Here is a 230,107-nt window from a genome sequence, read left to right on the forward strand (position 1 = left end):
TGCTGGATGGCTTGGCGCTGTTCGGGCTATCTTTCCGCAAGATAAAAGCAAGCCTGCACCATAGGCCGCCAAGGCCGTTACAGATGTTGCACAGCACCGGCAGCACACTTGCCGCCAGTTTTGTGAATTGCGTGAACCCATTCGCGCCTTAATGACCGCTCGGGAGCAAAAATGACAATCGGAGTGGACGATGACGAAAGCGCCTTTTCCCGGCTTGAAGACGGCAAGGGGCTTGAGGAATCGTGGCTGCGTATCTGCGCCCGCCTGAAGGGCGAAGTTGGCGAAGTTGAATACCGCACCTGGCTGACCAAAATTGCGCTGGGCCCGATTGATGGCGATGAAATCACCCTGCTTTTGCCCACGCGCTTTTTGCGCGATTGGGTGAGAAGCCAGTATGGTGACCGCCTGAGTGAACTGTGGAACCAAGAAATCCCCAGCATCCGCCGGGTAGAGCTACAGGTTGCCCGCGCCGGTGATCCTGCGCCCATACCTTTGGAAAATGTGCCCAGCACCGCCGCCGCAACACCCGCACAGGAAGAGGCAACCCCAGCAGCACGTACCGCGCCAGAAGTGCGGAGTGATTTGGTTACCGCGCTGGATAGCCGCTTTACGTTTGATACGTTCGTGGTGGGCAAGCCGAACGAATTTGCTTATGCCTGCGCCCGCCGCGTTGCAGAAAAACCCTCCAGCGTTGGGTTTAACCCACTGTTTCTTTATGGCGGCGTTGGGCTTGGTAAAACACACCTGATGCACGCCATCGGGGCCGAACTGATCCAGAGCGGCAATGTGTCTGTGGCCTACATGTCTGCCGAAAAGTTCATGTATCGGTTTATTGCGGCCATCCGTTCTCAGTCCACCATCGAGTTCAAGGAACAACTGCGTTCCGTCGATGTGCTGATGATTGACGATTTGCAGTTCCTGATCGGCAAGGACAACACGCAGGAAGAATTCTTCCATACCTTTAATGCGCTGGTTGATGCTGGACGGCAGATTGTGGTTTCGGCTGATAAATCTCCATCCGATCTCTCAGGGCTGGAAGATCGGCTGCGCACGCGCTTGGGCTGCGGCATGGTGGCAGATATTCACGCCACCACGTTTGAACTGCGTATTTCCATTCTGGAATCAAAAGCAGCGGCTTCTGGCGTTGTGGTGCCCGGTAAGGTTCTGGAGTTTCTGGCACACAAAATCACGTCCAACGTGCGTGAACTGGAAGGCGCGCTCAACCGCCTGATCGCGCATGCCAACCTGTTTGGTCGGCCGGTTACGCTGGAAGCTACGCAGGAAGTGCTGCACGATATCCTCAAGGCGCACGACCGCCGTGTGACGATTGAGGAAATCCAGAAAAAAGTAGCAGAACACTGGAATATCCGCCTCACAGACATGTCATCTGCCCGTAGGGCGCGCAATGTTGCGCGGCCCCGGCAGGTTGCCATGTATCTGGCCAAGCAGCTTACAAGCCGCTCTTTGCCAGAAATTGGGCGCAAGTTCGGTAATCGTGACCACACAACCGTTATGCATGCGGTAAATCGCGTTACGGAACTTATGGGGCTGGATGCAGCTTTTGCAGAAGATGTGGAACTCCTGCGGCGGATGCTGGAAAGCTGAAAACGTAGAGATTCCAAAGGGATTGACTGATAATGCCCACCTGTTACTTTTCGGGGTGGAAAAAGCGGATGCCTCTTGCAAAACAGAGGCCCTGTCTTGCAGGAAAGAGGGTTAGATGAAGTTTTCGGCGGAACGCGCAACACTGCTTAAGGCATTGGCCCATATCCAGAGTGTTGCGGAAAAGCGTAACACCATACCCATTCTAGCCAATGTTCTTATTCAGGCAGCTAACGGACAGCTCAGCCTGAAAGCCACGGATATGGAAATTGAAGTGGTTGAGGAAGTTCCCGCCAAGATCACGCGGGAAGGGGCTACAACTGCACCAGCCGCCGTTCTGTACGAAATTGTGCGCAAGCTACCCGATGGCGTGGATGTAGAGCTGGATCAGGCCGATAGCGAAGGCCCGCTTCTGCTGCGTGCTGGCCGCTATGCTACCCGCCTGAACGTGCTGAGCGTGGATGATTTTCCATCCATGGGCGCAGGGGATTTCCCGCATCGGTTCAAACTGCCTGCAACCACACTACATTCGCTGATAGACCGCACACGTTTTGCCATTTCCACCGAAGAAACCCGCTATTACCTTAACGGTATCTTCCTGCATGGCACAGAAGTGGAAGGCGAAGCCAAGTTGCGCGCCGTGGCAACTGACGGACACCGTCTGGCCCGCGTAGAAGCTGATTTGCCTGCGGGTGCCGCCGGGATGCCGGGCGTTATTGTTCCGCGCAAAACAGTGGCCGAAGTGCGCAAGCTGATTGATGAAGCACCGGAAGAAGTGGAAATCGCGCTTTCTGAAACGCGCATCCAGTTTACGGCAGGGCCTGTTACTCTCACATCCAAGCTGATTGACGGCACGTTCCCTGAATATGAACGTGTTATTCCGCGCAACAACACACGCATTTTGCGGGTTGGCAAAAAAGACTTTGCCGATGCCGTGGCCCGTGTTGCCGCCATTAGCCAGGAACGCTCTCGCCCGGTCAAGCTAACACTCGAACCCGGCCTGCTCACTCTGTCTGCCAGCAGTGCAGAGCAGGGGGTAGCCAAGGAAGAACTAGATGACAACCGCATTTCCTACGATGCAGAAGGGTTGGAAATCGGCTTTCAGGCACGCTATCTGAACGACATTACAGATCAGGTGGAAAAAGAGGTGGAATTTGCGTTTGCAGATAGCGCATCCCCCACCATTGTGCGTGATGTAGATAGCCCATCCGCACTGTATGTTCTCATGCCGATGCGCGTGTGATCCGTTTTTTCGCTTTAACACTTACGGCCTGCCTGCACTGCCAAAATGCAGGCAGGCCAACAGAAGCAGCGTGGCATGCCCCGGCTTCTTAAACTTACGCTTTCCAATTTTCGCAATTACGAACGGCTTGTATGGTCTCCCGATGCAAGCCTGTTAGTGCTGACAGGCGAAAACGGCAGCGGCAAAACCAATTTGCTGGAAGCAGTTTCTCTTCTCTCTCCCGGCAGAGGACTGCGGGCGGCACCCCTTACACAATTCGGCCGCATGGGTGCAACCAACTGGGGTGTTTCTGCGCGCATTGAAACCGAAGATGAGTTTCTTCAACTCGGCACCGGCACACAGGGCGGGCAGGAGAGGCCCCGCCGCGTTTTTTTATTAAACGGCCGGCAGATCCGGGGGCAGGAGGCGTGGGAAGATACGCTTGCCACTGTGTGGATTACCCCGCAGATGGACCGGTTGTTTAGCGAGGGCGCATCCGGCAGGCGGCGCTTTCTGGACCGTCTGGTTATGGCAGTTACGCCGCACCATGCGCGGGAACTGGCTGCGTATGATCGCGCCATGACACAACGTAACCGGCTGCTGCAAACACGCTTTTCCGAACACTCATGGCTCTCTGGGTTGGAGGCCTCCATGGCGCGGCATGCTGTGGCTGTGGCTGCGGCTCGGCAGGAAACCGTGCGCCAGATCTGCCATTACGCCCAAAATGGTCTGGGTGCTTTCCCCGCTGCTATTGCGACATTGGAATGCGCTGTAGCTCAAAAACTGGAAACATCTCCGGCACTGGCTGTAGAGGACTGGCTACGAGAAAAACTCGCCGACTTGCGCGAAGATGATGCCACGCGTGGCCGTGCCACGTTTGGCACGCATCGCAGTGATTTTCTGTTAGAAGATCTCACATCCAGACAACCGGCCGCACTGGCGAGCACTGGCCAGCAAAAATCCTTGCTTATTGGCGTTGTGCTGGCACATGCCCGGCTTGTCACAGACTATCGGGGGCAACCACCTATTTTGCTGCTGGATGAACCTTTGGTGCATCTGGATGCCGCGCGCCGGGCCTCATTACTGGAAATTGTGCAGGATTTTCGGACAACCGTGCTGCTCACCGGCACAGATCAGGCGCCTTTTGCCCCCCTTAAGCAGACTGCCCAGTTTGAAACCCTGAAAAACGGAGCTTTTTTGCCTTCAAGCCCATAAAACATGCTGCTCAATCTGGCCCCAGAGGTTTGATCAGGGTATAAGAATAAAAGGTTTTTTGTTCTTTCCTGTACGGAGCGTACCGTTCTTATGACCGACCTCTCTCAGCCCACGCCATCTGCCGTTTCCGAAGAGTATGATGCCGCGTCGATCTCTGTGCTGAAGGGGCTGGATGCTGTCCGTAAACGGCCCGGCATGTATATTGGTGATACGGATGATGGTTCCGGCCTGCACCACATGGCGTTTGAAATTATTGATAACGCAGTGGATGAGGCTCAGGCTGGTTTTGCATCTCGCTGCGTCGTCACTTTCAACGCAGATGGCAGCGTTAGCGTGCGTGATAACGGGCGCGGCATTCCCACAGATATGCATGCTGAAGAAGGCATCAGCGCTGCGGAAGTGGTGCTGACGCGCCTGCATGCTGGCGGCAAGTTTAACCAGAACTCCTACAAGGTTTCTGGTGGTCTGCACGGTGTGGGCGCCGCTGTGGTGAATGCGCTGTCCGAATGGATGGAAGTGCGTATCTGGCGTAACGGGCAGGAACATTTCATTCGCTTCCAGCACGGTGAGCGTGATGCCCCGCTGGAAGTAGTTGGTCCTTCTTCCGAACCCTCTGGCACGGAAGTTACCTTCAAACCCAGCAGTGAAACATTCCCCAAAACGGATTTTGATTTCACCATTCTGGAACGCCGTCTGCGTGAACTGGCCTTCCTGAACTCCGGGTTGGAAATTGTGCTGCGTGATGCACGCGTTACCCCCGTGCGGGAAGAAAAATTCTTTTACGAAGGCGGGCTGGAAGCTTTTGTAAACTGGCTGGATCGGTCTCGTACTTCGCTGTTTGCACCGCCCATTACTGGCAGTCTGGAAAACCCGGATAACGGCATTAAGGTAGAGTTTGCACTGACATGGAACGATAGCTTCCATGAAACCATGCTGTGCTTTACCAACAACATTCCGCAGCGCGATGGTGGGGCCCATCTGGCAGGTTTCCGTCAGGCGCTTACGCGCGTTGTTGGCAAATATGCCGAAAGCATTGCCAAAAAAGATGCGCACTCCCTGCAAGGGGAAGATATGCGTGAAGGGCTGACGGCTGTTCTATCCGTTAAGGTGCCGGACCCCAAGTTCTCATCCCAGACCAAGGATAAGCTGGTTTCTTCCGAAGTGCAGCCGGTTGTGCATGCAGCGGCGGCAGACATTATCAGCCATTGGTTTGAAACCCACCCCAAAGAAGCAAAAATTGTTATCTCCAAGGTGTTGGATGCCGCTTCTGCACGTGAAGCAGCGCGCAAGGCACGTGAGCTGACACGCCGCAAGGGTGTGCTGGACGTTTCATCACTCCCCGGTAAGCTGGCAGATTGTCAGGCGCGTGACCCCGCCAAAGCTGAACTGTTTATTGTGGAGGGTGATTCCGCAGGTGGCACCGCCAAACAGGGGCGTGATAGACGCTTTCAGGCTATTCTGCCGCTGAAAGGTAAGATCCTGAACGTGGAACGCGCCCGGTTTGACCGTATGCTGGGTTCTGCCGAAATTGGCACGCTTATTACCGCACTGGGCACAGGCATTGGCCGTGGTGAACCAGAACAGGGTGGCTTCTCTATTGAGAAACTCCGCTACCACCGTATTGTCATCATGACTGACGCTGACGTGGACGGCTCTCATATCCGTACACTGCTGCTGACCTTCTTCTTCCGCCAGATGCCGGAACTGATTGAGCGCGGTTACCTCTATATTGCCCAGCCACCGCTTTACCGTGCCAAACGCGGGAATGAAGAAACCTATCTGAAAGATGATGCAGCACTTGAGCAATATCTGCTCAACAAGGCCCTGAACAATGCCAGCTTTGTTTATACAGATAAACGCGTAGTAAGTGGTGAAGAACTGGCTGCTGATCTTCCATTCATCCGGCAGGCAGCGCAGGCTATTAACCGCCTTTCCAACCGCATCCCATCCTGGATTATCGAACAGGTAGCCTTGGCTGGCGCGCTGACAACGGATGTGGAGCAGCTTCAGCAACGGATGCCAGCACTGCAGCAGCGCCTTGATGCGGCATCTGCTGAAAATGAAAAAAGCTGGAAAGCCGTTGCAAGTGCAGACGGTGTGGAACTGGCCCGCAATGTGCGTGGCGTAGGGGAAGTGTACCGCATTGACCCAACCATGCTGGCCAGTAATGATGCCCGCTGGCTAACCATGCAAGCAAACCGCCTGCAAAAAGACTTTGCAGAAGGCGTAGCATTGAAAAACGATACCACCGAGCACCAGCTTAGCGGCCCGGCTGATCTTTACGCCCGACTGCTGGCACAGGGCCGCCGTGGGCTGACCATCAACCGCTTTAAAGGTCTGGGCGAAATGAATGATGCCCAGCTTTGGGAAACCACGCTGGACCCGGCTATGCGCACACTGTTGCAGGTACGCGTAGGCGATGTGGAAGAAGCGGGCGATGTTTTCACCACCCTGATGGGCGATATTGTTGAACCACGTCGTGACTTCATTGTCGGCAACGCACTTAAGGTTGCCAATCTGGACGTCTAATACCTGCATAAATAAGGGAGAGAATTTATCTCTCCCTTGCAAACGCTACAAAAAAAGCCGCTGCCTGATTATTCAGGTTGCGGCTTTTTGCTGGAAAGCAAGCTGGCTGCTTACCCCTTAATGAGAGCGTCAATCTGTTTAAACTGCTCCAGCAAAGCGGGCAGGCTTTTAATTGGCAGCATGTTAGGTCCATCGCTCGGGGCTTGGTCCGGGTTCTCATGCGTTTCAATAAACAGAGACGCCACACCAATTGCCAAAGCAGCACGAGAGAGCACAGGGGCAAACTCACGCTGGCCACCAGATGCGCCGCCCAAGCCACCGGGCTGCTGCACAGAATGCGTGGCATCAAACACAACAGGGTAACCGGTCTGGGCCATAATGGGCAGGCCGCGCATATCGTTTACCAGCGTATTATAGCCAAAGCTGGTGCCGCGCTCGCACAGCATGATGCGATTATTGCCGGTAGAGGCAATTTTGGCCGCTACGTGCTTCATGTCCCACGGGGCAAGAAACTGGCCTTTTTTCACATTCACCGCAGCGCCTGTTTTCCCGGCGGCTAGCAGCAAATCCGTCTGTCGGCACAAAAAAGCGGGAATTTGCAGCACATCTACAGCTTCAGCCACAGGCGCACACTGTTCTGGCGCGTGCACGTCTGTCAGTACCGGAATATCCAGCGTGTTGCGCACATTTGCCAGAATATCCAGCCCTTCTGCCATGCCAATGCCGCGTGCGCTGGAAATGCTGGTGCGGTTGGCTTTGTCGAACGAGCTTTTGTAAATCAGCCCGATACCAGCCTTCTGGCAGATTTCCTTCAACGCTGTGGCTGTTTCCATGGCATGGGCCGCAGATTCAATCTGGCACGGCCCAGCGATCAGCACAAATGGCTGATCGTTACCGATGTACAAAGACCCAAGCTGGAAATCTGAACCCAATGCCTGCGTCATGCTTTTTTAGCCTTTTCCAGCGCAGCGCCCACAAAACCGGCAAACAGCGGATGCGGTGCAAACGGACGAGACTTCAGTTCCGGGTGATACTGCACAGCAATGAACCACGGATGATCTGGATATTCCACCACTTCTGGCAAGATGCCATCTGGTGAAAGACCAGAGAACTTCATCCCGGCTTTTTCAAGCTGATCCTTGTAATGGATATTCACTTCATACCGATGACGATGCCGCTCGCGAATGGAAGTTGCATTATACACTTCTGCCGCGCGGGAGCCTTCAATCAGCTTGGCAGGGTAGGCGCCAAGACGCATGGTGCCGCCTAGTTCTCCGCCTTCGCTCCGGCGCAGGCGTTCGTTGCCACGCGCCCATTCGGTCATCAGGCCTACCAGAGGCTCTTCCGTATAGCCAAATTCGGTGGAAGACGCATTGGGCAGGTCTGCCAGATTACGGGCACATTCAATAACCGCCATCTGCATGCCAAAGCATATTCCAAGGAACGGAATACCTTTTTCACGCGCAAAGCGAATGGCCTCAATCTTGCCCTGAGACCCACGCTCACCAAACCCGCCGGGCACCAGAATGGCATCTACATCGCCCAGTTTGGCTTCCAGTGATGCAGGGTCTTTTTCAAAAACCTCGGCATCCACCCAGTCCAGAACAACCTTGGTGCGGTGGGCAATGCCACCATGCAGCAAGGCTTCGTTCAGGGATTTGTAGCTATCCAGCAGGGCTGTGTATTTGCCAACCACAGCAATACGCACCTCGTTATCCGGGTGGCGGATGGCATCTACAATTTTTTCCCACCCTGTCAGATCAGGTTCTTCTGCATGCGGCAGACCGAAGTAACGCAGCACTTCGGTATCCATACCTTCTGCATGGTAGGAGAGGGGGCAGGAGTAAATGGTGTCCACATCCCGTGCGGCAATAACGGCTTCTGGCCGCACGTTACAGAAATTGGCAATCTTGCGCCGCTCTGTTGGCGGAATGGGGCGGTCACACCGGCACAGCAGAATCTGCGGCTGGATACCCACATTCTGCAATTCCTTAACGGAATGCTGGGTTGGCTTGGTTTTTAGTTCACCCGCAGAAGGGATCCATGGCAGCAGCGTAAGGTGCACAACCATGGTCTGATCCGGGCCCAGGTCATTGCGCAACTGACGGATGGCTTCCAGAAACGGTAGGCTTTCAATATCGCCAACTGTGCCGCCAATTTCCACCAACACGAAATCCAGATCATCCGTATTGGCAACCACAATATCTTTAATGGCATCCGTAATATGCGGGATAACCTGCACGGTTGCGCCCAAATAATCACCACGCCGTTCACGCGCGATAACATCTGAATAAATCTTGCCTGTTGTGGTATTGTCTTCCTTGGAAGCATTCACCCCTGTGAAGCGTTCATAATGGCCAAGATCAAGGTCTGTCTCGGCGCCATCCTCGGTCACAAACACTTCCCCATGCTGGTAGGGGCTCATGGTGCCGGGATCAACGTTCAGGTAGGGATCAAGCTTGCGTAGGCGCACTTTGTAGCCACGCGTCTGCAACAGGGCAGCAAGGGCAGCAGATGCAATGCCTTTGCCAAGAGAGGATACCACACCACCGGTGATAAAAACAAAGCGGGTCATGAGCAGACTTCCTACACGGACAAGGCCGGGCGGGTAAAGATGGACAAACGCAAACTACCGCATGCCACAGGACATGCGGAGCTGAAGGGATAAAAGGGCTCTCTCCTCACACATGGCGGAAAGGAGAGAGAAACCTGCATTTTACGGATGCGCCGGAGCAGCTGGCTGCGGAGCCGGAGCCGTTGTTGCCGGGGCAACTGGTGCGGGCGTGGTGGCTGCCGGGGGTTGGGCCAGAATATCGTGCCCTTCACCCGTAACAGAGCCTTTGTAAAGCATGGCCAGCAACAGGGAAAGCAGCATGAACACACCAGCCAGCACAGCCGTTGTGCGCGTAAGCAGGTTGGCTGTTCCACGGCCGGACATGAAAGCCCCCATGCCCTGGCTGCTGCCAATTCCAAGGCCACCGCCTTCACTCCGCTGAATTAGCACAACGCCAATCAGGGCTATGGTCACACAGAAATGCAGGATCAGCAGGGCTGTGGTCATGTCAGATTCCAGATCAGAACAGCAAATCAGGCAGCAGATGCTGCGCTGACGATGGAAAGAAACGCGTCCGCCTTAAGGCTGGCGCCGCCAACAAGCGCACCCGCCACTTCAGGAATGGGCAGGATGGTGGCCGCATTCCCGGCGTTTACGGACCCTCCATACAGGATTTTGATGACTTTTCCAGCCTCTCCAAACTGCCGCACCAATTCTTCACGCAGGAATTTCATGGTTTCGGCTATCTGATCGGTGGTGGCGGCAAGGCCCGTACCAATAGCCCAGATGGGTTCATATGCCAGAATACCGTTAAAACCATCGGGCAGGGAACCCTTGATCTGCCAACCCAGCGCATCAAAGTGCTCACCGGTTTCGCGCTGATTTTCTGTTTCACCAATACAGACAATAGGGGTTAGCCCGGCTTTGGCGGCAGCCATGGCTTTTTCACGCACCGTTTCATCCAGCTCACCGTGTTCCTGACGGCGTTCTGAATGGCCCAGAACAACGTAGGACACACCCAGATCGGCCAGCATGGGGGCAGAAATATCACCCGTATGCGCGCCAGAAACTTCCTGATGGCAATCCTGTGCACCCAGTTTTACGGGTGTGGGTTTGAGCATATCTGTCAGCAGCCCAAGCTGGGTAAAGGGCGGGCACACCACAACATCCGCACTGTTGGCGGGCAGGCCGCTGGTAATAGCCTTGACGAGTTCCTGCGAATCACGGCTTAGGCCATTCATTTTCCAGTTGCCGACAATAATCTGTCTGGTCATGCCCTGCTCCTTGCCTGTAGCGCGCCATGCCAACGGGCACGCGCGTTTTACAATATGGTTCTTCCATGAAGGCTAAACCATAGACGCACCCTTTGGGGCAAGAGAGCAGGTGGCTTATTCTTGCCTGTCTGGCGTGCAGGCACGGTTATGTCTGGTCAAGCACCGCAGCTACCCTTATGGTGCCGCGCCTGTGCATACCCTTTTGTGGTATGATGTTTTTTAAGCATAGCTGTGGATCCATCGGGTCATGATTTCCTATCTACGTCGCGTTTTTGTTGAGTCCTGGCTGGGCCGGGTGACTGCAATTGTCATTTTTCTGGCGTTTGTCGGCTGGGGAATAGGCGATGTTATGGGCTATATGGGGGAAGAAACGGATGTTGTTGCCAAAGTGGGGCAACAGCAGGTTTCTGCCGATGATCTGGCCACAGCCCTGCAATCTGAACTGCCAACCATTGCACGCCAGATGGGGGTTACCGATCCATCGCAAATTCCTCTGGCCATGCAGCGGCAGGTTGCCTACCAGATTCTGCACCGCCTGATTGGGCAGGCAGAACTGCTGAACACTGCACAGAAACTGAAAGTGGCCGTACCTGATTCGGCTGTGCGGGATGAAGTGTTCTCACTTCCTTATTTCAAAGGGGCCAATGGCCAGTTTGACCGCGCCAGCTTCAATCAGAAACTGCGTGACCGCGGGCTGACCGAACAGCGCTTTCTGGACATGGTGCGCAATGATCTGACAACCCGCACCATTTTGCAGCCTTTGGCACAGGCTGGCAGCGTGTCCGACACAATGCTCCAGCGTTTTCTAACCTACGGTGCAAAAACGCGCGTGGTAGATTTTGTGAGCATTCCATTTGACGCACAGCCCACACCCAAAGCGCCAGATGATGCCGTGCTCCAGCGTTATTACAACAACCACCCGTGGATGTTCCGCACGCCAGAACTGCGCCATGCCAAAATTGTGGTGCTTTCCCCACAAACGGTGGCAGACAGCATCACTCTGGGTGAAGCTGACATCAAGCGCATTTATGATGAGCAGAAATCTCGCTACGATGTGCCAGAAACACGCGATATTCAGCTGATCACTCTGCAAGATCAGGCGCAGGCAACCGCCATTGCCAATGCGTGGAAAGTAGGGGGCAACTGGCAGGCTATTCAGAACAGCGCAAAAGATGCCGCTGCGGTAGAAATGCCAAATGCGCGCCCATCCACCATTCCTTCCGCCACATTGCGGCAGGCTATTTTTCAGGCGCCTGAAGGACAGGTAAGTGGTCCACTTAAAACTGAAAGTGGATGGGCTGTTTTTCGCATCACCAAAATAACGGCCCCGCACACCACGCCGTATGAGGATGCAAAAAAAGACATCCTCTCACAGTATCGGGCTGCCGTTGCGCCATCTGTTGCAGGTGAACGCAAACGCAAACTGCAGGATGCACTTGCAGGTAAAGGCCTAGATGCCATTCCGGCTGATCTGGGTGCTGTTGCTGCCGCAGGCACGCTGGATGCACAGGGCATGACAGCGGATAAGGAACCCGCACCGCTGCCAGCATCTGGCAAGCTGCGTGAAGCCATTATCCACCAGATTTTCACGCAAAAACCCGGTGCTCGTGCAACGCTTGTTGATGGGCCAGACAACAGCAGCTTTGCTGTGGAAGTAGATACTGCAACACCCGCAGCACCACGCACCTTTGAGCAGGCACATGCAGATGTTCTGGCCGCATGGCAGGCCGAAGCCCGCAAGCATGCAGCAAATGAGCAGGCAACAAACCTGTATCTGGCAACCAAGAACAAGCAGGCTCTAGCCACAACAAATGCACCGGGCGCACAGATGACGCGGGATGCAGCATTCTCCTACGCCAAGCCCAACAAAAACATACCGGACGCGCTGATGGACTATCTACCACGCATGCAGCCGGGGCAGGCAGTTATGGCGGAAGATGACGGCCACTTCCTTGTGGCTATTGTGACAAAACTGTTCGTACCCAACCCACCAGCTCCTGCTGATGGCGTGCAGCGCCTGAAAGACTCTCTGGCACAGGCCGATAGCGATGATCTGGTTGCCAGTTATGTTGAAGCATTAAGCAAGCGCACGCCGCCCCATATTAACGAACGCGCCGTGATGGCCACACTGTCTGCTGCCGGATTTGGAGGAGAAGCCACGCCATGAGCATTACCGCACGCATTGCGCCTTCACCCTCTCGGCAGGAATGTGAGGCTACTTGGGCGCAAGGTCAGCCATCTGTTGTGTTCTCTGTAGAAGCTGCAGATCTGCTTACGCCGGTTTCAGCCTATCTGCGCCTTGCGCGCTTTGATGGCGGCACAGGCAAAAACACGCTGCTGCTGGAAAGTGTGGAAGGTGGCACATCGCGCGGGCGCTATTCTGTTATCGCCCTCAAACCGGATATCATCTGGACCTGCCATAATGGGCAGATCACGCTGGATGAAACCCCGGAAAACCCGGATAGTGCCCCGCGCATTCTTACAGAAAAGCCGCTGGAAAGCCTGCGTGCGCTTATCCACGCCACACGTCTGGAACTGCCCGAGGGCGTACCCCCTATGGTTGCGGGTCTGTTTGGGTATCTGGGCTATGACATGGTGCGCCAGATGGAGCATCTGCCAGATGCGCCCCCGGATGATCTGAACCTGCCTGAATCCATCCTGATGCGTCCCGGGCTTTTTGCTGTGTTTGACACGGTGAGTGACGAACTCATTCTGGCCGCACCGGTTCGCCCGCAAAAAGATGAAACCGCAGGGCAAGCTTGGGATAAAGCGCAGGATCTGCTCCGCCGTGCGCGCGAATGTCTGGCAGGGGCTCTACCGCCTTTGCCTAAAGCCCCAGAAAACCTGCCCGAACCCGCCGAACCGCGTTCTTCATTCAGCAAGGATGAGTTCTGTCAGGCTGTGGAGCGTATTCAGGATTATATTGCTGCAGGTGATGCCTTTCAGGTTGTGCCCAGCCAGCGTTTTTCCACGCCGTTTCCGCTTCCATCTCTGGCGCTGTATCGTACGCTGCGGCGCATCAATCCGGCGCCATTCCTGTTCCATCTGGATTTTGGTGAGTTCTCACTTGTCGGGTCCTCGCCCGAAATTCTGGTGCGCTTGCAGGATGGCACCATGACGGTACGCCCTCTTGCGGGCACACGCCCACGCGGCAAAACGGCTGAGGAAGATCTGCGGCTTGAAAAAGACCTTCTGGCCGATCAGAAAGAACTGGCCGAACACCTGATGCTGATAGACCTTGGCCGTAATGATGTAGGCCGTGTGAGCATTCCCGGCACGGTGAAAGTGACGGAACGATTCGTCATTGAGCGTTTCAGCCACGTCATGCACATCTCTTCCAACGTGCAGGGCACGCTCAAGCCGGAACTGGAAGCGCTGGATGCTCTTGTGGCCGCGTTTCCCGCAGGCACGCTTACAGGCGCGCCTAAAATCCGCGCCATGGAAATTATTGATGAAGTCGAGCGCACCCGCCGCGCCACCTATGCCGGGTGCATTGGCTATTTTGGTGCTGGCGGCAATATGGATACCTGTATCGGGCTGCGTATGGCCGTTGTAAAAGACGGGCAAATGCATGTGCAGGCAGGCTGTGGCGTAGTGGCAGACAGTGTGCCCGAAACGGAATATGAAGAAACACGCCATAAAGCCCGTGCCGTATTCCGCGCTGCAGAAGCTGCGCTGGAACAGGCAAGGGCAGGGCGGTCCTAATGCCGCTTCTGTTCCATTCTTATTTGACCCCAACAGCACATAAGGTCATCATTCGGCCATGATCCTTCTGATCGACAATTATGATAGCTTCACCTTCAACCTCGTTCACTATTTGGGTGAACTGGGTATGCAGTGTGACGTACGCCGCAATGATACCCTGAGTGTGGAAGATGCTCTGGCCCTTAAGCCAGAAGCCATCGTGCTTTCTCCTGGCCCATGCTCCCCCAATGAAGCAGGCATCTGCTGTGATCTGATATCTGCCGCAGCCGGTAAAGTGCCGGTTTTTGGGGTGTGTTTGGGGCATCAGGCTATTGGGCAGGTGTTTGGCGCAGAAGTCGTGCGCGCACCTACGCCCATGCACGGCAAGGTGAGCCCCGTTTTCCATAACGGGCAAGATGTTTTTGCAGGGCTACCCAACCCATTCAATGCCACGCGCTACCATAGCCTCACGCTTGAACCCGCCAGCATTCCAGATGCTCTGGAAGTTACGGCATGGACAGAAGATGGCGTGATTATGGGCGTGCGCCACCGGCAGTATCCTATCTCGGGCGTGCAGTTCCACCCAGAAAGCATTGCCTCGGAATATGGCCACGATCTGATGAAAAACTTTCTTTCCATCGCTGCTGCCTGGAAAGAAAAACAGGCCGTTGCCTGATGTCTGTTACCACTCAGGAGACCACGTCTCAGCAGGCAGGTGAACAGTTTTTTTCCTCCATGCTGGCGCGCGTTGCTGAGGGACAAGCACTCAGCGCAGCCGAATCAGAAGCCGCTTTTGGCGTGATTATGGATGGCCTGATTGCGCCAGAGCGCATTGCGGCTTTTCTTATGGCCTTACGCGTGCGCGGTGAAACGCAGGAAGAACTGCTTGGTGGTGTAACAGCCTTACGGGCCCGTATGCACAGCGTACCCGCCATGCCTGCCGATACAATAGATGTATGCGGCACGGGCGGAGACAATTATGGCACGTTGAATGTATCCACCGCTGTGGCCTTTGTGTTGGGTGCGCTTGGTGTGCCTGTTGCCAAGCATGGCAACAGGGCCATTTCCTCCCGATCAGGCGCGTCTGATGTGCTGGCCGCGCTGAGTGTGCCGCTTTCTGCCCAAGCTGAAGTTCTGGCGGAGCAGATGCAGGCGCATAAGGCCATCTTTTTGTCTGCCCCGCATCATCATCCCGCCATGCGTTTTGCTGCCCCGGTACGTAAAGCCCTCGGGGTGCGCACGCTGTTTAACTTGATGGGGCCTTTGGTAAACCCGGCAGGTGTTAAACGGCAGCTTGTGGGTGTGTTCTCACCCGCATGGCTAGAGCCGATGGTCAATGTGCTCAAAAATCTGGGCTCCCAGAAAGTCTGGGCCGTGTGCGGCCTGCCATCAGACGGACAGGGCGGTATTGATGAAATTACACTGGCTGGCCCAACACAGGTTGTAGCGCTAGAAGATGGTGCCATCTGCCCGTTTTCCATTACACCGGAAATGGCTGGCCTTGCCCATGCCCCCGTTAGCGCCATATTGGGGGGAGATGCCCAATATAATGCACAAGCTCTGGAAGCTTTGTTGCATGGCGCACCCGGGGCATATCGTGATACAGTGGTTTTGAACGCCGCCTGCGCACTCCATGTGGCAGGGCGGGTAACACTCCTGCGGGACGGACGCATTGATCCGCAGGCCTTGCGGGAAAGTGTGGTACAGGCCGCACGCCCACTGGATGATGGCACGGCTCTGGCTGTGCTGAATGGTTTGCGTGCTTCCGCCCCGGATGCACGCGCCTGAGACATGACAGGATAATCATGAACGATACACCGCTCGCGTCCTCGGCAGCTTCTGCTTCGGACACTCTTGCCAGCAAGATTGACGAACTGCCGGATGTTCTCTCCCGCATCTGCGCACGCACCAAGCTGGAAGTTGAACATCGCTCCACCCTGATGTCCCTTAAGGAAATCACGGCAAAAGCGCAGGAAACCAAAGAGGCACCGCGCGGGTTTGGCCGGGCGCTGAAGGAAAAAGCTGCGGACCGGGCCGTTGGCCTGATTGCAGAAATCAAGAAGGCTTCTCCTTCTGCCGGCATCCTGCGTGAAACCTATGATCCCGCAGAAATTGCCGCAGAATATGAGCAAGCCGGTGCAGCCTGTATTTCCGTGCTGACCGAAAGCTCCTGCTTTCATGGGGATAACGAAGATCTGGGCAAGGCGCGGGCTGCATGCTCCCTTCCTGTTCTGCGCAAGGATTTTATCCTTGATCCGTGGCAGGTTTATGAAAGCCGCATGATCGGGGCAGATTGCATTCTGCTGATTATGTCCATTCTGTCCGATGAAATGGCGCTGGAACTGGTTGACCATGCCAAAGGGCTAGATATGGATGTGCTGGTAGAAGTGCATGATGAGGAAGAACTCAACCGCGCCCTTGCGCTGGATACCTTCCTGATCGGTATCAACAACCGCAACCTCAAAACACTTCAAACCAGCTTAGACACCACGCGGGAGCTTTCTCCGCTTGTCCCACCGGATCGGATTATCGTGTCTGAAAGCGGCATCAAAACGCATGAAGATATCGTGCAGCTTTCCAGCATCGGTGTAACGGGCTTTCTGGTGGGTGAATCCCTCCTGCGAGATCCTCACCCGGGCGATGCCGCCAAAAAACTGCTGGGGCTGGCCTAACGTGCCCTCTCCAGCACTCACGCATCTGGATGCGGCGGGGCATGCGCATATGGTGGATGTTTCCGCAAAGGCTGCCACACGTCGCAAGGCTGTTGCCACCGGGGCAATTATTATGCAGCCCCAAACACTGGAAATGATCCTTTCAGGCGCGGCCCCAAAAGGTGATGTTCTGGCAACGGCCCGTATTGCGGGCATTATGGCCGCCAAAAAAACAGCAGATATTATTCCGCTCTGCCATCCGCTTAGCCTGAGCAGTGTTACTGTAGATCTGGCGCCGAATGATAACAGGATCGAGATTACCGCAACTGTTACAACAACCGGCGCAACCGGGGTGGAAATGGAAGCGTTAACCGCCGTGTCTGCCGCGGCCCTTACACTTTATGATATGTGCAAAGCAGTTGACCGCGGCATGCAGATAGAAAATATAAAGCTCCTCCACAAAAGTGGAGGGCGCTCAGGAGACTACAACGCTGCATAATGAATCACGCGAAACGCCATGCGGTTTTACTGGAGCTTTAGGAAATACCTAAATATCCGGAAACGGATGCCGCTGTTACGCACCATTTATTACGAACTGTTTACATATCGCAGAAGGTTCATCACGCATGGGAACGAACGCCAAACAGGTCGGTAAGGCAGGAAATAACGGTCCTTCCTTAACACGAGACCAGTTTCTTAAAGCCTACTATGACATGCTTCTGATCCGCCGCTTTGAAGAAAAAGCCGGGCAACTTTACGGCATGGGCCTGATTGGCGGTTTCTGCCACTTGTATATTGGGCAAGAAGCTGTGGTGGTTGGTATCCAGATGAGCCTGAAAGATGGCGATAAGCTGATTACATCTTACCGAGACCACGGGCAGATGCTGGTGGCTGGCATGACCCCCCGTGGCGTGATGGCAGAGCTTACGGGCCGTTCTACCGGGTATTCCCACGGTAAGGGTGGCTCCATGCATATGTTCTCCCGCGAGAAGAACTTTTACGGTGGCCACGGCATTGTTGGCGCTCAGGTTTCTTTGGGTATCGGGCTGGCATTTGCCAACAAATACCGTGATACGGATGAAGTTTCCGTAGCTTATTTTGGTGATGGCGCAGCCAACCAGGGGCAGGTTTACGAAAGCTTCAACCTGGCTGCTCTGCTCAAGCTCCCCTGTATTTTTGTTATTGAAAACAACCGTTACGGCATGGGCACCGCTGTTGAGCGGGCATCTGCATCGCACGAACTCTACAAAAATGGCGAGCCATGGGGCATTCCCGGCAAGCGGGTGGATGGCATGGATGTTGCCGCCGTATATGCCGCAGCAGAAGAAGCCGTAAAGCATTGCCGTGAAGGAAAGGGGCCTTACCTGCTGGAGATGATGACATACCGCTATCGCGGCCATTCCATGTCTGACCCGGCAAAATACCGCACGCGAGATGAGGTGGATGAAGTCCGCAAAACGCGTGATCCTATTGAACACGTTAAACACATCCTGCTGGATTCTGGCGTGACAGAAGCAGAACTGAAAACCATGGAAACCGAGATCAAGGGCATCGTGAACGACTCTGCGGAATTTGCGCAGACCAGCCCGGAACCAGATCCGGCCGAACTTTATACGGATGTTGTTCTGGAGGCTTGAGCATAAACATGGCGACTGAAATTTTAATGCCCGCCCTTTCTCCTACCATGACAGAGGGCAAACTGGCCCGCTGGCTGAAAAAGGAAGGGGACGCCGTAAATAGCGGTGACGTTCTGGCCGAGATTGAAACCGACAAAGCCACAATGGAAGTAGAAGCCATTGAAGAAGGTATTCTAGGCCGTATTCTTACAGCAGAAGGCACAGAAGGCGTTGCCGTTAACACACCTATTGCCATTCTGGTGGAAGAAGGTGAGGCAGTGCCAGATAATATCGACACGCCTAAAAGTGCAGCTTCCGCAGAAGCTCTGCCCGTAGCACAGCCAGCTGCATCTGCTCCTGTAAGCGCTCCGGTATCTGCCCCTGTTGAAGAAGAAAAAGACTGGGGTGAGACGCAGGAAATCACTGTGCGTGAAGCGCTACGTGATGCATTGGCCGCCGAATTGCGGCGTGATCCAGACGTGTTCCTGATGGGTGAAGAAGTTGCCCAATATCAGGGTGCTTACAAAATCTCCCAAGGCCTGTTGCAGGAATTTGGCGAAAAGCGCGTAATTGACATGCCTATTGCTGAGCATGGCTTTACTGGCATGGCCGTGGGTGCTGCCCTTACTGGCCTCAAGCCCGTGGTGGAGTTCATGACCATGAACTTCTCCATGCAGGCTATTGACCACATCATCAATTCCGCAGCCAAAACGCTGTATATGTCTGGCGGTCAGATGGGGTGCCCCATTGTGTTCCGTGGGCCAAACGGCCCGGCATCTCGCGTGGGTGCACAGCATTCTCAGTGCTACGGTAGCTGGTACGCCCATGTTCCGGGCCTGAAAGTAGTTGTGCCTTGGTCTTCCGCAGATGCCAAAGGCCTGCTGCGCGCTGCTATCCGCGACCCGAACCCTGTTGTGGTGCTGGAAAACGAAATTCTTTACGGGCGCAAATTCCCTTGCCCGATTGATGAAGACTTCATTGTGCCCATCGGCAAGGCCAAGATCGAACGTGCTGGCTCGGATGTTACAATTGTTGCGTTCTCCATTGCTGTCACCACGGCGCTGGATGCTGCTGCTGAACTAGCTAAACAGGGTATTGAGGCAGAAGTTATCAACCTGCGCAGTCTGCGCCCGCTGGATACAGATACAATTGTAGAAAGCGTAAAGAAAACCAGCCGCTTGGTTACAGTAGAAGAAGGCTGGCCGTTTGCAGGCATTGGCGCAGAAGTTGCCATGCAGGTAATCGAACATGCGTTTGATTGGCTGGATGCTCCACCGGCCCGCGTAACGGGTGTGGATGTGCCCATGCCATTTGCCGCCAATCTGGAAAAACTGGCCCTGCCACAGCCTGAAGATGTGGTTAAAGCCGCACTTGGCCTGATGTGAGGGAATGACAGATGGCGACTGAAATTTTAATGCCCGCCCTTTCTCCTACCATGACAGAGGGCAAACTGGCCCGCTGGCTGAAAAAGGAAGGGGACACCGTAAACAGCGGTGATGTTCTGGCCGAGATTGAAACCGACAAAGCCACAATGGAAGTAGAAGCCATTGAGGAAGGTATTCTAGGCCGCATCCTTATTCAGGAAGGCGCAGAAGGTGTTGCGGTCAACACACCTATCGCCATTCTGGTGGAAGAAGGTGAGGCGGTGCCAGATAACATCGACACGCCTAAAAACGTGGCGTCTGCTGAGCCAGCCCCTGTGCCGCAACCTGTTGCTTCTGCACCAGTAGCAACACAGGCAGCACCTGCACAGCGGGCAGATAAACCTGTTGGCCGGGTTGTGGCATCTCCACTTGCGCGGCGCATTGCACGCCAGAAGAATATTGATCTGGCAGCCATTCAAGGCACAGGCCCCAATGGCCGTATTGTTAAACGGGATGTGGAAGCCGCTCTTAACAAAGCCCCAAGTGCAGGGCAGGTGGCTTCTGCCTTGCCTGCATCTGGTGGCAGCAGTGCGGTGCCACACACCACTATGCGTAAGGTTATTGCACGCCGCCTGAGTGAATCCAAAGCCACCATTCCGCATTTCTATGTCTCCATAGATGTAGAACTGGATGCACTTCTGGCTTTGCGTGCGCAGCTTAATGCCATGTCTCCCGCAGAAGGGGCTGATGCCTTCAAGCTGTCTGTAAACGACATGCTCATTAAGGCTTCTGCCGTTGCCCTTAAGCAGGTGCCGGAAGTGAACGCGTCTTACACCGAAGATGCCATGATCCTGCACGAAGATGCAGATATCTCGGTTGCGGTTTCTCTGGATGATGGGCTGATCACGCCTATCGTCAAACAGGCAGACCGCAAGAGCCTGAAAGATATCAGTCAGGAAGCCAAGGATCTGATTGCCCGCGCCCGCGCTGGCAAGCTGAAGCCGGAAGAATTCCAGGGTGGTACGTTCTCCATCTCCAACATGGGGATGTACGGCGTGAAAGACTTTGCCGCCATTGTTAACCCACCGCAGGCTGCCATTCTGGCTATTGCAGCAGGTAAAAAACAGGCTGTGGTAAAAGGGAATGAACTGGCTATTGCTACAGTCATGACCGTTACCCTCTCGGTGGATCACCGTGTGGTGGATGGTGCGGCGGCTGCGCGTTGGCTTTCTGCTTTCCGCACTGCGGTTGAATCTCCGCTTTCACTCGTTCTCTAACCGCACGGCTTTCTGAGGATCAGGCATATTATGAGCCAGACTGATTTTGATATCATCGTTATTGGCGGTGGGCCGGGCGGTTATGTAGCGGCACTTCGGGCAGCACAGCTTAAGCTTTCCGTTGCAGTGGTGGAAGCCAACCACCTTGGGGGCATCTGCCTGAACTGGGGTTGTATTCCCACCAAGGCTTTGCTGCGTGCTTCCGAGATCAACCATCTACTGCATGATCTGGGCACATACGGCTTTAAAGCTGATGGCGTAAGCTTTGATTTTAAAGCAATTGTTGCACGCTCCCGCGCTGTTTCCAAACAGCTTGCATCTGGTGTACAGCACCTGCTGAAAAAAGCCAAAGCTCCTGTTTTTAAAGGATTTGGTAAGCTGGATGGCGTTGCTGCCGGTGGCAAGCGCAAGGTGCTGGTGCAGCCGGAAAGTGGTGCACCACAAACCCTTACCGCCAAGCACGTTATTCTGGCTACAGGTGCACGTGCGCGTGCATTGCCGGGGCTGGAAGCAGACGGTAAGCTTGTCTGGTCTTACCGGGAAGCCTTGGTGCCAGATGAACTGCCCAAGCGGCTGCTCGTCATTGGGTCTGGCGCTATCGGCACGGAATTTGCTTCCTTCTATCGCAACATGGGTTCGGAAGTAACGCTGGTGGAAGTTGCGCCGCGTATTCTGCCCGTGGAAGATGAAGAAATCAGCGCCTTGGCCCGCAAGGAATTTGAAAAACAGGGCATGCGCGTTCTCACCAGCGCCAAGGTTGGGGCGCTGAAAAAGGGCAAGAACGATGTCACTGTGCCTGTGGAAGTAGGCGGCAAAACGGAAACCATTACCGTAGACCGCGTTATTTCTGCCGTGGGTATTGTCGGCAACGTTGAAAATATCGGGCTGGAAGGCACCAAGATCAAAGTGGACCGCACACATGTGGTCACGGATGATCTGTGCCGCACGGGTGAACCCGGTGTTTACGCTATTGGTGACCTGGCAGGAGCCCCGTGGCTTGCACACAAAGCCAGCCATGAAGCTGTTATGTGTGTTGAAGCCATTGCTGGCAAAACCGTGCATCCTATTGATGTTACAAAAATTCCGGGCTGCACATACTGTCGGCCTCAGGTGGCTTCTGTTGGGTATACAGAAGCGCGTGCCAAGGAAGCCGGTTACAAGGTGCGCGTTGGCAAATTCCCGCTTATGGCTAACGGTAAAGCACTCGCCATGGGTGAGCCTGAAGGCATGGTGAAAACCGTATTTGATGCCCAGACAGGCGAACTGCTGGGCGCGCATATGATTGGTGCGGAAGTTACGGAAATGATCCAGGGCTTTGTGATTGCCCGCACAGCAGAGCTGACTGAAGCCGAGCTGATGGAAACCATTTTCCCTCATCCCACCATTTCTGAATCCATGCACGAAGCCGTTCTGGCCGCTTATGGCGGGGCGCTTCACTTCTAGTTTTGGTGTATCATCTCAAGGGTTTGATGTTGCCAAAGCACTATCTGGAGCGTTCCTGCCTTGACGCCACGGCAGGAGCGTTCCAGTTCTGTGGTAACCCTTGGCAAAAGCGGGCAAAGATATGTCTATTCGCGTTGTGATTGATCATCGAACAGGAGGCAGCAGCCCCAACAAGCTGCGTCATCCAGAAAAAGCACACCGGCCAGACAACCCCATAGCCCGCAAACCGGACTGGATACGCGTTAAGGCACCTAACCACCCAGTTTACCACGAAACACGCGCGTTGATGCGCAGCAACAAACTGGTAACCGTGTGTGAGGAAGCCGCATGCCCCAACATTGGGGAATGCTGGTCTCAGCGCCATGCCACCATGATGATCATGGGGGAAATCTGCACCCGGGCCTGCGCTTTCTGCAATGTTACTACCGGCCTGCCGCATGCGTTGGATGAAGATGAACCCACCCGTGTGGCAGAAGCAGTAGCGCGCCTTGGGCTGCGGCATGTTGTGATTACATCCGTAGATCGGGATGATCTGGAAGATGGGGGCGCACACCATTTTGCCCGCGTTATTCACGCCATCCGTGCAGCGGCACCAGAAACAACAATCGAAATCCTGACACCAGATTTTTTACGCAAAAAGAACGCATTGGAAGTGGTTGTTGAAGCACGGCCTGATGTTTTCAACCACAATCTGGAAACCGTGCCACGCCTGTATCCGACCATTCGGCCGGGGGCGCGTTATTATCAGTCTCTGCGGTTATTAGATCGGGTTAAACAGCTTGATGCCTCCATTTTTACCAAATCCGGGCTGATGCTTGGATTGGGGGAAGAAAAAATGGAACTCGCTCAGGTCATGGATGATCTGCGCGTGGCAGATGTAGATTTTATTACAATGGGCCAGTATCTCCAGCCTACAGTCAAACATGCCCCAGTTGCACGTTTTGTTACCCCGGCAGAGTTTGAGGATTACGGCACAATGGCACGCGTAAAAGGCTTTTTACAGGTTAGCTCCAGCCCGCTTACGCGCTCCTCCTACCATGCCGATGCCGACTTTGCCGCACTGCGTGATGCACGCAATGCCCGCCTGAAGGAGGATCAGTAATGCCACAGCACGCAGAAAAGCGTGTTTTACCTTATCGCCCGGATCAGATTTTTGATCTTGTTGCCGATGTTGGCCAGTATCCCAAGTTTCTGCCTTGGTGTGTTGCAGCCAAAGTGCGCACCCGCACCACCACAGAACTTGTTGCGGACTTAACCATTGGTTTTGGCCCGTTCCGGGAAAGTTTTACATCGCGCGTGACTCTGGACCGTCCATCATCCATTACCGTTCGGTATGAGCGCGGGCCTTTTAGGTATTTGCGCAATATCTGGAAATTCACGGCAACGCCTGAAGGCTGCCTTGTAGAGTTTTTTGTGGATTTTGAGTTCCGTTCACGCATTTTACAGGCGGCTATTGGTGTTGTGTTTACAGAAGCCACACGGCTGATGGTTTCTGCCTTTATCAAACGCGCGCGGGAAGTATACGGACCGCCACAAACACCAATTAGCAATACGGCAACAGCCTGTACCAGTGAGCACCCGGCTACCTGAGGGGCGAGTGGGTATTTTCTTTGGTTTATTCCTTTGTTTCGGTTGAAACCCTGCTTATGATGCATGCAGGCAATTTTCTGTAACCTATTGTGGAATATGGGAATTGCCTGTGAAAAGGCGATTCAACCTTATTGAAGGAATATATCCATATGAAAAAACTTTTTGCGGCAGCTCTGCTGGCATCTTCTGCAACTCTGGCTGTTGCGCCAGCTATGGCTGCTGAAACCGCAACGCATCATGGCATGCATGCGCACCATCACCATGAACATTGCCTGAAAGGCAAATGTGCTGCAGGTGAAAAAGCTGCACAGAACAATGGTGATGCTGAAACAGCAGATCTGAACGCCAAAAGCCTGGCAGCTGCACAGAACAATCAGGTTCCTGCCATTGCTGGCGCAGCACCTGCCGTAACAGCTCCATCTGCACCGGCTCTTACTGCACCGGGCGTTTCTGCATCTGGCATTCCGGCTCCGGTCGCTGCAGGCACAGGCGTAAAAGCGCCAGCTCTGCCCACAGCGCCTACCGCTACGGTGCCAACAAATGCTCCGCTGCCGGCTCCTGTTCCTGTTCAGTAATTTGAACGTACGCGCTGCTGCCGGCATCTGTTTCGGCAGCAGTATTTTTTGGAAGCATTAGCCCAAACGCTGTAAAATCAGCTCAAACGCATGCAGTGCCGCTTGCGCTCTCACATCTTCCCGGCTGCCTGAAAAAACCTGCTTGTCCGAGATAACAGCGCCGTTTTTCATGGCCGTTGCAAACCATACAAGTCCTACGGGTTTTTCTGCTGATCCTCCATCCGGCCCAGCAATACCCGAGATGGCGACAGAAACAGTCGCGAGCGGAGAGGCCTCTAATGCCCCTTCAGCCATTTTTTCCACGGTTTGCGCACTTACAGCCCCATGCTTTTCCAATATTTTGGCCGGAACCCCCAGCACCTTTTGCTTCATGGTATTGGAATACGTTACAAACCCGCCTTCCGTAACATCGGAAGAACCGGGAAAATGCGTCAACATGGCTGCAACCAAGCCACCTGTGCAGCTTTCTGCCGTAACCACATGTCCATCTACTTGCCGCAAGCGGGTGAGGGTGCGTTCAGCAGCAGCCAGCACAGAGAGTTCTGAAAAACCGGCATGAGGGGCAGACATTACCAAAACCTTCCGCTTAGTGTGATGCGCGCGCCATAACCGTACGCACGCCTTTTACACATAACGCCGCCATGGCGCCTGCAACTACGTCATCTCCCATCACACCTGTGGCATCGTGCCGCTTATCCAGCACACCCACCGGGCCGGGCTTTGTAATGTCAAACAAGCGGAAAAAGGCGAACGAGAGCAGAGGGTACATCCAGAACCATTTTTCACGGGCCTGTTCCTCTGTTTTAGGTAGGCATGCCAGCAGGGCTATCCACATGCCAGCCACTTCATCAATCACAATCCAACTGTGATCTTCGCCTTTGCCGCTGCGTTTTGTGGCCCACCAGCCCACCACGGTTACAGCAGCAATACCTACCACCAAAAGTCGCGGGCGCTTTAACAAAGGCAACCCCACCACCAATGCCGCCAAGGAACCAACCGTACCCGGCGCGCGGGGTGAAAGCCCACACCCACCAAATGTTGCTATCAGCCGTGCCATATCCATTTTACTGGTTCCCCAATGCCACATAGATGGTCATGTTTTCCCACACACGCTGCACGTAATTCCGCGTTTCGGAATAGGGAATACTCTCAATCCAGTCGATCATCTCTTCGGCCGAAGCACCGCTCTGGGCTGGATTGCCCGCGGTGCTCAACCAGCGTGCCAAACGGGTAGGCCCACCATTATAAGCTGCGGCCATATACGGCACCACAGCCCCAAAGCGGGACTGAATATGCTCCAGATAAGCGGTGCCCAAACGCATGTTGTTTTCCGGATCATGCAGCCCGGCCGCCGTTGCAGCAGAGGCCGGTAAGCCCGTTACACGCAGCATATCTCCTGCAGTGGAAGGTTTAAGCTGCATAAGCCCAATAGCATTGGAAGGGCTCACTGCATCAGGATTAAAGTTACTTTCCTGCCGCATCAAACCGAGCGCAACGCCAGCAGGCAAAGTGCTGGATGGCGGCGTATAAGGCAGAGGCCAGCCAGAGCGCAGCAGAAATACACCATCTCGGCCAGCATGGCGGGAGACTGTTACAGCTATATCCGGCAAACCCAACTGTGCAGACAAGGAAGAAAGTGCCAGGCGCTGCGGCGTACTTGTAACCTGCTGTTCCAGCATGTTCATAAAATCTCGCGCATGGGGGCGATCTCCCCATGAAACAAGGATCTGGGCTGCCTGTGCCAGCTCACTGCCAGAAACGTAAACATCTTCTGATGTGGTTGTTTCCGGGTCACGCTCGGCTTTCAGGCGCGTGCGCGTTTCCTCTGGCACATTGGCGGGGTCCAGCAGCACATTGTTGCGGCCTTCCAGTGCAGCGGCTGCCATTTGCCCATAAAATGTGCCGGGCAGGGCCGCTGCCTGCTGCCAATTTGCATGGGCCGAAGCAGAATCTCCTGCGGCAGCACGTGCCCGCCCAAGCCAGTAAAAGCCGCGGCTACGCGTAATAAGAGCTGAGGATTGTGCGAGCGGACGGAAAAAAGTTTCCGCTGTTGCCGGATCATGCTGCAGGCGCAGGGCAATCCAACCGGAAAGAAACTGTGCATCCAGCCTGTTTGTTGGCGTTGTGGCTGTATCATTTGCCACAGCAAAAGCATCGGCAGCACGGCCAGCCTGAATCAGTTCCCGCGCCAGCGTATCTCGTTCCCGCCAGAATGAAGCACCATGCGTGCTGCGTTCGGCATCTACACCAGCACTTTTCCATAACGCCACGGCTTCATCATAACGCTGCTGTTTACGTAGCCAGCGTGCATGATCGAGAATAAGGTACGGGTCAGTCCGCTGATTAGCGGGTAGGGCAGCAGCCAGTGTTTCTGCTGCCGGATCATCCGCACGAAAAGCCAGGCGGGCCTGCGCCAGCGGCTGCTTTTGGGCAGAAAGAGTGGGTAGGGTTTGCTTGGCTGCCGCGACCAACCCATTTTTCTCTTCACGGTCAAACCGCAGCCAAGAACATTCTGGCGTTATGGCAGATGCAAAGTTGCTTTGCAGAGCCGCAGCGGCAGAGCTGGCATCATTGCCATTTATCCAAGCCTGTGCGGCTTCTGTATTCAAGCGTTTGCTTAAATCTGCCGAGGCCGGAACCTGCGTGGCACACTGCGCAAGGGCAGGGCCGTATGTCAGATTTTGTGTAGCGCAAAGCCGGGCCAGCACTGCCGGATCTGTTTCCTTGGCCAATGCCAGTTGCATGCGTGATGTCAGCAACTGCCAACGGGGCCACACCGGACGTGTTTGCAGAAAATCAGCATAAGCCTGCGCACTGTTCTGCGAGGATTTCACTAACCCCAGCCAAACCGTCAACCGGCTGGCAACATCACTTGTAGGGGGTGTGCCTTGGGCGGCCTGTTGCTCCGTTGGCCATGCCAAACGGTTTTCAGAGGCTCCTTGCTGTTCTGGCGAGGAGGACGAGCAGGCGCTCAGCCCCACACACGCCAGAGAAACAGCAGCCACAAGGCGGTATCGGTACGAAATCGCAAAACGTCTCATACCGCAGAATCAGCGCGTTTCCCGCGCCTTGGCAAGTGCTTTCCGCACCACCCACAAATCAATGGGGCAAATGCCCCCAAACTTCACCACCACCTTTCACAATCAGCTCAATAGCAACGGCCAGAACAATCAGCAGGCCAACCCAGGAAATCCATTTATATTTATCCAGCAGGCGGGCAATAACAGAAGCCGCCAGCCCCATAAGCAGCACGGAAAGCGCCAGACCGGCTATAAGAATACCCGGATGTTCCCGCGCAGCACCGGCAACAGCCAGCACGTTGTCCAAGCTCATGGACAAATCAGCAATCAGGATACGGAAAATCGCTTTTCCCAAGCTGGCTGGGGGAGCCGGGCCCGCATCATCACCCGCATGGCTTTCCCGCATTTCGCGGTACATGCGCCAGCATACCCAAAGCAGCAAAAAGCCGCCAGCCAACGTAAGGCCCACAATTTCCAGCAGCCTTACAGCCACCAGTGCCAGCAGAATACGGATAACAGCCGCCAGCCCTACACCGGCAAAAATGGCTTTCCGCCGTTGTGCGCCAGAAAGAGACCGCACCGCCATACCAATAACAACGGCGTTATCCCCCGCCAGTGTCACATCAATCAGCACAACCTGCAAAAAGGCGACAAATGCTGTCAGGCTGAAGGAATCCAGAAAGCCGTTCACGTGAGCTCCGATTCGAAAAACAGGGCACAAAATGCACCCGAAAAGGCGGCAGTTTCGGGAAGGAACACAAAAAGTCAAAGTTTTCCGCTTTGCGGGCAGACGAAAGGCACGAAATCCGCTAGAGAGACGCCACCTGTTGGCTTTATTGTTTTGGTTAAGGAATTCTGCGTTATGGTGCCGCGTTATACTCGCCCCGTCATGGCCGCCATCTGGTCTCCCACAAACCGCTATCGCATCTGGTTTGAAATTGAAGCGCTGGCGTGTGAAGCCATGGCTGAATATGGCACCGTGCCAAAGGAAGCCGCCAAGGTTGTGCGCGAAAAAGGTGATGCCGCAATGGCCGCCTTCTCTGATGCCGATCTGGCCCGTATTGATGAAATTGAAGCCGAAACCCGGCACGATGTTATCGCCTTCCTGACATGGCTGGCAGAAAAGGTTGGCCCGGAAAGCCGCTTTGTGCATTTGGGCATGACATCATCCGATGTGCTAGACACCTGTCTGGCCGTGCAGCTTGTGCAGGCCACAGACCTACTGCTGAAAGATCTGGATGGTGTTCTGGATGCGCTGAAAACACGCGCCTTCGAACACAAGCATACCCTTACCATTGGCCGCAGCCACGGTATTCATGCCGAACCCACATCTTTCGGGCTGAAGCTGGCTGGCCATTACGCAGAATTCGCCCGCAACAAAGAACGGCTTGAAACTGCACGCGCTGAAATTGCCACCTGTGCCATTTCTGGTGCTGTAGGCACCTATGCGCATCTGGACCCGCGCGTTGAATCCTATGTGGCAGAACGTCTGGGCCTGAAGCCGGAAACCGTTTCCACGCAGGTTATCCCGCGTGACCGGCATGCCGCTTACTTCTGTGCTCTGGCCGTTATTGCCAGCGGCATTGAACGCTTGGCCATTGAAGTGCGCCATCTCCAGCGTTCTGAAGTGCGTGAAGCCGAAGAATTCTTCCATAAGGGCCAGAAAGGCTCTTCCGCCATGCCGCACAAGCGCAACCCGGTGCTGACAGAAAACCTGACAGGTCTGGCCCGCTTGGTACGTGCCGCCGTTATTCCGGCGCTTGAAGACGTAGCCCTGTGGCATGAACGCGATATCAGCCATTCTTCCGTAGAACGGAACATCTGCCCGGATGCCACCATCGGGCTGGATTTTGCCCTTGTGCGTCTGTCTGGCATGATCTCCAAAATGCTGGTGTATCCAGACCGTATGGCCGCCAACATTGAAAGCCTTGGCGGTGTGGTGCATTCCGGCGAAGTGCTGCTGGCACTGGCCAAAGCTGGTCTTTCTCGCGAGGATGCCTATCGGATCGTGCAGCGTAACGCCATGGAAACATGGACCAAACTGGGCACGCCGGAATGCAAGACCTTCCGTGAAAATCTGGATGCAGATCCAGAAATTTCCGGCCGTATCTCTCCCGACGTTCTGGATGCGGCAATGGATAGCCGCCAGCACCTGAAGGCGCTGGATACGCAGTACGAAAAAATCTTTGGTGAAACAGGCCCCCGCCAGTAAGCAGGCTCCCCTGTCATAGCAGGATATATCTTCCTACCCGGAAGCCTGCTATGAACCATATTAGCATGTAAGGGGCCATACTGGCTGGCCCCTTGAACAACAGCCAGTTCTGCCCGAACTGGCTTTACCCTTTTTCGACAGGTAAGGATCATCATGGCCCGTCGGCGTCAGCTTTATGAAGGTAAAGCCAAAATCCTTTTTGAAGGCCCCGAACCTGGCACCCTTGTGCAATATTTCAAGGACGATGCCACAGCAGGGAACGGCGCAAAAAGCGGCGTAATTACCGGGAAAGGCGTTCTGAACAACCGTATCAGTGAATTTCTGATGCTGCGGTTGCAGGAAATCGGCATTCCCACGCACTTTATCCGCCGTATCAACATGCGTGAGCAGTTGGTAAAGGAAGTGGAAATCATTCCGTTGGAAGTGGTTGTGCGCAATATTGCCGCTGGCAGCATTTCCAAGCGCTTTGATATTCCCGAAGGTGAGCGCCTGCCGCGCCCGATTGTGGAATTCTATTACAAGAATGACGCGCTGGGTGATCCTCTGGTTTCAGAAGACCACATCATCGCCTTCGGCTGGGCCTGCCCGCACGATATGGAAGAAATTACCGGCATGGCCATGCGGGTAAATGATTTCCTGTGCGGCCTGTTCAGCGGTATCGGCATCCAGTTGGTAGACTTCAAACTGGAGTTTGGCCGTATCTGGGAAGGCGAAGAGATGCAGATTGTGCTGGCAGATGAAATCTCGCCAGATAACTGCCGCCTGTGGGATATGCACACAAACGAAAAACTGGATAAAGACCGGTTCCGTCGCGATATGGGCAACGTAAAAGAAGCCTATCAGGAAGTGGCGCGCCGCATGGGTATCCTGCCAGAAAACGGGGCAGGCGGAGATATGAAGGGGCCGGAAACGGTCCAGTAACCACGCTGGTGGCAACGGGAGCTTGAAAATGAAGGTACGTGTAACCGTCATGCTGAAGGACGGTGTTCTGGATCCGCAGGGCAAGGCTATTAGCCACGCATTGCAGACACTCGGCTTTGACGGCGTACAGGATGTGCGCGTGGGCAAGGTGATTGAGCTGGATCTGCCCGGCGCAAAGGCCGAGGAAGCCCAGAAAAAGGCCGATGCCATGGCGCGTGATCTGCTGGCCAATCTGGTAATTGAAGATTACTCTGTAGAGGTGGTGGAATGAAGCGCACCCTCCTTGTAACTCTGGCCTTGGCATGCGCGGCACCGGGCTTTGCCCATGCCCAGCGCATTGCGCCCATGAAGGCAGGCAACTTTGCCCGCCTTTGCACGCGCGCTACCAGTGCTGGCATTTGCGATGCCTATATTGGTGGCCTGACGGATGGTGTCTCTCTTTCCAAGATCAATGATCGGAACGAGGGTGATCCATCTGCACCTGCTGGTTTTTGTGTACCTACCACAGAAACCATGCCCGTTATGCGTTCCAAGGTTCTCGCCTGGCTGAAAGCGCATTCTGAAACACTGGACAAGCCGGTTGGTGAAAGCGTTTTTGCCGCCCTGCATGCCTCTTATCCGTGCAGTGTGAAAAAATGAAAGCAGCAATTATCGTATTCCCCGGCACGAACCGGGAGCGCGATATGGCCATTGCCCTCAAGCGCGTTACAGGGCAGGCCCCGCGCATGATCTGGCACCATGAAACAGATCTGGGAAATACCGATCTGGTCGTGCTGCCAGGTGGTTTTAGCTATGGCGATTATCTGCGCTGTGGTGCCATGGCCGCTCATTCTCCCATTATGGGGGCTATCAAAGCCTTTGCCCAAAAGGGCGGCCATATTCTGGGTGTATGCAACGGCTTCCAGATTTTAACGGAAACAGGGCTTCTGCCCGGTGCACTGTTGCGCAACGCCAACCTGCGCTTTCTCTCTCAGGATTGTTACCTGAAGGTGGAAGCCGAAAACACGCCTTTCACGCACAAGTGGAAAAAAGGTGATGTCTTTCGCACCCCGCTGGCCCATGGTGATGGCAATTACACGGCAGATATCGCCACGCTGGAGCGGCTTGAAGGCGAAGGCCTTGTGGCGTTCCGCTATGCCGATGCCAAAGGCAACGTGCAGGCGGATGATGCCGACAGCAACCCCAATGGCAGCGTTAACAGCATTGCGGGCATTCTCAGCGAAAACAAACGCATTTGCGGCATGATGCCTCATCCAGAAGATCTGGTTGATCCTCTGATGGGCGGTGAAGATGGTCTGCCGTTGTTCCAAGGTCTGGTGGAGGCTGTAGTCCGGTGAATAAGCCTGTAACCGTTGATGAATCTCTTGCCCGTGAATTCGGGCTGACATCCGAGGAATACGGTCGTGTGCTGTCCATTATGGGCCGCACCCCCAGCCTGACAGAGCTGGGCGTGTTCTCTGTAATGTGGTCGGAACACTGCTCCTACAAATCTTCCCGCAAGTGGCTGCGCACGCTGCCAACCAAGGCACCGTGGGTTATTCATGGTCCCGGTGAAAATGCTGGTGTGGTGGATATTGGGCAGGGCTATGCCGCCATCTTCAAGATGGAAAGCCATAATCACCCGTCCTTTATCGAACCCTATCAGGGTGCGGCCACGGGTGTTGGTGGTATTCTGCGTGATGTGTTCACCATGGGCGCGCGCCCCATTGCCAACCTGAACGCCCTGCGTTTTGGGAGCCCGGAAAACCCGGTTACCCGCCGCGTTATTGATGGCGTGGTGCGTGGCATTGGTGGCTATGGCAACTGCGTTGGCGTGCCGACTGTCGGCGGGGAAATTAACTTCCACCCGGCTTATGATGGCAACCCGCTGGTAAATGCCATGACGGTTGGTTTGGCCCGCAAGGACCGCATCTTCCTGTCCGCAGCGGCAGGTGTTGGCAACCCGGTTGTTTACGTGGGCTCCCGCACAGGGCGCGATGGTATTCATGGTGCCACCATGTCTTCCGCCGAGTTTGATGAAGATGCACTTTCCAAGCGTCCCACGGTGCAGGTGGGTGACCCCTTCATTGAAAAGCTGCTGATTGAAGCCTGTCTGGAACTGATGGCAACAGATGCCATTGTGGCCATTCAGGACATGGGCGCTGCTGGCCTGACATCCTCTTCTGTGGAAATGGCAGGCAAGGGTGGTGTAGGTATCGAGCTTGATCTGGATGCCGTGCCACAGCGTGAGCCGAACATGACGGCTTATGAAATGATGCTGTCTGAAAGCCAGGAACGCATGCTGATGGTGCTGCGCCCTGACCGGACAGACGTGGCCCGCAAGATCTTTGAAAAATGGGAGCTGGATTTTGCCATTATCGGGCATCTGACAGATACCGGCCACATCGTAGTCAAGCACAAAGGGCAGTTGGAAGCCGATATTCCGCTAGACCCATTGGCAGAACAGGCCCCCATTTACGATCGCCCGGCAACGCCACCCAAGGCACCGGCTCCGCTAGAAGGCGTGCATGCACCGCTTTCTTTGGATGCCACGTTGCTTAAGCTTGTGGGTTCGCCAGATCTGGCCTCCCGCGCATGGGTATGGAACCAGTATGACAGCACCGTAGGGGGGCAGACAGTCCGCCGCCCGGGCGCTGCTGATGCGGCTATTGTGAAGGTGGAAGATACAGACATCGGTCTGGCCATCACCACAGATTGCACTCCGCGTTACTGTCAGGCAGACCCCAAAACGGGTGGTGCACAGGCTGTTGCCGAGGCATGGCGTAACCTTACAGCCACCGGCGCACGCCCGCTGGCCGTAACGGATAACCTGAACTTCGCCAACCCGGAAAAACCCGAGATCATGGGCCAGTTTGTGGCTGCGGTTGAAGGAATGGGGGAAGCCTGTTCAGCGCTGGATTTCCCGGTCGTGAGCGGCAACGTGTCTCTTTATAATGAAACACGAAACCCCGATGGCTCCACCACCGCCATTCTGCCGTCACCCGCCATTGGTGCATTGGGCGTTCTGGATGATGTGAACAAGGCTGTTGGCCTTGGCATGCAGCCGGAAGCTGACGTGGTGCTGATTGGTGAAACCAAGGGCGAACTTGGCCAGACCATCTGGCTGCGTGAAATTCTCGGTCAGGAAGCAGGTGCGCCGCCGCCGGTCGATCTGGCTGCTGAAAAACGCAATGGTGACTTTGTGCGCAGCGCCATTCTGGATGGCACCATTACCGCATGCCATGACATTGCTGATGGTGGCATTATGGTTGCCGCCGCAGAAATGGTGATGGCAAGCGGCATTGGGTGTGAACTGGAAAGCCCAGATTCCGGCATCCGGCCAGAAGCCTTCTGGTTTGGTGAAGATCAGGCCCGCTATCTGGCGTGTGTGGCAGACGGCAAAGCCCTTTGCGAGCGCGCTCAGGCTGCTGGTGTGCCAGCACGTATTATTGCCCGCTCAGGCGGAAATGATTTGATTCTGCCAAGCGGCGTCACCATATCCGCAGCACGCCTGAAAACGGCCCATGAAGCGTTTTTCCCGACGCTGATGGGCAACTAACAAAACAAGCGGGAAGGAAGCAGACCGATGGCAATGTCCGCCACAGAACTCGAAACCTATATCCGGCAGGCTTTTCCGGATGCCCAGATCAAGATTGATGATCTGGCAGGGGATGGTGATCATTATGCCTGTTCCGTGGTGAGCGAAGCCTTCCGGGGCCTTTCACGCGTGCGGCAGCATCAGCTTGTCTATCAGGCCCTGCAGGGCCACATGGGCGGCAAGCTGCATGCGCTGGCGCTTACAACTTCTGCTCCCTAATCACTTAGCTTTTAAGGATATCAGACCATGACAGATACAGCACAGCAGCGCATCAAGCAGGACATTGAAGCCAACCCCGTAATGCTGTTCATGAAAGGGGATGCCGATTTCCCTCAGTGCGGTTTTTCTGCGCGCGTCGTGCAGATTCTCCAGCACCTTGGCGTGCCTTTCAAAACCGAAAACGTGCTGGCTGATCCAGCCATCCGTCAGGGCATTAAGGATTTCTCAAACTGGCCGACAATTCCCCAGCTTTACGTAAAAGGGGAATTCATTGGCGGGTGCGATATTGTCACCGAAATGTATCAGTCTGGTGAGCTGCAGAACCTGTTCAAGGAAAAAAACATTCCTTGTAACGCCCCAGCCTGATTTTTGGGTTGTCAAGTGGGGGTGGGCCTGTATAGTCCCTAAAGAAAAGAGAAACAGGTTGGGATCAGATTAATGAAACGAGTTGCGGTTGTACGTGGCGCTCTTGCTCTTACAGCACTTGGCGTAGGGTTGGTCACCACTTCTTCCTCTGCTCGGGCAGAACGCATTATTTCTGATCTGGAAGCCAGCAAGCTGACTTTTGCGGCACTTACAGCAGCGCCGCCACCGGTTGTGCATCATGTTCGCCATGTTGCTGTAGCCAAGTCTTCACACCGTGTTGTTCTGGCCGCAGCCCAGCATGGCAAGGCCCATAGCATGGTGCGGCTTGTAAGCTACCATCCGGCGCATGCGGTTTCTGCACATAGTGTCAAACACCGCCACCGCACCTGATTTTTTCTCTTTTACACCCAAGAATGTTTTAAAGGCGCTCCTGTTGCAGAAGCGCCTTTTTTACATTTGGCGGATAACATCCTCCAACCGTTCCATTCTGCCTGCATCATCAAACACAAACAGATCAAAACGCATTTCTTCATATTGCCAATAAGGGTGCTTTTGCAGCAGACATTCCGCCGCGCGGAACAAGCGCCGCTGTTGCGCTGGCTGTAAACTTACCAAGGCTTCATTCTATAGAACGCCGTTTTTTTACTTCCACAAAGCACAAAACTGCTGCTTTACTGGCCACAATATCAATTTCACCCCGATGGGTGCGGGCTCTGCGTAAAAGCACTGTCCATCCATCCTGCTCTAGCCAGTTGCAGGCTTGCTGTTCGGCAGCCACACCTTGCGTGTAAGCAACACTGCCGTTTCTTTGTTTCTGCAAAAATGCTGGCCCCTGTTTTGCAGCCACTTTGTTCGGTATCTTATAGCCCAGCCCATTTTGTGTGAGCATTTTACCTATCATGTTGCCAGACTTGTCCATTTCACCTTTTACGCTTGTGCTTACAGTTATCAGATTTGTGCTGGTTGTTTCTGTCGGGTTGCACATTCTTCTTACAAAACGCAACACAGCATCTGCTATCGGGTGGATAGGCGCATGTGTTTTTATGCCGCTGCTGGGCACAACCCTTTATTTGATGTTTGGCATCAACCGCGTCACCCGCTTGGCCAAAAAGCTGGTTGGAGATCGCTCCCCCCGCCGGTTGGAAATAGACCAGCCTTCATCTTGGAACAGGGAATTAGAAGGCCAGTTTGCGCCATTAGCCCTTATGGTAGGCAAGCTAAGCAGTCGTGCTCTGGTCGGTGGCAATTCCATCATTCCATTGCATGATGGAGATGGCGCATACCCGCATATGCTGGATGCCATCGACAAGGCCAGCAAAAGCATTTTGCTGTGCTCTTATATTTTTAGAGATGACAAAGTTGGTGGCCTGTTTGCAGATAAACTGGTTGCCGCCCATAAACGTGGCGTGCAGGTGCGTGTGCTGGTTGATGGCATAGGTAGCGGCTATTTTCTTTCTCCCCTTTACCATCGGTTGCGGCGGGCAGGGGTGCCGTGCGCGCGCTTTATGCATTCTTTGCTGCCGTGGCGGATGCCTTTCATTAATTTGCGCGATCACCGTAAAATTCTGGTGGTAGATGGGCGTATCGGCTTTTTAGGCGGGCTGAATATTGCGGATGAAAACATGGTTTCCCGCAAACCCAAACACCCGGTATCGGACACGCATTTTAAAGTGGAAGGCCCGGTGGTACGCCAGTTGGCCGAAGCTGCTGCGTGGGATTGGTATTTTACCACGCAGGAACGCCTGCATGGTGATCTGTATTTTCAGGAACACAAAAGCACGGGTGAATCACTCGCGCGTATTGTTACGGCTGGGCCGGATACGGATCTGGAAAAAATAGAATACACCATGTTGCAGGCCATTACGCTGGCCCGCAAAAACGTAAGGTTGATGACACCTTATTTTCTGCCGGGGCAACGCCTTATGTCCGAACTGGGGCTGGCGGCCCTTCGTGGTGTGCAGGTTGATCTTGTTATCCCCCACCAGAGCAATCATCTGCCGCTGGATTGGGCGTGTGCCGCCAATATCGCACCTTTGCTGAATGCTGGCGTGCGCGTCTGGCTGGCAAATCCCCCCTTTAACCATTCCAAGTTAATGGTGGTCGATCGCGCATGGTCTTGTGTGGGAAGTTCCAATCTTGATATTCGTAGCCTCAGGCTGAATTTTGAAATCAATATGGAAATCTACGATACCGTATTGGCCGAAATGCTGGATAATTTTATTACCAAGCACCGCAACAAACGGCTCACACATTATGATCTGGATAACCGTAACAAGATCATCCAGATCCGGGATGCATTTGCCAGATTGTTTATGCCCTATCTGTAAAAATTACAGCCCGATCAAAGGCCGTAAAGTAACGGCAATAGGCCGGTGATCCGAGGCAAAAACCGGCAAAACACGGGCGCTTAAACACTGCATGCCTTCCACCAGGCACCGGTCAATTCTAATAGGCAGCAAATCCACCATCCGGTGTGTGGGGGCCTTAGGCCCAACATCCTTAAAGCCCGGCACCAATGTTGGGCCCAACAGGTTGAAATCCCCCAAAATGGCACATGGGGGAGAAAGCAGGGTGGCCAAGCGCCGCAACTGCTTACGGTTTAACATCTGCCCATGAGACAGATGCACATTGGCCAGAGAAAACTTCTCATACTCAATAATCTGGGCATGGCGCTTAAACAGCGGGCCAGAAGGAATGGTGCAGGCTCTGGGCGCACGTGCAAACGGAATACGGCTCCAACATGCTACACCGTGAATGCGCCCCGGCTGCGGGTTACGCGCATAGTGGCCACCAATCACATCTGGCAGCACGTCTATTTCTACCGTGGCCTCCTGCATAAGCAGCACATCGGGCTTTTCAGCCTCGATAAGGGCGGCAATATCATGCACGGTTGCCCCAGTGCGGCGCAGCAGGTTCCAGCTGATAACCCGCACGCCCTCCATATCGCAGGCAACAAAGGAATGGGCTGACTTGCGACGCGCAAACTCAACCAATCGAGAGAGTGGACGCCTCATGATGTCAGAGTCCTTTTTTCATCCTGCGCAAGAGGTTGTGCGGCTTCATCCGCTGCAAATTCTGTTGTGAGTGTAAAGCCAATAGCCAGCAGAATTGGCCCCAGAAAAATACCTACGCCACCGAAAGCCAGAAGGCCGCCAATAACGCCCAGCACTGTCAGCAGATAGGGCAGCTTACTGCCGCGTGCAATAAACAGCGGGCGAATAAGATGATCTGCCCCCGATATAATCAAAACACCATAAAGCAGCAGTAAAATGCCTTTTCCCGGATGATGCATGCCAAATAGCCATAGGGCAGCAGGTATCCATACCAACGGGGCACCTATGGGAAAAACCGCCAAAAAAGCCGCCAGCACACCTAAAATAACGGCTTCTCCAACCCCCAGCAGCCACAGGCCCAAACCTGTGAGAATACCCTGTATGATCGCGGTGCCTAAAATGCCATACACTGTTCCGCGTACTGTGCTGCCCACAATATGCAGGTGCCGCCCGGCCTGATGCCCCGCAATACGCACCATAACGGCCTGCACCGTATCCCATAACATGGGGCCGCTGAGCCAAAAAAAGAAGGCGATAAACAGCGCCATAACCAGATGCAGGGCGCCATTGGCCATGCGCATCAACACTTCAAGGAGAGATTGAATGATCTCACCTGCATAGGGACGCAGTTCATCCCCTACAGAGCTGATGTTGCGGCTCCAGCGCTCCCAATGGTGGCTGATATCCGGCCCAAAAGCCGGCAGTGATGTGACCCAATGGGGTAGGGGTGGCAGTTCATGAATTGTGCCAACAAATGCCATAATCTGCCGCGCCCAACGGGGGCCGGATGATACACAGGCAGATGCCAAAAACGCCAACGGCAACACCACGCCCACGGCACACAGCAGCGTCATGGTCAGGCTGGCAGCATTTGGCCCCATGCGGCGGCGCAAATGCTGGAACAATGGCCATGTTGTATAAGCCAGCACACCTGCCCACAGCAAGGCGGAAGAAAAGGGTGCAAGCACCAGCACGCACCCATACGTAATGCCGCCCAAAAGCAGCAGCCGCATGATGCGTTCGGTAGAAGCGGGCTGACCAGTTGCCATTCGGCCATTAAATCATGAAATCTGGATTTTGTCTGGTGTGAAAACAAAACTTCTCCATGCACACTTAACATGCCGCACCATGATGTTTTGTTTGCCAGCCAGACAGGGCTGTGTGATCTTTGCCGCAGAATATTCAAAATAACAGTAGGTCAGGCAGCCGATATGTCACCTCTTATTTCCACACAAAAACTGGCCGAAATGCTTGGCACCTCCGGCGTGCATGTGCTGGATGCAACTGCCCTTTTGCCGGGAGAAACCTTTAACCCGCAGCAAAGTTTTGCCGCAGCGCATATTCCCGGTAGCCGGTATTTTGATATCGAACTGTTTTCTGACCCAGAAAGTGCGTTGCCGCATACAGCTCCCTCCGCCGCGCGGTTTAGCCACCTGTTTGGCAGGCTGGGTATAACGGCACAGGATACCGTGGTTTTTTATGATCAGGGCAATGTTGCATCGGCTTGCCGCGGGTGGTGGTTAACGCGCCTGTTTGGGCATGAACGCAGCTTTATTCTTGATGGCGGTTTGCCTGCATGGGGGCGTGATGGACACCCAACAGAAGCAGCTGCTCCTACCGCAGCGTTGCCAGCACCTTATCAGCCACGCACATGCTATACGCATATTGTGGGGCTGGGGGACATGCTGGATATTGTGAAACATGGCTCACACCCCATTCTGGATGCCCGCAGCGCTGCCCGTTTTTATGGCGAAGCACCGGAACCTCGGCCCAACGTTGCCTCTGGCCACATGCCGGGCGCACGTAATATGCCTTATAAAAACCTGCTGAATACAAAAGGGCAGTTTTTGCCCCCTGAACAGTTGCGCGCTCTCTTTGCACAAGCAGGCATTACGGAATCTGATACTCCCATAACCACCTGCGGCTCCGGTATGACAGCTGCCGTGCTGACGGCAGGTCTGGCTATTGCCGGGCTTAATATGGGTGCCTTGTATGATGGATCCTGGGCAGAGTGGGGCAGCTTCCCCAATGCGCCCGTAACAGTGGAACGCACAGCATGACAGACGAAAACAAAGTTTCCGCCGGCTGGCTTAAACTTGCATCTTCCCTCAGCCATGTTGCCCGCCCACAAGCAACAGAAGCAGGCACCTACGTAAACCTGCCACTGGAACGTGGCTCTACCGTTGTGTTTCCTTCTCTGGATGCCATGCAACAAACTGGCCGCAAGCGGTATGAGCATGTCAGCATTTATGGGGCTATGGGCTCGCCCACCCAGCATGAGCTGGAAAAAGCCATTGCCACCATAGAAGGGGGTACGGACACGCAAGTTGTCTGTTCTGGTCTGGCAGCCTGCACCACGCCGCTTCTGGCTTTTCTCAAAGCCGGCGACCACTGCCTGCTGGCAGATAACGTATATGGCCCAACCCGGCGCTTTGCAGAAAATATGCTCAAGCGCTTTGGAGTGGAAATTTCATATTTTCCACCCTGTGCAGATGCCGCAACTATAACGGCCCTGATGCGCCCCAATACGCGCGTGGTGTTTACGGAAAGCCCCGGCAGCCACACGTTTGAGGTGCAGGATGTTGCCATGTTAGCAGAAATTGCCCATGCGCATGGTGCCTTGCTATTTTTTGATAACACATGGGGCTTTGGTATTTTTGCGCCATTCAAACATGGCGTGGATGTGTCTATTCAGGCGCTTACAAAATACCCTGCTGGCCATTCTGATGTAATTGCGGGTGCCGTTACTGTTGCCGATACGCGCCTGTGGCATACATTGCGCGATGCCGCCATTCAGATGGGGCAGGTGGCTGGGCCGGATGAATGCTGGCTTACCTTGCGCGGCCTCCGCACCATGGGCGTGCGGTTGGCTCAGCAGGCAAAATCTGCCCTGCACATTGCCAAATGGCTGCAAACCCGGCCAGAAGTGGCTCGCGTACTGCACCCTGCATTACCGGAATGCCCCGGCCATACATATTGGAAGCGTGATTTTACCGGTGCAGGCAGCCTGTTTGGTGTTGTGCTGAAAGCCGATTACACAGTGCAGGACATGCAGCGCATGATTGATGCCCTGAAGATGTATGGCATTGGCGCATCTTGGGGTGGGTATGAAAGCCTTATTCTTCCGACCACAGGCGGCATTACCCGCAGCAGTGAATCCCCAGTGCAGAATGGACCTGCCTTCCGCCTTCAGATTGGGCTGGAAAACCCGGATGATCTGATTGCTGATCTGGAACAGGGCTTACAGGTTCTTAAAAGCGCCTGACCACTTTATTCTACCAGCCGGGGTTAGTTAGCAGAACCCCGGCTGCGATAGGTAGCTGCTTCTGCCACATGCTGGGGCTGAATATCCAGCTCTCCAGCAAGATCAGCTATGCTGCGTGCTACGCGTAACATGCGTGTATAGCCGCGTGCAGAAAACCGAAATCTGGCCGCTATGGCTTGCGCCATGTTCTGCGCTTCTACCGATACACACAGATCTTCCAATGCGGCTTCTGCATTTTTGCGCGCACCTTGCCGCTCTGCCTGCATCTGGCGCGCACACTGCACGCGTTCAGCTACTGTTGCGCTGTTTTCTCCCGGCGGGCCTGCCATATACCCCAAGGGTTCATAGGGCTGCATGGCAAGATGCATGTCTATTCTGTCCAGCAAGGGGCCAGAAAGACGGTTCATGTAATCCTCACCACAGCGCGGGGCTTTGCGGCACTCTCGGCTGGCATCGCCCAGATATCCGCAACGGCATGGGTTCATGGCCGCAATAAGCTGGAAGCGGGCAGGGTAGGTAACGTGCACAGCAGCACGCGCAATGCTGATCTGGCCGGTTTCCAACGGTTGCCTTAGTGCTTCCAAAGCGGAGCGGGAAAATTCTGGCAATTCATCTAAAAACAATACACCCCGATGCGCCAGGCTGATTTCACCCGGCCGCGCACGGACACCTCCGCCCACTAAAGCGGGCAAACTGGCCGAATGGTGCGGATCACGAAAAGGCGGACGCCTTATGGGCCGACCACCTACCAGCAAACCCGCCGCACTATAAATGCGCGAAACATCCAGACTTTCTGCCACCAAAAGATCTGGCAATAGACTAGGCAAACGCGCAGCCAGCATGGATTTACCTGCACCCGGCGGCCCGCTGAGCAACAGGGAATGTCCGCCTGTGGCTGCAATTTCCAGCGCACGGCGGCCCGTTTCCATCCCGCGGATATCCGCCAGATCGGGTTCAGATACCGGTTCATCTTCCTGCGCAGAAAACTCTGGAGGAGATAAAACCTGCAATCCGTTAAAATGATTGATAAGTGCCAGCAGGTCTGGTGCGGCCAGAATGGAAATATCCCCACCACACAAGGCTTCCTGCCCCTGTGCCGCAGGGCATACCAAACCCAAATTCATGGAAGCTGCTTCCAAGGAAGCAGAAAGCACACCCGCAACCGGGTTAAGCCGTCCATCTAGGGAAAGTTCGCCCAAAGCGGCATAACGCGCCACTTCCTCGCCGGGTATCACACCCATGGCTGTTAGCAACGCCAAAGCTATGGGCAGATCGAAATGCGATCCTTCCTTGGGAATATCCGCAGGAACAAGATTAACCAGAATACGCTTGGCAGGCAGGGCAAGCCCGATGGAAGTGAGTGCCGCACGCACACGTTCGCGCGCTTCTGCTACGGCTTTATCTGGCAGGCCAACCATTAAAAAGGCTGGTAAACCGCTAGAAATTTGCACTTCCACCCAAACGGGGCGGGCTTCTATGCCGCAAAAGGCAAAGCTACGGATGCGGGAATTGAGTATTCCCGCCCCGATAGACACGCTTATTTACCTTTGTAAATCAAACGTGCGCGGATTGTGCCTTCCATGCCACGCAGGTCTTGAAGAAGACGATCATCCAGTTCCGTGTTGCCGCCGGTATCGGCTTCAATCACCACGTAACCGATTTCTCCATCCGTCTGCAGGAACTGCGCCGTAACGTTGCAATCTGCATTCATGAAGATTTCGTTCAGGCGCATCATCATGCCCGGCACATTGCGGTGCGCGTGCATAAAGCGAGTGCCGCGCGGGCTTTGCGGCAACTGAACGCCTGGGAAGTTCACGGAACCAAATGTGGAACCCACATCGGAGTATTCCACTAGTTTGCGCGCCACTTCCACGCCAATGCGTTCCTGCGCTTCCACGGTAGAACCACCAACGTGTGGAGAAAGGATAACGTTATCCAGCCCCTGCACAGGTGTTTCCAGCTTATCGTTCGGGCCTTTTGGTTCCTTGGGGTACACGTCAATAGCCGCGCCCAGCAGGTGACCGCTTTTCAGTGCTTCTGCCAGCGCATCCAGATCAACCACGTTGCCGCGTGCATTGTTGATGAGGAAAGAGCCTTTCTTCATCGCCTTGATCTGGGCTTCACCCATCAGGTTCTTGGTTGTAGGCAACTGCGGAACGTGCAGGCTCACAACATCGCTCTGCGCCAGCAGGTCTTCCAGCGTTTCTACCGGCAGCGCATTGCCGTGACCCAGCTTGTCCACCACATCGTAATACACCACGCGCATGCCAAAGGCTTCTGCCAGCACGGAAAGCTGGGAACCAATGGAGCCATAGCCGACAATACCCAGCGTTTTACCGCGTACTTCCCAGCTATTATGGGCGGATTTGGACCACTTACCTTCATGGCATTCCACAGAGCGTGGGAAAATGCGGCGCATGAGCATGACAATTTCGCCCATCACCAGTTCCGCCACGGAACGTGTGTTGCTGTAAGGTGCGTTAAAAACGGGAATACCGTTCATACGCGCAGCTTCAAGATCAACCTGATTGGTGCCGATGCAGAAGCAGCCAATGGCCATAAGCCGGTCTGCGCCATCCAGCACTTCCTTGGTCAGCTGCGTGCGGGAACGGATGCCAACAATATGCACACCTTCCAGCGCCTCTTTGAGGGCATCGCCCTCCAGCGCGCCTTTATGACGCACAACGTTTTCATAACCGCTGGCTTTAAGAAGGGCGACGGCACTATCGTGGATACCCTCCAGCAGCAGAATGCGGATCTTGTCCTTGGGGAGAGACAGGTGCGTGCTTGTGCTCATGTGGAACCGACCAAATAGCTGTTGTGCCGAGCGGCAGACCTATCTCAAAAACTACAAAATTGATAGGGCCGCCGCATGAGAGATAAAGAAAAGATACCGAAATCTAGCGATCTGCCTGCAATGTTGCCACGGCCTGCTGATGTAAAGATGCCGAGCCAGCCGCCAGTACCGTGCGGTCTCCATCCATCCGTAAGGGCGTGCCATCCCATGCTGTTATCACGCCGCCTGCGCCTTCAATAACGGGCACAAGGGCAGCCCAATCCCACGGATTCATGTCACATTCGGCTATCAGATCAATCTGCCCCAAAGCCAGCAGGCCATAGGCGTAGCAATCTCCGCCCCATGTCATGCGCTTGGCGCAGGCTTTCAGGGTTTTCCAGCCAGTGTGGGGGGCAAGTTCCAGCATTTCGGGGGATGTGCAGGACATTTCTGCAGCTTCCAGCGCCACGTTCTTGCGTGTGGCAGGCCGACCGCCCAACGGTGATGAAAACTGCGTAGGCTGACCTTTCACACCCAACCAGCGTTCATTCAGCACCGGCTGATCCAACAGCCCCAGCACCGGCACACCATGATGGCAAAGGGCAATCAACGTCCCAAACATGGGGCGCCCCGTTACAAAAGCCCGCGTGCCATCCACCGGATCCAGCAGCCATTGCCACGGAGCCTCTGGGTTTTCGTGGCCGAATTCTTCACCAAACACGCCGTGATCAGGCAGGCGTTCAGCCAGAATGGCGCGCATCACACGTTCTGCACTGCGGTCTGCAATGGTTACAGGGCTTGCATCCTTTTTATCATCCACCGCCACATCTCGTCGGAACCACGGACGCACAACCGTGCGGGCGGCATCTGCCATCATGGTGGCGACGTCTGTAAAAAGGCCGAGTTCTTCCGAATGTGTCATGGTGTGCATCCTGCCTGTGCGGGCGCAACCTGCCCGCCGAGAGTGTGAAGAAATGCAATAACATCCGCCCGTTGGGCGGGATCTGGTATACCAGTGAGAGACATACGTGTGCCGGGCGCAAAGCGAGCAGGGGCCATAAGCCAATCCGCTAGCATCTGGTCTGTCCAATGCTGGCCTGCATGCTGCCGTAACGCCGCAGAATAGGTGTAGCCAGTGCATGATGCCACACCACGCCCAGCAACACCGGCTAGCGGTGGCCCGGCGTTTTCCGCGGCCCCACCAGCCAAGGCGTGGCACTGCGCGCAAACCTGCCTGACGGTTGCACCACCACGCTGCACATTGGCCTGCGCCATTAACGGAGCAATAGGTACGGGCTCTAACCCCGGCAAAGAAAAAGCAGGGCGGGCAGGGGCTGTATCTGGCACGGTGCTGCGTGCAGCAAACACACATGTTGCCAGCACTGCCGCACTAAGCACGGCGGAAACCGCTATTCTGTTCAGAAACCTGCCATCCATGCCCGGGAGGCACCTCGTTTTCTGCCGGTTGCGTTTACCGTGCAGCTTTCATAAACTGCGCGCCGCTTTCAACCGGCTATAGGACGAGCCGCTTTTCGGAGCAAGCTGATGGTCTCTTCTCTTGTTGTCATACCTGCCCGGCTTGCTTCCACTCGCCTGCCAGGAAAACCGCTGGCAGACATTGCTGGCCGCCCCATGGTACTGCGTGTGTGGGATGCAGCCATGGCCGCCAATATTGGCCCGGTTGTGGTGGCCGCGGCGGATCAGGAAATTTATGATGCTGTAACCGCTGCAGGTGGCACCGCGATTCTGACAGACCCCGACTTACCTTCCGGGTCAGACAGAGTATGGCAGGCCACCCAAGCGTTTGATCCTGATGGCAAATATGATGTGCTGCTGAACCTGCAGGGGGACCTGCCAACATTTGAACCGCAGGCATTGCGTGCCGTTATGGATGTTATGGCCAATCCTGCGTATGATGTTGGCACACTGGTTGCGCCCGTAACATCGGATGCTGAAAAGAACGCATCTTCTGTGGTGAAAGTGGCCTGTGATTTTTCAGAGGACACGCAAACAGCGCCTGCGCTTTATTTTTCCCGCCAGCCTATTCCGTGGGGCAATGGGCCGCTATGGCACCATATTGGTGTATACGGGTGGCGCCGCGCTGCGTTGGAGCGATTTGTAGCTCTGCCACCATCTGGTTTGGAAAAGCGTGAAAGTCTGGAACAACTGCGGGCACTGGAAGCTGGCATGCGTATTGGCTGCACACGCCTTGCATCAGCGCCATTTGGGGTGGATACACCAGAAGATCTGGAACGCGCACGCCGTGCATTTGGAGCATAATTGAGGCATGACACAAAAGGTTATCGCCTTTCAGGGCACACCGGGCGCATATTCAGATCTGGCATGCCGCAATGCCAAACCGGGGTGGAAAACCCTGCCATGCCGCACCTTTGCTGATGCCATTGATGCCGTGCATCAGGGCCGGGCAGAACTGGCCATGCTGGCGTGTGAGAACAGTCTGGCTGGCCGCGTGCCGGATATTCATTCCCTGCTGCCAGCTTCTGGCCTGCAAATTGTGGGAGAGCACTTTCAGCGGGTGGAACACTGCCTGCTGGTTGTGCCCGGCACCCGTATGGAACAGGTGCGGCGCGTGCACACGCACCCTGTGGCCTTAGGGCAGATCAGAAACCTGATCCGTGATTACAATCTGGAACCCGTAGCCGAGTTTGATACGGCAGGCGCTGCGGAGTTGGTGGCTCTATGGAAAAAGCCAGAAGAAGCCGCTGTAGCTTCTGCTCTGGCGGCAGAACTGTATGGGCTGGAAATTCTTAAAAAGAACGTGGAAGACGCAGACCACAACACCACGCGTTTCTATATTGCCTCCCGCACAGCAGACCGCCCGCCGGTAGAAACCCCCAATGTGATGACGACGTTGATCTTCAGTGTCAAAAACCAACCCGGCGCGTTGTATAAAGTACTGGGCGGGTTTGCCACCAACGGCGTAAACATGACCCGGCTGGAAAGCTACATGTCTGGTGAAACCTTTGCCGCCACCCGTTTTTTGCTGGATGTTGATGGACACCCAGATGATATACGGTTGAGCAAAGCACTGGCAGAACTTGATTTTTTTGCACAGAACACCACAATTCTAGGTGTCTACCCTCAATCGCCCTTCCGCCAGCATACTTCTCAGGATACGCCGCGCGCCACGCCGGCACATGCCATTTCAGGATAAGTGACTGCCCATGTCTGATACCTTTTTCTCCGGGTCCATTACCGCGCTGATTACCCCCATGAACCGGGACGGCAGTCTGGATTTTGCCTCGTTCGAAAAACTGGTGGACTGGCAGATCCGTGAGGGTACAGCTGCCTTGTGCGCTGTTGGCACAACGGGGGAAAGCCCAACCCTTTCTCATGCTGAGCACCACGCGGTTGTGGAGCGTACCATCAAGGTATCGGCCGGGCGCGTTCCTGTTATTGCAGGCGCAGGCTCAAACAGCACATCCGAAGCTATAGATCTGGCACAGTATGCTGAAAAAGCCGGGGCAAATGCTGTATTGGTGGTTGCACCTTATTACAACAAACCCACGCAGGAAGGGCTTTACCGGCATTACATGGCTATTGCTGATGCCATTTCCATTCCGGTTATTCTTTACAATATTCCGGGCCGTTCCATTGTTGATATCAGCGTGGAAACAATGGCGCGTCTGGCGCGGCACCCTAACATTATTGGCGTAAAAGATGCCACGGCCAACCTGCTGCGCCCATTGCAGGTGCGCCGCGCCGTAGAAAAGCGTTTTAACCAGCTTTCTGGGGAAGATGGCACCGCTGTAGCTTTTCTGGCTGCGGGTGGTGATGGCTGCATTAGTGTAACCGCCAATGTGGCACCCGCCTTGTGTGCCAATGTGCAAAAGGCGTGGCAGCAAGGCCGCACGCAGGATGCCATTGCGATTCAGGATAAGCTCCTACCGTTGCATGATACGCTGTTTTGCGAGAGCAATCCGGCCCCGGCCAAATACGCCGCCAGCCTGCTAGGGCTTGCAGGTGAAACCTGCCGCCTGCCGCTTGCACCGCTAACCGAACCTTCTCGTGAGAAAATACGCGCTGCCCTTGTTGATGTCGGGCTACTGAACTGATGAGCTCCAAATCTGGAAAATCTGCCAAAAGCTCCATGATCTCTCATGGCATGGTGGCGCAAAACCGTAAGGCGCGCTTCAATTACAATATTCTGGAAACCATTGAGGCCGGGCTCGTACTAAAGGGCGCTGAAGTAAAAAGCCTGCGCCTTGGCCGTGCCACCATTAACGAAGCCTTTGCTGGTGAACGCGATGGAGCGCTCTGGCTGTTCAACAGCTATATTCCCGAATATCAGGGGGGTGTTCTCTCTCGCTTTGATACGCGCGCTCCGCGCAAGCTGCTGATGCACCGTAAGGAAATGCGCAAGTTTATAGGTGCCATTGCCAAGCAGGGCGCAACACTTGTGCCCTTGAATGTGCATTTTAATGATAGAGGCTTAGCTAAAGTCACGCTCGGCTTGGGCGTCGGTAAGAAAAGCCATGACAAACGCCAGAGCATCGCAGACAGAGATTGGCAGCGTGATAAAGCGCGCTTGATCCGGAACAAGGGGAAGGGAGACTATTAACCCCTCTTTCCCGTTTGTTGCCTGTTTAAATATTCAATCAGCCAAGCATAAAAAAAAACCCCGGCAAAACCGGGGTTTTTTCTTGAAACCTAATTCTAAAATCAGGATCAGGCCGGAGAAACTTCAGCAGCTTCTGGGCCTTTCTGACCCTGAACCACTTTTACGTTTACACCCTGACCTTCGTTCAGTGCGCTCAGGCCAGACCGTTCCAGAGCAGAAGCGTGAACGAAAATGTCCTTGCCACCGCTTTCCGGTGTGATGAAGCCAAAACCTTTGACAGAGTTGTACCATTTTACGGTACCACGTGTGTCTTCAGCCATGGACAGATCCGGGGCAGGGCGGCCAGCCGGACGGCTGCCAAAACCGGGGCGCGGTGCACGGGGGCGTTCTGGCTGAGCGGTGCTTTCGTCAACGGAAATAACTTCCGCAACCTGGCGACCTTTCGGGCCCTGGCCAATCCGTACAACCAGTGTCGCACCCGGGCTTACACCCTGATGGCCTGCCTGAGAGAGTGCATTGGCGTGCAGGAATACATCACCGGTGCCATCTGCCAGTTCAACAAAGCCGAAGCCTTTTTCGCTGTTGAACCATTTAACAGTTGCACCAACTTCCGGCCCGGAAGCCACAACCTGCGGACCACCAGCGCCACGGCGCGGTGCAAATCCACCACGGTCACCGCCACCAAATGCAGGGCGCTCACCAAAGGAAGGCATGGACATGTAATCGTCATCAAATCCGCCGCGGCGAGGAAAACGAGAGCTGCGGTCGGTCCTGTTACTTTTCAACGGTCTTGATCCTGGAGTACGGAGAAGGCTGAAGCTTCTCCCGATATTGAAAAACGGGCAGTTTGCCGGAATGGGTTGACAGGTTTACGTAATTTGAAGAAAACGCCACCGTTCCCGTTCCTGAAAGCTGCAAATGCGCCCACTGTTTCCGTAGCACAGCCAACAGCGTGCGACTATAGAAAAGCATGAAATTGGCGGGAGTTTCACACACTTTTCTTAATCTCACAGTTATGTGATATCTCCGCGCCCATACCCACCCGATGCTGGCATGATAGCCACAGCAGGACAGGATAAGGGGAAACGGGCTTTCTTGTGCGGGTATTATCCATTAAGAACAGCCTAGAATCATGCCCGCACATGGCCAAATGGAAGAAAAAGCATGCCCGTAGTTTTAAAACGGCTTCGCGCACGGCGCCTTGCCCTTGCGTCTCTTATGCTGGCAGGGGCATCCGTGTGTTCTCTTTCTTCCGCCAAAGCGACTCCTGCCTCTGACAACAAAGGCACATGGACCCTTCAGGGTGAAAACGATGCCATCACCACCCTGAAAGGTACATCGGACCAATACTATACCAGCGGCCTGCGCTTTAACTGGACATCCGGCACCAACACGCTCCCCACCCCCATTGCCGCCATTAACAAGGCCATTTGGGGGGAAGGGGTGCAGCGTATCAGCATTGGTTTGCAGCAACTTATTTTTACGCCGCGCAACACGCAGGTTTCCAGCCCGTGGGCTCCGGGGCAGGCGCAAACGGCCCGTATTAATGATAGGCCCTATTCCAGCCTGCTGCTGGGCACCGTGAATCTTATTAATGATACGGACAGAACCCGCAGCGTATTTGGCATTCAGTTTGGTATTATGGGGCCGGGCGGTCTGGGCGAGCAGCTTCAGAACGGATTCCACGGCCTGATTGGCGATACCAAAAATCAGGGCTGGTCTCATCAGCTTAAAAACCAGCCCATCTTTCAGGTGCAGGGTGGGCGTATCTGGCGTTTGCCCTTGGCGCATGTGTTTGGCGTAGAATTTGACATGCTGCCATCAGCCGCGGCCGCCATTGGTGATTACCAGATTTATGGCCGCATTGGTGATGTGTTCCGTATTGGGCAGGGGCTGGATAGTGATTTCGGCACACCTACCATTCAGGCTTCCGGCACAGATGGTACGGATGCCTATAAATCCCGGCGTCCTTTTTCATGGTACATCTTTGGTGGCGTAACGGGTGAGGCTGTTGGGTATGATGCCTCATTGCAAGGCAACACCATGCGCAGCAATTCCCTGCATGTGATTAAAAAATGGGATGTGGGTGAAATTCACGCCGGTTTGGCCTTTATGTTCTGCGGTTTGCGCATTTCCTACAGCCAGGTCTGGCAGACGCAGCAGTTCACCACAGCCAAGTCTGGCCTGTTTAACTATGGGTCATTAATGGTTTCGGCAAAGTTCTGATTCTTTTTTCTGCACCACACAAGGGCGATTGCACAAAAAACAGGCATAAAAATTGTGCAATTTACGTGCATTTGTGTTTTTTTCGTCACGAGCCCTCAAACCTGCCTGCTTTTGAGGCGTTAACATTCGTTTTCTCATAGCGTAGCGCGCCGCGGCTCTTTTACACTCCAAACATCAAGACCGAACCGGGATTGTAAGGGGGATAAAAGAAACCATGTCGCGCACATCAACATCTTCTCAGCAACACACCTGCCAGATCATCCCATTCCAGATGGAGATCACATCCCGCCAGCAGGCTTACCTCACCCGTTGGGTTCAGGCTGCTCAGCCCATGGGCATTTGCGATGCGGATGTTTTTGTATCTGAACAGAAGCAGGCCGGCATTTCCGCTGGTTATGTTGTGGTATGGGTGCGCGAAACCCCAGATCCCGCTTACCAGATTTACTGCCACGGCAACCGCTGGATTGTTATGGATGCCATTCGTGACAATAAACTGGGCAGCTTCAACACCTTCGCAGATGCCCTGAACATGATCCGCCCCGTCATGCCGCGCGAACAGGGTATTGTTGCCGCTTAAACGCCCCAGTTTATAGGTATTATTCCGGTTGGCCGCCTTCTTCCCTCCCAAGGGAAGGGCGGCTTTTTTTTACCCACTTGCCTTGCACCAAATCATTACGAAATCCTGTTATTTCCATTTCAGGGATTGCCTCATGGGTTTCTCCTGCTGCAAGGACTACCCAGACCATCACCAGTTCGAGCAGATCTGAAAGGATCCTGAGATGACAAGCCTGACCCTCGCATACCCCGAAACCACCGTGCATGAGGCTACGGCAGCAGCAATCATCCGCGTTCTGGAAGCCAATGATGTAGAGCCCGATATTGTCACTGGCCCTAAAGACGTGCTGACAGACATGCTCAAAAAGGGTGAGGTTGATTTTTACGTGTCTGCCTGGCTGCCAGATGAAGATGCAGACATGCTGGCCCCCGGCATTCTTCCTCTTGGCAATCTGTTTCGCCCAGCGGCCCATTGCTGCATTTCCGCAGAAGATACGCCGCTGACATCTTTGGATGATGTGGCACAGGCTGGGCCAGAGCTTTCCCGCACCATTATCACGCCTGCATCCCTGCAACAGCACATGGAAAACGTGTTGCAGCAGTATGGGCTGGATACCGCAGGCTTCAGCCTGAAAGTGCTGCCCGATGAAGAAGCTCTGGCAGAACTCAACGCCGCCCTCAAGCGGGAAGAACTAGTGTTGATGCCGCTGTTTCAGCCGTGCTTCCTGTTCCACATTGGCGGTTTCCGTATTCTGAACGACCCCAAGAATGCACTGGGGGGCGAACAGGACGCGCGCATTCTGATCCGTGCAGAAACCAAGGATGAAATGGAGCAGGATCTGCTGGACGAACTAGATGAACTGATGCTGAGCGCCAAAATCATCAGCGCCATGGATTACGCCATGCGTGTTGAAGGCATGACAGCCGATGAAGCGGCAGAAGCCTGGCAGCGCGGCAAACTGCTGCCCCGCTAAGGAAAGGCCGCGCCAGCATGACAGATCAATCTCCCGCCGATACGCGCGATTCCAGCCTTGCTGCCCAGTATGAGGCGTATCCATACCCGGAAAGAAACCCGCAGGATGAAGCCAAGCGCCTTTTAATAGGCAGCCCTAGCCATTTGCGGGAAATTGACTACTGGGTTTTTGGTGCCAAACGGCCGCAAAGCCAGCCTTTACGGGCATTGGTGGCCGGATGTGGCACGGGGGATGGCGCCATCATGCTGGCAACACACCTACAACGCGCCGGTCGCCCCGGTGAGGTTGTGTGTGTGGATCGCTCCCAAAAAGCGCTTTCCATTGCGCAGGCGCGGGCGCAAGCGCGGGAGCTGGCAAATATCCGCTTCATTCAGGGCTCTCTTACAGAGCTGGATAGGCTGGATGTGGGCCTTTTTGATTATATTGATTGCTGCGGCGTGCTGCATCATCTGCCTGATCCTGATGCCGCATTGGCCATGCTGGAGAAGCACCTCGCGTCCGGTGGCGGGATGGGGCTGATGGTCTATGCCCCCTATGGGCGCACAGGCGTTTACATGGTGCAGGATGCGTTGGAAAAAATTGCACCGCATTCCGAAACACCTCAAGCGCGGCTGGATATGGCACGCCGCGTTATGCGCACGCTGCCAGCTACAGCTTGGCTAAGGCAGAATGGTAACTTTGGAGATCATCTCTCTGGCGGCGATGCAGGACTGTATGACCTGCTGCTAAACCCAAGAGATCGTGCTTATAACGTTACCGAGTTTTTGGAGTTTCTGGACAAAGCCGGACTGGAACCATCCTGCCTTATGGAACCGGCACGGTATGATCCAACCCTGTTTTTGCCAGATCCACGCCTGCGCGCACGCATCAGCGACCTACCATGGCAGCAGCAGGCCGCCATAGCGGAAGATCTGGCTGGCAATATGGCCACGCACGTTGCCTATGTTGTACGCAAAGGCGCGCGCGTTACGCCGCCAGACCCGCTAGATTTTGCGGCTGTGCCGGTAATGCGTGAAATACCGGGGGTAGAACTGGCCAAGCAGATGCGGCCAGATCACACACTACCTTTTGCGTTTGGCACGTTGATTGTGCCCATTCCCTTGCCGCCACAAATGCGCGGCATTCTGCCCTTAATTGACGGTGAACGCACAGTGGGCGCTTTGGCAGAAGCCGTAGCCCCACGTGGTATTTCGGAAAGCAAGTTCCGCAAAGTATGGGGGGAAGGTTTTACCACGTTGGAACGGCTTAACCGCGTGCTGTTACGTCCTCCAGCCTGATTGCACCCATTGCGGGGAGGAGATTTGAAATGTCAGCACTGCCCGTAATTATTTTTGGTGCAGCCCTCAATCCAGATGGCAGCCCTTCTGTCGCGCTCCTAAACCGGGTGCATTCAGCACTTGTGTTTGGCGCTGCGCATGGGTCCGTTGTGTATATTCCCACGGGTGGCGTGCCGCAAAATGGCCAGACAGAAGCAGATGTTATGGCCTCCTGCCTGTTAAAGGCTGGCGTTGCTCCAGATACTATTCTGGCCGAACCCACGGCGGGAGATACGTTTGATTCCGCCGTTGCCTGCACGCGTTTGCTACGTCAGGCAGGGTATTCTGCTGCTCAGCCCATAGCTGTTGTTTCCAGCCCCTTACATCTGCCGCGCTGCGTTTTGCTCATGCGCCTTGCGGGCTGGAAAGTGCAGGCCGTGCTCTTTTTACGCGCACAACCGCATGTTCCCAACATGCGCAAAAAACTCCTGCGTATCGCGCATGAATGTCTTGCCCTGCCGTGGGATGCACTGCTTGTTCTGGGCTGGCGTATTGTGCGGCGCTGAACTGCGCCGTATTCTGCCGCCCGATTTCCTGCCGGTCTGCGTTTTGCGTGGCTTCCTTTTTACAGGCCGCCATTTTGCGCAAAACACAACAAAGCAGCCCGCGCAGTTCATGATCTTGCCAAAACAGGTGGCTTCCATCCGTCTGGCAAGGAAAAATTTGGAACAGTGAGTATCATGGCCGTTTACGCATTTATTTTTCCCGGACAGGGCAGCCAGTCTGTTGGTATGGGGCAGGAGCTTGCAGAAGCTTTTCCTGCGGCGCGTTCTGTTTTTGAAGAAGTTGATGACGCCTTGGGCGAAAAACTCTCCAAAATCATTTTTGAAGGCCCGATGGAAAGCCTGACCAGCACAGAAAACGCCCAGCCAGCGCTTATGGCGGTTTCCATGGCTGTTCTGCGCGTTCTGGAACAGGATGGCGGCTTGGATCTTGCTGGCAAAGTTACGTTGCTGGCTGGGCATTCCCTGGGTGAATATTCCGCTCTGGCTGCTGGGCGCGCCTTTGGTGTGGCAGAAGCGGCACGCCTGCTACGGCTGCGCGGGCAGGCCATGCAGAAAGCTGTTCCCGCAGGGGAAGGCGGCATGGCGGCCCTTATTGGCGTTACATTGGCGCAGGCAGAAGACATCTGCACCAAAGCCTCTGCCAAAGGTGATGTGGAAATTGCCAATGATAACGGTGGCGGCCAGATTGTTATTTCCGGCAAGAGCGCAGGCATTGATGAAGCCATTGCCATCGCCAAGGAAATGAAGATCAAGCGCGCACTCAAGCTGCCGGTTTCCGCACCATTCCATTCTTCGCTCATGAAACCCGCAGAAGATGTGATGGCTGAAGCACTGGCCAAAGCCGAAATTACCGCCCCGATTGTGCCCGTAATTGCCAACGTAACGGCCGAGCGCGAAACCGATGCCGATACGATTCGGCAAAATCTGGTGCGTCAGGTTACTGGCCGTGTACGCTGGCGCGAAAGTGTGGCCGCCATGGTGGGTATGGGCGTGGATACGTTTGTAGAAATTGGTGCAGGCAAAGTGCTTTCCGGCCTTGTGCGCCGCATTGATTCCGAAGTGACCGGCCTTTCTGTGGGAACGCCCGCCGATATCGAATCTTTCCTGAAAACTTTGTAAAAACAGCTGGTAAATACATATCATGTTCAAACTGGACGGAAAAACCGCACTGGTTACAGGCGCAACCGGTGGCATTGGCAGCGCCATTGCGCGTTTGCTGCACGCACAGGGCGCAAAAGTGGTGCTGTCTGGCACGCGTGAAGCCGTGTTGCAGAAACAGGCAGAAGAACTGGGAGAAGGGCGCGCATTCTACGTGGCAGCCAACCTTTCTGACCCAGCAGAAGCCGATGGCCTGATTGCCAAGGCGGAAGAAGCTGCCGGGGCTCCTATTGATATTCTGGTGAACAATGCAGGCCTAACGCGCGATATGCTGGCCCTGCGCATGAAAGATGAAGACTGGGATCAGGTTTTAAACGTTGATCTGTCTTCTCCTTTCCGGCTGTGCCGCGCAGCGCTTAAGGGCATGCTGCGCCGCCGGGCAGGGCGTATTATCAACATTTCCTCTGTTATTGGCTCTACCGGCAATGCCGGGCAGGCCAACTATGCCGCTGCAAAAGCTGGCATTACGGGTATGAGCAAATCTCTGGCGCAGGAAGCCGGGCCGCGTGGTGTTACGGTAAACGTGGTGGCACCGGGCTTTATTGTGACCCCCATGACAGACGTTCTGCCAGACGCGCAGAAAGAAAAACTGCTGGGCGCGATTCCGCTGGGCCGTCTGGGGCAGCCAGAAGATGTGGCTTCTGCCGTGCTGTATCTGGCATCGGATGAAGCAGCATGGGTTACGGGCACCACGCTGCATGTAAACGGCGGTATGGCAATGGTTTAAGGGGTAACGCCCTTAAACTTGGCCTCTGTATTTGTCTGCGCAGAAGAGAGGGTGCAAAATCCTTTCAGATGTGGCAGACAGACTATACAAACACGCACATGGCCGAGGGGCCGGAAGAAAGTCTTTTCCGGTTTGCCTTGGCTTGTGATGGAAAAACGTGCTAAGCGCCCGCAACCCCTGTTGCTGGGGAAGAATAACGGAAGCAGTGCTGTTTTCTATTCTTCTACCAATGGGGGTTGTGGTAGAGCAGGCACCAGAACAACCTGCCCGCATGTAAAACCGGGCCTATGGGATACAAAGACAGATGAGCGAAATCGCTGATAAGGTTAAGAAAATCGTGGTCGAGCATCTCGGCGTCGAGGAAAGCAAGGTCACACCGGATGCATCGTTCATCGATGACCTGGGCGCTGACAGCCTTGATACCGTTGAGCTGGTGATGGCGTTTGAAGAAGCCTTCAATGTCGAAATCCCGGAAGATGCAGCGGAAAAAATCACCACCGTTAAAGATGCTATCGATTACATCGAAAAGCAGAAAGCTGCCTGATTTTCAGGTACTTTTGCGTTTAACGGAAACTGTGGGTCCCTCTGCTATTTGAGGGACCATATACGTGCAGAACAGGGAGCGGGCTGGTTTGTTGCAGTCGGCCGGAGTAAATTCTGGACGGAGACGGGTAGTCGTCACCGGAATGGGCATCGTCGGACCTCTGGGTCTGGGCGTTGAAAACGTATGGTCACGTCTGATTGCAGGCGAAAGCGGGATTGGTAGAATCACGCAGTTCGACCCAAGCGATCTGCCGGCCCATGTGGCTGGGGAAGTGCCGGAAGGGCCGACCGCAGAAGGAAAGCTTACACTTTCCGAGTGGATTTCCCCCAAAGACCAGCGCAAAATGGACCGCTTCATTCACATGGGGTTGGTGGCAGCAACGGAAGCGGTGGAGGATTCCGGTTGGAAGCCTGAAACCGAAGAAGATAAATGCCGCACCGGTGTGATGATTGGCTCTGGCATTGGTGGTTTGCAAACCATCTATGATGCCTCCATTACCGTGCATGAAGGTCGGGCACGGCGTCTTTCGCCGTTCTTTATCCCGTCCGCTCTCATCAATCTGGTTTCTGGCCATGTTTCCATCAAATATGGTTTCCAGGGGCCAAACCATTCAGTTGTCACAGCTTGCGCCACCGGCGTGCATGCTATTGGTGATGCTGCGCGCATTATCATGTTTGGTGATGCCGATGTAATGGTGGCTGGTGGTGCGGAAGCAACCGTTTGCCCATTGGGTATTGCTGGCTTCTGCTCAGCCCGCGCGCTATCCACCGGCTTTAATGACACGCCCGGAAAAGCCTCCCGCCCATGGGATAAAGACCGCGATGGTTTTGTAATGGGTGAAGGTTCCGGCGTTGTGGTGCTGGAAGAATACGAACACGCCAAAGCCCGTGGCGCCAAGATTTATGGCGAAATTATCGGCTACGGCATGTCTGGTGATGCATACCACATTACCGCACCGGCAGAAGGCCATTACGGGGCATACCGCGCCATGCGCGCTGCACTAAAAAGTGCAGACCTTACCCCGGCAGATATCAACTACGTCAATGCTCACGGCACCTCCACCATGGCGGATGATCTTGAGCTAGAAGCCGTTGAACGTCTGTTTGGTGATGATGCCCGTAAGCTGGCCATGTCTTCCACCAAATCTGCAACAGGCCATTTGCTTGGTGCGGCTGGTGCTGTGGAAGCCATTTTCTCCATTCTGGCTATTCGGGATAACGTGGCACCGCCTACGCTGAACCTGGATAATCCATCACGTGAAAGCGTGATTGACCGCATTGCCCACACGGCACAGCAGCGGGAAATCAACGTGGCTCTTTCCAACAGCTTTGGATTTGGCGGCACAAATGCCAGTCTGATTGTGCGTGGCGTCTAAACCGAAAAAGAAGCCTGCAAAACAGCCAGCCCAAAAAGGCCGTGCTGCCCTGAAATGGCTAGGGGGCCTGTTTCTTCTTTCTGCTTTGGCAGGGGGAGGAACAGGTTTTTTTGCATGGTATAGCTATACAAAACCGGGGCCTCTGCCTGTGGCTACGGATGTTGTGGTGCCACATGGTGGCTACGCCAGCACGATAAGCGCGCTACAACAGGCACAGGTGCTGCCGTCTGGCTGGTTCACAGATAAGCTGTTTGTAACTGCCATTTCTCTTACGCGTAAAAGTGGCCAGCTACATGCTGCAGAACTGCATTTTCCACAACATGCTTCCATGCAGAATGTGCTGTTCATTCTGCGGCACGGCAAACCGGTTTTACATAAGCTGACCATTCCGGAAGGGCTTTCTGCCCACCAGATTCAGGCCGTTATTGCTTCTGCGCCTTTTTTGGAAGGCGAGGCACCTTTGCCCGCAGAGGGCAGCACATTACCACAAACTTATAATTACCTGAGAAATAGCCAGCGGGCAGATATTGTAAAGCGTGCCCAAAACGCCATGCAAACAGCGCTGGATACTGTCTGGCAAAAGCATGATCCGGCTTTGGATGGCACTATATCCTCACCGCAGGTTCTGCTTGTGCTGGCTTCCCTGATAGAAAAAGAAACAGCTTTACCAGCAGAAAGGCCCATGGTTGCGCGCGTTTTTCTAAACCGCCTGCAAAAGGGCATGAAACTGCAAACAGACCCTACCGTGATTTATGCCATAACGCACGGTAATCCACCGCTAGGGCGGGCTCTTACGCACTCAGATCTCGCTACGTCAGATCCCTATAATACGTATGCTGTTACGGGGTTGCCTCCCGGGCCTATTTGCTCACCCGGCATTTCTTCATTAGAAGCCGCGGCGCATCCAGCCAGTGGGGATGCTCTTTTCTTTGTAGCAAATGGCAATGGTGGGCATAATTTTTCCACCACGCTGGCCGAACATAATCGAAATGTTTCTGCTTTTCGGCAGCGCAATACAAATTAAGCGCTTTCCACCCATACGGGCAAAAAGCGCTTAATACTTTAACCCAGAAAAACTTATCTAGAAGGGCTCAGGCTTTCCTGCTTGATACCACCACCGCCAGATGCCCCAACGGTATCTGCTGCCAGAGCATCTGCATCGCTCTGAGAAACCGTATTGCTGTTAGATGCGCGTGAGGATGTAGAAGATGCACTTACGTTTTTTGCCATGGCGGCATAACGCATCAGCACACTCCGCAGGGGGTCTGCATCCGGGTTATTCACACGCATGCTCACCACAATATCTTCCGGCCCAACACTCTGCTTGTAGTATTCACGGTTAGCATCACTGTTCACTGTCAGCTTGCTGCCCCCCAGAGAAGCACCGGCAAATACACCCTGAGATTTCTGGGCAATCAGAATATCCGTGTTGCGTGCACCCGCATTTCCTTTAGCAACTGCCGTGCTCATGCTGGCAAAAGAAGCCCCAGCATTGGAAGAAAACTGGAACTGACTATCCAGCAGGGCCTGCAAGCCGCGATCCGTCATGACAAAGAAAACGATCTCGGAACTCTGCACTCCAAACTGTAAACCGAATGATGCGGTGCTAAGGGTGTAAAATGCCGGATCAGACCATGAACCACGTGCATCGCGCGCCAGCAGCAGGCAGCCACCATGTGCGCCACCAAATGCAATAGACATGCGGAACATATCTGGGCACACCATTACGGCACGTGCCTTGGCCAGATTGGTTACCATCGGGCTTTGCCCAGTTGCGCCAACAAAAACATCCTGTACGCTCAGCGCAGCCTTATCAACCAGCGCCTGCGGCTTATCAGCCGCCTGAGCCGGTGCCGCAACGCACAGAGAAAACGCCGCAGCCAAAGCCAGAGAAGCAGAAGAGAGGTGAGTAACCAGACGCATGCCGGAATTCTCCACAATAAGCCGGTAAATATGATCTGCTAGAAAGCACGCTTTTGTGGCCGCAGAAAGGCCCTGCGTGCATGTTTTTCATTTATGCCAGCGGAATGGACACAGCCTTGGAAAGAGCCTGCGCAATATGCGGGTTTGCAGCCATAATTGTAGCTGGCCCCGTAAGCCCACCTTCCTGCAAAAAGGGAGAAACACGTGCCCCGGCTTCTGCCAGCAAGGGCAGGGCTGCGGCGACATCCCACAAGTTGATAACAATTTCGATATAGCCATCCAGCCGCCCGCTTGCCACATCAGCCAGCGCCAGCGCACCACAACCGCCAGAGCGCGGCATGGTGCCCATTGCCATAATGGCATCCATTTTTTCCATGAACACAGGCTTGGGCACTCTGTTGCTCCAACCCATTTCAATCATGGAACTGGCAGGGTCCTTCACCGGAGAAGCCTGAATACGCTTGCCATTTAAAAATGCGCCATACCCACGCAAGGCGGTGTAAACCTCGCCCAATGCTGGGGCATCAATCACACCGGCCACGGGTTCATCACCATCCAGCAGGCCGAGTGAAATACACCACCGGCAACGGCCACGGGCATAGTTGGAGGTACCATCAATAGGGTCCACCACCCAACGCAGGCTACCGGTACGGGCCACGCCACCTTCTTCACCCTGAAAGCCATCATCGGGGAAAAGAGCTTTCATGCGGTTAGCAATAAAGGCTTCTACTGCGCCATCTGTTTCTGTCAGCCAATCCTGCGCAGATTTTTGCGATGCCTGCGGCCCACCCGGTGGCGGACGCATGGCCATGGCCATTTGTGCAGCATCATGCACCACAGCCCGTGCGGCTTCCAAACGAGTGGCAAGGGCAGGGCTGGGTGAAGACATATTACTGTAACTCCTGATAAAATAAGGCATTAAAGACAGAGCGCATCATACGCCTTTACGTGTGGCAAGACGAGCACACAGGCCTGCATTCGGCCCATGCCTTACATGCAAACTGCCAAAAACTAGGCTTTGCGCTTATAAAGTTCCTTGGGCCAGCGCCGGTGCAACCACAGCCAGCTTTCTGGCTTGCGCCTTATCCATGTTTCAAGGCGATCATTGATCATCTGCGCCAATGTGTGCAGGTCCTGCTTGCGGTCTCCCGTATCTGGCAGGTTTAGCGGCGGTTCAACCACAATACGCAAGCGGGCCGGGCCGAGGCGCTCCACATAGCCAGGAATAACCGGGCAGCGATAACGCAACGCCATGGCGGCAAGGGCAGGGGCTGTCATGGCCGGGCGGCCAAAGAATGAGACCTCAATGCCGTCATTCATTTTCTGGTCAACCAACATACCCAACCTGCCTCCCTTGGAGACATAAGAGAGTGCTTCGCGCGCACCTCTGGCCCCCTTGGCAAACAGTGGCACGGGCGTGTTACCCATGGCTTTATCACGCAAACGGCGGATCATGCCATCTATCAACGGATTGCCTGCGGCACGATAGAAAGAGGCAAAAGGTGTGCCATGCCGGGCCACTCCGGGGGGCAGCATTTCCCAATTTCCGATATGGCCGGATACAAACAGAACAGACCCACCTTTACGGGCCTGTTCCTCCAGATATTCAGCGCCCTGAACCTCAAATCCTGGGCCGGAAGGCGTGTTTTCCTGCAAGGCCGCAATATGAGGCAGTTCTCCAACCGTGCGGCCCAGGTTTTCCCACACACCGTGCACAATCTGGCGGCGCTGCTGTGGGGTTAGCTCTGGCATGGCGAGTTCCAGATTGCGATAGGCCACACCAGAAACCGGAAGTTTAGGGCCAATAAACCGGCAGACACCCCCCGCAACATTGGATGCGGTGGAAGGGCCAAGCCATGTCAGAAACTTCAGCAAACCGCTTGCCAAAAGAGCCTCTGCCTGCATCAGGGCAGTGGTAAGGGCTTTATTGCTCATCCTGCTGCCCCATTCAAAAACTGGTCCAGCAAGATCTCTGGCGCAGCAGGGTTCTGCCATACCAGTTCTACCCCAACGGTTATCACTTTGTGGCGGAAGTATTCAGGCAAACGCACGGCATCCTTGGGTGTTGTCACCAAACGCGCCTGCAGAGAAACTGCCATATCTGCCAGACGCGCCAAATCCTGTTGTTTATAAAAATAATGATCAGGAAAGGCTACGGTCTGCGCTAAGGCAACGTTGCAGTTTTTAAGCCCTTCAAAAAACTTTTCTGGCCGCCCCAACCCAGCAAATGCCACACAACGCTGCCCTTGTAGCACGCTAACAGTATCGGACTGCCGTAAGCCTGCCCGCATAAGATGCGGAGCCACTTTGCCAAACCGTTCCTGAAAGCCTGTTTTATCCGGCCCGATCAAAACTGTGGCCTGTGCCCGCGCAAAGGCCCGCAATGGCTGCTCCCGTAACGGGCCTGCGGGCAAAACATGGCCATTGCCCAAACCCACACCACCATCCACCACCAGTAAGGACAAATTTTTGTGCAGCGATGGATTTTGGAGGCCGTCGTCCATCAACAGACAATCTGCACCAGCAGCCACGGCCATGCGGGCAGACTCTGCGCGGTCTGCTCCAACCCATACGGGGCAAAGCTGTGCCAGCAGTAAGGGTTCATCCCCCACATCCTGCGCGGTGTGTTGCGCCGGATTTACCCGTGTTGTGGTGCGTAGGCGCCCGCCGTATCCGCGCGTAAGGATGTGAGGATTTTTACCCCGCTGGAGCAAGCGCTCCGCCAGATCCAACACCACCGTGGTTTTGCCTGTGCCACCGACGGAGATATTCCCGCAGCACAGCACGGGCACCGGTGCTGCCCAACCCATCTGGCGCTGTTTACGTGCTGTTATTGCCGCCACAATGGCAGAAAATGGAGATAACAGGAGCGGCCTTATTTTGGCAGAAGGCTGGCTCCAAAACGCAGGGGCACGCAGCCTTACCATATCTGCGCTAGAATATGCTTTGCCAGACGTTCCGGCAGATCTGCATTGGCTGTGGCGATATGCTGCACGTTATCTGCCAACTGTTGCCGTTTGGCAGGATTTGCGAACATATCTCGCACCCATGCAGCCAGGTCCTGCGCCGTGTTTACAATTGTAATGCCTGTGGCCATGTGCGCAAAGGCGTCTGTAAAGTTCTGCACCAATGGGCCAGATGAAATGGCACAGCCCAGCCGTGCGGGCTCGAACGGATTATGTCCGCCACCACCGCCCAACACACCGGGCAGACTGTTGCCAATAAACACGCAGGATGCAAGACGGAAAAACAGCCCCAGTTCACCCAGCGTATCGCACACCCAAAGCAGATCATCTTCTGTGGGAATTTGCCCGGCACCACGGCGTGGCACATAGCCCAGCATCACGCTTAAATCTGCCCCGCGCTCTGGATGACGTGGAATAACCAGAACCAGCACATCCGGGTAATCTCGCCGGATCAGCTTGGCAGCCTGCGCAATCTGCTGTTCTTCACCCTGATGGGTAGAAACCGCAGCAAAAATCCTGCGGCCTGCCAAACGCTCCTTCAGGCGCGCCAATTCAGCCTCATCCACCGGCAAGGGCGGGGCGGCTGTTTTCAGATCTCCCGTTTCAAGCAGCTTGGTGGCACCCAACTGTTGTAGACGCTGTGCATCTTCATCCGAGCGTGCGGAAACCCACGCAAAACGCTCCAGCATCCGCCGCGCTACACGCCCCATACGCCGCCATCCCTTAAAGGAAGAAGCAGACATACGGCCATTTACCAGCATAACGGGAATATTACGCGTATGGCACAGCCCCAGCATATTGGGCCATAATTCGCTTTCTGTAAAAATAGCGGCCTTTGGCTGCCAGTAATCTAAAAAGCGTTTGCCCCAACGCGGCACATCCAGCGGCATGAACTGATGCACAACGCGCGGATGCGCAAGACGCTGTGCCAATAGCCGCGCAGCCGTAACCGTGCCAGTTGTGACCAGCACTTGAAAATCTGATTTCTGCGCCAGACATGCAGAAACAAGTGGCAGGATAGAAACGGTTTCTCCCACACTGGCAGCATGGAACCATATCAGATTTGCAGTGCCTCGAGAGCGTGAAGGAAAACCCATTTTTTCCCGCACGCGGGGTGGAATTTCCTTTCCCTTAGTTTGCCGCCATCTCAGAAAAAAGGGCAGAATAGGGGAAAGAACGGTAGCCGCAGCCTGCCAGACGCGCGAAGGCATAAGGGAAAGTGGGCTAAGGGCTACTCTTTCCTGCGAATAACCGGCAGGGGAAGACATGCTGGAAGGCTGTTGCGCAAGATGCATCATGTTATCCAGCGCATGTTCCAACTTTTGGGTAAATGTTTCGCCGCCGCTGCCTTCTTCCTGATTATGCCGCTGCATATCTATAGGGGGTGCACAGGCCATGGTGCCGCGCCCAAAAGGCAAGGGGAAAATCATCTTATCCCATGTTTTTAGCCGTATGCCCGTGCAGGTTGCCCCCACAAGCACAATCGGCTTGCCTGCCAATTTGGCAAGAGCCAGTGTGCCCTGCTGCGCTTGCCTGCGCGGGCCACGGGGGCCATCGGGCGTAATGGCAACAAGGGTGGCATTGCGCAAGCTTGCACGCATCCGCCTAAGGGCTGCTGCCCCACCTTTGTTTTTTCCTTTGGAATCTGATGATCCGGCAATAGACCAGATACGCCACGGGGCCACCACATCTGCTATCATGCGGCCATCACGGTTGCGGCTTATCAGCACCCGCAGGCGGATATGGGGGTTTTGAGGTTCGGCCCACCACCACAGGGCTGGTGTAAGGGGCAATATTTCGTGCCAGAAAGCCACAACCGCTGTTTGCCCGTTCTGGCTGGTTAACAGCGGCCATGCCTGCTCGTTCACCCGAAACGTCCAGCGTGTTGTTTTAAGAGCAAACCCCAAGTACTGGCGTAAACTCCATACGCCAGCCTTGCGGGCTACATTTTTGCAATCTGTCTTCAGGGCGCGCAGCATAATCACGCAGCCTGATTAGGAGAGAAATCTCCTGAATGCAAAGCCTTCCGGCTTTTCGTTCAACACAGAAGGCTGATAGGCGATGGTGAAACGATGATGCGCTTTTTCCCATACATCTATCTTACTGCCTTCAGGAATAACCACCTGATCAACCCCGCAACGCAGCAAGAATTCGTATTGATCGGGCAAGAAATGCCCGGTTACACGAATTTTTCCCGCATAATGCAGGTGCTCACGTAAGCTGCGCGCCTGCGTGAAGGCCCGCCCATCACGGAAAATGGGGAATGTCAGGCACACAACATCAAGACGGGGCAGGGCGGCTTTCAGGTCTTCCACCTGTTCATCCTGCTTGAGCAGAACGCCCAGACGCCCATTGCCATTACGGCCCAAACCTTCAGCCAGACGCGCCAGCGGCACCAGCACATCACCTTCCGGCAAGGGCTGATCATCCTGCGCGATCAGCCATGTATCTTCAATAATCTGGCCGTTTTCAAACAGGGGCATAAGCTGCATCCTTGAAGGGGGCTGTGCCAAGACGGCGGCACGTATCAATAAACCGTTCTCCGGCCTCACGCTGGGCCAGATATGTATCTATGATCCGCGCCACGGCATCAACCGTTTCATCTTCAGAAAGTGCAGAGCCCAGAATCTGCCCAACAGAGGCATCTTCCATCGCGCTGCCACCCAGAGTGATCTGGAATGCTTCCTCACCCCGTTTATCAACACCCAGAATACCAATATGGCCTGCATGATGATGCCCGCAGGCATTGATGCAGCCAGAGATATTCAGCCGCAGGTTGCCAATTTCCTGCTGGAGTGTGGCATCTCCAAAGCGTTCGCTCAGCTTTTGCGCAATAGGGATGGAACGCGCATTTGCCAGTGCGCAATAATCCAGACCGGGGCAGGCAATAATGTCTGTCACCATCTCGATATTGGCCGTACCCAGCCCGTTTGCCTTAAGGATCTGCCACAGTTCATGCAGCGCATCCTGGCGCACATGGCCCAGAACCACGTTCTGCAAATGCGTAATGCGCAGTTCGCCAAAGCTGTATTTATCCGCCAGATCAGCCAGTAGATCCATCTGGGCAGATGTTACATCCCCCGGAATACCGCCAACCGGCTTGCAGGATATGGTAACGCAGGCGTAGCCGGGTTGTTTGTGGGCATGCGTGTTGGTGCGTACCCATGCATCAAATTGCGCATCGGCTTTCTGCTGGGCAGCCAAAGCGTCTGCCGCACCATTTTCTGCCTGAAACTCTGGCGTGCCAAAGCGGGCCTGAATGGCCGCAACAATTTCTTCTGGCAGGCGATAACGTGCCCGATCCATAGCCGCAAATTCTGCGTTCACCTTGGCCAGAAAAGCCTCTGCGCCCAAAGCCTGCACCAGTATCTTGATACGCGCCTTGTACATATTATCGCGTCGGCCGTATTCGTTATAAACACGCAGAACGGCTTCCAGATACGCAATCAGATCTTCTTCTGGCAGGTCATCACGCAGCTTTACGCCCACAATCGGGGTGCGGCCCAAGCCACCGCCAACGTACACCTCAAACACGGCCCGACCGTTTTCACCCTTGCGGGCCAACAGGCCGATATCATGAAAGCGCGCGGCTACACGGTCCTGCTTGCTGCCAGAAATGGCAATCTTGAACTTACGTGGCAGGAACGTGAATTCCGGATGCAGGGTGGACCACTGACGCAGGATTTCAGCATGCACGCGCGGATCCAGCACTTCATCCGCTGCAGCGCCAGCAAACTGATCTGACGTGACGTTACGGATGCAGTTACCACTGGTTTGAATGGCGTGCATTTCCGCATCGGCCAGCACGTTCAGGATATCAGGCGTATCTTCCAGTTTGATCCAGTTGAACTGGATATTCTGCCGTGTGGTGAAGTGCCCGTAATCCCGATCATACGTTCTGGCAATATGTGCCAAGGCGCGCATCTGGGAGGAACTGAGCGTGCCATAGGGAATGGCCACACGCAGCATATAAGCATGCAACTGAAGGTACAGACCGTTCATCAACCGCAGGGGTTTGAACTCTTCTTCGGTCAGCTCCCCAGCGATACGACGCTGAACCTGATCCCGAAACTGCTCAACGCGCTGCTTGAGAAACGTACGATCAACATCATCATACGCGTAACGGCCAACCGGAAGGGCAGGCTGGGTGGAATAAGACATGGCTTTAACTGTGTCCGTCTTGCTCTGCTGGTATCAGGCGCAGGCGTGTTGCGCAGCCTGCCATGCAGGTGTGAATTCGGCATGAACGCTTGGCCCAAGGGCACGAATACGCTCCCGCGTGGTTATGGGCAGCAGGCCAGACGATGTTTGCTCGACCTGTACACCATACACCCCAACCACTTCATCCGCAGCTGCTTTTGCGTTCTGGCGGGCCAGAACCTGCTCCATTTCCGCATTGGGGAAAGGATGCGCCTGCTGGATAAAAAGCTGCCACTTACCTTGCGCATCCAACCATACAATGCGCCCATCAAGCAGACGGTTGGCTGTAACAACGCTCAGCCCCTGTTCATCCCGCCGATTATTTCTCCGATCCAACGCTTATCCCTTTCTGCCCCGTGTGCAGGTTCAGAATTACACAACAGATGCGAGAATATCAATATACCACGAATCAAAAACGTATCTTGAAGCACCCCCGGCACCTCAAGATACACATATGCTCTTAACAACCAGCTACAAGGGCAAATAAGGCGGGTATTTTACACCCGCCTTATCAAACCAGAACGCAATCAGGACTGCGCACGGGCACCTGTTTTGTTACGCACGGTGTTTTCTACAAAAGTCACCAGCGTTTTTGTGGCTGCTTCTACGCTATCCTTACCCGTTACCAGACGCAGGGCAGGTGCGGCAGGAGCTTCATACGGAGCATCAATGCCCGTAAAGCCGCTGATTTTTCCTGCACGGGCGGCTGCATACAGGCCTTTGGGGTCACGCTGTTCGCAGGTACCAAGATCGGCATCTACAAACACTTCCTCAAACCCGTCCCCAATAATCTGGCGGGCCAGATCTCGGTCAGAACGCAGTGGGGAGATGAGGGCCACAATCACAACCTGACCGGCATCACGCAGCAGGCGTGCCACTTCCGCAGCCCGGCGTACGTTTTCTGTCCGATCCGCTTCAGAGAAACCCAGATCCTTACACAGGCCTGCACGCAGTGTATCACCATCCAGCACGGTAACATCCACACCATCTGCAAACAGACGGGTTTCTGCCGCACGGGCCAGCGTGCTTTTTCCAGAACCAGAAAGGCCGGTCAGCCAGAACACGGAGCCTTTGTGGCCCTTGGCGCGTTCACGGTCCTGCACGGTAACGGTGCTGGCACTTGGGTGAATAACCTTTTCACCATCTGCAATAGTGGCTGGGCCAATAATGGGCGCACCACCCACAATACGCTGCTGGCGGTCAACCAATACACCGCGGCCATCTGTTGTGCCGGGGGTGAACGGGTCAAACTGAATGTTTTCTGCCGCAGACAGCACGATTTCCGCAAACCCTTCGGGCGGAACTTCGGTGCCGGGGTGTTCTGTCAGATCATCCAGATCCACCACTTTATCAATGGCAGTCACGGTAACAGCATGTTCTGCCGTGGCCAGACGCAGGCGGAAATGCTCACCCACACGCAGCGGTTCCTGACGCAGCCAGAACAGACGCACCCGCACGCGTGAGGCTTCCATTGGCGCGGCATCGGCATGGTGCAACAAGTCACCACGATCGGGAATAACGTCTGGTTCCAGCGTTACGGCGATGGACTGCCCGGCAGAGGCAGACACATGCGGTGCTGTATGCCAGCTTTCGATCGAAGCAATGCGGGCAGGGGTTTTTTGCGTGCCGATAATAACCGTATCGCCCACGCGCACACGGCCTCGTTCAACACGGCCGGCCACATAGCGGGTGTTATCAAAACGATACACGTCCTGCACCGGCAGGCGCAGCGCCAGTTCTGAGCGGGAAGCGGGTGAGGGCACGCTGGCCAGAGCTTCTGTCAGCGTAGGGCCTTTATACCACGGAGAGCGTTCTGAGCGGCTGGCAATGTTATCACCATCACGCGCAGAAGCCGGAACAAACAGAGCCGCTTCCAGCCCCAGCTTGTTCAATAGTTCCGTTACGGATTTTTCGACCGCTTCCACCTTGGCCTGATCGAAATCAAGCAGATCCACCTTGTTCAGCAGCACAATAACGTGGCGAATGCCGATAAGGTGCAGCAGCATGGCGTGGCGGCGTGTTTGTTCACGCGCACCTTCCTGCGCATCCACCACCAGCACGGCGGCTTCTGCATCGGCGGCACCTGTAATCATGTTACGCAGGAACTGGCGGTGTCCCGGTGCATCCACAATCACAAATTCACGCTGGCCCAAGCGGAACGGAATACGGGTGGAATCAACCGTAACGCCCTGATCGCGCTCGATCTGAAGGGAGTCCAGCAGGAAGCTCCACTCAATCTTCAGGCCGCGCTTTTTGGACGATTCAATAATCTGGGCAACCTTGCCATCCTGAAGGCTGTCCGTATCGTGCAGCAAACGCCCAATAAGGGTGGATTTACCGTGGTCAACATGCCCCACAATCACGATTGGCGTGGCGGCATCCTGAGATGAATAAATTTTTTCGCTCATGATATTCTATTTCCAGTCCACGCCGTAATCAGAGGTAACCCGCCACACGCAGGCGTTCAAAAGCATCTTCGGATTCATGATCCATTGCGCGGCCTGCGCGTTCGGATGTTTTGGTTGTTTCCAGTTCTTCAATCACTTCCGCCAGAGTGGAAGCGTTGCTTTCTACCGGGAAGGTGATGTCTGAATCACCCAAGGAGCGGTAACGCTTGCCGTTTTTGGAGAAGTACAGATCAACCAGCGGGATGCCTTCACGCTCGATATAGCGCCAGATATCGATTTCACGCCAAGCCAGCAGCGGATGCACGCGAATATGCATGCCTTCTTCGTGCGGTGTTGCGTACTGGTCCCAGAATTCGGGCGGTTGGTTACGGATATCCCATTTATGGCTGGCACCACGCGGGCTGAAAACACGTTCCTTGGCGCGTGTTCCCTGCTCATCACGGCGGATACCGGCAATAACGCCCTGTAGCTTGTGCTTTTCGATCATGGCGGCAAGACCTGCCGTTTTACGCGCAGCAGAACGTGCTGCTGGAGGTAGGGAGGGGTCCATATCCTCTACCGGCGGGCACTCACCCAACAGCAGATTGAGGTCCCACTTTTTGGCGTATTCATCGCGGAATTTGTACATTTCCGGGAACTTCTTGCCGGTATCAACATGCATGACAGGGAAGGGAACCCGGCCCAGAAACGCCTTTTTGGCCAGCCAGACCATCACATTGGAATCTTTACCCAAAGACCACAGCATGGCCAGAGGTTTGAGCTTTCTGTACGCTTCTCTCAGAATAAAAACGCTCTGAGCTTCGAGTTGATCAAGATGATCCATGTTTCCGTTTCCGTAACCCTGTGTATGACACGACGTGGCTGAGGGTAAAATCAGCCAGAACCCGTTAGTGTTTAATGTGGATACCGCATTCCGTTTTGTTCAGCCCGGCCCAACGTCCGGCCCGTGCATCCTGCGCACCATCAACTGGTTGCGTGCACGGGGCGCAGCCGATGGAAAGATAGCCTTCCGCCACCAATGGGTGAGGAGGCAGCCCTCGGCGCTGCATTTCCTGCGTGATGTCTTCCGCACTCCAAAATGCAAGAGGGTTGAGCCGTAGCTGCCCATCTTCTCGCAATTCCACAATTTCCAGCGTGGATCTTGTAACAGCCTGCCCACGCTTGCGCCCGGTCACCAGTGCCTCATAGGGCAGAGAGGCCACTTTCAGGGGCTCCACCTTGCGCAAGGCGCAGCAGGCATCTGGATCAAACGCCCATAATTCCCCGGTAGGGTCCCGATTTTCGACCTGCTGGGGCTGAGGAGCCACGTCCTGAACGTTGGAAAGATGCAGAAAATCGGCCAAATTGTGCCGATATTCGAGGGTTTGCGGAAAGTGTTTTCCGGTATTCAGAAACAGCACTTTCATGGCCGGGTCGGCCTCTGCCACCATTGCCAGAAGCAACGCAGATTCCGCCCCGAAAGAGGAGAGGACAGCCAACCTGTCTCCCAAAAGCTCACTGGCCTTGCGCAGCAGCAGAACGGGGTTCTCCTGCACGGGCACAAGCTGCTTGGCTATGGTCGCTGTATCATCAGAAAGAGCGGTCACTACACACAAACCCGTATGACAGAAAATGTAATTAACGACGTGATACAGATATAATAAGGAACCCACAACCCAAAATTCAACGCCTCAATGGTCATATTCCCAAATTAACTATCATAACGGATAGTTATATAGACGATCCCTCACGCGCTCATGTTTTATAGTCCATTTTGTTGGCATAATATATCTTATGCAATTTATGGCCGTTTCGAAAATATCCAGACCGATCCATCATATCCGTCCAGCATGCTTTCACATGCTCATTCTGACGCCCTAAAATCCTGAAATCGATCCACCCTACCGCCTAAAGCGCTCAAAATGCCCGATGCAAAGCCCCCTCACGGGTCAAAATGCCCTGCATCGGGCCAAAAATCATGTTCGATCGATCAGATTACTTTTTTGGCGCCGGATTGTCCCTGCGGAACAGTTCCCATTCTTCCATCACGCTACCATCTGGCAGATGGCAATAGCTGATCTGCCCCTTGTCCGTGCTTTCGGTGCTCAGCGTGCCGCCTTTTTTAACGCAATAAACTGCAGCCGGATTTGGCATCCGCAGCGGCCGCACTGCACGGTTGGCATTTTCTTCGTGCTGTTCATGGCAGCCGCCCAGAAGACCGGTAATTGCAACAGCAAGAACTGCACCGGAAACGCCTTTTTTTGCAGACATTTTATTCTCCTTCATCCCAGCCGCATCATGACAAGCTGAATTATAAACATTTAGTATGGCGTATAGCCCTGAATATGTCTTTAACACGCAACGTGAAAACTGGCCTTACTGCGATAAAAAGGCTATAAATCACTTTCCTTCTCTATAAATCTGGTTCGGTTTGCACTCCATGCCTGATGGTTCTTCCCCGCTTGCTCACTCTTCTGTCACCTCCTCTTCGGAAGTCCGCCATGATTGGACGGTCGCAGAAGTTCAGGCTCTGCTTGACCTGCCGTTTCCTGAACTGATGTTCAGGGCCCAAACACTGCACCGCGCGACGTTTGACCCAACGGAAATCCAAATTTCCACACTGCTTTCCATTAAAACGGGTGGCTGCCCGGAAGATTGCGCCTACTGCCCACAAAGCGCCAAGCATGAACAAGGCGTAAAGGCAGATAAGCTGATGGCTGTTGAAGCCGTGTTGACCGAGGCCAAAAAAGCCAAGGCTGCTGGAGCCAGTCGTTTTTGCATGGGTGCCGCCTGGCGTTCTCCCAAGGAGCGTGATCTGGATACCGTGTGCGCCATGATTGAAGGCGTAAAGCAGCTTGGTATGGAAACCTGCGTAACATTGGGCATGCTGGACAACGCGCAGGCCCATAAACTGCATGATGCCGGGCTGGATTACTACAACCACAACCTAGATACTTCCCCCGAATATTATGGGGAAATCATCAGCACCCGCACCTATCAGGAACGGCTGGATACGCTTTCCAACGTGCGGGATGCCGGCATCAATGTATGCTGCGGTGGCATTGTGGGTTTGGGTGAAAATGAATCGGATCGTGCAGGCCTGATTACGGCCCTTGCCACCCTGCCCGCGCATCCTGAAAGCGTGCCAATTAATCTGCTCGTTAAGGTGGAAGGCACACCTCTGGCCAAAGCGGATGAAGTGGAACCGCTTGATTTTGTGCGCATGATTGCCGCTGCCCGTATTACCATGCCCAAAAGCCGCGTACGCCTTGCCGCTGGCCGCGAAAATATGAGCGATGAAACACAGGCGCTCTGCTTTTTGGCTGGTGCCAACTCCATCTTCTATGGTGAACGCCTGCTGACCACCCCAAACCCACAAGCCACGCGTGACAGAGCTTTGCTGGATAAGCTTGGTATGCACACAACAGGCATTGGCCTGCCTTCTGCATAATTCATGACATATTCGGTTAAAGAAATTTTCCTTACCCTCCAGGGTGAAGGTGGTCAGGCTGGTCGCGCGGCTGTTTTCTGCCGCTTTACGGGCTGCAACCTCTGGTCTGGGCGGGAGGAAGATCGCGATAAAGCCATCTGTCAGTTTTGCGATACCGATTTTATCGGCACAGATGGCGTAAACGGCGGCAAGTTTGAAAATGCGGCCGCACTGGTGGCAACTATTGCCAGTTTCTGGCCGCAGCCCACGCAGGATACAAAAGCAACCGGCCAAAAACTGGTTGTTTTTACAGGGGGTGAACCCCTGCTCCAGCTTGATACCGCCCTGATAGACGCCATGCACGCCCAAGGCTTTAGTATTGCGGTGGAAAGCAACGGCACAGTAATTGCCCCCACAGGCATAGACTGGCTATGCATTAGCCCCAAAGCCGGGGTTGAACTGGTGCAAAAAGCGGGAACCGAGCTGAAGCTTGTATTTCCGCAGCCGGGGATAGACCCCGCCGCTCTGGAAAATCTTGATTTCCAACATTTCTGGCTTCAGCCTATGGATGGCCCTCAGCAGGCAGCCAACACGCAGGCTGCTATTGAATACTGTCTGGCGCACCCTTTATGGGGGCTTTCACTCCAGACCCACAAGCTTATCGGAATACCTTAATCATGCCTCTTCCTGCCCGTGATAAACAGGAATCTGCCCTCGTTCTTTTTTCTGGTGGCCAAGATTCCGCAACCTGTCTGGCATGGGCGCTGGAACGTTATGGGCGTGTAGAAACACTTGGGTTTGATTACGGCCAACGCCATGCGGTTGAACTGGAATGCCGTGCGAGCATTCGCCAAGGGTTTGCGCATCAGAACCCCGTCTGGGCTGAGCGTTTGGGAGAAGACCACACCCTGCCCTTGCACGCATTGGGCGAGGTTTCTGAAACATCCTTAACGCGAGATGCTGAAATCAGCATGGCGGAAAACGGCCTGCCCAATACGTTTGTGCCGGGCCGAAACCTGATTTTTCTTACTTTTGCAGCTGCTCTGGCGGCACGGCGCGGCATTAAGCACATTGTTACCGGCGTGTGCGAAACTGATTATTCGGGCTACCCAGATTGCCGGGATGATACCATTAAAGCCCTACAGGTTGCGCTCAACCTAGGTATGGAATCCCGCTACGTTCTGCACACGCCCCTGATGTGGCTGGATAAAGCCGAAACATGGGAACTGGCGGAAGAACTGGGTGGGCAACCGCTTGTTGAACTGATCAATAAAGAAAGCCACACCTGTTATTTGGGAGAGCGCGGCACATTGCACGCATGGGGGCATGGATGCGGCACCTGCCCCGCCTGCCAACTGCGTAAATCTGGGTGGGATGACTACGTAGCCCACAAAAAAGGCACACAGACACATGCCTGATCTTGTTTTTACCCGCCGTTTTTCCATGGGCCATCGGCTTATTCATGGTGCGAGTGAAAGCTGCGCCCTGCCCCACGGCCATAATGAGTTTGTGACCGTACGCCTGAAACCCACAGCTTTTGCGCCGTTGGATGGCAAAGGCAACATGCCGGTTTCCTTCCAGAAGGCCAAAAGCACGTGGCATCGGTTTGTAGATGAAAAGATGGATCACGCCTTGCAACTTGCAGAGGATGATCCGTTACTGGCGTGGTTTCAAGCTAACGAGCCTGCCCGCGCGGCCCGTATTGTCATCACGCCGGGAGACCCTACTACTGAATTGATGGTCTGCCTACTTATGGCCAAGATCAACGCCTTTCTGGCAGCAGAAGGCGGCGTTTTGCAGTGTTCTGAACTGAGCATTCAGGAAACACCCACCAATACGGTCTCTTTTTCCGGCAATCCGGCAGAGTTTATTCCTGCCCCGCGGCCACCAGAAAATTGCTGGTGGAACCGGGCGGATATGAGCATATCGGACACCGAAAGCCCGGTTACTTTTATCTGATAAAACGCAATAAGAGCCTGCCTTATAACAGGCAGGCTCTATGCAGTATCAGGCTTCTTTCAGCCCCAGAACACTAGTGGTTTTATCAAATAGCTGCGCACAAAGTGCCGGATTATCTGCCAGTTTCTGGCCGTAAGATGGGATAATCTGCTTCAGCTTTTCTTCCCACTCAGGCAGCTTGCTGGCAAAGCACTTTTTCAGAACCGTCAGCATAATTGGAGCTGCAGTTGAGGCACCCGGAGAAGCCCCCAGAAGTGCAGCCACAGAGCCATCTGCGCTGGAAATAACTTCCGTACCAAATTGCAGAACACCGCCTTTTTTGGCGTCTTTCTTGATAATCTGCACGCGCTGCCCAGCCACAACCAGCTCCCAATCCTTGGCCTGCGCATCGGGAATAAAGTCCCGCAACGCCTTGATCCGATCATTGTGGGACTGCATGACCTGTTCGATCAGATACTTGGTAAGCGGCCAGTTATCACGCGCTACAGCCAGCATGGCACTGATGTTGCTTGCCCGGATAGAGCGCGGCAGGTCCATCAAGGAACCGTTTTTCAGGAACCGGGTGGAAAAGCCCGCATATGGGCCAAACAACAGTGCCGGTGTGCCGTCTATCATGCGTGTATCCAGATGCGGAACAGACATGGGAGGCGCACCAACAGAAGCCTTGCCGTAAATCTTGGCATGGTGCTGGGCAATCAGATCCGGGTTGGTGCAACGCAGAAACTGCCCGCTGACCGGGAACCCACCAACGCCGCGAGATTCCGGAATACCCGTTTTCTGCAGCAATGGCAGAGCACCACCACCGCCACCGATAAACACAAACCGCGCCTTAACCTCACGTTCCGTATTCAAGCGCGTATCCTGCACCTTGATAACCCAGCGGCCATCTGCATCACGGCGGATATCATGCACCTCGTGCTTGGTGTGCAATGTGCAGGCTGGCGTGCTGACCAGATAGGTAAACAGCAAGCGCGTGAGTGCACCAAAGTTTACATCTGTGCCGCGCAAGCTGCGGGTAACTGCCAGATTTTGCCCTGCGGGGCGGTTACGCATGATCAGCGGCGCCCACTGCGCAATCTGCGCCTGATCCTGCGTAAACTCCATGCCGGAGAACAGCGGATGCTCGCTCAGCGCCTTATAACGTGCCTGCAGGAAGGACACGTTTTTATCCCCCCACACAAAGCTCATATGTGGCACGGGGGTTAAAAAATCTCGCGCAGAAGCCAGAATGTTCTGCTCAACCAGATACGTCCAGAACTGGCGGGAAACCTGAAACTGCTCGTTGACGTTGATAGCCTTGGAGATATCAACGCTGCCATCTGCCTGCTGGGGCGTGTAATTTAGCTCACACAAAGCAGAATGGCCTGTGCCGGCATTGTTCCAGGCGTTGGAGCTTTCTTCCGCCACGCTATCCAGGCGTTCAAAAATGCTGATGCTCCAGTCCGGCTGAAGCTGCCGCAGCAGGGTTCCCAGCGTGGCGCTCATGACGCCCCCACCGATCAGGACGACATCAACAGAAGAAGCGGTATCGGTCGTGGTGGAACTCATCGTGGTCTCCGCATTGTCAGCCGTATCTGCCTTTTGCACCTTACATGCTGGCAGGGCTGGATCCATACCTGCACATGCCCCCAACTTCTTTTGCATGCAAGAAAGAAGTATGCGCGCGCGGCAGGCCTTTAACTGGAAAGCATTATAGGCACATCGTTGCGCTCTCGCCTGCTCATCTCTGCGAGAGCATGGCAGCTTTTCCTGAACCATTCCCCCATAAAGGCGTTTTGGCTGCTAACCGTTAGAATGGTTTTCTAACATTCACGCATAAATGAAAAGGCTTTGTCATGAGCATTATCAAATACGGTTCCGCACATTGGGAAGGTTCCATTAAAGAAGGCAAAGGCACAATTTCAACCGAAAGCGGCGCCTTAAAAGACCAGCCTTATGGCTTTAACACCCGTTTTGAAGGCAAGCCCGGCTCTAACCCTGAAGAGCTTTTGGGCGCTGCTCATGCGGCCTGTTTTTCCATGGCTTTTTCGCTCATTCTGGGTGAAGCAGGGCTGACCGCCTCTGCCATTGATACACGCGCAGACGTTAGCCTGAACAAAAAGGACGGCGGGTTTGAAATAGATAAAGTCAACCTCACCCTTAAGGCGCGCATTCCGGGTGCTACGGCTGATCAGTTTGAAAAACTGGCCACAAAAGCCAAGGAAGGCTGCCCGGTCTCCAAACTGTTCAAAGGGGCCTCCATTACTTTGGAAGCCACTTTGCTAGACTAATAAGCTGAGTGGGTGGGCTTTTTAGCCCACCTGTGCCCGGTGGCGCATAAGATGGTCTGCCAACACGCAGGCCATCATGGCTTCACCTACTGGTACGGCACGAATACCCACGCATGGGTCATGCCGACCTTTGGTAATCACTTCCGTTTCCTTGCCATCCGTAGTGATGGACGGGACTGGCGTAAGCATGGAGCTGGTAGGCTTAACGGCAAAGCGGGCCACAATAGGCTGACCGCTGGAAATACCACCCAGAATACCACCTGCGTGGTTGGCGCCAAAAGTCAGCTTGCCATCTCGCATATACAACGGATCTGCATTTTCCTGCCCCGTGAGGGAAGCAGAAGCAAAGCCATCTCCAATTTCAACGCCCTTTACGGCATTGATGCTCATGAGGGCCGCAGCCAGATCTGAATCCAGCTTGCCATAAACGGGTGCACCCAAACCAGCAGGCACGCCCTCGGCCACAACCTCAATCACGGCACCGATGGAAGACCCTGCCTTGCGAATACCCGCAAGATATTCTTCCCATTCTGCCACCACACCAGCATCTGGGCAGAAAAAGGGGTTGCGGTTTACTTCTTCCCAATCCCAACGTGTGCGGTCGATATCATGCGGGCCAAGCTGCACCAGTGCTGCACGAATACGCACGCCATCGCCCAGAATCTTGCGGGCCACAGCACCGGCTGCCACACGGCAAGCCGTTTCACGCGCAGAGGAACGCCCACCACCACGATAATCACGGATGCCGTATTTCAGATCATACGTCAGATCAGCATGGCCGGGCCGATATGTGCGAGCAATATCGCCGTAATCGCGCGAGCGCTGATCTGTGTTTTCGATCATCAGGGAAATTGGTGTGCCTGTTGTCTGCCCTTCGAACACGCCAGATAGAATACGCACCTGATCCGGCTCTTTACGCTGTGTGGTAAAGGCAGATTGCCCCGGCTTGCGCTTATCCAGAAACGGCTGAATATCCGCTTCTGTGAGCGCCAGACGCGGCGGGCATCCATCCACTACACAGCCAATAGCTGGGCCGTGGCTTTCACCCCAAGTGGTCACACGGAAAAGCTGTCCGAAGGTATTGTAAGACACGGCGCGCCCTCAGTCCCCAGCTACAGAAATATCAGGGGCAGTCGGGTTTTTCATGCCCACAACATGGTAACCGCAATCCACATGGTGCACTTCACCCGTTACGCCGGATGAAAGATCAGACACCATATACAGGCCAGCGCCACCCACTTCTTCCAACGCCACGTTGCGTTCGAGCGGTGAGTTATACTGGTTCCACTTCAGAATATAGCGGAAATCCCCAATGCCATTGGCGGCAAGGGTTTTGATAGGACCTGCAGAAATAGCGTTTACACGAATGCCATCACGCCCCAGATCTGTTGCCATATACCGCACAGAAGCTTCCAACGCAGCCTTGGCAATGCCCATCACGTTGTAATGCGGCATCACTCGTTCTGCGCCCAGATAGCTCAGGGTCAGCAAGGAGCCACCATTTTTCATCAGCTTGGAAGCGCGCTGCGCAACGGCCGTGAAGGAATAGCAGGAAATATCCAGCGCCTTCAAAAATGCTTCACGCGGGGTATCAACATACCGCCCACGCAGGAACTGCTTGTCTGCCCAGCCAATGGCATGCACCACAAAGTCCAGTTCACCCCATTCTTTTTCAATGGTGGCAAAAGCGGCATCAATGGCGGCGTCATCCGTTACATCGCAGGGCAGAACCAAGCTGGAACCCACGCTTTCTGCCAGAGGCTGCACGCGCTTGCCCAGAGCTTCGCCCTGATACGTAAACGCAAGCTCCCCACCCTGTGCCGCAACGGCGGAGGCAATGCCCCATGCAATGGAACGATCATTAGCGACACCCATTACCAGACCCTTCTTGCCCTTCATGAGCGTTCCCTGAGCAGGCAATGTGGCGTTGGGAGAAGACATGCGAGACCTCAACCTATTTCTGTTGTTCAAATATCCGAATGTTCGCTGGTTGGTCGCATACACGCGCTATTGAAACAAGAGCAAAGCGACACACATGCTTCAAACCCGGTGAACGTAGGAGTATGATAACAGGCACAAAGCTGCAATGCCGCAGCTTGACGTAAACGAACACGAATTGAGTCCGAGCATGACGGAAACCTCACCTTCTCCCGCAGCCCTCCCATTAGACAGTCAGCCTCTGATTGATCTGGCAGCCAACCCGTTTACGCTGTTTGAGACATGGATGAAGGAGGCGGAAAAGACAGAGGTGAACGACCCCAATGCCATGGTGCTGGCCACAGCCACGCGGGACGGCAGACCATCGGCGCGCATTGTGCTGCTGAAAGGGGCAGACCATAGAGGGTTTGTTTTTTACACCAATACGCACAGCCGCAAGGGGCGTGAGTTGGAAGAAAACCCGCACGTAGCCCTGCTGTTCCACTGGAAAAGCCAGCGCCGCCAGATTCGGATTGAAGGGGCAGTAACCCCCGTAACGCCGGAAGAAGCCGATGCGTATTTTGCGAGTCGGAGCCGTGTTTCGCGCCTTGGTGCTGTGGCCTCGGATCAATCCCGCCCGCTGGCAGACCGCGCCGTATTTGAAGAACGCCTGAAACAGGTGGAAGAAGCATATCCGCAAGATCCTATTCCCCGCCCGGCCAACTGGTCTGGCTACCGGGTAAACCCCGAATATTTTGAGTTCTGGCAGGAACGGCGCTTCCGCTTGCATGATCGCGCCGTATGGGCACGTAATGGAAACGATTGGGATGTTACGCGTTTATATCCGTAAGCGCACAGCCACTTGAAACACATCATTTTATAAATGACAGCGGAGAAAAATAAGAATGAAAGACGTTCGTAAAATTCTGCTGCCGCTTCCCAGCACCTCCAATGCTGAAGCCGCACTTATCCGAGGCTACAATTTTGCCCGCCGCTTTGGCGCGCATCTAGCTGTGCTGCATGTGCGCCCAGATGGGCGGGAAATGGCACCACTGGCTGGTGAAGGCCTTTCCGGCGCCATGGTGGAAGACCTGATGCGCTCTGCCGAGCACGAAGGTGCACGCCATGCGCATGAAGTGCATGCCCTGTTTGAACGTTTTGTGGCCGCGCATCCAGATATTCAGGTTGTACCCCCGCGCGGCCCCTTCCCTATGGACGCGCCGACAATCAGCTTTAACATCATGCGTGGTGCGGAAAGTGAAATCGTGCCTGCACAGGCACGTTTGTCCGACTTCACACTCGTACCGCACCCTGATTCGGGTGATGCTGTTTCATCTTCCGAAACCCTGCATGCCGTTCTGTTTGATAGCGGACGCCCGGTAGTTATTGCCCCGCGCACGCCGCCCAAAGGGCTTATCAAACGTGTTTGCATTGCATGGAATGGCACAGCAGAGGCCTCATCCGCCCTGCGTGGCGCTCTGGCATGGGCACTTACAGCAGATGCCGTGCGCGTGCTGCACTGCGGAGATTACCAGCGCCGTGGCCCTACTGCGCAGGACGTGGTGGACTATCTGGCCATCCACGGCATTACGGCGGATTGTGTGGAATTCCCGCCCGTAGATCGGGATGTGGGCAAAGGACTGGAAGCCGCTTGTAAGGACTTTGATGCCGACATGCTAGCAATGGGTGCTTACTCACACTCTCGCCTGCGCCAGCTCATTCTGGGTGGTGTTACCCGTTATACGCTGGAACATGCCGATATTACGGTGCTGATGAGCCGCTAAAGCCTGAAAGGTGCAGAGGGTTTGCCAAGGCAGGCCCTCTGTTATTTTAGGGATCAGCTACTTCAAACACGGCACCATCCCATGCAGGCTCAATACCTGCGGGAAGATGATCCTGCATCCACTGCCAATCCATATCCGGGCCCATATGGGTGAGTATCATGCGGCGTGGATTGATAGCCTGCTGCCATTCCAACACCCGTTCCAGCCATGCATGTGCGCTATGGGGCTGGCGCTGGAAGCAATCCACCATCCATGTATCTACCCCACGCAAAACTTCCACAGAGTCTTCGGGAAACTCCATAACATCGGTGCTGTAAACAAAGTCTCCACACCGCACACCTGTTGATCCAACGCGCCCATGCACTTGGTCAAACAAGGTAAATTCCGTGCCGCTTATGGTAACAGGCTGCCCCATTTTTACCGGATGCGCTTCCACCACAGCACGGAAGAAGTTTGGTGGTGTCCACGGTTTGAACACATAATCAAACCGCCGCTGAATATCTTCCAGCGTTTCCGCTGCTCCATAAGCATGTAAAGGTTTTTGAATCACGCGGTTAACGGCGCGCACTTCATCCAGCCCGGAAATATGATCCGCATGGGCATGGGTGAAGATGATAGATTCAAAATCCTTGATGCCATTTACCAAAAGCTGCGCACGCAAATCCGGCCCCGTATCTACTAATACGCCAGCACCGTTTTTTAACCGCAGCAAAATGGAGGAACGGGTACGGGTGTTCCGAGGCTCCTTGGGGTTACACGCGCCCCAGATTCCGTGGCCATCAGCCCCACCAACCATAGGCACGCCGGCAGACCCACCACACCCCAGCACTGTAATTTTCATACCCGTTTCCCCCACATTCTCTCGGCAACCACCACACTGCCTTGCGGAATAACCGGTAGAAATTCTCGGTGGTCATGCGTGTAAAATCTGGCAGTTCCATGCCGCGTTCCTGCGCAATTCGGGCTGCCGTGTGCGCCACAAAAGCAGGCTGATTACGCTTGCCGCGCTTTGGCACGGGCGCGAGGTAGGGAGAATCCGTTTCCACCACAATGCGATCTGCCGGAAGATCGCGCGCAACAGCCCGGATTTCATCGCATTTCGGAAATGTGGCGATACCAGAAAAACTGACATACCCGCCCAGATTGACCACACGTTGCGCCAGTTCCGGGCCAGAGGCAAAACAATGCAGCAAAATGGGGAAAGCCCCCTTTGCATGTTCTTCCTCTAAAATTGTGGCCACATCTTCGTCCGCCTGACGGGCGTGGATGATAACCGGCACATCCAGTTCCCGCGCGGCACGAATATGCTGGCGAAAATATTCGTGCTGGAGCGGGCGCACGTCTTCCTTGCCGTGGAAGTAATCCAGCCCGGTTTCACCAATACCAATCACTTCAGGCACATCAGCAATGGCCACAATATCCGCAACGCTGGGCAGAGGCTCTTCCTCCACGTGGTCCGGATGTGTGCCAACGGTGCACCATAGGCGCATATCTGGCGTATTCAGCTTGGCCAGAGCCTTTTGTTCTGGAGCACGGGCCAAGCGGGTACCGATAGTAACCATCCCGCTCAAGCCCGCCTCTTTGGCGGCCTCAAGCAGTTCTGGCATTTCCTCGGCTGAAAAATGATCAAGATGGCAGTGAGAATCTATTAACCCTGCCAGCTTTTTACTGTCCTCTGTCATCATTATGCCTGTTCGGGCTCAACATAGCGGGGGAAGATGCCCTGCGGTGCCGGAAGCTGACGTCCACCGGGCAGTGGCATTTCCAGCGCGGCAAAGCTACGTTCTTCTGCCGTAACAGCAAGCTGGTCCAGCATGCGCTCCATGCTCTGCGGCATGAAAGGCTGGAGCATGGTGGCAATACCACGCAGGGCATCCACCAACACGCGCAGCACGTCCTTCATGCGTTCGGGGTCTGTTTTACGCAGCGCCCACGGGGCCTGATGATCGATATATGCGTTGCAGGCGCGGATAACCTTCCACACATCTTCCAGCGCATCTGTAAGGGCGCACCGCTCAATCTGAGATTTCAGCAGATCGGGCAGCACCATCACCTGCCCCAGCAGATGGGTATCTTCCTCTGTCAGCTCACGCCGTTCAGGCAGAATACCACCGCAGTTGCGCGCTACCAGAGAAAGCGTGCGCTGGGCCAGATTACCCAGATCATTCGCCAGTTCCACATTGTTGCGCATAATCAGCGCCTTGCGGGAAAGATCACTATCCCCGCCAAAAGGCACTTCACGCAGCAGGAAGAAGCGAACTGCATCCAGCCCAAATTCTTTCACCAGATCACGCGGGTCCACCACATTGCCCAGAGATTTGCTCATCTTCTGGCCTTCAATGGTCCACCAGCCGTTGGCAAACACCTTGCGCGGCAGTTCAATACCGGCGGCCATAAGGAAGGCAGGCCAGTAAACGGCATGGAAGCGCGCAATATCCTTGCCGACCAGATGCAGGTTGGCAGGCCAGAACGCCATGCGCGGCGCGCTGGTATCCGGGTAGCCCAGAGCGCTCAGATAGTTAGCGAGTGCATCAAACCACACGTACATAACGTGCTTATCATCACCCGGAACGGGAATGCCCCATTTGAAGCTGGTACGGCTGATGGAAAGATCGCGCAGGCCTTGCTTCACAAAGCTGACAATCTCGTTCCGCGCGCCGTGTGGCCCCAGAAAATCCGGGTTGTTTTCATACAGCTCCAGCAGCCGATCCTGATACTCGGACAGCTTGAAGAAGTAAGAGGGTTCCTTCACCCATTCTACCGGCGCACCTGTGGGGGCAACCTTTTTGCCGTCCGGGCCGGGCACCAGTTCATCTTCACCGTAGAAGCATTCATCACGCAGAGCGTACCAGCCCTCATACGCGCCCAGATAAATGGCCCCGTTATCAGCCACTTTCTTCCACAATGCCTGCGTGCTGGTAATGTGGCGTGGTTCTGTGGTGCGGATGAAATCATCATAAGAGATGTTCATGGCATCGGCCATGTTGCGGAAATCGGCCGAAACCTTATCCGCAAAACTTTTGGCATCCGTGCCATTGGCCTGCGCGGCCTGTTCCACCTTCTGGCCGTGCTCATCCGTGCCCGTCAGAAAGAAGACCTCATCCCCTGCCAGACGATGAAAGCGGGCCATCACATCCGCAGCGATAGACGTGTAAGCGTGGCCGATATGGGGCGCTCCGTTCACGTAATAGATGGGCGTAGTTACATAGAAACGACGGGTCATTCTCGGCTCGCAATCGTCATAGCTTCAAGCAGGGCTTCCTGTTTATCCAGATTAAAGCGTTCCGTCTCGGCGTGCTTGCGCATGGTGGCTTCCCACGCATTGGCCAAGGCCACACATTGCGGGTTGCCCTGCCGCGCCGCCTGACGGGCCTGTATCTGGAGTGTGTCTGATAACAGGCTGAAAAACAGACTGAAACCATAATCCCTGCGTAAAATGGTTTCTGCAACCTCATAGCTGCGTAATGGCGTAATACCCTGCACCACTTCGTGCACAAGGCTGGCAATTTCACCACCCTTATCTGCCAGCAACGCCAGAGCACGCCCCGGCGCGCCGTGGGCTTCTGCCATAACACGCTGTATTTCTGTATCCGAAGCCTCTGGAGCCTGTGCCCGCAGCACGGCAGACATATCTGCCGCATCCAGCGGGGCAAGTTCCAACTTGCGGCATCGGCTACGGATGGTGGGCAAAAGCCGCCCCGGAGCAGAACAGGTTAACAACAATACCGTAGCGGGTGGTGGCTCTTCCAGAATTTTCAGCACGGCGTTGGCCGCACTGCGGTTCATGTACTCTGCGCCATCCACAATCACAACGCGCCACCCGCCTTCTGCCGCTGTGCGCCGCAAAAAGGAGTTAATGGGGCGCACATCATCGGCCACAATCTCGCTGCGGTATTTCTGGCGTTTTTCATCAAACCCACGCGCAACCACCAGCAAATCTGCATGAGTGGCGGCAGAAACACGCCGCCCAGCGGGGCTCAGTTCATCCTCCCCGCCCAGCAATATACGTGCCAGCCGGAACGCGAAGGTGGCCTTACCAATGCCCGGTGGCCCCGTAATCAGCCACGCATGGGGCAAGCGCCCACCCTGCATGGCCTGCCGAAACGCCTGCAAAGCAGCCTGATGCCCACGCAGTTGCAAAGATGCCAAGCGCGGCTCCTGCACGCCCTCAGCCCTCGGCATGGGCCAGACGGGCCTGGATATCTTTCAGAATCTGGGCATTCACCTGCTCTGCCGAATAGACGGAAGTATCCACCACCACCACCCGTTGCGGCTCGGCCCTGACGATATGTGCAAACCCATCTGCCAAACGGGCATGAAAATCCTCATCCGCCTGTTCATACCTGTCTGTTGGCGCACCACGCGCAGCCAGACGTTGGCGGGAGATAGCGCGTGGCGCTTGCAGCAGAAAGGTTACATCTGGCTGTAAACCAAGCTGTTTTTGCAATGTTTCAATCAGGCTTAAAATAGCCGGATCACCATTGGCGCGCCCATATCCCTGATATGCCATAGTGGAATCGGTAAAGCGATCACACAGCACAATCTGCCCGGCCTTGAGGGCGGGCAGAATGACCTGATCAACGTGATCATACCGTGCGGCAAAATGGGTAAGAATTTCTGCTCGGGCAGAGAGCGGATTTTTACCAAAAAGCAAAAGCTGGCGCAGATCTTCCGCCCCGGCAGACCCGCCCGGCTCACGCGTGGCCAGAACTTTCTGGCCCTGTGCTTCCAGATTTTCCTTCAAAAGCCGCAGCTGGGTGGACTTTCCCACCCCTTCTGCGCCTTCCAACGTTATGAACATACCACAAGCCATGGATTACAGGTGCAGCCGACGTGCAGCCCGCCCCAAAAAGCCCAGTGCAGGCACGCTCTGCCCAGCTTGCACCGGAATACTGGCCTGCCGCCCACCGGGGAGCGCCACTGTAAGCTGCCCCACAATCTGCCCAGCCTGCACAGGCGCAATAATCGGGCCGTTATAGTCCAGCGCCAGATGCGTGCCGTTGCGCCAACCATGTGGCAGAAGGATTTTGAAATCCTGCGCAGCCACCAGCGGCACTGTCTGGGTCACGCCCATCCATACGGGCGCCTGCTCCAGCACATCGCCTTTGCTGACAATCTGTGCGGTTTCAAAATTGGCAAAAGCCCAGCCCATCAGGCGCTCAGCTTCCCGCCCACGGGCTGCGGAAGAAGGCAGGCCGTTAACAGCCAGCACCACACGCCGCCCTTCGCGCTCGGAAGATGCGCACAGGCCAAAACCACCTGCATCTGTGTGGCCGGTTTTCAGGCCATCGGCCAAACCTTTGACTACCAGAGAGTTCCGGTTTTCCTGCCTGATTTTGTTAAACAGGAATTCTTTTTCCGAGAAGAAGTGGTAGTATTCCGGGAAATCATGAATCAGACGCAGGGCCAGATAGGCCACATCCCGCGCAGACATGTAATGATTTTCTGCCGGCCATCCGGTTGCGTTCATGAAGTGCGAATTGGTTAGCCCCAGCTTGGTGGCTGTATCGTTCATCAGCGCCACAAACTGTTCTTCCGAGCCGGAAATGCCTTCTGCAATAACAATACAGGCATCATTACCGGACTGGATGACCATGCCCTGAATAAGATCCTGCACGCTCACGCTTTGGCCCAAAGGCACAAACATGCGTGAACCCTGCATACGCCATGCGCGTTCACTTACGGGCAACATCTGATCCAACTTCAGGCGGCCAGATTTGAGCATGCCAAATGTGACGTATGCCGTCATCATCTTGGTAAGGGATGATGGGGGCATGCGCTCATCTGCATTTTTCTCAAGCAGTGTGGCACCGCTATTGTAATCCAGAATGCAGGCCCAGCGTGCCTGTGTGTCCACCGGCCCCACGGGCGTGGTGGCGGGTGTATCCGCCCCCGGCACAGCAGGCTGGGCCGCCGCAGGTGCTGCACCTTTGGCCGCCGCGCCGTGGTGGCGAGGCCGTGCCATGGCATCAAGCGCATAGGCACCAGAGAAAAGGGCAGCGCCCCCTGCGAGTAAGAACCGTCGAGTCTGCAACATTTTTCCCTATTCGACGACGATATGAGATCCGGTTAAACCAGTAGCAAGTGCTCGCTTAAGGGCGGCATCTGCTTCGCTTATAGTCGTAAAAGGCCCGTAGCGCACAGCCCACATTGTGCTATGCCCCAAAAACACAGGCCGAACGCTGGCACCTTGTGCCGCCGCCTGCCGCATAGCGGCCAAGCGGGATGTAAAGTCCATGGTTTCCACCCACAGCATGCTGGACACAGGCGCGCCCTGCATAACAGTGGCTGGCAGATCTGCCAGCCCCACCTTGCCCGGCGCAGGCGTTTCCTGCGTGGTGTTATCTGCCAGAACTGTAAGGCCCTGCCTATCCACCGGCGCGTTACCTAATGCTGTTTGCTGCACTTTTTCCAGCGGAGCAGCACTAATCTGCAACATGGGGCCGCCGGGCAGAACTTCGGCAAACTGCCTGCTGGCCATTTCATCTTCCACCACCTGCACACGTGCAGGCTCCTTACCTACGCCAAGCAAATCTGCGGCACGTGGGGTAAGGCCGATCATGCGTCCCGGGTCATTCGGGCCACGATCATTCAGGCGGATCACAATCTGCCGTCCGTTATCCAGATTGGTTACGCGCACCACGGCGGGTAGCTGTAACGTCTGATGGCTGCCTGTCATGCTGGCAGCATGCCAGACCTCACCATCCGCTGTCAGATGCCCTTCTGCCTGTGCAGGTTCCCTTACGGCCAAACCCGTGCCTTGCCATGCAAAGTCTTCCCGCGGGTAAAACCACTTGCCGCCGGCCTGCCATGCCGGCCCAACTGTATAATGCAGATCCTGCTGTGCCACGGGCTGCTGGCGCGAACAGGCCAGAACTGCCAGGCACCCTACAAGGGCGAGTTTTTTCACGTTATTGCATCACCAAGAAGCCCTACACCCAGCGCGTAGAAATCGGAGGGGTTGTAGCGGCGGATCACGTTGAAATTATGATAGACGATAAAGGCTTCACCCCCCACCCCATCCGGGCGGATAATGGCACCTTCCTGCACAGCGCTTGAAAACTGCCCTGCGCGTGGCCGCACACCCTGCTGCGCCCACCATGAAATGGGATGCACAGCCGTACGGCCAATTTGTGCCTGTGTTATGGTATCAGGCAGCAATACTTCCTCACCCCACGGCTGGCCGGGCAGCCAATGGCACTTGGCCAGATAATTGGCGATAGAGGCAAAAACATCGGCTTCATTATGCCAGATATCGCGCCGCCCACCTTCCGGGTAACTGGCTGCGTAACGCAAATAGGCGCTGGGCATAAACTGCGGCTGCCCCATGGCCCCTGCATAGCTGCCCAGCATGCCTGCGGGTGTGATATCACCCTGCCCCAGAATGCTCAGCGCCTTCATGAGTTCTGAGCGGAAAAAAGCCGAACGCCTGCCATCATAGGCCAGAGTCGCCAGGGCATCGATCACATGGAATGTGCCCATGCGCGTGCCGTAAGCAGATTCCAGCCCCCAGATACCTGCAATAGCCCCTTTACCAACGCCATATGTGGAACTGATACGGTTGAGCAGCGCTGTACGTTGGCCAACAGCCGCCAGCCCATCGGAAATTTTCTTTTCCGTAAGAACCCGATCTTTATATTGCGCCCATGTCAGGGTGAATTCTGGCTGATGCCGGTCTGCCTTAAGCACCTTGGCATTTGGCTGGGAGGTAAGTGCGAGCGCCTGATCCACCACAGAGGCAGAAATACCCTGCCCTATGGCTTCACGCCGCACGCCTGCCAGAAAGGTGGCGTAACTGGATGAAGCAGCGGGGTGCGGGGTTGTCGCCGCAGTGGTGCGGGCCAATACAGGTGTGGCGAACAGAGCAGAAGCCCCACCAACAAGAAGTTTTCTTCGTAGCATTAAGGCTTCACGCTTCTGATCTGTGTAACATTCAAAACCGTAGAATATAGTGGAATAAGGCCTTTGTCAGGCCATCTTCTTTATTCCTTGTTTTTGCTTACCACCACATCCCCCAATACCAGCCACCACCCCTTGACAATACTGTCACAAAAGAGCCTGTTGGAGCCCTGCTCACACTCTTAAAACCTTCAAGACCGTGCTGTTCTGGCCGGAGAGAGATACCCTTCTTTGCTGGATCAGTTTCTGGAACTTACCGCCGCTTACCCGCTTGCACAGGTTATTATCGTCATTCTGGCTACATTTGTGTTGGAAGATGCGGCTACGGTTATTACGGCCATTCAGGTTAACCTCCATACGCTCTCTCCCATTACAGCACTCATTGCTTTGTATATTGGCATTGTAACAGGCGATGTGGGGCTTTACGGCTTGGGCTATCTGGCTGCGCGTTGGAAACCCGCCCAAAGGTGGGTGAACACGGCTCAGATGGAAAACCAGAAAGTCTGGCTTTCCAAAAACCTGTTCTGGGTTGTATTTGTCAGCCGCTTTATTCCGGGCACCCGGTTGCCGCTTTATACGGCAAGCGGTTTTTTTAATGCGGGTTTGCCTATATTTACCGCCGCTACATTTCTGGCCACACTTATCTGGACAACCGCGCTTTTTGCGCTTTCGCTCCATGTTGGTGGGTTTATTCTGGATCATCTTGGCGCGTGGCGCTGGGCTGGGCTGGCCGGGTTTGTGCTGGTTATTTTCTTTATGGGCCGTTTGATTGCCCGAGCACAGAAACAGAAGACATGACACAGGCCGAAAAACAGCCTTCTCCTCTCTCCCTTTTTGAATTCTGGCCTGGTTGGGTTTTTTACACGCCCGTTGTGGCATACTGGATTCTGCTTGGCCTGCGCTATGGGGATGTTACCCTGCCCACAGCCGCCAACCCGCGTATTGAAACGGGCGGCCTGTGCGGTGAAAGCAAAAGCAGCATTCTGGATATGGCAGGCAATTATGCCAAACGCTGGATTGCACCTTACGTCACGCTTCCAACCGGCATGCATGATCTTGCTCGTGCTCATACAGCCATGCAGGCCAAGGGCCTCACCCTACCTGTCGTGGTTAAGCCCGATATTGGGTGCAATGGCACCGGCGTAAAACTGGTGCGGACGGAAGAAGAACTGAAAGCAGCCCTTGCCGCCTTCCCGCGCAAGATCCGGCTAGTGATACAAAAGCTAATTCCGTGGAAGCACGAAGCCGGACTGTTTTATATTCGTCACCCTGACAGCCCGATGGGGGAAATTTCATCCCTCACTTACAAGGATATTCCGGCCCTGCGCGGGAATGGGCGCGATACGGTGCTGCAATTGTTGCAAAAAGATAGCCGCACCAGCAAAGTGCTCCACATCTATACCCCGCGCCTGACCCACTGCCTGCACGAAGTTTTGCCGGATGGTGATGAACTGGAGCTGGTATTTGCGGGTAACCATTGCAAAGGAGCCATTTTCCGCAACGGCAAGGCCGACATTACGCCAGAACTCACGCGCCAGATTGATGCCATTATGCAGGATATTCCCGATTTTCATTTCGGGCGTATTGATGTGAAGTTCCGTTCTGCCGAAGCGCTACGTGAAGGCAAGGATTTTGAGATTATCGAAATCAACGGCGTAGGTTCAGAAGCCATCCATATCTGGGATTCCCGCACCACGCTGCGTGAAGCCTATGCAGCCCAGTTCCATCATTACCGGGAAAGCTTCCGCATTGGCGCCAAAAAGAAGAAGGCTGGCTGGTCTCCCACCAATTTGTGGGAAGGCGTGCGCCTATGGCAGCGCCAGAAGCGGCTTTTGGCTTCCTACCCGTTGAACGACTGATTATTTGGCTTTTTCACGCTGTTCCCGCCCCAGGCGGGAATGGACGTGACCATAAAACCGATAACTGGCCCACCCTATGCCGGCATAAGCAAGCAGCAGCAGCAACGGTATGGGGTCACCCTTATACAGGGCCAGAATCATATCCACGCAAAGCGGCGCCACCATGGTTGCGCAAAAGAAAATTCCCAAAAGCGGCACATAGCCCAACCAAATTCCGCGCACGGTAAAGCCGCCCCACGGCACACTGAAACGACGCGGAATTTCCGGCGCCTTGTTGCGCACCCAGATAACGGTAAAGCACACAATGCCAAAAGCCACGGCTGTGCCGAGGCTGACCAGATCACCAATAATATCAATCGGCAACGTGGCGGTAGCCAGCGCCACCCCAAGGCCCAACACAATGCTGCCAATCCACGGCGTTTGAAAACGCGGATGCAGCTTGCTGAACATCGGCATCAACAGCCCATCTTCCGCCATGGCAAAAAAGATGCGGCTTTGGGCATATAAAAGGCCCATCAGCACAGAGCACAGGCCAATAACGGCCCCCAGCTTTACAAACAAAGCCAGCCACGGCTGATGCATGGCATTAACGGCTATAGCCAGCGGGTCTGCCACATCCAGCGTCTGCCACGGCACCACGCCTATCAGCACGGCAGCCACAATCATGTACACAACCGTGCAGATGATAAGCGAGAGCACAATGCCAACAGGTACATCTCGCCGAGGGTTTCGTGCCTCTCCCGCCGCAGTGGAAACAGCCTCGAACCCTACATACGCAAAAAAGATAACCGATGCGGCGCGGAAAATACCGGGGAAGCCAAACCGAAAACCACCTTCGTATTTGGGAACAAACGGCGTCCAGTAAGATGGGTGCACTTCCCACACGCCCAGCGCCACAAACAGCGCCAGAACACCCACTTTGAGAAAAACAATCAGCGCGTTGATTTTGAAGGATTCCCGAACCCCTAAAACCAGAAGCAAAGACACTGCCAGAATAGAAAAAGCGCCTACGGCATCCATCCGCCAGCCCGCAGCAACGTGGCGGGATGCCCCTTCAAACGCAACTTGTAGCGTGGTGGTGGAAAACGCAGCGGGCACATGCACGCCAAAATCTTGCAGAAGGCTGACCGCATACCCGGAAAACCCAGCCGCCACCCCTGCGCAGGAAATGCCGTATTCCAGCAACAGCAGCCAACCCACAGCCCATGCCCAGCGTTCCCCCATAGAAACATAAGCATACGTGTAGGCAGAGCCAGAAACTGGCATGGAAGATGCCAGCTCCCCATAGGAAAGAGCCGTAAAAAGACAGGCAACCCCGGCCACAATAAACGACAGAAGGATGGATGGCCCCGCATAATTGGCGGCGGCCGTACCTGTCATGACATAAATGCCAGCGCCAATGGTGGAGCCCACACCCAACATGGTGAGTTGCAAGGGCCCCAGTGTTCTGCTCAGGCGTTGGGTGCTGTTTTCCTTTTCAATACGCTGTAAGGACTTGCGCCGCGACGAACCAGAAAGATCTCCCATCAGACTATTTCTGGATCAGTGCATAAAATGGAACAGAATGGTCGCAATACCGCCTACGCCCATGCAGTACCAGGCAAAAGGAGAAAGTGCCCATCTGTCGTGATCACGGAAATACCGCATCAGAAAAGCCGTGCTGAACAGTGCGGTTAAACCAGAGACAACAGCTGCTACCAAGGCAATGCGCATCTGGCCCGGTTGCAGGTCCAGATGCCGCATCTTGAAGGCCTCACGCACCGTGGCGGCCAGAATAACTGGCTGTGCCATCAGAAAGGAAAAGCGTGCTGCCGTATCATGGTGCAAACCACGCAGCAGGCCACCGCAGATGGTTGCGCCAGAACGCGAAAGCCCCGGAAAAAATGCAAGGCACTGAAACAGGCCGATAATAACCGCATCGCGCGATGTCATGCTGGCAACAGAATTCACGTTTTTACGCACCACACTGCTGCGCAACCGTTCCACCACCAGCAAAAGCAAGCCATTCAAAAACAGAAAGATGGCAGCCGAAGAAGCAGAACCAAACAGATTGCGCAGGAAGTGCTCAAACAGCCCGCCCACCACAACAGCGGGAATGGTGGCCACAATAAGCAGCCACAGAATGTGTAGGCTTTCCATTTGCATACGCTGGCCGCAACTGCCACTGGCCCCCTTGAAGATGGCCAGCCAGTCTTTCCAGAAAAAAACCAGCAGCGCCACAGAGGTACCCAAATGCAGCATGACCAGAAATGGCAGAAACGCCGGATCATGTGGATCGTACGACCAATGGAACAACGCCGGCAGAATAACAGCATGTCCAAGGCTACTTACGGGAAAGAGTTCTGTTGCTCCCTGAAGAAGAGCGATAATGATAGCCTGAAGAAACGACATATGCAGTTACAACCCACGCTGGCACAACTTTGCTGCCTGTCCTTGCACCATGCGCCACCATGCTGCAAGGATTCATGCTAATCTTGTGTCACAACATCATTATTCGGGATGAAAACACACCCATGAGCAGGCAAAACCGTGCAGGCGCGTGTCTTTTTAGCGGAGCAGTTCTGGCAGCCACGCTGGGTTTTGCCGTTTATGCGCATGGCACCCAGAAATCTCCAGGCACAGATAGCTATGCCCTTTCTGCCCGCTTTGTTTCTGCCAACGGGCTGGAACGCGGTGCGGATGTAGATATTGCAGGCGTGAAAGTCGGCCGCGTGTCTTCCATCACGCTGGACCCAGCCACCCAAATGGCCTTTGTGCATTTTACACTGGATGGCGCCCTGCATTTGCCGCAGGACAGTACGCTGACAATCAGCAGCGCCACGCTTTCATCCGAAAATGCGCTGATGATTGAACCCGGTACATCCTCCACCATAATGCCACCCAACGGCATGCTGACACATACGCTGGAGCCTACAAGCCTTGAGCAACAGGTGAGCAATTACATCTTTGGTGCCGGAAATCTGGGGCAATAAGCCCGTATATTCTGTTATCTGATTATTTTTATAACAAAATACGCCAAACCGGGTTGACGACATCACGGAGAATCAGGTAGATCAGCGCCATCACATGATGGCGGCGTAGCTCAGTGGTAGAGCAGGGGAATCATAATCCCTTGGTCGGAGGTTCAAATCCTTCCGCCGCTACCAATTTTCCTTAAAAATCAATACACTAAAACCACACCAAGCTTACTGCTTGCTGTGTCGTTTTTGCATTTTGTGCAGAGCTCTATGGTCGCCTGAAGATACCTTCAAGCAAATCCATTATACCTCGCCTACCCCGCCTCCAGATACCAGAAGCAGGGCAGCAAGGGATCTGAAGATTTTTAGCCTTCGGAAAGTTCAGGCTGAGGCTCAGATTCTTCCCGAACGTCGGGCTGAGGGTCCTGATCCTGCCGATTTTCACCTTCCTCATTTGCCTGCGCAACGGCACGCTGCTGGCGGGCGGCAAGGCGTTCTGCGCGTTCCTGCTGGCTTTGCTGCGCAGCCTGCGCCATGGCATTCATGATACGGAAGTAATGTTCAGCGTGCTGGAAGTAACCTTCCGCTGCCACGCGGTCTCCGCTGCCTGTGGAATCACGGCCAAGCTGGAGATATTTTTCAAAAAGCTGCTGGGCTGTGCCACGCACGCGTACATCCGGGCCATGACTATCAAAAACATGATTCCTGTTCATCGGAATCTGTCCATTCAGTTGTCGGGAACTCCCATTGCTCCCGTTGGAACGATGGTTTCTTGTCCGCATCCGTTTTACGTTCATGGGTTTATCACAGCGCTTTCCTGTTCAGGGCACTTTGGCATAAAGAAACAGTCCTGTATTAAAAAGGTATGCTTCCTGAGTGAAGGCCGAATTGTTTTTTCGGAATGGGCTTTATGTAAGGCAACATATTAAAGTGTTGCCAAATGAAAGGCCCCCTTGCTGCTTTAATTTCTGATGCAGTAATTTTGGATTTTTACATCTGCTACAGAAGCAAGCTTGAACAGTGTAGCAACCTAGGCACATAAAGCCAAGTTATTTTTCACGCCTGTTTTTCCAGCACCACAGCGCGGGCAATGCCTGCCAGATCGGCTTTTACACCCACCAGGCGCAAGGCATTGGTGCTGGCCAAGGCGCGTAAAGCGGCCTCCTGCCCTATGCCAATTTCCAGCACAGCCAACCCGCCATCCACCAACAAAAACGGCAGACGGCTGCAAATATAGCGGTATGCAGCTAACCCATCATCCCCACCATCCAACGCGCGTACGGGCTCATGCTCTCGTACTTCGGGCATAAGATTGGCCAGATCCGAGGTAGGAATATACGGTGGGTTGCTCAGCACCACATCAAAACGCATGCCAGGCGCCAAAGCGGCATCCCACTCTGCCGCCATAAACAATGCGCGATCTGACATACCGCAACGTTGTGCATTGGCGTGCGCCAAAATGGCAGCTTGCGGGTTAATATCCACCCCTACCCCATGTGCCTTAGGGTATTCGGCCAACGCCGCCAGCAGTAAACAGCCTGTGCCTGTGCCTAAATCCAGAATATTCAACGCTGCTGTCTGATCCGGTCGATATTCCAGAAGGCTTGTAATAAGTGTTTCTGTATCTCCACGCGGCACAAGGCTTGCTGGAGACACGGCCAAATCCAAACTCCAGAACCCCTTGCTGCCCGTAATATAGGCAAAGGGCTCATGTGCTGCGCGACGCTTTACGTAAGAAAAAAAGGGCTCACTCGGCACGTTTTCTGTTGGGGAGCGTGCCAGAAGTTGCTCTGGCGTAAGAGAAAGCGCATGAATAAGCAGTAATCGCGCTTCCCGCCGCGGGCCTTCAATACCAGCTTGCGCCAGAAGCTGCGCACCCTCACGCAACAGTTGCGCTATGGGTTGGCAGGGAACTTTTTTTTCTGCTGTATTCACGCACGCAACCTTGATGGATTGATCTGGTTAGACATCAATGCCCCAATTTTTCCACCGTATCCAGCACACAACCACCTGCCTGCTGGCCCTTTTGGCAATGCTGCCGTTTTCCTACGCGTATGCAGGTGAGTTTACGGTAACAGACGGCAAGGCTGATGCTGAAATTTCAGAAGTTTCACGCATCTATCTGGATGGCAAACTTGTCAGCGTAATCCGGCTGGATGACAAAAATCAGGAAAAAACGGTTAAAATCACCACTCCTATGGGGCGGTTAGACCACACCTATACCTTATGCGGTGAAATCACCATTCGCTCCCCCGAAGGGCGGGTAGAAACCCATGAGGTGGATAGCGATGGCACGCTCCACAACCCTGATGGCCACCATTTTTATGCCTTGGGTTCTGACAATTTTACCGAATTCTTTTTAACAGACCTCAATGCGCCAGAAGCGGCAGAGCATCACCCCGGCCGCTCTGGCGTATGTGCCGCACCTATCAGTTAAAAACCTTCAGCCGCCAGCAATACTGCCTGTTCTTCCTGCGTGAGGGCATCCACAAACTCATCCAGTTCCCCCAACATGACACGATCAATTTTATAAAGTGTCAGGTTGATCCGATGGTCTGTGACACGCCCCTGCGGGAAGTTATAGGTGCGAATACGTTCTGATCTATCACCCGTACCCACCTGAGAGCGTCTGTCTGCCGCCCGGTTGGCATGGGCCTGCGCTCTTTCACGCTCATACAAACGGGCCCGCAGAATTTTCATGGCCTTGGCGCGGTTTTTATGCTGGCTTTTTTCTTCCTGCATGGAAACCACAATGCCGCTGGGCATATGGGTAAGGCGCACGGCACTTTCTGTTTTATTCACGTGCTGCCCACCCGCGCCAGAAGCCCGAAACACATCTACCCGCAGATCTGTTTCGTTAACCTCCACATCCACTTCTTCGGCTTCCGGCAATACAGCCACCGTAACCGTGGATGTATGGATACGACCCTGACTTTCCGTAGCTGGCACACGCTGCACCCTGTGCACGCCAGATTCATACTTCAATCGCGCAAACACGCCTTTACCGTTAATTTCGGCAATACCTTCGCGCAGGCCGCCTAGCTCGCTTTCGTCATAATCCATAACGGTAAAGCGCCAGCCATTCAGGTCGGCATAGCGGCGGTACATATCAAACAGTTCGGCAGCAAACAGGCCAGCTTCATCGCCCCCTGCTGCGGGGCGCACTTCCAGAATAGCACTGCGCGCATCTGCCACATCTTTTGGCAACAAAGACAGACGCACGTCTTTTTGCAACTGCGGAAGTTGCTCACGCAGTTCGGCCAGCTCTGCCTCTGCCAGTTCCTTCATTTCCGGATCTGCCAGAAGCTGCTCGGCTTGCTGAATACCGTCTTCCACCTCGCGCAGGGCGTTGATACGCGCCACAACGGGTTCGATTTCAGCATACTCGCGTGAGGCCTGCGTAAAGGCCTCACCATTCAGACCGCTTGCCAGCTGCGCTTCCAGTTCCAGCGCGCGGCTAACAATCTGGTCTAACCGTTCGTCAAACTTCATGCCGCAAATACGTCTTGCGCTTTAGAAAGCAGCGTATCGCGAGAGACTTCCTGCTCCGTGCCTGTTTCCATGTTTTTCACACGGAACAGACCTTTGGCCAGTTCATCTTCCCCAAGAAAAAGAACGTGGCTGGCGTTCTGCTTACCTGCACGCTCCATGCGTTTGCGCAGCGAGCCCTTATAGCCAATTTCTGTTCTTACGCCTTGCCCGCGCAAACCCTGCAAAATCTGCACAACTGCGCTTTCATCCGGCGTGCCAACGGGAACCAGCACAACCGAGCGCGGCGCTGCAGGCACTTGCTCCAGCAGCATGGACAGGCGCTCAATACCTGCAGCCCAACCAATAGCTGGCACTTCCGGGCCACCCATCTGCTTTACCAAGCCATCATACCGGCCACCGGCCAACACCGTGCCCTGAGACCCCAAGCGGTTGGTGACGAATTCAAACGTGGTGTGGTTATAGTAATCCAACCCGCGCACAATGCTGGGGTTTACGGTGTAGGCAATGCCAAACACATCCAGCTTATTGCGCAGATCATCCCAGAACGCGCGGGCTTCTGGCGTAAGAAATTCCGCCATCATGGGCGCATCTGCCACCAGAACCTTGTCGCCTGCATCCTTGCTATCCAGAATACGCAGCGGGTTCTTTTCCAAGCGGGTCAGGCTGTCTTCAGACAGTTTGTCTTTATGAGCAGAAAAATAAGCCACCAGAGCATCACGCCATGCATCACGGCTGGCGGCATCACCCAACGTGTTCAGTTCCAGCGTCACGTAATCCGCAATACCAAGGGCTTTAAGCACTTCGTATCCCATGGCAATGGCTTCTGCATCTGCCAGAGGTTCTGCTGCGCCCAGAAGCTCTGCGCCAATCTGGTGGAACTGGCGATACCGCCCTTTCTGGGGCCGTTCATGCCGGAACATGGGGCCAGCATAAAACACTTTCTGTGGAAGAGACTGCGTAAGCGCATTGGTCACCAAAGCCCGGCAAATGGCTGCCGTGCCTTCTGGCCGCAATGTCAGGCTTTCACCATCCCGATCACTGAAGGAATACATTTCCTTGGAAACAACATCGGACGTATCCCCCAAGGAGCGAGAGAAAACCCGCGTATCTTCAAAAATCGGGGTTGCCCATTCATCAAACCCGTAAACACCTGCAATCCGGCGCGCTGTGTGTACCACATGCGCATGGCGGCGCTGGTCTTCTCCAATAAGGTCGTGCGTTCCTCTTACGGGCTGAATGCTGCTCACGAATACATATTCCCACACCACGGCACCCGTCACCTTGGCTGGCGTGGTGTTTTTTGCTGTTTAAATGGCACGTCTGCCCCTGCCCGCACCTTTGGGCGCAAAGCAGGGAAAGAATGTTGAATGCTTAGTTGGCGGATGCCATGTCTGGCAGTTCCTGCGCCTTGCCTTCCTGCTTTTCCTTGGCTTCTTCTGCCTGAATAGCAGCAACGCGCTCTTCTACCAGTTCCACAACATGTTCGATCATGTCGGCTGCAGGCACGGTATGATCCTGCTTGCCACCGGCATATACCATGTGGCGGCCAGAACCACCGCCGGTTACGCCCAGATCTGTTAGCAGAGCTTCACCCGGGCCGTTCACCACACACCCGATGATGGACAGGGTAAGCGGGGTTTTAATATGTGCCAGCCGGTCTTCCAGCGTCTGCACAGTTTCCACCACGTTAAAGCCCTGACGTGCGCAAGACGGGCAGGAAATAATCTTAACGCCGCGGTGGCGCAGGCCGAGGGACTTTAGAATATCCCAGCCCACCAGCACTTCTTCTTCGGGTGCAGCGGAAAGAGAAACGCGCATGGTGTCACCCACACCGGCCCACAGCAGATTGCCCAGACCAATGGAGGATTTTACAGTACCGGCACGCTTGCTGCCTGCTTCTGTAATGCCAATATGCAGCGGGTAATCACAAGCATCTGCCAACTGCTGATAAGCCGCCACAGCCATGAATACGTCAGAAGCCTTCACGCTGATCTTGAATTCACGGAAGTCATGATCTTCCAGAATTTTGGCGTGTTCCAGAGCGCTTTCTACCAGCGCATCGGGGTTGGGCTCACCGTATTTTTCAAGCAGATGCTTTTCCAATGAGCCGGCGTTAACACCAATACGGATGGAACAGCCGTAATCCTTGGCGGCCTTAACCACTTCACGCACACGCTCGGCGCTGCCGATGTTGCCGGGGTTGATACGCAGGCAGGCGGCACCTGCTTTTGCGGCTTCAATAGCGCGTTTGTAATGGAAGTGAATGTCGGCCACGATAGGCACGTTCACTTCCTTTACAATTTCTTCCAGCGCCTTGGTGCTTTCCTCATCCGGGCAGGACACGCGTACAATATCCACACCTGCCATTTCTGCACGGCGAATCTGCTCGATTGTGGCCTGCGCATCGGTGGTGAGGGTGTTGGTCATGGTCTGGACGGAAATCGGCGCATCACCACCGACGGCTACCTTGCCGACATGGATCTGCCGAGATTTCCGACGCTCGATATGCTGGTAAGGCCGGTAGCCGCTCATTTTACATCCTTTTGTCGAAAACGACAGTTGAGGGAAGCTGCCGTGTTCGGCCACACGGCGTTCTCCATTGCGTTTGGTGTTTTCCTGCCAAAATCAGGACCATTTGGCTACACATAATACGCGCGAGGGTGCCATTCTAGTGCGAACCCATGCCCTGAAGCTGGCGCGCATTCAAATCATCAGCGCTTGGTTCGGCTTGCACGGGAGCGGCCCGGTGGCGTGGCCGGGGTGCAGTTTCCTTGGGCTTAAGCGCCTGTTCCGAGGCTGCCAGATCTGTCTGCGCATCTGTTGTTGTTCCTGATACCGCATTGGGCACAGGGGCTGCAACATCTGCATGCGTAGGCGGTATGGCAACATTATTTTGCGCAGCAGGTGCGGCCAATGTGCCATCACGCACGCTTTGCGGCGTGAGCACCATTTTGCGGCGGACGGCACCATTACGCCCCAAAGGGGCTGTAACCAGTTCTCCCATACGCAAAACCACACCACCAGCATTACCTACGGTAAGGCTATAAGGCCCACCTTCAACCGGCACATTCCATTCCTCATCGGGTTGCAGAATGTGGTCATACACAACCTTGCCGTTGGCATCCTTCACCTGCACCCAACTGGCGGCCAGAGCCTTCAGCACGATCTGATTATCTGCAACAGCCGCGGCAGGAGCCGCTGGCGCTGCCTCAGATGGCATTTGCGCGTTGGGTTGCTGGGGAGTTTGCGCAACTGCCGTGCCTGCATCACCACCCGGCTGGGGTGTGTCTGGCGCTATACTGCTTTCAGGCCGGGCACTTGCCGCACCTTGTGCATTCAATGCCTGTTCAGCACTGGGCGGCTTAGGCTGCGCAGATGGCGGCAAAGGTGCAGGAACGGCACTCTTATCCGGCAAAATGGAAGCCACTTGCGGAGAGGGCGCATTATGCGTCTGCTCTCCGGGCAGAAGGCTTGCCACTGGTGGCACGCGCTCTGGCGCAGGCGGCGTGTGCCCCGTAAAGTAATACCAGCCCACATAGCTGGCCAGAATAACCGCAAGCCCAAGAGAGATGGACACAGCCGGCGGAATACGCCGGTCTGGCGGTGGATCTGGAAACACAAGTTCTGGCTGCCGAATGGCGTTGCGCGTTTCTAGCCTGTAGCGCTCCACCATGGGGGTTGGATCAAACCCCAAAGCCTGCGCATAGGCCCGCAAAAACCCAAGCGTATACACTTCCGCCGGAAGCACATCCGCTTTTCCGGTTTCCAGCGCATCCAGATACGCATCACGGATGCGCAGATACGCAGCAACATCCTCCAGGGACCAGCCAAGCTGTTCGCGGCGTTTGCGCAGCGCGCCCCCTACCCCGTATGTACCAATATCGGGGAGCGGAGGCAGAGCAGCCGGCTGCTCCTGTTCAGAACTTGGGGCGTTTTCAGCCATCAGCATCCATACGGCGTTGTTGACGGATCAGCGCTATCACGGCCTGATCTATCAGGTCAGCAATAATCTGGGCCACTGGCTGCACGGATTTCACCATACCAACAGATTGCCCGGCCATAACAGAGCCTTCTTCCACATCCCCATCAATAACCGCACGCCGCAAAGCGCCAGCCCAGAAATGTTCGATTTCCAGCTGAGCATCTTCCCGCGTGAGATCACCGGCCTGAAAGCGGCGGATAACATCAGCCTGATGCGCCACAAATTTGCGTCCGCCCTCGTTACTGATGGCCCGCACCGGAATAACCGGAAAGCGCTCATCAAGCTGCACCGAGGTGGTGGCATCTCGCGCATTGGCCCGCACAAAAGCTTTTTTAAAGTTTTCGTGAGCAATGCTTTCCTCTGCCGCAGCAAAACGTGTGCCGAACTGACCACCGGCGGCGCCCTGCTCCAGATAGGAAACAAGAGCATCACCCCGGCCAAGGCCACCAGCCACAAAAACCGGCACATTCTGGATATGCGGCAGAATTTCCTGCGCCAGCACTGTCAGAGAAACAGGGCCGATATGGCCGCCTGCTTCTGCGCCTTCAATCACCAGCGCATCCACACCCATCTTGATCAGCCGTTTGGCCAACACCAATGCAGGCGCAAAACCAATAACTTTGGCGCCACCATCCTTGGCGGCCTTAATGGCTGAGCTAGGCGGAATACCACCTGCCAGCACAATATGGCCCACCTTGGCATCCAGACACACCTGCACCAGCTCATCCAGCTTGGGGTGCATGGTAATCAGGTTCACGCCAAAGGGGCGGTCTGTCAGCGCACGGGTGGCGGCAATTTCCTCAGCCAGACGGGCTGGTTCCATTGCGCCACAGGCAATCACGCCAAACCCGCCAGCGTTGGAAATGGCGGATACAAGATGGCGTTCACTCACCCAGGACATCGCCCCAGCCAGAATGGCGTAAGGCGTGCCCAGAAAATCCGTTCCGCGCTGCCACAGCTTATCCAGCCGTGTGCGGGCGCGTTGCCATTCTTCTGATGTTGGCGCGGGGTTCAGGCTGCTTGCAATATCAGACATCATCAAGACCATAGGCCGTGTGCAGCGCACGCACTGCCAGTTCGGCATATTCTGCCGCCACCAGCACGGAAACCTTGATTTCACTGGTGGAGATAGCCTGAATATTGATGGAACGCTCAGACAGCGTACGGAACATGGTGCTGGCCACACCTGCGTGAGAACGCATGCCGCTACCAACCACGCTTACCTTCACGATATCCGGGTCTGTTTGCAGTTCTTCATACTGCACAGCGCCACGCACGCTTTCCAGAATGCTGATAGCGCGCGGCAGATCGGTCTTGCTGGTGGTGAAGGTCATGTTCGTGGTGCCATCGGCACCCGTGCTCTGCACAATCATGTCCACATTCACGTTGGCTTCACTCAGCGGGCCAAAAATTGCCGCCGCAATGCCCGGACGGTCAGGAATGCGCCGAACCGACAGCTTGGCTTCATCACGGGAGTAGGCAATGCCGGTGACCAGTTTCTTTTCCACGATTTCGTCCTCATCCACCACCATAGAGCCGGGAAGGTGACCTTCCATCACTGCGGGGCCATCTTCAAAGCTGGAAAGCACCTGCACACGCACGCGCTCACGCATGGCAAGGCCTACGCTGCGTGTTTGCAGCACCTTGGCACCAACAGATGCCAGCTCCAGCATTTCTTCATACGTAATTTTGTCCAGCTTGCGCGCCTTGGGCACGATTCTGGGATCTGTGGTGTAAATACCATCCACATCTGTGTAGATATCGCACCGATCTGCCTTAATGGCGGCAGCAAGCGCCACGGCGGATGTATCCGAGCCACCACGCCCCAGCGTGGTTACGCGGCCATCTGGCCCCACACCCTGAAAGCCAGCCACAACAGGCACCATGCCTTCGGCCATGCTGCCCAGCAGACGCGCACCATCTATCGAATCGAGGCTAGCCTTGCCATGCAGGGAATCCGTAAGAATGGGCACCTGCCACCCGGCAAAGGAGCGAGAGGGCACGCCAAGCTTTTGCAGGGCAATGGCCAGCAAACCACTGGTTACCTGCTCACCCGTTGCCACAACGGCATCGTATTCGCGCGCATCATACAAAGGAGAAAGAGACTGACAGAACCCAACCAGACGGTTGGTTTCCCCTGCCATGGCTGAAACAACCACCAGCACATCGCAGCCTGCGTCTTTCTGTTTTTTGACGCGTTCGGCCACGGCTCTGATACGGTCAAGATCCCCCACGGATGTCCCGCCGAATTTCATGACAATCCGGGGTGCGGAACCGGACATAGCTTTATTCTCCACCAAACAGGCCGTAAAACGCATTGCACCAGCCCTTCCCGCCACCTGCATAGCGGAAAAGACGCATGGGAACGGTTGCGCTGCTTCACAAGCCGCGTCACATACCTCTCCCGGCCCCCTTTCGTCCAGCGGGGAGACCAGCAGGAAAGGAATTTGTTGTATGCACGCCACCCGAGAGGAAGCGCCTTCCTCTGTTTCTTCCGAGGAAATTGCCCGCTTTAGTGCTCTGGCAGACAAGTGGTGGGATCCAACAGGCCCCATGCGCCCCCTACATGCCATGAACGGCCTGCGGATTGAATGGGCCAGCCGCCACCTACCCTTGCGTGGCCGCAAATCACGCAAGCCGCATGTGCTGGATATTGGCTGCGGCGCCGGGCTAGCCAGTGAGGCCCTTGCAAAAGCCGGGTATGACGTATTGGGTCTGGATGCATCGGCCAATGGCATTGCTGCCGCACAGGCGCATCTGGAAGCCAACCCGCTTCCTGCCGGTTCTGGTACATTGCACTATCGCCTGGGCAGCGCAGAAGAACTGGTGGCCGAACATGCCAAGTTTGATGCCGTTATGGCTTTAGAAATTATAGAGCATGTCACTGATCCTGAAGCATTTATGATCATGCTGGCGCAGCTTGTAGATGCCAATGGCACGGTTATTGTTTCTACCATGAACCGCACCTTGCGCTCTTTGGCTGTGGGCAAGATTGGGGCGGAATATCTGCTGCGCCTGCTGCCTGTGGGCACGCATGAATGGCGCAAGTTCATCCAGCCTTCCGAACTGGGCCGCTATGCCCGCGCCGCTGGCCTGCGGATGGTTGCCATTTCTGGCATGGCACCCGGCATTGGTAGCTGGAAAGAAACGCGGGACTTGGGCATCAACTACATCGCTGCCTTTAAAAAAGACTGATATAGAATTTACTTTATTATCAGTGTGTTTCTGACATTTCCTTACACATTGCGTTAAGCAGGAAGTGTCAGAAACTCAAAGCAGGTTGGGCTTCCAATAGGGGTAAAATCCCACGTGAAGCCAATCTTGCCTGTGGTTTTATCCACCCGGAAAGATGTGATGGAATCACTCCGCTGGTTAGCCACGAACAGATAGCTGCCAGAAGGATCAAATTTGAGGGCACGCCCGTAATCGGCATGTGTCCAGATTTCATCCACCAGCGTCAGACCGCCATCTTTAGCCACCTGAAACACGGCAAGGGAATCGCCCAAGCGGTTGGAGACATAAAGAAAATGCTCATCGGGTGAGAACAGAATACCCGCAGCCAGCGTGCTGCCCCGGAAATGAGCCGTCAGGCTGCTTACGGCCTGCTGCGGGGCAATATCCCCTGTTTTGGCGTCAAAGTTTGCCACCACCACCTTGGAATCCTGCTCGCACAGAATGTACAGCCGCAAGCCATCGGCAGAAAACTGAAAATGCCGTGGGGCCGAACCGGCCGTCATGGTTGTAAACGGCTTTTTGGCCGGGAACAGGCGTCCCGTATCCAAGTTAATGCCATACACATACATTCTATCCAGACCAGCATCTGCCACCGCAACAAAGCGGCCAGAAGGGTCTGTATGGATCATGTGCGGGTGAGAGCCTGAATGATCGCTTATGGCAAAGTTGCCCGGCGGATTATCCGAAGCCCTATCGGGCATACGTGGGCCAGTATTGTGGATCAGGGTTGTCATTGCCCCTAAGGAACCATCTTTCTGCACACGCAGCAGCGCAAAATTCCCACCCGTATAGTTGGCAACCATAACGTATTTGCCAGAGGGATGGACGCTCAGATGCGCCGGATCTGCCCCACCGGAAGAAACGGTATTCAGCTTTGTTAACGCACCCGTGCCATGATCTACGGAAAAAGCCGTAACCGCCCCGGTATTTTTTCCTTCAAAATCATTGATTTCGTTAACGGCGTAAAGAAAACGCTTATCTGGAGAAAACGCAATGAACGATGGGCTGGCAACATCTGTAAATGTATTCAGATGGTTGAGAGAGCCTGTTTTACGGTCCATTTCAAAAACCGTAATGCCATCTCCATTGCCGCCCGGTGGCCCGTGCTGCGTATAGCCGCCTACATAACATAAAATACGTTCTGGCGGCGGAGGCGTTGTGGCATCCTGCTTATCCGGCGCAGGCGTAGTATCATCTGCCCGTGCATAAGTGCTCCCTAAAAAACCACACGCCAGACCACCCAGCCCGAAAGCACGACGCGAAAACGAGCCGCTCATAATCCTGTTTTTCTCCTTGGTTCGCGTATGCTCAGGGCATCTTGCAGGCAGGCCCCATAGGCGGGCCGGAATAACGTGTCCATGTCTGGGTTTCACCAAAAATGGGCAGGCCCAGATAACCGCGCAGCTTTAGAACACCAGATTGGGGAGACCAGATGCGCGCGTCATACTTATGGCCGCTATCGGGGTCCAGAATATTCCCCTCCCACTTGTTCTTTTCATCTTTCAGGGGACGAAAATCCGTTAGCATCAGGAGGTTGCACTCAGTTTTTCCGTCGTGCCCCTTGGGCACATCCGTACCATCGTAACGCAGCCCGATCAGCCGACCACAAACGGTTTCCCCGCATTTTTCAATCTTGAAAACGCCATCATGATCTTGGCTCAACCAGTAGCCCATCAGGCTATCTTCTCCACCCATGGCAACAGAATCCGCCATGGCAGGCTGAGCAAGTGCAGGAAGCAACGCCGCTGACACGCCTAATACAGACGAAAGAAAAAAAGCCCTAATTCCGGTTCGAACGCCGCGCGCCATGAAGTTTTTCATGCTCTCTTTCTCCTTCGCCCAGCCCTGTTTCCAACATACATTTTTTACATAACCGGCTGGTCTGCCCTGTTAATTTGGGCACCGTAAGCACTGCCTGCCACCCCCAGCACTGTTCCGACAACCCCGAAAAATCAGCTGTCGGTCTTGCGTACCCACGGAAGCGGCAGCACATCAACCCCTTCATCTTCCAGCATTTCACGCTCTGATGCCGTCATATCCCCATAGATGCCGCGTTCTGGCGCTTCTCCATGATGAATACGCAGGGCTTCATCCGCAAAATTGGACCCCACGTTTTCGCAGTTTTCTTCCACCACGGCTCTGATCTGGCGCAAAGCGCTCATCAGATTATCTGGCGTTACGGGTTCTGGCTGTTGCGTTGCGGCAGGTGCTTCGGGATGTTGCTGTGGAGGCGTTGTAACTGGCGGCTCTACCGTTTCCGGTTTTTTAGGCTGTGAGCGCCCCTTTACAATAGCGGGCGCCATCAGGGCCTGTTCCACCTTGGGCGTGCCACAAATGGCGCAGCTCAACAGATTTTCCTGCTTCAGGCGTGTAAAAGCGGCACTATCACGATACCAGCCTTCAAACGTATGTCCGTTTGCGCAACAGAGCTGATAACAGATCATCCGCTTTTACCTCCTACCCTTTTTCAGTTTTCGCCCAAGCCCAAAGCGGCATCCAGCTTGCCCTGCCGCTCCAGAGACATCAGATCATCACACCCGCCCAGGCACCGATCTCCTACAAAAACCTGCGGCACCGTTGTGCTGCCACCAGAACGGCGGATGGCATCTTCGCGTTCCTGCGTGCCACGTGGTGCGTTAATTTCCTTGAACGGCACCTTTTTGCTTTCCAGCAGCGCAACAGCCCGCACGCAAAAAGGGCAGCCACGTTGTGTGTAAATTTCGATTTCAGGCATAAATAGTTTCCTTCTGCATGTTTGAAAGTTCGGTTCTGACACCGCACATCTATTCTGGCAGGTTTATATCAACTTCTGGCCGCGTAGGCACCAGCCCTGCCACCAAAAGACGAACGCTACGCACCCCCGCCTGCTTTAAGGCCTGCACGCAGGCCGTAGCAGTTGCACCTGTTGTGAGCATATCATCCACCAGCACAACAGAACGCCCCTGCAATTTTTGTTGCCATTTGGGCCTGAATGTAATGGCGCTGTGCATTTCCTGCTGCCGTTCCTTGCGAGAAAATCCGGCCAGCTTTGTTGTAGCGCGTATTCGCACAAGGGCATCTGGCGCCACCTGTAAATGCCTTATACGTGCGACTTCATCTGCCAATAACGCCGCCTGATTATAACGGCGCCGGAGCAAGCGCCACCTATGCACCGGCACGGGCACCAGCAATACATCTGGGTGCAGAATATCCTGCCCAATCTGCGCCATACGTTGCGCCAGAAAACGGGCATTTTCTGTTCTATCTGCATATTTAAGCTGTAAAATCAGATCTCTGGCTGCCGTTGTATAAACAAAAGCAGCCCGCGCCTGTTGCCATGCCGGATGATGCTGCTCACACGCAGCGCATAAACCCGTATGCCCCAAACTTTCCTGCGAAGGCTGAGGTGTGGCACAGGCATCGCAAAATGGACGGCTTATAGGCTGCAAGCGGCCGAAGCAGGATGCGCAGGTAAGCCCATGCTGGGCCACATCTGCCCCACACAACACACAACTTGGCGGATACAAAATATCCATCAAAGCTGTACCCAGCTTACGTATCTTCACCTGCATTTCTGGGGTTCACACAAAATTTCCTGACCTCTGTCCTTGGCAAACCACAGGGAAGCACGCACATGTTGCAAAATGGATGTGCCCGTAATTTTTGATCGCAAAGCTGTAAGGCTGCACCGTGAGCGTGCCGCCCGCACCCAGCGCGCCACCACCCCTATACTGGAGGCGGCAGCGGATATCCTGTTGGATAGGCTGGATGATGTCATGCGTTCATTTTCCAACGCGTTGGATATTGGTGGCCGCGGCATTCTCTGCCAAGGGCTGAAACGCAGAAATATTCCAACCATTACGTGCGATATTTCCGAAGCACAGACCCGCTGCGCCTCAGCTCCAAGCGTATGCGCCGATGAAGAACACCTCCCCTTTGCTCCCGGTAGCTTTGATCTGGTAGTTGCCAGTCTTTCTCTGCATTGGGTGAATGATCTTCCCGGCCTGTTTCACCAGATTCGTTCTATCCTGCGTCCTGATGGGCTTTTTTTAGCCAGCATTCCCATTCTACCCACGTTGCGGCCTTTGCGGCAGGCCTTGGAAATGGCTGAGCTGGCTTTAAGCGATGGCGTTTCTCCGCGCGTATCCCCCCTGCCCACACAGCAAAGCTGTGTTTCTTTACTTCAGCGTGCAGGATTTGCGCTGCCTGTGGTGGACACAGAAACGCTGGAACTTCGTTACCGCTCCTTACGGGCACTAATGGCAGATTTACGCGCTGCGGGAGAAACCAACGCCCTTGCCCTGCGCTCTCGCGCCATTCCCCCACGTTTGCTGTTTCCTGCGGCTGCGCATGAACTGGAGGATGAAAAAGCAGAGAGCTTTTGCATGCCATTGCATATGGCAATACTCACGGCATGGTCTCCCTCAGACAACCAACCGCAACCGCTTACACCGGGGCAATTTACGCATTCGCTGCATGAGGTACTGAAACAGCAGCCTCAGCCTTTAACCAAAAAATAAGCGAACAGTTTTTACCCGCCCGTAACGCTCATATGCCGTTGCGGGCCGGAAACATCGGCTTCCGATGCGCCAAGCAGGAAATCATGCCCTTTGGGTTTGCGCGCAATGGCGTCCTGAATAGCGCTTTCCAATGCGGCATCGTCTGCACCTGCCCGTATGAGGCTGCGCAAATCAGCACCATCTTCCTGCCCCAGACAGGTATAAAGCCGCCCTGTGCAAGACAACCGCACCCGGTTACACGTTGCGCAGAAATTATGGCTCATGGGGGTAATCAGCCCCAGCCTTCTGCCGGTTTCCCCTACACGCAAATATCGGGCTGGGCCGCCGGTTACATCTGGAATGGGTGTGAGTGTCCAGCGTTTGGATAAATCAGCTTTCACATCCAGCAGCGGCAGATAGCGGGAAGTGCGATCTTCCCCCGTATCTCCCATTGGCATGGTTTCAATCAGGCACAAATCCGCGCCTATTTCTCCACACCACGCCAGCAGCGTATCAAATTCATCATCGTTTACACCGGCCATGGCAACGGTGTTGATACGCAGTGCCAGCCCGACATCCCGCGCTGCACGAATACCTTCCAGCGTAGCTGCCAGCTTGCCCCTGCGCGTTATTTTGGCAAACCGTGCCTCATCCAGCGTATCCAGGCTAACGTTTACACGGCGCACACCAGCATCAAACAAGGTTTGCGCATACTGAGCCAAATGGCTGCCATTGGTTGTGAGAGTGAGTTCTTCCAACTGGCCGCGATTATCGGAATGTTTGAGCCATGAGCCCAACTCCTGAAAAAACGGGCCAATATCACGGCGCACCAAAGGCTCTCCGCCTGTTATACGCAGGCGGCGCACACCGTGCTGCACAAACACACGGCATAGGCGTAACAGTTCATCGTAATTCAGAACATCTGAGCGCGGCAGAAAGGTCATGCGTTCGGCCATGCAGTATGTGCACCGCATGTCGCACCGGTCTGTTACCGATACACGCAGGTAAGAAATCCGCCGCCCGGCAGGGTCCGTTAAAGAGGACAACATTGGTTCTCTATATCAGAAACCAACCCCACATAAAACGACAGTTTGAAGGTTGGTAACGGAAAAACACATTGCTTATGATAGCAAAACGGACGGCCCCGAAAGACCGCCCGCCTTAATCTTGCAGCCCAACCCCAAAACTTAGTGGCCAGAACTGGCACCTGAAAAATCAGGCCTTGGCAGGCCGGAAAGTTCAAGCTGCTGCACCAGTGCTTCCTTCAAACGTTCCAGACACGCTTCTGTCCGGCCTTCTGCACGCGCAACCAGAACGGCCTGCGTGTTGGAAGCCCGCAACAGCCACCAGCCATCCGGGGTGTTTACGCGCACGCCATCAATTTCAGAAACATCCGCACCTTCCTTACGGAGGCGTGCGGCAACTTCCTCAATAACCTTGAACTTGCGATGATCATCACACTCAAAACGCAATTCCGGAGTGGATACGGTTTTGGGCAATGCTTCACGGAAAGCAGAAAGCGGTTCATCCATACGGGCGATAATATCCAGCACGCGCACACCGGCGTACAGGGCATCATCAAAGCCGTACCATTTGTCTGCAAAAAAGATATGGCCAGACATTTCACCTGCCAGAGATGAACCTGTTTCCGCCATTTTAGATTTGATGAGCGAATGCCCCGTGCGCCACATCAGTGGCTTGCCACCGGCTTCTGCCACTTCATCAAACAGCACTTGGCTGGCCTTGGCATCCGCAATGATAGTGGCCCCGGAATGGGATTTCAGCACATCGCGCGCCAGCAGGATAAGAAGCTGATCGCCCCACAGGATGCCGCCTGTATTATCCACTACGCCAATGCGGTCTGCATCACCATCAAATGCAATACCCAGATCAGCCTCATGCTCACGCACAGAAGCTATGAGCTGTTCCAGATTTTTGGCAACCGTTGGATCTGGATGATGTACGGGAAAAGTGCCGTCAATTGTGGCGTTCAGCACAATGTGCTCGCCCGGCAGCTTTTTCACCAGCATTTCCAGAACTTCGCCAGCAGAGCTGTTGCCGTTATCCCAGACAACTTTCAGCTTGCGCTGCCCGCCAATATAATCCTTTACAAGGCGTTCTACATATTCTGCACGAATATCCACATCGCGCACGGTGCCTTTTTCTTCTGGCACCACATCGCCTCTGGCAGCCAGGTCCCCCAGCTCCCGAATCTGGGCACCGAAGAAAGGCTTGCCAGCCAAGGTGATTTTAAAGCCGTTGTGATCTGGCGGATTATGGCTACCTGTCACCATAACGGCGCCATCAGCCTTAAGACTAACAGACCCATAATACAGCAGAGGTGTGGGGCCACGCCCCACACGCACTACATTTAGCCCGCATGCTACGGCACCTTGCACCAATGCCTTCTCCAATGAAGGAGAAGACAAGCGGCCATCATAGCCCACAACCAGCGTTTTACCGCCGTTGCGGCGCACAAGGCTGCCAAAGGTGCGGCCAATGGCAAACGCATCATCGGTTGAAAGGGTTTTACCAACAATTCCGCGAATGTCGTATTCGCGCAGGCTGGTCGATTCAAACCTATGCGTAAAAGACATCAGATTTTATCTGTGTACTTTTTCAGAAATTCCTTCACGCCATCAGCAAGATCAGGACGTTCCAGAGCAAAGGCTACCTGAGCTTCAAGGAAGCCAAGCTTGTTGCCGCAATCATAGCGGGTGCCTTCATAACGCAGGCCGTGGAAAGGCACCTGACCAATGGTTTTTGCCATGGCATCTGTAAGCTGCACTTCACCACCTGCACCTTTTTCCAGCTTGGAAAGGTAAGGCATAACTTCTGGTGTCAGCACATAACGGCCAATAATGGACAGGTTGGAAGGTGCATCTTCCGGCTTTGGCTTTTCAACCAGGCCTTTTACTTCCACAAGGCGGCCATCATCCTTGCCTGTGTCCAGAATACCGTAACGGTTTGTCTGTTCACGCGGCACTTCTGTTACCGCCACAACGCTACCGCCTGTTTCATTATACGCATCGGCCAGTTGCTTCAGGCAGCCTTTGCCGGATGCAGCCTGCACGATATCATCGGGCAGCAGGATGGCGAACGGATCATCCCCAATAAAGGAACGTGCGCACCAGATAGCGTGCCCAAGGCCCAGTGGTTCCTGCTGACGCACTGCAATAAGAGAGCCTGCTTCAATAGAGCTGGGTTCCAGCGCTTTCAGGCAATCAATCTTGTTGCGCTCTCTGAGCGTATCTTCCAGCTCGTAAGCAATATCAAAGTAATCAATAAGAGAGTCCTTACCGCGGCCTGTAATCAGGCAGAACTCTTCAATCCCGGCTTCACGCGCTTCATCAATCGCATACTGGATCAGCGGCCTGTCAACAACAGGCAGCATTTCCTTTGGCATGGCCTTGGTTGCGGGCAGAAAGCGCGTTCCCAATCCCGCAACAGGCAGGACTGCTTTACGTAAAGGCTTGGGTTTGGACACGAATACAACACCTTAAAAAACGGGTTAAACCTCAACCATCAGAACCACCCTGCCCGCAGAGAGCACCCTGCCAACAACACGGCTCATCAAGAATGCAGCAAAACCCGCCCAGCGTGCAAAAACGCGTGTACGTGTTTTAGGCCACACTCTACATGGCTTTTATTTTACACATCTAAAACCATGCGCCTATTCTAAAAACCGGAAAAGAGAGGCGTGAATATGACAATTCATGCATAAAAATGCAGAATTATACTCTGGCAGAACAGATATGCGCCCAACAGGCAGAAGTTTCTGCTGTATTCTATTGCTCTGATTTTATTTTGTTTTTGAAGAAGTATGGTGCGGCCGAGAAGACTCGAACTTCCACGGGGTATTCCCCCACAAGCACCTCAAGCTTGCGCGTCTACCATTCCGCCACGGCCGCACGTGACAATCGGCACCAGAAGAGCGATACCGTTGGTGAACAGCCCTATAGCCGAAGCAGGAACATGCGGCAATGACAAAAGAACAAATTTTATGGGAAATCAGCAAAAAACTGGTTCCGTACCCTCAAGCACTTAGCCGTATGGAAAGCATGGCCCGCAGCATTCGTGCGGAGGAAGCCGCAGAACGCGTGTGGTTACTGGAACATCCACCCCTTTATACTTCTGGTACATCGGCCAAAGCGGAAGATCTTTTCAATCCCGCGCATTACCCCACCTATCACGCAGGCCGCGGCGGCCAATGGACATATCATGGCCCAGGGCAAAGAACCGCTTATGTGATGCTGGACCTGCAACGCCCCCACGGCCCCGTTCCGGCCAGAGACCTGCGTGCTTATGTGCATGCACTGGAATCGTGGGTGATTGGTGCATTGGCCCATTTTGGCATTCACGGTGAGGTGCGCGAAGGACGCGTAGGCGTATGGGTTACGGACCCCAAAACCGGGAATGAGGAAAAAATTGCCGCCATTGGGGTGCGTGTTTCCCGCTGGGTAAGTTGGCATGGCGTTGCCATCAACCTAGACCCCAATATGGCGGATTTTGAAGGCATTGTGCCCTGCGGAATCAGGGAATACGGCGTAACCAGCTTTCGTAAACTCGGGCTTCCCACCACCATGCAGGAACTGGACCACGCGCTGGCCCAATCCTGGGCCAACACATTTGGCAGCATGCCTTCTCCCTTACAGGAAGTGGCCGTTATACAGGATCTAGACTGATAGAAATAACGTGCCTGCGTTCATCCACAATCTGGATGGAAGAAAGCGCAAGCCTGTTTGCGACATCATGAAAAACCAGCGTGACCAACCCCTGTGAAGGGTTATCCGTGCGTGTGAGCGAAAGCTGCAACACGCCGGGTTGCTTTTGCACGTTAGTAACAGTGACAGCGCCAGATAGCACAACCGGGTTATCCAACAGCAAACCCAGCGGATTATGCACCAGACCAATACGGGTTTGGGAGCCCTGCTGGGCATCTGTAAACACAGCATGATGGCCAGAAGCCCGAAGCTCCATTTCATGCGGTGCTGTGTAGTGCATATACAAGGACCCGGGCTTGTAGGTGATTAACCCACCACCACGGCTGCCATTCGCCCATGTTTGCAAAAACGGCGCGTTTTCCAAATCCACAGTGCGGAAGTAATTTTCCACACGGGCAACATCGGCGTTTTTTGCGCCGGATGTACCCTGCATGGCCTGCCCCGCGCAGGCCGCCAACGCCAGTGGTGCCAGCACGGCAAATACACGACGGTTTAATTTCAGCCCTTTGCGCATTATGCCACCTTCTCGGCTTCCTGCGGTGTGCGCAGGGTAAGAGCCAGAGCATGCAAACCACTGGAAAATTCAGGGGCCAGTGCCTCGTGCACCATGCGGGAACGGTTCACGCGGTTAACACCTTCAAAAGCTGCGGAAACCATAAGCACCCGAAAATGCGTTTCCGTGGCACCGGCTTCTGGCCCCCGCACCATGGCCTTATGGTGAGCGTGGCGGTGGCTTTCATCCTCAATTTCCAACACAACAGGGTTGAATGTTTTTTCCAGAACATTACGAACCCGCTGCATACGCACACCTTCTGCCTTGGAAAGAGCCGAAGAATCTGAAAGACTGGTCATATCCCTGTTTACCTCTTGCTACAGATGCTTTTGCACCGCACATAACGCTAAATGATTAAACGTAGGAACACCCGCCCCCGCGCGTTCGATCCTGACCCTGACGCACCAGCACGTTGCTGTGACATGCCGAGCTGTCAGGAACCGGCAGGTTATCGCGCGCCCCGCTCGCGCGATGCGCTGAACCAGTATTACTGGTTCTGCCTCAACCATGTTCGGGAATATAATGCGCGGTGGGATTATTACAAAGGCATGAGCCCCGGCCAGATTGAAGCGCACCTGCGCGCAGATATCGGGTGGGACCGGCCAACATGGGCTTTTGGCCAAAGCGCCAAAGGAGCAAAACGCGCCACCCCCAATGAAGAGGATATTCTGGACCCGCTGGATATTCTGGGCCAGAACCGCCGCTCCCGCGCAGAACGCGCACGTGCGCAGGCTTATCAGGAGCGTACATCCGCCCCTGCGGCATTGCGGGAACCTTTGGCCATTCTGGGGCTTTCTTGGCCTGTCAGTATGGAAGAAGCCAAAAGCCATTACCGGGCATTGGCGCGCAAACACCATCCGGACACCAATAACGGAGACCGGAATGCCGAAGAACGGCTTAAAAAAATCAATGTTGCCTTCACGATTGTGAAGACCCATCTCTTAACCGAAAGCCTCGAAAAAGCGCTGTGATGATGTATGCTGCATGCAGGGCATCATATATTTCCAGTAGCTTTGCCTTTTTTCTTTCCTGTCAGACAAAGAGCGCAGACATATAGCCATGACGGATATTTCCAGCCAGTCCAACGCTTCCGAACTCCCACCCATTTCAGCCATTTCCGTACCAGATATGGAAGTAAGCGTGCGTGATGTGTTCGGCCTTGATTCTGACATGAAGGTGCCTGCCTTTTCCATCCGCACAGAACATGTGCCAGAAGTGGATAAGGCTTATCTGTTCGACCACGACACCACGCTGGCCATTCTGGCAGGCTTTGCCTTCAACCGCCGCGTGATGGTGCAGGGCTTTCATGGCACCGGCAAATCCTCCCACATTGAACAGATTGCCGCACGCCTGAACTGGCCGTGCATTCGTATCAATCTGGACAGCCACATCTCCCGTATTGACCTGATCGGCAAGGACGCCATTGTAGTGAAGGACGGCCAGCAGATTACCGAATTTCAGGAAGGCCTGCTGCCGTGGTGCCTGCAACGCCCCTGCGCACTGGTGTTTGATGAATACGATGCAGGCCGTGCAGATGTGATGTTTGTGATCCAGCGCGTGCTGGAAGTGGAAGGCAAGTTGACCCTTCTGGACCAGAACCGTGTGATCTCCCCGAACCCGTTCTTCCGCCTGTTTGCCACGGCCAACACCGTTGGGCTGGGTGATACAACCGGGCTGTATCACGGCACGCAGCAGATCAACCAGGCCCAGATGGACAGGTGGAATATCGTGACCTCCCTGAACTATCTGCCGCATCAGCAGGAAGTGGGCATTGTGTGCGCACGCCTTGGCATTGCGGAAGATGATAAGGCAGAGCGCGATAAAATTGATAACATGGTGGCGCTGGCGGCCCTTACCCGCTCCGGCTTTATGGCGGGAGATCTTTCTACCGTTATGTCACCCCGTGGAGTTATTGCCTGGGCAGAGAATGACCGCATCTTCAAGGATGTGGCCTTTGCCTTCCGCGTAACCTTCCTGAACAAGTGTGATGAAGCCGAACGCAGCATGGTGGCGGAGTATTATCAGCGCTGCTTCAACACCAGCCCGCTGCCCGGCCGCACTGCCTGAATCGGATTTTTTCATGGCTGAGCGCACCAAAGGTCCATCCTCCCCCAACACACCGTCTTTCTCTCGGGAACAGGCGGAAAAACGGGCGGACACTTTCAAGCAGGCCACATCTGCCGCTTTACGCGCCATTGGCGGGCAGAAAGAGGCAGATGTTTCCTTCCACAGTGGCAACATGCCTCTGGCACCGATCAGCCTTGGGGAAAAAGTGCGCCTGCAATCTCCTTCTCTCAATTTAAGTGAGGAGGAAATGCAGCGCATCCGCGGTGCGGCAGATGCGCAGGCCCTGCGCCTGAAACACCATGACTTTGCCCTGCACGCCGCCCGCCAACCTGCTGAAACGCAGGCACGCGATGTGTATGACGCACTGGAACAAGCCAGAATTGAATCTGTAGGCGCACGCCACATGAAAGGCGTGGCCGCCAACCTGCGCCACCGGCTTGAGCAGGATATCCGTGCATCCGGGCTGGACCGGATGAAAGATGCCTCCCAGCTTTCCCCTGTGGTCGGGCTGGAACTGCTGGCGCGTGAAAAACTGACAGGCCAGCCAGTGCCCGAACCGGCGCAGGCTATTCTGGAAAAATGGAAGCAGACCCTTTCACCAGAGGCCCTGAGCGCGCTGGATGAAATGGCCAAGCACCAGACGGATCAGGCAGCATATGCACGCGCCAGCCGTCAGCTTATGGCTGCCTGCGCCCTGACAGAAGACGACACGGCATCTGAAGATATGGATGCCAACAATGAGTCTTCTGAAGCTGCAGATTCGCAGGACGATTCAAACCCGCCACCCCCAGATCAGGAAGAAAACACATCCCCTCAGCAGGATGAGCAGGAAGAGGAAATCTCTCAACCTCAACTGATGGCGGGCAGCAGCGAGTCTTCTTCAGAATTTGCAGAAGAAGAACACGATGCCAGCATGGGTGAAGGCACGGGGGAAGCCGCAGGCCCGGGCAGCAGGCCGGAAAATGAACCCGGCCTGACAGCCAAAGGCTACCACCCCTACACCACCCAGTTTGATGAAGAAATTCGCGCAGAAGAACTGTGTGACCCAGAAGAACTCTCCCGCCTGCGGCATCAACTTGATCTGCAATTAGCCACTTTGCACGGTGTGGTCTCTCGGCTTGCCAACCGGCTCCAACGCCGGTTGATGGCACAACAAACGCGCTCTTGGTCGTTCGATCTGGAAGAAGGTATTCTGGATGCAGGCCGTCTGTCCCGCATTGTGGTCAACCCCATGCTTTCCCTGTCTTACAAGCAGGAAAAGGATACGGAATTCCGCGATACCGTTGTTACTCTACTAATTGATAATTCCGGCTCCATGCGGGGACGGCCCATTTCTGTTGCGGCATCCTGCGGGGATATTCTGGCCCGTACGCTGGAACGCTGCGGCGTAAAGGTGGAAATTCTGGGCTTTACCACCCGTGCATGGAAAGGTGGCCAAAGCCGGGAACTCTGGCTGCAAAATGGCAAGCCGCCAGAACCGGGCCGCCTGAATGATTTGCGCCACATTGTTTACAAATCAGCCGATATGCCGTGGCGACGTGCGCGCACAAATCTGGGCCTGATGCTGCGTGAAGGCCTGCTGAAAGAAAACATAGATGGTGAAGCCCTGCTGTGGGCATGGAACCGTATCAGAAACCGGCAGGAAGCCCGTAAGATTCTGATGGTGATTTCAGACGGCGCTCCGGTGGATGACAGCACGCTTTCCGTCAACCCGGCCTCTTATCTGGAAGACCACCTGCGCGCTGTAATTGATATGATCGAAAACCGTAGCCCGGTGGAATTAACGGCCATTGGTATCGGGCACGATGTCACGCGCTATTACCAAAAGGCCGTTACCATTACAGATGCAGAGGAACTGGGGGGCACAATGCTCCAGTCCCTCTCCGCTCTGTTTGAAGAAAAACGCCGCCCGCGCAAACGGGCACGTTAAGGGCAAAAGTGCCGTCTGCTGAGCTTGTATTTAGGCCAGCGGGCGGCCCAAACGGACCTGAACCATATCTGCCAAGCCAGCCAGCATAATATCTGCATCTTCCTTGGTTGTGCGATGGTTTACGATAGCCGCACGAATAGCCAACTTGCCATGAATGCGCGTGGTGGACGGGGCTGCAATGCCACTTTCCTGAAGGTCCTTCACCAGTTCCGCATTCAGTGTATCCAGATCACCCACATCGGGCATGTCCACCCGAAAACACACAATATTCAGCGTTACGGGAGCCAGCAGGGTAAGGCCGGATGTGGCAACCACGCGAGATGCCAGATATTGCGCCACCGCGCAGGATTGCGCCACCACATTACCCAACCCTTCGGTGCCAAACCCCGCCAGCGTGAACCACACCTTAAGCGCCCGAAACCCGCGCGAAAGATCTGGTCCAAAATCACAAAACCACGGGGCATCTGCTGCCAATCCACGATCCTCGCGCGAGAGATAGGCTAAGGATTGCGCAAAGGTTGCCGCTTGCCGCCCCTGTTCACGCACCAGCACACAGCCTGCATCGTAAGGCACTTGCGCCCATTTATGAAAATCGAAGGCGAGGCTATCGGCCCGCTCCAGCCCCTTGAGCAATGGGGCATAGTCTGGCGCCAACTGTGCCAATGCGCCAAAAGCCCCATCTACATGGAACCAGAGCTTTTCGGCCTTTGCGTAACCTGCCAGTTCATCCAGCGGGTCCACACTGCCTGTGTCCACAGTGCCTGCCGTGCCAACAACTAGAAAAGGCTCGTATCCATCCGCCCTGTCCTGCGCCACCATGCGGCGCAGAGCCTGCATATCCATACGAAACGCAGCATCAACCGGCACGCGGCGTAGGGCTTTCATGCCCAACCCGGCCATATCAAATGCACGGGCTACACAGCCATGTGCAGTTTGCGCTGCGTATCCTACCAGTTTGCGACCTGCCACGCCTTGCTCACGCAAAGCCGTGCCATCGGGCACTGCGCGGCTGGCAGTCAGAATGGCAATAAAATTGGCCATGGAAGAACCGGTAACCAGCACACCGCTTGCTGTATCCGGAAAGCCGAACATTTCCGCCGCCCAGCGAATAACCATGCGCTCCACTTCAACCGGAGCATGGTTACGGCCACCCAGATTGGCATTTAGGCCAGCAGCCAGCATTTCTGCCAACATGCCCTGTGCCGTGCCTCCACCATGCACCCACCCCATAAAGCGCGGGTGCCGGTTGCCCACCGCATAAGGCTGCACTGTACTAGCAAACTGCTCATACAACCCTTCAAGCGGTTGCGCACCATTGGGCAATGGTGCCTGTTTGAAGTTCTGCCGCAGCGTATCCGGCATAGGTTGCCATACCGGGCCTTTTGCCACGTTTTTTATGGACTCAAGCATGTCATCCAACATGCGGTGGCCCAGTGTGCGCAATTCTTCCCAGTTTTCTGGATCTAACCCGGCCACTTCTGTTTTCTCCAATATCCGTATTCAGGATGCGTGTCGTATCTCTGGCGTTTGCTCATGCTGTTCTGCCTGTTGTGTCATGCGGGCAAAACGGCGGGCCAGAACGGCGCATACAAAAAGCTGGATCTGGTGATACATCATAAGTGGCAGAACAATCATCCCCACCGATGCGGGAGGAAACAGCACGTTGGCCATAGGCACCCCGGATGCCAGCGTTTTTTTGGAGCCACAGAACACCACGGCAATTTCATCTTTAAGCGGCAGGCCAAAAGCACGACCGGCAAAAATGGTAATGCCCAGCACCACAAACAGTAACACGGCATCCACCAGCGCAATCACGCCCATTTCTGCCACGGGCAGCTTGTGCCACAGCCCTTGCATTACGGCATCACTAAACGCCGCATACACCACCACCAGCACAGAGCCTCGGTCTGAAAAAGAAAGAAGTTTTTTATTGCGATGCGCCCACGGGCCAAGCCAAGGCTGCAACACCTGCCCCAAAATGAAGGGCAGCAAAAGCTGGTAAACAATATCCAGCGGGTTGCCAGCCGCACCACCATGCTTGCTGAGAATAAGCCCTACCAACACGGGTGTAATGAAGATGCCCAAAACGTTGGACGCCGTGGCCGCACATACCGCCGCAGGCACATTGCCCCCACCAATGGAGGTAAACGCGATGGAAGACTGCACGGTGGAAGGCAAGCAGCATAAAAACAGCACGCCCATCCAGATTTCTGGCTGCATTAGATTAGGCAGAAGCGCGTGGCCCAACAGCCCCAGCAGCGGGAACAATACAAAGGTACAGCACAGAATAAGCAGGTGCAGCTTCCATGCCACCAAGCCATCCACCACGGCCTTGCGAGAAAGCCTTGCACCTTGCAAAAAAAACATCAGGGCAATCAGGCCAATGGAAAGCCACCTAAAAACCGGAACGGCTGCCCCGTGGCAGGGAAAGAACGTTGCCAGCAGCACAGCGCTGACCAGCCCCATTAAAAAGGGGTCCAATTTCAAAAACCGCACGCGCCTGACCTTTCGTTCTTCTTTCTGGTTGCCTGCATGTTTTACTTACGGCACCCTTTATCTGAAATGAAACAGTATACTTTCCTGTCCCTCTCCGTTCTCGGTGCTGTGAGCATTTATGCCACAGTTGCTGCGGCTCCGGCTTTTGCGGCCCCTCCTTCTGGCTGCGCGGTGGTTTCCCGTGCTTCCGGGCAGGAAACGGCACAAGGTGTTACCTATCAGAATCTGGTGTTACGCACCCCAGATGGGGGCACCACATTTAAGGCAGGCCACCTTACCCTGCACGGTTCTGGAGAAACGCCCGAAGCCACGCATGATCTGGCAGATGCGGCCTCTCTGCTCCTAATGTCCGCCATGACGGGGCATCACAATGCCGCGTGCACAGATTGGCTGAATACACAGGGCAAACGCGTGCTGGCGGGCCTTCAGGCAGGCAAAAGCTATGATCTGACATGGCAGAATGCCACACTTACGCATGGTGCTGCACAGGTAAGCGTCAACACCGCGCGCTACCAGATGCAGGGCGGCAGTGCTACGGCCTCGGCATCATTGGGGATGGATGGGGTAAGTTTCCATAACGTTGCCAATCAGGATCTGCTACCCACAGCAGCCCATGCCACGTTCTCTCTCCCCGCAGCAGAAGTGCCAGCCCTGATGAGCGCCATTGGGGGACGCAGCACCAGTGCACCGGCTGTGCATGCCACCATTTCCAGCTTTGATGCCACGCAGGGAGATGCCTCCTTACACGGCAATGGCGTGGCAACGCTAACAGGCAATGTGAACAACACATCAGCCTCTGGGCATCTGGAAATTACAAATCTGGAAACCCTGATTGATAAAGCCCGCACCGCCAAGCAGATGAAGCTGGCCGCAGGCATGGTTGTGGCCCGTTTGGTAAGCCACAAACATGGTGAGCAGAATACGTGGGATACAAAATGGGAAAGCGGTGTGCTGACCGTAAACGGCTTCCCCATTCCGCTGAAATAAACAAAATGGCCGGAGGGACTTAAATGCAGCCCCTCCGGCCATTGGGCCTTTTTAGGCCATTTCCATAACTTTTTCGCACATACCGGCCAGATCCTTCAGCACGCGCCGGGCCAGATCTATGCGCTGCACGTTGGTAAGTTCGCGCACAACCGCCATTTTGTGGTCTGGCCGCAAGCGGACTGTACCGTCCTTCCATTTCCCCATCCACTGCACCAACCCGGCCGGGTTGCGGAAGGTATTATTGCGGAACTGCAGCACCATACCCTTAGGGCCAGCCTCAACACGCTCTACCCCGGCCTGACGGCACAGGCGCTTAAGCTCCACAATATCCAGAAGGTTCTTGACCTCCGGCGGCAGGGAACCAAAGCGGTCTATCAGTTCGGCTTCCATGGCTTCCAGTTCCGCATCAGATGCCAGTGCACTGATACGGCGGTATAGCCCAAGCCTTACGGGCAGATCGGTTACATACTCATCCGGGATCAACACCGGCAGGCCCATAACAATGTTGGGCGTCCAGTCCCGATCCTCTGCAGCGCGGCGGTTTTTATCCGAGCGGAGGTCGGCCACGGCATCTTCCAGCATCTGCTGGTAAAGTTCGATCCCCACTTCGCGCACATGGCCGGATTGCTGATCGCCTAGCAGATTACCCGCACCACGCAAATCCAGATCGTGCGAGGCCAGCGTAAAGCCAGCACCCAGCGTATCCAGCGTTTGCATTACTTCCAGCCGCTTTTCTGCGGAAGCTGAAAGCACATGCGTTTGTGGCCATGTCAGATAAGCGTAGCCTCGCTGCTTGCCACGCCCCACACGCCCACGCAGCTGGTAAAGCTGCCCAAGGCCAAACATATCTGCCCTATGGATAATCAGCGTATTCACCGCAGGCATATCCAGCCCGCTTTCCACAATATTGGTGGAGAGCAGAATATCGTATTTACCGTCTGAAAATTCGGTCATCACCCGTTCCAGCTCGGTGGCGGAAAGACGACCATGCGCCTGTATCAGCCGGGCATCGGGCACAATGGCGGTCAGCCGTTCAGCCAGCCTGTCCAGATCCTCAATACGCGGGGCTACGCAAAAAATCTGCCCACCACGGAAGCGTTCACGCTGGATGGCTTCCCTTATCACCACACTATCAAATGGCATGATGAAGGTGCGCACCGCCAGCCTGTCTGTTGGTGGGGTAGCAATCAGGCTCATTTCACGCACGCCGGAAAGCGAGAGTTGGAGCGTACGCGGCAATGGTGTGGCGGAAAGTGTGAGCACATGCACATCTTCGCGCAGGGCTTTCAGCTTTTCCTTATGGGACACACCAAAATGCTGTTCTTCATCAATAATCAGCAATTCGAGCGAGGCAAACTGAACCGTTTTGGCCAACAGTGCGTGCGTGCCGATAACAATGTTTACGCTACCATCTGCAATGCCCTTACGCACTGCTGTGGCTTCCTTACCCGTTACCATACGGGAAAGCTGCGCCACCTTGATGGGAAAGCCCTCAAACCGCGCAGCGAAGGTACGGTAATGCTGCCGAGCCAGAAGCGTAGTGGGCACCACAACAGCCACCTGCCCGCCTGACATAGCCGCCACAAAGGCCGCGCGTAAGGCCACCTCAGTTTTACCAAAGCCCACATCACCACATACCAGACGATCCATTGGACGACCGGAAGACATATCCTCCAGCACATCGGCAATGGCGCGCGCCTGATCATCCGTTTCCACAAATGGGAAGCGAGCACAGAACTCATCCCACTGCCCTTCCGGCGGAACCAGCTCCGGCGCTTCCTTCAGGGCACGCATGGCGGCGGTTCTGATAAGCTCACCCGCCATATCGCGGATGCGCTTTTTCATTTGCGATTTACGGTTCTGCCATGCCGTGCCGCCCAGCTTATCCAGCGCAACACCTGCCTGGTCTGACCCAAAGCGGCTGAGCAGTTCGATATTTTCTACAGGCAGGTAGAGTTTCTGCCCACCATCATACAACAGGCGCAGACAATCATGTGGGGCCACGCCTACGCTTACGGTTTCCAGACCATCATAACGGCCAATCCCGTAATCCTGATGCACGACCAGATCACCGGCTGAAAGTTCGCTGGCTTCGGCAATCAGTTCATCTGCACGGCGGCGGCGGCGTGGTGGGCGGCCAATACGTTCACCCAGCAGATCCTGTTCGGAAACAAACGCCAGATCATCTGCTACAAAACCGCGTTCCAGCCCAAGTGTAAGCAACCCAACCGGGCCGGGTTTGGCTTTATGGGCTTGTTCCCATGTCTCATACGTCTGGGTAGGCACGCCGTGTTCACGCAGCAATGTGGCAATGCGCTCGCGCGAGCCTTTGGTCCACGCAGCCACAAAGGCGCGGCGTTTAACCTGCGCCCATTCCTTTACCTGATCCCCCAATAGCGTAAACACCTGCTCACGCTGGGCACCGGGCACAATTTTGGAGAACATCTTACCGGGGCGGCCGCCTACATCCACACCTCCGGCACCATCGGGCTGTGCATAGGGGCTAAATGCCACCACAGGCACGCGGGACAGGCAGGCATCCCAGCCTTTTTCATCCAGATAAAGCAGATGCGGAGGCAGCGGGCGGTAGGGTATTTCCCCTTCCCGCACAGGCTGACGGCGGGCCTGATAGTGGTCTTCTATCATTTCCAACCGGGATTTCAGTACATCCTCAGCCTGATGTTCGAGCGAGACAGCAACATCTGGCAGGTAATCAAACAGTGTTTCTAAGTGATCATGGAACAAGGGCAGCCAGTGTTCGATGCCCGGATGCCTGCGCCCATCTGAAATATGCTCATACAGCGGATCAGACGTGGCAGCGGGGCCAAAGGCATCACGCCAGCCGGTGCGGAAGCGTGAAATGCTTTCCTTGTCCAGCGAGAATTCAGAAACGGGACAAAGTGTCAGCCCATCGCGCTTGGCCGTAGAGCGTTGGGAACCGGGATCAAACGCGCGGATGTTTTCAACCTCATCCCCAAACAGATCAAGCCGCAAGGGCTCACCTGCGCCAGCGGGGTACAGATCAAAAATACCGCCACGGGTTGCAAATTCCCCGGCTTCCATCACCGTATCCGTGCGGGTGTAGCCATTGGCGATCAACAGCTCGATCAGAAAGCCCTGATCCAGACTTTCCCCCGTGCGGATGGAAAGTGATTGCCCTTCAAATGTTTTACGCGGGGCCACACGCTGCACCACGGCGTTCACCGTAGCCAGCACAAGCCGAGGGCGGCCTTTTGCGGGTTCAAGCAGGCGCGTAAGGGTGGAAACACGCTCGGCCACAATGGCAGGGTTGGGAGAAACCCTGTCATACGGCAGGCAATCCCATGCAGGAAAGCGCAGTACATCCACATCAGGCGCTACAAAGGCTAGCATATCATTCAGGCGGGCCATGGCGGCATCATTGCGCGCAATATGCAGCACCGGGCCTTTATGATCCCGCGCACGACGCGCCAGCAAAAGGGCATCATACCCTTCTGGCACGCCCCATACGGTTGCTATCCGCTTTTGTGCGCCTGTCTGTGCTGTCATCCCGGTATCCGCCTGTTCTTAAATACGCACACCCCGCAAGCCGCCAGCATGCCTGTGCCGGAGCCTGAAGGGTTTTTATTAACCGCCGCGCCTGATACGGCTATCTTCCACCATACGGCGTAACATGGGGGTGGCTTTCTCTTCCGGCAATGGCAGGCGGCCAAACAGCCAGTCTGTCAGCTCCGGATCTGGCATTTCCAGAATGTTTTCCATGTCCGTCAGTTCTTCTGCCGTCATGGTATCTGCATTGGCTTCTACAAAGCCGCCAATCAGAATATCTGTTTCAAACGTGCCCCGATGGTTGGCACGGAACTTCAGCCGCCGCCTGCGGGCAGCCAGATTATCTTCCGCCACGCCAGATGCGCTGGAGGAAGATGAAGGAGAAGAAGCTGTAAAATTGTCTTGCATGGCGCTGGTATCCTATACCGTTGCTAAACCTGTCTGTCAGCCTGCCAAACAGAGGCTTGTGTATCGCTTGTGTCCAGTCCCCTTTCCTTCACATCCTCTTCGGTTCTTGGGCAAGATGGCAATTCTGCCCTAGCCCCATTACTGGCCCCGCTAGAAAGCCTGCCCGGTGTCAGCACCGCACGCGCCAAGCTGCTAGGCCGCATTGCAGGCGGGCGCAGGGTGATGGACCTGCTGTTCTGCCTGCCCGAAAGCATTACAGACCGCAGGCTGCGCCCCACATTGGCGCAACTCAGGCCCGATACAATCGCAACCGTTACAGGCGTAGTGCAGGATATTCGCAGCCCAGCCCCGCGCACCCGCCAGCCGTGGCGGGTGAGCATTGATGATGCCACGGGTGTGCTGGAAGTCGCCTTCTTTTCCCCCTGGCAGGCCAAACAGGTTGTGAAGGGAGAAAGCATTGCCCTTTCCGGGAAGGTGGAACGCTTTGGCGATAAGCTCACCATCACATCCCCCGATTATCTGGTGCCCGCAAACCAAATAGAGCGCATTCCGCTGCTAGACCCCGTTTGGCCCCTTACGGCTGGGTTATTTACCGGGCAGGTGCGCATGGCCATGACAGCCGCCCTGCGCCTTTTGCCGCCCAACCTGCCCGAATGGCATGACAAGGCCCTTATCAAACAAAAAAACTGGCCGGATTTTGCCACGGCCCTGAACTGGATGCACTTTCCAGACACCATCCCCGATAGCGCGCAGGGGGATGCATGGCACGGCAACCGCACACGTGCGCAGGCACGTCTGGCGTGTGATGAACTGCTGGCAGACCAACTGGCCATGCGCATTGCCCAACAGGCATCTCGCGCCCGGCCCGGCCGCAGCCTGAACGGTGATGGCCACTTGCAAAAGCAGACCCTCGCCAGTTTTGGGCATGAACTGACCTACGGCCAAAAACACGTTCTGCGTGAAATTGAAGCCGATATGGCCATCCCACACTGCATGAGCCGCCTTTTGCAGGGCGATGTAGGCGCGGGCAAAACCCTTGTGGCCCTTATGGCCATGCTGCGAGCGGTAGAAGCTGGCACCCAAGCCGCGCTTATGGCGCCTACGGAAATTCTGGCCCGCCAGCACGCAGCCACGTTCCGCCGCCTTTCCCCCGTGCCGGTGGCGTTTTTATCCAGCTCTGTCAAAGGCAAGGCGCGCAAACAAACGTTGCAGGATATTGCCGATGGTACCGCCAAGCTGGTGGTAGGCACCCACGCGCTTGTACAGGACGGCGTAAAATTTGCTGATCTGGGGCTGGCCGTTATTGATGAGCAACACCGCTTTGGGGTCGATCAACGTCTGGCATTGGTGGAAAAAGGCCATGATGCCGACATGCTGGTGATGACAGCAACCCCCATCCCGCGCACGCTGTTGCTTACCCGCTTTGGGGAAATGCAGATCAGCCGGTTGGAAGGCAAACCGGCAGGCCGTAAGCCCGTGCGTACATCTCTGCACAGCCTTGGCAATTTTGAAGATGTGCTAGCAGGCATTGGCCGCGCGCTGGACAAAGGCGCACAGATTTTTTGGGTGTGCCCTCTGGTTTCTGAAAGTGAAGCCATGGATCTGGCCGCCGCCGAAGCCCGACACGCGGCTTTGGTTGAGCGTTTTGGAGATAAAATCGGGCTGGCACATGGGCAGCAGGATGCCAATGTGCGTGAGGAGGTGCTGCAAGCCTTTGCCAAAGGTGAAACCCGTATGCTGGTAGCCACCACCGTAATTGAAGTGGGCGTGGATGTGCCCTCCGCCACCATTATGGTGATAGAACATGCAGAACGCTTTGGGCTGGCGCAGTTGCATCAGCTCCGTGGCCGTGTGGGGCGTGGGGCAGATGCCTCCTTCTGCCTTATGCTGCATGATGAAGGCTTGGGCCTGACAGCACGGCGCAGGCTTTCCTGCCTGAAGGAAACGGAAGACGGTTTTTTAATTGCGGATGAGGATTTTCGCCTACGTGGCGGAGGTGAGGCAACGGGCCGGCGTCAATCCGGCCTGCCAGACTACCGCATGGCGCCTGAAATGCTGGTGGACATGCTGTTAGACACAGCACACGATGAAGCCACGGAGATTCTACCGGATGGCCCCCCCACCAGCACGCCGGAAAAGAACCTGCCGGTAGCGGCCCGCATTTTGCTAACGCTGTTTAACAAAACCGATGCCGCACGCATTTTCAGCGGCGGCTAAACGGTTGCAGCTTTAGCCTTCTACGGCAGCCAGCCACGCCTTAACCTGCCCTTCCGGGTCTGGCTGGCGAATAAAGGCTGATACGGCAGAAACACTATCGGCCCCGGCCTCAATACAGGCCCAGGCACGTTCCAGCGTAATGCCGCCAATAGCTACTAGCGGAAGGTTGCCAATAAGCTTGCGCCATTCTGTTAGCTTCAATGGGCCTTGGGGGCCGAACGCCATTTTTTTCAGCTTGGTTTCCCATATTGGGCCAAGGGCCACGTAATCCGGGTTGCAGCTTAGAGCGCGATCCAGCTCTTCATGGCAATGGGTGCTAATGCCAAGGCGAATACCGCCTTTACGGATGGCTGTCAGATCTGCCGTATCCAGATCTTCCTGCCCCAGATGAATGTAATCTATGCCTTCATCCAGCGCGATCTGCCAGTAATCATTCAGCACAAGGCACACGCCGTGTTGCTTGGCATAGGCATGGCCCTGGCGAATTTCCGCACGCAGTGCGTCTTCTTCCATGTCCTTCAGGCGGAGCTGAATAAAGCGTGCACCTGCACCGCCCAGCCTGTCCACCCATGTGGCGCTATCAACAACGGGATAAATCTTTTGGGGCAGAGCTGTCATGCCAGCATGGCCTTTCCTGCAACGGGAGTAGAGGGAACAGCCATATCGCGCTCTTCCATTGGGTCTGCAATACGGGCCAGTTCCCCGGCCTCTACCGCCAGACGAAACGCACGGGCCATATTGACGGGGTCTCCCGCCTTGGCCACGGCGGTGTTTATCAGCACGGCATCATAGCCAAACTCCAACGCTTGTGCTGCGTGGGAAGGCACACCAATACCTGCATCCACCACCAATGGCACACCGGGAAAATGCGCCCGCATGGCCCGCAGGCCGAACACGTTGTTCAACCCCTTGCCAGAGCCAATAGGCGCGCCCCACGGCATCAGCACCTCGCACCCCACGGCCAGCAACTTTTCCGCCACCACCAAATCTTCCGTGGTGTAGGGGAACACCTTAAAGCCATCTTCGGTAAGAATACGCGCGGCCTCTACAAGCCCGAACACATCTGGTTGGAGCGTATCCAGCTCACCAATCACTTCCAGCTTCACCCAATCCGTGCCGAACACTTCCCGCGCCATGTGCGCTGTGGTGACGGCTTCCTTAACCGTGTGGCAACCTGCCGTGTTTGGCAGCACCGGCACCTCGAGTTCCTGAATAAGAGACCAGAACGCCTGACCGGCCCGTTCCCCTGCAGATTCGCGGCGGAGGGAAACAGTTACAACACCCGGCTGGGCGGCCAGCACGGCATCACGCAAAATCTCGGGCGATGGATACTGGGCCGTACCCAGCATGAGTGGTGAAACAACATCCTGCCCATAAAATGAAACAACCATGCCCTCAGCCCCCTTGCATGGGGGCAACAATTTCAATTTGCGCCCCTTCTTCCAGCGGCGTTTCATTGCGCGTTGCCTTGGGCACAAACCGGCCATTTAACGCCGTGGCAATGCGTGCACCGCTATAGCCGAGTTCATCTATCAGGGCCGCCAGTGTTTTGGCGGAGACCTCGTGCGCTGTATCGTTAACCACAACTTTCATCGGGCGTTGCTCCTTAGGCCTGTGGGCCAAATATCAGGTCTGCCGCCTCCCGCGCCCGAGCGGGAGAAAGCAGAAAACCGTGCCGGTACATACCGTTGATATAAATGCGTTTTCCATCCTGCACCACGCGGGGCATGTTATCTGGGTAAGACGGACGCAAACCTGTGCCCATTTCCAGAATTTCCGCCTCGGCAAAACCGGGGTGCAAGGTCCATGCCGCATTCAGCAGTTCCATCATGGAACGCACTGTCATGCCGCCAGCATTTTCGCTTTCAATCATGGTGGCACCCACCATGAACACATGGTCAGCCCTTGGCACAATGTAAACCGGTATGCGCGGGTGCAACATGCGCACAGGCCGATGCAAGGTAACATCCGGGCAGCGCAGCAACAGCATTTCACCCCGAACGCCACGCAGGCTGTCCAGCTTTTCACGCGCAGCAAGGCCGGTGCTATCTACCACCCAATCAAACGCGGATTCATCCGGGCAGGTTTCACCAAACTCGGCGCGGCCACCCAGTTGTTCCAGCCGTGCCAGAAGGGCCTTTAACGCCTTGCGCGGGTCCACATGACCTTCATCGGGAAAGAACAGCCCTTTATGAAAACGGCCTGCCAGATCCGGCTCAAGCTGGGTAATCTCTACCGTGCCTATTGTCTGAAAATGCGATGTGCGGCGGCCAAAGCGGACAATTTCCCCCACATCTCGCGCTGGTGCCAGCACAAGGCTGCCTTCGCGCGTGACATCTGGCACATGCTCCGCCCACCACTCTACCGAATCGATGGATTGGGCGGTGACTTCCTCTGGCGCAGATTCGGCCTCGCACCACGGGGCAAGCATACCGCCTGCCATCCATGAGGCTCCGGCCCCCACGCGGCCTCCGCTTTCATACAGGGTTACATCACCACCCCGCTCAGCTAGTGCTACGGCGGCTGTCATACCCGCCACACCGGCCCCTTTTACCAGAATGCGCGGTTTGCCGTTCATACCTTCTACCTTGCCTCCGTTACTGGCGCTGTGCTGCTGCATCTGGGCGTTATAACACGCCTCAACCCCTGCTTCTGCAAGGGCTTATGCCGCTTTAGTGTTCAGAATGCCCGCACAAGCAGCACCATGAGCAGGCAACATTCCGTTACTGCCGTGGCAATCCAGCGCATGCCCATATAGCCGGGCGGCAACCAGCCACGCTGCCATGCGCCACGTTCAGCCAATGCCACCAGCGGAAAAAGCACAGCCAGAATAATCACCCCGGCAAGTGGCACCCATGCGTAAGCCAGATAAGCCGCAATCCATCCGGCAAAAGCAGGCACCACACCCAAAACCAGCCGCAAATTATCGGCCCTGTCTGCCCCGCTTGTGAGAATGGCGCGGTCAAGCTCCAGCGCCAGCCCCCAATGCACGGCCCCGATAAAAGACAGGCTTACCGCCCCGTAAATCACCAACGCCATCAACAGATTGGGCACAGGCACGCCGGAATCGAAAAACACAATGCCGCATGTGCAGGCAACAAAGGGCAGAAGCCCCGCTGCCATAAGCACCACAGCCAGAAATGGAAGTTTTTTCATGAACGTGCAGCAGGCCCTTACCTGATAATTTCATACCCAATATGGTTGACAGAAAAGCCCAACAAGCGGCCACTAGCAACCGTAGGCAGGTTTACCCTGCCCACCGTGTTCCGCCCGGAACCAAAAAAAATAACACCGGCTTCTGCGCCAGAGGCCAGACAATAAAGGAACGGAAACACCAATGAGTGCCATTGTTGACATTATCGCACGTGAAATTCTGGACAGCCGCGGCAACCCAACGGTTGAAGTAGATGTGGAGCTGGCATCCGGCGCCAGAGGGCGTGCGGCTGTTCCTTCTGGTGCCTCAACCGGTGCGCATGAAGCCGTAGAACTGCGCGATGGTGACCCCAAGCGGTTTGGTGGCAAGGGTGTTCTCAAAGCTGTTGAGAACATTGAAAACGAAATTCTGCCTACGCTACAGGGTGCCGAATCGGCAGACCAGATCGATATCGACAACGCCATGATCGATCTGGATGGCACACCCAACAAAAGCCGTATGGGTGCCAACGCCATTCTGGGCGTCTCCCTCGCCATTGCCAAAGCCACGGCTGCCGAACTGCATGTGCCGCTCTACCGCTACATTGGCGGCGTGTTTGCCCATGTTCTGCCCGTGCCGATGATGAACATTGTCAACGGTGGTGAACATGCAGATAACCCCATTGATATTCAGGAATTCATGGTGCAGCCGGTGGGAGCACCTACTGTGGCCGATGCCATCCGCTGGGGTTCGGAAATTTTTGCCCAGCTGAAAAAGGCCCTCAGCGCTGCTGGCTACAACACCAATGTTGGGGATGAAGGCGGCTTTGCCCCTGCCCTTAAATCTGCCGATGAAGCACTGGGCTTTATCACCCGTGCCGTGGAAGCCGCAGGCTACCGCCCGGGTGAAGACGTTACCTTTGCGCTGGACTGCGCCAGCACAGAGTTCTTCAAGGACGGCAAATACAACCTGAAGGGAGAAGGCAAGGCATTCGATTCCGCTGGCATGGTGTCCTACCTGTCTGACCTTGTAAGCCGTTACCCGATTGTTTCCATTGAAGACGGCATGGCCGAAGATGACTGGGAAGGCTGGGCCCTGCTGACGCAGGAACTGGGCAAGAAAATCCAGCTGGTTGGAGATGATCTGTTTGTGACCAACCCGGAACGCCTGCGCCGCGGCATTCAGGCTGGTGTTGCCAACTCTCTGCTGGTGAAGGTCAACCAGATTGGCACACTTACGGAAACACTTCAGGCCGTGGAAATGGCGCATCGTGCTGGTTACACCGCTGTAATGAGCCATCGCTCCGGTGAAACAGAAGATTCCACCATTGCTGATCTGGCTGTGGCCACAAACTGTGGGCAGATCAAAACCGGTTCTCTCTCTCGTTCCGATCGGACAGCCAAATACAACCAGCTCATCCGTATTGAGCAGGAACTGGCAACGGCTGCACGCTATGCAGGCCGCACCATTCTGAAAAATGCCTAAGCCACAGCGCTTTTAGCGCAACAGGTTACAAAAAAGCCGCTCTCCCACCCGGAGGCGGCTTTTTTCATGCGCTCATGCCTTGGCGCTGCCACACTTCATGGTTTAGACAGAAAGGAAGACCCAGAGGTGCAGGCTAAACTGCACAGAACCAGAAAAAAGGCAGCGCCAGAGTGCAGATCGGTCGTTTCATTCGTCGCACAGTGCGGGCGGTTGTGCCCCCTTTGGTTTTTCTTGGCATTGCAGGCTATTTTGGCTGGAACGCAACGCAGGGTGATCACGGTATTCAGGCCTACAGGCAGCAATTGGGGCTGCTGGAACAGGCCAAGCAATCCAAACAGGATGCCATTGCCGAGCAGGCTGCATGGCACCGCCGCGTCAACGGCTTGCGTGAGCAATCTCTGGATACAGATATTCTGGATGAACGCGCCCGCGCCATGCTGAACATGGCAGACCGTAACGATATTGTTGTGCCTTACGATAGGCGAGACCCGCTGTTTTAAGCGCCATCCCTTAAAATCTGTGCCGGACAACGCATTCTTCCGGCGCATGCAGGCATAAAAAAAACGGCGCCCGAGAGCGCCGTTTTTCATATCCACATTCCGAAGAATGCAGATTATTTGATCTTGGCTTCGCGGAACACGACGTGCTTGCGAGCAACCGGATCGTACTTCTTCAGTTCCATTTTACCGGTGTGCGCACGAGCATTTTTCTTGGTCACGTAGAAGTAACCGGTGTCCGCCGTGGAGACGAGACGGATCTTGATAACGTTGGTCTTGGCCATGACTTCCTCAGCAGAGCATGATGTACGGAGCCGCATAAACGGCACCGACGGTGTTCAAGTGCCGGCAAAATGCGCATACAAGTGCAAAAGGTCAAGTATTCTTGCATCAAAGCGGTGCAACAGGCCAAAAAAGGAGGACTTTTCATGCTGGATGTGGCTGTTGCGCGCGCCCGAATTCTTGAAAACCTGAAAACATGCGGGCAGGAAATTGTGCCGCTTTCGCAGGCCTGTGGCCGCGTGCTGGCCCAGCCCGTTCATGCCCGCACGGCCAACCCACCGGTTTCTGTTTCCGCAATGGATGGATATGCCGCCAAAGCCGAAGACGCGCTGGAAGGCGCGGTTTTGCGCATTGTGGGCGAAGCACCCGCAGGCCATCCATGCGCTGTTACGGTGCAGAAAGGGGAATGTGTGCGGCTATTTACCGGCGCGCAAATTCCCGTTGGCGCAGATACCGTCATCATTCAGGAAAACGTGCAGCGTGAAGGCGATCACGCCAAGCTGACAGCCCCGGCACGCCAAGGGCAGTATATTCGCCAGCAGGGGCAGGATTTTCAGAAAAACGATGAGTTGTTGCCCGCAGGGCGCAGACTCGGACCACGTGATATCGGGCTGGCTGCTGCGGGCGGGCATGTTTGGCTTACGGTTTCGCGCCGCCCGCGCGTGGGTATTCTGGCCACGGGTGATGAAATTATCCTGCCTGGAGACCCAGCCCCGGCAGATGGCATTTTCAATTCCGCCACCTTTATGGTGGCTGCCCTGCTGCAACAACAGGGCGCAGAGACCATTATGCTCCCTATTGCGCGCGATAACATGGAAAGCCTGACAACCCAGTTCCGCCAAGCTGCATCACTGGACATGCTGGTAAGCATTGGTGGCGCAAGCGTGGGGGATTACGATCTGGTGCGCCCTGCTCTGGCTGAAATTGGGTTGCAGCAGGATTTCTGGAAAATTGCCATGCGCCCCGGCAAACCGCTGATGTCTGGCCGGCTGGGCAACACACCCATTATTGGCCTACCCGGTAACCCGGTGGCCGCTATGGTGTGCTCCATTGTGTTTGTAACACCTGCCCTGCATACCCTAATGGGGCTACCCGTTGGCGATGAACTGCAAACAGAGGCCGCCATTCTGGGTTGTGATGTGAAAGAAAACGATGCCCGGCAGGATTTTTTACGCGCAACACTTGCGCCCTCTCCGCAAGGCGCTGTACCTGTGGCCACGCCATTTTCCCGGCAGGATTCAGCACAGCTGAACATTCTCAGGCAAAGCCAGGTTCTGGTGCTTCGTGCCCCCTTTGCCCCGGCGCAAAAAGCAGGCACACCCTGCCAGATTATCCGACTGCCCTGATCGCTCCCTTGACATAAAAAGAGAACTTATATAGAACAATCGCAAGATTTTCTTTTCATTACGACAGCCGCTTTTTGAGGTGCGATATGCTGACGCGCAAACAGCACAAACTTCTACTATTCATTGATTCGCACCTTAAACAGACAGGTTTCTCACCTTCCTTTGATGAAATGCGTGAGGCCATGGGCCTGCGTTCCAAATCTGGCATTCACCGGCTTATTTCCGGGCTGGAAGAACGCGGGTTCTTGCGCCGTCACCATCATCGGGCACGGGCGCTGGAAGTTATTCAACTGCCAGAAATGCAGGAACTTCCCCCCAACGTGGTGCGTGCCAGCTTTACACGCCCCAAAGCGGAAACTGTAAGAATCCCGCTTTATGGGCGCATTGCTGCTGGCCTGCCCATAGAAGCCGTGCCTGATACCTCCCACGTCCTCACAGTTCCTGCTGAAATGCTGGGCAGTGGTGATTACTACGCGCTGGAAGTAGCTGGGGATTCCATGGTGGATGCCGGTATTCTGGACGGTGACAGCGTGATTATTCGCCGCACGGATCAAGCCGAAAACGGGCAGATTGTGGTGGCGCTGATTGATGAGCATGAAGTTACGCTCAAGCGCCTGCGCCGCAAGGGCAATATGATTGCGCTGGAACCGGCCAATTCCAGCTATGAAACCCGTATTGTTCCGGCTGAAAAACTGCGTATTCAGGGCTGCCTAGCCGGGTTGATCCGCCAATATTAAGTAAACGGCCTGCGGAGTAAAAAACTTACCCCGCAGGTATCTGTTTTTCTATTCTGGACACATATCGTCCCGCTGCGGAAAAAGCTTTGCCAGTTCAGACACCACATCTGGCGTGATTTCCGCACAAAATGGCACTTCTGCCAGAATGCGCACCTTGCCTTTTTGCGCGATTGTCTCACGGTTTTCCGCATTCAGTGGGCCACTTAGCACCACGCCAGCCACAGCAATTTGCCGTGCACGCAAAGCTTCCAAGCTCAACAAGGTATGGTTAAGCGTGCCCAAGCTGCTGCGTGCTACCAGCACTACTGGCAGCCCCCAGCGTTGGGCCAGATCAATCATCATCAGGTCTGGCGTTGCAGGCACCATCAGACCGCCTGCGCCTTCTACAACCAGCGGCTTATCTGCTTCACCCTGTGGTAACACCAGTTGGGCTGGATCAATCTGCACACCTTCTGCACGCGCTGCGGCATCAGGAGAAAGAGGCGCAAGAAAAGCCCCCGCGGGTTTGAAGCAAAGCGGATCTCCCGCAAGGAGCTTAACCGTAGGGGTATCTCCTTCCTCATCCGCCAGACCACTTTGCAGGGGCTTCCAGTAAGCCCCCTGCCAGCGCCGCACCAAACAGGCAGAAACCAGCGTTTTGCCAATACCGGTATCGGTGCCCGTTACAAACACCCCTTTCCGCGGCGGCTTGCGGAAACAGGCATAGCCCACACGCCAGGTAATGGCGCATCCTGCCTGCTGAAACCGCAATGCAACGTGCCGTAATTGAACGGCTGATAACGGCACAGATCCTTCACGCGGGGTAGATGCGCCTGTGGCTTTCAGGTGCCTTACAAAATCCAGCCCATCTGCAAAAGCCTGCACAATATCCTGCTCTGCCCAACCACCAGAAAACGCAGACGGGCGCCAATTCTGTGCATTGGCTAACTGTGGATAAACCGGAGTTGCTGCTCGCTGCCCTTCTTGCGCACAGGCCTGCTGCCATTCAGCAAATGTGCCGTCCAACAATGTAGAAACCGCAAGCACACCACCCGGAGCCAGAATCTCTGCAAGAGTGTGCAAAGCCTTTGCGGGTTCTGGCAGCCATTGCATAATCAGATTGCCACAAATTAGATCAAACGGGCCGTTCACATCTGGCGTGGCCGCATTCATCTGATGGTAGGAAACACTTTCTCCTAACCGGCTTTTGGCCCGCACCAGCATATTGGGCGCAAAATCCGTTGCCAGAATGTCTGCATCTGGCCAGCAAGCGCGCAGATGTTCTGTTAGCAACCCTGTACCGCAGCCAATTTCCAAAATACGCAGGGGCTTTTTGCCTGCCATGCAGGTGTGTATGCGCTGGAACAGTTCACGCGCTGCCACACGCTGCACCGTGGCAGCTTGATCATACTTTTCGGCAGCATCAAAACTTTGGCAAATACGCGCAGCGCGGGTGGAGTTTCTCATAGTTGTTGTTCCATCCTGTTGCGCAACGTCTTCAAAAACCGGGCACATTCAACCGGATGCGTTTGAGGTAACAGATGCGCTCCGTTTTCCACCCATTTGATATGTGCCGGAGCAGGAAAAGAGGCGTCGGTCATACTGGGTGAGGCAATTTCATCCTGCCGCCCTGCCAATACTTCCAATAGGCCAGTTGGCAAATCAGCCCGCACATCTTCTGTGCGCAGAATATCCAGCCCACGTGTGAGTTCTTCTGGCTGGCAACATGCAGCAGAAACAGGCGATGCGCCACAGCGCTGGCGAAAATCATTTACCACCGCAACGGGTTCTCGTCCCAAGCCGCGTATCATGCGTTGCACAATGCGCGGCGCCACACCTTCAGGAAAGCCTTCTCGGCTGGCAAAGCAGGCAAATGTGTTAATCCCTGCAAACTGGCTCCCTGCTGGCAAAATGCCCTGCCTGCGTTGCATCATCAGCCACATGAACCCGAGGGAATGGCCAATCCCCAGTATGGGTTGCTGCTTTTGGCGCACCTCATCCAGTGTGAGTGTTTTTAATACACCACTGACCTCTGGCTTTAAAAAACCGAGGTCCAACGTTACTGCATCTGCCCAGTTCAGTTGCGCAAGCACGGGTTGCCAGAACTCCGGCCCAAACGCCCAGCCGTGTACAAGCACGGGTAAAAGCCGCGCCATTACGCCAACCCTTTTCTGGCGCGTATGAACGTATCAACCAGCGCTTCCATTTGCGCCCATGTATGGTTGGCATGAAAAACCACCCGCAAACGGCAGCCGCCCGGTGGCACCGTGGGGGGGCGAATAGCCACGGCCAGAAAACCAGCCTCTTGCATTTTCTGGGCCAGAGTGCGCGCCTGTGCCTCCTGCCCTACCAGAATAGGCACAATCTGGGTGCTGGATGGCCCGGTATCCTGCCCCGCATCGTGCATTTTTTGGCGAAAGCTGGTGGCAAGTGCAGCAACATGAGCACGCTGGGCATCCATTTGCGGCAGCAGATCAAGCGCGGCATCAACAGCCCCCAGCACCAAAGGAGAAGGCGCTGTGGAATAGATAAAGCCAGAAGCCGCGTTATCCAGCCATCTGCATAGCCCCTCGGAGGCAGCAATAAATGCCCCCATACTGCCTAGGGCCTTGCTGAATGTGCCAATCACCACATCGGCCAGCCCGTTTGCCAAACCGGCACCTTCTGGCCCCAATATGCCGGTTGCGTGGGCTTCATCCACACACAGCAGAGCATCATGTTTTTGGGCGACCTCATGCAGTGCCGCAATATCCGCCACATCGCCATCCATGCTGAACACGCTTTCTGTCAGCACAATACGCAGGCCTGCGCCTTCAGTTTTTTGAAGCAGGCTTTCAAGATGCGCCACATCATTATGGCGGAACCGAATCGGGCGTATACCAGCCGCTGCACAACCATGATACAGGCTGGCATGGATAAGCTTATCCGCCAGAATAACGGCGGGTGCCCCACATACCTGCGCAGAAAGCCGTGCCAAAGCCGGTACCAAGGAAGCATTGGCCTGCCAGCCGGAAGAAAACAAACGTGCCGCCTGCATGTGCTTTAGCCGCGCCACACGCTTTTCCAGCACACAGGCTTGGGAAGATGTGCCCGTAACCAACCGGGAGGCACCGCTGCCGCTACCTTCCGCCTGCGCCCAAGAACACGCGCGCTCACGCAACAAGGGATGCATGCGCAGGCCTAGATAATCGTTAGACGAAAAATCTGTGACCACAACGCCATCTGAACGTGTAAGCAGCGCACCCCCGGCATATTGCCACTGCTGACAGGTGCGCAAACGCCCCTGAGCAGACATATCCGCCAGCGCCTTCTGGAAAAGATTATCAAACCGCGTCATGTAACATGTGGTGCCGCAGCCTGAAGGGCGGGTCAATCATCTATGGGGAAACATTCCATGACAGAAGCTTCCGGCTCATCTCTATCTTCCATGCCGGAATGGTACACGCAGGGCCTGCCCCATATCTGGCTACCTTATAGCCAGATGAAAACAGCCTCTGCGCCACTTGCCGCAGCACACACACACAACACGCGCATTACCCTAACCGATGGCCGGGAACTGGTGGATGGCGTGGCCGCCTGGTGGACAGCTTGCCACGGCTATAATCACCCCCACATTCGCCAGGCTGTATGCCAGCAGATGGAAACCATGCCGCATGTGATGTTTGGCGGCATGGTGCACGAACCCGCCCTGCGGCTAGCCAACAGACTATGTGCCATGCTGCCGGGAGATCTGGAACGGGTGTTTTTTACGGATTCAGGATCGGTTTCTGTGGAAGTAGCCATGAAAATGGCCATTCAGTACCGCCTGAACAAAGGGCAGACCAAACGCACCAAGATGCTCGCGTTCCGTGGCGGCTATCATGGAGACACACTGGCCACGATGTCTGTTTGTGACCCGGAAGAAGGCATGCACCACCTCTATGGCTCTGCCCTGATGGAGCATGTGATCTCCCCTCTACCGGTAGATGAAGCCAACACCGCTGTATTTCTGGATCTGCTGGCCAAACACGCGCACGAACTTGCCGCCATTATCACCGAGCCTTTGGTGCAGGGTGCTGGCGGCATGTTGTTTCATTCTCCGCAAACACTGCGCACCTTGCGCAAAGCTGCGGATGACCACGATGTGCTGCTGATTTTAGATGAAATCTTTACCGGCTTTGGCCGCACCGGCACCATGTTTGCCTGCCAACAAGCTGGTATTGTGCCCGACATTATCACGCTTTCAAAAGCACTTACGGGCGGCACCATGGCCCTTGCCGCTACAGTGGCGCGACGGCATGTGTTTGAGGCTTTTCTTTCTGACAACCCCGAACACGCGCTGATGCACGGCCCCACCTTTATGGCAAACCCACTGGCCTGCGCCTGCGCCAATGCTTCGCTCGATCTGTTTGAAACCGAGCCCCGCCTTCAGCAAGTGCAAGACATCAACACGTTTCTAACCGAAGCGCTGGAACCCTGCCGCACGCTACCCGGCGTAAAGGATGTGCGCACACTTGGGGCTATTGGCGTTGTGGAACTGGAAAAGATCAATAACCCGGATGCATTGCGGCAGCGCTTTATTGCCGAAGGCGTATGGATACGTCCCTTCCGCAATATTGTTTACCTAACACCTGCCTTTACCATTGAAAAACAGGATTTACGCAAACTAACGGACGCCATTTATAAAGTATTGTCCTGAAAAACCGTAAGGTCAGGAAGATGAAGGCGCTGTGTGCATCCATGCCGCCGCAGCGTGTTCATCTTCTTCTCGCGCATCCACCCATGCAGTATGGCCGTTGGCGAATTCTTCTTTTTTCCAGAAAGGCGCGCCGGTTTTAAGCCGATCGATCAAAAACGATGTGGCCGAAAGTGCAGCCCCCCGATGGGCCGCAGCAGCGCCCACCAGCACAATAGGTGCGCCAACCTCTAACCTGCCAACCCTGTGTATGAGCGTACATCCAAGCAGATTGAAGCGCTGCATAGCTTCCTGTGCAAGCTGATGAAGGATTGTTTCCGTCATGCCCGGATAATGTTCCAGCGTCAGGCTCAGCAAACCATCACCACCACGCACCTGCCCTATAAACAGGCCCATACCGCCAACCTGTTCGGAAAGGCTGGAAAGACGTGCGGTTTCAGCTCCTGTATCAAAAGCTGCCTGCTGCACCAAAACACGAACAGACATGCGTCTCAGCCGCCTGTCATGGGGGGGAAAAACGCAAGCTCATCACCCGGTTTCACACAGGTATCAAACCCGCCCAGCTTTTGGTTGATGGCAACCCGGATACGCGGTGTGGCGGCAAACACCTCATCCAACTTTGCATCATGCTGGCGCAGTTCCTGCAGCAAGGTTGCGACAGGCACAGTATTGGATGGCAGAATAACCTGTTGGCTTTCGCGCCCCAGTTGCTCACGCAGGGCGGCAAAATAAAGAATATTTACGGTGCCTGTCATGGCCTGCCTGCCGTGGTTTGAGTTTTCAGCCGATTCATCTGCCACACTTAAACAGCGTAAGCCTTAATGATGTACGGTGGAACGGTTATCCTTGATGGTGCTAACGGAACCATCTGGCTGGATCAAGGTAATGGTACCATCATCATTCGGAATCTCGATGGGAGCACCTACACCCCGATGCGCCCCGTATTTGCTGGAAACATCCGGTTCTGCATCGGGCAGTTTGCCCGCTGTACCACCCCCAACAACGCCGTGGCGAATATCTTCTTTTTCGCCAATGCTCATTTCCTCACCATCAGGCAATTGCGGGCCTGATGTAGCTTCTCCACCCAATACAGTGCCGCTTCGATCTTTTTCAACATCTTCCAGCGTAGGCAATGGCGTTGGTGGGCCGGGCCACATATTGCCACCTTCTGGCAGAATGGGAACATCTACAGCAGACTGCCCCCTGATACGCCGCATGTTGAGGTCTTCCCCCGATGGGGCATTGGGGTTTTCACCTGGAAGCGTTGCTGTATCCGATACAAACTTGTCAAAGCCTGCACATCCGCTCACGATCATACATAAACCTAGAAGAGCGGCTTTCCGCATGCCTTGACTCCGCAATCATCATCTTTCAACAGCAGGCGAATCATTCCCTGCCTGCGATTGCGGCCCTTTAGAACCGCACCTCATGCTAAATAACGGTTTATCCACCAGACACAAGGCGATGCAGCAAAATGAAGTTATTTTTCCGGAATAGATGCAGCACATTACTAAAATAGTAACGAAGTTTTTTACATTTCAACATGACGCAGGCCGGTTGTTAAATAATCCCAGCCGGTTATCAATGTAAGCACCGCAGAAATCCAAAGTAATACAGCACCAATAAGCGCAACGGGCAGCCACGGCATACCCAGTAAAGCGCCCGTGCCATCGCCTGCCAGCAAAAAACCAATGGCTGTCATCTGGAAGCCGGTTTTCCATTTTGCCAAACGGGTTACGGGCAAGCGTGCACGCCGTTCCGCCAGATATTCCCGCATGCCGGAAACCAGAATTTCACGGCATAGAATAATAATGGCAGGCCACAAACCCTGATAAGGCAGACGCGCAAAGCCAGCCAGCACCATCAGACAGGCCCCAACCAGCAGCTTATCTGCGATGGAATCAAACATGCGCCCGAAATCTGACATCTGATGGCGTGAGCGTGCCAGCTTGCCATCAAAATAATCGGTTATTCCCGCCAGAATGAACAGCAGACACGCAAGGGCATCTGTACGCGGGCTTCCCCATGCAGCCAGAGTGACCACAATGGGTATGGCTACAATACGCGAGATTGTCAGGACATTCGGCAGATCTGTCAGCATTACGGAATATAGTAACCTATTTCCTGCACTGCTGGAATGGCTTATGCCATCGCAAAGGTGTCAGATATCCAGAATTCTTGCGCAATGCTCATATGCTTATGGTCATCCCGGCGTCCAGTCCGGGTGAAAATGGCCGTAAATGGCGCGCGCTGTTTCTCGGCTAATGCCGGGGGCGGCTTCCAGCTCTGCCAAACCGGCCTGCTTGATGGCGCGAGCTGAACCAAATGTGTTCAGCAACAGCTTCTTACGCGCCGGCCCAATACCGGGCACATCATCCAGTTCCGACTTCACCAGTGTTTTAGATCTGCCAGACCTGTGGGTGGTAATGGCAAACCGGTGTGCCTCATCACGCAGCCGTTGGAGATAGTACAGTACGGGGTCTCGCAAATCGAGCTGGAAGGGTTCCTTGTCCTCTGTGTAAAACCATTCCTTCCCGGCATCACGGTCTGGCCCCTTGGCAATACCCACAAGCTTTACGCCGGTTACGCCCAGATCATCCAGCACACTGCGCACGGCGGAATATTGCCCTGCGCCGCCATCAATCAGCAATACATCAGGCCAGTTGGAGGTATCTCCCTCCTCCGCCTCTTTTAAGGCGCGGCCAAAGCGACGCTCTAGCACTTCGCGCATCATGCCAAAGTCATCTCCCGGCGTAACGGGGCCTTTGATTTTGAATTTGCGATACGCCTTGCGGTTAAAGCCCTCCGGGCCGCCCACAATCATCACACCATAGGCGTGTGAGCCCTGAATATGGCTGTTATCATACACTTCTATGCGTTCGGGCGGCGCATCCAGCCCCAGAACATCTGCCACGCCTTGCAGCAATTTGGCCTGCCCTGCGGTTTCTGCCAGCTTGCGGCTTAACGCATCCCGCGCGTTGGTTACGGCATGATCAAGCACCTGCTTTTTCTCGCCCCGTTGCGGAGCAAGAATTTCTACCTTGCGACCTCGCCGGAGAGATAAAGCCTCCGTCAGCAGCAAAGATTCCGGCAATTCATAATTCACCAAAATCTGGGCAGGGCATGGTTTGTCATCATAAAACTGCGCGATAAAGGCAGAAAGCACATCTGCGGGCGTGGCATCCTGCGTATGGGCCGGGAAGAACGAGCGGCTGCCATTATTACGCCCACCACGAATGAAAAAGACCTGAATACAGGCGTGCCCGGCCTCCTGCCACAGTGCCAGCACATCTGCATCCTGTAGGGATGCCGGGTTGATTACGCTGGATTCCTGCATCTGTGCCAGCGCACGAATACGATCCCGCAGCACGGCCGCACGCTCAAAATCCAGCGCTTCCGCAGCAGCATTCATTTCCTGCCCCAAGGTTTCGCGCAGCGCCGTATCCTTGCCAGACAGGAACTCCCGCGCCTGCTCTACCAGTTGCCCGTAGGATTCCTGATCTATCCGGTCCACACATGGGCCAGAGCAGCGTTTGATTTGATAAAGCAGGCAAGGACGTGTGCGTGAATTAAAAACCGCATCTGTGCAGGAGCGCAGCAGAAAAACACGTTGGATCAGGTTGAGCGTCTGGTTAACAGCCCAAGCCGAAGCAAACGGCCCCCAGAGGCTGGACCCTTTAACGGCCTTACCACGGTGCTTGGCAATTTGCGGGAACGCATGTGCATCTGTCAGCATCAGCCACGGGTAGCTTTTGTCATCCCGCAGCAGGATGTTGAAGCGCGGCTTCATGCGCTTGATGTAGTTGGCCTCCAGCAGCAGCGCTTCAGCTTCCGTGTGGGTGGTCACAATTTCCATTGCCACCGTTTCGGAAACCATGCGCCGCAGCCGTTCGGGCAGGCGGTTAATATGGGTGTACGATGTTACCCGCTTTTTAAGTGCTAACGCCTTACCAACGTACAGCACCTCTCCCTTAGCCCCGAGCATACGATACACGCCGGGCGAAAGCGGCATGGTTTTAAGCGCATGCCGAATGGCCTCCACCCCTTTTACGGCAGGGGTTGCCTGTTCCTGCGCCACAGGCAGGGTATCTGAAGGGGTAGAATCAGCTGTCATCATACGCTCTTGGTCGAAAGGGAAATTTCATCCACCGTTTTTGTGGATAACTCTGTGGAACAGCTGGGGCTGACTCATCATAAACCGCAGAAAGTCAGCCCTTTCAACAGATTGCACAGTTTTTGGTCATTCCCGCCAACTCACTGATTTCAAAAGATTTAATGTGTTGCGGTTTTTTGACACCCTGTGGTTTTTGAACTTTTTGTTGAAAATACGCGATGTCAAGACAGGAAGTGGACAATTTTTGCAGTTTTTTGTTCTCATGCAATCCTGCTTTGTTCTGCCACCTGTTCCGCCTTTTCCAACACGCGCAGAAAGTTTTCTCCCCAGAAAGCCGCAATTTCACTTTTATCATATCCACGGCGCATCAACTCGGCAGTGATGTTCACGCCCTGTGTGGCGTTCTGCCAATCTTCCAGCGCCCCACCACCATCAAAATCTGAGGAAATACCTACGTATTCTGGCCCCAACCTGCGCACAACGTAATCAATATGGTCCACCAGATCGGCTACAAAACCCTGCCGTTTGCCTTCCTCCGGCTTGGGCTTCAAAAACGCAGGCATGGCCGTAATCTGGATAACACCGCCACTTTCCTTCAGCGCATCCAACTGCTCATCATCCAGATTGCGCGGGTGATCACAAAGCGTGCGCACGCAGGAATGACTGGCCACAATAGGTGTGGCAGAAACCTGCACAGCCTGAAGCATGGTTTGTTTGGAGGAATGAGATACATCCACCACAATGCCAAGGCGGTTCATTTCGGCAATCGCTTCACGCCCAAGAGCGGAAAGACCGTGATGACGCTGTGGTGCATCCCCAAGACTGGGGCGATGGATGGCCGCATCTGCCAGCGCATTATGGCCATTATGAGTTAGGGTGACATACCGCGCACCCTTGGCCCGAAACTGCTTGAGCAATGCGGGATCATCCCCCATGCCGTAGCCATTTTCCACTGCCGGAACAACAACCAGCACGCCTTCCTCAAACGCAGCGCGCATATCCGCCACAGTGGAGCATACACGTGCGCTGATACCATTATGGGTGCCCTGCATGCGGCCTATGGCATCCAGCATAGCCAAGCACTGCTGCTGCGCCTGTGTGTGCCCTTCCCGGTCTATGGCGGCCTGGGCGATATATGCCACAAAGCACCCGGCAGACATGCCGCCCTGCTGCATTTTGGGCAGATCCACCCGTCTGTCTGCCGTATCCTCAAACGCATCATTCCGGTCGGGCCACGGAATATCGATATGGCTATCCAGAGTGAACAAGGCACGATGCAGCGCAACTGCATCCGGAGAAACGGAAGAAGGTTGGGTTGTCATGATTTAGAAAATGGCCCTGTTACATGAAATTACAAGGGAACAGCCTGGTTCCACCTACCCCACTTATGCGCCTGTTTTTGCTTGCCCTGCAAACCGCAATCCGTCATGCCACGGCGCATGCGATTAGTAACATGGAACATCAATTCCCTCCGCCTGCGCCTGCCTCTGCTTGAAAAGCTGGTGCGGCATCTTGCCCCAGATGTTATGTGCCTACAGGAAACCAAGGTGCCGGATCCTTTGTTTCCCGAAGATGGCGTAAAGGCTCTGGGTTTTGAGCACCTGCATTACCGGGGCATGAAAGGCTATAATGGCGTGGCTATTCTTTCTCGCCATCCGTTAAAGCCTGTCACGCAAACGCCGGTATGGTACGGCAAGGAAGATTGCCGCCACGTGGCCGCCACCGTATGCGCGCCAGAAGGCGAAGTGGAACTGCACGATTTTTACATTCCCGCAGGTGGGGATGAACCAGACCCGGAAATCAACCCCAAATTTGCTCACAAACTGGCGTTTGTTGAGGAAGTAACCGAGTGGTTTCAGTCTCGCCCGCTCAACCGCACGGTGCTGGTGGGGGACTTCAACATTGCGCCACTTGAGCACGATGTATGGAGCCACAAGCAACTTCTTAAAATTGTCAGCCACACCCCGCCGGAAACAGAGCGCCTAAACCGCTGGTTGCAAACCGGCTTTGTAGACGCCATGCGCCATTTTGTACCAGCGGATGAAAAACTTTATACATGGTGGTCTTACCGTAACCGGGACTGGAAAAAATCCAACCGTGGCCGCAGGCTGGACCATGTCTGGATGACGCCCGACCTTCTGCCCAACCTACACGGCATGACGGTTGTGCGTGAAGCGCGAGATTGGGAAAGCCCCTCCGACCATGTGCCAGTCGTGGTGGATTTCAGCCTTTCAGACTAACGCACGGTTTGAGGCGCTCTTTTTGTAAGCGCCTCAAATATCCGCCTGAATGCTTAGTAACGATACTGCCACAGCAGCCCCACGCTGCTCCCCGGATCATTTTCCGGGGTGGTAAAGCCGGTGACGGTACCGCCTGTGCCCACCGTTGTGTTCAGCTTCAGGTGCTTTGTCAGGTCAACCTGCACCTGCGCCTGCGTGCCAGAACCAGATGTAGCCTGCTTGGCGCCTACGTAAACGCCTTTCATCACATATTTGCCAGCCTCAACACTGGTGCCACCATTCCCTACGCCAGAGCCGCCGCCAATGGCCAAGCGGTCCAGATGCAGGGTTTTGCGGATGGTACCCATGGGGTCAAACGGCGTAAGCCCTGTAAGCGTGGCCAGTGCCGTGCCCAGTTCCACCATCTGCGTGGAGGAAAGAGAGTGCGCATCTGTTCCAAACAACAGCATGGCCAGAACCTGATCCTGCGGCAGGGGTGGCATGGATTCAAACGTAATCTTGGGCGCGCTGGCATAACCGCCCACCTTGAGCATGGCCGTTTGGCCCTGCACGGCACGGTCGGCCTCAAAGTCTAACGTAGGGTCCATTTTGTGGCCAACGCCAGAGCCATTAAAGGCCACCCGACCTTTGGTGAAGTTGAGCGAAATACCGGCCAGATCAAAGTTGCCGCGCTTGAGATCAAACCCGCCGCTCATCAACGGCGCCTGTGTGGTGCCGCCAACTTTCAGCCTACCGGCCATTTCAGCATCCAAACCATGCCCGCGCACAAAAAATTTGCCCGGTGATGTGACATTGAGATTCAACCCGATAACAGCAGACTTTGTACTTTCTGCCTTGGCTGCTTCCGCCTGCTTTTGCTCATCACCGGGGCGCACAACATCCAACCGTGCCACAGAAGATGGCAAGGAATTGGGAATATTGATTTCCACACGCCGCAAATCCACCGTGCCATCAACATCCATGCGGGTTTGCACCTGCCCTTTTACGGCAATATCTGCGTTCATCACCGCGGTTAGCAGGTCACTGGAAATGGGCCGGGCATCATGGGCCTGCAAGTGAATATCCAGCGGCATGCCGGGGGAGCCAATGCCCACAAACCCGGTTACGCCCAAGCTGCCATCACCCGCCTTGGCCGTAAGGTTCTGGATAACAACCTTATCGTTCTCTCCCACCACACGGCCATTGATATTGGCCAGATGGAAGCCTTGGGCAAAATCCTGCACATCGGCATCACGCAGATCAACTGTGCCAGTTACGCGGGGGGAGGACATGGTGCCCGCAACCAGCAGCGCCATCTGGGCCTGCCCCATGGCCTGCCGCGCCTGCGCACCCAGAATGCCATTGGCAATGCTTAAATCCAGATTGCCATTCACGCGCAAATTCATCGGACCGGTTTTGTTCAGCGGGGCTGTACCTGCTACGTTCATGCTCAACTTGGGGCCAGCGCCCGCGGCAACCTGCACCTTGGCAGAACTTCCTGCCAGATTGGCTGCGGCATCCAGATGCAATGGCGGAATGGAAGCTGCGGCAGAACTGCCAGCCATGCGCAAATCTCGCCCGGTCAGCTTCACCTGCCCTTGGGGTGCATTTAATGTTCCCGCCACCTTGGCCTGAACGGAAACCGTGCCAGATGCCTTAAAATCTGGCGCAAACGGATGCGCCAGTGCGGGCGTTAAATTGCGAATGTCCGCCGTAACGGCCAAAGAGGGCTTGATCTTGCCTGCAACATCAATGGTAGCGGGTTGGCTGCCTGCGGTTACCAACGTGGCCCGCAGCCGATCAACCCCCATCGTATCCCCGAACGAGACCAGCGCTGGAGCCAAAAGACGCAGTGTTTCCTGCTTGGCGGTAGCATTCAGCCGCTGCACTTTCACCTGTTTGGCAGGCAGGTTTAACAGGGCTGCGGTATCCAGCATCAAGGGGCTGCCAGACCAGCTTGCTGGGCCCACCTGCGCGGTAAGCGCCATAGCGTTATCCGGCCCCTTGGCACTCAGGCGCGCCTGCCCGGTTACGCCAGAAGCAGAAAGACCACCCAGTTTAAGTGTAAGATCAGCATTGGGGTGAGCTGCCGGATCTTTTACCGTGCCTGCCAGAGCCAGAGAGCCAATTTTCACACTGGGCATGGCCACGTTGCCATCCAGCTTAAGGGCAACCTGAGGTTTATCCGCCACCTGCGTGGTTTTAACAGAAGCCGCCAGCGCGCCAGAAATAGCCTGCCCAATAAGCGGGCGAAAATCTGCCAAGCGCCCAACCTTCAGGTCCAACGTGCCCAGCGGCACCACCTCACCTGTGGGGAGAGAAAGCTGCCCCTGCCCGGCTACGCTGTTCCAGGACAGTTTGCGAATATCAACTTGCCTGTCACCCTGTGCGCTTTGGGCCAAAGCCACATCCAGCAACAATGGTGCGCGGTTAAGCGTGCCATGTGCCTGCACCGTACCTTCTGGCGCAGTGGGCAAGTGCTGCACATTGGCATCCAACTCTATCGGCCCGCGCGGCATGGTGGCGGTGCCGGGGTCTCCCTTCGCATGGAGTGTGGCTGTAAAATCCTGCATCGGGCCTTTGGCCTGCAAGGCGAGTGTGAGCGCACCACGCAGAGAAGGTAATGCCCGCGCCAGATCTGTCAGCCCCAGATCAAACGCCAGATCCATATCCCGGCCTGTATTTACCTGCCCGCCACCTTTAAGGTTCAGGGCACGGCCATCTACTGTCAGACTTTGCAGGTCAATCTGCTTGGCTGCTGGCAGTTTATCCTGCGCAGCCAAGGGCCGCATGGTGGCCGTAAGGGCAAACTTGCCATCCGCCCCTATCAATCCGGCTGCCTGGGGCTGTCCACCCGTAATGGCCAGCGTGCCATCTGCTGTAAGGTGTGTGTCTCCCACCGGCTTTGCGGGAAGGTCAAACTGCGCGTTCATGCCCGCACTGCCGCGCAAAGGCGTGCCGGCCATTTCACCAAACGGTAGCAAATCTGGCAGCTTTAACGCCACCGTGCCGCGCTGCGGAGCTGCAGATTGCACATTGCCAGAAAGATTCAGCAAAGGGTGAGAAAGCGTAAAGGCCAGCGGCTTGCCGGGTTTTTGTGGCTCCAATTGCGCATCAAGCTGCAACGGGGCAGAAGCCAGCAGCGTAGGTGCCTTGCCCGGCAGGCGCACGCCATCTGCCGTTGCTACCACATGCAGCAAATTGGCCATATCGGCACTGCCGTTCTCACCCGAGAACTGAACTTTCAGCGTACCCACGCCAGCGCCAGATGCAGCAAGCTGATCTACCTGCACCTGCGCCGTGCCCAGCGGTGCGGCCATTTTACCGTGAAGCTGCGCCCCTAAATGAATACCGCCCCATGCCAGATCAGGCGAAAGGGACATGGCTGGCGCATCTACCTCAGCATTCAAATTGCCCAGCTTTTCGGCCAGCAGGTCCAGCACGCCATCTGCATGAGCTTTTATATCCCCGGCAGAAGCGGCAAAGCCCAGTACAGCGGCAGATGGTGGACCATTGATATCCAGCTTGAGCGCCAGTGGCACCAGTTGCGGCATTTTCAGGCGTGTGGCTGCAAAACCATCCGTGCCCTCGCTGGCATCCAGATGCAGGCCCAGCTTGCCTTTGTTGGTCGTAGTTGCCAGATCAATCTGTCCAGCGGCATCCAGCCTTTTCAGGTGCAGGGCAATATCTGCCCCCGGCAGAGACGGCAGACTGAGCCCGTTGATAACCGGATCAATGTTTGAAATTCTGCCCCGCCCGGCCAGAGCAAAACTGGCGGGAGAACCCGCAAGTGCCGCCCCCACATTAATACGCCCCACCGCAAGTTTGCGAATATCCACACCCAGATGCAGCGCAGAAGGCGAACTTTTGGAAGGTGTCGCGGGCTTGGCTGGGTCAGACACAGGTAGACGCGGAATATCCAGTTCATCTGCCGTAACGGCGTAAATACGGGCTGTGCGGCCAATTATAGCCAAAGGTGACCAGTTAAGCGCCACGTTATGCAGCGTAAGCCAAGCGCCCTGCTTATCGCGAATTTCCAGCGTATCCAGCCGGAAGTTATCTGGAAAGCGCCCAGACATACCCGAAAGCCCGATCATTCCACCCGTAAGGGAGGATGTCTGATGCATAAGCATTTTGCGGCCCGGCCCGGTATTGGCCCCCACTAGCAAAACAGCCACGGCAAGGCCGGTTATACCAACCAGAGAACCACCAGTTATAAGGGCAATGCGCCCCACACGCCGCCAGAGCGGGCGGGCAGGTTTATCCGGTGTGCGCGGCAGAATGGGTTCTGGCGTATCGGCCATTAGAATGTCTCCCCAAGGCCGATATACAGGTCCCACTTATCACCACGTGGGGCGCGGTTAAGGGGGACGGCAACATCCAGCCGAATGGGGCCAATGGGCGTATAATAACGCACGCCCCCACCAGCACCCACGCGCAGCTTGCCGGTAAATGGCAAACTGCTGCTACCAACCTGACCGGCATCTATAAACCCGGCCATACCCACATTACCGATAATTCTTTGGCGGAATTCGGCGCTCCCTGCATCCAGAGAAGTTCCGCCAATGGCATAGCGCGTATTTTTATACTGTGGCCCCACGCCCTGCCAGCGGAAGCCTCGCACCGTGGAGCTACCCCCTGCATACAAGCGCTGATCTGGCGGAATATCCCACGTGCTGGCGCCCTGAATACTGCCAACCATGCCGCGGAAAGCCAGAACACTGTTGCCCGGCTTGCTGATGCCAAGGTGGTGCAGGTCAAAATAGGTCGAGGCCGTGCCGTTCAGGATGGCAAAAAACGAGGTGCCACTGCCCTTGTTCCCCAAGGAAACAGAAGGCGTAATGCTCATGCTGGCACGTACGCCGTGCGTTGCAGGTTCAATAGGGTTCCCCACGCCGGTGTTATCAAACATGACAGAAAGCGGGGCAGAAATAATGGTGTAATCACGCGTTACATCAAACTGTTCGATCTTTTCCTGCTCGGCCATCAATCCAAAGCTGCCGTTCCAGTTTTTTGCCAACGGGCGCGTAATACCGCCACGGATCAAAAACGCCGTTTGCCGGTAGGACCAGAACAACTGCCGCAGCCCTTCAATACGCGCACTCAAATTCTGGTTGCGTTCCAGAAAATCGGGTTTGAAAAAATCTGCATACACATCATACCCCAAACCCTGCTGGGCAGAGCCGCCAAGGCCGGTAATCAGTGCGGTAAGGCGCAGGCGCTCTGCATTGCCCAACAGGTTATAATGTGTCCATGACCCACCAGCACGGGCACCCAAATCTGTGGAATAACCACCTTCTGCCCCTACAGAGTGGCGCTTGGCTTCCTTAAAGCTGAAATCAAGCGGCATGGTGCCATCCACTGCGTAGGTGGAGGCATCCTGCACCGTTACGTTGGAAAACACTCCAACGGAGGCCAGATCCTGCCGTGCATTTTCAATTTTAGAGGGCTGATAAAGCTGCCCTTCCTGCACCGTCATACGGCGGCGCACAAACTTTTCATGCACCTGCTTCAGGCCGGTTGTGTCTATCTTGCCAATATTCAGCACCGGCCCTGGCGTTACGGGGTAGGTAATGTTCAGCGTATGTGTGGTGGGTTCCAGATAGGCTTTGGGTTTTTCTACCGTGGCGAGGGCATGCCCATCCTCACGCAAGGCGTCCATCAGATTGCTGCCACCATCCAGCACCGTTTTGGCAACCGCAGGCTGGCCCGACGCAAGGCCAAAGGCTTTTTTCTGAGCATCCGTTAAAACAGGTGGTTTGCCGGTTTTATCATCTACCAGTGTGACGGTACCCAGATGAAACAGTGGGCCTTTATCCACCTTCACCTCGGCCTGAATTTTCTCACCTGATGGTACGGATTCGATCCATTGCGAAAGAGCGGGAGACATCCCGTCCATCTTCACGGCATCTTTGCCGCCATTCCGGCTGAGGGTGATATGCACCGTGCCTGCGTAATACCCGCAGCTTTCCAGCGCGGTGCGCAAGCGGTCATATTCATTCCGCACACGCCCGGCCAATGCAAACGGCCCCACCGCATGCGTGGCTTGGAGAGACTGGAGATCGGATGAGCTTTTGATAGCCGTATCCAGATCCGCCTCCCCCGTAGGCACCAGCTTGGTGGTGTACGGCTGCGGGTCTGCCGCCCATGACCATGACAGGCAGGACGATGCGCCCCACAAGGCGGCACCAGCCAGAACACGATTCGCAGTGAGAGCAAGCCTGTTCAGCATGTTGTTCTTGCGTGTCCTCACTAAAATCTGCCTGCCACCTATTTGTCAAAGTTCTGCTTACAAACCCTTTTATGCACATACCATGACAAAAATGCGGTGCCGAAGCCGAAAACAGCTTCTGTTGCGCTTAAATTGGGAGATGGATTGTCCAGCCGGCTAAAATCGCGGTAAGAGAGCGCATGCTTTTTCATTCCATCTGCGCCGCTGCCGGGCGCGTTTGTCCGACAGAGCTGTGTCTGGCAGAAATGAAACGATGACACCACGCCCGTCTGACCAAACCCGCCCCCCTTACGCTTCCCCTAAAAAGAAGCCCCATGGCATTTCCCCTTTACCTGCGTGGGTGGAAGCCTATTTCCGCCGCACGGCAGATTTAAGGGCGGCCCTGCGCCTTGGTGCGCTGGTTGTTTGGGTGCCGCTGTCTGTGGGTTTTGAAGCCTGCCTGCTGCTTGTGCCCGGCACGCCCAAAATCCGCTGGACGCGGGTGATCTGGGGTGTGCTGTGCCGTATTATCGGGTTGCAGATCCATGTTGTGGGCCAACGCGTGGGCACGGTGGGTGGCCTAAAGGCCCGCCAGCGGGGTGAACGGCCCGTTATCTATATTTGCAACCATATGTCTTGGTTGGATGTGCCGGTGCTGGGCACCATTCTGCCTTCCGTGTTTGTGGCCAAGGGCGATATTGAAAAATGGCCCATCATGGGCTTGGTCTCCCAAATCGGGCGCACCATTTTTGTCAGCCGCCAGCGCAGCACCACCGGGCGTGAGCGGGATGAAATGATCCGCCGCATGGTGGAAGGGGATAATCTTGTCCTGTTCCCTGAAGGCACATCATCCGATGGCTCCCGCGTACTGCCGTTCATGTCCGCCTTTTTTGCCATCGCAAAATTACCGCGGCTGAAGGAAGGCATGGATAAAAGCCTTCTACCCATAACCTTCGAACCAGGCATGACGCCCCTGATCCAGCCCGTATCCCTTGTGTATGACCGGTTGGAAGACCTGCCCATTTCCCGCCTCCGCCGCCCTGTGTTTTCATGGTACGGAGATATGGACCTTGGTCCCCATGTATGGTCCTTGCTGAAGTGGAAGCGCTCCCGCGCAACCGTGTTGCTGCACGAACCGCTGGACCCAGATATGTTCCCCAGCCGCAAGGCTCTGGCACAGGCTGCATGGAAGGCTGTTTCCATAGGTGCGGCGGAACTGCGCCAAAACCGCAAGCCTACGGTTATAAAAGGCCGGTTTAACCCCGCCACCCTGCCTGCTAATTTTCTGCCGCCTTCTGTCAAGAAAGCCAAAAGGATACTTGACAGAACCGCCTCATTTTTTGCTTCAATACGTATAAGACTTTAGCCAGCAAAACAGGTGGCTGTTGCAGGCCACCAAACCCATAAGGAACATTCGGTCTGTTAAGCGCCAGAATACTTTTTGGCCGTTCTGACATCTCCACTATTCTCGCCTTGGTGAGAAAAGAGGCTTGACCTGCACGCGCTCTGGCCCGATTTCCTCCACCTGCCGCATGGAATGGGCCAGCGGCATAGCGGAGCGCCTGCCATCATGACCGGAACCCCAGCCAACACATCCCCTGCCCGTGGCCTGCACGTTATTACGTGGGGTTGCCAGATGAATGTGTATGATAGTGCACGTATGGGGGATGTTCTGCGGCCACTTGGCTATCAGCCAGTTGCCACGCCAGATACAGCAGACATGATTATCCTGAACACCTGCCACATTCGGGATAAAGCGGCAGAAAAGGTGTTTTCAGAACTCGGCCGCCTGCGCAAAATCAAGGAAGCGCGGGAAACATCCGGGCAGCACACCATTATTGCCGTAGCCGGGTGCGTGGCGCAGGCCGAGGGGCAGGAAATTCTGGCCCGCGCACCGTATGTAGATATTGTGCTGGGCCCGCAAACCTATCACCGCCTGCCAGAAATGGTGGCCCGTGCAGCCCGTGCCGGTGGCGCCGTTATTGAAACGGATTTTCCCGCAGAACAGAAATTCGATTTTCTGCCAGAAGCGGAAGCCCCTCAAACCGCAGGCAATTACACGGCTTTCCTGACCATTCAGGAAGGGTGCGATAAATTCTGCTCCTTCTGCGTGGTGCCTTATACACGTGGGGCAGAAAGCAGCCGGTCCGTGCTTTCCGTGCTGGCAGAAGCACGCCGGATGGTGGAAAGCGGCGTAAAGGATATCTGCCTGCTGGGGCAGAACGTAAACGCTTATCATGGTGAAGGGCCGGATGGCTCAACGTGGGATTTGCCAAAACTGGCCTATGAACTTGCCAAGCTGCCCGGCCTTTCGCGCATCCGTTACATGACATCCCACCCGCGGGACATGAATGATGCGCTAATTGCCGCCCACCGTGATCTGCCGCAGCTTATGCCCTTTCTGCATCTACCAGTTCAGGCAGGGTCTGACCGTATCCTGCGTGCCATGAACCGTGGCCACACGGCAGATGAGTATCGGGATATCGTGCGCCGCCTGCGTGAAGCCCGGCCAGATCTTGCGCTTTCATCCGATTTCATTGTGGGCCACCCCGGTGAAACGGATGAGGACTTTGAAGCCACCATGCAGCTTGTGCGTGATGTCGGCTTTGCTCTGGCTTATTCCTTCAAATACTCCCCGCGCCCCGGCACCCCAGCCGCAGGCGCTGGCATGCAGGTGCCAGAGGATGTGAAGGACGCTCGCTTACAAGCCTTGCAAGCCCTGCTGCGTGAACAGCAGGATGCCTTTAATGCAACACTTGTGGGCAAAACCATTCCTGTTCTGTTTACCTCAGAAGGACGGAAACCGGGGCAGATTGCCGGACGTTCTCCGTGGTTGCAGCCTGTGCATGTTTCTGGACCCAAGCATCTGATTGGCAAGGAACTGCCCGTGCGTATTGTTGAACGCCTGACCAACTCCCTGTCCGGCGTTTTAGAAGAGGAGTGTGTGTCCGCTTGAGTAGCACGCGTATTTCCGCCTCACCCCGCATGGCTGCAGAAATGCCCCATGCCTCTGCTACCCTGCAGTTTGAAGATAACACCCTTCTGGCGCGCCTTGTGGGAGACCACGACAAGCACCTGCGCTGCTTGGAAGAAGGTTTGGAAGTGGAGGTTGCCCGGCGCGGCAACCGTATTTCCATCCAAGGTGTTCCTGAACAAACGGCCCGCACACGTGCGGTACTAAGCGTGCTGTACCAAAAACTGGCAGCAGGCGAAAACGTGGATATCAGCAGCATAGAGGCCGCCATACGCATGTCCCGACCGCCCCAGAACACCACCAGCATTCTCCCCAACACCCCGCAGGCTACCCCGGAAATGGAAGGCGATCTGCCCGTTATCCGTATGCGGCATGGCAATATTGAGCCCCGCTCCCCCGGTCAGGCTGCGTATATGAAAGCGCTGGCCAAAAAGGAGCTGGTGTTTGGTATTGGCCCCGCAGGCACAGGCAAAACCTATCTGGCTGTGGCACAGGCCGTAGCCATGATGCAGGCTGGCTCCATTGATCGGATCATTCTCTCCCGCCCGGCAGTGGAAGCTGGTGAGCGCTTGGGCTTTTTGCCCGGAGATATGAAAGACAAGATCGACCCCTACCTGCGCCCGCTATACGATGCCCTTTATGATATGCTGCCGGGGGATCAGGTCGTGCGGCGCATGGCATCGGGGGATATTGAGGTGGCTCCGCTGGCCTTTATGCGCGGGCGCACGCTCTCTCATGCCTTTGTTATTCTGGATGAAGCCCAGAACACCACTATTGCGCAGATGAAGATGTTTCTGACCCGCCTTGGCCCCGGCTCCCGCATGGTGGTGACGGGGGATCTCACACAGATCGACCTGCCAGCAGGCACCACCTCCGGCCTGCGTGATGCGGTGGAAACGCTTGAAAACGTCAAGGGAATTACCATTTCCCGCTTTGATTCAACAGATGTGGTGCGGCATAAGCTAGTCGCCCGCATTATTGAAGCCTATGATGCAAAGGCGACGGCTGTAAGGGAACCCTCCCGTAGCAAGGGCCGTCAGGAGAAAAATGGAACCGCCAAGTAGCCCCGCCCATATCCCTATGCAGGATATGGATGCCCCAGAAAAAAGTCTGCCTTTTCAGGCTGTTTTTTCCGATGAGCAGAACGAAGGCCCTGAAATCCTTATCCGGGATAGGCGCTGGCGCTCTTATGTGCACAACCCAGAACAGCTGGTTTGGCGCGCCTTGGCCGCCTGTTCAGAATATGGCGGCCTGCCCGATACTGTTGTGCTTGCAACAGATCGGGAGGTGCGCGAACTGAATGGGCGCCACCGTGGCAAGCACCGCCCCACCAATGTGCTGACGTTTGAACCTCCGCCCGGCATTACTGGTGGAGACATTATTCTGGCGCTGGAAACCGTAGTGCGCGAAGCGCGCAAAGCCGGCAAACCTGTTGCAGACCATCTTGCGCATCTGGTCATTCACGGCAGCCTGCATCTGGCTGGGTATGACCACCACCACCCCGGTGAAGCGCGCGAAATGGAAATGCTGGAATCCCGCCTGCTTTCGCGGCTCAGGGTTCCCAACCCTTGGAAGCCCCGATCATGAGCGAACACGATTCCTCCTCAGACAAGCAGGAAGCCAGCAGTCGCGGCCTGTTTTCCTTTTTCCACCGCAAAAAACATCAGACAGATCTGCGCAGTTCCATCGCCGCACTTGTGCAGCAGGCTGCGGATGAACCCGAAGAATCTGCAACGGGTGAAAAACCGGAGCTAGACAGGCAGGAACGCGCGCTTATTGCCAACGTGCTACGTCTGCGCAACATCTCCGCCGATGATGTGATGGTGCCCCGCGCCGACATTGTGGCCATGCCGGTTTCCATCAGTCTGGATGAAGCGCTGGCCATGATGCGGCGGGAAAACCATTCCCGCATGCCGGTATATCGGGATCAGTTGGATGATATTGTAGGCATGATCCATGTGAAGGATCTGATTGCCTATGTTGGCACCAGCGAGGCCTTTAATCTGGAAGTGCTTTTGCGCCAACCGCTAATGATTGCGCCGCAAATTCCGGTGCTGGACCTGCTGTTGCAAATGCGCCAGCGCCAGACCCACATGGCGCTGGTGATTGATGAATACGGCGGCATTGATGGTTTGGTAACCATTGAAGATCTGATTGAAACCATTGTGGGTGACATTTCGGATGAGCATGATGAGCCCGCTATCGTCATGATCACCCCGCGCCCGGATGGATCTTTCGATATAGATGCCCGCTGCCCGATTGAAGAATTTGAAAAAGCCATCGGCCCCATTCTGACAGACAGTGAGAGAGAGGCCGAAATTGAAACCGTGGGCGGCCTTGTGTTCCGCATGGCAGGGCATGTGCCCACCCGTGGTGAAGTGCTGACGCATGAAAATGGCTATCTCTTCCGCGTGTTGGATGCAGATGCCCGGCACATCCGCCGTGTGCGCGTGCGCAAGCTGGCCGAACAGTCTGCAACACCTGCTCAGGCCGAAACATCTGCTGCTACAGATAAATCTGTGGGTTGACGGCAGAGCAAATCTGCCGTCATGCCTTTAACCGCTTACTGATTTGCACCCACCAAGGGAGACCGGATTTCCATGTCTTTCACCCGCCGTTCCATTCTCGCTGCCGGAAGTCTGGCCGTTGCCTCCACCGCCCTGCGCGGTATTTCTCTGGCGGCAGATGCCACGGATACACGCTTTACCCCGCGTGAACTGGGCAACCCGAACGCCAAGGTTGTTGTGGAAGAATGGTTCTCCCTTACCTGCATTCATTGCGCGCACTTTGCAGAAAACACCTTCCCACAGGTACAGAAAGAACTGATTGATACCGGGAAAATCCGTTACATTTTTCATGATTTCCCCACAGATCAGCTTGCAACAGTTGCCGCCATGGTGGCCCGTACCCTGCCGCCAGAACGGTATGAGCCCTTCTGTTCCTCCCTGCTTTCCAGCCTGGACCGCTGGGCCTACATCAAGGAAGGCAGCCCGAAGGATGAGCTGAAGAAAATGGCGGCCTTTGCCGGCATGCCGGGCGATACGTTTGAAAAAGCCATTGCTGACCAGCAGCTCATGCAGTTCATTCTGAACCAGCAGACGGAAGCGCAAGACAAATTCCATTTTGATTCCACCCCCACCTTCCGCTTCAATAACAAGGAGCAGGTGTCCAGCGCGCTGAGTTATGAAGACTTCACCAAATATTTGGCGAAAGCCAGCTAAGCCTACGCATGTTATCCTGAGCCCGCGCCCTATACCTGCATGACAGTTCGTTTCGTTCGTCTGCGCATTGTCGGATTCAAAAGTTTTGCGGATCCGGTAACGGTGGAAATTCTGCCCGGGCTGACAGGCATTGTCGGCCCCAACGGGTGTGGCAAATCCAATGTGGTGGAAGCCCTGCGCTGGGTGATGGGTGAATCATCCGCGCGTTCCCTCCGTGGGGGGGAAATGGATGATCTTATTTTTGCAGGCACCACAGGCCGCCCTGCCCGATCTTTAGCCGAAGTTACTGTTACGCTGGAAGGCACCAAGGGCTTTGGCCCCGCTGCCTTTGCAGATATGGACGAACTGCAGATTACCCGCCGGGCAGAACGCGGGTCTGGCAGTGATTACCGCATAAATGGCCGCCCCGTACGTGCGCGAGATGTGCAAACCCTGTTTGCCGATCTGGCATCTGGCGCACGCTCTTCTGCCATGGTCAGCCAAGGCCGCGTGGCCATGCTGGTTGGCGCGCGGCCAGAAGAACGCCGCACCATTTTGGAAGAAGCCGCAGGCATTACCGGCCTGCATGCCCGCAGGCATGAAGCAGAACTCAAACTGCGTGCTACAGAATCCAACCTGACACGTGCGGAAGACCGCCGCCAGCAACTCTCCGACCGGTTGGATGGACTGGCCGAACAATCCCGCGATGCCAGCCATTATCGTGAACTTTCTGCCGCGTTGCGAGAAGCCGAAACAGAACTTCTGGCCGTATTACATGCCCGCGCTCGGCTAGCTGTAGAACGCGCCATTGATAACGCCGCCCGCGCCCGCAAAGCCCTGACCGAGCATGAAGAAGCAGCAGAAAGTGCTGTGGTTGCCGAATTTGAAGCCAACAAGGTTTTACCCGGTGCCAGAGAAAAAGCGGATGCGGCCCGCACTGCGCTGGAACGATGCCGCGTATTGGCCGAAGGCGTTGCGCGGGAAGAAGAACGCGCTGCCACACAGGCCAATGATGCCGCAGAACGCCTAAAGCAGCACGAAGCAGATGCAGATGCAGCCAAAACCCGGCTGGATGATGCCACAGCAACGCTTGAACGCCTAAAGGCCGAAAAGGCAGAAACAGAAGCCGCTATTGCCTCATTGCCTACGCGCACGGCGGAAGCAGAGACAAAGCAGCAGACGTTAGCCAAAGAGCTGGCAGAAACAGAGCAGAAACTCGCCCAGCTTACCGCCGAACTCAACACGGCACGCGCCGCACATGACCGCGCAGCCGAAAATCTGACGGCAGCACAAAACCACCATGCCCGTATTGCGGCAGCATACACAGCATTACAGGCCGAGCTTGCATCGCTAGAGCAGCAACTGCCAGATGATGAGGCCATTCAGGCTACACAAAAAGCTGTAGAAGACGCCCAAAACGCTTTCCAGAACGCCAAAACCACACTGGATGCGGCAGAACGCACACGCTCTGAATGCAACGTAGCACTTTCGGTTGCGCGCAATAACGCGCAGGCTGCTGAACAAGCGCTGACGGAGCTCCGCCGCACGCTGGAACAGGCGCGCTCTCGGCTGGTTTCCCTCAAGGCTGATCTGGCCCAAGCGGAAAAACGCCATGCCGATACACTTGCCGCTTTGGTTGATGAAAGCATCCGGCTTCAACTCAAGCGGGAAACAGATGCCGCCGCCCAAGCCGTGCACGCTGCCCGTGAGGCACTGGAAAAAGCCGAAACGGAACGGCTGAACACCAATACAGCCCTAACCGATGCCAGCCGCGCTGCGCAGGAAGCAGAAGCCCAGCGCCGCAATGCAGAAAACACCCTGCGAGCTGCCGAATCTTCTCTTAAACGCGCAACGCAGGAAGCCCAGACCCTTACGCAAGCGCTGGAAAAAACGCAGGCACAAGCCCCGCCGGAAGATGCGCTGAAGCAAGCGCAGGAACAACGTGCCACCCAAGAACAAGCTCTGCAAAAAGTTGTGCAGGCGCTGGAAACAACTGAGCGCAACCTGCAACAGCATCGGCAGGAACAAACACAAACCCAGCAGCAGCTTACTACCCTGCAAGCCGAACTCACCCGCCTGCGTGCACAAGCAGAAGGCTTGGCCGAAGCGCTGGGGAATGAGAAAGAAGCCTCGGCTGAACCCATATCCGCTCAGATCACTGTTCCTGAGGAATATGAAGTTGCGTTAGCTGTAGCGCTCACAGATGGGCTGGATGCTCCCGCAGCAGACAATGCCCCCCGTGGCTGGCATTTGCTGAAAGATGCCTCTGCCGCACCTCTGCCCGGTAAAGCCGTTGCCCTTAAATCCGTTATTACCGCACCGCCAGAACTAAACAGAGTGCTGGCATATACTGGCGTTGTGCCCGATGGCACAGATGGCGCCAGCTTGCAGGCACAACTTCTACCGGGGCAATGTCTGGTTTCTCGCGCTGGGGATTTGTGGCGGTGGGATGGTTTTTACACCCGCGCGGGTGAGCCCGATTCCTCGGCCCGCAGGTTGGCCCAGCGCCGCATTCTGCGCGAAACCTCGGCCCGTATTGCAGAAATGGAACAGCATGTTCCGCAGGCCGAAGAAAAAGCCGTAGCCGCCCGCACCAATGTGCAGGCAGGAGAAAAACAGGCTCAGGAACAGCGTGTAGAGCGCAGCAAGCTGGAACAAAGCCTGCAAAAAGCCCGCACGCAGGAATCCGAGCTAGAACGCCAGCACACATCTTTCCGGGCAAGGTTAGATGCGCTCCGCCCCCAACAGGAACGCGCGCTGGCCGCCAAAGCCGAGGCCGAATCTGCCTTGGCAGCCGCCACAACGGCACAACAGGCCTTACCCCCGGCTCAAAACTTTCAGCAAGCCCTTGCCACTGCGCGGGAACAGCATACAGCCGCGCAAAAAGCTGAGCAGGACTGCCGCACAGCCCTTAAACTGGCGGAACAGACCTTCCAACGCGTCCAGCAAAAACAGACCCAAACAGAAAACCAGCACACAGCCGCCACAACGCGGCTGGAAACACTTGCGCCAGAACGCCTGCGCCTGCGCCAGAATCTGGAAGCGGAAGAAGCCAATGTTCTTGAACTTGAGCAACGCCTAACATCTGCCCAAACAGAAAATGCCACAGCCGCGGCCCTGAAAGACGCGCAAGATAATCTGGAACAGGCGCAACGGGCTTTTCAAACGGCCTCATCTGCCTTTGCTCAAGCTGAACAGGCTGCTCAAGCCAGCACGCAGCAGCAGCAAAAAATGCAGGAGCAGGCCCTTACACTGCGCAGCCGCATTGCCGCCCTAACCCCTCGGCTGGAAGAATTGCAGCAAGAGCAGCAGGACGCACAAGACAAACTCACCGCCGCCACACAGACCGAAGCCCAAACAGCAGCCGCCCTGCCGCAGGATGCCGAGGAAACGCTTGCCCATCTGCACACCCAACGCGCGGCCCTTACCAACCAGCTAGACGCCACGCGAGAACTGCGCGCCACGCTGCAGGCCGAAGCATCAACGCTGGAAACGCGCCTGACATCTCTTGTGGCCGCAGAAGAAGAATGGAGCCAACGCGCCGCCACAGCCAACGCAGAAGCTGAAAACGCCGCCCAGCGCGTGGAAACGGCACGTAATGAACACACCAAGGTTTCAGAACTTCCGGCCGAAGCGCAACGCCAGAAGCAGCAAATCCTTTCAGCATTGGAAGAGGCTGAAGAAGCCTACGCACAGGCCGATAAAATACGCGCTGAAGCCGAATCTGCCTTAAATGCCGCCAATGAACAGCGCCGCCGCACCGAAGCCGAACTGAACACAGCGCGTGAAAACCTGCTGAAAGCCGATGCCAAAAGTGAACAGGCTCAGGCCATTCTGGATCAGCTTTTGGCCGATACACCCACCCCGCCGCGTCAACCCACCGGAGATCTGACAGAAGCTGCCGAAAGCTCCCTGCGCCGTAAAATCTCGCGCCTCACGCGGGAACGCGAAGATATGGGGCCGGTTAACCTGCGTGCAGAAATTGAAGCAGAAGAAGCCTCTACCCAAGCACGCACGCTGGCGGATGAGATTGCTGACCTTGAAGCGGCCATCAGCCGCTTGCGTGGCTCCATCGGCACACTAAATAAAGAAGGGCGTGAACGGCTGATGGCTGTGTTCACGCAGGTGGACCACCACTTCCAGTCTTTGTTCACCCGTATGTTTGGTGGCGGGCGGGCGCATCTGGGGCTGGTGGGGAGTGATGATCCGCTGGAAGCCGGGCTGGAAATTTACGCCCAGCCGCCGGGCAAAAAGCTTGCTACACTCTCCCTTCTTTCGGGGGGTGAACAAGCTTTAACCGCATTGTCATTGATTTTCGCGGTTTTCCGCTGTAACCCTGCGCCAGTATGCGTTCTTGACGAAGTGGACGCACCGCTGGATGATGCCAATGTGGGCCGCTTTAGCGCCCTACTTGGCGATATGGTAACCGAAGCGGGAACCCGTTTTCTGGTGGTAACCCACCATCAGTTAACTATGGCCCATATGGACCACCTGTTTGGTGTCACCATGCAGGAGCGAGGCGTAAGCCGCGTGCTTTCAGTTGATCTGGCACGGGCTGCCTCCATGGCTGGCCAGAATGATAAGGAAGAACCGAATGTCGCATCCTGAAAAGGCGGCTGACATCTCTGTGCAACAGAGCAGCAAGTCTTCTCGTGGCTGCTTTAAAAAGATCGCTCTGGCTGTTGGGCTGTGCGTGGCAGTGGGTACAACACTGGTTGTGCAACACTCCAAGGCCTATGGCATTATGGCACGCATCCACCACGGGCTGATTGTTTGCACACCGGGTACAGGGCTTGTAACCACCCCGGTTTCCACCTCCTCCCCCCATGATGGCGTGCCTTCCATGCTGCGGCTGGAACTTGCCAATGGGCCAGATGGACGCGTTATGGTGGAACCCGGCTCTAACGAGCTGGAAGGCGTGCTGGCTTCTGCCCATCACTCCAACACATTGCTCATGCTGGATATCAACAGCGCCAGTGCAGATAATGTGGTGAAACTGGTGCGCAAAACCCGGATGCGGGACAGAGTTATTCTGGTGCCTCCAGACCATAAAGACACAGAAACCGTTCTGCATGCAGATTCCAAAATTATGGTTGCCATTCCCGTAAATTCCGAGCGGGATGCCTATGCCGCCCATAAGCTGGCTGGCCGCCACCCTTATGCAGCGTATCTTTCCCCCTCCGCCACACCGCATCTGTTTGCGCTGACGCACCGCGATGCCGAAGCCATTATTACGGATAATCCGGGAGCCCCCAAAGGCTCCACCAGCGAGTTTCTGGCTGAACGGCCCGTAGATATCATGATTACGCAGCAGCCTACGCAACTGGCCGATACAACAACCAACAAAAGCTGAGCATAAAAAGGCTTCTTCCCACCTCGCTTTAGAAGATGCAGGAAGAAGCCAGAAAAAAGAGGCAGAAAACCTGCCCCTCCCTTTACTTTAAGCAGGCATCATGGAGCCTGTTTCAATAAACCGCTGATGCCAGGAAAGAGCTTCTGTCAGCAAGTGTGGTGTATGCTTGCCAAAGGAATTCTTGAGCGCGCGATCAAAGTAATCCTGCAGCATTGGCCGGTAATCCGGGTGTGCGCATTTGGAAATAATTTCACGCGCACGCTGCACGGGTGAAAGCCCACGCAAATCTGCCAGACCCTGCTCGGTTACAAAAATCTGCGCATCCTGCATGATGTGGTCCACATGCGCGGCCATAGGCACAATGGCAGAAATCTTGCCGCCTTTGGCCGTAGAAGGAGACAGGAAGATGGAGAGGTAGGAACTCCGGGCGAAGTCACCCGAACCACCAATACCATTCATCATCTTGGAACCCATCACACGGGTAGAGTTTACGTTGCCGTAAATATCCGCCTCAATCATGCCGTTCATGGCGATACAGCCCAAACGGCGGATAATACCGGGGCTGTTGCTGACATCCTGCTGGCGCAGAATGATCTTGCTCCGGAAGAAATCCATACGGTTGTTAATTTCTTCCGCCGCTTCCGGGCTGAGTGAGAAAGACGTGGCAGAGGCAATGCGCATACGGCCAGAATCCAGCATGGCCAACATGCCATCCTGAATGACCTCACTATACCCTACCAGATTTTCAAACGGGCCTTCCTTCAGCCCTTCCAGCACGGCATTGGCCACGTTGCCCACGCCAGACTGAAGCGGCAGAAGTGATGGCGGCAGACGGTTCTGTTTGACTTCATGCCCAAAGAAATCAAGCAGATAGCCCGCAATGGCCTTGGCAGTATCATCCGGTGCAGCAAAGGGGGCGTTTCTGTCCCGATCATTCGTGCGCACAATGGCGGCAATTTTATCCGGGTTTACACGTAAAACCGTGCCGCCCACGCGCTGGTCTGCCCGCACAATCGGCACAATATCACGCGTTGGCGCACCACTTACGTTGCCATCCCAAATATCGTGAATGCCTTCCAGCGCCGGGTTCTGCCATTCATTCACTTCAATAATGACTTTGTCAGCCAGATTGAGGAATGTCTGGGAGTTACCAACAGAAGATGTGGGCACAATGCCGCCATCTTCCGTAATGGCTGTCGCTTCCACCAGAGCAATGTTGAACTTGCCGTAATTGCCCTGAATGGCACGGCCAGCCACCTGCCCCAGGTGGTTATCAAAATATTCTGTTTCACCCGCATTGATACGGTTGCGCATGGTGGCATCCGTATTGAACGGTGAACGGAAATAAACCCCGTTGGCCTTTGCCAGCTCACCATCCAGCTGCGGGCCGGTAGAGGCACCCGTAATCAGACTGATCTGGTATTTCTCACCCCGATCATGCGCAGCCTCCATCCGGCGGGCCAGCGCCTTGGGTACTTCCTTGGGGTAGCCTGCACCAGTAAAACCACTGGTGCCCACCACATCACCGTGTTTGATCAACTCGGATGCGGTTTCTGCCGGACATACTTTACTGCGCAGCGCGACGTTCCGAATGCGCTCTGTCATGAGAGGGCTTCCTGTTCTTTTTCAAACTGTTCCGAATTCCCGAAAGCACAGACCACCAAGAAGGCACGGCTGCAACTGTTTGAAGCCGCTCCAGCACATTCTTCTACCTGTGGCATGTTATCCTTCCGTTTCAGGCTGTTTTTTCAAAAACCCGATTGCCCGTATAACGTAAGCGCAAACACTTCGTGCTGGCGCGTCACATACTTGTGCACGATCTGGGGGTAAATGAAAAAAAACTTGCTGTTCCAGTTCCTGTTTGATCTCGAAAAGCCTACATGGAAGTAAGGAAATAACGGATTAAAACACCATGCTTGAACTGCTTCCCCATGACGGAAACGTGAAAGATGCAATGCGAAACGGACTCCGCATTGTGGGGGACGTGCATGGAGATCTGGATGCTTTCCGCCACGCCGTTGCCACAGACCGCTTTGTGATTCAGTTGGGCGATCTGGTAGATTACGGGCCAGACAGCGCCGGTGTCTTGCGGCTGATGTTGCAGGTGATGCATGAAAAGCGTGGCCTGTTCTTAATTGGCAACCATGATCGCAAACTTGGCCGCGCCCTTATGGGCAAGCGTTTGCGCTCCACCCCTCATCTGGAAGACACGCTGGCGCAGCTTTACCGGCCAGAAAACACAGATGTGCTCCATGCCCTTTTGCCTGTGCTGGAAAACGCCCCCGCATGGATGGTTATGGGCCAGACTGTTTTTGTGCACGGCGCGTTTGACCCACGCATGTTGATGGAGCCACCGCCTCCGCCGTTAGGCCGCGTCACCTATCTGCTTTCCCGCGCATTGTTTGGGGAAACCACAAACCGCATGCAGCCAGATGGATACCCCGAACGCACACTTAACTGGGTGAACACTATTCCCGCTGGTTACACCATCTATTGCGGGCATGATCAGCGCTCCACCAATGGCTGCCCGTTGGCCATTCCCGGCCGTTCTGGCGGGCAAGCCATTTTTGTAGATACAGGTGCTGGCAAAGGGGGGCATCTGGCATGGCTAGACCTGCCCCCACCTTTTGTGGAAAAAGCCTGAGCAGACTTTACCAACCACAGCGCATCTTACAGGCGCTGGTGCATATTCTGACAGAACCGGAACAGCATGACCGTGACAGACGACCAGTCCATCTCCCCCACTCAGGCCCTTCAGGACCTGCGCCGCAGCATTGATAATATCGATTCCGCTTTGGTTTCCATGCTGGCGGAACGCTTCCGCTGCACCAAGGCCGTGGGGGCGCTTAAAGCACGCTACAACATGCCGCCAGCAGACCCCGCGCGTGAGGCCCAGCAGATTGCCCGCCTGCGCAAACTGGCCGAAAATGCGCATCTGGACCCGGACTTTGCTGAAAAGTTCCTGAACTTCATTATCCATGAAGTTATCCGGCATCATGAAGCCATTGCACGGCAAACAGCCGAAGCCCCAAAGGCGTAAGGCCCACGCATGCGTCGCCTTGTTCTGCTTCGCCATGCTGAAGCGGCTTCCGCCCTGTTAGGAGATTTCAGCGCCGAAGCTGATATGAACCGCCCCCTTACACCTGCGGGACAAGAGGCTGCACGGCGCTGCGGGCATTGGCTGGCAGCGCAGCGTATTGTTCCTGATAGCATTATATGTAGCCCGGCCTTACGCACGCGGCAGACCTTGGCGGGTGCGCTGGCCGCTCTGCCACCTGCGCTCCCCACTCCAGATTATTGCGCAGATATTTACGAAGCCACGCCCGAGGCTTTGCTGGCCCGTATTCAACAGGTGCCCGATTCAGCTTTTACCGTGCTGATGGTAGGGCATAATCCGGGTATTTCCTTATTAGCCCACCACTTAGACATGCAGGCCAGTGAACTGGACCAGGGATTCGCGCCAGGGGCCGTTGCCATTTTTGAAATGTATGGAAGCGACACATTGCCGGATATGACACACTGGCAAATGTGCGATGGCCAAAGCATGCATTTGCACACATTCGCGCGACCCTAATCCCAAAAAACTGTGGTTTTCCAAGCATACTCCGTTCCGATAACGCTTCGTTTATCGCCGGCAATCTTCCGGTTTCCTTTTGAATAGGTGACAAAGTGGAACGAGCAGGCCGCAGCAGCGACCGTGGCCCAAACATGCAAAAGGAAACACTAATGAGCGCGTCGCAGAAAGAAGGTAAGCTATCTACCGCTACCATTTCGGTTGGTGGGAAATCCGCCGAAATGCCTGTGCTTTCAGGCACTCTGGGACCGGATGTTGTCGACATCCGCAAACTTCCTGCGCAACTAGGCGTTTTCACGTTTGACCCAGGTTACGGGGAAACAGCCGCCTGCAACAGCAAAATCACCTTTATTGATGGTGACAAGGGCGTTCTGCTGCACCGTGGTTACCCCATTGCCCAGCTGGCGGAAAATGCTTCCTATGAGGAAGTTATTTACCTGCTTCTGAATGGTGAACTGCCCAACAAGGCACAGTACGACACCTTCACCAACACCCTTACAAACCATACGCTGCTGCACGAGCAGATCCGTAACTTCTTTAACGGCTTCCGGCGTGATGCCCACCCAATGGCCATTCTGTGCGGCACGGTTGGGGCTTTGTCTGCCTTCTACCCAGATGCCAACGATATCGCCATTCCCGCCAACCGGGATCTGGCAGCCATGCGGCTGATTGCCAAAATCCCAACTATTGCGGCATGGGCTTACAAATACACGCAGGGCGAAGCCTTTATCTATCCGCGGAATGATCTGAATTACGCAGAAAACTTCCTGTCCATGATGTTCGCGCGCATGTCCGAGCCTTACAAGGTCAACCCTGTTCTGGCCCGCGCCATGAACCGGATTCTGATCCTGCATGCCGATCATGAACAGAATGCCTCCACCTCCACCGTGCGTCTTGCCGGTTCTACGGGTGCCAATCCGTTTGCATGTATTGCTGCGGGCATTGCCGCCCTGTGGGGACCCGCACACGGTGGCGCCAATGAAGCCGTGCTGAAAATGCTGGCGCATATTGGCAAAAAGGAAAACATTCCCGCCTTTATTGCGCAGGTGAAGGACAAGAACAGCGGCGTGAAGCTGATGGGCTTTGGCCACCGTGTTTACAAGAACTTCGACCCGCGTGCGAAGATCATGCAGCAGACCTGCCACGAAGTGCTGACAGAACTTGGCATCAAGGATGATCCGCTGCTGGATCTTGCTGTTGAGCTGGAAAGAATTGCCCTGAGCGATGATTACTTCGTGCAGCGCAAGCTCTACCCGAATGTGGATTTCTATTCCGGCATCATTCTCAAGGCTATGGGCATCCCCACCAGCATGTTCACCGTGCTGTTTGCCGTCGCCCGTACCACAGGCTGGGTAAGCCAGTGGAAGGAAATGATTGAAGAACCGGGCCAGCGTATCAGCCGCCCTCGCCAGCTTTATATTGGCGCACCGGAGCGTGACTATGTGCCGCTTGCCAAACGGTAAAAACGTCTAAACCTCAAAAAGCCGGTTTTCCCTAAGGGAGACCGGCTTTTTGTTTGCCCTGCTTTTCAGCCAGCGCAAAATACACTCAAACATTTGGGCATAAAAAAAACGCATGCCCTTGCGGAACATGCGCCTGATGACATTGGGCTATGCCCTTGGTGTGTTAGTTGCAATCACACCCTTTGGTTGGCCCGGAATCCATGCGGACAACGTGATGATCAATCCATTCGGACACAAGACGGCGCGCCTCATTCACTGATGCTTCAGGATGATGAATGCGGTACAAAGTGGTGCAGGCATTAAATGCCGTAACATCCGCTGTCCCAACTTCGCGCAGTTCCTTGTAAGCCGTTATAACGGCCCGCTCACACTTGCGCGCGATACGATTAGCTTCGGCGGCCACGGCATATTCCTTAACTGATAATCAATCTTAACTGGGAATGATTAAACGCTACATCCGCCATATAAGCAAGGTGCAAAAATCAATTCCGGGGCTTTTGAACATCACAAGTTTTTCACTCATATGCCGCGCACATCTTTATCTGGCATGCATATGCAGGAAAACTGCCATATCAGGCATGGATTTTCCACGCCCGCGGCGTTATTCCAAACATATATAGACAACCGCCAAATTCAAGGACATGCGCACATGACATCACCCTCAGGCGTGGCCTCTGCCCACCCCGCTGAGACCAGCGACTGGGACCGCGACGCGGCCCTGACCACCGCACGCCTGCTGCTGGAAATCAAAGCCGTAAATTTCCGCCCGGAAGACCCGTATACCCTGACTTCTGGCTGGAAATCTCCCGTCTATATTGATTGCCGCCGCATTATCTTCTTCCCCCGCGCCCGTGCCAAAATTATGGAACTTGGGGTGGAAAAAATCGGCCGCCACGTTGGGTATGAAAGCCTGGACGCCGTTGTGGGTGGTGAAACCGCAGGTATTCCGTTTGCCGCATGGATGGCAGACCGCATGATGCTGCCAATGGCTTACGTGCGCAAAAAGCCAAAAGGTTTTGGCCGCAACGCCCAGATTGAAGGCGATGTGCCCGAAAACATGCGCACCCTGCTGGTGGAAGATCTGACCACCGATGGTGGCTCCAAAGTGCAGTTTGCCAACGCACTGCGCAATGCTGGCGCCATTATCAACCACGCATTTGTTGTGTTCTATTACGGCGTGTTCCCCGGAGCGCAGAACACGCTGGCAGAAATGAACGTCTCCCTGCACGCCCTGTGCACATGGTGGGATGTGCTGGAAGCATGCTCCACACGGCCATACTTCTCTGAAGAAGCTGCATCTGAAGTGCGGCGCTTTCTGGAAGATCCTTGTGCGTGGTCTGCCCGCCACGGTGGCGTTGGCACCTTGGAAGAAGCGGCTGCATTTAAAGCCAACAAGGATAAATAAAACGGTGCAGATAGATGGCCCTGCCCTTTCCGGCCCCCGGCATATTCTGGCATTTGATTCCGGAATTGGGGGCTTGGGTATTGTCAGGGCCATTCAAGCGCTGGCGCCAGATATCTGCATAGATTATCTGGCCGACACCGCCATTTTTCCATATGGCGAACAGAACGACGATTTTCTGATTGAGCGAATCGTCTCCCTGCTTTCTCAGGCTATTCGGCGGCTCCAGCCGCAAGCTGTGGTGGTGGCATGCAACACTGCCAGCACATTGGCGCTGGAAGCCTTACGCGCTGCGTGGCCTGATATGCCTTTTGTAGGGTGTGTTCCGCCCATACGTTGGGCAGCGCGTATAACCCAAACAAAGGTGATTGGGCTGCTGGCTACGCGTGCAACTGTGCGGCGGCCTTACCTTTCTCGGCTTCATGCGCTTTACGCGCCGGAATGTACACTTATTGCCCACGCGGCCCCCGGTCTGGCCGGTTGTGCGGAATTGGCCTTCCGTGGGCAGGACGTGCCTGATTCTACGATTTTGCAAGAAATTGAAGGGCTGTTTGTTCACCCGGATTCTAACCGGCTCGATGCCGTAGGCCTTGGCTGCACGCATTATACCTTTGTGCTGGACCGCCTGCGTGCGCTCTCCCCGCCCGGTTTAACATGGCTAGACCCTGCCCCCGCCGTGGCACGGCATACCTGTAACCTTCTGGCGCATTTGCCACAGAAAGCCCACGCACATCCCTGCGCATGGTTTACGGCTTTGCCGGATGACCAAGCCCTGTTCACGCACTTAAAACCTTACAGGTTCAGTGCTGCCGCATTATGGGAAGATGTGAATGAGGTAGAAGCCAGCTATTACGCACCCGTAATAGCCAGCCCCTGATACACAGCCGCTCTTAACGTTCGCGGCTGGCAGAATAGCTGGCAGTTTCCAGCAGCAAGTTTTTCAATGTGTCATCTGGGAACATGGAAAGATTTTCACGCGCCTTGGCTGCGTAATCTTCCGCACATTTCAGGGTAATCCCAATTGCATTTGTTTTTGCAATACGGTCCAACGCTGCTTCCAGATCTCCGGGGTGCTGATCGCATTCCTCAATCACCCGGCGCCAGAAAATGCGGTCTTCCTCATCTCCTGCATCATAAGCCGCCAGAACAGGCAGGGTGACTTTTCCTTCACGGAAATCGTCCCCTACTTCCTTGCCCAGCGTGGCCTGATCTGCCGCATAGTCCAGCGCATCATCCACAAGCTGGAAAGCCATGCCCAAATTGGCGCCATACATGCGCAATGCCTCACGCTGTTCTGGTGTGGCTTCACCAATCACAGCGCCAGATTCGCACGCAGCCGCAAAAAGCGCAGCGGTTTTGCCGTAGATGACCTGCAGATACTGTTCCACCGATGTGGAGAGATCGTTCTGCGTGGTCATCTGCATGACCTCACCTTCCGCCAGCGTGGCAGAAGCCGCAGACAGAATCGCCATCACACCCAGCGAGGCATCGGCCGTCAGAATCTGGAAAGACCGCGCAAACAGGAAGTCCCCCACCAGCACGGAAGCCTTGTTGCCAAAAATGGCATTGGCACTGGCCTGCCCACGCCGGAGCTGGCTGTCATCCACTACATCATCATGCAGCAGCGTAGCTGTGTGAATAAATTCCACACACGCGGCAATTTCTACATGCCGCATACGCCCGTCCTGATTGTTGTAGCCGCACATTCTGGCCGCAGCCAGAGTGAGCAACGGCCGCAGCCGCTTACCGCCAGCCGCCACCAAATGGGCCGCAAGCTGCGGTATAAGTGCCACGGGGCTTTGCATACGGTCTACAATGACCTGATTGCAGGCAAGCATGTCCGACGCAAGATAATCGGCCAGCGCTTTCAGGCCTGCTTCTCCTGGTTTACTCACTGAAACTCCAGATCCATCCTGGCTTGTGGTTCTGCCTGTTTCTGACAGACTGATTGCAACACCCAAACGTTTTATCCCCCAGCCATGGGATGAGTTGACGTTCTTCTATATGCGAGGCACCTGAAAAACGGTCAAGCGCCTACGAATTCAAGCCAGCCAGACACATAGCTCCCATCGGAAACCATGCCAGCTCGTTTTGCCATTACTCCCGGAACGCTTTTGCGTGGCCGTATCTCCTATAGCCAGTTTCTGCAAGGCTACCGCACAGGGCTGGAACCCGTGCTTATGGCCGCCGCCGTACCGGCCCGCACAGGCCAGCATGTGCTGGAAATTGGCTGTGGCGCTGGGGCGGGGCTCCTTTGCCTGCTCCACCGCATTTCCACCATTCATGGCACGGGCGTGGAAAAAGAAAGCGATACGGCAGCCTTGGCCCAGCAAAACATGGCCGCCAACCAGCAGCAGAATATCAGGATTCTGAACGCCACATTTCCCGATGTTTTTCTGGCAGATACGCCACAGCCCGAACAATATTTTGACCACTGCATGGCGAATCCGCCGTGGCATGCGCCTTTAGGCACGGCTTCGGCACATCCGCGGCGTGATCTGGCCCGGCGTATGGGAGCAGATACTTTACCTACATGGATTGAGGGGGCGGCCCGAATCCTGCGCCATAAAGGCAGCCTTACACTTGCCCTGCCCGCAGCTTTGGCTGACCAAGCCATTTTCTGCCTAAGCAAAGCTGGATTTGGCGGCGTTACGCTGTATCCCTTCTGGCCAAAGGCAGGGCGGGAATCGCGCATTGTCTTGGTGCAGGCCCGTAAGGGCGTAAAAAGCCCTGCCCGTGTTCTGGCAGGGCTGGTGCTGCACGAAGCAGATGGGGCTTTTACCCCTACTGCCCGCACAGTGCTGGAAGAAGGCGCCCCGTTGCCGGGGCTGTAACCTGCTTATTCGAAAACTGAGTTTTCGAAAGCTTCTTCCCACGTGCCGGATGTGGAGGCACGGCTGTATTCCGTAGCGCGGTTTTCGAAGAAGTTGGTGTGTTCCACCGCATTCAACATATCATCCAACCACGGCAGCGGGTTGGTTGTGGTGTTGTAAATCGGCTCCAGCCCAAGCTGGGTCAGACGACGGTCTGCAATAAAGTGGATGTAGGTTTTCACCTGATCCGCATTCAGCCCTTCTACAGCACCCATTTCAAAGGCCAGATCAATAAAGGCCTCTTCATGCTCTACAATGGTACGGCAGATATCTGTCAGTTCCGTGCGCAGCTGCTCTGTCCACAGTTCAGGATTTTCCTGAATGAACACGCGGAACAGGCGGATAATGGAGAGGCAGTGCAGTGTTTCATCACGCACAGACCATGACACAATCTGCCCCATACCCTTGAGCTTGTTGAAGCGCGGGAAGTTCAGCAGAATGGCGAAGGATGCAAAAAGCTGAAGCCCTTCCGTAAAGGCCCCAAAGGCTGCCAGCGTTTTGGCGATTTCATGCTTGCTGTCCACAGTGAACGTCTGCATGTAATCGTATTTATCCTTCATTTCCTTATATTTAAGGAAAGCGGAATACTCGGTTTCGGGCATGCCGAGCGTATCCAGAAGGTAGCTGTACGCTGCAATATGGATAGTTTCGATGTTAGAGAACGCTGAAAGCATCATCAGCACTTCCGTGGGTTTAAACACACGGCTGTAGTGCTTCATGTAGCAGTTGTTCACTTCCACATCGGACTGGGTGAAGAAGCGGAAAATCTGCGTGACCAGATGCTGTTCACCTTCGTTTAAAACGCGGTGCCAGTCTTTCACGTCATCAGCCAGAGGCACTTCTTCCGGCAGCCAATGCAGGCGCTGCTGCGTCAGCCACGCATCATACGCCCACGGATAGCGGAACGGCTTGTAAACCGGGTTGGCTGTCAGCAGGTCAAACTTCTGTTCCTGCTGCGGCTCCTGACCAGACATATGCTCGCTCATGCTGCCTCCCTTGACGGCAACACGCGTGAGGCCGTCATTTTTCTTTTATAAACAGTTTGTTAGTAGTCAATGCTTACTGGCAGGCCAAGCATTCTTCGTAATCATTCCCGCTTGATGCGGAACCTGAAGATGCCTGAGATGAATCCACATTCATCACGTCATTCTTGGCCAGAACATTGCTGACTGTATCTGCACGCTGGATAGACAGGCTGCGGCAGTAATACAGAGATTTCAGGCCCTTTTTCCAAGCCATGTAGTGGATCTGGTGCAGATCCCGCTTATGCACATCAGCAGGCAGGAACAGGTTGACGGACTGCGCCTGGCAGATAAACGGCTGGCGGTCTGCTGCATGTTCCACCACCCAACGCTGATCCAGCTCAAACGCGGTTTTAAAGACGTCTTTTTCCTGCTGGGTCAGGAAATCCAGATGCTGCACACTGCCCTTGCTGGTGGTTATGGAAGACCACACCTCCGGCGTATCCTGCCCTTTTTCTTCCAGCAGCTTCTGCAAATGCCGGTTACGCACCGTGAAGGAGCCGGAAAGCGTTTTCTGCAAGAACACATTGGCCGCGATCGGTTCAATTCCGGGGCTGGCATTGCCAGCAATAATGGAAATGGACGCCGTGGGCGCAATTGCCATCTTGTTAGAAAAGCGTTCCATAATACCGTATTCTTCAGCATCCGGGCATGGGCCGCGCAGTTCCGCCAACTTGCGGGATGCAGCATCCGCCTGCTCACGAATATGCTTGAAAATCTTACGGTTCCAGACTTTTGCTACCACGCTTTCAAACGGTACGTTGCGGCTTTGCAGGAAGCTATGGAACCCCATAACACCCAGCCCAACAGAACGTTCACGCATGGCCGCATATTTGGCGCGGTGCATGTCTTCTGGTGCGCGATCAATAAAATCCTGCAACACGTTATCGAGGAACAGCATCACGTCCTCAATAAACTGAGGATTATCTTTCCACTGGTCCCACGTTTCCAGATTGAGGGAGGAAAGGCAGCACACAGCCGTACGCGCCTTGCCGTGATGATCGATCCCGGTTGGCAGCGTAATTTCGGAACACAGATTGGAGGTTTTCACTTCCAACCCGGCCAACTTGTGATGTTCCGGCCGCGCGTTGTTCACGTGGTCAGAATACACAATGTAGGGCTCGCCCTGCTCCATGCGGGCCGTAAGAATACGGATCCACAGCCCACGGGCAGAAATCTTGCGGATAACGCTGCCATCCTTGGGGGAAATCAGCGCCCATTCATCATCGCTTTCCACCGCCCGCATGAAGGCATCTGACACCAGCACGCCATGATGCAGGTTCAGCGCCTTACGGTTGGGATCTCCCCCTGTGGGACGACGCAGTTCGATAAATTCTTCAATTTCCGGGTGCCAAACCGGCAGATACACCGCAGCAGACCCTCGGCGCAAAGAGCCCTGAGAAATAGCCAGCGTGAGGCTATCCATCACGCGGATGAACGGAATAACGCCCGATGTTTTGCCATTACGGCCAACATTTTCACCAATGGAGCGCAGGTTGCCCCAATAGGAGCCAATGCCGCCGCCCTTACTGGCAAGCCAGACGTTCTCATTCCACAGGTCAACAATGCCTTTCAGGCTATCGCTGGCCTCGTTCAGGAAGCACGAAATAGGCAGGCCGCGTGATGTTCCGCCGTTAGACAGAACAGGCGTTGCCGGCATGAACCAGTGCTTGCTGATGTAATCATAAATACGCTGGGCATGGGCTGCATCTGCCCCATAGTACGAGGCCACACGACCGAACAGATCCTGATACCCTTCATCCGGCAGCAGGTAACGGTTATCCAGCGTGGCCTTGCCAAAAGGTGTCAGCAGCGCATCACGAGAGCGATCCACCCGCACCTGATGGTGACCGGGCAGCTGCACCATATCTTCCATCTTACCAGCGTTGAACAGATCGGGCTCCCCAGCTTCTGCGCCCCCGGACGAGGAACGACGAATGTCATTTTCCTGTACGTCAATCAGGGTCATGGCTGGGTTACTCCGCTATTTTCTGCGTCAATTTTGGGGTCAGATGGGGGGCTATGCCTCCGCACCATATCTCGTGCTTGTGCTCTATCTCGCCCCCTATATCTAGTGAAATTTTACACACAAAGCCAGAAAAAGGGGCTTGAAATTTTGAAACTGGCGGTTTTCTCCCGCTTCTGTGGCGCGGTTTCCTGTTCGGTTTTATTCGGCCCGAATCAGTCCGGAAAGTTCCATCCGGCGGCGAGATTCGGCAATACCATCTGCCACGGCCAGAGCCGCCGCCAGAGCACGCCGACCAGCATTTGCGTCCACCACCACAGGGGCACCATCCAGGCACGCAGCAACAAAAGCTTCGTGCTCAGCCAACAGCGAATCATGCTCTTTCCATGTAATGTGCTCGCGCCGGAATCCACCCGTTCCCGGCAACGGCAAGCCGCGATCACGGCCAATCATCGTGAGCTCCCGCTTTACGAAATCGGCGGACAGGTAACCTTCCTCAGAAAACAGACGCATGCGTCGTTCTGTTTTTAATGAAATGCGGCTGGCGGTAATGGTGGCCACACAACCGTTTTCAAACCGCACGCGCGCATTGGCAATATCTTCATGCGCCGAACTTACAGCCGCACCCAAGGCATCCACCTGCGCAATGGGGCTATCTACAATAGCCAGAACCAGATCCAGATCATGGATCATCAGGTCCAGAATAACAGATACATCCGTGCCGCGCGGCTTATAGGGGGCAATGCGTGTGGCCTCTATATAAAGTGGCCGGGTGATGCGCTGGGTAATGGCGTCGTGCTCGGCAGAATAGCGCAGCAAATGCCCTACCTGACATACCAGCCCGCTTTCCTGCGCCAGCGTCACCAAAAAATCGGCCTGTTCCAGCGTGGCAGCTATCGGTTTTTCCACCAGCACATGCTTGCCAGCCCGCAGGGCTTGCACCGCCAGTTCAAAATGAAATTCCGCAGGCGCAGCCACCACTACGGCATCGCACGCAGCCAGCAGCGTATCCACATCCTGCATAACGGGGCATCCGGCTTCCTTCGCCACCAAGGCGGCACGCTTGCTGTCGGGGTCAAACAGCCCCACCAGCGTTTCCCGCGCAACGTGGCGCACTTTCAAGGCATGAAAACGTCCGAAATGTCCGGCTCCAATTACGCCAACCTTAAGTGTTTCAGCCATGAAATCCGCCTTCTTTTTGTACCCTACAAGACTGCATGCAGGCGTAGCACCCCCGCAGCCGAATGCAAGCCGCCCCCAACAACAGGCAGCCTTGCCGCAAACTGATGCAGTTTGGCCACGTACATCTTGGTGTGGCGACCATACAACAGGTATGAAACGCGAATAATGCAGCACAACGGTTGCATCCCGCCTGCCGGGGCGGCATGTTCCCGGCAAGAAAACTGCAAGCGATCAGGTGAGAATGTATTACAGCCGCCTCAAACTGGCCTCGGTGCTGGGCGTGTGCCTGTTGGGCCTGCTGCTGTGCCTACCCAACGGTATGCGCAAGCCTTTCCCTTCCATACCATGGCGTCAGATCCATCTGGGGTTGGATTTGCGGGGCGGGTCTTACCTGCTGATGCAGGTTGACCTTAAAAGCCTTACGCACGACAGGCTCCAGACACTGGCGGAAAACACGCGTGATACCCTGCTGAAATCTCAGCTCGGCTATCAGAACATCAACGTGGATGCCGACAAAAACACCGTCTCCTTCCAACCGCGCGATGCGGCCGAGGCTGATACGGATGTTGCTACGCTGGACAAGCTGCCCCGCGTTGTGCCCAATGAATTCAGCGTAAAAAAGCAGGATGATGGCACAATCGCCCTCGTGCTTTCTGCTGATGCCATCAAGGCCCGCGCGCGGGAAGCGGTGACACAGTCTATTGAGATTGTACGTCGGCGTATTGATGGCACGGGTGCGGTTGACCCCGAAATTACCCGTCAGGGTGATGACCGGATTGTGGTGGAACTGCCGGGCATCAGTGATCCAGAGCGGATCAAGGCGCTGCTGGGCACCACAGCCAAAATGACCTTCCGGCTGGTAGATTCTAACCCGCTGCACGCTACATATCCGCCGCCGGGTGTCAGCCTTGTACCCATGGCCAACCCGGCAGAAGGCGGCCCCCTGCCCGTTTTTGACCACGTGGATGTGGACGGCACAGACCTGACAAACGCGGGCGCTGTGATTGACCAGCAAACAGGCGAATGGGCGGTTAGCTTCTCGTTCGATTCAGTGGGCACGCGGGCGTTCTCATCGGTTACGCAAACCAATGTTGGCAAACGCTTTGCCATTGTTCTGGATAACAAGGTGATTGAAGCCCCCGTTATCCGCACCCCCATTACAGGCGGCAACGGGCAGATTACGGGCGGGTTTGATGCCCAGAAAGCCACGGATCTGGCGCTTATGCTACGTGCTGGCGCGCTGCCTGCACCTTTAAGTGTGGTAGAACAGCGCAGCATTGGGCCATCCCTTGGGGCCGATTCCATTCGGGCCGGTATTCTCAGCCTTGGCGTTGGCTTCCTGCTGGTTGTGGTCTTTATGGTGCTGTTTTATGGCCGCTTTGGCTGGTACGCAGATATCGCCCTACTGGCCAACCTTGTATTGATGGTGGCCATTCTCTCTCTGTTTGAAGCCACACTTACGCTGCCGGGTATGGCGGGTATGCTGCTGACCTTGGGCATGGCAGTGGATGCCAATATCCTGATTAACGAACGCATACGCGAAGAAGTGGCCCGTGGGCGCACACCTCTGGCCGCCATGCAAACCGGGTTTGAACGCGCCACCTCCACCATTGTAGATAGTAATGCCACGGCCTTTTTGGCCCATGTCATGCTGTTTGTCTTTGGCACCGGGCCGGTGCGTGGCTTTGCGCTTACCATTACCATTGGTATCGCCACCACGCTGTTCACCACCCTGCTGCTTTCCCGCATGCTTATGGCTCGCTGGTATGCGCGTACGCGCCCTGCCAGCCTGCCTGTCTGAAGCGAGGCCATTATGTTCGGACGTCCTCTTCTGCGTTTTGTGCGCAAAGACACGCAGATCAACTTCATGCGTGGCCGGTACATGGGGCTTATTGTCTCGGCCGTGCTTTCCATTGCCTCTATCATTCTGTTCTTCCACCCCGGTCTCACGCTGGGGCTGGATTTCAGGGGCGGCATTGTGGTGGAAGCCAAAACCAGCGGCCCGGCAGATTTTGCCAAGCTACGTTCGGCCTTGGCGGCACAGCATATCTCTCACGCATCGCTTCAGGCTTTTGGGGCCCCCGATGATGTGCTGATCCGCCTTGATGCCGGTGATGACCAGAATACCGATGCCGTGGTGGACACGGTGCGCCGCGCCGTTACGGAAGCACAGCCGGGCACCACCATTCTGCGGGCCGATGCCGTTGGCGCTTCTGTTTCTGCCGAGCTGTTCCGCAATGGCATGCTGGCCCTTGGGCTCAGCCTGGCGATGATTCTGGTTTACATCTGGTTCCGTTTTGAATGGGAATTTGCCCTTAGCGCCGTGATTACGCTGGTTTTGGACCTTACCAAAACCATGGGCTTTTTGGTGATTACCGGTTTTGAGTTTGACCTTGTTATGGTGGCCGCCATTCTGACCATTCTGGGCTATTCCACCAATGATAAGGTGGTGGTGTATGACCGCGTGCGTGAAAACCTGCGCAAATATCGCACCATGCCGCTGATAGACCTGATCAACCTTTCCATTAACGAAACGCTGAACCGGACTTTGGGCACATCTTCCACCGTGTTTTTGGCGGCTCTTCCGCTGGCACTGTGGGGTGGTGCTACGCTTTCCGGTTTTGCATGGACCATGCTGTTCGGCATTGTAGTGGGTACGTCCTCCTCCATCTTTATTGCAGCACCATTGTTGCTGTTTATGGGAGAAGGCAGGCTGAAACGTGGTGCCAAGGCAGGCCCCGCTCCGGCACAGCAGAAAAGCTGAAAAACACCTTTCTTTTCGGCATCAAGCCAACACAAAACGGAGCGGGTTTTACACCTTGCTCCGTTTTTTTTATACCTAGCGCATGAAGCCGGGAGTTGTGGGTGGCGGCAAAAGAATGGAGCCAGACAAAGCGGGAGAAAGAGGCTGCGTGGGCTGTTCCACCGCGCCAATAAAATCTTCCACCTTATGGCCTGCCTGCCGCAGCGTGCGCCGGGTTGGTTTATCCCGAAACGCCAGAATGGCCAGAAGCGCGTTTCTGTCTGTTGTAATAATATTGAACACTTGGGCTGGTGGCAGATCTTCTGTCATCATCCGCCCGCGCGCCATGCCATTGGCTATCACGTAACTGTACAGCAGTGTGCGTGGTGTTTCCTGCACCTTCAGCCCGCGTGAGCTTTGGCACCCTGCCAGCCCTACAATGGCCAGAACACCTACTGCTGAACGAAAAAAAACCGGAAAGCCGGATCGGGAGCGCTTCATATAAGAAGCATATCCCATATCCCACTTTCCGGAAACAGATCACACAGCCGCCATTTTAGACCAATGGCGGCAGGTACAAAGCGTATTAGCCCTGATGCGGTGCCTGATCTTTGTTGTTGGCTGCCAGTTCATCACGAATCTGCTCAAGCAGAACTTCGGTTTTGGAAGGCGGCGGCGGTGCCTTGGGCTGTTCATCTTCACGCACATGCAGGCGTGTCAGGGCCTTCACCATCCAGAAAATGGCCATAGCCACAATCAGGAACTGGATAACGGCGTTCAGGAACAGGCCGACGTTCAGTGTAACAGCACCTGCTTTCTGGGCTTCTTCCAGAGTAGCCAGATGCGGGCCCTTAAGGGTGATAAACAGGTTGGAGAAATCAATCCCGCCGATAAGCAGACCAATCAATGGGTTGAAGATATCTTTTACCAGGCTGTTTACAATTGATGTAAATGCAGCACCAATAATAACACCAACAGCCAGATCAACAACATTGCCGCGCATGATGAATGCCCGGAACTCGCCCACCCAACCCGGGGCATGGACGTGAGATTTAAGGTCAGCCATACAAAAATTCCTGTTAAATACTGAGAAATCTGCCCAGAGGTAGCCGTTTTACCACTTTTTCCTCAAGCCCTTGTATCAGAATTGACACATTTTTCTTAATATTTGAGGTATTCTGTAGCACAAATGCTGCACAAACGCAGTTATTCGCCTATTATATGCTTCACTTCATCATCAAGCCCACCAAGGCAAAATGAACGGTTGATCCAGCATACGCATTTCGTTTATATGCACGGCAATCTTGGCCCGGTCGGTATCGGGCCCTTTCTGCTGTAACGAAAGAACCAGTTTCATGAAACCCGGCATTCACCCCGATTATCACGAAATCACTGTTGTCATGACTGACGGCACGGAATTCAAGACGAACTCCTGCTACGGCAAGCCTGGTGACACGCTCCGTCTGGACGTTGACACCAAGTCTCACCCAGCTTGGACAGGCGTGCAGCGTATGCTGGATACCGGGGGCCAGGTTGCCAAGTTCAACAAGCGTTTTGCTGGTATTGGCACCCGCAAAAAAGGCTGATTTTTCAGTTCTTTGCGTATGCAGAAAAGCCCCGCCTCTTGAAAAAGAGCGCGGGGCTTTCCACGTTTAGGGGTAAGGAAATGCCCGCATATGGGGTTTCCGCCAAAAAACGCTGCCGGGCAGATTGCCTTCGGGGGTCTTGGCAAAACCGGCAGAACCTTGCTGAACGAGGAGGTTCTTACATGAGTTACGATTTTACACCGCTATTCCGCACCGCAATTGGCTTTGATCGCCTTGCTCAGGTGATGGATTCTGCGGCCCGTTCACCGGGCAATTCCAGCTTTCCGCCTTACGATATCGCCAAAACGGGAAATGATAGCTACACGCTCACCATGGCTGTGGCCGGGTTTGGGCCGGAAGATATAGAACTGGTGGTGCAGGATAACACGCTTGTTGTTTCTGGCCGTGTGAATGCCCCGCAAGATGAAGGGGAAATTCTGCATCGTGGGATTGCGCGCCGTGCGTTTGAACGCCGCTTTGCATTGGCTGACCACGTTGAAGTGACCGGCGCGGAAATGAACAACGGGCTCCTACGCATTACAGTGCAACAGATTATTCCCGAGGCACTCAAGCCACGGCGTATTCCTGTTAAAACGGTAAGCACCACACCGGCAGAACGCGCGGTAGCAACCGAGCAGAAAAATCAGGCGCCGCAGCAGCCCCAGCATTCCATTGCCACGGCAGCCTGATTGCTTAAGTTTTACCAATACGTTCCATATGGGCTTAGCAAAGGGGAAACTGCGGTTTCCCCTTATTTAATTGTGTAGAATATTGATCCGTTATGTGTATTGCGGCTTGACCTGAAGCAGCCACTCCCCCCATATCGTGGCACAGATGCGCGCCGGCAGGCACGCAGGCCTGCGGAACACGTTCCGGGCCGTCAAGTTCCCGGTGCCTGCGCAAGCGCCGCCCGACGACAGGAATACAAAAACATGACGACCCTACCGTTAATGCCCAAAGCAACTGCTGTGTGGCTGATTGAAAAAACTGCTCTCAGTTTTGAACAGATTGCCGCTTTTTGCGGTATGCACCCGCTGGAAGTGCAGGCCATTGCTGATGGCGAAGTGGCACATGGTATTGTCGGTTATGACCCGGTGGCCAATCACCAGCTGAAGCAGGAAGAAATCCAGCGTTGTGAAAAAGACCCCAACGCGCGGCTGAAAATTCTGCCCTCCAACAACCCGGTGCGCCGTCGCTCCAAAGGGGCACGTTACACACCTGTTGCCAAACGTCATGATCGTCCGGATGGTATTGCATTCCTGCTGCGCAACTACCCACAGCTGAGCGATCAGCAGGTTGTTAAGCTGCTTGGCACCACCAAAGATACCATTGCCAAAGTGCGCAACAAGCAGCACTGGAACACCCCCAACATCAAACCGCGTGATCCGGTAACCGTGGGGCTGTGCAGCCAGACAGACCTGAACGCTGCCGTGCATGATGCCAATATGCGTCTGGAACGCGAAGGGCAGGAAATTCCTGCACCTGTGACAGATATGGAAAGCTTTAGCTCTCCTGAAAACTAATTGGGTTATGCCCTGAGGCAGAAGATCATTCTTTCTGCCTCAGATGCATTCAGGCTGCCAAATACGGCGTCAGTCCGAAAGGCGCTCTATTTCTTCCTTTATTCGTAGCTTTTGTAATTTCAGGCACATCAGCACGCGCTCGTCCGGTCTGGGGCGTCCGCCTTCGCTCATAATTTTCTGATCAATACGGAAATGGCGGGATTTAAGACTCTCGATCCTTGAAAGGCGTGTCATTTGGGTGCCTCCACTCGATTGATGACCCATAAACGCTAGCGTACCGAGGATAAGAAAGTTCATGTTAATTTCATATATCGCGCCCAGCTGGCATGCAGCCTGAGCATGGAAGTTTTTTTGTAATCTTGGCTGGTGTCTGGCCCCTACATGGTAAACACTGCTTCGGGCATGCTATTCACTCTGCGGGCCGCCAGACCCGGCGCGCGATTCCGCATTAGTGGTGAAGGAGACAGGACATCATGCTGCGAGATCGCGATTTACTGCTTGCCCAACTGCATGAACTGCGTAGTGAACACAGAGATCTGGATACAGTTATCAGCCGAATGGCGCATGAAACCACTTTTATTGACCAACTGTATCTCCAGCGGCTTAAAAAGCGTAAACTCCTGTTAAAAGATCAGATCACCAAGGTTGAAAGCCTTCTGATCCCTGATGATATCGCCTAAACCATTCCGTCTCAGACTTTAGAAAACCCGGATAGATACCTACCGTGAGCGAAACTGCCCCCCTGCCCTCTGCCTCCGATGCTTTAGAAGATAAAGCAGCCTCTGCCCCAGTTGTGGGGATTATCATGGGCAGCCAGTCAGACTGGGAAACCATGCGCCATGCAGATGCACTGCTGACCGAGCTGGAAATCCCGCATGAAACTCTGATTGTTTCAGCACATCGTACGCCAGATCGGCTGGCGGATTACGCACGCACGGCAGCCGAACGCGGGCTAAACGTTATTATTGCCGGGGCTGGCGGGGCCGCCCACCTGCCGGGTATGTGCGCGGCATGGACACGCCTGCCCGTTCTGGGTGTTCCGGTAGAATCCCGCGCGCTTAAAGGCATGGACAGCCTGCTTTCCATTGTGCAGATGCCCGGCGGTGTGCCTGTGGGCACGTTGGCTATTGGTGCCTCCGGGGCTAAAAACGCAGCCTTGCTGGCGGCCTCCATTCTGGCACTACATAACCCGGCCCTTGCCGCACGCCTTGAAACATGGCGCGCATTGCAGACAGCTTCTGTTCCCAACTCCCCCATTACCGAAGATAAATGACCTCCTCACATTCTCCGCTTAAGCCCAATGCTGTTATTGGCATTGTGGGTGGTGGCCAGCTTGGCCGCATGTCTGCCATTGCTGCTGCGCGCCTTGGTTTTCGGACACATATTCTGACAACCGAGGCCAATGGCCCGGCGGCTCAGGTTTCTCACGCCGTAACATGCGGCAAGTATGATGACCCGGCAGCGCTGGATGCATTTGCCAGCGCTGTTGATGTTGTCACTTTTGAGTTTGAAAACATCAGTGCAGATGCGTTGGACCTTTTGGCCAAACACTGCCCTGTGCATCCTTCGGGCCATATTTTACGCATCAGCCAGGATAGATTGGCTGAAAAAACTTTTTTTGCTTCTGCAGGTATTCCATTAGCGCCGTGGCATGCCGTTACGGATGAAAAAACACTGCATGAAGCCGCAGAAAAAGTTGGCTTACCGCTGATTCTCAAAACCACCCGCAATGGATATGATGGCAAAGGCCAGCGCCGCGTGCATCATATCCATGATCTGGAAGAGGCCTTTAACGCCCTCGCACCACATCCTCTGGTTGCAGAAGGTATGGTGGATTTTGCCTGCGAAATCAGCGTTATGGTGGTGCGCAGTGCAGATGGTACGGTGCGGTGTTTTGATCCAGCCCTCAACCGGCACTGGAACGGCATTCTGGACCTTACACTGGCTCCAGCCCCTATTGATCCCAGCATTGCCGCGCAGGCTGTAAAACTGGCCACTACGATTGCAGAAAAACTGGAATTGGTGGGCATTCTGGGCGTTGAGATGTTTGTTGATCGCACCGGCAACCTGCTGGTGAACGAAATGGCCCCCCGGCCCCATAATTCGGGCCACTGGACTATGAATGCCTGCCCGCAGGATCAGTTTGACATGCACATTCGTGCTGTTGCAGGGCTGCCGCTGCCTCATGCAGTGCGCCATTCTGATGCGATTATGAAAAATCTGGTTGGGCCGGAAGATATAGCTCTGTTACCGCAGATTATGGCCTCTCAGGGCTTTATTCCGCATTTATATGGCAAGGCAGAAGCCCGCGTTGGCCGCAAAATGGGGCACGTGAACATTCTGTTCCCCTACGGTGCACTGCCCGGCAATCTGGGTATTCAGGATGCCTTGGGGCCACTGGCCACCAAAACAGCCGCCCCGGAACCTGAAGAAGACTAAGCCGCCAGTTAAAGCATGCGTGAAGCCGGGTGTTTACAAAAACCCCGCTTCACGCATGCTCAACAGTTTTTCTCCGGCAACAATAATATGATCCCATACATGGATGTTCATAATTTTTGCCGCACCACAAATTTGCGTTGTCATCACCACATCATCGGCTGAAGGTGTTGGGTCTCCGCTTGGGTGATTATGCACCAACACCAGCATAGTGGCGTTAAGCTGCAAGGCACGCGCTACAATCTCCCGCGGGTAAACAGGCGTATGGTCCACAGTGCCTTGCCCCATAACATCATCGGCCAGCAGTTCGTGCTTGTCATTCAAAAACAATACACGCACCTGTTCACGCTTTTCCGGCCCCATAACAGCGCGCAAATACGCATAAAGCTGTGTGCTATCGGCCAATATGCCAGAACGGCGCAATCTTGCACGCTGGATGCGCAACCCTGCCTCACGGGCCAACATCAGCAAAACACGCACCGCTTCTGGCAGCGCCTTTATGCTTTTACTTGGCTCATGCCAGCTAATAGCCGCCATAACTGCGGAAAGGCTTCCGTACTCATGTAATAAATTGCGCGCCTGTTCCTGTGCTTTGGCATTACGTGGCTGCGCTTGTGCTATCAACCTGCATAAGAGAGCGAGGTCTGTTTCTTCTGCTACAGAGAGTTCTGACGCTGTGCCACTGTACATTTCAGTCGGAAGGGCAATGGCTTCCGCAGCTGAAACATTCAGCCGAAAATGTGTGGCATCAGCAAATTGACTTGTGGGCTTTTTTCCGGATTTCACAGATGGGCGCTTCAAGATTTCGGCCCTGCATGGTGGTTGAAGCTGCGCCATTCGCCACATCCAATGGCAATATGGTCATGCACCTCTACGGCCAATAGCGGTGCGCTGCGCTGTAATTCCCTTACAAAAGGTGCATTTTGCGCAAGGGTCTGATCCAGCGTTTGATCTTCTGCCACCAAATCCACCGTTACCAACGCACAGGCATGCAGCGCCAACGCACGTTGTAAAACCAGCGCAACCGCTTGCCGGATACTGGCCATAGCCTCATGGCTGCGTCCCTCATGCAAAAAGGCTGGCACAGCTTCATCGGCAATTAACTGGTTACGGCTATCCAGAAATAAAGCGCGTACCTGCCCTCTGGGGGCTTTTGCCAGATATACATCTGCATATTCTAAAATGCTGTCCCAGTTTCCCAAAAACTGGCGTGTTTCCTCACCACTTTCTGGCAACCTGTCTGCCACATAGGCGATATCTTGCAAAACTGCTGCACTTGCGCGTGTAACACCGCTAATCTGGCGCAGATTTTCTTCTCCGGCTTCCAGCACAGCCGGCAAAGAGCCAAAAACATTGATAAGGTTTTTGGCCAGCGGCTTTGTATCTTTACGTGGAATGCCGACATACAGCAGCATTTCCAGCAATTCATAATCAGCCAGAGAAGCCGCCCCCTGCGCCAGCACGCGTTGGCGCATACGTTTACGGTGCCCTGTCGGGCCGGTGCTTTCAAAAACAGGCATGGCACCTTGTTGTATATTTAAACAACCTTGGGTTGTGTCGGCCTTTACTGCAAAGCTGCCGGGCTTTTTTTGCCTTTTTTGCTCTGCCGACTGTCTCCCCATTCCATTGCTCCGTTTGGCCTGAAGCGCACATGCTTATATAAAGGCATGGTGAATACGTCCGAACACCCCTCCGCCCCGCTTTTTTCATCTCCGTCTGCCTCGGGTGACAATTATCTAGCTCGTCTCAACCCCGAACAGCGTGCGGCTATTGAAACAACGGATGGCCCTTTGCTGGTACTGGCTGGTGCTGGCACAGGCAAAACACGGGTTTTAACCACCCGCTTTGCGCATATCCTGCTTACAGGCCGCGCCAAGCCGTGGCAGATCCTGACAGTAACCTTTACCAACAAAGCCGCGCGCGAAATGCGTGAGCGTATCGGCCTGCTTTTGGGCAGCCCGGCAGAAGGGTTATGGTTAGGCACATTTCATGCCCTGTGCGCGCGCATGCTCCGCCGCCATGCTGAATACGTGGGGCTAACACAAAGCTTTACCATTCTGGATACGGATGACCAGTTGCGCCTGCTCAAGCAGGTTATGGCGCCGTGGCAGATTGATATCAAACGCTGGCCTGCTCCGGGCCTTTTGGGCGTGATCCAGCGCTGGAAAGACCGTGGGCTTACGCCAGAACGCATTACCCCCACCGAGGATTCGGATTTTGCCAATGGCCATGCCCGCGCCATTTACACCGCCTATCAGGCCCGCCTGAAGCAGCTGAACGCCTGCGATTTTGGGGATCTGATGCTGCATGTCACCGAAATTTTGCGCACACGGCCTGATGTGCTGGCCCAGTATCATCGCCTGTTCCGCTACATTCTGGTGGACGAGTATCAGGATACCAACACCATTCAGTACCTTTGGCTGCGCCTGCTGGCCAAACATGCAGAAGGCCCGGCCAATATCTGCTGCGTGGGGGATGATGACCAGTCCATCTACTCATGGCGCGGCGCAGAAGTTGAAAATATTCTGCGGTTTGAAAAAGATTTTCCCTCCGCCAAGGTTGTGAGGCTGGAACGCAATTATCGCTCCACCCGGCATATTCTGGGCGCGGCGGCAGGGCTTATTGCCCATAACAGTGAACGACTGGGCAAAACACTCCGCCCCGGCCGAGAAGATGCAGAAGGCAAAAAAGTTAGCGTTCTTGGGGTGTGGGATTCGGATACAGAAGCCCGCATGGTGTGCGAACAGGCTGAAAAACTGCGCGCACAAGGCCACGCCTTAAAGGAAATTGCCATTCTGGTGCGTGCGGGCTTTCAAACCCGCGCATTTGAAGAACGGTTGATGCAAACAGGCTTACCTTACCGCATTGTGGGCGGCCTGCGGTTTTATGAGCGCGCAGAAATACGTGATGCTCTGGCCTATATGCGCGTACTGAGCCAACCGGCGGATGATCTAGCGTTTGAACGCATTATCAACGTGCCCAAACGCGGCGTTGGCCCTGCTGGGCTACAAAAGCTGCACGCTGCGGCCCGCGCTAATAACCTACCCCTTACAGGCGGCACGGAAAAGCTGCTGGAAGATAATACGCTTAAAGGAAAATCCGCCGCCCATTTGCGCCAACTCATGGAAGCCTTCGCCAGCACGCGCGATATTCTAGCGCGTGAAGGGCATGTGGTAGCCGTAGAACACCTGCTGGAAGAAAGCGGGTATATGGACATGTGGCGGCAGGATCGCTCCCCCGATGCGCCGGGACGGTTGGAAAACCTGAAAGAACTTACGCGCGCACTGGCCGATTTTGGAACGCTGGGCGAGTTTCTGGAACACGTCGCCCTTGTTATGGATCATGATGAAAACGGGCAGGATGATTACCTGTCCATCATGACGCTGCACGGCGCCAAGGGGCTGGAGTTCGACACAGTATTCCTGCCCGGCTGGGAAGAAGGCGTTTTTCCCTCCCAACGCACACTGGATGAAGGCGGCCTGAAAGGGCTGGAGGAAGAACGCAGGCTGGCTTACGTGGGCATTACGCGCGCACGGCAGGAAGCCATTATCTTTCATGCGGGCCGCAGGCGTATTTACGCCAACTGGCAGCCTTCCATGCCCAGCCGCTTTCTGGAAGAACTGCCAGATGAACACGTAGTCCGCCATGATGAAGGTGGCGGCTTCCAGCGGCAGGGCCTCAACCTTTCCGAATCCGTGTTTGATAACGGCCCCATTATTGCCCGCCGCAGAAAAGACCCCATGCTGGAAGCCGCACCGGCCCTGCAACTGGGAGACCATGTGCGCCACCCCCGCTTTGGGGAGGGCGTCGTTATTTCGGCAGATCGACACCATGTTGAAGTGTCTTTTGAATCTGTCGGCACCAAACGTCTTCTTTCATCCTTTATCGAGAAAATCTAATGGCCCCTCCTACCCGCCGTCATGCCACCAGCCTTGAAACCATTTCTGTCACTGTGCCGGAAGCGGCGGTGGAAGCTTATGAAAACGCCATTGGCAGCGTATGCGCCACGGTAGGTATTTTTGAGGCTAACCCGGAAGGTACCCAGTGGCGGGTAGAAGGCGTAAAAGACACCGGGCACCGCGAGGATGAACTAGCAGCCGCCCTTGTGCTGGCTGAACTGACAACAGGCGTAAGCGCCCCACTGGAACGTGCCAGCACAGAAGCCGAAGGCTGGTTGGCCCGCACGTATGAAGCCTTTCCGGAGCAGGAAGTAGGCCGCCGTTTTGTGGTGCGCGGCACGCATTTGCCCGATTCCAAAAATGCCACCCGCATTGTGCTTACGCTGGATGCTGGCGTGGCCTTTGGCTCGGGCGAGCATGGTTCCACCCGTGGGTGCCTGCGCGCGCTGGAACGTGTGGCATATCGCCACCCGCGCCGTATTCTAGATTTGGGTTGCGGCACCGGCATTCTGGCCATGGCTGCAGCGGCATTGCTGCACCAAAAGGTGCTGGCGGTAGATATTGAGCCGTGGTCAGTGCGCGTAGCAGCACAAAACGCCAAACGCAACCAACTTAACCGCACCATAACATGCCGCTTGGGCAATGGGTGGCAAACCCCCGCTATCTGGAAGGCCGCCCCGTTTGATCTGGTTTTTGCCAATATTCTGGCACGCCCTCTGTGTCTGATGGCCAAGGATCTGGCGCGGTATCTGGCCCCCGGTGGCACGGTTATTCTGGCCGGGCTGTTGCGCACACAGGTACGCATGGTGCTGGCAGCACATCGGCGGCAGGGGCTTGTACTTGAGCAGGAACTTCATGAAGGCGAATGGGCGACCCTGATCCTGCGCCGCCCGGTTCTTCCAATTCGAAAAACAGCCTGATCGGCCTTTTCTTTTCCTATATTTTCAGGACACAGTTTCCATGGCGTCTGCATCCTCTACCCGTTTGGCCGCATTGCGCACCCTTTTGCAAAACGAGGGGCTGGATGGCCTGATTGTGCCCCATAGTGATGAGTTTTTGGGGGAATACACACCAGCCTGTGCAGAACGTCTGGCATGGTTAACAGGCTTTACAGGCAGCGCCGGCACGGCCATTGTGCTGCCCCATACTGCTGCCGTGTTTTCTGATGGCCGTTACATTACCCAGATGGATCAACAGGTGGATGGCACATGCTGGCAACGCCTGCATATTAGCCAGACACCTCCGGCCACATGGTTGAAAGAGCAAGCAAAACCCCAAACCCGCGTGGGGTATGACCCGCGTGTGATGAGTGTAGCGGAACTGCGCCCGTTTGCAGCCCAAAGCGGGATAAATCTGGTACCAACATCGCGCAATCTGGTGGATGATATCTGGACAGACCGCCCAGCTTTTCCCTCGGCCCCAGCTTGTGTGCACCCGCTTGCCTTTGCTGGCCGAAGCTCTGCTGAAAAACGGCAGGAAGTTTCTGCCATTCTTACGCAAAACGGTCAGGACGCAGCCATTCTGAGCGATTCAGCCTCTATTGCGTGGCTGCTGAATATTCGTGGCTCCGATATTCCCTGCACGCCTGTGGTACTGGCTTTTGCGCTAGTGCATGCAAACAATTCGGTTGATCTGTTTATAGAGCCAGAAAAAATCACGGCAAACGTCAAGGGATGGCTCGGTTCTTCCGTGCGTGTGCATACACCGCAGGAGATGGAACAGGTTCTGGTAACCCTAAAAGGCAAAACCGTTGGTGTGGACCCTGCCAGCAATGCTGTCTGGTTTGGTCAAACCCTCACCCGCCACGGTGCTACGGTGCAGGAAGCTCCAGACCCGTGCCTTCTACCTAAAGCCCGCAAGAACAAGGTGGAACAGATGGGCATGCGCACAGCCCATCTGCGCGATGGCGTAGCACTTTGCCGTTTCCTGCACTGGCTGGATACAGAAGGCCGCAACTGCACAGAACTCGAAGCCGCAACGCAGCTTGATGCCTTCCGTGCTGAAGGGAAGGATTACAAAGAAGAATCCTTTCCTGCCATTTCCGGTTCCGGCCCCAATGGGGCTATCATTCATTACCGCGTTACGCCGGAAAGTGACCGGAAATTACAGGATAACGAAGTTTACCTGATTGATAGCGGTGGCCAGTACCCCGAAGGCACAACAGATGTTACCCGCACAATCTGGACAGGCCCCGATGCACCATCTGCCAGCCTGAAAGACGTGTTTACCCGCGTGCTCAAAGGTAATCTGCGCCTTGGCCGCGCTCGTTTTCCGGTGGGCACCAAAGGCCATGCGCTAGATGCACTGGCGCGGTTTGACCTGTGGCAGGCTGGGCTGGATTATGATCATGGCACTGGCCACGGTGTGGGCAGCTTTCTTTCCGTGCATGAAGGACCAGCCCGTATTTCCAAAATGCCTTCTCCCATTACGCTTGAAGAAGGCATGGTGATTTCCAACGAACCGGGCTTTTACAAACCCGGTGCTTACGGCATCCGTTTGGAAACCTTAGTAATGATCCGCCCGGGCAACATGCCCCATTCGGATCGGGCTTTTCTGGAATTTGAAACCCTTACACTGGCACCTTTTGACAGACGGTTGATTGACCTAACCCTGTTAGGCCCGGAAGATACCGCCGTGCTGGACGCGTACCATGCTCAAATCTTGGATCAGGTAGGCCCTCACCTGCCATCTGATGCACAGAAATGGCTGAAAACGGCATGTGCGCCTCTCAAGAGGGCGTGAGAGGCGGAGTCTTTCCCCTCTAGTCACGAAATTGAGAATCGCATGCACCGTAAAACGGGCGCAAAACAGGCTACGAAGTTGAAGGGAGCTTCTCAGAATGACGACAGACAGCAAGACCATTCCAGCCACTCTTATTGCAGGTGATGGCATCGGCCCTGAAATTGTTGAATCAGTTACCGAAATTCTGGATACCGTTGGGGCCCCATTTGTATGGGACCGCCAACTGGCCGGTATGGCGGGTGTGGACGCGGTAAATGACCCGCTGCCCAAGCAGACAATTGAAAGCATCCGGCGCACGGGCCTGGCCCTGAAAGGCCCGCTGACAACTCCAGTTGGTGGTGGGTTCAAATCCATCAACGTAACCCTGCGTCAGGAATTTGGCCTGTTTGCCAACCTGCGCCCAACCAAAACCATCATTCCCGGTGGTCGGTTTGATGATATCGACCTTGTTCTGTTCCGTGAAAACCTTGAAGGTTATTACGCAGCAATGGAACACTACATTCCGGTGGGGGATGACCCCAAGGGTATTGCGCTAAGCTCCGGCTTTAACTCCCGCGCAGAATGCCGCCGGATTGTAAAGTTTGCCTTTGAATATGCGGTAAAGAACAACCGTAAAACGGTGACCATTGTTCACAAGGCCAATATCCTCAAACTGCTGACAGGCCTGTTCCTTGAAGAAGGCCGCAAGGTTGCAGAAGAATACAAGGGCCGCATTGAATTCAATGAACGGATTGTAGATGCCTGCGCCATGCAGCTTGTTATCAACCCGTGGCAGTTTGATGTGATTGTGACCACCAACCTGTTTGGTGACATCCTTTCCGACCTTACGGCCGGTCTGGTGGGTGGCTTGGGTATGGCACCGGGTGCAAACATTGGTGAAAAAGCCGCTGTGTTTGAAGCCGTGCACGGTTCTGCGCCAGATATCGCAGGCAAAGGCATTGCCAACCCGCTGGCTCTGCTGCTGGCAGCCGTTATGATGCTGCGCCATGTAAACCGTAATGATCTGGCTGACCGTATTGATGCCGGTATCAAAAAGGTTATCACCAACGGTACGGTGCGCACGAAAGATCTGGGCGGCAATGCCACCACAAAGGATCTGACGGCAGCCCTGAAACAGGCCGTTGCCTGATATTGAGCAGTCTGGCTGTTCAAAAAACCGATTGCGATGGAAAGGGAGCCCTAGTGGCTCCCTTTTCTTTTGGCCATATATCGCATTAGGGTACGGCATGACCCGTTCTTTTGGTGGCCCGTGGCCTGCCCTGCCCCTTTCTGCTTCCTTCCGCATTGATGTAGAGCCACCGCCTCCAGCGGCTCCGGCAGATATTGAGCAGGAAATCACGCATCTATGGCAGCAAGCCTGTGCAACAACGCCAGCCCTGTTTAATGGCTGCGTATTTTCTGCATCCTGCGTAACGCGCACAGCCATTAAAGGCTATTGGACAGAGTATCGCCGCGTATTTGCGCAAATGAAGAACCCTGCACTTTTTCCTTTTCTGCGCCTGCAACCATTAGCCGTGGTGGGGCTGGTGCATACGCCAGATGGATACGTGTTGGGCCGGCGCAACCCATCTTCCATTTATCAGGGAAATTTCTGGCAAAGCCCGCCCGCTGGCAGCATTGAAAAACGCACCGATACGCAAAACGTCAATCTGGCCGAGCAGATTTTAGCAGAGGCTACAGAAGAACTCGGGCTGGATGCCAAAAGGCTACAGGTTGGGCTGCCACTTATGGCAGTGCGGCACCCTCATACCCGCGTGTTGGATATTGGGCTTGTGTTAGAAACTCAGCTTGCTTTTACAAAAGTGGAAGAAAGCTGGAAACAACATGCCAACAAAGAATACGACATGCTGGCCTGTGTGCCTGCGCAAGACGTAACAACATGGCTGGGGCAAAACGCCATTTTACCAACCAGCCAGTATCTTTTGCAGCATGACGTAAAAAGTAAAATGCCGCGCATCTTCTGATACGCGGCACTGCATTACTTATTTAATTTCCACACCAATCTGCTTGATATCATGGAAGCTGATATCCGGGTTCTGCTCCTCTGTACGGCGCATCATAAACGCTGATGTGGCCAGAAATACCGGATCATCATCCAGATCATCCGCCATGGCGGAGCGATGTGCTGCTGCAAAGGCCTCAATTTTCTCACGCGGTCCGGTAATCCAGCGGGCCAGAGAATAAGGCGTGGAATCAAAGCCAATAGCCACGCCGTATTCTGCTTTCAGGCGAGATTGCAGCACATCAAGCTGCAAGGTGCCCACCACCCCAACAATAGGCTGCGCACCATCTTGCGGGCGGAACAACTGCACCACGCCTTCTTCTGCCAACTGCACCAGCGCCTGCTTGAGCTTTTTAGCCTTCATGGCGTCATCCAGCCGCACGCGGCGCAGAATTTCCGGGGCAAAGTGTGGCACGCCGGTAAACTGGATATCCTCACCCTCTGTCAGTGTATCACCAATACGCAAGGTGCCGTGGTTGGGAATACCCACCACATCGCCCGCAAAGGCTTCTTCTGCCAAGTGCCGATCCTGCGCGAAAAAGAACTGAGGCGTATGCACGGCAAAACTTTTGCCCGTACGCGTGTGCTTAAGGCGCATGCCACGGCTGAGTTTGCCGGAACAGATACGGGCAAAGGCAATACGGTCACGGTGGTTGGGGTCCATATTCGCCTGAATTTTGAACACCAGCGCCGTCATGTTCGGTTCCGTGGCCTTTACCACGCGGGTTTCTGCGGCTTGGTCACGCGGTGGTGGGCCAAAGGCCACCAATGCGTCCAGCAGATCAGTCACCCCGATTTCCTTCATCGCACTCCCGAAGAACACGGGGGTAAGGTGCCCGGCATCGAAGGATTCTTTATCAAACTCTGGCAACGCGGCTTCTACCAGTTCCAGTTCCTCACGCATCTGCACAAGGCGGTCATCATCTTCTGGCAGATCAACCGTTGTGTGCAGCTTTTTGGTGAGGATATCGTACGTGCCAACAAACTTGGCCGCACGCCCAACCGGCCATGTGGCAGGCGATGTATCCAGCGCAAGGGATGATGCAATTTCATCCAGCAGGGCAAACGGATCCTGCGCCTCACGGTCCATCTTGTTGATGAAGGTGACAATCGGAATATCGCGCAAACGGCAAATCTCGAACAGCTTGCGTGTCCGATCTTCAATACCCTTGGCAGCGTCAATCACCATTACGGCGGAATCAACGGCTGTTAGGGTACGGTAGGTATCTTCCGAGAAGTCTTCATGTCCGGGCGTATCAAGCAGGTTGAACACGCAGCCGCCGTAATCAAACGTCATCACCGAGCTGACAACGGAAATCCCGCGGTCCCGCTCAATGCCCATCCAGTCAGACCGTGTGCGGCGGCGTTCACCCTTGGCGCGCACGTTGCCCGCCATCTGAATAGCCCCACCTGCCCGCAATATCCGTTCTGTCAGCGTGGTTTTACCGGCATCCGGGTGCGAGATAATAGCAAAAGTCCGGCGGCGGGTAATGTCACTGCTAAGAGGGGCGGATGCGGTATCAGACATAAGGGCTCTGTTCCGAAACAAACATGAGTAAAAACGGCAAACGCCGGATGGAGAGAAACCCCTCCACCCGGCGCGGCATGAAACGAACCTAAACGCCGATTAACGGGAGTAGTATTCGACCACCAGATTCGGTTCCATCTGCACCGGATACGGCACATCGGAAAGCTGCGGGCCACGCAGATACGTGCCCTTCATCTGGCGATGATCTACTTCCATGTATTCCGGCACATCGCGTTCGGAAGACTGTGCGGCATCCAGAACGATAGCCAGCTGCTTGGACTTTTCACGCACTTCGATAACGTCACCATCCTTCACGAGGTAGGAAGGAATGTTCATCTTCTTGCCGTTAACCAGAATGTGGCCGTGGCTGATGAACTGACGGGAAGCGAACGGCGTGATCGCAAACTTCATCCGGTACACAACGGCATCCAGACGGCGTTCCAGCAGGTTGATCAGGTTTTCAGACGTATCACCCTTGCGGCGCACGGCTTCCTGATAATAGCGGCGGAACTGCTTTTCTGTAATGTTGCCGTAGTAACCCTTCAGCTTCTGCTTAGCCATCAGCTGAACAGAGAAGTCAGACGGCTTGCCCTTACGGCGCTGGCCATGCTGGCCCGGGCCATATTCGCGACGGTTAACCGGAGATTTGGCGCGACCCCACAGGTTTACACCAAGGCGACGGTTAATTTTATACTTGCTCTCAAGGCGCTTGCTCATAGTGCGCTCTTCTCTCTTAACAGGCGGAACATCGGGCAGATGTCCGTCGTTACACCGGTAGTCTCCGTCCACCACGGATCGGAGCGGGCGCAAACCGTATTACCAGTGGGATATGTTCCCCTGCTGGCCGATTTGTCCACATTCCCGGCAATGGAGGCAGGAATTACGAAACCCCGGGCGCAGTGTCAACTTTTTCCGTTGCACTTTCTGCCATTGTGCAGTGCATAGTCGTGCCATCGGCACATAAAATTGAAAAGAAAGGATTGCTCAGCATGCCATTTGCTAAAAAATGGGGGCTATTTGTGGCGTTGGGTCTCGCCCTGATTGTATTGGGCTTTATTGCCTGTATTGATGCGGTTTCCGTCACCCTTGCCAGCACCATCTTTATTGGCGCGCTGCTGATTGTGGCCGGCATTATGCAGGTGGTACATGCCTTTGCCGTGCGTGATTGGGGCGGCTTTATTTTTTCCCTGCTGTGCGGGCTGCTTTACGCTGCTGGCGGTTACCTTCTTATAGAAGAACCAGCCACAGGCTCTGTTGCCATTACAATTTTTGTATCTGCCTGCTTTGTGGTTGTGGGTGTGCTGCGCTGCGTTCTGGCCCTGCAGGCACGCGGTATGCCCGGTTGGGTGATTATTCTGGGTAGCGGGCTTATCAGCCTGCTTGTAGGCCTGTGCCTGTACTTCACCCTGCCGTGGTCTGGCCTGTGGCTGATTGGCACATTTGTTGGCGCGGAACTGATTGTAAGCGGCATAAGCTGGCTGCAAATTGGCCTTGCCCTGCGCCAGAGCAACTCCCTGCCGCCGCCCATTACCCGCCTGTAAAACCTACAGCGTGTTCTACAAAAAACGGCGCGGGCCTGTTGGCTCCGCGCCGTTTTTTATGCCCGCATTATTAAGGCTATTTATTCCTTTGTTTCAGGTGCAGGCGGTAGCTGGCTTTTGGGCGCCAACAGCATCAGCGCATCCTTGCCTGCATCATCTTCCACCTTACGGTTTGCACCGGGCAACAGCGCGATAGGCCGCTCTCCGGCTTCACGCTTGCGCAAGATGTTCTGAATATTTTCCAGCACCACGGGGTAATCTTCAATCAGGCGCTGGAAGCGGCTGGCTGTAATCACCATAAAATGCCCAAACTGCACGGCACGGATGGTGCCGGGGCAGCGCCAGCCATGCAAGGCCTCCTGCGCGCCTATCAGATCCCCTGCGCCATACAGCACATCGGCCCCGGCCACGTGGCTTTCCGCCAAACCTGCGCTAATAAAATAGATGGCGCGCATCTTGCGCCCCTTCCGGCAGATAACCTCCTGCGGGGCCACAAAGCGTAGCGATGTAGTGGTGGCCAGATCATGCAGTTCCGCCCCCGGCAGGCCCTTGAAGATGGCTGCATGCTTCAGCCGGTCTTCTATGCCGCTGCGCAGATCAAAGCTCATCCGCTTGACCAGACGATGCCTGCGGCGTTCCAGCTCTTTCAGCAATTCGCGGCTCAGTTCATCACTGATAAGGGATTCTGAAAGCAGGGTTGTATATTCCTCGCTTTCCAGCCGCAGAGCGATCTGGCGGAAAATCCGGTTTTCCAGCGCCTCGGCATAGCCGTGATAATGCAGGCGCAAGGTTTCCAGTGCCTCATCCAGCAGCTTGCGCTGGCGAGAAAGCACTTCGGCCACAATTTCTCCAATACGGCTGCCCAATGTGGGTTCCAGCCGTTCGTGCATGAAACGTGTGAGCGAGATGGAAATAAAATGCGCCACCATCAGCATTTCAAACCGTTCCGCCATGCACAGCATTAGCGGCCGATCCAGACGCAAATGGTTATGCACCCACTGCGCAGCCTTAAAGCGCAAGGATGGGCTTAACCGTTTACGCAACGCACGCACATAGCCCAAACGCCCTTCCAGCCGCGCGCCATCAATAGCAGCTTCGGAAGACCGCAGCAGTGTTTCCATCACACGGCGGGAAAGCCCCTGCATACGGAACAGATCCAGCAGCATGGAGCGTTCCTGGCTGGCAATGGTGATCAGCGCCAAATTAACGCGCTGAATGTCCGACAATGCGCGGTCAAACTCATTGGCCGCCTGTTCTTCCTCTGCCCGGCGCGCCAGATGATCAACCACCGAACGTGAGGCGTCTGCACTAAAACCGAGTTCATCCCCCAGTTCCTTGGCGCGGGTGCACACATTACCCAACCCGATGCTGAGCACCTGATGCCGCATGGCCTCATCAATGGGGGAAAGCCGATCGAGCTTGAGAAACAGCACGAGTGAACGCAGCGTGGTGCCGTTAACAAGCAGCGTGATCAACACAAAGCCCGTGGCGATAATACCGATAAAATGCGCAACGGGTGTGGAAACGTGCTCGTTTTCCGTAACAGCCAGCGCCAGCGCCAGCGTAATGGCCCCACGTAAACCACCCCACACCATTGTCACCTTAAACGGTGTGGGCACGGGTGGGGAAAGGCGTGTCCATGCCAGCAACGGCAACATGCCAAACACCACGGCTGCACGTGCAGCCAAACCCGCCACGCTGGCAATAAGGATAAGCACCCAGTCCCACCGGGTCATGCCCACCAGCAGGCGCGGCACCAGCATGGAGGCCAGCACAAACACCAAGGACCCCGCCCAGAACACCAATTGCTGCCAAAGCTGATTGAGAAACAGCCATGTTTGCGGCCGAATGGTGGATGGCCCGTAAACAGAAAGCGTAAGCCCAGCAGCCGCCGTAGCCACCACGCCGGAAACCCCCAGAATTTCATCTGAAAGGATGTACACCACGTAAGGCAGTGCCACAGTCAGCGTGATTTCCGCTGCCGAACTGGCGATGGCAGACATCATGACCAGCGTGAGACGCCCGACAACGACCCCGACAATCAGCGCCCCCACAAAGGAGACCACGAAGGAGATGAGCGCATCACCCAGATGAATGGCTTTGTGCAGCGTGACGGACGGCAGAAGAATAGAGAAGATGGAAATGGCCGCAGCATCATTCAGAAGCGCCTCACCTTCCACCAGCCGCGTCAATCGTGTTGCGGCCCCGATATCTCGGAAAATCCCTGCCACAGCAGAAGGGTCCGTCGTGGCCACGATGGATCCAAGCAGCAGGCAGACCACAAGCGGCATCTGGGCAAAGGGGTAAAGCGCAAAACCAATAGTAGCTGTGGCAATAACAACCGCCACCACAGCCAGCAGCAAAACGGTGCCTGTTTCATGCGCCAGACGCCGCACATCAATGGCCAACGCGCCCTGAAACACCAGCGCGGGCAAAAAGATGAGCAGAAACTCTTCACTGTTCAGCGGGAAATCAAGCAAAGCTTCTGCAATGCCGTTGAAGGCCGAGGTGTGAGAACTGCGCAGCGCAACGTCTGCCAAAGAACCGATGATAATGCCCACAATTGCCAGCAGAACCGTTTCAGACAGTTCCAGCTTGCGTGCAATGGGCTGTACGGTGCTTACCACCACCAAAAGCAATGCAATAACAAGCAGTACCGCTGCCAGACCCGTTACCGCCATGCCACGCTATTCCCTATATCCAACACCAACATCCACACTGCCTCGCCGTTATCATCAGGATAAGGCAAGGAAATGGCAGCCTCTGCGCCATATACGCGTTATCCCTAACATGGCATGCCCTGCCCTAGCCATATTGCCCACGGCATTGGCCTCATTATTCACGCATTTTCTTGCCATTATGTGAATGCACCGGGCTTGCACGCCACATATCAGCGCCTACCTGCTTTGTTCTTGGCGAACAGACCCAAACAACGCTATGTTGGAGGTATGATGAAACAGTTTTCTTCATTGCGGCGCACCCACAAGGTCGCCCTTATGTTGCTGGCCGGGTTTGGGCTTGCTGCGTGTGCGCATGACCCGCACCGGCACTATTATCACCCCGGCTCAAACCACGGGCGCGCTGCGCCTGGTTGGTATCGTCCCCCTCTTACGCCCCAGCAGGGAACCAATCCTTACAAACATTCCACCACCAATTATGGTGGTGGCTCAATACGCTATGACCAGTAAGTTTGTACGAATCTGCATCATTATCGCCACGATAGTTGTGGGGATCATGATGGTGTCGTCCCTTTACAAAAACCTTAGCGCGTTGATGACATCCCCATCCCCTGAAGCGGCAATGGAGCAGAATGCTGGCCAGTAAGTCTGGCAAGCTGTTTCGCTCTGCCTGCTTTTGTGTGCTGCTTACAGCTGGCACCACAGAAGCAGGCAGAGCCGCGGATGTTCCAGATGCTCCATCCTCCCCCCATATGGGTGGCACTTTGCGTCTGGTCGCGGCTTCTTCCGGCGGCACGCTGGACCCCCAGATCAATTACTCCGGCAAATACATCAATCTGTTTGCCAATGTGTATGATGGGTTAACCACCTTTCGCAAAGCCGATGGTCTGGCCGGAGCAGATGTGGTGCCAGATTTGGCAGAAGAACTCCCACAGCCTGAAGATAGCGGCCTGACCTATACCTTCCGCCTGCGTGAAGGCATTACGTTTTCCAACGGTCAACCCGTTACCACAGCAGATGTTGTGGCATCCTTCCGCCGAATTTTTCGTGTAGGTAGCCCAACGGCCGGGGCTTTTTATGGTGCTATTAAAGGTGCTGATACCTGCCTACGCAGCCCGGCAGACTGCAAACTTGAAGGGGTTGTAGAAAACCCCGCCACCCGCAGGATCACGTTTCATCTTACAACGCCTGATACAGAATTCCTGCATAAGCTGGCATTTACCCACGCCGTTATTTTACCAGCCAACGCGCCAGACCACGATACCGGCAACGTGCCCTTACCCAGCTCTGGCCCCTATCAGCTTGCAGCATATGACCCAAACCGGTTTTTGAAGCTGGAACGCAACCCGTATTTCAAGGAATGGAACCCGCAAGCACAACCTTTCGGCTACCCGGACCGGATAGACTATACCTTTGGCATACCGGATGAAGCTGCCGTAACCGCCGTAGAAAACGGACAGTATGACTGGATGGCAGACCCTATTCCCCTAGACCGATTGGGAGAATTGGGCAGCCGCTTTGCAAGCCAGACACACGTATTGCGCCACCCGGCCATGTATTTTCTGCCCATGAACATGCGGGAAGCACCTTTTTCTTCCCTCAAGGCGCGGCAAGCCGTCAATTACGCACTAAACCGCAAGGCCATGACCATTTTATATGGCGGCCCCGGCATTGCCCGCCCGCTATGCGGCATGCTGCCTTCCACTTTACCGGCATCCTCTACGCAGTGTTTTTATACCAAGGATGCCTCTCCTGAATCTCCCGCCCCCATGTGGCGTGGCACAGATATGGAAAAAGCGCGCAATCTGGTGCGTGAAAGCGGAACATACGGCCAGAAAGTAACAGTAATTGCCGCAAACACCAGCGTGGATCTGGCTATGGGCGCATGGGTGCGGGATATGCTGCAAAGCCTTGGCTACCGTGCCAACCTGCGCCCACTTAGCAGCGCGCTGGCTTTTTCCTACATGCAGAATTCGGATAACCATGTGCAGATTGGCGTAGCCTCCTGGTCTGCCGATTATCCATCGGCCTCCAACTTTTTGGATGCTTTATTGGGGTGTGAAAATATTCATCCCGGTTCAGACAGTTCCATCAATATTCCCGGCTTTTGCAACCAAGATGTACAAAGCCTGATGGATAAGGCCAAAACGGATGTAAGCCTGAGCGCACAGGCACAAAACGCCTTGTGGCAGGAGGCAGACAGGCGGGTTATGGAGCAGGCCCCCGTAGCCCCCGCCATTGAAAAAGATGCTGTGATTTTAACATCCCCACGCCTGAAAAACCTGCTGTTTACAACCGTAAACCAGCTTTTGTTTTCTCAGGCATGGGTTCAGTAACTTATCCCGCTTTAACGCTTTATCCACAGAATCTGTGGATGAAACGTGGGACAACCGCAGGATGAACGCTGGAAGAACCGGATAACCCGGTTATCCGCTTATTTCAGACGCTCCAGAACGGCATCTCGTACAACTGGGGGCAATGGCACGTAGTCCAGCTCCCGGCTGGCGGCTTCTCCATCCTTCACACCCCAACGGAAGAACGTTCTTACAGCGTTTCCGTGGTTTGCCTCATTCGCCTCACGCGGCACAAGCGCGTAGGTGGTGGTAACAATCGGCCAGCTTCCGGCGCCATCTGCATCACAGAGCGAGGCTGTCATGTCTGCGTGGTCCCACGTCGCGTTTTCAGCAGCCCGTGTAAAACTGGTAACGGACGGCACCACAAATTCCCCGGCCCGATTTTGCAGAACAACTGTGGAAAGGTGGTTGCGCTCTGCATAGGCATACTCTGCATAGCCCACGCTGCCTTCCGTATTTTTTACGTAAGAGGCAATGCCATCATTCCCACGCGCGCCTGCACCAACTGGCCACGCAACAGACGTGCCGCGCCCTACCTGTTTTTCCCATGTGGGGGAAACTCGGCCAAGATATTCTGTAAACACGTAGGTTGTGCCAGACCCATCTGCCCGATGCAGCGGAGCCACGGGCAGATCCGGCAACGTCACACCGGGGTTGAGTGCTACAATGCGCGGATCATTCCACTGCGTGATGGAACCATCATAAATAGCGGCCAGAACGGGACCAGTAAGCCGCAAGGCACCTTCTGGCACACCCGGCACATTGGCAATAACAACAATGCCGCCAATAGCGGTGGGGAACTGGAGCAGATGCCCAGCTTCCAACCGCGCATGAGACATAGGAGCATCGGATGCCCCAAAATCTACCGTGCCAGCCAGAACCTGATTTTGCCCGGCACCAGAGCCAATGGTCTGATAATTAAGCTGCACACCGGTTTGCGCCGCAGAATGCGCAGACCATGACTGATACAAGGGCGCAGCAAAGCTGGAACCGGCCCCTGTAATCTGCTCGGCCTGCGCCTGCGGCAAAACAGCGCCTGCCAAGCCACACAACAAGGCAGAAAGGGCAACAGTTTTCTTCCAACTCATCATTTTTGCCCTACCCACCATGATGCGCTTTTCCTTCATACAGCCCTGCTCCTTGCCACTTAACGCAGGGTTGCGCCTGTTGCCTTGGTAACAGCGGCAACAATTTTGTCAGACACAGCTTCCAGCTCTGCATCTGTCAGGCTTTTATCCATGGGCTGAAGGGTGACTTCCACACCAATGGAGCGATGTCCTTCTGGCACGTGTGGGCCTTCATACACATCAAACAGGCTCACATCTGCCACAAGTTGACGTTCCGCCCCACGCACAGCCCGCAGCAGTTTTTCACCCGGTACATCGCGCGCCACAACAAATGCAAAATCACGCCGCACAGGTTGGAACGCAGAAAGACGCGGTGCGGCTTTCTTTTTACGCTTAGGGTCTGGCACTGTATCAGGCATTAGCTCAAACCCGACAACTGGCACATCAATACCTTCGGCCTGAAGCAGAGATGGATGCAGTTCACCAAAATAGGCCAGCACGTTTTTAGGCCCTTGCCGCAGCACGCCAGAACGGCCGGGGTGGTACCAACCCGGTGCATCTATAGTGGTGCTGATGGCATCTGGGTTGACACCAAGCTGCTGGAGCAGCTCCAGCGCATCGGCCTTGGCCGCCCAGAGGGAAACAGGCTGTCCCGCTTGCCCCGGATAACGCGGTGTGTGGCCAGAGCGCACACCAGCTACCACTGGCTGCTGGCCGTTTTCTGCAAAAGCTGGGCCAACTTCAAACAGCCCCAGATCACCCCAACCACGTGCACTGTTGTGCTTAACCGCAGCCAACAGGTTGATCATGGGTGTGGGGCGCATCTGGTCCAGATCAGATGCAATAGGGTTGAGCAGACGCAGGGATTCCGGCGCACCACCAAAGCGCTCAGCCACCTCGTGCGAGACAAAGGAGAAACCGACTGTTTCTGTTAGCCCGCGCGCAGCCAGAAAGCGCCGTGCCAATGCCAGACGTGCCTGCCGGGGTGTAAGTGCTGCTTCTGGCACAACCACCACAGATGGCAGCGGCACCGCAGGCACAGCATCCAGCCCTTTCAGGCGCAGCACTTCTTCAACCAGATCACTTTCTGATTCTATGGCAGCCACACCTTCCGCAGCCTTGGCCGCCACATCAGCCGGAATACCTTCGCCCTGTGCCAGAACAGGCTTTTGGGCAATATCATTCCGCCATGATGGCACGCTCACGCGCACTTGCGTATCGGTGCGTTCCTGCACCTCAAAACCCAGCTTTTCCAGCAGGTCCACGCTTTCATCAGCAGGCACATCCAGCCCACCCAGATCACGCACGCGGGCAAAGCGCAGTGTGGCATCACGCTGCCATGCGGGCTGCGCACCGGCAGAAACAACTTCGCTGGCCTCACCACCGCACAGTTCAATAATCAGATGTGTGGCTGCTTCCAGTGCGGAAACGGGCAGAGCCGGATCTACCCCGCGTTCGAACCGATAGCTGGAATCGGAAGAAACACCCACGCGGCGGGCGCTCAGAGCAATTTTCACAGGGTCAAACAGTGCGCATTCCACAAATACATCTGTGGTTTCTGCTGTGGCACCTGTGGCCTCACCGCCCATAATCCCGGCCAGAGACTGCACACCAGCCTGATCTGCAATCACGCAGTCTTCCGGGCCAACGGTGTAATCCTGCCCATCCAGCGCACGAAACTGCTCACCTTCACCACGGCAGATTGTCAGCTTACCACCAGCAATTTTAGCAGCATCAAACACGTGCAGCGGGCGACCGAGATCGAAACAGAAATAGTTGGTGATATCCACCAGAGCGGAAATCGGGCGCAGGCCGATGCTTTCCAGTTTGCGCTGGAGCCATTCTGGGCTGGGGCCATTTTTCACACCACGAATAGTGCGGCCCAACACCCACGGGCAGGCTTCCGGGTAGGAAATATCCCACACCACAGGGGAATCAAACTTGCCTTCCACCGTTTCTGCCAGCCACGGGCGCAATGTGCCCAGACCGGCAGCAGCCAGATCCCGCGCAATGCCACGCACACCCAGTGCGTCACCCCGGTTGGGGGTAATGGCAATGTCGATCACCACATCATCAAGGCCAGCAAAATCAGCGTAGGACTGACCGGGAAGCGTATCTTCCGGCAATTCTGCAATGCCGTTGCTTTCTTCACCAAGGCCCAGTTCACGCAGGGAGCACAGCATACCGCCGCTGGCTTCTCCACGGATCTTGCCTTCCTTGATGGTAATATCCAGCCCCGGCACATAGGTGCCCGGCTTGGCAAAAATCACGGCCAAGCCTTTGCGCGCGTTGGGTGCGCCACATACCACCTGCACGTCCTGAAAACCGGGGCCTGCATCTACCCGGCATACCTGAAGGCGGTCTGCATTGGGGTGCGGCTGGGCATCCAGAATACGGGCAGTTAAAAATGGTTCAATCGCCGCGCCGCGGTTTTCTACACTTTCAACTTCAAGCCCGATCTGGTTCAGCTTCGCGCAGATTTCTTCCAGCGTGGCCTGCGTATCCAGATGGTCATACAACCAAGATAGCGTGAACTTCATTCCTCACACCCCCTCATGCAGTAGCGCGGGCGCAAGTGGGTCTGACCCATAATAGCGCAGCCAGCGGATATCACTTTCATAAAACGAACGCAGATCGGGAATACCGTTCTTCAGCATGGCCAGCCGTTCAATGCCCATACCAAAGGCAAAGCCCTGCCATTCACGCGGGTCCAGCCCACAGTTAGCCAGCACACGGGCATGCACCATGCCTGCACCCAGCACTTCCAGCCAGTCTTCCCCTCCACCGATCTCACCGGTTTTACGAGACCAGCCGATATCCACTTCCAAGGAAGGTTCGGTAAACGGGAAGTAGGAAGAACGGAAGCGCACCGGCAGTTCCGGCTTACCAAAAAACGCCCGCAAAAATTCAATCAGACAGCCCTTAAGGTGCCCCAACGTAATGCCCTTGCCCACAACCAGGCCTTCGCACTGGTGGAACATGGGGGAATGCGTGGCATCATGATCCGCCCGGTAAGTGCGGCCCGGCACAATAACGCGGATAGGTGGCTTTTGCGCCAACATGGTGCGGATTTGCACGCCAGATGTCTGGGTACGCAGCACACGCGTTACATCCAGCCCCGGCTGTGGCGGCAGATAAAATGTATCATGATCCGTGCGGGCAGGATGATGATCAGGCGTGTTGAGAGCAGAGAAGTTGTGCCAGTCGGTTTCGATATCCGGCCCTTCTGCCACCTTAAAGCCCATGGCGCCAAAAATGGCGGTCATTTCTTCAATCGTGCGGCTGATGGGGTGCAGGTAGCCACGTTCTACCGGCGGTGGCGGCAGGGTAACATCTACCCGTTCAGCAACCAGACGGGCTTCCAGCTCTGCGGCTTCCAGTTCCTTGCCGCGTGCTTCAACAGCGCGGGTCAGCTCATCACGCAGGCGGTTCAGCGCCACACCGCGGGCTTTGCGTTCATCTGGCTGCATTTTCCCCAGCGCTTTGAGCAAAGCCGTCAGCCTGCCGGATTTTCCCAGGGTGCTGACACGCACGGCATCCCATGCTTTCAGGTCTGTGGCGCCAGCCAGTTCGGACAGGACTTCCTGCCGCAGAATCTCAAGATCGTTGCTCATGAAACCTCACGCGAGGAGAAAATGCTTACCGGGCGGATACAATTTCCCGCAGCGGGAGAAAAGCCCCAAGAGGGAAAACCACATCCTCCCTCACCGGCACCAAGCAAAAAGGCCGCCCACGGGGGACGGCCTTTTCTTCAACCTTATCGTATCAGACAGGCAGATCAGGCAGCCAGAGCAGCCTGAGCCTTCTTTACGATTTCAGCAAAAGTTGCGGCATCATCAAACGCAATGGCGGCCAGCACCTTACGATCGATTTCGATACCAGCCTTGTCCAGACCGTTGATGAAACGGCTGTAGGTCAGGCCATGTTCGCGCACCGCAGCGTTGATACGCTGAATCCACAGAGCGCGGAATTCACGCTTTTTGTTGCGGCGGTCACGGTAAGCATAGCGCAGTGCCTTTTCAACACGTTCCAGCGCAATGCGATAGTTGGTGGAGGAGCGGCCGCGATAACCCTTGGCCAGTTCCAGAACCTTTTTATGACGAGCAAGGGTGGTAACACCCCGTTTTACACGTGCCATGAATCAGATGCTCCTTATAGCCCGTAGGGGGCCCACTGCTTGACGGTACGACCGTCCTGCGGGGTCATGGTCTGCGTGCCGCGAGCGGAGCGCTTCATTTTCTGTGTGCGCTTGATAAGGCCGTGGCGTTTACCGCACGGACCAGAGAGCACCTTGCCGGTTGCGGTGATTTTAAACCGCTTTTTGACCGACGACTTGGTCTTCATCTTGGGCATTTCAACACTCCTGAACAAATCTGGATAACGTCACCTTAAATAATTAAGGCAACCAACCACGGCCGGGCATGCCCTACAAGCCCGGACGCGTGTGCGAATGCGCTCCCTTAACGGAAAGCCCCATCACTTTCAAGCCTCACATACGCAGCTTTCTTGCTTATGCTGCGTTTTGCCCCAACATTATGCCCAACAGATATTTTAAAGCGAGGTACACGGTTTTCATGATCCCTCTTTCCAACGCCACACTGCATCAGCTTCCTGTTCAGGTTACAACGCCGCGTTATGACCGGCAGAAAACCACGGCAGGCATTGCACATCTTGGCGTGGGCAATTTTCATCGCGCCCATCAGGCCATGTATATCAACAAAGTTCTGGAGCGCGAGGGCCAGCAAGGCTGGGCCATTGTTGGCGTAGGCCTGCGCAATACACCGCGCGAAGACAAGCGCGCTGCCATTATGGCGGAACAGGACAACCTGTACACACTCACCGCCTTTGCGCCCGATGGCACGCATGAAACCAATGTTATCGGCAGCATTATAGAATATGTGCACGCAGCCAAAGATCGCGCTGCCGCCATTAAGCGCCTGACAGACCCGGATATTAAAATTGTCACCCTGACCATTACAGAAGGTGGCTACTACTTGGATGCTGAAGGCAACTTCACGCTCGATCACCCTGATATTAAAGCAGATTTAGCGCGCGATGTGCCTGAAACAGCATTCGGGATGATATGTGAGGCCCTGCGCCAGCGGCGCGAAAGCGGCACCGGCCCCTTTACGGTGCTGAGCTGCGATAACCTGCGCCATAATGGCAAAGCTGCCCGCACGGCTTTTTGCACCTACGCCACAGCGCGTGACCCTATTTTGGGCGCGTGGATGAAGGAAAACGTTACCTTCCCATCCAGCATGGTGGACCGGATTACGCCATCTGTTGGCGCAGCAGATGTTACACGTCTGGATGCCCTGACAGGTGTTGCTGACCAGATGCCCATTTTTGCAGAAGATTTCACGCAATGGGTGATTGAAGATAATTTCTGCGATGGTCGGCCGGAACTGGAAACCGTAGGCGTTCAGTTTACAGATGACGTTGGGCCTTATGAGCAGGTAAAACTGCGGATGCTCAATGCCTCCCACTCCATGCTGGCACTGCCCGGTGTGCTAATGGGGTATGACACTGTGCCACATGCCATAGAAGACACCTTGCTGCTGGGCCATCTGGAACGTTTTCTGGCAGAAGACGCGTCACCCTTCATCACGCCACCAAAAGGTGTTTCTCTGGCACAATACGCCCAACAGGTATTGCACCGCTTCCGCAACCCTGCGGTGGGCGATCAGCTTTTGCGCATTGCTTCCGATAGCGGCTCCAAGCTGCCTGTATTCCTGACAGATACCGTCAATGGCGTTCTAGGCTCTGGGCGCGATCATTGGCGGCTGGCGTTTGGCACGGCATGTTTTCTGGAATATCTGCGTGGCACTACGGATAAGGGCACGCCCTATACCATTACAGAACCTGCCATTAACGCAGAACAACTTGCGCTGGCCCGTGCAGAAGATCTGGCCACAGGGTTGCAGATGACCGTTTTTGCGGGCTGGAACTTGAAAGACCACCCCGACTTTGCAACTGACGTTGTGAAAATCCGCCAGAGCATTCGCGCTCAAGGCACACACAAAACCCTTGCCCAGCACGCTGGCTAATCTGCCTTAGGCCTTTGTGCCGCCGTACCGTTGCGCTCTCTCTGATAAACCGAATACGGCTACAGCAGAGAAGTGCAACGGCCTCTTTCATCGCAAAAATATGATTTCTTTCAAGAACTGAGCGCATGGCATACATGCAAAATCAACGCTTAACTATATACGTTAAAATATAGATAAAGACGAACCCCCTGTTTTTCTGCAATATTCTCGGCAGACAAATAAATCTTATTCAGATTTCACTGTAATACAGTGGAACCTATGCGTTTATTTACATCGCAATTCCAGATAAGAATCGTCCTGAATCAAGAAACGAACCTCAGACGCTGATCCATCGGCTCATGGCGCGTAGGCTTACGTGTTGCCCGCCAGATGGTACGTTTTTCACGGGATTGGGGGTAGAGTGATCAAACGTCTTCTAGCGGGAGTAGCCGCGGCCGGGGTCCTTGGGGGGCTCGGGTTTCTATATTATGCATGGTATCCACCAATTGCCCCGATTGAGCGGCCAAACCCCGCCAGCTTTTCTGCCGAGCAGATAGAACGCGGGCGGATTGTGGCGGCTGAAGGGTATTGCGCAGAATGTCACACCCGCACAGATAACGGCGGTGGGCCGGAACTGGCTGGTGACTATAGAATGGATACCCCTTTCGGGGCCATCTATTCTTCCAACATCACACCAGATGTTGAAATGGGCATTGGTGCCTGGTCGGAAGAGGCCTTCCGCCGCGCCATGCATCTTGGTGTATCCCGCAAGGGCGTGCATCTGATCCCGGCTTTCCCGTACGATCATTTCACCAAGATGACGGATCAGGATATTTCCGATCTGTATGCCTACATCATGACACGCCCGGCCGTGCATATGTCTCGCCGCCCGAACGAGCTGCCCTTCCCGCTCAGCCTGCGTATTCTTCAGGCTGGTTGGAAACTGCTGTATCTGCGCCCCGGCGTTTACAAGCCCGACCCACGGCATGATGCGTTGTGGAACCGCGGTGCCTATCTGGCCGAAGGCAACGCCCACTGCGGCGCGTGCCACACCCCGCGTGACCTTATGGGGGCCGAAAAGAAAGGCTCTGCCTACGAAGGTGCCGTGGTGGATAACTGGATTGCGCCTGCCCTTAACGAGCACAACCCAACCCCCACCACATGGACGGAAGATGAGCTGTTCCAGTATCTGCGCTTTGGCGTAGCCCCGCTGCACGGCCCGGCCGGTGGGCCTATGTCCCCCGTGCCGCATCGCTTCCTTTCCACCGTGCCGGAAGAAGATGTGCACGCTATTGCGCATTATTTTGCGGATGTGGACCACGCTGCCGAGCGTGAAAAGAACGACAAGGCTGCCTTGGCCCGCGCCATGGAAGAATCCAAAACCGATCTAATCGGCCCGAATGTGGACCCGGACGCAAAGCTGTATCAGGGTGCCTGTGCGGCCTGCCATTACAACGCAGCGCCCACGCCTGTTCTTGGCCGCCCGGATCTGGCGCTGAACAACGCACTGTGGCTGGATGAACCCACAAACCTGTATCAGGTCATGCTGCGTGGGCTTACGGCGGAAGAAGGGCAACCTGGCGTAGCCATGCCCAGCTTCTACAATGCGCTGTCCGATAAGGATATGGCCCGCATTGCCGCCTATCTGCGCCGCACCCGCACCACACTGCCACCGTGGACAAACCTTGAGAAAAAGGCCGCTGAAGTGCGCAAGACCGTCCAGCCAGTTCCTGTCAATTCTTCGCACTAAGACGGAACACGGAGCAAGAGATGATAAAGTTCAAACTCAATGGCCGTGACGTTTCCGTCGATGTGCCAGAAGATACCCCCCTGTTGTGGGCCCTGCGTGATGATCTGGACCAGACAGGCACAAAGTTTGGGTGTGGCGTAGGCCAGTGCGGTGCATGCACCGTGCTGGTGGGTGGCCGAGCCACCCGCTCCTGCATTACGCCCATCAGCTCCATTGAAGGCGCTGATGTAACCACCATTGAAGGCCTGCACCCAGAAGGCAAACACCCCGTGCAGGAAGCCTGGAAGGATATTCAGGTTCCGCAGTGTGGGTACTGTCAGTCCGGCCAGATCATGCAGGCTGTCAGCCTTCTGAAAGATTATCCCGACCCGACGGATGAGCAGATTGATGGCGTAATGGGCGGCAGCCTGTGCCGCTGCATGACGTATGTGCGCATCCGCAAGGCAATCAAGAAAGCGGCCGCCGCCATGCAGAAGGAGGAGGCATCTCATGGGTAAGCTGGAACGCATTGCAGCCCGGCAGGATCGGGCCGCAGGCCGTGGGCCCACGCGCCGCGGTTTTCTGCTTACGGCCATGGGCTCGGCCTTTATGTTCGGCTTTGCGCGGCAGGGTAACGCTGCGCAGGTTTATCCGCAGGCCGCAGGCAATCTGCCCGCCGGCGGTGCGTTTGAACCCACAATCTGGTGCTCCATTGCACCAGATGGCTGGGTGAACGTAAACGTTATTCGTGCAGAAATGGGCCAGCATGTTGGCACAGCCCTTGCCCGGATTATTGCCGATGAAATGGAAGCGGACTGGAACAAGGTTAAGATCACCTATGTAGATACAGACCCCAAATGGGGCCTGATGATTACGGGTGGTTCTTGGTCTGTCTGGCTCACGTGGGATCAGTTCCGCCAAGCTGGTGCGGCAGCCCGCACCGTGATGGTGGAAGAAGGTGCACGCCTGCTGGGTGTGGCGCCTTCTGCCTGTATTGCACGTAATGGGCAGGTTATTGCGGGCAAGCGTTCCATTTCCTACGGTGACATTGTAAGCCGTGCGCACCCCACCCGCACCTTTACGCCAGATGAAATGGCCAAGCTGCCGCTCAAGCCTTCATCCGAACATCGGTTGATCGGGCGTGAAGTTAAAGCGCTGGATATTCCTTCCAAAACAGATGGCTCAGCCATTTATGGCATTGACGCCAAGCTGGAAGGCATGGTGTATGCCCGCCCCAAAATGCCACCCACGCGGTATGGCTCCAAAGTGGTTTCTGTTGATGATACGGAAGCCAAAAAGGTTAAGGGCTATATCCGCTACATTGTGCTGGAAGATCCTTCCAACACAGTACCTGGCTGGGTGGCTGTTCTGGCTTCCTCCTACCCTGCTGCCATCCGCGCAACAGATGCCCTGAAAGTAACGTGGACACCGGGTAAAACCGCCAACGTGACAGAACAGGACATTATTGAGCACGGCCGCAAGCAGATTGCCGAAAAAACCGGCGGTTCGCGCATCTTTAATGATGCCGGAGTGGATGAGGCACTGGGCAAAGCCGATAAGGTGGTGGAACGCACCTATACGTGCTCTTCCGTGCTGCATTATCAGCTAGAACCCATGAACGCCCTTGCCCGCCTGCATGAAGGCAAGTGGGAAGTGCATTGCGGTAACCAGTGGCAGACCCTGTTCCTGCCCGTTATTGCCAAGGCGCTTCAGGTTCCTGAATCCGATGTGGTGATGCGCAGCTACCTGCTGGGTGGTGGTTTTGGCCGCCGCCTGAACGGGGATTACGCAGTTCCCGCCGCGCTGATTTCCAAGGCACTGGGTGGCAAGCCTGTTAAACTGGTGTTTACCCGATCTGACGACGTACTGTTTGATTCCATCCGCTCACCGTCCATCCAGACAGTGCGCGCTGGTGTTAACAAGGATGGTTCCATTAACGGGTGGGAGCATCATGCCTCTGCCGGTTGGCCAACAGGCGTGATGGCTGCCGCCTTTATGGAAAAAGGTGAAGACGGCAAACCATACGATCAGTTCGCCATTGCAGGCGCTGACCACTGGTACGATGTCGGCCCTATTCTGGTGCGTGCGCTGGATAATGATCTGGCCGATGCCACCTTCCGTCCCGGCTGGCTGCGTTCGGTCAGTTCCGGCTGGACACCTTGGGCGCATGAAAGCTTTTTGGATGAACTGGCCCATGATTATGGGAAAGACCCAGTTGATTTCCGCCTTGGGCTGCTAACATGCAAGGGCCGTAATGCGGGCAGTGCTCCCAACTCTGTTGGTGGGGCATCCCGTCAGGCCAATGTGCTTAAAAAGCTGGTGGAAAAGTGCGGTTACGGCAAAGTCAGCCTGCCGAAAGATACGGCCATTGGCATTGCCACCACCTTTGGGCAGGAACGCAACATGCCAACATGGACAGCAGGTGCCGCACAGGTGCATGTTGACCGCGAAACAGGTGTTGTAACCTGCCAGAAAATCTGGCTGGTGCTGGATGCTGGCACGATTATTGACCCAGACGGCGCATTGGCCCAGACCGAAGGCGGCGCATTGTGGGGCCTGAGCATGGCGCTGTTTGAAGGTACGGAAATTGAAAACGGCAACGTGCGTGACCGTAACCTGAACACCTATACGCCCCTGCGTATTACAGATGTGCCGGATATGGATATTGAATTCCTGCCCAGCACGGAAAAACCCATGGGGCTTGGTGAACCGGGTGTAACCACCATTGCACCAGCTATTGGCAACGCCATTTTCAATGCTGTTGGCGTGCGTATGCGGCACCTGCCCGTGCGCCCGGCTGACATTTTGAAAGCGCTAAAAGAAAAAGGGAACGCCTGATTTTTCAGGCACCCGCTTTTCTGTAAAGCAGGCATAATAAAAACCGGCGGCTGGATTTTTCCAGCACGCCGGTTTTTTATTTGAAATTGCACCACCTGTCTAAAGGCGGCGCAATTCACATTCAGTTCAGGCCACAGCAGAAGCAGCAACGGAACGAATAGCCCGCGCCATAGCTTCCACCCCATTGCCTCGGTTGGTGGAAAGTGCCTGCACAAGCCCCAGATCACGCAGGAACTTGGGATCTGTTGCCTGAATTTCTTCCCTGGATCGGCCGGAATATACGCGCAACAGCAAGGCCACCAGCCCGCACACTATGGCGGCATCTGACAGGCCTGCAAAATACAGTTTGCCGCCCTCTTCCTTTTCTTCCAGCCATACCTGGCTTTGGCAGCCGGGCACGCGGTGGGCATCATCACACCATTCTTTCGGGAATGGGGGCAGCTTGCGCCCCATTTCTATGATGTACTGATACCGTTCCATCCAATCATCAAAGATTTCCAGCTCATCGCGGATGGCTTCAATAGCTTCTTCTGCCGTATCTTCCTGCGGCGTTACAAATGGTGCTTCCATTACAGAATAAACCTGCTCAGATCTCCCTTGCGCGCCAGTGGCGCGACTTTTTCCTGCACCATTGCAGCATTTACTTCCACGGTTTCACCTTTACGGTCCGATGCCGTGAAAGAGACTTCTTCCAACAATCTTTCCAGCACCGTGGCAAGGCGCCGCGCCCCAATATTTTCTACACGGTCGTTAATATCTGCTGCCAGTTCAGCCAGTGCATCTATGGCATCATCCGTAAAGTTCAGCGTCACACCCTCTGTGCCCATCAGTGCGATGTACTGCTTGAGCAAAGAATGCTCTGGGTCTGTTAAAATACGGCGCAAATCTTCACGGCTAAGTGGCTGTAATTCTACCCGAATAGGCAAACGCCCCTGAAGTTCTGGCAACAGGTCAGACGGCTTAGCCAAATGGAACGCGCCTGAAGCAATAAATAGAATATGGTCTGTATTCACTGGGCCGTGTTTGGTGGAAACGGTTGTGCCTTCAATCAGCGGCAGAAGGTCACGCTGCACCCCTTCACGGGAGACATCGCCACCCTTTGCACCGCTTTCTGATGCACGGGCACACACCTTGTCTATCTCATCTAAAAAGACAATGCCGTTTTCCTGCGCATTGGCTACGGCTTCCCGCGTAAGGGCCTCACCATCCAGCAGGCGGTCTGCTTCTTCGCGCTTTAGATATTCCCGTGCCACAGAAACCTTGAGCTTTTTCTGCTTGGGGCCACGGTTCATGAAGGCTTTCATCATATCGCCTACATTGATGGCCTGCCCCGGCACGGCTCCGGGCATATCACTGCTTCCGGCAGGGGCCTGCTCGGTTACGGCAATATCAATTTCCTTGTCTTCAAGCTGGCCGCTGCGCAGCATGCTGCGGAATTTGCTTTTTGTATCGGCAGAAGATCCTTCCCCCGCCAGTGCATCTACAATGCGTTCTTCCGCAGCCTGCCGAGCTTTTTCTTCTACATCCTTGCGGCGAGATGTTTTCAGCATGGTGATGGAGACTTCCACCAGATCACGCACAATGCTGTCTACATCTCGGCCCACATAACCCACTTCGGTAAACTTGGTGGCTTCCACCTTCAGGAAAGGAGCCTGCGCAAGTTTTGCCAGCCTGCGGGCAATTTCCGTTTTACCGCAGCCCGTGGGGCCGATCATGAGGATGTTTTTAGGCACAACCTCCTCACGCATACCCTCAGAAAGCTGCGCACGCCGCCAGCGGTTGCGCATGGCAATAGCCACAGCCCGCTTGGCATCCTGCTGGCCAACAATAAACCGGTCCAGTTCGCTTACAATTTCACGCGGGGAAAAGTTAGGAGCATCCATTACCGGCTCTCCTGATCTGAGGCTGCCTTGAGTGTTTCCACACGGACAGAGTGATTGGTGTAAACGCAGATATCACCGGCAATCTTCATAGACCGCCGTACAATTTCCTCTGCCCCTAGCCCATCAACCGTCAGCAGGGCACGGGCAGCGGAAAGAGCGTAATTGCCGCCTGACCCGATAGCGATAATGCCATCTTCTGGCTCCAGCACATCGCCATTGCCTGTGAGGGTAAAGGAATGTTCGGCATCTGCCACGGCCATCATGGCTTCCAACCGGCGCAGATAACGGTCTGTCCGCCAATCCTTTGCCAGTTCCACACAGGCGCGCTCAAGCTGGTTAGGGTAGCGTTCCAGCTTGGCTTCCAGCCGCTCAAGCAGAGTAAAGGCATCTGCCGTAGCCCCCGCAAAGCCCGCCAGAATATTATCCTGCGGGCCTATGCGGCGCACCTTACGGGCATTGCCCTTAACAACCGTGCTGCCCAGCGTGACCTGACCATCGCCCGCCATGGCAACTTCGGCCCCGCGCCGCACGCAGAGAATGGTTGTCCCGTGCCAGCCGACGGGATCATGAGATGAGGAAGCTGTGTGAAAAGTATGCATGATCTTCCTCAGATAAGCCTTATTCCGCCCAGAACAAGGGGTTGGCCTATGCAGCCAGCATGGCCTTTACATCTCCTAAAAGCGCATCACGCGTGTAGGGTTTGTGCAAAACGGCCACGCCTTGAGGCAAAATACCCAGATCTGCATAGCCTGTTACAAACAACACTGGCAGTTCTGCCCGTTCAGCATGGATACGTTGTGCGGCCTCGCCCCCATTCATGCCGGGCATCATCACATCCATCACCACAAGGGCAATATCTGGCCTGTTGCGCACGGTTTCCACGGCTTCGGCGCCGCTGGCCGATTCCAGAACCTCGTATCCTGCACGACTTAGAAAGCCTGCCGTTACCGCCCGCACGCCCGGCTCATCATCCACCACCAGAATAGCGCGGCCCTGTGGTGTGGCAGCCAATGTGCGCATGTTGGCGGTGGCATTGCCAGAAGCACCTGCCGTTGGTGGAATGGATGCTGAAAGCTGCGCATCCATGGCCGGGAACCACAACTCTACAGAAGTGCCGCCACCCGGTGTGCTTTCCACCCGCACTTCACCGCCGCAATGGCTGATAAAGCCATAAATCATGGACAGGCCCAGCCCGGTGCCCTGCCCCATATCCTTGGTGGTGAAGAACGGATCAAAAATGCGGGCACGCATTTCTTCCGTCATGCCCACGCCTCTGTCCGAAACCTGCACAACCACCCACGCACCAGCGTGATCCTTGCCTACATGGCGGCCCAAAAGCCGTGCAACTTGCCGCACGGAAACACTGGTTTTACCGCCCTCCGGCTGTGCATCTATGGCGTTAATGCACAGGCTGAACACCGCCAGTTCAAGCTGCACGGGGTCTGTCCATACTGGTGGCAGAGGTTCTTCGGGCAGCACAAACTGCACGCTGCTAAAGCGCCCACTACCTTCTACCAAGGCGGAATCCAGCGCATCGCGGATATCTTCTGGCACCTTGCCCTGCTTCATAAAGCCCTGAAGGTTCTGGATGACATCCTGCACTTCCACCCGTTGGCACACCAAATGGCGCGGACGGCTGAAGTCCAGCAGTTTGCGCGTAAGTGTGCCCCCTCGGCGTGCGGCTTCCATGGCGTTTTGATACAGCCGTGCCACACCCGGCTCACGCGGAGGCTCCAGATCCTGCACCAGTTCCAGAGACCCCTGAATGGCGGTAAGCAGATTATTGAAATCATGCGCAATGCCGCCAGCCAATGTGCCAATGGCCTGCATTTTCTGGGCCTGTCGCAAGCGCTGTTCCAGCCCCAGCAGGTCTGTTACGTCCCGATCAATCAGGATGGAGTAATCAGACAAAAGGCCCGAGCGCACAGGGGCGTTGCGCAGGCTATCTAGCCGCACACGGGTAAGATCATGCCAGCGGTTTTGTCCATCAGGCCCCGGAAGCTGCAAAACCTGCTGATCCCGCCCGGATGTTTCCAGCGCCTGCTGCGCTTCTTCCAGACTTTCCTGCCGCGGGCCGTTTACCAGGTCCTCTTCTTTCTGGCCCAGACATTCGGCAACGCTGCGCCCGAATTCCCGCGCCATCTGCTGGTTCAGGCGGATAAAGCAGCCGTTCTGATCTTTGAACGCCAGCCCGAATGGCAGGTTTTCCAATAGCCCGCGTAGCAAAAGCTGCTCACATTCCAGTTCTTTTTCCAAAAAATAGCGTGCAGCAGCCTGCCCCACCATGGAAAGCAGTGTTTCATCATCCCACGGTTTGTACGCAAAAAAGGAAATCTGCCCCCGGTTCAGCGCGGCTTCTACTGCGGAGATATCGGCATATCCCGTGAGCAAAATGGCCCCCGCGCCGGAAATATCCCGCGCCTGCGCCAAAAAGACATCACCCGTCATGCCGGGCATACGCTGGTCCGAGATAATAACCGCTACATCCGGGTTTTCACGCAGCAACGCCAACCCCTGCTCTCCTGATGAGGCAGAAAGAACATGGTAGGCACCTTCTAGCAGGTCTGTCAGCGCAACCAGAATCTCCGGTTCGTCATCCACCACAAGCACGATGGGACGCTGTTTCAGGTCAGGCAACGTTATCACCGCGCCTCTCCTCTCCTGCTCTGTATGGCACGCGAAGGGTGAAACAGGCGCCCCCCAACGTGCTTGCATTGGTTACAACAACATTGCCGCCGTGGGCCTGCACAACACCGTATGCGGTGGCCAGCCCAAGCCCCGTACCAGACCCTACAGGTTTTGTGGTAAAAAACGGTTCAAAAACACGTTCCTGCAGCTCTTTGGGCACGCCCGGCCCAGTATCGCTTATCTGGATCACGTATTCTTCACCTTTTCCGTTTTCGGCTTGCTCCAAAAACGAGGTGATAAGGATACGATCTGCGTGTGAAAGCATGGGTTCGGAGTTCTGAATCGTCTCGCGCCGTTTGTCCAAAATGGCATCTGCGGCATTGCTTACAATATTCATGACCACCTGATTGACCAGCGCCGCCTGACACACCAGTTCCGGCGGGGCCTCCAGCTTGCAGGTGACTTCAATATCCTGCCCCAGTTTGGGGGCAAGCAATGTAAGCACCATACCTATGGCTTCGGGTACATCCAGGCGGCGGAACTCCCCTTCCTCCAGCCGGGAAAAACGGCGCAAACTGGCCACCAGATCCCGCATGCGTGAAAGACCGATAAGAGAGGCTGAAAGGCGCTCACTCCCTTTTTGCAATGCGGTTTCCGCCGTAACCAGATCTTGCGATCTGACAGCATGCAGCGCCTTGACCATACTGCGCTTAACCGTATTTTCATGCGCCAGAACAAACGCCAGCGGGTTGTTGAATTCGTGCGCGATACCGGCCGCCAACTCCCCTAACGATGCCATTTTGGCGGACTGCACCAGTTTGGCCTGCGCCTCTATCAATTTGCGGTTAGCGGCCGCCAGATCTGCATTCACGCGGCGCAGAGCATCGGCCAGCGCCATACGTGCACGGGCGCTTTCTATATGTGCTTCCTCGCGCCGAGCTTCATCTTGTAATGTCTTGCGCCGCACAAGGCTGCCAATACGGCTTACCAGCAAATCTACGGGTGTATCGGCATCCAGCAGATCATCTATCCCGGCATGAAATGCGCGTGCCACCTGTTCACCAGAAAGGCCGCCATGCTCCACCATGCCCATAATGCGTGTGCACTGGCGGCTGCGCCTGCGAAAAGCCGCTATGGTGCGGGCAAGTGCCAGGCCATCAAATGCCGGGCAAGCCAGATCCACCACCACACAATCCGGGCAGGCACGGCTGCTGGCAATACCAGAAAGGTCCAACTTTTCCGGGTCTTCCACCAGCAGGGCATCTTCCCCATTCTGTTGCAGAAGCTCCACCAGATAAGGCTGACCACCTCTGATCGGTTCAAAATCTGCGGGTTTCTGCCTATCGGACCACGCCCATAACACACCGCCCGGTGCTGTCATGATTACAATACGAGGTTGGCGAAACACCACGCCCTCACGCCCGGCAAGGTCTTCATCATATTCACGCAGCAGCGCACAAATACGGAAAACCAGCAAAAGCGGATTATCCGCCATGCTGAAGCAGCAATCTGCCCCGCGTTCCAGAATTTCGGCTTCCTGCCTACTGTTGGCCTCTGGCAACAACACCACAACCGGAATACCGCGCGTGGCTGCGTTTAACCGCAAACGCTGGCAAAGCTGGGTTGCTGGCATATCTGGCAAACGTGCGGGCACGACCAGAAGATCAGGCAAATCCTCATCAAACCCGGCAAAGGCGGAACGACCATCCGCCACGCTTTTTACACGCAACCCACGCGCCTGCAGCAAGGTTTCAAGGTGCGCCTGCCAAGCCGCGTCCACCCCGGCAAACAGGATGGAGCAGGAAAGAAAATCCATAATTTTACCGGCCACCGGCATAAAATCCGCTGACATGCCCTTCCGAGAGGTCAGTATAAAAAATGCACCCTACCAAAACTCTGCCCTCACACCCTCATCGCGAATGCGTTACCCGTATGAAAACATGTCTTGCATCCGTCATATGGCTATCCATTGGCATGCTTTACCCTGTGCCTGTATATACAGGGCAAGAATAGTCCGCCTGCGCGCTCTGTGGGTTGGATACAACACAACCATTCGGCCCCATTTACTGCCGGCAAGGAATACGACCTATGGACCCGCGCATGCCTCTTTCCTCCCAGTCTTCTGCTGCCTCCCGATCTGGCGCTTCTGGCTTTGCCCTTGTGCGCACGGCTATCTGGTCTGTCTGTTATTTTGCATTCTATTTTGTGCAACAGATTGCAGAACTGTTTGCCCCACTGCTGCTTATTGCAGGTGTGGCATGGGCCGCCCTGCCCGCGCTGGTTGGCGCACTTTCCAAATCAGCTGCATCGGCAGACCCGCAAGCGCGTGATGCCATTGCCAATGTGGCTTCCGCCATTCCGCATCATCTTGTTATTGCTGGGCACGATCTTACGGCAAGCGGCCTGATCTGGGACGGTATTATGCTGATGGCTCTGGCTGCCGCAGGCGCCACACTGGCAACATTGGCCGGGCGCAGCATGTAAAAGCTGCGCAAGCTCACCCTGACAAATTTAGGCGCGTCTTTTTCGTATCAGGTCTTAACCGGCCCGATGCAGACGCGCTGCCGCAGGCCATGCATGTACAATGGCATTCCACCAATGCCAGATGGCCACAAAGCCGATAACAGCCAGTAGAACGCTGACAATCCAGGCTATTTTCCAGAATTTTTCCGTTAAAATTAGCCCACGCACATCAAGCTGACGCGCCAATTGTGCTTTGGGCTGCGCAACATGTGCCGCTGCACTTTGAGCATAAGCCTGCGCCACTTCCGGCCTTACTTTGGGCATTCCCATAGGCCGAGGCGTGTTTGCAGCTCCCACTTGTGGTGCAGAAGGTGTGGCAGCGGGTGATGATGCCCTACGCAAAGGCTCAGAACGTTGGCCTGTTTGTGTAGCGGCTTCTTTTGGCTGCGGCGGTTCCGGTGCAGCTACGGGGCCAGAAGGCGCAAAAGGTTTTGTCGCCGATGACAGCGTTGGTTCAACATGCGGCTGCACATATGGCGGAGGTGTTTGCGTAACATGCACCTGCCGCACTGTTGTTGGCTGCGGCACTTCCGGCACGGGCTGCGGTGCAACTGGTTCTTCCGGCTCTGGCGCTGATGGCTGTTCGGGCTCAACTTCAGGTTCCGGTTCAACAGCAGGCGCGCTGGGCACTTCCGGCGCAGGTTCCGCTGGTGGTGGAACAGGCTGAGGTTCTGGCTGTGGCTGAACGGGGGCTGCTGGTGCTTGCGGTTCAACCGGCGCAGGCTCTTTCGGTGTTTCCTCCGCAACAGGTGCTGGAGCAGGCGCTTGTGGCGCCAAAGCTTCTGCTGAATGCAAAGGCCCCGAATCCAGTTTATCGGCAATGGGTGCTTCCGAAGATGCCGGAGCGGGAGCTACTTTTTCTTCTACCGTTTCTTCTGCCGCGCGGTGTGGTGCTGTTGCTTCTGGTGAAGCAGATTGCGGTCGAGCGTGTTCATGCTGCACCGGCTCCGCAACGGGTTCTGGCTGCGGTTGCGGGATCTGAACCCGCCATTTAACGCCACAGGCAGAGCATTTGAGCATTTGCCTTTTGGCAAGAAGAGCCTCTGGAACCTGATAGGCCACACCGCAGGAAGGACAGACGATCTTCATGAACACTCTCTTGATACAAGGCTGCCTTCCTCCCTGCGCCTGCTGCACGCAGATGCGAGGCTAAGGCATCGAACGGAAGAACAGATTTGGCATCTCCCTTAGCACAGGTATCACCCGTTCGCGCCAGACATCGCGCCAAAAAGATGGAACATACCGTTTATTAAGCAGTATGTTGTGTCTTTCAATCGACACTCCCCCTGCCTCTCGGTTACACTGCATACATGCAACAATTGCTCCGCTTTATGCCACTTCTGTCCTTTATGGTTCCAGCATGATCCGTCTGGAAAACGTTTCATGGCGGCGGGGCAAAAAGCAGAATACGCAGGTATTGTCCGATCTTTCCTTCTCTATCCCGCAAGGCGGATTCCGCTGGCTTCTTGGTCCATCGGGGGCTGGCAAAAGCAGCCTGTTAAGCCTGCTGCACCTTGAAACACTCCCCACAGAAGGGCGCATGCTGCTTTTGGGCAAGCCTGTTTCCAAGGCAGAAAAGCGTGCGCACTTTGTGCGCCTGCGGCAGAGAATCGGCATGGTGCATCAGGATTACAAACTTATTCCCGGCCTGAGTGTTGCGGATAATGTGGCCCTACCTTTGCGCCTGCAAAAACGCCCTGAAGATGAAATTCAGGATGAAATTCATGCCATTCTGAAATGGGTCGGTTTGGGTGAGCGCCTAAATGCTCCCGCAGCCAGCCTTTCTGGTGGGGAGCAGCAGCGTACAGCCATTGCGCGCGCCATTATCCACCGCCCCGGCCTGATTTTGGCGGATGAACCCACCAACGCGCTGGAAGAAAGCCAAGCCCACCGGCTGCTGGATATGTTTGCCGAACTGAGCGACATGGGCACCACCATGGTTGTGGCAACGCATAACGAAGCCCTGATCCGTAGGCTGGAACGCCCGGCCCTGTATCTGGAACGCGGCCGACTGGTGCAGGATGAAGGGGCAACGGTATGATGCCCTTTTCTGGCCGTAAGGATGGTCTTTCTGTTTCCGAAGCCCTGCCAGACCGCAGCCTGTTTACACTTGTGGCCATGATGAGCTTTTTGGCAGCCTTAACTCTTGCAGGCGCAACAGGTGCGCGTGCGCTTTCTGCCCGTTGGGCCGGAGGTGCGGCCCAACTTGTAACCGTGCAGGTGCCAGACCCGGATCAGCCCCTTACCCCTGCCAGCAAAAAAGAGCCCGCAGGCCCCACCCGAGCGGAAGCTGTTTTGGCAGATCTCAACACCCTGCCCCCCGGCTCGGTAATGCACCGTTTGGATAAAGAGGAACTGGCACGGCTTTTAGAGCCTTGGCTGGGTGAGGCTGATAATTCCGCCCTCCCTCTGCCAGCCATTATCCGCATTCGTTTGCCAGACAACGCACAGGTGCCCAATGATCTGGAGCAAACCCTTACCGCGCATGTGCCTGGCACCATTGTGGAGCATAACGCAAGCTGGGGAGAACGCCTGAAGGCACTGGCAAACAGCCTTTTGGCCTGCGCAGGTTTGGCGTTGCTTACTGTTGGTGGCATTGCCACACTTGTAACCGGCCTTGCCACACGTGCGGGCCTTTCAACCCGGCGCGATATTATTGAAATTCTGCACGGGCTGGGGGCATCCGATGGCTATATTGCAGGCCGCTTTGCATGGCGCACGGCTATGCTGGGGCTAGGCGGCAGCTTGGCTGGCACTGTTTTGGCCATGGTGCCTTTGCTGGTGCTGTTCAGAATGGCCGCGCCTTTTGCCAATATCTCGCTCCAGTCTGACACGCTGTTGCTGCCAGATTGGCAAACCCTGCAAAACATTATTCCAACAGATATGCTGGTTGCCTTTGCAGCACTGCCATTTGTTGCGGCCTTTATTTGCTGGATTACAACACAGAGCATGGTGCGCCTATGGCTGCGGCGGCTCCCATAATCCCTCAACGCAAGCCATCCGGGCCGCGCCCTTCTGGCCCGATCATGCTTTTTATACGGCTTTCATTCCGGCTGATCTTACTGGCCTGCTTTGCCTTTGCTGGTGGGTTTGGCTGGTTTGTAAACGATGCCCTGCGCCCACCGGGCTATTTGCCCCATGCCGATGGCATTGTTGCACTTACAGGTGGCGCAGGCCGCATTGATACATCGCTTAATCTGCTTGCGCGCAATCAGGGCGAGAAACTGCTGATTTCAGGAGTAGATACCCAAACTACACTGAGTGAGCTTTTACCGCCCACCGCCCCTCCGGCTTTGGCGGAGCGCATTACTCTGGGCTATCAGGCTCGCTCCACCATTGGCAACGCCACAGAAACAGCCGTTTGGGTTGCGGATAACCACATAACATCGCTTATCGTTGTAACCGCCAGTTACCACATGCGCCGCGCCTTGCTGGAACTCAGCCGCACCTTGCCAGATGTGACTCTGTATCCTTATCCGGTGTTGCCACCTGCCATGGAACACCCTTTGCGCCGTTCCTCTTTGCGGCTTCTGGCTTTGGAGTATCTTAAATGGCTGGGCGCGCTAGGGGGATTTACCTCTCCCAGCCTTAGCCGCGCCCTCCACTCCTGAAAAAGTTCAGCCTGCTTTTAGGTTTGCTGCATGGTGGCGCAAATGGTCAGCCACAAAGCTTTGCACAAACCAATAGGAATGATCATACCCAGCGTGCTGGCGTAGGTTCAGCTTTTGCCCAACCTGTTCCGCTGCCTGCTGCAGGTGCCAAGGCTGAAGTTCGCGTTGCAAAAACTGGTCAGCCTCACCTTGGTCAACCAGAATGGTATTGGGGTGTTTGTGGCCATCTTCTAACAAGCACACCGCATCATACGCGCGCCAAGCAGCCTGACCTGGCCCCAGATACGCAGTAAATACCTTTTTCCCCCACGGCACAGCCGCCGGATGCACTATGGGCGCAAAAGCGGATATGGATTTCCAGAATGTTGGTGCGCGCAAGCCATGTATCAGCGCCCCATGCCCACCCATGGAATGGCCCATAATGCCACGCCGTGCGCTATCTAATGGTAAGGCTTGCTCTACAATTTCTGGCAGTTCCTGCGCAATGTAACTGCCCATGCGGTAATGTTTGCTCCAAGGTTGCCGCGTGGCATCCAGATAAAAACCGGCACCCGTGCCTAAATCCCAATCCTTATCTTCTTCCGGCACACCGGCACCACGTGGTGATGTATCCGGCGCCACCAATGCCAGCCCCAAACGTGCTGCCTCTGCCAATGCTGTGGATTTGATAAGGAATGTTTCTTCCGTGCAGGTTAGGCCAGCCAGTGCATATACAACAGGCACCTTTTGCCCGGCACAGGCTGCTGGCGGCAGGAACACACCAAACCGGGCAGCAAGCGCAAGAGTATGAGAAAAATGCTCGTAAAACTGTATCTTGCCACCGTGGCACAGATGCTCTTCACGCAGCTTCAAGCCGGTTGGTTGTGTTGTCATCTCCACCCTCCTGATCCCTTCAAAAATCCGCAATCACGCTGAAAAATATGAAATAAATATATGTATTGTTAAGAAACTCCTTTTTTCGTGCCATGTTGATATAGGTTCAGGCAAGAACGCTTTTCTGACACGCGGAGATTTATGAATGATTGTTGACCAAAGGGTCGGGCTACGCATTATCGGGAAAGAAATTCTAGGTGTTATCCTGCTGATGGCAGGGTGGGATTTAATTGTAGTTGTGCTTTTTCAGGTGTTCCATCAGGAGTGGATGGAACAGCCCAGCCTGCCGGTTTCTCTTATCGGCTCTGCACTTGCATTGTTTATGGGGTTCCGCAGCAACAGCGCCTATGCCCGCTGGTGGGAAGCCCGCACATTGTGGGGGGCCATTACCAACAACTGCCGCTCCTTTGGCCGACAGGCTGGCACATTGCTGGGAGACCGGCATGATCTGATGTACGCCATTGCCGCCTACCCCCATGCCCTGCGCATGGCTTTGGGAAAGGAAGATGCTTCGGCCGATATTCAGCGCCTGCTGCCACCTTATATGCAGGATGCCATTGTTAATTACCGGAACAAGCCCAACGCCATTTTGTATCAGATTGGGCTGGGTGTTACGGAGGAAGTGAATAAAAAGGGCATTGATGGCGCAGTGCACGGGCAGATTGACCGCATTTTGTCCGATATCGCCAACGCTCAAGGTGGGTTGGAACGTATTCGCAACACACCTTTGCCCATGCAGTTTTCGGCTTTGCCACGCACATTGGTGAACATCTTTTGCATCGTACTGCCCCTTTCCATGGTGCAGACGCTGGAATGGATTACCCCACTGGGGTCATCACTAGTGGGGTGTCTGTTTTTGGTGCTGGATAAAAGTGCGAATGACCTGCAGGAACCTTTTTCTGGCACACCGCACGCGCTACCCATGGCAACAATGGCACGAAATATTGAAATTGATGTCACCCAGCCTACCGGAGACCCAACAGCCCCACCACTTGGCGCTGTAAACGGCGTACAATACTGAATAGCAGAACCGCAGTTTTCTCTTTTACAAGACAACGCTGCGGTTTTATGCTACAAGCTATCGCTATGAACACGTTCAGAGCACCTCCTAAAGGCGGCGTGACAGACGCCATGGCACGCACCGCTGCAGCTGCTACGGCAGCCCAGGCAAAAACAAAAGTAAAGGATGAAGATCCTTTTGAGGAAGGCGATGCCATTGTCTATGCCGCCCATGGCGTGGGGCGGGTAGACCGGATAGGGGTTGATGAAATTGCCGGAACGAAGCTGGAAGTGATCCAGATTTCCTTCCCCGGCAACCAGATGACACTGCGCATCCCGCTCAGCAAGGCCCGTAAGGCTGGCCTGCGCAAAATTGTCTCGCGCGAGATTGTGGATAAGGCCATGGCCATTATCAAGGGCAAGCCGCATGTCAGTAAAGGCATGTGGGCCCGGCGCGCCGTAGCTTATCAGGAAAAAATCAACTCGGGTGATCTGGTCCAGATTGCTGAAGTGCTGCGTGATCTACGCCGCAATGTTGATAGTTTGGATGGCAGCTTTAGCGAACGCAAGCTGTTTGAAGCTGCACAGGAACGTTTTGTGGCCGAAGTGGCCGTTTTGGAAAATAAAGACCCGACTGAAGTTCTGGAATCCCTGACAGCAGTTATGAAAGCTGCCTGAACCTTTTATATTCCGTTACTTTATACATTCAGGTTCATCGCCCGGCATGATACACTATCGTGTCGGGTTTTTTCTTGCCTCCGCATATCCTGCCTTATGTTATTCATTCATCTGTTTTGAACGATACTTAATGCCATCATGAATACTCCTGCTGCTTCTGCCCCTCCCCTGCCCGATCAACTGACGTTGCGGCGCGCACGTGCAGAAATTATTATGGGCCATTTCAATGAAATGCGTGCTGTTCTGGAGCCGTTCAGCACCAGCGAGAATGATCTGGCCAAAACCCTTTACGCCTATTGCCTTGCCGGAATTGGCCAGCCAGAAGAAGCCGCAGAAATTCTGTGTGATATTGCCTCCCGCCATGCGGGCACGGAACATCCATTACAGGCACTGAGTGACCTGATGGCGGAGCTGAATAAACGCCCTCTGGCAGAAGCCACTTGCCGTGCTGCTCTTAAGCGAACACCGCAGGATGCCCGTATCTATGAGATTCTGGGCAATCTGCTGGTGCAATATGGGCAGTTTGATGAAGCCATTAGCCTGCTACACCAAGCCATTACACTGCGGCCTAACAGCATGCACTCCCACAACCTGTTGGCGATGGCTCTGCTTGAAAAAGGCTGTTTTGATGAATCCTTGGAACATCTGCAAAGTGTTTTGGAAACGCAGCCAGATCATGCCGGCACGCTCTCCAACATCGGATGTATACTGGCAGGAAAAGGGCGGTTAGATGAAGCACTGGATTACTATCGCCGGGCTATCTCCCTCCGCCCTACGGAACCGCAAATCCGCCTAAACCACTCCATCACGCTGCTTAAAGCCGGGCGTTATGCACAGGGTTGGGCAGAACATGAATGGCGCCTGCGCCTGCCCGGCCATACCAGCCTACCGCCAAGCACTCTTATGCCTTCGCTTGGGCCGAATACGGATATTCGGGGCAAGCGTATTCTGATTACGCAGGAAGAAGGGCTTGGCGATACCTTAATGTATCTGCGTTATATCAAGCCACTTTCAGATCGGGGGGCCATTCCCCATCTATGGGTGCCTGAAACGCTCGGCGAACTTTCCAAGCGAGTTATTGGCGCACAAATTGTGCAGGTTGGCGGCACCACACCACCGTTTGATTGGCACTGCCCGTTTATTAGCCTGCCGCGCGTTTTTTCTGCTACGCCGGATGCCATGGGCGCACCTGTGCCCTATTTGCGCGCAGACACCCTAAAAGTGCGCGAACTGGCACAGTTCCTGCCTGAAAATGATAATCTGAATGTGGGGCTGGTATGGGGTGGTGCACCACGGCCCAATACCATTTCCGCCCATATTGTAGATCGCAGGCGTTCTTTAAACCTGCATACGCTCTCACCCTTGGGAAATGTAGAAGGCGTCAATCTCATCAGCTTGCAAAAAGGCCCCTATGCCGAGCAGATGAATGACCCACCACCCAACATGGTGCTGTACGACCCCACACACCACTTCCACAATATGGATGATACCGCAGCATTCATCATGTCTCTTGATGTGGTGGTTACGGTAGATACCTCTGTGGTGCATCTGGCTGGTGGCTTGGGCAAACCGGTTTTGCTGATGGACCGGTATGATAACTGCTGGCGCTGGCTGAACGGGCGCACAGATAGCCCGTGGTACCCCACCTTGCAGATTATCCGCCAAACAACCCCGCGGAAGTGGGATGATGTGGTAGAACGTGTTGCCGAGGTTTTAACCATTCTGGCACAGCACAAGAAATAATTCTTAATACATCACAAGTAAAAAGGGCTGCCTGAAAATACATCAGGCAGCCCTTTTGAGAATTTATTGCAAATATACCCAGATTAGCCAGATATTGCGCTGGCCTTTGCTGGAGCGCTCTGCATTTTGGCAGGGCTACCACCACCAATCACTTCAAACACACCCAAAGCGCGGCGCACGCGCCCATCAGGCAGCAGCGTGAACGGACCATTTACGCCAGAAAACCCATCCGACCGTGTAAGTGCATTTGCCGGATAGCCAGAAACTCCGCTCTGCGCCACGGTTTTGGCCACATTGGCTGCATCGTAAGACAAATCAGCCAATGGCTTGGGCATATGGTGGTTAACCGCCATAAAGCGCGTTACAAAAGCCTGACGGGATGAAGGATCTGGCGCGGCATACCATGCGCCTTTAATGGCGCCCAATTTGGTAGCAAACGCAGCCCATAGGCCCGGCCCCATAATCCGCACGGATGGCAGATTGATCTGGGTTTCGTTCAACGCCACAATCACGTTTCTCAGGTTCAGGCCGGTATCTCCCAGCAGCAACGCATCAAAAGGTGGTGCTTCCAGCTTGGGGGTATCCGCCTTGGGGGCATCTGTTGGCGCGGGGGAGCTGCCATCCGTGCCCAATGCAGCCGCCAGATTGGAAGGCAGCTTGTCTGCCGTTTTGGCGGCATCTGCATCTGCCGTGGTGGCATCTGGCGTGTAAGGAGCAGGCTCACTGCTGCTACCCTTAGCCGCCTGCAGGCGCGTATCGTAATTGGAAATATCACGCAGGCTCTGCGAAATGCTGGCCGCCGTACCGGAGTGATACACAATGGTAGGTGCTGCCAGACCCTGATCATGGCAAGCAGACTGCAACCCATTACCCAAAGCATGGCCCAGCGGATTGTTGGGTAAAAGTGCTGCAAACTTGCGCCGCCCATCCTGCCGTGCCTGTTCTACCAGCCGCTGCACCTGATCTTCTGGCGTGATACCCATAATCCACACACCAGAACGGGCTTGCGAAATATCACTGGTAAACGCCAGCACCGGAATACCGGCTGATTGTGCGGCTGGTGCGGCCACTGCAGTATCACCACTGGTGAGCGGGCCAAGCAGCAGGCCATCTCCGGCACTTACTGCGGCAGTAGCTGCACCAGATGCACCGCCGGCTGCGGCTGTGTCATGCAC

General features: G+C 55.2%; 217 protein-coding genes, 2 tRNA genes and 1 pseudogene (1 of these 220 cut by a window edge). 111 read left to right on the plus strand and 109 right to left on the minus strand.

Translation table 11 applies throughout. The features are described 5' to 3' along the window. Positions 1 to 171 precede the first annotated feature (171 nt). The 4 genes from dnaA (at position 172) to gyrB (ending at position 6,568) form a co-directional block, all read left to right on the plus strand. The gene (dnaA, locus tag FCN51_RS02090; RefSeq protein WP_012812906.1) at positions 172 to 1,605 is read left to right on the plus strand and encodes a chromosomal replication initiator protein DnaA; all 1,434 of its coding nucleotides are present in this window, start codon (positions 172 to 174) and stop codon (positions 1,603 to 1,605) included. Between the two features lie 115 nt (positions 1,606 to 1,720). Continuing rightward, the gene (dnaN, locus tag FCN51_RS02095; RefSeq protein WP_160256149.1) at positions 1,721 to 2,845 is read left to right on the plus strand and encodes a DNA polymerase III subunit beta; all 1,125 of its coding nucleotides are present in this window, start codon (positions 1,721 to 1,723) and stop codon (positions 2,843 to 2,845) included. A 45-nt stretch (positions 2,846 to 2,890) separates the two neighbouring features. Continuing rightward, positions 2,891 to 4,039 carry a DNA replication/repair protein RecF gene (gene recF, locus FCN51_RS02100; RefSeq protein ID WP_160256150.1) on the plus strand — a complete coding sequence of 383 codons (1,149 nt, stop codon included), beginning with the start codon at positions 2,891 to 2,893 and terminating at the stop codon, positions 4,037 to 4,039. Positions 4,040 to 4,129: 90 nt separating this feature from the next. Continuing rightward, positions 4,130 to 6,568: a DNA topoisomerase (ATP-hydrolyzing) subunit B gene (gene gyrB, locus FCN51_RS02105; RefSeq protein ID WP_124295384.1), complete on the plus strand. Its 2,439-nt coding sequence runs from the start codon at positions 4,130 to 4,132 to the stop codon at positions 6,566 to 6,568. A 110-nt stretch (positions 6,569 to 6,678) separates the two neighbouring features. Here gyrB and kdsA read toward each other — a convergent pair whose 3' ends face one another. From kdsA to tpiA, 4 genes are all read right to left on the minus strand, one after another. Next, complete coding sequence (gene kdsA, locus FCN51_RS02280; protein ID WP_050819755.1) at positions 6,679 to 7,512, minus strand: 3-deoxy-8-phosphooctulonate synthase; 834 nt, start codon at positions 7,510 to 7,512, stop codon at positions 6,679 to 6,681. Continuing rightward, positions 7,509 to 9,143, minus strand: coding sequence for a CTP synthase (locus FCN51_RS02350; RefSeq protein ID WP_003625521.1), 1,635 nt, complete (start codon positions 9,141 to 9,143; stop codon positions 7,509 to 7,511). The genes kdsA and FCN51_RS02350 overlap by 4 nt, the downstream gene beginning before the upstream one ends. Before the next feature lie 141 nt (positions 9,144 to 9,284). Next, the gene (gene secG, locus FCN51_RS02365) at positions 9,285 to 9,629 is read right to left on the minus strand and encodes a preprotein translocase subunit SecG (protein WP_003629964.1); all 345 of its coding nucleotides are present in this window, start codon (positions 9,627 to 9,629) and stop codon (positions 9,285 to 9,287) included. Between the two features lie 26 nt (positions 9,630 to 9,655). After that, positions 9,656 to 10,396 (minus strand): triose-phosphate isomerase, encoded by a 741-nt coding sequence (gene tpiA, locus FCN51_RS03080; RefSeq protein ID WP_160256151.1) that lies wholly within the window; start codon positions 10,394 to 10,396, stop codon positions 9,656 to 9,658. A 247-nt stretch (positions 10,397 to 10,643) separates the two neighbouring features. Between tpiA and FCN51_RS03085 the strand changes: the two genes are divergently transcribed. From FCN51_RS03085 to FCN51_RS06000, 13 genes are all read left to right on the plus strand, one after another. After that, on the plus strand, positions 10,644 to 12,563 hold the full coding sequence (locus FCN51_RS03085) for a peptidyl-prolyl cis-trans isomerase (protein WP_160256152.1): 1,920 nt from the start codon (positions 10,644 to 10,646) through the stop codon (positions 12,561 to 12,563). After that, complete coding sequence (trpE, locus tag FCN51_RS03930) at positions 12,560 to 14,101, plus strand: anthranilate synthase component I (RefSeq protein ID WP_160256153.1); 1,542 nt, start codon at positions 12,560 to 12,562, stop codon at positions 14,099 to 14,101. The genes FCN51_RS03085 and trpE overlap by 4 nt, the downstream gene beginning before the upstream one ends. A 58-nt stretch (positions 14,102 to 14,159) precedes the next feature. Beyond that, positions 14,160 to 14,756, plus strand: coding sequence for an anthranilate synthase component II (locus FCN51_RS03995; protein WP_160256154.1), 597 nt, complete (start codon positions 14,160 to 14,162; stop codon positions 14,754 to 14,756). Then, positions 14,756 to 15,868 carry an anthranilate phosphoribosyltransferase gene (gene trpD, locus FCN51_RS04705; protein WP_160256155.1) on the plus strand — a complete coding sequence of 371 codons (1,113 nt, stop codon included), beginning with the start codon at positions 14,756 to 14,758 and terminating at the stop codon, positions 15,866 to 15,868. Before FCN51_RS03995 ends, trpD begins: the two co-directional genes overlap by 1 nt. 17 nt (positions 15,869 to 15,885) lie before the next feature. Further along, the gene (trpC, locus tag FCN51_RS05005) at positions 15,886 to 16,752 is read left to right on the plus strand and encodes an indole-3-glycerol phosphate synthase TrpC (protein ID WP_003629968.1); all 867 of its coding nucleotides are present in this window, start codon (positions 15,886 to 15,888) and stop codon (positions 16,750 to 16,752) included. Position 16,753: 1 nt separating this feature from the next. Next, complete coding sequence (gene moaC / locus FCN51_RS05140; protein ID WP_003625539.1) at positions 16,754 to 17,230, plus strand: cyclic pyranopterin monophosphate synthase MoaC; 477 nt, start codon at positions 16,754 to 16,756, stop codon at positions 17,228 to 17,230. A gap of 127 nt (positions 17,231 to 17,357) precedes the next feature. Then, positions 17,358 to 18,368: a pyruvate dehydrogenase (acetyl-transferring) E1 component subunit alpha gene (pdhA, locus tag FCN51_RS05420; protein ID WP_003625541.1), complete on the plus strand. Its 1,011-nt coding sequence runs from the start codon at positions 17,358 to 17,360 to the stop codon at positions 18,366 to 18,368. A gap of 8 nt (positions 18,369 to 18,376) precedes the next feature. Beyond that, the gene (locus FCN51_RS05455) at positions 18,377 to 19,732 is read left to right on the plus strand and encodes a pyruvate dehydrogenase complex E1 component subunit beta (protein WP_160256156.1); all 1,356 of its coding nucleotides are present in this window, start codon (positions 18,377 to 18,379) and stop codon (positions 19,730 to 19,732) included. Positions 19,733 to 19,743: 11 nt separating this feature from the next. Then, positions 19,744 to 20,988 carry a pyruvate dehydrogenase complex dihydrolipoamide acetyltransferase gene (locus FCN51_RS05815; protein ID WP_160256157.1) on the plus strand — a complete coding sequence of 415 codons (1,245 nt, stop codon included), beginning with the start codon at positions 19,744 to 19,746 and terminating at the stop codon, positions 20,986 to 20,988. Positions 20,989 to 21,018: 30 nt separating this feature from the next. Continuing rightward, entirely contained in the window at positions 21,019 to 22,431 is a 1,413-nt protein-coding gene (lpdA, locus tag FCN51_RS05820) for a dihydrolipoyl dehydrogenase (RefSeq protein ID WP_160256158.1), read from the plus strand. A 121-nt stretch (positions 22,432 to 22,552) separates the two neighbouring features. After that, complete coding sequence (gene lipA, locus FCN51_RS05955; protein WP_128105273.1) at positions 22,553 to 23,533, plus strand: lipoyl synthase; 981 nt, start codon at positions 22,553 to 22,555, stop codon at positions 23,531 to 23,533. After that, the gene (locus FCN51_RS05995; RefSeq protein ID WP_160256159.1) at positions 23,533 to 24,021 is read left to right on the plus strand and encodes a type II toxin-antitoxin system RatA family toxin; all 489 of its coding nucleotides are present in this window, start codon (positions 23,533 to 23,535) and stop codon (positions 24,019 to 24,021) included. Before lipA ends, FCN51_RS05995 begins: the two co-directional genes overlap by 1 nt. A gap of 149 nt (positions 24,022 to 24,170) precedes the next feature. Next, complete coding sequence (locus tag FCN51_RS06000) at positions 24,171 to 24,596, plus strand: hypothetical protein (protein ID WP_012812897.1); 426 nt, start codon at positions 24,171 to 24,173, stop codon at positions 24,594 to 24,596. 57 nt (positions 24,597 to 24,653) lie between these two features. Here FCN51_RS06000 and FCN51_RS06075 read toward each other — a convergent pair whose 3' ends face one another. The 4 genes from FCN51_RS06075 to FCN51_RS07025 are packed head-to-tail and all read right to left on the minus strand — an operon-like array spanning position 24,654 to position 28,307. Next, the gene (locus FCN51_RS06075; RefSeq protein ID WP_124295372.1) at positions 24,654 to 25,166 is read right to left on the minus strand and encodes a CinA family protein; all 513 of its coding nucleotides are present in this window, start codon (positions 25,164 to 25,166) and stop codon (positions 24,654 to 24,656) included. Positions 25,167 to 25,182: 16 nt separating this feature from the next. Next, complete coding sequence (locus tag FCN51_RS06950) at positions 25,183 to 25,659, minus strand: phosphatidylglycerophosphatase A family protein (protein ID WP_160256160.1); 477 nt, start codon at positions 25,657 to 25,659, stop codon at positions 25,183 to 25,185. Between the two features lies 1 nt (position 25,660). Continuing rightward, a complete protein-coding gene (locus FCN51_RS07020) occupies positions 25,661 to 27,637 on the minus strand; it encodes a lytic transglycosylase domain-containing protein (RefSeq protein ID WP_160256161.1) in 1,977 nt (658 codons plus the stop codon). 58 nt (positions 27,638 to 27,695) lie between these two features. Next, complete coding sequence (locus tag FCN51_RS07025; protein ID WP_003630625.1) at positions 27,696 to 28,307, minus strand: TerC family protein; 612 nt, start codon at positions 28,305 to 28,307, stop codon at positions 27,696 to 27,698. A 171-nt stretch (positions 28,308 to 28,478) separates the two neighbouring features. Here FCN51_RS07025 and purB point away from each other — a divergent pair, with 171 nt between their 5' ends. From purB to FCN51_RS10340, 9 genes are all read left to right on the plus strand, one after another. Then, the gene (purB, locus tag FCN51_RS07060; protein ID WP_012812894.1) at positions 28,479 to 29,828 is read left to right on the plus strand and encodes an adenylosuccinate lyase; all 1,350 of its coding nucleotides are present in this window, start codon (positions 28,479 to 28,481) and stop codon (positions 29,826 to 29,828) included. Positions 29,829 to 29,981: 153 nt separating this feature from the next. Next, entirely contained in the window at positions 29,982 to 30,749 is a 768-nt protein-coding gene (gene purC, locus FCN51_RS07195; protein WP_004449150.1) for a phosphoribosylaminoimidazolesuccinocarboxamide synthase, read from the plus strand. A 28-nt stretch (positions 30,750 to 30,777) separates the two neighbouring features. Further along, positions 30,778 to 31,020, plus strand: coding sequence for a phosphoribosylformylglycinamidine synthase subunit PurS (gene purS, locus FCN51_RS07270; RefSeq protein WP_003630619.1), 243 nt, complete (start codon positions 30,778 to 30,780; stop codon positions 31,018 to 31,020). Then, on the plus strand, positions 31,017 to 31,388 hold the full coding sequence (locus FCN51_RS07320; RefSeq protein ID WP_003630617.1) for a Rap1a/Tai family immunity protein: 372 nt from the start codon (positions 31,017 to 31,019) through the stop codon (positions 31,386 to 31,388). The genes purS and FCN51_RS07320 overlap by 4 nt, the downstream gene beginning before the upstream one ends. After that, the gene (gene purQ, locus FCN51_RS07550; RefSeq protein WP_160256162.1) at positions 31,385 to 32,086 is read left to right on the plus strand and encodes a phosphoribosylformylglycinamidine synthase subunit PurQ; all 702 of its coding nucleotides are present in this window, start codon (positions 31,385 to 31,387) and stop codon (positions 32,084 to 32,086) included. The genes FCN51_RS07320 and purQ overlap by 4 nt, the downstream gene beginning before the upstream one ends. Next, complete coding sequence (gene purL / locus FCN51_RS08940) at positions 32,083 to 34,287, plus strand: phosphoribosylformylglycinamidine synthase subunit PurL (RefSeq protein WP_160256163.1); 2,205 nt, start codon at positions 32,083 to 32,085, stop codon at positions 34,285 to 34,287. The genes purQ and purL overlap by 4 nt, the downstream gene beginning before the upstream one ends. 27 nt (positions 34,288 to 34,314) lie before the next feature. Continuing rightward, positions 34,315 to 34,545 carry a BolA/IbaG family iron-sulfur metabolism protein gene (locus FCN51_RS09385; protein WP_006115272.1) on the plus strand — a complete coding sequence of 77 codons (231 nt, stop codon included), beginning with the start codon at positions 34,315 to 34,317 and terminating at the stop codon, positions 34,543 to 34,545. A 27-nt stretch (positions 34,546 to 34,572) separates the two neighbouring features. After that, the gene (gene grxD, locus FCN51_RS09595; protein ID WP_003630611.1) at positions 34,573 to 34,911 is read left to right on the plus strand and encodes a Grx4 family monothiol glutaredoxin; all 339 of its coding nucleotides are present in this window, start codon (positions 34,573 to 34,575) and stop codon (positions 34,909 to 34,911) included. Between the two features lie 72 nt (positions 34,912 to 34,983). Further along, positions 34,984 to 35,301 (plus strand): hypothetical protein, encoded by a 318-nt coding sequence (locus FCN51_RS10340; protein ID WP_004449141.1) that lies wholly within the window; start codon positions 34,984 to 34,986, stop codon positions 35,299 to 35,301. A 60-nt stretch (positions 35,302 to 35,361) separates the two neighbouring features. Here the strand turns inward: FCN51_RS10340 and FCN51_RS10615 are convergent, their stop codons facing one another. Together FCN51_RS10615 and FCN51_RS10945 are read right to left on the minus strand one after the other, a co-directional pair. Beyond that, positions 35,362 to 35,526 carry a YraN family protein gene (locus FCN51_RS10615; protein ID WP_236661295.1) on the minus strand — a complete coding sequence of 55 codons (165 nt, stop codon included), beginning with the start codon at positions 35,524 to 35,526 and terminating at the stop codon, positions 35,362 to 35,364. Between the two features lie 4 nt (positions 35,527 to 35,530). Beyond that, on the minus strand, positions 35,531 to 35,830 hold the full coding sequence (locus FCN51_RS10945) for a YraN family protein (protein WP_236661297.1): 300 nt from the start codon (positions 35,828 to 35,830) through the stop codon (positions 35,531 to 35,533). Here FCN51_RS10945 and cls point away from each other — a divergent pair. After that, a complete protein-coding gene (cls, locus tag FCN51_RS10980) occupies positions 35,811 to 37,238 on the plus strand; it encodes a cardiolipin synthase (protein WP_160256164.1) in 1,428 nt (475 codons plus the stop codon). The two genes, FCN51_RS10945 and cls, sit on opposite strands and share 20 nt — an antisense overlap. A 3-nt stretch (positions 37,239 to 37,241) precedes the next feature. Here the strand turns inward: cls and FCN51_RS11305 are convergent, their stop codons facing one another. Beyond that, positions 37,242 to 37,925, minus strand: a complete 684-nt coding sequence (locus tag FCN51_RS11305) for an endonuclease/exonuclease/phosphatase family protein (RefSeq protein WP_003630606.1) — start codon at positions 37,923 to 37,925, stop codon at positions 37,242 to 37,244. Further along, on the minus strand, positions 37,922 to 39,013 hold the full coding sequence (locus tag FCN51_RS11640) for an AI-2E family transporter (RefSeq protein WP_004449136.1): 1,092 nt from the start codon (positions 39,011 to 39,013) through the stop codon (positions 37,922 to 37,924). The genes FCN51_RS11305 and FCN51_RS11640 overlap by 4 nt, the downstream gene beginning before the upstream one ends. Positions 39,014 to 39,082: 69 nt before the next feature. On the opposite strand from FCN51_RS11640, the gene FCN51_RS11670 reads away from it, so the two are divergent. Both FCN51_RS11670 and metC read left to right on the plus strand, forming a co-directional pair. Next, positions 39,083 to 40,024 carry a sulfurtransferase gene (locus FCN51_RS11670; RefSeq protein ID WP_160256165.1) on the plus strand — a complete coding sequence of 314 codons (942 nt, stop codon included), beginning with the start codon at positions 39,083 to 39,085 and terminating at the stop codon, positions 40,022 to 40,024. After that, positions 40,021 to 41,229, plus strand: coding sequence for a cystathionine beta-lyase (gene metC, locus FCN51_RS11680; protein ID WP_124305993.1), 1,209 nt, complete (start codon positions 40,021 to 40,023; stop codon positions 41,227 to 41,229). The genes FCN51_RS11670 and metC overlap by 4 nt, the downstream gene beginning before the upstream one ends. A gap of 23 nt (positions 41,230 to 41,252) precedes the next feature. Here the strand turns inward: metC and FCN51_RS11685 are convergent, their stop codons facing one another. The 4 genes from FCN51_RS11685 to FCN51_RS11890 all read right to left on the minus strand — a co-directional run bounded on the left by FCN51_RS11685 (position 41,253) and on the right by FCN51_RS11890 (position 45,442). Continuing rightward, the gene (locus FCN51_RS11685) at positions 41,253 to 42,764 is read right to left on the minus strand and encodes a YifB family Mg chelatase-like AAA ATPase (protein WP_160256166.1); all 1,512 of its coding nucleotides are present in this window, start codon (positions 42,762 to 42,764) and stop codon (positions 41,253 to 41,255) included. 2 nt (positions 42,765 to 42,766) lie between these two features. Further along, positions 42,767 to 44,026, minus strand: a complete 1,260-nt coding sequence (gene serA, locus FCN51_RS11695) for a phosphoglycerate dehydrogenase (protein ID WP_004449129.1) — start codon at positions 44,024 to 44,026, stop codon at positions 42,767 to 42,769. A gap of 103 nt (positions 44,027 to 44,129) precedes the next feature. After that, the gene (locus FCN51_RS11850; protein ID WP_035365614.1) at positions 44,130 to 44,927 is read right to left on the minus strand and encodes an inositol monophosphatase family protein; all 798 of its coding nucleotides are present in this window, start codon (positions 44,925 to 44,927) and stop codon (positions 44,130 to 44,132) included. Further along, a complete protein-coding gene (locus tag FCN51_RS11890) occupies positions 44,924 to 45,442 on the minus strand; it encodes a c-type cytochrome (RefSeq protein ID WP_003628831.1) in 519 nt (172 codons plus the stop codon). The genes FCN51_RS11850 and FCN51_RS11890 overlap by 4 nt, the downstream gene beginning before the upstream one ends. 108 nt (positions 45,443 to 45,550) lie before the next feature. Here FCN51_RS11890 and FCN51_RS12015 point away from each other — a divergent pair, with 108 nt between their 5' ends. Genes FCN51_RS12015 through smpB form a run of 4 tightly spaced genes read left to right on the plus strand, consistent with a single transcriptional unit; the run spans position 45,551 to position 48,587 of the window. Then, the gene (locus FCN51_RS12015; protein WP_003628829.1) at positions 45,551 to 46,285 is read left to right on the plus strand and encodes a 3-deoxy-manno-octulosonate cytidylyltransferase; all 735 of its coding nucleotides are present in this window, start codon (positions 45,551 to 45,553) and stop codon (positions 46,283 to 46,285) included. Positions 46,286 to 46,292: 7 nt separating this feature from the next. Continuing rightward, on the plus strand, positions 46,293 to 47,180 hold the full coding sequence (locus FCN51_RS12235; RefSeq protein WP_124295362.1) for a prephenate dehydratase: 888 nt from the start codon (positions 46,293 to 46,295) through the stop codon (positions 47,178 to 47,180). A 10-nt stretch (positions 47,181 to 47,190) separates the two neighbouring features. Continuing rightward, complete coding sequence (dapA, locus tag FCN51_RS12535) at positions 47,191 to 48,081, plus strand: 4-hydroxy-tetrahydrodipicolinate synthase (protein WP_003628825.1); 891 nt, start codon at positions 47,191 to 47,193, stop codon at positions 48,079 to 48,081. Then, complete coding sequence (smpB, locus tag FCN51_RS12895; RefSeq protein WP_003628823.1) at positions 48,081 to 48,587, plus strand: SsrA-binding protein SmpB; 507 nt, start codon at positions 48,081 to 48,083, stop codon at positions 48,585 to 48,587. Before dapA ends, smpB begins: the two co-directional genes overlap by 1 nt. A 107-nt stretch (positions 48,588 to 48,694) precedes the next feature. Here the strand turns inward: smpB and FCN51_RS13300 are convergent, their stop codons facing one another. Beyond that, positions 48,695 to 49,372, minus strand: a complete 678-nt coding sequence (locus FCN51_RS13300; RefSeq protein WP_006115255.1) for a cold-shock protein — start codon at positions 49,370 to 49,372, stop codon at positions 48,695 to 48,697. Positions 49,373 to 49,751: 379 nt separating this feature from the next. Between FCN51_RS13300 and FCN51_RS13345 the strand changes: the two genes are divergently transcribed. The 10 genes from FCN51_RS13345 (at position 49,752) to mltG (ending at position 58,992) form a co-directional block, all read left to right on the plus strand. Further along, positions 49,752 to 50,813 carry a lipid A deacylase LpxR family protein gene (locus FCN51_RS13345; protein WP_004449120.1) on the plus strand — a complete coding sequence of 354 codons (1,062 nt, stop codon included), beginning with the start codon at positions 49,752 to 49,754 and terminating at the stop codon, positions 50,811 to 50,813. 214 nt (positions 50,814 to 51,027) lie between these two features. Next, on the plus strand, positions 51,028 to 51,390 hold the full coding sequence (locus FCN51_RS13440; RefSeq protein ID WP_004449117.1) for a hypothetical protein: 363 nt from the start codon (positions 51,028 to 51,030) through the stop codon (positions 51,388 to 51,390). 202 nt (positions 51,391 to 51,592) lie between these two features. Further along, on the plus strand, positions 51,593 to 52,342 hold the full coding sequence (locus FCN51_RS13445; RefSeq protein ID WP_160256167.1) for a glycine betaine ABC transporter substrate-binding protein: 750 nt from the start codon (positions 51,593 to 51,595) through the stop codon (positions 52,340 to 52,342). A 17-nt stretch (positions 52,343 to 52,359) separates the two neighbouring features. After that, positions 52,360 to 53,619: a class I SAM-dependent methyltransferase gene (locus FCN51_RS13450; protein ID WP_160256168.1), complete on the plus strand. Its 1,260-nt coding sequence runs from the start codon at positions 52,360 to 52,362 to the stop codon at positions 53,617 to 53,619. A gap of 29 nt (positions 53,620 to 53,648) precedes the next feature. After that, entirely contained in the window at positions 53,649 to 54,164 is a 516-nt protein-coding gene (locus FCN51_RS13455) for a YdcF family protein (protein WP_160256169.1), read from the plus strand. A gap of 174 nt (positions 54,165 to 54,338) precedes the next feature. Next, complete coding sequence (gene fabD, locus FCN51_RS13460; RefSeq protein ID WP_160256170.1) at positions 54,339 to 55,283, plus strand: ACP S-malonyltransferase; 945 nt, start codon at positions 54,339 to 54,341, stop codon at positions 55,281 to 55,283. A gap of 22 nt (positions 55,284 to 55,305) precedes the next feature. Further along, entirely contained in the window at positions 55,306 to 56,049 is a 744-nt protein-coding gene (gene fabG / locus FCN51_RS13465) for a 3-oxoacyl-[acyl-carrier-protein] reductase (protein ID WP_003628809.1), read from the plus strand. 304 nt (positions 56,050 to 56,353) lie between these two features. Continuing rightward, positions 56,354 to 56,593: an acyl carrier protein gene (locus FCN51_RS13470; protein ID WP_003628807.1), complete on the plus strand. Its 240-nt coding sequence runs from the start codon at positions 56,354 to 56,356 to the stop codon at positions 56,591 to 56,593. A 64-nt stretch (positions 56,594 to 56,657) separates the two neighbouring features. Then, positions 56,658 to 57,968, plus strand: a complete 1,311-nt coding sequence (gene fabF / locus FCN51_RS13475) for a beta-ketoacyl-ACP synthase II (protein WP_006115244.1) — start codon at positions 56,658 to 56,660, stop codon at positions 57,966 to 57,968. After that, positions 57,958 to 58,992 carry an endolytic transglycosylase MltG gene (gene mltG / locus FCN51_RS13480; RefSeq protein WP_160256171.1) on the plus strand — a complete coding sequence of 345 codons (1,035 nt, stop codon included), beginning with the start codon at positions 57,958 to 57,960 and terminating at the stop codon, positions 58,990 to 58,992. The genes fabF and mltG overlap by 11 nt, the downstream gene beginning before the upstream one ends. Before the next feature lie 53 nt (positions 58,993 to 59,045). Here the strand turns inward: mltG and FCN51_RS13485 are convergent, their stop codons facing one another. From FCN51_RS13485 to FCN51_RS13540, 12 genes are all read right to left on the minus strand, one after another. Further along, on the minus strand, positions 59,046 to 59,891 hold the full coding sequence (locus tag FCN51_RS13485) for a lipid-binding SYLF domain-containing protein (protein ID WP_004449106.1): 846 nt from the start codon (positions 59,889 to 59,891) through the stop codon (positions 59,046 to 59,048). A 91-nt stretch (positions 59,892 to 59,982) separates the two neighbouring features. Beyond that, entirely contained in the window at positions 59,983 to 60,810 is an 828-nt protein-coding gene (locus FCN51_RS13490) for an inositol monophosphatase family protein (protein ID WP_012812885.1), read from the minus strand. Between the two features lie 92 nt (positions 60,811 to 60,902). Beyond that, a complete protein-coding gene (locus FCN51_RS13495; protein ID WP_160256172.1) occupies positions 60,903 to 61,826 on the minus strand; it encodes a lysophospholipid acyltransferase family protein in 924 nt (307 codons plus the stop codon). Then, positions 61,823 to 62,818 (minus strand): tetraacyldisaccharide 4'-kinase, encoded by a 996-nt coding sequence (lpxK, locus tag FCN51_RS13500; RefSeq protein ID WP_160256173.1) that lies wholly within the window; start codon positions 62,816 to 62,818, stop codon positions 61,823 to 61,825. Before lpxK ends, FCN51_RS13495 begins: the two co-directional genes overlap by 4 nt. Further along, a complete protein-coding gene (locus FCN51_RS13505; protein WP_201762581.1) occupies positions 62,812 to 64,836 on the minus strand; it encodes a glycosyltransferase N-terminal domain-containing protein in 2,025 nt (674 codons plus the stop codon). The genes lpxK and FCN51_RS13505 overlap by 7 nt, the downstream gene beginning before the upstream one ends. Before the next feature lie 15 nt (positions 64,837 to 64,851). Continuing rightward, the gene (locus FCN51_RS13510) at positions 64,852 to 65,340 is read right to left on the minus strand and encodes a DUF934 domain-containing protein (RefSeq protein ID WP_012812882.1); all 489 of its coding nucleotides are present in this window, start codon (positions 65,338 to 65,340) and stop codon (positions 64,852 to 64,854) included. After that, positions 65,327 to 67,018, minus strand: a complete 1,692-nt coding sequence (locus FCN51_RS13515; protein ID WP_064776164.1) for a nitrite/sulfite reductase — start codon at positions 67,016 to 67,018, stop codon at positions 65,327 to 65,329. The genes FCN51_RS13510 and FCN51_RS13515 overlap by 14 nt, the downstream gene beginning before the upstream one ends. 33 nt (positions 67,019 to 67,051) lie before the next feature. After that, positions 67,052 to 67,393, minus strand: a complete 342-nt coding sequence (locus FCN51_RS13520) for a DUF2849 domain-containing protein (protein WP_160256175.1) — start codon at positions 67,391 to 67,393, stop codon at positions 67,052 to 67,054. A gap of 191 nt (positions 67,394 to 67,584) precedes the next feature. Then, positions 67,585 to 69,465, minus strand: a complete 1,881-nt coding sequence (gene cysC, locus FCN51_RS13525; RefSeq protein ID WP_012812880.1) for an adenylyl-sulfate kinase — start codon at positions 69,463 to 69,465, stop codon at positions 67,585 to 67,587. Between the two features lie 28 nt (positions 69,466 to 69,493). Continuing rightward, positions 69,494 to 70,288, minus strand: coding sequence for a sulfate adenylyltransferase subunit CysD (gene cysD, locus FCN51_RS13530; RefSeq protein WP_003628792.1), 795 nt, complete (start codon positions 70,286 to 70,288; stop codon positions 69,494 to 69,496). Between the two features lie 64 nt (positions 70,289 to 70,352). Beyond that, positions 70,353 to 71,117 carry a phosphoadenylyl-sulfate reductase gene (locus FCN51_RS13535; RefSeq protein ID WP_160256176.1) on the minus strand — a complete coding sequence of 255 codons (765 nt, stop codon included), beginning with the start codon at positions 71,115 to 71,117 and terminating at the stop codon, positions 70,353 to 70,355. A 322-nt stretch (positions 71,118 to 71,439) separates the two neighbouring features. Continuing rightward, positions 71,440 to 71,715 carry a putative hemolysin gene (locus FCN51_RS13540; protein WP_004449089.1) on the minus strand — a complete coding sequence of 92 codons (276 nt, stop codon included), beginning with the start codon at positions 71,713 to 71,715 and terminating at the stop codon, positions 71,440 to 71,442. A gap of 169 nt (positions 71,716 to 71,884) precedes the next feature. Here FCN51_RS13540 and bioB point away from each other — a divergent pair, with 169 nt between their 5' ends. Genes bioB through FCN51_RS13560 form a run of 4 tightly spaced genes read left to right on the plus strand, consistent with a single transcriptional unit; the run spans position 71,885 to position 74,833 of the window. Next, a complete protein-coding gene (gene bioB / locus FCN51_RS13545) occupies positions 71,885 to 72,895 on the plus strand; it encodes a biotin synthase BioB (protein WP_020944712.1) in 1,011 nt (336 codons plus the stop codon). 3 nt (positions 72,896 to 72,898) lie between these two features. Continuing rightward, on the plus strand, positions 72,899 to 73,549 hold the full coding sequence (queE, locus tag FCN51_RS13550; protein WP_160256177.1) for a 7-carboxy-7-deazaguanine synthase: 651 nt from the start codon (positions 72,899 to 72,901) through the stop codon (positions 73,547 to 73,549). Between the two features lie 2 nt (positions 73,550 to 73,551). Next, entirely contained in the window at positions 73,552 to 74,292 is a 741-nt protein-coding gene (gene queC / locus FCN51_RS13555) for a 7-cyano-7-deazaguanine synthase QueC (RefSeq protein WP_160256178.1), read from the plus strand. Continuing rightward, on the plus strand, positions 74,285 to 74,833 hold the full coding sequence (locus FCN51_RS13560; protein WP_160256179.1) for a 6-pyruvoyl trahydropterin synthase family protein: 549 nt from the start codon (positions 74,285 to 74,287) through the stop codon (positions 74,831 to 74,833). The genes queC and FCN51_RS13560 overlap by 8 nt, the downstream gene beginning before the upstream one ends. Before the next feature lie 48 nt (positions 74,834 to 74,881). On the opposite strand, the gene FCN51_RS13565 is transcribed toward FCN51_RS13560, so the two are convergent. Further along, a complete protein-coding gene (locus FCN51_RS13565) occupies positions 74,882 to 76,591 on the minus strand; it encodes a malate:quinone oxidoreductase (RefSeq protein WP_310257305.1) in 1,710 nt (569 codons plus the stop codon). Between the two features lie 77 nt (positions 76,592 to 76,668). On the opposite strand from FCN51_RS13565, the gene FCN51_RS13570 reads away from it, so the two are divergent. After that, complete coding sequence (locus FCN51_RS13570) at positions 76,669 to 77,103, plus strand: OsmC family protein (RefSeq protein ID WP_003623526.1); 435 nt, start codon at positions 76,669 to 76,671, stop codon at positions 77,101 to 77,103. Positions 77,104 to 77,124: 21 nt separating this feature from the next. Here FCN51_RS13570 and aroC read toward each other — a convergent pair whose 3' ends face one another. Next, a complete protein-coding gene (aroC, locus tag FCN51_RS13575; protein WP_003623525.1) occupies positions 77,125 to 78,195 on the minus strand; it encodes a chorismate synthase in 1,071 nt (356 codons plus the stop codon). A gap of 9 nt (positions 78,196 to 78,204) precedes the next feature. Continuing rightward, positions 78,205 to 79,044: an enoyl-ACP reductase FabI gene (gene fabI, locus FCN51_RS13580; RefSeq protein ID WP_003623523.1), complete on the minus strand. Its 840-nt coding sequence runs from the start codon at positions 79,042 to 79,044 to the stop codon at positions 78,205 to 78,207. A 145-nt stretch (positions 79,045 to 79,189) separates the two neighbouring features. On the opposite strand from fabI, the gene pdxH reads away from it, so the two are divergent. Continuing rightward, positions 79,190 to 79,870 (plus strand): pyridoxamine 5'-phosphate oxidase, encoded by a 681-nt coding sequence (pdxH, locus tag FCN51_RS13585; protein ID WP_201762582.1) that lies wholly within the window; start codon positions 79,190 to 79,192, stop codon positions 79,868 to 79,870. 55 nt (positions 79,871 to 79,925) lie between these two features. After that, entirely contained in the window at positions 79,926 to 80,804 is an 879-nt protein-coding gene (locus tag FCN51_RS13590; protein WP_003623520.1) for a universal stress protein, read from the plus strand. Positions 80,805 to 80,850: 46 nt separating this feature from the next. Here the strand turns inward: FCN51_RS13590 and FCN51_RS13595 are convergent, their stop codons facing one another. The 8 genes and pseudogenes from FCN51_RS13595 to FCN51_RS13630 form a co-directional block, all read right to left on the minus strand. Then, entirely contained in the window at positions 80,851 to 81,645 is a 795-nt protein-coding gene (locus FCN51_RS13595) for an MBL fold metallo-hydrolase (protein ID WP_201762583.1), read from the minus strand. Between the two features lie 34 nt (positions 81,646 to 81,679). Beyond that, positions 81,680 to 82,489, minus strand: a pseudogene (locus tag FCN51_RS13600) (TatD family hydrolase); the annotation flags it as partial. Next, positions 82,489 to 84,027, minus strand: a complete 1,539-nt coding sequence (metG, locus tag FCN51_RS13605; RefSeq protein WP_160256181.1) for a methionine--tRNA ligase — start codon at positions 84,025 to 84,027, stop codon at positions 82,489 to 82,491. The pseudogene FCN51_RS13600 and the gene metG, both read right to left, overlap by 1 nt. Further along, entirely contained in the window at positions 84,024 to 84,968 is a 945-nt protein-coding gene (locus FCN51_RS13610; RefSeq protein WP_003623513.1) for a DNA polymerase III subunit delta', read from the minus strand. Before FCN51_RS13610 ends, metG begins: the two co-directional genes overlap by 4 nt. Before the next feature lie 4 nt (positions 84,969 to 84,972). Next, a complete protein-coding gene (gene tmk / locus FCN51_RS13615) occupies positions 84,973 to 85,617 on the minus strand; it encodes a dTMP kinase (protein WP_160256182.1) in 645 nt (214 codons plus the stop codon). Positions 85,618 to 85,620: 3 nt separating this feature from the next. Then, entirely contained in the window at positions 85,621 to 86,841 is a 1,221-nt protein-coding gene (locus tag FCN51_RS13620) for a D-alanyl-D-alanine carboxypeptidase family protein (RefSeq protein WP_124305966.1), read from the minus strand. 6 nt (positions 86,842 to 86,847) lie between these two features. Then, positions 86,848 to 87,714 carry a septal ring lytic transglycosylase RlpA family protein gene (locus FCN51_RS13625; protein WP_160256183.1) on the minus strand — a complete coding sequence of 289 codons (867 nt, stop codon included), beginning with the start codon at positions 87,712 to 87,714 and terminating at the stop codon, positions 86,848 to 86,850. Continuing rightward, positions 87,711 to 88,706 carry a lytic murein transglycosylase gene (locus tag FCN51_RS13630; protein WP_160256184.1) on the minus strand — a complete coding sequence of 332 codons (996 nt, stop codon included), beginning with the start codon at positions 88,704 to 88,706 and terminating at the stop codon, positions 87,711 to 87,713. The genes FCN51_RS13625 and FCN51_RS13630 overlap by 4 nt, the downstream gene beginning before the upstream one ends. Before the next feature lie 228 nt (positions 88,707 to 88,934). Between FCN51_RS13630 and FCN51_RS13635 the strand changes: the two genes are divergently transcribed. Then, entirely contained in the window at positions 88,935 to 89,501 is a 567-nt protein-coding gene (locus FCN51_RS13635) for a DedA family protein (RefSeq protein WP_003623501.1), read from the plus strand. Next, a complete protein-coding gene (locus tag FCN51_RS13640; protein WP_160256185.1) occupies positions 89,498 to 90,562 on the plus strand; it encodes an ATP-grasp domain-containing protein in 1,065 nt (354 codons plus the stop codon). Before FCN51_RS13635 ends, FCN51_RS13640 begins: the two co-directional genes overlap by 4 nt. On the opposite strand, the gene FCN51_RS13645 is transcribed toward FCN51_RS13640, so the two are convergent. Both FCN51_RS13645 and FCN51_RS13650 read right to left on the minus strand, forming a co-directional pair. After that, complete coding sequence (locus tag FCN51_RS13645) at positions 90,563 to 92,089, minus strand: amino acid permease (protein WP_160256186.1); 1,527 nt, start codon at positions 92,087 to 92,089, stop codon at positions 90,563 to 90,565. A gap of 15 nt (positions 92,090 to 92,104) precedes the next feature. Continuing rightward, a complete protein-coding gene (locus FCN51_RS13650) occupies positions 92,105 to 92,953 on the minus strand; it encodes an undecaprenyl-diphosphate phosphatase (protein WP_003628757.1) in 849 nt (282 codons plus the stop codon). 59 nt (positions 92,954 to 93,012) lie between these two features. On the opposite strand from FCN51_RS13650, the gene FCN51_RS13655 reads away from it, so the two are divergent. Further along, on the plus strand, positions 93,013 to 93,534 hold the full coding sequence (locus FCN51_RS13655; protein WP_012812864.1) for an MlaD family protein: 522 nt from the start codon (positions 93,013 to 93,015) through the stop codon (positions 93,532 to 93,534). Positions 93,535 to 93,633: 99 nt separating this feature from the next. Continuing rightward, positions 93,634 to 93,708 (plus strand) — tRNA-Met (locus FCN51_RS13660). A gap of 176 nt (positions 93,709 to 93,884) precedes the next feature. Here the strand turns inward: FCN51_RS13660 and FCN51_RS13665 are convergent. Together FCN51_RS13665 and prmC are read right to left on the minus strand one after the other, a co-directional pair. Next, complete coding sequence (locus tag FCN51_RS13665; RefSeq protein WP_012812863.1) at positions 93,885 to 94,316, minus strand: DUF4167 domain-containing protein; 432 nt, start codon at positions 94,314 to 94,316, stop codon at positions 93,885 to 93,887. Positions 94,317 to 94,575: 259 nt separating this feature from the next. Then, positions 94,576 to 95,454: a peptide chain release factor N(5)-glutamine methyltransferase gene (gene prmC / locus FCN51_RS13670; protein ID WP_160256187.1), complete on the minus strand. Its 879-nt coding sequence runs from the start codon at positions 95,452 to 95,454 to the stop codon at positions 94,576 to 94,578. Between the two features lie 37 nt (positions 95,455 to 95,491). Here prmC and FCN51_RS13675 point away from each other — a divergent pair, with 37 nt between their 5' ends. After that, a complete protein-coding gene (locus tag FCN51_RS13675; RefSeq protein WP_160256188.1) occupies positions 95,492 to 95,956 on the plus strand; it encodes a hypothetical protein in 465 nt (154 codons plus the stop codon). Here the strand turns inward: FCN51_RS13675 and prfA are convergent. The 6 genes from prfA to FCN51_RS13705 all read right to left on the minus strand — a co-directional run bounded on the left by prfA (position 95,953) and on the right by FCN51_RS13705 (position 103,275). After that, positions 95,953 to 97,011, minus strand: a complete 1,059-nt coding sequence (gene prfA / locus FCN51_RS13680) for a peptide chain release factor 1 (RefSeq protein WP_160256189.1) — start codon at positions 97,009 to 97,011, stop codon at positions 95,953 to 95,955. The genes FCN51_RS13675 and prfA overlap by 4 nt on opposite strands. Continuing rightward, positions 97,008 to 98,258: a histidine--tRNA ligase gene (gene hisS / locus FCN51_RS13685; protein ID WP_041632608.1), complete on the minus strand. Its 1,251-nt coding sequence runs from the start codon at positions 98,256 to 98,258 to the stop codon at positions 97,008 to 97,010. Before hisS ends, prfA begins: the two co-directional genes overlap by 4 nt. 124 nt (positions 98,259 to 98,382) lie before the next feature. Further along, on the minus strand, positions 98,383 to 99,543 hold the full coding sequence (gene ispG / locus FCN51_RS13690) for a flavodoxin-dependent (E)-4-hydroxy-3-methylbut-2-enyl-diphosphate synthase (RefSeq protein WP_003623480.1): 1,161 nt from the start codon (positions 99,541 to 99,543) through the stop codon (positions 98,383 to 98,385). Positions 99,544 to 99,679: 136 nt separating this feature from the next. Continuing rightward, complete coding sequence (locus FCN51_RS13695) at positions 99,680 to 100,954, minus strand: helix-turn-helix domain-containing protein (RefSeq protein ID WP_201762584.1); 1,275 nt, start codon at positions 100,952 to 100,954, stop codon at positions 99,680 to 99,682. Further along, positions 100,947 to 102,029, minus strand: a complete 1,083-nt coding sequence (locus FCN51_RS13700; protein WP_201762613.1) for an NAD(P)H-dependent flavin oxidoreductase — start codon at positions 102,027 to 102,029, stop codon at positions 100,947 to 100,949. Before FCN51_RS13700 ends, FCN51_RS13695 begins: the two co-directional genes overlap by 8 nt. Further along, complete coding sequence (locus FCN51_RS13705) at positions 102,022 to 103,275, minus strand: aspartate kinase (RefSeq protein ID WP_035362166.1); 1,254 nt, start codon at positions 103,273 to 103,275, stop codon at positions 102,022 to 102,024. The genes FCN51_RS13700 and FCN51_RS13705 overlap by 8 nt, the downstream gene beginning before the upstream one ends. 172 nt (positions 103,276 to 103,447) lie before the next feature. Between FCN51_RS13705 and ubiG the strand changes: the two genes are divergently transcribed. Then, entirely contained in the window at positions 103,448 to 104,188 is a 741-nt protein-coding gene (gene ubiG / locus FCN51_RS13710; RefSeq protein WP_160256191.1) for a bifunctional 2-polyprenyl-6-hydroxyphenol methylase/3-demethylubiquinol 3-O-methyltransferase UbiG, read from the plus strand. Positions 104,189 to 104,241: 53 nt separating this feature from the next. On the opposite strand, the gene FCN51_RS13715 is transcribed toward ubiG, so the two are convergent. From FCN51_RS13715 to FCN51_RS13735, 5 genes are all read right to left on the minus strand, one after another. Further along, positions 104,242 to 105,504 (minus strand): lactonase family protein, encoded by a 1,263-nt coding sequence (locus FCN51_RS13715; protein WP_160256192.1) that lies wholly within the window; start codon positions 105,502 to 105,504, stop codon positions 104,242 to 104,244. A gap of 31 nt (positions 105,505 to 105,535) precedes the next feature. After that, on the minus strand, positions 105,536 to 106,048 hold the full coding sequence (locus FCN51_RS13720; protein WP_160256193.1) for a DUF2147 domain-containing protein: 513 nt from the start codon (positions 106,046 to 106,048) through the stop codon (positions 105,536 to 105,538). Positions 106,049 to 106,179: 131 nt separating this feature from the next. Beyond that, positions 106,180 to 106,671, minus strand: coding sequence for a DUF1178 family protein (locus tag FCN51_RS13725; protein WP_160256194.1), 492 nt, complete (start codon positions 106,669 to 106,671; stop codon positions 106,180 to 106,182). A gap of 23 nt (positions 106,672 to 106,694) precedes the next feature. Next, on the minus strand, positions 106,695 to 106,961 hold the full coding sequence (grxC, locus tag FCN51_RS13730) for a glutaredoxin 3 (protein ID WP_003623465.1): 267 nt from the start codon (positions 106,959 to 106,961) through the stop codon (positions 106,695 to 106,697). Positions 106,962 to 107,010: 49 nt separating this feature from the next. Continuing rightward, positions 107,011 to 107,778: a ComF family protein gene (locus FCN51_RS13735; protein WP_160256195.1), complete on the minus strand. Its 768-nt coding sequence runs from the start codon at positions 107,776 to 107,778 to the stop codon at positions 107,011 to 107,013. Positions 107,779 to 107,850: 72 nt separating this feature from the next. On the opposite strand from FCN51_RS13735, the gene FCN51_RS13740 reads away from it, so the two are divergent. Continuing rightward, positions 107,851 to 108,726, plus strand: a complete 876-nt coding sequence (locus FCN51_RS13740; protein ID WP_160256196.1) for a methyltransferase domain-containing protein — start codon at positions 107,851 to 107,853, stop codon at positions 108,724 to 108,726. An 11-nt stretch (positions 108,727 to 108,737) separates the two neighbouring features. On the opposite strand, the gene moaA is transcribed toward FCN51_RS13740, so the two are convergent. The 4 genes from moaA to FCN51_RS13760 form a co-directional block, all read right to left on the minus strand. Beyond that, positions 108,738 to 109,754 (minus strand): GTP 3',8-cyclase MoaA, encoded by a 1,017-nt coding sequence (gene moaA / locus FCN51_RS13745; protein WP_160256197.1) that lies wholly within the window; start codon positions 109,752 to 109,754, stop codon positions 108,738 to 108,740. 138 nt (positions 109,755 to 109,892) lie between these two features. Further along, positions 109,893 to 111,302: a phosphoglucomutase/phosphomannomutase PgmG gene (gene pgmG, locus FCN51_RS13750; protein ID WP_160256198.1), complete on the minus strand. Its 1,410-nt coding sequence runs from the start codon at positions 111,300 to 111,302 to the stop codon at positions 109,893 to 109,895. Beyond that, positions 111,302 to 112,192 carry a UTP--glucose-1-phosphate uridylyltransferase GalU gene (gene galU, locus FCN51_RS13755; protein ID WP_003628729.1) on the minus strand — a complete coding sequence of 297 codons (891 nt, stop codon included), beginning with the start codon at positions 112,190 to 112,192 and terminating at the stop codon, positions 111,302 to 111,304. Before galU ends, pgmG begins: the two co-directional genes overlap by 1 nt. A 337-nt stretch (positions 112,193 to 112,529) precedes the next feature. Further along, positions 112,530 to 112,616 (minus strand) — tRNA-Leu (locus tag FCN51_RS13760). Positions 112,617 to 112,688: 72 nt separating this feature from the next. Here FCN51_RS13760 and lipB point away from each other — a divergent pair. Beyond that, positions 112,689 to 113,390 (plus strand): lipoyl(octanoyl) transferase LipB, encoded by a 702-nt coding sequence (lipB, locus tag FCN51_RS13765; RefSeq protein ID WP_124295329.1) that lies wholly within the window; start codon positions 112,689 to 112,691, stop codon positions 113,388 to 113,390. Here the strand turns inward: lipB and FCN51_RS13770 are convergent. Both FCN51_RS13770 and FCN51_RS13775 read right to left on the minus strand, forming a co-directional pair. Beyond that, complete coding sequence (locus FCN51_RS13770; protein WP_160256199.1) at positions 113,371 to 113,943, minus strand: LolA family protein; 573 nt, start codon at positions 113,941 to 113,943, stop codon at positions 113,371 to 113,373. The genes lipB and FCN51_RS13770 overlap by 20 nt on opposite strands. Then, entirely contained in the window at positions 113,943 to 114,281 is a 339-nt protein-coding gene (locus FCN51_RS13775; RefSeq protein WP_003623453.1) for a BolA family protein, read from the minus strand. Before FCN51_RS13775 ends, FCN51_RS13770 begins: the two co-directional genes overlap by 1 nt. A gap of 51 nt (positions 114,282 to 114,332) precedes the next feature. Between FCN51_RS13775 and FCN51_RS13780 the strand changes: the two genes are divergently transcribed. From FCN51_RS13780 to cobT, 3 genes are all read left to right on the plus strand, one after another. Continuing rightward, positions 114,333 to 114,953, plus strand: coding sequence for a J domain-containing protein (locus FCN51_RS13780; protein WP_012812849.1), 621 nt, complete (start codon positions 114,333 to 114,335; stop codon positions 114,951 to 114,953). Positions 114,954 to 115,041: 88 nt separating this feature from the next. Then, positions 115,042 to 116,049 (plus strand): cobaltochelatase subunit CobS, encoded by a 1,008-nt coding sequence (cobS, locus tag FCN51_RS13785; protein WP_050819675.1) that lies wholly within the window; start codon positions 115,042 to 115,044, stop codon positions 116,047 to 116,049. 13 nt (positions 116,050 to 116,062) lie between these two features. Continuing rightward, positions 116,063 to 117,979: a cobaltochelatase subunit CobT gene (gene cobT, locus FCN51_RS13790; protein WP_160256200.1), complete on the plus strand. Its 1,917-nt coding sequence runs from the start codon at positions 116,063 to 116,065 to the stop codon at positions 117,977 to 117,979. Positions 117,980 to 118,009: 30 nt separating this feature from the next. On the opposite strand, the gene FCN51_RS13795 is transcribed toward cobT, so the two are convergent. Both FCN51_RS13795 and FCN51_RS13800 read right to left on the minus strand, forming a co-directional pair. Beyond that, complete coding sequence (locus FCN51_RS13795) at positions 118,010 to 119,455, minus strand: pyridoxal phosphate-dependent decarboxylase family protein (protein ID WP_160257132.1); 1,446 nt, start codon at positions 119,453 to 119,455, stop codon at positions 118,010 to 118,012. A 24-nt stretch (positions 119,456 to 119,479) separates the two neighbouring features. Further along, a complete protein-coding gene (locus FCN51_RS13800; RefSeq protein ID WP_012812847.1) occupies positions 119,480 to 120,475 on the minus strand; it encodes a bile acid:sodium symporter family protein in 996 nt (331 codons plus the stop codon). Between the two features lie 36 nt (positions 120,476 to 120,511). Here FCN51_RS13800 and FCN51_RS13805 point away from each other — a divergent pair, with 36 nt between their 5' ends. Beyond that, positions 120,512 to 121,462, plus strand: a complete 951-nt coding sequence (locus FCN51_RS13805; RefSeq protein WP_020944700.1) for a DUF945 family protein — start codon at positions 120,512 to 120,514, stop codon at positions 121,460 to 121,462. A 51-nt stretch (positions 121,463 to 121,513) separates the two neighbouring features. On the opposite strand, the gene mfd is transcribed toward FCN51_RS13805, so the two are convergent. After that, the gene (gene mfd, locus FCN51_RS13810) at positions 121,514 to 124,990 is read right to left on the minus strand and encodes a transcription-repair coupling factor (RefSeq protein WP_124295326.1); all 3,477 of its coding nucleotides are present in this window, start codon (positions 124,988 to 124,990) and stop codon (positions 121,514 to 121,516) included. Positions 124,991 to 125,068: 78 nt separating this feature from the next. Continuing rightward, a complete protein-coding gene (locus FCN51_RS13815; RefSeq protein WP_003623435.1) occupies positions 125,069 to 125,398 on the minus strand; it encodes an FAD assembly factor SdhE in 330 nt (109 codons plus the stop codon). A gap of 69 nt (positions 125,399 to 125,467) precedes the next feature. Between FCN51_RS13815 and recG the strand changes: the two genes are divergently transcribed. Then, positions 125,468 to 127,615: an ATP-dependent DNA helicase RecG gene (recG, locus tag FCN51_RS13820; RefSeq protein WP_160256201.1), complete on the plus strand. Its 2,148-nt coding sequence runs from the start codon at positions 125,468 to 125,470 to the stop codon at positions 127,613 to 127,615. Between the two features lie 12 nt (positions 127,616 to 127,627). Here the strand turns inward: recG and FCN51_RS13825 are convergent, their stop codons facing one another. From FCN51_RS13825 to FCN51_RS13845, 5 genes are all read right to left on the minus strand, one after another. Beyond that, the gene (locus tag FCN51_RS13825) at positions 127,628 to 128,233 is read right to left on the minus strand and encodes a thiamine phosphate synthase (protein WP_124305946.1); all 606 of its coding nucleotides are present in this window, start codon (positions 128,231 to 128,233) and stop codon (positions 127,628 to 127,630) included. After that, on the minus strand, positions 128,230 to 129,006 hold the full coding sequence (locus FCN51_RS13830) for a thiazole synthase (RefSeq protein ID WP_160256202.1): 777 nt from the start codon (positions 129,004 to 129,006) through the stop codon (positions 128,230 to 128,232). The genes FCN51_RS13825 and FCN51_RS13830 overlap by 4 nt, the downstream gene beginning before the upstream one ends. A gap of 4 nt (positions 129,007 to 129,010) precedes the next feature. Then, on the minus strand, positions 129,011 to 129,208 hold the full coding sequence (thiS, locus tag FCN51_RS13835) for a sulfur carrier protein ThiS (protein WP_003623426.1): 198 nt from the start codon (positions 129,206 to 129,208) through the stop codon (positions 129,011 to 129,013). Positions 129,209 to 129,221: 13 nt separating this feature from the next. Beyond that, positions 129,222 to 130,193, minus strand: a complete 972-nt coding sequence (gene thiO / locus FCN51_RS13840) for a glycine oxidase ThiO (RefSeq protein WP_160257133.1) — start codon at positions 130,191 to 130,193, stop codon at positions 129,222 to 129,224. 101 nt (positions 130,194 to 130,294) lie between these two features. Next, positions 130,295 to 130,771, minus strand: a complete 477-nt coding sequence (locus FCN51_RS13845) for a DUF3429 domain-containing protein (RefSeq protein ID WP_003623021.1) — start codon at positions 130,769 to 130,771, stop codon at positions 130,295 to 130,297. A 181-nt stretch (positions 130,772 to 130,952) separates the two neighbouring features. Between FCN51_RS13845 and eno the strand changes: the two genes are divergently transcribed. Further along, the gene (eno, locus tag FCN51_RS13850) at positions 130,953 to 132,233 is read left to right on the plus strand and encodes a phosphopyruvate hydratase (protein WP_160256203.1); all 1,281 of its coding nucleotides are present in this window, start codon (positions 130,953 to 130,955) and stop codon (positions 132,231 to 132,233) included. A 170-nt stretch (positions 132,234 to 132,403) separates the two neighbouring features. Continuing rightward, positions 132,404 to 132,733 carry an FtsB family cell division protein gene (locus tag FCN51_RS13855; protein ID WP_003623018.1) on the plus strand — a complete coding sequence of 110 codons (330 nt, stop codon included), beginning with the start codon at positions 132,404 to 132,406 and terminating at the stop codon, positions 132,731 to 132,733. A gap of 113 nt (positions 132,734 to 132,846) precedes the next feature. Here FCN51_RS13855 and rpmG read toward each other — a convergent pair whose 3' ends face one another. Next, a complete protein-coding gene (gene rpmG, locus FCN51_RS13860; protein ID WP_003623017.1) occupies positions 132,847 to 133,014 on the minus strand; it encodes a 50S ribosomal protein L33 in 168 nt (55 codons plus the stop codon). Positions 133,015 to 133,083: 69 nt separating this feature from the next. Here rpmG and FCN51_RS13865 point away from each other — a divergent pair, with 69 nt between their 5' ends. Continuing rightward, positions 133,084 to 134,358 carry a molybdopterin molybdotransferase MoeA gene (locus FCN51_RS13865; RefSeq protein ID WP_160256204.1) on the plus strand — a complete coding sequence of 425 codons (1,275 nt, stop codon included), beginning with the start codon at positions 133,084 to 133,086 and terminating at the stop codon, positions 134,356 to 134,358. Between the two features lie 86 nt (positions 134,359 to 134,444). Then, complete coding sequence (gene lexA / locus FCN51_RS13870; protein ID WP_003623014.1) at positions 134,445 to 135,095, plus strand: transcriptional repressor LexA; 651 nt, start codon at positions 134,445 to 134,447, stop codon at positions 135,093 to 135,095. Positions 135,096 to 135,143: 48 nt separating this feature from the next. Here the strand turns inward: lexA and bioD are convergent, their stop codons facing one another. Genes bioD through FCN51_RS13885 form a run of 3 tightly spaced genes read right to left on the minus strand, consistent with a single transcriptional unit; the run spans position 135,144 to position 138,411 of the window. Then, positions 135,144 to 136,541, minus strand: coding sequence for a dethiobiotin synthase (gene bioD, locus FCN51_RS13875; RefSeq protein ID WP_160256205.1), 1,398 nt, complete (start codon positions 136,539 to 136,541; stop codon positions 135,144 to 135,146). After that, positions 136,538 to 137,230, minus strand: coding sequence for an alpha/beta fold hydrolase (locus FCN51_RS13880; protein WP_160256206.1), 693 nt, complete (start codon positions 137,228 to 137,230; stop codon positions 136,538 to 136,540). Before FCN51_RS13880 ends, bioD begins: the two co-directional genes overlap by 4 nt. Next, complete coding sequence (locus FCN51_RS13885; protein WP_160256207.1) at positions 137,230 to 138,411, minus strand: aminotransferase class I/II-fold pyridoxal phosphate-dependent enzyme; 1,182 nt, start codon at positions 138,409 to 138,411, stop codon at positions 137,230 to 137,232. Before FCN51_RS13885 ends, FCN51_RS13880 begins: the two co-directional genes overlap by 1 nt. A 42-nt stretch (positions 138,412 to 138,453) precedes the next feature. On the opposite strand from FCN51_RS13885, the gene FCN51_RS13890 reads away from it, so the two are divergent. Further along, positions 138,454 to 139,752 (plus strand): adenosylmethionine--8-amino-7-oxononanoate transaminase, encoded by a 1,299-nt coding sequence (locus FCN51_RS13890; RefSeq protein ID WP_160256208.1) that lies wholly within the window; start codon positions 138,454 to 138,456, stop codon positions 139,750 to 139,752. A gap of 12 nt (positions 139,753 to 139,764) precedes the next feature. Here the strand turns inward: FCN51_RS13890 and FCN51_RS13895 are convergent, their stop codons facing one another. The 6 genes from FCN51_RS13895 to FCN51_RS13920 all read right to left on the minus strand — a co-directional run bounded on the left by FCN51_RS13895 (position 139,765) and on the right by FCN51_RS13920 (position 145,185). Then, complete coding sequence (locus FCN51_RS13895) at positions 139,765 to 140,235, minus strand: molybdenum cofactor biosynthesis protein MoaE (protein ID WP_160256209.1); 471 nt, start codon at positions 140,233 to 140,235, stop codon at positions 139,765 to 139,767. A gap of 5 nt (positions 140,236 to 140,240) precedes the next feature. Further along, positions 140,241 to 140,504: a molybdopterin converting factor subunit 1 gene (gene moaD / locus FCN51_RS13900; protein WP_160257134.1), complete on the minus strand. Its 264-nt coding sequence runs from the start codon at positions 140,502 to 140,504 to the stop codon at positions 140,241 to 140,243. A gap of 63 nt (positions 140,505 to 140,567) precedes the next feature. Then, on the minus strand, positions 140,568 to 141,095 hold the full coding sequence (locus FCN51_RS13905; protein ID WP_124295313.1) for a hypothetical protein: 528 nt from the start codon (positions 141,093 to 141,095) through the stop codon (positions 140,568 to 140,570). Between the two features lie 185 nt (positions 141,096 to 141,280). Then, positions 141,281 to 141,850: a CDP-diacylglycerol--glycerol-3-phosphate 3-phosphatidyltransferase gene (pgsA, locus tag FCN51_RS13910; RefSeq protein WP_003623001.1), complete on the minus strand. Its 570-nt coding sequence runs from the start codon at positions 141,848 to 141,850 to the stop codon at positions 141,281 to 141,283. A gap of 102 nt (positions 141,851 to 141,952) precedes the next feature. Beyond that, positions 141,953 to 143,866: an excinuclease ABC subunit UvrC gene (gene uvrC / locus FCN51_RS13915; RefSeq protein WP_003623000.1), complete on the minus strand. Its 1,914-nt coding sequence runs from the start codon at positions 143,864 to 143,866 to the stop codon at positions 141,953 to 141,955. A 257-nt stretch (positions 143,867 to 144,123) separates the two neighbouring features. Continuing rightward, positions 144,124 to 145,185: a dipeptidase gene (locus FCN51_RS13920; protein WP_003628696.1), complete on the minus strand. Its 1,062-nt coding sequence runs from the start codon at positions 145,183 to 145,185 to the stop codon at positions 144,124 to 144,126. A 105-nt stretch (positions 145,186 to 145,290) separates the two neighbouring features. Here FCN51_RS13920 and FCN51_RS13925 point away from each other — a divergent pair, with 105 nt between their 5' ends. Beyond that, positions 145,291 to 146,103 (plus strand): exodeoxyribonuclease III, encoded by an 813-nt coding sequence (locus FCN51_RS13925; RefSeq protein WP_160256210.1) that lies wholly within the window; start codon positions 145,291 to 145,293, stop codon positions 146,101 to 146,103. Positions 146,104 to 146,156: 53 nt separating this feature from the next. Here FCN51_RS13925 and FCN51_RS13930 read toward each other — a convergent pair whose 3' ends face one another. Together FCN51_RS13930 and FCN51_RS13935 are read right to left on the minus strand one after the other, a co-directional pair. Next, positions 146,157 to 150,386 carry a translocation/assembly module TamB domain-containing protein gene (locus FCN51_RS13930; RefSeq protein ID WP_160256211.1) on the minus strand — a complete coding sequence of 1,410 codons (4,230 nt, stop codon included), beginning with the start codon at positions 150,384 to 150,386 and terminating at the stop codon, positions 146,157 to 146,159. Then, positions 150,386 to 152,314 (minus strand): autotransporter assembly complex protein TamA, encoded by a 1,929-nt coding sequence (locus FCN51_RS13935; protein ID WP_064776158.1) that lies wholly within the window; start codon positions 152,312 to 152,314, stop codon positions 150,386 to 150,388. Before FCN51_RS13935 ends, FCN51_RS13930 begins: the two co-directional genes overlap by 1 nt. A 253-nt stretch (positions 152,315 to 152,567) precedes the next feature. Here FCN51_RS13935 and FCN51_RS13940 point away from each other — a divergent pair, with 253 nt between their 5' ends. From FCN51_RS13940 to FCN51_RS13975, 8 genes are all read left to right on the plus strand, one after another. Further along, entirely contained in the window at positions 152,568 to 153,659 is a 1,092-nt protein-coding gene (locus tag FCN51_RS13940; RefSeq protein ID WP_003628690.1) for a lysophospholipid acyltransferase family protein, read from the plus strand. A 171-nt stretch (positions 153,660 to 153,830) separates the two neighbouring features. Then, positions 153,831 to 155,249, plus strand: a complete 1,419-nt coding sequence (miaB, locus tag FCN51_RS13945; RefSeq protein ID WP_160256212.1) for a tRNA (N6-isopentenyl adenosine(37)-C2)-methylthiotransferase MiaB — start codon at positions 153,831 to 153,833, stop codon at positions 155,247 to 155,249. Next, entirely contained in the window at positions 155,234 to 156,331 is a 1,098-nt protein-coding gene (locus tag FCN51_RS13950) for a PhoH family protein (protein ID WP_201762585.1), read from the plus strand. The genes miaB and FCN51_RS13950 overlap by 16 nt, the downstream gene beginning before the upstream one ends. A 16-nt stretch (positions 156,332 to 156,347) precedes the next feature. Beyond that, positions 156,348 to 156,854, plus strand: coding sequence for an rRNA maturation RNase YbeY (gene ybeY, locus FCN51_RS13955; protein WP_003622984.1), 507 nt, complete (start codon positions 156,348 to 156,350; stop codon positions 156,852 to 156,854). Beyond that, a complete protein-coding gene (locus FCN51_RS13960; RefSeq protein WP_035365595.1) occupies positions 156,851 to 157,795 on the plus strand; it encodes a hemolysin family protein in 945 nt (314 codons plus the stop codon). Before ybeY ends, FCN51_RS13960 begins: the two co-directional genes overlap by 4 nt. 72 nt (positions 157,796 to 157,867) lie before the next feature. Next, positions 157,868 to 158,488, plus strand: a complete 621-nt coding sequence (locus tag FCN51_RS13965; protein WP_160256213.1) for a thioredoxin domain-containing protein — start codon at positions 157,868 to 157,870, stop codon at positions 158,486 to 158,488. Positions 158,489 to 158,527: 39 nt separating this feature from the next. Continuing rightward, entirely contained in the window at positions 158,528 to 163,075 is a 4,548-nt protein-coding gene (locus FCN51_RS13970; protein ID WP_160256214.1) for an AAA family ATPase, read from the plus strand. Next, positions 163,062 to 163,820: a hypothetical protein gene (locus tag FCN51_RS13975; protein ID WP_160256215.1), complete on the plus strand. Its 759-nt coding sequence runs from the start codon at positions 163,062 to 163,064 to the stop codon at positions 163,818 to 163,820. Before FCN51_RS13970 ends, FCN51_RS13975 begins: the two co-directional genes overlap by 14 nt. Positions 163,821 to 163,907: 87 nt before the next feature. Here the strand turns inward: FCN51_RS13975 and FCN51_RS13980 are convergent, their stop codons facing one another. Beyond that, positions 163,908 to 165,425 (minus strand): acetyl-CoA hydrolase/transferase family protein, encoded by a 1,518-nt coding sequence (locus FCN51_RS13980; protein ID WP_003628680.1) that lies wholly within the window; start codon positions 165,423 to 165,425, stop codon positions 163,908 to 163,910. Positions 165,426 to 165,732: 307 nt separating this feature from the next. On the opposite strand from FCN51_RS13980, the gene FCN51_RS13985 reads away from it, so the two are divergent. From FCN51_RS13985 to gltA, 4 genes are all read left to right on the plus strand, one after another. Further along, entirely contained in the window at positions 165,733 to 166,464 is a 732-nt protein-coding gene (locus FCN51_RS13985; RefSeq protein WP_003622974.1) for a metallophosphoesterase, read from the plus strand. Positions 166,465 to 166,530: 66 nt separating this feature from the next. Then, complete coding sequence (locus tag FCN51_RS13990) at positions 166,531 to 166,860, plus strand: chorismate mutase (RefSeq protein ID WP_160256216.1); 330 nt, start codon at positions 166,531 to 166,533, stop codon at positions 166,858 to 166,860. A gap of 9 nt (positions 166,861 to 166,869) precedes the next feature. Beyond that, positions 166,870 to 167,394, plus strand: coding sequence for a SixA phosphatase family protein (locus tag FCN51_RS13995; protein ID WP_160256217.1), 525 nt, complete (start codon positions 166,870 to 166,872; stop codon positions 167,392 to 167,394). 152 nt (positions 167,395 to 167,546) lie between these two features. Continuing rightward, on the plus strand, positions 167,547 to 168,857 hold the full coding sequence (gene gltA / locus FCN51_RS14000) for a citrate synthase (protein WP_160256218.1): 1,311 nt from the start codon (positions 167,547 to 167,549) through the stop codon (positions 168,855 to 168,857). Positions 168,858 to 169,020: 163 nt separating this feature from the next. On the opposite strand, the gene FCN51_RS14005 is transcribed toward gltA, so the two are convergent. Continuing rightward, positions 169,021 to 169,260, minus strand: coding sequence for a hypothetical protein (locus tag FCN51_RS14005; protein ID WP_003622965.1), 240 nt, complete (start codon positions 169,258 to 169,260; stop codon positions 169,021 to 169,023). 246 nt (positions 169,261 to 169,506) lie between these two features. Here FCN51_RS14005 and FCN51_RS14010 point away from each other — a divergent pair, with 246 nt between their 5' ends. Both FCN51_RS14010 and FCN51_RS14015 read left to right on the plus strand, forming a co-directional pair. Next, on the plus strand, positions 169,507 to 170,262 hold the full coding sequence (locus tag FCN51_RS14010; protein WP_012812827.1) for an orotate phosphoribosyltransferase: 756 nt from the start codon (positions 169,507 to 169,509) through the stop codon (positions 170,260 to 170,262). Positions 170,263 to 170,266: 4 nt separating this feature from the next. Then, positions 170,267 to 171,136 carry a glutamate racemase gene (locus tag FCN51_RS14015; RefSeq protein ID WP_160256219.1) on the plus strand — a complete coding sequence of 290 codons (870 nt, stop codon included), beginning with the start codon at positions 170,267 to 170,269 and terminating at the stop codon, positions 171,134 to 171,136. A gap of 13 nt (positions 171,137 to 171,149) precedes the next feature. On the opposite strand, the gene FCN51_RS14020 is transcribed toward FCN51_RS14015, so the two are convergent. Beyond that, the gene (locus FCN51_RS14020; protein ID WP_160256220.1) at positions 171,150 to 172,220 is read right to left on the minus strand and encodes a polyprenyl synthetase family protein; all 1,071 of its coding nucleotides are present in this window, start codon (positions 172,218 to 172,220) and stop codon (positions 171,150 to 171,152) included. Positions 172,221 to 172,337: 117 nt separating this feature from the next. Here FCN51_RS14020 and FCN51_RS14025 point away from each other — a divergent pair, with 117 nt between their 5' ends. Further along, a complete protein-coding gene (locus FCN51_RS14025) occupies positions 172,338 to 173,093 on the plus strand; it encodes a tRNA1(Val) (adenine(37)-N6)-methyltransferase (protein ID WP_003622957.1) in 756 nt (251 codons plus the stop codon). A 5-nt stretch (positions 173,094 to 173,098) separates the two neighbouring features. Here the strand turns inward: FCN51_RS14025 and FCN51_RS14030 are convergent, their stop codons facing one another. The 3 genes from FCN51_RS14030 to FCN51_RS14040 all read right to left on the minus strand — a co-directional run bounded on the left by FCN51_RS14030 (position 173,099) and on the right by FCN51_RS14040 (position 177,302). After that, positions 173,099 to 174,118: a ribonucleotide-diphosphate reductase subunit beta gene (locus FCN51_RS14030; RefSeq protein ID WP_003622956.1), complete on the minus strand. Its 1,020-nt coding sequence runs from the start codon at positions 174,116 to 174,118 to the stop codon at positions 173,099 to 173,101. A gap of 73 nt (positions 174,119 to 174,191) precedes the next feature. Continuing rightward, entirely contained in the window at positions 174,192 to 176,123 is a 1,932-nt protein-coding gene (locus FCN51_RS14035; RefSeq protein ID WP_003622955.1) for a ribonucleoside-diphosphate reductase subunit alpha, read from the minus strand. A gap of 198 nt (positions 176,124 to 176,321) precedes the next feature. Further along, positions 176,322 to 177,302: a Gfo/Idh/MocA family protein gene (locus FCN51_RS14040; RefSeq protein WP_050819642.1), complete on the minus strand. Its 981-nt coding sequence runs from the start codon at positions 177,300 to 177,302 to the stop codon at positions 176,322 to 176,324. 235 nt (positions 177,303 to 177,537) lie between these two features. On the opposite strand from FCN51_RS14040, the gene secD reads away from it, so the two are divergent. Both secD and secF read left to right on the plus strand, forming a co-directional pair. Then, on the plus strand, positions 177,538 to 179,103 hold the full coding sequence (secD, locus tag FCN51_RS14045) for a protein translocase subunit SecD (protein ID WP_012812823.1): 1,566 nt from the start codon (positions 177,538 to 177,540) through the stop codon (positions 179,101 to 179,103). Positions 179,104 to 179,115: 12 nt separating this feature from the next. Further along, positions 179,116 to 180,066: a protein translocase subunit SecF gene (gene secF, locus FCN51_RS14050; RefSeq protein ID WP_003628668.1), complete on the plus strand. Its 951-nt coding sequence runs from the start codon at positions 179,116 to 179,118 to the stop codon at positions 180,064 to 180,066. A gap of 75 nt (positions 180,067 to 180,141) precedes the next feature. On the opposite strand, the gene FCN51_RS14055 is transcribed toward secF, so the two are convergent. Both FCN51_RS14055 and mscL read right to left on the minus strand, forming a co-directional pair. Continuing rightward, positions 180,142 to 180,546 (minus strand): hypothetical protein, encoded by a 405-nt coding sequence (locus FCN51_RS14055; protein ID WP_310257448.1) that lies wholly within the window; start codon positions 180,544 to 180,546, stop codon positions 180,142 to 180,144. 85 nt (positions 180,547 to 180,631) lie between these two features. Continuing rightward, positions 180,632 to 181,111, minus strand: a complete 480-nt coding sequence (gene mscL / locus FCN51_RS14060; RefSeq protein ID WP_012812821.1) for a large conductance mechanosensitive channel protein MscL — start codon at positions 181,109 to 181,111, stop codon at positions 180,632 to 180,634. 289 nt (positions 181,112 to 181,400) lie between these two features. On the opposite strand from mscL, the gene rpmE reads away from it, so the two are divergent. The 3 genes from rpmE to FCN51_RS14075 all read left to right on the plus strand — a co-directional run bounded on the left by rpmE (position 181,401) and on the right by FCN51_RS14075 (position 183,154). Next, positions 181,401 to 181,631, plus strand: coding sequence for a 50S ribosomal protein L31 (rpmE, locus tag FCN51_RS14065; protein WP_003622947.1), 231 nt, complete (start codon positions 181,401 to 181,403; stop codon positions 181,629 to 181,631). A 182-nt stretch (positions 181,632 to 181,813) separates the two neighbouring features. Next, the gene (locus tag FCN51_RS14070; protein WP_012812820.1) at positions 181,814 to 182,320 is read left to right on the plus strand and encodes an Hsp20 family protein; all 507 of its coding nucleotides are present in this window, start codon (positions 181,814 to 181,816) and stop codon (positions 182,318 to 182,320) included. Positions 182,321 to 182,563: 243 nt separating this feature from the next. Next, the gene (locus FCN51_RS14075) at positions 182,564 to 183,154 is read left to right on the plus strand and encodes a DUF1013 domain-containing protein (RefSeq protein ID WP_035362084.1); all 591 of its coding nucleotides are present in this window, start codon (positions 182,564 to 182,566) and stop codon (positions 183,152 to 183,154) included. A 69-nt stretch (positions 183,155 to 183,223) separates the two neighbouring features. On the opposite strand, the gene FCN51_RS14080 is transcribed toward FCN51_RS14075, so the two are convergent. Beyond that, complete coding sequence (locus tag FCN51_RS14080) at positions 183,224 to 183,388, minus strand: YdcH family protein (protein ID WP_003622942.1); 165 nt, start codon at positions 183,386 to 183,388, stop codon at positions 183,224 to 183,226. 239 nt (positions 183,389 to 183,627) lie between these two features. Here FCN51_RS14080 and FCN51_RS14085 point away from each other — a divergent pair, with 239 nt between their 5' ends. From FCN51_RS14085 to FCN51_RS14095, 3 genes are read left to right on the plus strand one after another with little or no spacing between them, the layout of a single operon-like run. Continuing rightward, on the plus strand, positions 183,628 to 183,834 hold the full coding sequence (locus FCN51_RS14085) for a YdcH family protein (protein WP_003622940.1): 207 nt from the start codon (positions 183,628 to 183,630) through the stop codon (positions 183,832 to 183,834). A gap of 44 nt (positions 183,835 to 183,878) precedes the next feature. Further along, positions 183,879 to 184,427: a 5-(carboxyamino)imidazole ribonucleotide mutase gene (purE, locus tag FCN51_RS14090; RefSeq protein WP_003622939.1), complete on the plus strand. Its 549-nt coding sequence runs from the start codon at positions 183,879 to 183,881 to the stop codon at positions 184,425 to 184,427. Next, positions 184,424 to 185,593, plus strand: a complete 1,170-nt coding sequence (locus FCN51_RS14095) for a 5-(carboxyamino)imidazole ribonucleotide synthase (protein ID WP_160256222.1) — start codon at positions 184,424 to 184,426, stop codon at positions 185,591 to 185,593. Before purE ends, FCN51_RS14095 begins: the two co-directional genes overlap by 4 nt. 33 nt (positions 185,594 to 185,626) lie before the next feature. On the opposite strand, the gene FCN51_RS14100 is transcribed toward FCN51_RS14095, so the two are convergent. Together FCN51_RS14100 and FCN51_RS14105 are read right to left on the minus strand one after the other, a co-directional pair. Further along, positions 185,627 to 186,376, minus strand: a complete 750-nt coding sequence (locus tag FCN51_RS14100) for a JAB domain-containing protein (protein ID WP_124305930.1) — start codon at positions 186,374 to 186,376, stop codon at positions 185,627 to 185,629. A gap of 11 nt (positions 186,377 to 186,387) precedes the next feature. Continuing rightward, entirely contained in the window at positions 186,388 to 187,212 is an 825-nt protein-coding gene (locus FCN51_RS14105; protein WP_160256223.1) for a JAB domain-containing protein, read from the minus strand. Positions 187,213 to 187,257: 45 nt separating this feature from the next. Between FCN51_RS14105 and FCN51_RS14110 the strand changes: the two genes are divergently transcribed. The 5 genes from FCN51_RS14110 (at position 187,258) to FCN51_RS14130 (ending at position 194,195) form a co-directional block, all read left to right on the plus strand. Beyond that, entirely contained in the window at positions 187,258 to 189,489 is a 2,232-nt protein-coding gene (locus FCN51_RS14110) for an ATP-dependent helicase (RefSeq protein ID WP_201762586.1), read from the plus strand. After that, a complete protein-coding gene (locus tag FCN51_RS14115) occupies positions 189,489 to 190,409 on the plus strand; it encodes a 50S ribosomal protein L11 methyltransferase (protein WP_012812814.1) in 921 nt (306 codons plus the stop codon). Before FCN51_RS14110 ends, FCN51_RS14115 begins: the two co-directional genes overlap by 1 nt. A gap of 40 nt (positions 190,410 to 190,449) precedes the next feature. Then, complete coding sequence (locus FCN51_RS14120) at positions 190,450 to 192,231, plus strand: aminopeptidase P family protein (protein ID WP_160256225.1); 1,782 nt, start codon at positions 190,450 to 190,452, stop codon at positions 192,229 to 192,231. 97 nt (positions 192,232 to 192,328) lie between these two features. Next, complete coding sequence (locus tag FCN51_RS14125) at positions 192,329 to 193,360, plus strand: isocitrate/isopropylmalate dehydrogenase family protein (RefSeq protein ID WP_003622925.1); 1,032 nt, start codon at positions 192,329 to 192,331, stop codon at positions 193,358 to 193,360. A gap of 97 nt (positions 193,361 to 193,457) precedes the next feature. Beyond that, positions 193,458 to 194,195 carry an NUDIX hydrolase gene (locus FCN51_RS14130; protein WP_160256226.1) on the plus strand — a complete coding sequence of 246 codons (738 nt, stop codon included), beginning with the start codon at positions 193,458 to 193,460 and terminating at the stop codon, positions 194,193 to 194,195. Positions 194,196 to 194,213: 18 nt separating this feature from the next. On the opposite strand, the gene prfC is transcribed toward FCN51_RS14130, so the two are convergent. Beyond that, positions 194,214 to 195,761, minus strand: coding sequence for a peptide chain release factor 3 (gene prfC / locus FCN51_RS14135; protein WP_003622921.1), 1,548 nt, complete (start codon positions 195,759 to 195,761; stop codon positions 194,214 to 194,216). 99 nt (positions 195,762 to 195,860) lie between these two features. Then, positions 195,861 to 196,478: a 30S ribosomal protein S4 gene (gene rpsD / locus FCN51_RS14140; protein ID WP_003622919.1), complete on the minus strand. Its 618-nt coding sequence runs from the start codon at positions 196,476 to 196,478 to the stop codon at positions 195,861 to 195,863. A gap of 272 nt (positions 196,479 to 196,750) precedes the next feature. Between rpsD and FCN51_RS14145 the strand changes: the two genes are divergently transcribed. Beyond that, entirely contained in the window at positions 196,751 to 197,302 is a 552-nt protein-coding gene (locus FCN51_RS14145; protein WP_012812810.1) for an HdeD family acid-resistance protein, read from the plus strand. 80 nt (positions 197,303 to 197,382) lie between these two features. Here the strand turns inward: FCN51_RS14145 and FCN51_RS14150 are convergent, their stop codons facing one another. Further along, complete coding sequence (locus FCN51_RS14150; protein WP_003622916.1) at positions 197,383 to 199,983, minus strand: cation:proton antiporter; 2,601 nt, start codon at positions 199,981 to 199,983, stop codon at positions 197,383 to 197,385. Positions 199,984 to 200,250: 267 nt separating this feature from the next. Here FCN51_RS14150 and FCN51_RS14155 point away from each other — a divergent pair, with 267 nt between their 5' ends. Beyond that, complete coding sequence (locus FCN51_RS14155; RefSeq protein ID WP_231111134.1) at positions 200,251 to 200,490, plus strand: hypothetical protein; 240 nt, start codon at positions 200,251 to 200,253, stop codon at positions 200,488 to 200,490. 122 nt (positions 200,491 to 200,612) lie between these two features. Then, positions 200,613 to 202,316 (plus strand): ABC transporter substrate-binding protein, encoded by a 1,704-nt coding sequence (locus FCN51_RS14160; protein WP_160256227.1) that lies wholly within the window; start codon positions 200,613 to 200,615, stop codon positions 202,314 to 202,316. Between the two features lie 98 nt (positions 202,317 to 202,414). Here the strand turns inward: FCN51_RS14160 and pstS are convergent, their stop codons facing one another. The 5 genes from pstS to rpmI form a co-directional block, all read right to left on the minus strand. Beyond that, positions 202,415 to 203,461, minus strand: coding sequence for a phosphate ABC transporter substrate-binding protein PstS (pstS, locus tag FCN51_RS14165; RefSeq protein ID WP_124295295.1), 1,047 nt, complete (start codon positions 203,459 to 203,461; stop codon positions 202,415 to 202,417). A gap of 20 nt (positions 203,462 to 203,481) precedes the next feature. Continuing rightward, positions 203,482 to 205,941, minus strand: a complete 2,460-nt coding sequence (gene pheT / locus FCN51_RS14170; protein ID WP_160256228.1) for a phenylalanine--tRNA ligase subunit beta — start codon at positions 205,939 to 205,941, stop codon at positions 203,482 to 203,484. A gap of 3 nt (positions 205,942 to 205,944) precedes the next feature. Then, positions 205,945 to 207,015 carry a phenylalanine--tRNA ligase subunit alpha gene (gene pheS / locus FCN51_RS14175; RefSeq protein ID WP_003622905.1) on the minus strand — a complete coding sequence of 357 codons (1,071 nt, stop codon included), beginning with the start codon at positions 207,013 to 207,015 and terminating at the stop codon, positions 205,945 to 205,947. Between the two features lie 164 nt (positions 207,016 to 207,179). After that, positions 207,180 to 207,539 carry a 50S ribosomal protein L20 gene (rplT, locus tag FCN51_RS14180; protein ID WP_003622900.1) on the minus strand — a complete coding sequence of 120 codons (360 nt, stop codon included), beginning with the start codon at positions 207,537 to 207,539 and terminating at the stop codon, positions 207,180 to 207,182. A 14-nt stretch (positions 207,540 to 207,553) separates the two neighbouring features. Continuing rightward, complete coding sequence (gene rpmI / locus FCN51_RS14185; RefSeq protein ID WP_003622898.1) at positions 207,554 to 207,754, minus strand: 50S ribosomal protein L35; 201 nt, start codon at positions 207,752 to 207,754, stop codon at positions 207,554 to 207,556. Between the two features lie 221 nt (positions 207,755 to 207,975). Between rpmI and FCN51_RS14190 the strand changes: the two genes are divergently transcribed. From FCN51_RS14190 to FCN51_RS14205, 4 genes are all read left to right on the plus strand, one after another. Continuing rightward, complete coding sequence (locus tag FCN51_RS14190; RefSeq protein WP_160256229.1) at positions 207,976 to 209,448, plus strand: mannitol dehydrogenase family protein; 1,473 nt, start codon at positions 207,976 to 207,978, stop codon at positions 209,446 to 209,448. Positions 209,449 to 209,848: 400 nt separating this feature from the next. Further along, positions 209,849 to 211,177, plus strand: a complete 1,329-nt coding sequence (locus tag FCN51_RS14195) for a c-type cytochrome (protein WP_160256230.1) — start codon at positions 209,849 to 209,851, stop codon at positions 211,175 to 211,177. 20 nt (positions 211,178 to 211,197) lie between these two features. After that, complete coding sequence (locus tag FCN51_RS14200; RefSeq protein ID WP_003622889.1) at positions 211,198 to 211,674, plus strand: (2Fe-2S)-binding protein; 477 nt, start codon at positions 211,198 to 211,200, stop codon at positions 211,672 to 211,674. Then, positions 211,667 to 213,994 (plus strand): xanthine dehydrogenase family protein molybdopterin-binding subunit, encoded by a 2,328-nt coding sequence (locus tag FCN51_RS14205; RefSeq protein ID WP_124295292.1) that lies wholly within the window; start codon positions 211,667 to 211,669, stop codon positions 213,992 to 213,994. The genes FCN51_RS14200 and FCN51_RS14205 overlap by 8 nt, the downstream gene beginning before the upstream one ends. Before the next feature lie 126 nt (positions 213,995 to 214,120). Here FCN51_RS14205 and FCN51_RS14210 read toward each other — a convergent pair whose 3' ends face one another. Genes FCN51_RS14210 through FCN51_RS14230 form a run of 5 tightly spaced genes read right to left on the minus strand, consistent with a single transcriptional unit; the run spans position 214,121 to position 220,357 of the window. Further along, positions 214,121 to 214,564 (minus strand): SufE family protein, encoded by a 444-nt coding sequence (locus tag FCN51_RS14210; RefSeq protein WP_124295291.1) that lies wholly within the window; start codon positions 214,562 to 214,564, stop codon positions 214,121 to 214,123. Beyond that, complete coding sequence (hslU, locus tag FCN51_RS14215; protein WP_003628148.1) at positions 214,564 to 215,877, minus strand: ATP-dependent protease ATPase subunit HslU; 1,314 nt, start codon at positions 215,875 to 215,877, stop codon at positions 214,564 to 214,566. Before hslU ends, FCN51_RS14210 begins: the two co-directional genes overlap by 1 nt. After that, positions 215,877 to 216,476, minus strand: coding sequence for an ATP-dependent protease subunit HslV (gene hslV, locus FCN51_RS14220; RefSeq protein ID WP_012812804.1), 600 nt, complete (start codon positions 216,474 to 216,476; stop codon positions 215,877 to 215,879). Before hslV ends, hslU begins: the two co-directional genes overlap by 1 nt. A gap of 46 nt (positions 216,477 to 216,522) precedes the next feature. Beyond that, complete coding sequence (locus tag FCN51_RS14225) at positions 216,523 to 218,523, minus strand: response regulator (RefSeq protein ID WP_012812803.1); 2,001 nt, start codon at positions 218,521 to 218,523, stop codon at positions 216,523 to 216,525. After that, entirely contained in the window at positions 218,507 to 220,357 is a 1,851-nt protein-coding gene (locus FCN51_RS14230; RefSeq protein ID WP_003628149.1) for an ATP-binding protein, read from the minus strand. The genes FCN51_RS14225 and FCN51_RS14230 overlap by 17 nt, the downstream gene beginning before the upstream one ends. Positions 220,358 to 220,593: 236 nt before the next feature. Between FCN51_RS14230 and FCN51_RS14235 the strand changes: the two genes are divergently transcribed. After that, positions 220,594 to 220,989 carry a hypothetical protein gene (locus tag FCN51_RS14235; protein ID WP_012812802.1) on the plus strand — a complete coding sequence of 132 codons (396 nt, stop codon included), beginning with the start codon at positions 220,594 to 220,596 and terminating at the stop codon, positions 220,987 to 220,989. A 54-nt stretch (positions 220,990 to 221,043) separates the two neighbouring features. Here FCN51_RS14235 and FCN51_RS14240 read toward each other — a convergent pair whose 3' ends face one another. After that, positions 221,044 to 222,165 carry a zinc-ribbon domain-containing protein gene (locus tag FCN51_RS14240; RefSeq protein WP_160256231.1) on the minus strand — a complete coding sequence of 374 codons (1,122 nt, stop codon included), beginning with the start codon at positions 222,163 to 222,165 and terminating at the stop codon, positions 221,044 to 221,046. Positions 222,166 to 222,286: 121 nt separating this feature from the next. On the opposite strand from FCN51_RS14240, the gene FCN51_RS14245 reads away from it, so the two are divergent. The 3 genes from FCN51_RS14245 to FCN51_RS14255 are packed head-to-tail and all read left to right on the plus strand — an operon-like array spanning position 222,287 to position 224,639. Next, entirely contained in the window at positions 222,287 to 223,069 is a 783-nt protein-coding gene (locus tag FCN51_RS14245) for a cell division ATP-binding protein FtsE (protein WP_003628152.1), read from the plus strand. Further along, positions 223,066 to 224,010, plus strand: coding sequence for a cell division protein FtsX (locus tag FCN51_RS14250; RefSeq protein ID WP_160256232.1), 945 nt, complete (start codon positions 223,066 to 223,068; stop codon positions 224,008 to 224,010). Before FCN51_RS14245 ends, FCN51_RS14250 begins: the two co-directional genes overlap by 4 nt. Before the next feature lie 44 nt (positions 224,011 to 224,054). Next, entirely contained in the window at positions 224,055 to 224,639 is a 585-nt protein-coding gene (locus FCN51_RS14255; protein ID WP_160256233.1) for a YdcF family protein, read from the plus strand. Between the two features lie 6 nt (positions 224,640 to 224,645). Here the strand turns inward: FCN51_RS14255 and fghA are convergent, their stop codons facing one another. Continuing rightward, on the minus strand, positions 224,646 to 225,512 hold the full coding sequence (gene fghA / locus FCN51_RS14260; protein WP_160256234.1) for an S-formylglutathione hydrolase: 867 nt from the start codon (positions 225,510 to 225,512) through the stop codon (positions 224,646 to 224,648). Between the two features lie 145 nt (positions 225,513 to 225,657). On the opposite strand from fghA, the gene FCN51_RS14265 reads away from it, so the two are divergent. The 3 genes from FCN51_RS14265 to FCN51_RS14275 all read left to right on the plus strand — a co-directional run bounded on the left by FCN51_RS14265 (position 225,658) and on the right by FCN51_RS14275 (position 228,932). Beyond that, positions 225,658 to 226,533, plus strand: a complete 876-nt coding sequence (locus FCN51_RS14265) for a bestrophin family protein (protein ID WP_003622863.1) — start codon at positions 225,658 to 225,660, stop codon at positions 226,531 to 226,533. Positions 226,534 to 226,598: 65 nt separating this feature from the next. Next, a complete protein-coding gene (locus FCN51_RS14270; RefSeq protein ID WP_003622862.1) occupies positions 226,599 to 227,189 on the plus strand; it encodes a CarD family transcriptional regulator in 591 nt (196 codons plus the stop codon). 138 nt (positions 227,190 to 227,327) lie between these two features. After that, positions 227,328 to 228,932, plus strand: coding sequence for a tetratricopeptide repeat protein (locus FCN51_RS14275; RefSeq protein WP_160256235.1), 1,605 nt, complete (start codon positions 227,328 to 227,330; stop codon positions 228,930 to 228,932). Between the two features lie 83 nt (positions 228,933 to 229,015). Here the strand turns inward: FCN51_RS14275 and FCN51_RS14280 are convergent, their stop codons facing one another. Further along, positions 229,016 to 230,107, minus strand: partial view of a penicillin-binding protein activator gene (locus FCN51_RS14280; RefSeq protein ID WP_124305929.1) — the 3' portion only. 297 nt of this gene lie beyond the right edge of the window; the window shows 1,092 of its 1,389 coding nt (coding positions 298-1,389); its start codon lies beyond the right edge, outside the window — the gene reads right to left on this strand; its stop codon occupies positions 229,016 to 229,018.

This window comes from Acetobacter pasteurianus (assembly GCF_009914215.2).
Classification (GTDB): domain Bacteria; phylum Pseudomonadota; class Alphaproteobacteria; order Acetobacterales; family Acetobacteraceae; genus Acetobacter; species Acetobacter pasteurianus.

Excerpts from the sequence above, each read along its gene's own strand:
- FCN51_RS13675 (WP_160256188.1), top strand. The coding sequence starts at position 95,492 with ATGCCCCAATTTTTCCACCGTATCCAGCACACAACCACCTGCCTGCTG.
- FCN51_RS14230 (WP_003628149.1), bottom strand. The coding sequence starts at position 220,357 with ATGTCAGCGGATTTTATGCCGGTGGCCGGTAAAATTATGGATTTTCTT.
- FCN51_RS13570 (WP_003623526.1), top strand. The coding sequence starts at position 76,669 with ATGAGCATTATCAAATACGGTTCCGCACATTGGGAAGGTTCCATTAAA.
- FCN51_RS13700 (WP_201762613.1), bottom strand. The coding sequence starts at position 102,029 with ATGTCTGATATTGCAAGCAGCCTGAACCCCGCGCCAACATCAGAAGAA.
- FCN51_RS14105 (WP_160256223.1), bottom strand. The coding sequence starts at position 187,212 with ATGGGGAGACAGTCGGCAGAGCAAAAAAGGCAAAAAAAGCCCGGCAGC.
- FCN51_RS14030 (WP_003622956.1), bottom strand. The coding sequence starts at position 174,118 with ATGAGCGAGCATATGTCTGGTCAGGAGCCGCAGCAGGAACAGAAGTTT.
- grxC (WP_003623465.1), bottom strand. The coding sequence starts at position 106,961 with ATGCCTGAAATCGAAATTTACACACAACGTGGCTGCCCTTTTTGCGTG.
- FCN51_RS09385 (WP_006115272.1), top strand. The coding sequence starts at position 34,315 with ATGGCAATGTCCGCCACAGAACTCGAAACCTATATCCGGCAGGCTTTT.
- FCN51_RS13995 (WP_160256217.1), top strand. The coding sequence starts at position 166,870 with ATGCGTCGCCTTGTTCTGCTTCGCCATGCTGAAGCGGCTTCCGCCCTG.
- prfA (WP_160256189.1), bottom strand. The coding sequence starts at position 97,011 with ATGAAGTTTGACGAACGGTTAGACCAGATTGTTAGCCGCGCGCTGGAA.
- rpmE (WP_003622947.1), top strand. The coding sequence starts at position 181,401 with ATGAAACCCGGCATTCACCCCGATTATCACGAAATCACTGTTGTCATG.
- FCN51_RS13975 (WP_160256215.1), top strand. The coding sequence starts at position 163,062 with ATGTCGCATCCTGAAAAGGCGGCTGACATCTCTGTGCAACAGAGCAGC.
- FCN51_RS13510 (WP_012812882.1), bottom strand. The coding sequence starts at position 65,340 with ATGCCCCTGTTTGAAAACGGCCAGATTATTGAAGATACATGGCTGATC.
- FCN51_RS13920 (WP_003628696.1), bottom strand. The coding sequence starts at position 145,185 with ATGACAACCCAACCTTCTTCCGTTTCTCCGGATGCAGTTGCGCTGCAT.
- FCN51_RS13620 (WP_124305966.1), bottom strand. The coding sequence starts at position 86,841 with ATGTTGCAGACTCGACGGTTCTTACTCGCAGGGGGCGCTGCCCTTTTC.
- FCN51_RS14190 (WP_160256229.1), top strand. The coding sequence starts at position 207,976 with ATGATCCCTCTTTCCAACGCCACACTGCATCAGCTTCCTGTTCAGGTT.
- FCN51_RS14155 (WP_231111134.1), top strand. The coding sequence starts at position 200,251 with ATGATGAAACAGTTTTCTTCATTGCGGCGCACCCACAAGGTCGCCCTT.
- tmk (WP_160256182.1), bottom strand. The coding sequence starts at position 85,617 with ATGGCTTGTGGTATGTTCATAACGTTGGAAGGCGCAGAAGGGGTGGGA.
- FCN51_RS13590 (WP_003623520.1), top strand. The coding sequence starts at position 79,926 with ATGAAAGACGTTCGTAAAATTCTGCTGCCGCTTCCCAGCACCTCCAAT.
- queE (WP_160256177.1), top strand. The coding sequence starts at position 72,899 with ATGACATATTCGGTTAAAGAAATTTTCCTTACCCTCCAGGGTGAAGGT.
- fabD (WP_160256170.1), top strand. The coding sequence starts at position 54,339 with ATGGCCGTTTACGCATTTATTTTTCCCGGACAGGGCAGCCAGTCTGTT.
- FCN51_RS13505 (WP_201762581.1), bottom strand. The coding sequence starts at position 64,836 with ATGCTGCGCGCCCTGAAGACAGATTGCAAAAATGTAGCCCGCAAGGCT.
- FCN51_RS14080 (WP_003622942.1), bottom strand. The coding sequence starts at position 183,388 with ATGACACGCCTTTCAAGGATCGAGAGTCTTAAATCCCGCCATTTCCGT.
- FCN51_RS14110 (WP_201762586.1), top strand. The coding sequence starts at position 187,258 with ATGGTGAATACGTCCGAACACCCCTCCGCCCCGCTTTTTTCATCTCCG.
- FCN51_RS05455 (WP_160256156.1), top strand. The coding sequence starts at position 18,377 with ATGGCGACTGAAATTTTAATGCCCGCCCTTTCTCCTACCATGACAGAG.
- FCN51_RS13740 (WP_160256196.1), top strand. The coding sequence starts at position 107,851 with ATGGATGTGCCCGTAATTTTTGATCGCAAAGCTGTAAGGCTGCACCGT.
- FCN51_RS14010 (WP_012812827.1), top strand. The coding sequence starts at position 169,507 with ATGACATCACCCTCAGGCGTGGCCTCTGCCCACCCCGCTGAGACCAGC.
- hslV (WP_012812804.1), bottom strand. The coding sequence starts at position 216,476 with ATGCATACTTTTCACACAGCTTCCTCATCTCATGATCCCGTCGGCTGG.
- FCN51_RS13935 (WP_064776158.1), bottom strand. The coding sequence starts at position 152,314 with ATGCTGAACAGGCTTGCTCTCACTGCGAATCGTGTTCTGGCTGGTGCC.
- FCN51_RS13495 (WP_160256172.1), bottom strand. The coding sequence starts at position 61,826 with ATGAGCAATAAAGCCCTTACCACTGCCCTGATGCAGGCAGAGGCTCTT.
- FCN51_RS14270 (WP_003622862.1), top strand. The coding sequence starts at position 226,599 with ATGAACACGTTCAGAGCACCTCCTAAAGGCGGCGTGACAGACGCCATG.
- purS (WP_003630619.1), top strand. The coding sequence starts at position 30,778 with ATGAAGGTACGTGTAACCGTCATGCTGAAGGACGGTGTTCTGGATCCG.
- rplT (WP_003622900.1), bottom strand. The coding sequence starts at position 207,539 with ATGGCACGTGTAAAACGGGGTGTTACCACCCTTGCTCGTCATAAAAAG.
- pgmG (WP_160256198.1), bottom strand. The coding sequence starts at position 111,302 with ATGTCTTTTACGCATAGGTTTGAATCGACCAGCCTGCGCGAATACGAC.
- FCN51_RS13970 (WP_160256214.1), top strand. The coding sequence starts at position 158,528 with ATGACAGTTCGTTTCGTTCGTCTGCGCATTGTCGGATTCAAAAGTTTT.
- smpB (WP_003628823.1), top strand. The coding sequence starts at position 48,081 with ATGAGCTCCAAATCTGGAAAATCTGCCAAAAGCTCCATGATCTCTCAT.
- FCN51_RS14095 (WP_160256222.1), top strand. The coding sequence starts at position 184,424 with ATGACCTCCTCACATTCTCCGCTTAAGCCCAATGCTGTTATTGGCATT.
- fghA (WP_160256234.1), bottom strand. The coding sequence starts at position 225,512 with ATGACAACACAACCAACCGGCTTGAAGCTGCGTGAAGAGCATCTGTGC.
- FCN51_RS13895 (WP_160256209.1), bottom strand. The coding sequence starts at position 140,235 with ATGTCTGTTCGTGTTTTGGTGCAGCAGGCAGCTTTTGATACAGGAGCT.
- FCN51_RS06000 (WP_012812897.1), top strand. The coding sequence starts at position 24,171 with ATGAAAAAACTTTTTGCGGCAGCTCTGCTGGCATCTTCTGCAACTCTG.
- lpxK (WP_160256173.1), bottom strand. The coding sequence starts at position 62,818 with ATGGTAAGGCTGCGTGCCCCTGCGTTTTGGAGCCAGCCTTCTGCCAAA.
- FCN51_RS13830 (WP_160256202.1), bottom strand. The coding sequence starts at position 129,006 with ATGGTTGTTTCATTTTATGGGCAGGATGTTGTTTCACCACTCATGCTG.
- FCN51_RS13540 (WP_004449089.1), bottom strand. The coding sequence starts at position 71,715 with ATGTCTGCAAAAAAAGGCGTTTCCGGTGCAGTTCTTGCTGTTGCAATT.
- FCN51_RS11670 (WP_160256165.1), top strand. The coding sequence starts at position 39,083 with ATGCCGCACCATGATGTTTTGTTTGCCAGCCAGACAGGGCTGTGTGAT.
- metC (WP_124305993.1), top strand. The coding sequence starts at position 40,021 with ATGACAGACGAAAACAAAGTTTCCGCCGGCTGGCTTAAACTTGCATCT.
- FCN51_RS06950 (WP_160256160.1), bottom strand. The coding sequence starts at position 25,659 with ATGGATATGGCACGGCTGATAGCAACATTTGGTGGGTGTGGGCTTTCA.
- FCN51_RS13930 (WP_160256211.1), bottom strand. The coding sequence starts at position 150,386 with ATGGCCGATACGCCAGAACCCATTCTGCCGCGCACACCGGATAAACCT.
- FCN51_RS14200 (WP_003622889.1), top strand. The coding sequence starts at position 211,198 with ATGATAAAGTTCAAACTCAATGGCCGTGACGTTTCCGTCGATGTGCCA.
- FCN51_RS14275 (WP_160256235.1), top strand. The coding sequence starts at position 227,328 with ATGAATACTCCTGCTGCTTCTGCCCCTCCCCTGCCCGATCAACTGACG.
- FCN51_RS13715 (WP_160256192.1), bottom strand. The coding sequence starts at position 105,504 with ATGAGCGGCTCGTTTTCGCGTCGTGCTTTCGGGCTGGGTGGTCTGGCG.
- FCN51_RS14130 (WP_160256226.1), top strand. The coding sequence starts at position 193,458 with ATGACCCGTTCTTTTGGTGGCCCGTGGCCTGCCCTGCCCCTTTCTGCT.
- hslU (WP_003628148.1), bottom strand. The coding sequence starts at position 215,877 with ATGGATGCTCCTAACTTTTCCCCGCGTGAAATTGTAAGCGAACTGGAC.
- FCN51_RS02350 (WP_003625521.1), bottom strand. The coding sequence starts at position 9,143 with ATGACCCGCTTTGTTTTTATCACCGGTGGTGTGGTATCCTCTCTTGGC.
- FCN51_RS13815 (WP_003623435.1), bottom strand. The coding sequence starts at position 125,398 with ATGCAAGACAATTTTACAGCTTCTTCTCCTTCATCTTCCTCCAGCGCA.
- dnaN (WP_160256149.1), top strand. The coding sequence starts at position 1,721 with ATGAAGTTTTCGGCGGAACGCGCAACACTGCTTAAGGCATTGGCCCAT.
- ubiG (WP_160256191.1), top strand. The coding sequence starts at position 103,448 with ATGCACGCCACCCGAGAGGAAGCGCCTTCCTCTGTTTCTTCCGAGGAA.
- FCN51_RS14025 (WP_003622957.1), top strand. The coding sequence starts at position 172,338 with ATGCCAGCTCGTTTTGCCATTACTCCCGGAACGCTTTTGCGTGGCCGT.
- FCN51_RS13560 (WP_160256179.1), top strand. The coding sequence starts at position 74,285 with ATGCCTGATCTTGTTTTTACCCGCCGTTTTTCCATGGGCCATCGGCTT.
- pdhA (WP_003625541.1), top strand. The coding sequence starts at position 17,358 with ATGGGAACGAACGCCAAACAGGTCGGTAAGGCAGGAAATAACGGTCCT.
- FCN51_RS13845 (WP_003623021.1), bottom strand. The coding sequence starts at position 130,771 with ATGAAAAAACTTCCATTTCTGGCTGTGGTGCTTATGGCAGCGGGGCTT.
- thiS (WP_003623426.1), bottom strand. The coding sequence starts at position 129,208 with ATGAAAGTTGTGGTTAACGATACAGCGCACGAGGTCTCCGCCAAAACA.
- FCN51_RS10340 (WP_004449141.1), top strand. The coding sequence starts at position 34,984 with ATGAAACGAGTTGCGGTTGTACGTGGCGCTCTTGCTCTTACAGCACTT.
- FCN51_RS13980 (WP_003628680.1), bottom strand. The coding sequence starts at position 165,425 with ATGACAGAGCGCATTCGGAACGTCGCGCTGCGCAGTAAAGTATGTCCG.
- FCN51_RS11640 (WP_004449136.1), bottom strand. The coding sequence starts at position 39,013 with ATGGCAACTGGTCAGCCCGCTTCTACCGAACGCATCATGCGGCTGCTG.
- FCN51_RS14125 (WP_003622925.1), top strand. The coding sequence starts at position 192,329 with ATGACGACAGACAGCAAGACCATTCCAGCCACTCTTATTGCAGGTGAT.
- lipA (WP_128105273.1), top strand. The coding sequence starts at position 22,553 with ATGTCTATTCGCGTTGTGATTGATCATCGAACAGGAGGCAGCAGCCCC.
- FCN51_RS13825 (WP_124305946.1), bottom strand. The coding sequence starts at position 128,233 with ATGACAGCTCTGCCCCAAAAGATTTATCCCGTTGTTGATAGCGCCACA.
- FCN51_RS13470 (WP_003628807.1), top strand. The coding sequence starts at position 56,354 with ATGAGCGAAATCGCTGATAAGGTTAAGAAAATCGTGGTCGAGCATCTC.
- FCN51_RS13905 (WP_124295313.1), bottom strand. The coding sequence starts at position 141,095 with ATGCGGAAAGCCGCTCTTCTAGGTTTATGTATGATCGTGAGCGGATGT.
- mscL (WP_012812821.1), bottom strand. The coding sequence starts at position 181,111 with ATGGCTGACCTTAAATCTCACGTCCATGCCCCGGGTTGGGTGGGCGAG.
- pgsA (WP_003623001.1), bottom strand. The coding sequence starts at position 141,850 with ATGCTGACAGATCTGCCGAATGTCCTGACAATCTCGCGTATTGTAGCC.
- FCN51_RS07020 (WP_160256161.1), bottom strand. The coding sequence starts at position 27,637 with ATGAGACGTTTTGCGATTTCGTACCGATACCGCCTTGTGGCTGCTGTT.
- FCN51_RS14075 (WP_035362084.1), top strand. The coding sequence starts at position 182,564 with ATGACGACCCTACCGTTAATGCCCAAAGCAACTGCTGTGTGGCTGATT.
- lipB (WP_124295329.1), top strand. The coding sequence starts at position 112,689 with ATGACAAAAGAACAAATTTTATGGGAAATCAGCAAAAAACTGGTTCCG.
- ispG (WP_003623480.1), bottom strand. The coding sequence starts at position 99,543 with ATGAGCGGCTACCGGCCTTACCAGCATATCGAGCGTCGGAAATCTCGG.
- FCN51_RS07320 (WP_003630617.1), top strand. The coding sequence starts at position 31,017 with ATGAAGCGCACCCTCCTTGTAACTCTGGCCTTGGCATGCGCGGCACCG.
- miaB (WP_160256212.1), top strand. The coding sequence starts at position 153,831 with ATGGGCCAGCGGCATAGCGGAGCGCCTGCCATCATGACCGGAACCCCA.
- FCN51_RS13770 (WP_160256199.1), bottom strand. The coding sequence starts at position 113,943 with ATGCGCAAAGGGCTGAAATTAAACCGTCGTGTATTTGCCGTGCTGGCA.
- secF (WP_003628668.1), top strand. The coding sequence starts at position 179,116 with ATGTTCGGACGTCCTCTTCTGCGTTTTGTGCGCAAAGACACGCAGATC.
- ybeY (WP_003622984.1), top strand. The coding sequence starts at position 156,348 with ATGCAGGATATGGATGCCCCAGAAAAAAGTCTGCCTTTTCAGGCTGTT.
- FCN51_RS13725 (WP_160256194.1), bottom strand. The coding sequence starts at position 106,671 with ATGATCTGTTATCAGCTCTGTTGCGCAAACGGACATACGTTTGAAGGC.
- FCN51_RS14210 (WP_124295291.1), bottom strand. The coding sequence starts at position 214,564 with ATGGAAGCACCATTTGTAACGCCGCAGGAAGATACGGCAGAAGAAGCT.
- FCN51_RS13695 (WP_201762584.1), bottom strand. The coding sequence starts at position 100,954 with ATGGCTGAAAACGCCCCAAGTTCTGAACAGGAGCAGCCGGCTGCTCTG.
- cysC (WP_012812880.1), bottom strand. The coding sequence starts at position 69,465 with ATGAGCGAAAAAATTTATTCATCTCAGGATGCCGCCACGCCAATCGTG.
- FCN51_RS13925 (WP_160256210.1), top strand. The coding sequence starts at position 145,291 with ATGCCACGGCGCATGCGATTAGTAACATGGAACATCAATTCCCTCCGC.
- FCN51_RS14250 (WP_160256232.1), top strand. The coding sequence starts at position 223,066 with ATGATGCCCTTTTCTGGCCGTAAGGATGGTCTTTCTGTTTCCGAAGCC.
- gyrB (WP_124295384.1), top strand. The coding sequence starts at position 4,130 with ATGACCGACCTCTCTCAGCCCACGCCATCTGCCGTTTCCGAAGAGTAT.
- queC (WP_160256178.1), top strand. The coding sequence starts at position 73,552 with ATGCCTCTTCCTGCCCGTGATAAACAGGAATCTGCCCTCGTTCTTTTT.
- FCN51_RS13490 (WP_012812885.1), bottom strand. The coding sequence starts at position 60,810 with ATGCCTTATTTTATCAGGAGTTACAGTAATATGTCTTCACCCAGCCCT.
- FCN51_RS06075 (WP_124295372.1), bottom strand. The coding sequence starts at position 25,166 with ATGTCTGCCCCTCATGCCGGTTTTTCAGAACTCTCTGTGCTGGCTGCT.
- FCN51_RS14205 (WP_124295292.1), top strand. The coding sequence starts at position 211,667 with ATGGGTAAGCTGGAACGCATTGCAGCCCGGCAGGATCGGGCCGCAGGC.
- gltA (WP_160256218.1), top strand. The coding sequence starts at position 167,547 with ATGAGCGCGTCGCAGAAAGAAGGTAAGCTATCTACCGCTACCATTTCG.
- thiO (WP_160257133.1), bottom strand. The coding sequence starts at position 130,193 with ATGAACGGCAAACCGCGCATTCTGGTAAAAGGGGCCGGTGTGGCGGGT.
- FCN51_RS13645 (WP_160256186.1), bottom strand. The coding sequence starts at position 92,089 with ATGGGAGATCTTTCTGGTTCGTCGCGGCGCAAGTCCTTACAGCGTATT.
- pheS (WP_003622905.1), bottom strand. The coding sequence starts at position 207,015 with ATGAGCAACGATCTTGAGATTCTGCGGCAGGAAGTCCTGTCCGAACTG.
- FCN51_RS13565 (WP_310257305.1), bottom strand. The coding sequence starts at position 76,591 with ATGGTTCAGGAAAAGCTGCCATGCTCTCGCAGAGATGAGCAGGCGAGA.
- cysD (WP_003628792.1), bottom strand. The coding sequence starts at position 70,288 with ATGGATCATCTTGATCAACTCGAAGCTCAGAGCGTTTTTATTCTGAGA.
- FCN51_RS13885 (WP_160256207.1), bottom strand. The coding sequence starts at position 138,411 with ATGACGCGGTTTGATAATCTTTTCCAGAAGGCGCTGGCGGATATGTCT.
- FCN51_RS05815 (WP_160256157.1), top strand. The coding sequence starts at position 19,744 with ATGGCGACTGAAATTTTAATGCCCGCCCTTTCTCCTACCATGACAGAG.
- FCN51_RS13805 (WP_020944700.1), top strand. The coding sequence starts at position 120,512 with ATGTTTTACTTACGGCACCCTTTATCTGAAATGAAACAGTATACTTTC.
- FCN51_RS13960 (WP_035365595.1), top strand. The coding sequence starts at position 156,851 with ATGAGCGAACACGATTCCTCCTCAGACAAGCAGGAAGCCAGCAGTCGC.
- FCN51_RS13455 (WP_160256169.1), top strand. The coding sequence starts at position 53,649 with ATGTCAGCACTGCCCGTAATTATTTTTGGTGCAGCCCTCAATCCAGAT.
- pstS (WP_124295295.1), bottom strand. The coding sequence starts at position 203,461 with ATGAAGGAAAAGCGCATCATGGTGGGTAGGGCAAAAATGATGAGTTGG.
- FCN51_RS14160 (WP_160256227.1), top strand. The coding sequence starts at position 200,613 with ATGCTGGCCAGTAAGTCTGGCAAGCTGTTTCGCTCTGCCTGCTTTTGT.
- cobT (WP_160256200.1), top strand. The coding sequence starts at position 116,063 with ATGGCTGAGCGCACCAAAGGTCCATCCTCCCCCAACACACCGTCTTTC.
- dnaA (WP_012812906.1), top strand. The coding sequence starts at position 172 with ATGACAATCGGAGTGGACGATGACGAAAGCGCCTTTTCCCGGCTTGAA.
- FCN51_RS13595 (WP_201762583.1), bottom strand. The coding sequence starts at position 81,645 with ATGAAAATTACAGTGCTGGGGTGTGGTGGGTCTGCCGGCGTGCCTATG.
- FCN51_RS03995 (WP_160256154.1), top strand. The coding sequence starts at position 14,160 with ATGATCCTTCTGATCGACAATTATGATAGCTTCACCTTCAACCTCGTT.
- FCN51_RS05995 (WP_160256159.1), top strand. The coding sequence starts at position 23,533 with ATGCCACAGCACGCAGAAAAGCGTGTTTTACCTTATCGCCCGGATCAG.
- FCN51_RS13985 (WP_003622974.1), top strand. The coding sequence starts at position 165,733 with ATGCTTGAACTGCTTCCCCATGACGGAAACGTGAAAGATGCAATGCGA.
- FCN51_RS14265 (WP_003622863.1), top strand. The coding sequence starts at position 225,658 with ATGATTGTTGACCAAAGGGTCGGGCTACGCATTATCGGGAAAGAAATT.
- FCN51_RS14070 (WP_012812820.1), top strand. The coding sequence starts at position 181,814 with ATGAGTTACGATTTTACACCGCTATTCCGCACCGCAATTGGCTTTGAT.
- FCN51_RS11305 (WP_003630606.1), bottom strand. The coding sequence starts at position 37,925 with ATGAGGCGTCCACTCTCTCGATTGGTTGAGTTTGCGCGTCGCAAGTCA.
- FCN51_RS14055 (WP_310257448.1), bottom strand. The coding sequence starts at position 180,546 with ATGAAGCGCTCCCGATCCGGCTTTCCGGTTTTTTTTCGTTCAGCAGTA.
- metG (WP_160256181.1), bottom strand. The coding sequence starts at position 84,027 with ATGACCCGTCGTTTCTATGTAACTACGCCCATCTATTACGTGAACGGA.
- purQ (WP_160256162.1), top strand. The coding sequence starts at position 31,385 with ATGAAAGCAGCAATTATCGTATTCCCCGGCACGAACCGGGAGCGCGAT.
- FCN51_RS14085 (WP_003622940.1), top strand. The coding sequence starts at position 183,628 with ATGCTGCGAGATCGCGATTTACTGCTTGCCCAACTGCATGAACTGCGT.
- moaA (WP_160256197.1), bottom strand. The coding sequence starts at position 109,754 with ATGTTGTCCTCTTTAACGGACCCTGCCGGGCGGCGGATTTCTTACCTG.
- mfd (WP_124295326.1), bottom strand. The coding sequence starts at position 124,990 with ATGACAGCACAGACAGGCGCACAAAAGCGGATAGCAACCGTATGGGGC.
- FCN51_RS13515 (WP_064776164.1), bottom strand. The coding sequence starts at position 67,018 with ATGTCTTATTCCACCCAGCCTGCCCTTCCGGTTGGCCGTTACGCGTAT.
- trpC (WP_003629968.1), top strand. The coding sequence starts at position 15,886 with ATGAACGATACACCGCTCGCGTCCTCGGCAGCTTCTGCTTCGGACACT.
- FCN51_RS14120 (WP_160256225.1), top strand. The coding sequence starts at position 190,450 with ATGGCGTCTGCATCCTCTACCCGTTTGGCCGCATTGCGCACCCTTTTG.
- tpiA (WP_160256151.1), bottom strand. The coding sequence starts at position 10,396 with ATGACCAGACAGATTATTGTCGGCAACTGGAAAATGAATGGCCTAAGC.
- FCN51_RS13720 (WP_160256193.1), bottom strand. The coding sequence starts at position 106,048 with ATGAAAAACTTCATGGCGCGCGGCGTTCGAACCGGAATTAGGGCTTTT.
- FCN51_RS10945 (WP_236661297.1), bottom strand. The coding sequence starts at position 35,830 with ATGGACAAGTCTGGCAACATGATAGGTAAAATGCTCACACAAAATGGG.
- FCN51_RS13880 (WP_160256206.1), bottom strand. The coding sequence starts at position 137,230 with ATGGCGCGGCTTTTACCCGTGCTTGTACACGGCTGGGCGTTTGGGCCG.
- purB (WP_012812894.1), top strand. The coding sequence starts at position 28,479 with ATGGTGCCGCGTTATACTCGCCCCGTCATGGCCGCCATCTGGTCTCCC.
- FCN51_RS14150 (WP_003622916.1), bottom strand. The coding sequence starts at position 199,983 with ATGGCGGTAACGGGTCTGGCAGCGGTACTGCTTGTTATTGCATTGCTT.
- FCN51_RS12235 (WP_124295362.1), top strand. The coding sequence starts at position 46,293 with ATGACACAAAAGGTTATCGCCTTTCAGGGCACACCGGGCGCATATTCA.
- FCN51_RS13445 (WP_160256167.1), top strand. The coding sequence starts at position 51,593 with ATGACAAGCCTGACCCTCGCATACCCCGAAACCACCGTGCATGAGGCT.
- lexA (WP_003623014.1), top strand. The coding sequence starts at position 134,445 with ATGCTGACGCGCAAACAGCACAAACTTCTACTATTCATTGATTCGCAC.
- rpsD (WP_003622919.1), bottom strand. The coding sequence starts at position 196,478 with ATGAGCAAGCGCCTTGAGAGCAAGTATAAAATTAACCGTCGCCTTGGT.
- FCN51_RS13440 (WP_004449117.1), top strand. The coding sequence starts at position 51,028 with ATGTCGCGCACATCAACATCTTCTCAGCAACACACCTGCCAGATCATC.
- FCN51_RS13940 (WP_003628690.1), top strand. The coding sequence starts at position 152,568 with ATGACACCACGCCCGTCTGACCAAACCCGCCCCCCTTACGCTTCCCCT.
- FCN51_RS14145 (WP_012812810.1), top strand. The coding sequence starts at position 196,751 with ATGCCATTTGCTAAAAAATGGGGGCTATTTGTGGCGTTGGGTCTCGCC.
- FCN51_RS14115 (WP_012812814.1), top strand. The coding sequence starts at position 189,489 with ATGGCCCCTCCTACCCGCCGTCATGCCACCAGCCTTGAAACCATTTCT.
- FCN51_RS13450 (WP_160256168.1), top strand. The coding sequence starts at position 52,360 with ATGACAGATCAATCTCCCGCCGATACGCGCGATTCCAGCCTTGCTGCC.
- prfC (WP_003622921.1), bottom strand. The coding sequence starts at position 195,761 with ATGTCTGATACCGCATCCGCCCCTCTTAGCAGTGACATTACCCGCCGC.
- cls (WP_160256164.1), top strand. The coding sequence starts at position 35,811 with ATGTTGCCAGACTTGTCCATTTCACCTTTTACGCTTGTGCTTACAGTT.
- dapA (WP_003628825.1), top strand. The coding sequence starts at position 47,191 with ATGTCTGATACCTTTTTCTCCGGGTCCATTACCGCGCTGATTACCCCC.
- FCN51_RS03085 (WP_160256152.1), top strand. The coding sequence starts at position 10,644 with ATGATTTCCTATCTACGTCGCGTTTTTGTTGAGTCCTGGCTGGGCCGG.
- FCN51_RS14235 (WP_012812802.1), top strand. The coding sequence starts at position 220,594 with ATGGACCCGCGCATGCCTCTTTCCTCCCAGTCTTCTGCTGCCTCCCGA.
- fabG (WP_003628809.1), top strand. The coding sequence starts at position 55,306 with ATGTTCAAACTGGACGGAAAAACCGCACTGGTTACAGGCGCAACCGGT.
- FCN51_RS13780 (WP_012812849.1), top strand. The coding sequence starts at position 114,333 with ATGATTAAACGTAGGAACACCCGCCCCCGCGCGTTCGATCCTGACCCT.
- FCN51_RS11890 (WP_003628831.1), bottom strand. The coding sequence starts at position 45,442 with ATGGATGGCAGGTTTCTGAACAGAATAGCGGTTTCCGCCGTGCTTAGT.
- pheT (WP_160256228.1), bottom strand. The coding sequence starts at position 205,941 with ATGAAGTTCACGCTATCTTGGTTGTATGACCATCTGGATACGCAGGCC.
- purC (WP_004449150.1), top strand. The coding sequence starts at position 29,982 with ATGGCCCGTCGGCGTCAGCTTTATGAAGGTAAAGCCAAAATCCTTTTT.
- FCN51_RS13965 (WP_160256213.1), top strand. The coding sequence starts at position 157,868 with ATGTCTTTCACCCGCCGTTCCATTCTCGCTGCCGGAAGTCTGGCCGTT.
- FCN51_RS13890 (WP_160256208.1), top strand. The coding sequence starts at position 138,454 with ATGGGGAAACATTCCATGACAGAAGCTTCCGGCTCATCTCTATCTTCC.
- FCN51_RS14255 (WP_160256233.1), top strand. The coding sequence starts at position 224,055 with ATGCTTTTTATACGGCTTTCATTCCGGCTGATCTTACTGGCCTGCTTT.
- FCN51_RS14245 (WP_003628152.1), top strand. The coding sequence starts at position 222,287 with ATGTTGTGTCTTTCAATCGACACTCCCCCTGCCTCTCGGTTACACTGC.
- FCN51_RS13655 (WP_012812864.1), top strand. The coding sequence starts at position 93,013 with ATGCTGCAAGGATTCATGCTAATCTTGTGTCACAACATCATTATTCGG.
- FCN51_RS13485 (WP_004449106.1), bottom strand. The coding sequence starts at position 59,891 with ATGCGTCTGGTTACTCACCTCTCTTCTGCTTCTCTGGCTTTGGCTGCG.
- bioD (WP_160256205.1), bottom strand. The coding sequence starts at position 136,541 with ATGAGAAACTCCACCCGCGCTGCGCGTATTTGCCAAAGTTTTGATGCT.
- FCN51_RS11850 (WP_035365614.1), bottom strand. The coding sequence starts at position 44,927 with ATGACACATTCGGAAGAACTCGGCCTTTTTACAGACGTCGCCACCATG.
- FCN51_RS13345 (WP_004449120.1), top strand. The coding sequence starts at position 49,752 with ATGCCCGTAGTTTTAAAACGGCTTCGCGCACGGCGCCTTGCCCTTGCG.
- rpmG (WP_003623017.1), bottom strand. The coding sequence starts at position 133,014 with ATGGCCAAGACCAACGTTATCAAGATCCGTCTCGTCTCCACGGCGGAC.
- cobS (WP_050819675.1), top strand. The coding sequence starts at position 115,042 with ATGACGGATATTTCCAGCCAGTCCAACGCTTCCGAACTCCCACCCATT.
- FCN51_RS13865 (WP_160256204.1), top strand. The coding sequence starts at position 133,084 with ATGCGCATACAAGTGCAAAAGGTCAAGTATTCTTGCATCAAAGCGGTG.
- serA (WP_004449129.1), bottom strand. The coding sequence starts at position 44,026 with ATGAGCACAAGCACGCACCTGTCTCTCCCCAAGGACAAGATCCGCATT.
- FCN51_RS13665 (WP_012812863.1), bottom strand. The coding sequence starts at position 94,316 with ATGAACGTAAAACGGATGCGGACAAGAAACCATCGTTCCAACGGGAGC.
- recF (WP_160256150.1), top strand. The coding sequence starts at position 2,891 with ATGCAGGCAGGCCAACAGAAGCAGCGTGGCATGCCCCGGCTTCTTAAA.
- FCN51_RS13990 (WP_160256216.1), top strand. The coding sequence starts at position 166,531 with ATGACCGTGACAGACGACCAGTCCATCTCCCCCACTCAGGCCCTTCAG.
- FCN51_RS13640 (WP_160256185.1), top strand. The coding sequence starts at position 89,498 with ATGACACAGGCCGAAAAACAGCCTTCTCCTCTCTCCCTTTTTGAATTC.
- FCN51_RS14040 (WP_050819642.1), bottom strand. The coding sequence starts at position 177,302 with ATGGCTGAAACACTTAAGGTTGGCGTAATTGGAGCCGGACATTTCGGA.
- bioB (WP_020944712.1), top strand. The coding sequence starts at position 71,885 with ATGCCTGATGGTTCTTCCCCGCTTGCTCACTCTTCTGTCACCTCCTCT.
- FCN51_RS13705 (WP_035362166.1), bottom strand. The coding sequence starts at position 103,275 with ATGTCCGGTTCCGCACCCCGGATTGTCATGAAATTCGGCGGGACATCC.
- FCN51_RS14035 (WP_003622955.1), bottom strand. The coding sequence starts at position 176,123 with ATGACCCTGATTGACGTACAGGAAAATGACATTCGTCGTTCCTCGTCC.
- rpmI (WP_003622898.1), bottom strand. The coding sequence starts at position 207,754 with ATGCCCAAGATGAAGACCAAGTCGTCGGTCAAAAAGCGGTTTAAAATC.
- FCN51_RS13735 (WP_160256195.1), bottom strand. The coding sequence starts at position 107,778 with ATGCAGGTGAAGATACGTAAGCTGGGTACAGCTTTGATGGATATTTTG.
- uvrC (WP_003623000.1), bottom strand. The coding sequence starts at position 143,866 with ATGATGACAGCTGATTCTACCCCTTCAGATACCCTGCCTGTGGCGCAG.
- pdxH (WP_201762582.1), top strand. The coding sequence starts at position 79,190 with ATGCCGCAGCTTGACGTAAACGAACACGAATTGAGTCCGAGCATGACG.
- fabI (WP_003623523.1), bottom strand. The coding sequence starts at position 79,044 with ATGTCTTCTCCCAACGCCACATTGCCTGCTCAGGGAACGCTCATGAAG.
- kdsA (WP_050819755.1), bottom strand. The coding sequence starts at position 7,512 with ATGACGCAGGCATTGGGTTCAGATTTCCAGCTTGGGTCTTTGTACATC.
- FCN51_RS13650 (WP_003628757.1), bottom strand. The coding sequence starts at position 92,953 with ATGTCGTTTCTTCAGGCTATCATTATCGCTCTTCTTCAGGGAGCAACA.
- trpD (WP_160256155.1), top strand. The coding sequence starts at position 14,756 with ATGTCTGTTACCACTCAGGAGACCACGTCTCAGCAGGCAGGTGAACAG.
- trpE (WP_160256153.1), top strand. The coding sequence starts at position 12,560 with ATGAGCATTACCGCACGCATTGCGCCTTCACCCTCTCGGCAGGAATGT.
- moaD (WP_160257134.1), bottom strand. The coding sequence starts at position 140,504 with ATGACAGGCACCGTAAATATTCTTTATTTTGCCGCCCTGCGTGAGCAA.
- FCN51_RS13775 (WP_003623453.1), bottom strand. The coding sequence starts at position 114,281 with ATGACCAGTCTTTCAGATTCTTCGGCTCTTTCCAAGGCAGAAGGTGTG.
- lpdA (WP_160256158.1), top strand. The coding sequence starts at position 21,019 with ATGAGCCAGACTGATTTTGATATCATCGTTATTGGCGGTGGGCCGGGC.
- eno (WP_160256203.1), top strand. The coding sequence starts at position 130,953 with ATGAGTGCCATTGTTGACATTATCGCACGTGAAATTCTGGACAGCCGC.
- FCN51_RS13630 (WP_160256184.1), bottom strand. The coding sequence starts at position 88,706 with ATGCTACGAAGAAAACTTCTTGTTGGTGGGGCTTCTGCTCTGTTCGCC.
- secG (WP_003629964.1), bottom strand. The coding sequence starts at position 9,629 with ATGACCACAGCCCTGCTGATCCTGCATTTCTGTGTGACCATAGCCCTG.
- grxD (WP_003630611.1), top strand. The coding sequence starts at position 34,573 with ATGACAGATACAGCACAGCAGCGCATCAAGCAGGACATTGAAGCCAAC.
- FCN51_RS12015 (WP_003628829.1), top strand. The coding sequence starts at position 45,551 with ATGGTCTCTTCTCTTGTTGTCATACCTGCCCGGCTTGCTTCCACTCGC.